We start from the raw sequence: 230,686 nt of genomic DNA, 5'->3' as shown, positions 1-230,686 counted from the left end.
CACCGCAGCGGACGTACCGGACGTGCCGGAAAGACAGGTACCTCCATCGCCATCATCAACCTGCGCGAGAAGGGCAAAATGCGCGAGATAGAGCGCATTATCGGCAAGAAGTTCCAGCCCGGTGAAATGCCGACCGGTAAACAAATCTGCGAGAAACAGCTGTTCAAGGTAATAGACGACCTGGAGAAAGTGAAGGTGAACGAAGAAGAAATCGAATCGTTCATGCCCGACGTCTATCGCAAGCTGGACTGGCTGTCGAAAGAGGACCTCATCAAGCGTATGGTGTCGCACGAGTTCAACCGCTTTCTGGACTACTATCGCGACCGCCCCGAAATCTCCATCGTCGGCGACAGCAGCGCCAAGGGCGAGAAAGCCGGCAAGCGACAGGGCGAAAAAGGCGGACGAAACAACAGCCGTCAGGCCGAACCGGGCTTCACACGCCTCTTCATCAACCTGGGCAAGGTGGACAACTTCTTCCCCAACGAGCTCATCAGCCTGCTGAACAGCAACACCCGCGGACGTGTAGAGCTGGGACGCATCGACCTGATGCCCAAGTTCTCGTTCTTCGAAGTCGAAGAACAAGAGGCCCGCAACGTGCTGAAAGCCCTGAACCGTACCAAGTGGAATGGTCGCAAAGTGGTGGTAGAAGTAGCCGGAGAAGAAGAGAAGGAAACCGGCCGCAGAAACAACCGGAAGGACGACTCCAAGGGCAAGCGCGAAGCCGCCAAAGGCAAAGGAAAATCCCAGGAAGCCCCCATTGCCGAAAAGAAGAAAAAGCCCAGCCGCGAAGAGCGTGGCTACACCAAACCCCGCGGCAAGAAAGACGACTGGAAACAGTTCTTCCAGCATAACAACGACCTGAAAGGTCCCGAACCCGACTTTGACGAAGAGGGATGGGCCAAGCCGTCGAAAAAGAAAAAGAAGTAACAGTCAACCCTTACAACCGATACCATGACCCTGCAACAACTGGAATACATCCTCGCCGTAGAGCAGTACCGCCACTTTGCCAAAGCGGCCGAGCACTGCCGCGTGACACAGCCCACGCTGAGCGCCATGATACAGAAACTCGAAGACGAACTGGACACCCGCATCTTCGACCGCAGCCGCCAGCCCATAGCCCCCACCCCCATCGGCCTGCACATCCTTGCCCAGGCCCGGGAGGTGCTTACGCAAGCAGCCCGCATCAAAGCGATGGTCGAAGAGGCCAAAGGTTCCTTCACAGGGACGTTCAATCTAGGCATCCTGCCCACCATTGCTCCCTACTTGCTGCCCCGCTTCTTCCCACAGCTGATGAAGAAGTACGACGGACTGGACATACGGGTGACGGAGATGAAGACCGCAGACATCAAGCGCGCCTTGCGCGAAGGAAGCATCGACGCAGGTATTGTAGCCAGTCTGGCAGGCATGGAGGAATACGAGCAGACAAGCCTCTTCTACGAACAGTTTTATGCCTATGTAGCGCGCGAAAGCAACCTCAGTAGCCATTCGCTGATACGTACGTCCGACCTCAGCGGCGAACAGCTCTGGCTGCTCGACGAAGGCCACTGCTTCCGCGACCAGTTGGTGCGTTTCTGCCAGCTGAAGGCGGCACAGGCCAGCCAGCTTGCCTACCATCTGGGCAGTATGGAGACCTTCATGCGCATGGTCGAGGGCGGGAAAGGCATCACCTTCATTCCCCAACTGGCCGTGTTGCAGCTCAGCGAGGCACAACAGCAGCTGGTACGTCCCTTTGCCGTACCCAAACCTGCCCGCCACATCGTCCTGCTGACGGGCAAAGACTTCATCCGCCACACGCTGCGCGATGCCTTGGTAAAGGAAATACAAGCCTCCGTCCCGCAAGAAATGCTGGCTCCCCTACCCACACAGCAGGTAGTCTGAAGTTTGGAAAGAAAGCCCTCTATTTTTCCCTAACTGGAGAATATTTTTTTCCTAACTGGGAAATAATTTTTTCCTAACTAGGGAATAATTTTTCCCTAACTGGGAAAAAATGCCGGGCTTACCCGCCCACAAAAACAAAAGATTTATCCGATTTTAAGCTCCCGTATCAGCTCGCTAGCCTTGCCGTACTTCTCGATAACGAAAAGCACGTAGCGGATGTCTACCCCGATGCAACGCTGCATATCGGGCTCGTACAGGATGTCGCTGCTCATGGCTTCCCAGTTTCCGTCAAAGGCCAAGCCAAGGAGTTCGCCCCGTGCATTGAACATGGCACTGCCACTGTTGCCGCCCGTGATGTCGTTGTTCGAGATGAAGCACACCTTCATTTCGCCGTTCTCGTCGGCATACCGGCCGAAATCGCCCGACGACAGCAGCGACAGAAACTCGGGCTGTACCTCGAAGTCGACATCGCCCTCGTGGGCACGCACCTTCTCAAGTACTCCACGGGTAGTGGTGTAGTAGTCGTAGTGTGCCCCGTCAAAAGGATCGTACCCGCAGACGGTACCGAAACTCAGGCGCATGGAGAAGTTGGCATCGGGATAGAAATTGCGCGAAGCATAGAAGCGGCGGATGGCCGCATTCAGCAGACGTTCGCCCCGATCTATCTGCACCGAAGGTTCCTGCATCTGTATATTCAGCTCGAAAGCTTTCGTGATCAGGTCAATGCCCAGACTGATGGCAGGGTCGTCGAGCAACTGATAGGTCGTATCGCGCTCAAGGAAGCGCTTCAGGCCACGCGGAGTAGCCAACTGGGTATGGGCATAGAGCGAATCGACGAAAGCCCTGTCATCGCCCCCGTATTGCGTGGCAATGGTGTGGTAAACTTCGGGCAGGTAGGCCGAATCGACCTGCGAGCGGTATTTTTTCAGCATGGCTGTAAATACTTCCTTATCGATATCGACATCCAGATTCTTGTATGTTTCGACAATCTTCTTCAGGTTGGCCACTACGACGTCACGTTCGCCTTCGAAGTCGAAGTTCAGGATGGTGAGAGCCTGCTGCACCAGTTCGGGACCGTTCAGAAAGGCTTCCACAAAGTACGACTGTGCCCGGTTCACCTCGCGTCGGTTCTTATAGGCAAGCTCCAGATCGGTAAACAGTTGAAGCAAGTCGGCACGTTCATCGGGTGTCTGCTGAATCCAGCGGCGCAGTTCCTGTTCCATGGCACGTTTCTTCTCCAGTACCTTCAGCTTACGGACGGCACGGTTCATGCCAATACTGTTTTTCCAGTAGTTGGAGCTCTCGTCGTATTTCGAAGCATACTTGATGCGGATGGAATCGTTACGGTCCATTTCGCGCTTCCAGATGGCCTGCTTTATGCCCCGTACGTCAATCTGAGCCTGGTTGGCAGTCTGTGTCATCTCCTCGATGCCATACGACGACAAGTAGCGCTCCGTACTGCCCGGATAGCCCAGCGTCATGCAGAAGGAGCCTTCGCGATAGCCGTCGAGCGAAATGGGTGCCACGTATGACGGATGATAAGGCACGTTGTCGGGCGAATAGTCGGCGGGGCGGTTGTTCTTGTCGGCATAGATACGGAAGACGCAGAAGTCGCCCGTATGGCGCGGCCACATCCAGTTGTCGTTGTCCCAGCCGAACTTTCCGATGGACGAAGGAGGGGCAAATACCAGCCGTACATCGTTGAAGTCGCGATAGACCGAGAGCCAGAACTCGTTACCGCCGTAATAAGCATCGACCACCCCCACCAGCGTAGAGTCCGCGGCCGAGACTTCCGCACCGATAGCCAGCATCATCGAGTCGACTACAGAAGAACGCTCAGCCTCGGTCATGCGGGGGGTGACGTGTTTCAGTACGCGCTTGGTGACGTCCTCGGTACGCAGCAGGAAACGGACGTACAGTTCAGGATTAGGCAGCTCCTCGCTGCGGTTGCGGGCCACAAAGCCGTCTTTCAGGTAATCGTGCTCGACGGACGAGTGTTGCTGCACGCTGCTGAAACCGCAATGATGGTTGGTCAGCACCAACCCGTCTTCGGACACCACTACGCCCGAGCAAAAGCCTCCGAAACTCACCACGGCATCTTTCAGCGACGGTTTACGGGGGTTATACAACCGGCTGGCAGGCATTTCCAGTCCCAACTCTTTCATGGCTTTCCGGGTCTGCCGGTTCAGGTTGCCCAGCATCCACATGCCTTCGTCCGCATGGCTTGCCAATGCCAGCAGCAGGCAGAAGGTCATCCACTTCAGTCTCAGCTTCATATCTTTCTCTCTGTTTGTTAGTCGTTTTATTCTGCTATCAGCCTCAGCTTACGCGCACCGGTACGTGCCTTCAGCCAGTCTGTTATCTTACTCTTCTCTCGTGCGTCGGGATACTTGCCAAACTTCAGCACAGCCAGCGTCACCGTATCGGTACGGAGTGAGTCGACCGTTGTCTCGATGGCGTGCGAAATGGATACAGACTTCACCGACGGATAGAGAACTTTCAGTTCGGGAATGATTTTCTTGCCCAATTCATCGAACGACTGGTACCGTTGCAGGTTGCCTTCGAGTTCGGCAATCTTCTGTGTCTGCTCCTGCAAGCGCTGTTCGCTGTTCTTGTAGAAGTCTTCCATCACCATGGCACGGATGGAAGAGATGTCCATCGACTCGTTGTTCATGCCTTGCATGACAATCAGCTTCGTGTTCTCCAGCTGGTAATCCTTCATCTTGCCACGCGCCACGGCTATCGATGCATCGGGCACTTCGTCACCCATCAGCACCACGCGTATCTCGCGCTCCTTGCCCTTGTTCACAATCTTCTTGTCCAGTACCTGGGTATTCTCAAAAGCAAGTTGCTCGTTAATGAACTTGTTGGCCGCGCTCTCGAAGAATGTATTCTGAATGATGTCCACAGTCAGATAAACAGCCGGACACATGGTCAGCACCACAATGCAGATGATGTATTTGCGTACCGTCTTCTCACGGTTCTTGTCCACAAAAGCCTTGCGCTGGAAGTGCATCACTCGCACTCCGACATACGTAGCCAGACTGATGAATACCGAATTGATGAAATACAGGTAAAAAGCCCCCAGGAAGTAAATCAGATTGCCTGTAGCCAGACCGTAGCCGGCCGTACACAGGGGCGGCATCAGCGCCGTGGCAATGGCTACACCCGGTATCACGTTACCTTTTTCCTTGGTAGAAAGAGCCACTACACCCGCCATACCGCCCAACAATGCGATGAATACGTCGTAAATGGTGGGCGACGTACGTGCCAGCAGTTCCGACTGTCCCTCGGCCACCGGGCTGATGAGGAAGAAAACCGTAGCCGTCACCACGCTGAACAGCGTTGTGATGAGGAAGCTCTTCAACGAACGCTTCATCAGTTCGAAGTCGTTCAGTCCCACCGACAGTCCCACACCCATGATAGGACCCATCAGCGGCGAGATAAGCATGGCACCGATAATCACGGCCGTAGAGTTGACGTTCAGTCCCAGTGAAGCCATAAAGATGGCGAATATCAATATCCACAGATTGGCTCCCTTGAACTCCACTCCCTTACGGATGGATTCTACGGTTTCGAGCTCGTTGTCCTTGTCTTTGCGCAAGTCCAGGTACTCTTTCAAAAACGCCTTGATGGCAAAGGTATTTCTGTGCGGGTCGGTTGTTTCCATAAGTTTCTTTAATTAAGTAAATATAATCGTTGTTGGACCGTAGTCACGGTTATCTGAAAAAGCGGTTCACTACCGGAATATGCCGCAAAGGCAAGTCTTTCTTCACCACATAAGCTACAAACACCAGCAGCAACACTGTGCGATAAGCCAGGCGCAGCCAGATATTGTCGATGGGAACATATTCGGCCGCCACGTAAAGCACTGCTGCCAGCAGTACGTAACCGCCTATCGCTTTCAGGTCGTAACGGATGGGATATTTCTTCTGCCCTACGAAATACGACAGCAACATAGCCACGCCATAGCCCGTAAAGCCGGCCCATGCACAGGCCATATAGCTAAAGCGGGGAATCAGCAATACGTTCATCAGCACCAGCACCGTACATCCCGCCAGCGAAAAGTAAGCTCCCCAACGCGTCTCATCGATCAGCTTGTACCAGAAAGATAGGTTGAAGTAAATGCCCATGAAGATTTCCGCAGCCATCACAATAGGCACCACACGCAAGCCGGCCCAGTAGTCGCGACCGATGATGAACTTCAGCAAATCGAGGTAGAACATCACGGCGAGGAAAGCCAGCAGGGTGAAGATGATGAAGAACTTCATGGCCTGCGCATAAACCTCACGGTTATCCTTGTCGCGACTCTTGCCAAAGACGAACGGTTCGTAGGCGTAGCGGAAGGCTTGTGTCAGCATGGCCATAATCATGGCTATCTTGCTGGCCGCTCCGTAGATGCCCAGCTGTACGGTGGCTTCGGCCTTATCGGGATAGACGTAAGGAAAGATTATCTTGTCGGCCACCTGGTTCAAAATGCCGGCCAAGCCAAGCACCAGCAGCGGCAGACTATAGGAAAGCATGCGTCGCAGCAAGGCCCGGTCGAGCGCATAGCGGAAGCCGCGCAATTCGGGTATCAGGCAAAGCATCACAGTGGACGTACATATCAGATTGAACAGGAAGGCATAGCCCACGTCACTGCCTTTCATCCACACGTAATAGGCCAGGTTGAGCGCAATGTTCAGGAAGATGAACAGCAGCTTCAGCGCGGCAAACTTGATGGGACGCTTCTTGTAGCGAAGATAAGCGAAGGGAATGCTCTGAAATGCGTCCATGGTTACAACGGCCATCATCATACCCACGTATTCGGGATGCTCGGCATAACCCAGCAAGCCGGCAATGGGTTGCAGAAACAGCAAGCCCAACACCAGAAACGTAAGCGCCACTCCGCCTACTCCCAACAGCGTTGTGGAATAGACCCGCATCGGGTCGTCCTTGCCGTTATTGGCGAAGCGGAAGAAACCCGTCTCCATACCGAATGTAAGCAGTACCAGTGCCAACGCCACCCAGGCGTATATATTGGTCACTACCCCATAGCCTCCCGACTCGGCCGACATGGCAAGGGTGTACACCGGCACGAGCAGGTAGTTCAGGAAACGCCCTACGATGCTGCTCAGGCCGTAAATGGCTGTTTCCTTTGCAAGCGATTTTAAATTTGCCATAACCAAATACTTCTTCTTAGTCAAACAGAGACGGCTGTCTGCCGTCGCTGCTATACAAACTGCGTCCTAAATGTTTGTATGCCAACTCCGTCACCTCACGTCCGCGCGGCGTGCGCTTGATGAAACCTTCTTTGATGAGGAAAGGCTCGTACACTTCTTCGATGGTGCCGGCGTCCTCGCCCAATGCGGTGGCGATGGTAGTCAGCCCCACGGGACCGCCACGGAACTTGTCGATGATGGTGGTCAGAATCTTGTTGTCTATCTCGTCGAGCCCGTACTTGTCGATGTTCAGGGCTTCGAGGGCAAACTGGGCTATTTCGGTGTCGATGCTGCCCGATCCTTTCACCTGGGCAAAGTCGCGTACACGGCGCAACAGGGCATTAGCGATACGGGGCGTACCACGGCTGCGCGATGCGATTTCGGCCGCGGCTCTGGTAGAGCAAGGTACGTTCAGAATCTGCGCCGAACGGCGGATAATGCCGGCCAGCACGTCGTCGTCGTAATACTCCAGGTGCAGGTTGATGCCGAAGCGGGCACGGAGCGGCGCCGTCAGCAGACCGCTGCGCGTCGTTGCCCCTACCAGCGTAAAGGGATTCAAATCAATCTGTATGCTGCGTGCCGAAGGGCCCTTGTCGATCATGATGTCGATGCGGTAATCCTCCATGGCCGAGTAAAGGTACTCTTCCACTACCGGACTGAGGCGGTGTATCTCGTCGATGAAAAGCACGTCGTTGGTTTCCAGACTGGTCAGAATGCCGGCCAGGTCGCCCGGCTTGTCGAGCACAGGGCCGGAAGTAATCTTGAAACCCACGCCCAATTCGTTGGCGATAATGTTCGAAAGTGTCGTTTTTCCCAGTCCGGGAGGGCCGTGAAGCAGGACGTGGTCAAGAGCCTCGCCGCGCAGGCGGGCTGCCTTGACGAAGATGCGCAGGTTGTCTACCACCTTGTCCTGCCCGCTGAAGTCCTCGAAACTGAGCGGCCGGAGCGCATTCTCAAAGTCCTTTTCCTTGCCCGAAGCCAATTGCTGGCTGCGTATGTCAAAGTTTTCCTGTTCCATTTCTTATTTCCACATTCTACACGGCATGCCACTGATGGCGTACACCGTTCTTGGCACGTGCAAAATAACTAATTAATTTTGGAATAACCGAAAAAGGGAGACGCTTTTCGCAAGCAGAGACCACCGCCTTCTGCCACACTTGCACGGCTCGCGAGCGACACTTGCAATACATTTGTGGGACACTTGTACGGCTCGCGAGCCGTGCAAGTGTCCCACAATCCCCCTTCAGGAGTGCCCTGTGAGGCCTTCGAAAGCCTTTTATCGGGTAGCCTTAATGGACAGCGAAGCCGAATCCAGTCCCTCGCCAGAAACTTTCAGCCGGATAGTGCCACTCTTTGCGGTACTCTTCACGATGACCATAGCCCTACCCTTCCAGGCATTCCGCTCTTTGCCTACATAAGGATCGGTATCTCTCAGATTAGCGTTGCCCACAGCAGCAATCACTCCGGCTCCCTTCACCTCGAACGACAGGCGGTTTGCGGCATCGGGCACTACGCGGCCTTCTTTGTCCACCACCTCTACCGTTACGAACGAAAGATCCTGTCCGTCGGCTTTCAAAGTCTTGCGGTCGGGCGTCAAGCGGATTTTTGCCGGCTCACCTGCCGTAACAAGTACTTTTTCTTCTGCCTCGCGGCCTTCTGCGTCTACACCTATAGCTTTCAGTGTGCCCGGCTGATAAGGCAAGGTGAAGACTGCCATGAAACGCTGCTCAACCCCTACAGCCCGCTCGCCTACCAGCTGGTCGTTGAGGTACAGGCGAACCTTCGGATAACGCGAATAGACTTCGGCCTCGATGGGCTTTCCTTCGTGTCCCGGCCAGTTCCAGCTTTCCCACGTAGGCCAGACAGACCAGGCTGTTTCCTTGATTTTACCGTAATAATTGTCCGGCTCTTTCACAGCCAGATAGAGTTTCTTGTCTGCATTGTAGAGCAGGTCGCGATAATGGGAAATCGGTTTCCGCCAGCCGGTCAGGTCGATGTCGCCACAATAGGCACCGTGCCAAGGATAATGAGGACGTACGTAATGCTCGCCTTCCGAGTCGCCTACGTAATAGTAGCGGCCAATGGCCGACTCACCCAGATAGTCGAGAGCTGTCCATACGAAATCGCCCAGAACATATTCGTTCGAAGTCACCAGTTTCCAATTGTCGAAGGCACCGCGCGGGAATGACTCGGTCTGGATAATCACACGCGAAGGTACCCGTTTATGGTCGTCCGGCGCACGGTGGAGCATATAGTTGTAACCTACAATCTCGTGCTGGGCAGCCAGCGGATCGTAGATTTCCCAGTCGCTGTCCCAGGCAGCCAGAGCCGAAGTGACCGGACGTGTACCGTCCAACTGACGTACGCGGTCGCCCAGTTTTTTAGCTGTCGTAACCACTTCTATCTTCTTGCGCTCTATCACCTCGTTTCCGATACTCCAACAGAAGATGGAAGGGTGGTTGCGGTCGCGGAGCACCATTGCGTCGAGGTCGCGTTGCCACCATTTATCAAAGTGAACCGAATAGTCGTATTTGTTCTTGCTGTCGCGCCAGCCGTCGAAAGCTTCGTCAATAACCAGCAGTCCCAAGCGGTCGCAGGCATCCAGGAAAGCCTCCGAGGGTACATTGTGTGCCGTACGTGCGGCATTGAAGCCAGCGGCTTTCATCAGCTCTACCTTTCTCTCCTCGGCACGGTCGTAAGCTGCTGCTCCCAGGAAACCATTGTCGTGATGCAGACAACCACCGTTCAGGATGATCTTCTTGCCGTTCAGCAACAGGCCTTTCTCGGCAGAATACTCAATGCTACGGATGCCGAAATTCTCAGTCATACAGTCTTTCACCTCGCCCGACTCTGCTACCGTACAGCGAGCCTCGTACAGATAAGGCGTGTCGGGGCTCCACAAAGCCGGCTGAAGCACAGGAATGGACAAAGACACCTCTTTCGAAGAATTGGCAGGCAGGTCGACAGTTGTTTCGCTTTCGCCTACCGACTGCTTCTTGGCATCGAACAGGGTGGTGGTCAGCGTGATGCGACGGTCGGCCGCAGTCTCGTTCTTCAAAGCTGTCTGCACCTTAACGGTCGCTTTTTCTTTGCTCACTTCGGGCGTCGTAACAAACATACCCCAGTGGTCGATATGCACCTTGTCGGTTACCGTCAGCCAGACGTGCCGGTAAATGCCCGAGCCACTGTACCAGCGGCAGTTCTTCTGCTGAGAGTTGTCGACACGTACTGCAACTACGTTCGCCTCGCCTACACGGATATGAGGAGTCAGGTCGTAAAAGAAAGAAGAGTAACCATACGGCCAAACACCCAGCGAAGTTCCGTTGATAAACACTTCTGCATTCATATACACACCCTCGAAATAGATTCCTACTTTGCGGTCACGATAATCGGCAGGAACCTGGAAGGTTTTACGATACCAACCTATTCCCGCGGGGAAATATCCGCCGTCGTTCCCCATCGGTGCATCGGCAGCAATCGTTCCCTCAATACTCCAATCGTGCGGCAAGTCCAACAACCGCCAGGCCGAATCATCGTAAGCCGCAGCCGAAGCAGCAGTACTGTCACCCAAAGCAAACCTCCAGCCACTATCGAAAAGCTGTTTGCGAACATCACCGGCTTCCGCATACGGAAGCACTCCCCAAAGAAAAATAAACGCCATCAGAAAACCTATTGCACGATGGCCTGCAAAATTCTGTTTCTTTTTCATGTTATTAGCATTAATTCAAGTATGCAAAAGAAGCAAACTACTCCACAAAAACAGGCATCCAAACAAATTATATAGGGAGTAAAATCCTTGCATGCAAAGAATTTACCCCCTAATGAACGATTTTTGCCCCCTGAAAAGCCTCTTAATCCACACAGCATACAGCTCCGGTTAAGACGGCTGCATCTGCTGATACTCGGTAGGAGTTACGCCGAACTCCTCTTTGAAGCACTTCGTGAAGTACTTGGGATTATTGAAACCGACGGCATAAGCAACCTCGGATATGGTTACCGAATGTGAAGACAACATCATGCAGGCACGCTTCATCTTGACATTGCGCACAAAGTCCAACGGAGTCAATCCGGTCATCGACTTGATTTTGCGATACAGCGTAGACTTGGACATGTTCACCTCTTTAGACAACTGATCCAGGTCGAACTCCGACTGCTCCAGATGCGCTTCGATGCTTTCGATCACAGCTTGCAGGAACTGACGGTCGGCTGAAGGATAGGCCAGGTCCTCCAGACTGACATTCTTCTCTTTTCGGAATGCCGCCTGTCTTCTTCGCGAAGCTTTAATCAGATTGTCGATACGGGCTGACAGCACTTTCATATCGAACGGTTTGGCAATGTAACCTTCGGCTCCTACATTATAACTGGTCACCTGGTCGTCGGCACCGTTCTTGGCAGTCAGGATAATCACCGGAATATGATTGAAACGCAAATCGGCTTTCATTCGGCTGCACAGTTTCCATCCGCTTACATCGGGCAACATTACATCGCAGATTATCACGTCTACCGTATGTGCAGTCAGCTGCTCCCATGCCTGTCCTCCGTCAGCAGCGGTCAGCACCCCATAGCTATCCTTAAACAGCTCCCGCATAATGTAGAGCAGTTCCGTATTATCATCTATCAGCAGCAACGTCGGCCGGTCGGTGTTTTCTTCCGGCAATACAGGTTCGGCTTCTGTGTTAGGTTCAGAAGCGATTTCATCGGCCGGAAGTACGGACACTTCTTCCACCCTCTCATCGGCCGCATAAGCCTCTTTATCGACAGGAATCTCTACCGTAAAACAACTGCCACTGCCTAACGTACTTTCCACATCAATATTGCCATGATGCAGACATACCAGATCCTTTGTCAGCGAAAGCCCGATGCCGTTCGATTCTACTCCCTTGTTCTTCCGATCGCTGTAGAAACGGGTAAATATCCGGGCAAGCTCGCCCGAAGCAATTCCTACTCCTTCATCGGCTACTTTAAGTACCAGAAAACGACCACCTTCCTTATGTATAATATAGGCCGTAATCCTGATTGTTTTCCCTTCCGGAGTGTATTTGACTGCATTCGAAAGGAGATTGTACAGAATCTTATCCAGCTTATCAAAGTCCAGCCAGGCCTTTATCTCGACTGGTTCTATACTGATTTCGAGCGATATATTCTTTTGGGCAGCCAACGGGCGGAAATTATTATTACAAAGCGTCTGTATAAATGCGCCGGCATCCCCTTCTGCCACACTCAGCTTCATTTTTCCGACATCTACTTTCCTGAAGTCGAGAATCTGCTGTATCAGGCGCTTTAGTCTGTCCACATTCGATTTCAACACATCACACTGCTGACGCACGGCAGGAACTCTCTGTTCCATATAATCGGACATGCAGGAAATCACCGTAAGCGGCGTCAGCAGTTCGTGCGAAACGTTTGTAAAGTAATTCAGCTTCGTACGCACCATTTCTTCTTTCAGTTTCGCTTCATTCTTCAGCTTCATTCGCCTGATATAAAAACGCAACATAGAATAAGCACACGAAACAGCAACTATCAGATAGAATACGTAAGCCCACCAGGTTTCGTAGAATGCCGGTAGTTTCACCAACGTCAGCAGAGTCTCTCCAGCAGTCCACCCTCCTTGTCCGTCTTCCATTTTCACCTTAAAGTGATAAGTACCTTTCCTCAAACGGTTGTAGAAAGCCGAACTTTTGCCATAATCCAGATAAATCCAGTCCTTATCTGCTCCCTCCAACCGATAAGCCATCCGAAGCTTTTTCGAGTTCAACGCATAGCGTAGAGGAGAAAAACAGATTTCAATATTCCTGGCATCCGAATCGAGTACCACCCGACTGGCCGTATTTCTTCCACCAAACAGTACACTTTGGTTATCCGAACGCACATCTGTAGCCACCGGACGGAAACGCGAGACATCGATTGCAGAAACCGTATCCGACTGAATATGTACAAATCCGTGATGCCCGCCAACATACAGTCCACCCAAACCGTCTGGGCTGATTGCCTTGTATCGGAATACATCGACCTCGATGTTTTCATCCGTAGTTCCATAGTCTACACAGGTTTCTTTGCGGATATTGTATTGCAGTACCTTTTTATTGGTTGCAATCCACACAAAATCTTTCTCGGCAACCATTCCCAATACCGAACAGTTATCCAGCCTGCTGTCCAAAGGCATATTTTTAAAAGTTCTCCTGTCCTGGTCCGACCTGAAAATCCTGCCCAAAGAGGAAACCAACCACAAGCAGCCTTCAGAATCCAGACTAATATGCAGAATTTCTTCTTGCTCTGACAAAAGCTGAACCGGAACCCGATCTTCCAAAACAATCTGTCCGTTGGAATAACGCAACCGATACAGACATTTGTCCGAACCTACTCCCCAGACATATCCATCCGGACCGGCAGCCATGGCATGCATCATCGGTAACTTCTGCCCGGAGACAACGGGCTTATCAACATCCGGTTGTTTGATAAACAATGCAGATTTTGTCAATATCCATAAGTTACCAGCGCTATCTTCTGTCAAATTCTTGATGCTCCCACTCGCTTGTCCAGACAGATTAATATCTTCTTCTACACAAACCGACATATCTCGATATGCCACCCGCACAGCCCTCGGCACATATCTGGGCGTAACCCAAATTCCGTCCTTTGCGCGTGACTTCACCAACAGTTCCACTTCACCAAGTCCTGACACTTCATTATTCTTGTTATCGACCAGCAGATTCCGTTGTAAATCGTAAAGACAAAGCCCATATCGATCTTGACTAATCCACATCAGCGATTCTTTGTCCATGCACAGATTCAATATATTGACATCCCATCCCATCTGTTCTTTCAGTTGCTCCAAAGGATAGTTATCAATCTTCGAATGATCGAAAAAGATCGTATAGGCCATATCATAAGAGCCCAGCCACAAATTTCCTTCCCGGTCTTTTAAGATTTTGGTATACATCATGTGCGTATCTACCCTGTCGTGGATATCGACACTCTCTAACCGGCCATCCTCTGTATACTTCAACGCATATAGTTCATTATAGGAAAGTAACCACAGATAACCGAACGTATCGTCCTGAACCATACTGTAAAAGATAGGTTCCGACAAACCGGTTCTTGTGTTTATGATGTGATGTCTTTTATAACAATCATCCGTTTTATCAGGAAAGAACTGCCACAACCCTTCTCCCCATGTACCAATCCAATAATTACCGGCAACGTCCTGATACATAATATAAGGAGCATTAGATGCCCCCAGCCGGGGATAGCTGATAAAGAAGTCAGTTTCAGCATCGTATCTGAAAAGCCCAATTCCATTTGTAAGTGCCCACACATTCCCTTCTCTGTCAGCATAGACAGCATTGACAAAATAATCTTTGCGAGAAAGCAGCTCGTACTCTTCGACTTTTGTGGCATCCGGAGAGCATTTGTATATCTTCTTTCCTGTAGCCAGCCAAACCGTACCCGAATGGTCGGCAATCATATAATTAATATTCTTGTCCAAAAGTCTCTCATCCGGGAAAGGCACAATCCGGCAAGTATGTTTGTCATACAGGTTAAGGCCTTTGCGAGTTCCTATCCAAACATATTGCTCATTATCGGCAATGGAAGAAATGGTATTGTCGGTAAGCAAACTTAAATCCTTATAGTCCGAACGAAAAGACTGCAAACGATATCCGTCGTAGCGCGCCAGTCCGTTTGTCGTACCAATCCACAAATACCCTTCTTTATCCTGATAAATATCAAAAATCTCGTTAGAAGCCAATTCATAGAAGAAAGGCAGCTTTCTGGAAATGATATGTTGAGCGTATAGATTAGAACATGTGCAGAAAATCAACAATAAAACCCCACAGAGCGTAATATTTCTCATCGTACACAATTTATTTTAAACCGGGCATAAATACAGGTCAATAAACAGGTTCATTAGCCAAATTCCAGACATTCAGGAATGAAGCACGGGTGATGTCTGTCAGCTTATCCCAGTTCAACCGGTCTGCATGGTCACTCGGTTGATGATAATCGGGATGTCCGTCCGTATGATACCAGATAATGGGAATATCCAGTAAAGCAAACGAAGCATTATCGCTACCGCCAACGGGACGATCCCAAGGACGGTAATCGGGCTTCAGATCCAGACCATACGTACGAATATCCTGCTTCAGCCATTCGCCAAAGGCTGGATGCGATTCGGTATAGAAATAGACTACATGTTGCGGACAGTCGGGCTTATTGTTACGACCTATCATGTCGAAGTTAAGGTAGCCTTTCACTTTTCCGATGAAAGGGCACGACATAGTGAAATACCTTGAGCCAAGCAATCCTTTCTCCTCGCCATCCCACAAAGCAATGATGACATTGCGCAACGGCTTCTGTCCCGAAACCACAAAAGCACGGGCTATCTGAAGGACAGCCGAAACACCGGAAGCGTTATCGTCAGCTCCATTATAGATAGAGTCTCCGGCCAAGGTTTCGTCCACGCCCAAATGATCGAAGTGGGCACCTACCACTACATACTCGTCCTTCCGCTTACCTGGAATCATTCCCAGTACATTGTTCAGCCGCAAAGAACGATATGCCCCCTGTTTGTAAAGAGCAATAGAGTCCGGATGAACCTGAAAACGTCCCTTTTGCTGCCGCTCGCGGGCACAGGCTTCGAAAGGTTGATAATAACTCTCTCCATCAAGCGGAGCCACACCGATGTCTTTCAAAAAAGCAGCCAGATAGCGTGCTGCCACCCGCGAGCCGTGCATACCTGCCTCGCGTCCTTGCAATTCATCATCGGCCAGAAAACCGACAATGGCTTCTGCCGATGTTCTATTGATACTTTGCAATCCCCTCTCTTTGGGATCCTGTGCCTGAAGCAGACAGGCACTGAACAGAAAACAAAGAATGCCTACAAATTCTTTATACATAACTCCAACGTATTATCATTAACTTACAAAAAACTTGCTTCTATTTATTGTGCATAATCAACGCACCATAAACTCCAGCCGTTCCTCTTTCGAGAACTTCTCAATGGCATAACGTAACATTGTACGGGGCATTACGACGTCATATTTCTCAAGGAACTGTACCAACAGATCCTTATCTCGCTTGCCCACCTCGCGCAGCATCCAGCCAATAGCTTTCTGCATCAGATCGTGCATACGAACAGCAGGGAGCGAAGGAGCAGCGGCCACATAAGGCTGAAGGAAATATTCCGACAATCGCAAAGTGTCAATGAAGTCATGATCCCGAATCAAAGCAAGAGTCGAAACGACCGCAATGCGCCGGTCCCAAAGCCAATCACTCTGTGCCAGCCGATAAAGTACATCACGGGGATTATCCTTCAAATACTCGCCTACGATATAAGGAGCCGAAAGATCGACCAAATCCCAATTATTGATACGGGCAGTCTGCGTCAGATAGAAATCAAAGATTGTCTTCCGTCCATCAGAAGCAGACTTCTTGAAACGTTCTACCATCATCAGCAAAGCACAAAGACGGCATTCGTGCCATTCGTTCTGTAGCAACTCAGCCATCACATCAAACGGTTCCTCTTTGTGACGGCGAGCTACCTGACGGGTATCAGGAACGACAACACCCAAAAAGCGGTCGCCTTCACCATATTGCCCCTTCCCTGTTTTGAAAAACTTGGGAAGATATTCACGCTTTACAGGATCAACATACTGACGGAGTTCCTGTTCTATTACTATGGTCTTTTGTAACATCTTTCAAATATGATAAATTTTTCCTCTCGTTCGGGACAAAAATAGCCAAAATTCACGTGTCAAGTAGAAAGATATGCTTACTTTTGCAATTAAAATTACATTTAGTCTATGGTTCTGAATTACATTTGGGTGGCATTCTTTGTTATTGCCTTCATCGTAGCTCTTATCCGGTTGTTGTTCATGGGCGACACAGAAATCTTCACGGAACTAGTGAACTCAACATTTGATTCTTCTAAAAATGCTTTCGAGATCTCATTAGGACTTACCGGAGTACTGGCTCTTTGGTTAGGAATCATGAAAATCGGCGAAGACAGCGGTATGATCAATTCCCTGAGCCGCTGGTTAAGTCCCTTGTTTTGCCGCCTTTTCCCAGACATACCCAAAGGACATCCCGCAATGGGCAGTATCTTCATGAACCTGTCAGCCAATATGCTGGGACTGGATAATGCCGCTACGCCTTTAGGACTAAAAGCCATGAAAGAACTTCAGGAACTGAATCCGAAAAAAGATACAGCCACGAATCCGATGATTATGTTTCTGGTAATGAATACATCGGGATTGATACTGATTCCTGTCAGCATCATGATGTATCGTGCACAGATGGGCGCAGTCCAACCCACAGACATTTTCATACCGACACTGCTTACCACAACCATATCGACCCTTGTAGGTGTTGCAGCAGTAAGCATCTCGCAACGGTTAAATCTATTCTGCAAACCTGTACTTATTCTTGTAGGATGCATTGCACTTTTCTTTTCAGCCCTTATCTGGCTTTTTGTCCGTGTAGGACGTGATGAGATGGGCACATATTCTACACTGGCAGCCAATATAATCCTATTTAGTATCATCCTGCTTTTTATCGTGTGGGGACTTCGAAAAAAGATCAACGTTTACGACGCTTTTATCGAAGGAGCAAAAGAAGGGTTCAGCACTGCCGTGCGTATCATTCCTTATCTGGTTGCTTTCCTTGTCGGAATTGCAGTATTCCGTGCTTCGGGTGCAATGGATATGCTGGTAAACGGCATTGGTTATCTTGTAGGCCTATGCGGCATCGACACCAGCTTTGTTGGTGCCCTGCCCACTGCCCTAATGAAGTCACTGAGTGGAAGCGCAGCCAATGGCCTGATGATAGATACCATGAAAGAATATGGAGCTGATTCGTTTGTAGGCCGTATGAGTTGTGTAGCCCGTGGTGCATCGGATACCACATTCTATATTCTGGCTGTGTACTTTGGCAGTGTAGGCATCAGCCGTACCCGCAATGCCGTAACATGTGGACTTATCGCCGACTTTTCAGGGATTATTGCTGCTATTATTATCAGTTACCTGTTCTTTGCCAGATAAACTACAGACAATATTTATCAGTATCCACCACAGACATCAAAAAGGTATGGCACAAGCGAAACAACTCCTTATAAACATTAGTTATTTACAGAACCAATTAAACAAATCAATAAGACTATGATCAGTTACCAAACAGATGGCGTGGAAATGCCCAACATCAAAAAACGTGAGACTACAGAATGGATTAAAGCTGTAGCCGCAACTTATGGAAAGCGTGTAGGAGAGATAGCCTACATTTTCTGTTCAGACGAAAAGATTCTGGAAGTGAACCGCCAATATCTGCAACACGATTATTATACGGATATCATCACTTTCGACTACTGCGAAGGCAACCGTTTGAACGGTGACCTTTTCATTAGCCTGGATACCGTACGTACCAATGCCGAGCAATTTGCCGACAACGATTATGATCGGGAATTGCATCGTGTTATTATTCATGGTATTCTCCATTTGTGCGGCATCAACGACAAAGGCCCCGGCGAACGGGAAATCATGGAGGAAGCAGAGAACAAAGCTCTGAATATAAAAAACTTGCTTCACAAAGAATAACTGCCCACATTAATATTGAATGAAAGAGTTAAGACTATCTCAAGAAACATATATAACCAAAGATTAAAGCCTTAACTCTTTCATTCTTCATCCATGAGCTTTTAACTTACACTCACAATGGCATCTTCTTTTAACACACATCTACTACCGGAGGAAGGTTTCAGCACGCCCTGACGAAAAGAGTTCCCACAAAGAAGCAACCGTCCATCCTGGAGCAAAAATTGTATTATAATATCCCTTTCCATTTTTCCCATAATCCCAATGAGTGTGCTGAACCACTTCGGGATAATAACCGGTTTTGGCTATGCCGCACATGTGCCCTTCATAAGGTAACAATTGACGCATAGAGGTTGATATAACTTCCGCAAAATCTGCAAAACGCTGCTCACTATATTCTTTCGCCAACCATCTCAATACATCGGCAAAATCGAAGACAAATACATCTATATGATTATTCTCGACCGAAACATTTCCCCATCCACGAGTCTTCAGCCCAATATCACCCAACATTTGTCCTTGCGCAAAAGGTACATCCCACGTATAGTACCACGACAAAGCAAAATAAGCAGCCTTCCGGGCCAATGCTGTATAATGAGCACGTTCTTCTCCTTTCGAAACCAGAGCCAGATAATAGGCTGCCGTAGAAGCATACAAGGAAGCCTCCTTATCCTCGCAATTAGCATCAAGAGTAGACGAGAAATAATCAGATTTGGATATAATCTCCGTTTCCAAATAGTTTACCGTACGTCGGGCTGCTTCTAAATAACGTTTATCTTTAAAATATTTATATCCCATCACCAATGGTAATGTAGCAGATGGAGTACTTCCTCCTGTCGAATCTACCAGTGATAAATCATCCTTGAACTTTCGTGGAAAACTACCATCAGCCTGCTGAAGAAGCAAGAACATATCCAACATTTTCCTGACACGCTTCTCCCACTCCGGATGTTTCCGGTCACGAGTACGTTCATAATTCAAATAATGCAACACTGCGTATATTCCTTCCGACTGACGACGGATGCTATGATTCTGTTCTATTGCTCCCCGCTTATAATGAATAACTTCATTAAAGAAACCTGCAGACGAAAAGCCATTCTTCAAATAAGAATCAAAAACAAGACGGGCGTTTCCTGCCAAATCAGTTCTTTGCTGTTGCTCGCCATATTCCAAAGCGTTGAAAGCATTCAGTAATGTACGTCCCACAAAACCTACCTCAGCTACATCATTGCATTCGCAGGTAGCTGTACGTAATTCGACTCCCGAAAAATAGTTTACCGGTGTATCATCTACAAAGCTTTCCACAAAATAGTTGCTCAATACACTTTTCATTTCTTCAGAAGAATAAGGTGTCTCAACCGGTTGAGGACGATATGTATCATAACAATATTCCCAAGTACGTTGTACGCACTCAGAGAAGTCAGTTGCATCAGCCTCTTTCAACTCCCATGTCAAAGTAAGTGTTTCTCCTTTCTTCAGAAGCTGAAAAGCTTCAACCGAAGGAGCCAGAGTCAATTTACGGACATAGCTTCGTGGTTCCTCCTTATAAGGGAAACCAAAAGAAAGGGATGTCTCACCTGAAATATTTTCAAAGCCTGTATAGCCAATTGAAGTAGAACCAGACAGTATAACCTCACCTTCCTGATGAGTAGTCAATGCATCTGACTCATAATCGTCCAAACGAATCACTGACATTACAGTTTTCTCTTTTTCATTAAATACAGCCGTTAATGGTGTACTCAAGCGGTCTTCCCGTACCACCCAACTATCCGATGTATGAAAAGAAGGAGCTTGTTTGGGTGAACGCAGATTGCGACGATACCAGAAGCCGGGCATATAGAACAGGCAGTCATCGTGTCGATAGCCCGTTTTCACCTGCTCGTCGAAGTGAAAATATACATTCTCCAAAGCTACAATGAACACTGTTACCCGACAAGATTTCTCCGCTTGATCCACATCCTGATAAATCAGCAATGGCATTTTTTCGGGCGAAATGAGCTGATATTTATACAACGGATTCTCAGAATCCCGAAAAGACAGAGCATACCGTTCAGCACTATTCCCCGGCGCTTTCAATGAAACAGAAGCACACACCCTTTCCGGCGTATAATTGACGCCATAAGCACAAGCCAGCACTACCGCCAGCAATAATATACTACAAAATGTTCTTTTGAATAACATACCTGCTCTATTTTAAAATAACCAACATTTCTAACGAAGCTAACATTTCCTCTACCAAGAGGAATTAAAAGTTTTATTAGAAAACAATTTCAGATTAGAAAACCTACACAAATCAATGATGCAAAAATAGCCTATCATCCGAACATAAGATAAAAGAATCTGTTCAATAAATAGAACGATAAAACCAAACTGCAATTCCTGACCAGTTTTTCTTATAATTCATAAGTAATAAGCAGCAGAAAGTAAAACCTTAACCTAACTTTTTAGTAACTTTGCATCAGTAATAACAGTTTTAGACGAATGGAATTTAAATACGATGTAATTGTAATCGGTGCCGGGCATGCCGGATGTGAAGCCGCAGCAGCTGCTGCCAATTTAGGATCCAAAACGTGTCTCATCACTATGGACATGAATAAAATCGGGCAGATGAGCTGTAATCCGGCTGTGGGTGGTATTGCCAAAGGACAGATTGTGCGCGAAATCGATGCACTGGGTGGATACATGGGATTAGTAACAGACAAAACCGCTATCCAATTCCGGATTCTGAACCGATCAAAAGGACCGGCCATGTGGAGTCCACGTGCCCAATGCGACCGTGGCAAATTCATTTGGGCCTGGCGGGAAATTCTGGAGAACATACCCAACTTACATATTTGGCAGGACACCGTAAACGGAATTCTCGTTGAAAACGGAGAAGTAACAGGAGTAAAAACCGTGTGGGGGGTAACTTTCCACGCCAAATGTGTAGTTCTGACAGCAGGTACCTTCCTGAACGGACTGATGCACGTAGGACGAACCATGCTTCCTGGCGGACGAATGGCCGAACCAGCTTCTTACGAATTGACCGAATCTATCGCACAGCACGGCATTACCTATGGCCGTATGAAAACAGGTACGCCGGTACGCATCGATGGACGAAGCGTTCACTACGACTGTATGGAGATTCAAGATGGCGAAGCAGATTTCCACAAGTTCTCATTCATGAATACAGGCACACGTCATCTGAAACAGTTGCCTTGTTGGACATGCTTCACCAACGAAGAAACGCACCAGATACTGCGTGAAGGTTTACCTGAATCTCCCCTTTTCAACGGACAGATCAAAAGTATAGGGCCACGCTACTGTCCAAGTATCGAGACCAAGATTGTAACCTTCCCCGACAAGGAGCAACACCAATTATTTCTGGAACCGGAAGGAGAAACAACCCGCGAACTGTATTTGAACGGTTTTTCATCGTCTCTTCCCATGGAAATACAGATTGCAGCACTTAAAAAGATTCCTGCATTCAGAGACCTCGTCATTTATCGTCCTGGTTATGCCATCGAATACGATTACTTCGACCCAACCCAACTGAAACACACGTTGGAAACAAAAAAAATAAAGAATCTGTTCTTTGCCGGACAAGTAAACGGAACGACAGGATACGAAGAAGCTGCCGGACAAGGAATCATAGCCGGCATCAACGCACATATCAATTGCCACGGAGGAGAACCTTTCACATTGGGACGCGATGAAGCATATATCGGCGTACTCATCGATGATTTGGTTACTAAAGGCGTAGACGAGCCTTACCGAATGTTTACCTCACGAGCAGAATATCGCATACTGCTTCGTATGGACGATGCAGACATGCGCCTGACAGAGAAGTCATGGAAACTGGGACTAGCCCAAAACGATCGCTATGAGTTATTACGAAAAAAACGTGAAGCCATCGAAAGCTTGGTTCAGTTTACTCGCAATTATTCCATGAAACCTGCATTGATTAATTCCACATTAGAGTCGTTAGGTACTACTCCACTCCGACAAGGATGCAAACTAATCGACTTAATAAATCGCCCGCAAATAACAATCGAAAATATGAGTGAACACGTAAGTGCCTTGAAGCGGGAATTGGATAAGATAACAGAGCGGAAAGAAGAAATTATCGAAGCTGCTGAAATCTTAATCAAATACGAAGGATATATTGGTCGAGAGCGTATCATAGCCGACAAGCTGGCTCGTTTGGAAAGCATCAAGATCAAAGGGAAGTTCGACTATAACTCAATCCAATCTCTATCTACCGAAGCCCGGCAGAAGTTAGTGAAGATAGATCCGGAGACTATCGCCCAAGCAAGTCGTATACCGGGAGTATCACCGAGCGATATCAATGTTCTCTTAGTCCTTTCGGGCCGCTAAGACGAACGCGTTCCACGTGAAACAAATAATTCAATAAACGCATTAAAACATCTGATTATGAACAAAGAAACAATTATCAAAAGTATCCGAGAAATACCTGATTTCCCGATACCGGGAATCTTGTTCTATGACGTAACAACCATGTTCAAAGACCGTGAAGCTTTAAAGAGCATCCTGGACATACTCTACGAGACATACAAGGATAAAGGCATCACAAAAGTTGTCGGACTCGAATCAAGAGGCTTCATTATGGCACCTGCCCTCGCCATCCGATTAGGAGCAGGATTTGTTCCAATCCGCAAACCCGGGAAGCTTCCGGCTGAGACAATCGAGCTAAGCTACGATAAAGAGTATGGAAAGGACACTATACAGATACACAAGGATGCCATCAGCGAAGATGACGTTGTCCTGATCCACGACGATTTACTGGCTACGGGAGGCACCATGGCTGCAGCCTGCCAATTAGTACGACAGCTGAACAAAAACAAGCTATACGTCAATTTCATCATCGAATTAAAGAATCTGCACGGAAGAGAGAAAATAGCTCAAAATGATATTGAAATAGAATCCATATTGACTTTCGACAGATAAGTATACATAAAAGAGTTTCTTTGCTTCCTTTTCATCGCAGATAGAAAAGCCCGGAGCAAAGAAACTTCAGCATACGTCCTACCCCCATCCATACGCCCATCGAACGTAAAGCATACTAAAATGGAAGAGTTAAAAACCAACGATTATCTGAAAGGCATTGTCTCCAACCTACCCGAAGGCCCTGGCATTTACCAATACCTGAATACTGAAGGCACCATTATATACGTAGGAAAGGCCAAAAACCTGAAACGCCGTGTATCGTCTTACTTCAACCGAGAACACGAGCCAGGTAAGACTCGGGTACTGGTTAGCAAGATTGCCGATATACGATACATCGTGGTCAATACCGAGGAAGATGCCCTGTTGCTCGAAAACAACCTGATCAAGAAATACAAGCCACGCTACAACGTCTTGTTGAAGGACGACAAAACCTACCCTTCCATTTGCGTTCAAAACGAATATTTTCCACGTATTTTCAAGACGAGAAGAATCATACGAAACGGCTCTTCCTACTATGGGCCCTACAGCCATATACCTTCGATGAATGCCGTGCTCGATCTGATTAAGCACCTCTACCCGCTACGCACCTGCAACCTGAACCTTTCGCCCGAAAACATCCGAAACGGAAAGTTCAACGTCTGCTTGGAATACCACATCAAGAACTGCGCAGGCCCATGCATAGGGAAACAGAGCATGGACGAATACATGAAGAATATCGATGAAATCAAGGAAATACTAAAAGGAAATACGCAATATATCGAACGAATGCTTTTCCAGCAGATGCAGGAACTGGCAGCCGAAATGAAATTTGAGGAAGCACAAAAGGTGAAAGAGAAATACATGCTGCTGGTAAACTACCGCTCCAAGTCGGAAGTAGTAAGCAACATACTGCACAACATTGATGTTTTCTCCATCGAGGAAGACAACGATGCCAACTCCGCTTTCATCAACTACCTGCACATCACAAATGGTGCCATCAACCAGGCTTTCACCTTCGAATACAAGAAACGCCTGAACGAAACCAAAGAAGAGTTGCTGGCACTGGGCATCATCGAAATGCGCGAACGCTACAAAAGCCTTTCACGTGAAATCATCGTTCCTTTCGAGCTGGACATTGAGCTGAAAGATGTCGTTTTCACCGTGCCGCAACGAGGTGACAAAAAGAAACTGCTCGACCTTTCCCTACTCAACGTCAAACAGTACAAAGCCGACCGACTGAAACAGGCCGAAAAGCTGAATCCGGAGCAACGAACCGTCAGACTGCTGAAGGAAATACAGGACGAACTGCACCTCAAAAGGCTTCCCATGCAGATAGAATGTTTCGACAACTCGAACATACAAGGCTCCGACCCCGTGGCCGGATGCGTCGTATTCATCAAAGGAAAACCGTCGAAAAAAGACTATCGGAAGTACAACATCAAGACCGTAGAAGGACCGGACGACTATGCTTCCATGAAAGAAGTCGTCAGGCGGCGTTATCAGCGCGCCATTGAAGAGAAACAACCCTTGCCCGACCTGCTTATCACCGACGGAGGAAAAGGGCAAATGAGCGCCGTAAAAGAGGTGATAGACGAACTGCAAATCGATGTTCCCATCGCAGGACTGGCCAAGGACGGGAAACACCGCACTTCAGAGCTGCTTTATGGGTTTCCGCCACAAACCATCGGGCTGAAACAGAACACGCCCCTCTTCCACCTGCTGACAAGGATTCAGGACGAAGTACACCGCTATGCCATCACTTTCCATCGCGACAAACGTAGCAAACGGCAGATCGCATCAGCGCTGGATGACATCAAAGGAATAGGCGAAAAGACCAAGACCGCCCTGCTTAAAGAATTCAAGAGCGTAAAGCGGATCAGGGAAGCATCGCAAGAAGCACTGAGCGCCGTTGTAGGCGAAGCGAAAGCGAAAACCATCAAAGAGTTCTTCGAGACAGCCAACTCGTAAAGCGCAGCTGCCTCAAAACACTCCTTTACCCAAAACAGACAGACAGGAAAAAGGGCTAATATCATGCAGGATTTTGGCTCAGTCTGTTTTTTATAATGCGGATAATCTGTATATTTGTAACCCAACTGTAAAATAAAAACAAAATGAGAGTAGTGATACAACGTGCCGGACATGCCTCCGTCACCATCAACGGACATTGCAAATCGGCCATCGGAAAAGGACTGATGATACTGGTAGGCATCGAAGAAGCCGACAACCACGAAGACATCGACTGGCTGTGCAAGAAGATAGTCAACCTGCGTATTTTCGACGATGAAAACGGCGTTATGAACAAATCTGTTCTTGATATTGACGGCGAAATACTTGTCATCAGCCAGTTCACCCTTCATGCCTCGACCAAGAAAGGAAACCGCCCCTCGTATATCCACGCTGCCAAACCAGACATCTCCATACCGCTATACGAAGAGTTTTGCCGCTGCCTGACTGAGGCATTGGGCAAGGAAATCGGTACAGGCGAATTCGGAGCAGACATGAAAGTAGAGCTGCTGAACGACGGACCGGTAACCATCTGCATAGACACCAAAAACAAAGAATGAAAGGAGTACAGACGATGAATACGGAAGAAAACAGCCCCACAGGCATCACCCTGCACGATGCCCAGCAGCAAGTAGACAACTGGATAAAACAATACGGTGTGCGCTACTTCAGCGAACTGACCAACATGGCCGTATTGACCGAAGAAGTTGGAGAACTGGCTCGCGTGATGGCCCGGAAATACGGCGACCAGTCGTTCAAACAAGGCGAAAAAGACAATCTGGACGAAGAGATAGCCGACATCCTCTGGGTGCTTCTATGCATCGCCAACCAGACAGGTGTAGATGTCACCGAAGCCTTCAGACAAACCTTGGAAAAGAAGACACGCCGAGATAACCAACGGCACCTGAATAACGAAAAACTAAGACAATAATAACCCTACCCTAAAAGAGAAACATCATGGATAAAAACGAACCGAACAAGAGCAAGTACGATGCCGCTCTAGCCAAGTACAACACCCAGCTGGACGATGCCGAAGTAGCTGCCCAGGTAGCCAAAATCATGACAGAAAAAGTCCCTGCAAACGATACCATGGACGTCAAGAAGTTTCTGTTCAACTGCATCGATCTGACCACACTGAAGAGTGAAGACAGCGATGAAAGCGTAATGAAATTTACCCAAAAAGTCAACCAGTTCGACGAACTGCACCCCGACCTGAAAAACGTAGCAGCCATCTGCGTATACCCCAACTTCGCTGAAATAGTAAAAGACACGCTCGAAGTGGAAGACGTGAAAATAGCCTGCGTATCGGGTGGATTCCCCTCCTCGCAGACATTCATCGAGGTTAAAGTAGCCGAAACAGCCATGGCCATCATGGAAGGTGCCGACGAGATAGACATCGTTATTTCAGTAGGCAAGTTCCTCAGTGGAAACTACGAAGAAATGTGCGACGAAATACAGGAACTGAAAGAGACTTGCAAGGATCATCACCTGAAAGTCATTCTGGAAACAGGTGCCCTGAAGACCGCTTCGAACATCAAGAAAGCCTCTATCCTATCCATGTATGCCGGTGCCGACTTCATCAAGACTTCTACCGGAAAACAGCAGCCTGCCGCCACTCCCGAAGCCGCTTACGTTATGTGTCAGGCCATCAAAGAATATTACAAAGAGACGGGTATAAAGATCGGTTTCAAGCCCGCCGGAGGCATCAACACAGTGAACGATGCATTGGTATACTACACCATCGTTAAAGAAATACTGGGCGAAGAATGGCTGAACAACAGCCTGTTCCGCTTGGGCACAAGCCGCCTGGCCAACCTGCTGTTGAGCGACATTCTGGGTCAGGAGACAAAATTCTTCTAATTGTCGCCAGTCACTTGCTATCGCCGCCCAACGCCCCTCTTCCGCAAAAGGAAAGGGACAAACAGCTTTCAATAAGGAACGCTTTTCGGACAACCGGAAGGCGTTTTTTATACTCCTTTTTTCCACGAAAACAGGCAATAAGCGATGTGTCCGAGCCACACAAGTGTTGTTCGTGAGCCGTGCAAGTGTTGCTCGCGAGCCGTGCAAGTGTCTCTCACGAGCCATGCAAGTGTCCTGCAAAGCCCGATAAAACCAGCTGTGTTGAATGAATAAAAGGGAATAATAAAGGTCTCTGCCCAGACCGATGTAGCGACGGGAATGCGCTTATTTCTCGCGTTCTACCACGTAGTTCAAGTAAGCAGTAAGAGCTTGTTTAACGTCCGCATGCCCTTCGGCAGGCAACAAAGCAAAAGCTTTCTCACGATAGTCGTTCATCACCTTTTCAGCATACTCGATGCCTCCGTTTTCCTTGGTGAAACGCACCAAATGCCCGATTTCATCGGCCGAAGCACTACCTTCCTTCACTTTCAGGGCCAGTGCGCGAGCCTCTTCATCGTGGGTAGCGTTCAGTGCATAAAGCACCGGAAGCGTCAGTTTGCCTTCGTGCATGTCGTTACCCGTAGGTTTGCCTATCTCCTTGCTGTCGTAGTAATCGAAGATATCGTCCTTTATCTGGAAGCAAATACCGATGTATTCACCGAACAGACGGGCATCCTCGACTTCTTCATCGGTTGCTCCTACCGACAAAGCCCCCGCTTTGGTACAGGCAGCGAACAAAGCCGCCGTCTTCTTGCGGATAACGTCGAAATAAACCGACTCGGAAAACTCAAGATTGCTAACGTTGGAAAGTTGTAGCAGTTCACCTTCGGCCAAGTCCTGCCCCAATGCAGAAACCACGTCGATAATGTCGTGATTGCGGGTCAGAGCCACCTGTACCAAGGCTGTAGCCAGCAGATAATCGCCCGACAAAACAGCTACCTTATTATTAAACACTGCATTCACCGACAGCTGTCCGCGCCGCTCGCTACTTTCGTCTACCACGTCGTCGTGCACCAGACTGGCCGTATGAAGCAGTTCCAAAGCTGCTGCCGCATGAAGCGTAGACTGGTTGACTTCTCCAAACAGCTTGCCCATAAGCAACACCAGCATCGGACGCATCCTCTTCCCACTCCTTTGCCGGATATGCTCAATGACACTCTTCAACAAGGGGTTAGAACTGGAAAGGGAGCTGTCAAATAGCCTATTGAAGTCGCCCAATTCGGTAGAAATAGGATTTTTAATTATCGATATACTGTTCATGCACTGCTATTTGACCGCAAAAATAGTAATAAACAGTATTTTTTTGTACTTTTACCATGAAAAAAAGGATTAAATGTATGAATTCAACCAATAAACTATTCCTTCTCGACGCTTATGCCCTGATATATCGGGCCTATTATGCGCTTATCAAGAACCCGCGAATCAACTCCAAAGGCTTCAATACATCCGCCATACTGGGCTTTGTAAACACGCTGGAAGAAGTCCTGAAGAAAGAGAACCCTACCCACATCGGAGTCGCCTTCGACCCCGCAGGTCCCACCTTCCGACACGAGGCCTACGAACAGTACAAGGCGCAGCGCGAAGAAACACCCGAAACCATCCGCCTCTCCGTACCTATTATAAAAGACATCATCCGCGCCTACCGCATCCCCATTCTGGAGGTGCCGGGCTACGAAGCCGATGACGTAATAGGCACACTGGCCACCGAAGCCGGACGACAGGGCATCACCACCTACATGATGACGCCCGACAAAGACTACGGACAATTGGTCAGCGAAAACGTCTTCATGTACCGTCCCAAGCACACGGGCGGCTTCGAGGTAATGGGTATCAACGAGGTAAAGGCTAAATTCAGTATCGATTCCATTCCACAGGTCATCGACATGCTTGGCCTGATGGGCGACGCATCGGACAACATACCCGGTTGTCCCGGCGTGGGCGAGAAAACCGCTCAAAAGCTGATAGCCCAGTTCGGCAGCATCGAAAATCTGCTCGAACACACCGACCAACTGAAAGGAGCCTTGAAGACCAAAGTAGAGGCGAACCGCGAAATGATCACTTTCTCCAAATTCCTGGCCACCATCAAGACCGATGCTCCCATCGCACTCGACATGGACAGCCTGGTACGCGAAGAACCCGACGAGCAGGAACTCCGCAAGATTTTCGGTGAACTGGAATTCCGCACACTCATCGACCGTGTCCTTGGCAAAGGCAATACTTCCGCTCCGACTACAGGTCAATCGGCAGCAGGCACACCCGACCTTTTTGCCGGAACTCTGTTTGCACAGCCGCAAGCCAGCCTCGCCACCAACACCCTACCCCAGCAAGGCGATTTGTTTGCCGAAATTGCGGACGAGGGGGCGAGCGCTCCGGAAAAAACAAATCTGACGCGATTAGAAATGCTCGATTACGACTACCAACTTATTGATACAGAAGAGAAAAGAGCAGAATTTTTTCAAAAGTTACTTACAACAGAAATTCTTGCAATAGATACAGAGACTACAAGCACCGAAGCCATGGAGGCCGAACTTGTGGGAATGAGCTTCAGCGACAGCGAAAACAAAGGTTACTACGTACCCGTACCAGCTAACCGTGAAGAAGCGTTAAGAATTGTAAACGACCTTCGCCCGCTCTACGAAAACGAAAAATCGGTGAAAGTCGGCCAGAACATCAAGTACGACATGATCGTTTTACAGAATTACGGAGTCAAAGTGCAAGGCCCGTTGTTCGACACCATGCTTGCCCACTACGTGCTTCAGCCCGAGCTGCGACATAACATGGACTACCTGGCCGAAATCTACCTGCACTATCAGACCATCCACATCGACGAACTGATAGGCCCCCGCGGGAAGAACCAGAAAAGTATGCGCGATCTCGCACCCGAAGAAGTCTATCGTTACGCCTGCGAAGACGCCGACGTCACCCTGAAGCTGAAAAACGTCCTTGAAAAGGAACTGAAAGCACAAGGAGTAGAACGCCTCTTCTACGAAATCGAAATGCCCCTTGTCCCCGTACTGGTGAACATCGAGACCAACGGCGTGCGCATCGACACCGAAGCCCTTAAGCAAACCTCGGCACACTTCACAGCCCGTTTGCAGGAAATCGAGAAAGCCATCTACGAGCTGGCCGGCGAAACCTTCAATATCGGCTCGCCCAAGCAAGTAGGCGAAGTACTCTTCGACAAACTGAAAATCACCGGCAAGGCCAAGAAGACAAAAACCGGACAGTACGTCACCAGCGAAGAAGTGCTCGAAAGCCTGCGCAGCAAGCATCCTATCATCGACAAGATACTCGAACATCGCGGACTAAAGAAACTGCTCGGCACCTACATCGACGCCCTGCCCCAGCTCATCAATCCGCGCACGGGACGCATACATACGTCCTTCAACCAGGCAGTCACCGCTACAGGACGGCTTAGTTCGAGCAACCCCAACCTGCAGAACATCCCCATCCGCGACGAGGACGGCAAGGAAATACGCAAAGCCTTTATCCCCGACGACGGTTGCGAGTTCTTCTCGGCAGACTACTCGCAGATAGAACTGCGCATCATGGCGCATCTGAGCGGCGACCCCAACATGATCGAAGCCTTCTGTAGCGGCCACGACATTCACGCTGCTACGGCCGCCCAAATCTATAAGACCGATATAAAAGAAGTAACATCGGACATGCGCCGCAAGGCCAAAACGGCCAACTTCGGTATCATCTACGGCATTTCAGTCTTCGGACTGGCTGAGCGTATGAACGTAGACCGTAAGGAAGCCAAAGAACTGATCGACGGCTATTTCGAAACCTATCCCCAAGTAAAGGAGTATATGGACCGAAGCATCGAGGTGGCACGCGAACACGGCTATGTGGAGACCATCTTCCACCGCAAGCGTTTCCTGCCCGACATCAACTCAAGAAATGCCGTCGTGCGTGGCTATGCCGAGCGAAATGCCATCAATGCCCCCATACAAGGCAGTGCCGCCGACATCATCAAAGTAGCCATGGCGCGCATCTATCAGCGCTTTGTCAGTTACAATCTGAAAGCAAAGATGATTTTGCAGGTGCACGACGAACTGAATTTCAGCGTTCCGGCCGAAGAAAAGGAGCTCGTGCAGAAAATTGTAATCGAGGAAATGGAAAACGCCTATCGCATGCAGGTGCCCCTGAGAGCCGATTGCGGATGGGGAAAGAACTGGTTGGAGGCGCACTAAGCAGGTCTATAACTTTATTTAACTTACAATCAGAAAGCAACAAAAGCATTCCTTTCGAAATGCAGTTTGCACCATAGAATATCCGGCAACCTTCCTGCCGGATATTTTTTATTTATAAAGATTGCCAAAAAGAAAGTCATACCCAGCATAGAGAATTGACATTTTGACATTATTTTCACCCGTTTTTGTTTTCATATCAATAAAATCACTACCTTTGCAGCCGTTTTCGAGAACATAATGATAGAAATTTGAAATATAACTTAAAAACATAGCAATCATGAAAACTTTAAAAACTTTGATCTTATCTTCTATTCTCGCTGTATGTGGAATGAACGTTAACGCTTTCAATTCGAACAATCTCGTTTACAATTCGCAAGAAGTAGACGGACTGATGGTAGGACAGACTGTTTACAAAGCAGACGGCGCTTTGCTGGCCAACTACATGAAGTATAACTATAAGTACGACGACCAGAAACGCATGATCGAGAACGAAGCTTTGAAATGGAACAGCGAACAGAATAAATGGGAAAAAGACATTTGTATCCATTATACTTACCAGGGTAAGACCTTGACTACAGAGTACTACAAATGGAACAAAAAGAAAGGCGCTTATGTAATCGTTCCGGAACTGACCGTTACAATGGATAATCCCAACATGTAACAACCGGACGGCCCTGCCAATTCTCTCTTAAAAATACTCTCATAAATAACCAAAAACCTTTTTTACATAACAGAAAAGCCGGAGTGCGCGATGCATTCCGGCTTTTATTTTTATCGGCTGTCTGTCGGCTAAACGACAGACAGAGGGGTTAAGCGTGTTTCTTGCGATGCAACGGCAACCGCGGGAAAAGCTTGCGGAAGCGCACCAAATGCGACGTTATGTTTCCGCCTGCCACAACAAATGTCACGGCTACGATAATCAGCACCAGTCCGCAGAACACACGCAGCGTGATTGTCTCGCCAAAGACCATCACACCGATGATGACTGCCGTCACCGGCTCCAAAGCGCCCAAAATGGCGGTAGGGGTAGAGCCGATATACTGAATGGCGCTCGTAGTACAAAGGAACGAAATGGCCGTAGGGAAGACTGCCAGTCCCAGCAGATTGCCCCAAAGATACCACTGGCTGGCTTCCGGCGTATGCCACTCGCCGCTATTCCACAGGCGAACCACAAAAAGCGACACACCGAACAGAAGCACATAGAAAGTGACCTTCAGCGTAGCCACTTCCTTAAGCGATCCCTGATTGACTCCTACAATATATATAGCATACGAAAGCGACGAAGCAAACACAAATGCCGTGCCCACCAGACTCAGCGTAGCACCGTCGCCGCCCTTATACAGCAGACCGATGCCGCTCAGGGCAAGCACCATACACAAGGCCAGTTGCCACGTCAGCTTCTCCTTATAGACAAAAGCCATAATCAGCGTCACCATGATAGGGTAGACAAACAGCAGGGTCGAGGCAATGCCCACGTCCATGTAGTTGTAGCTCTCGAACAGCGTGAGCGAAGATATGGCCACCAGCAGTCCCATCACGATGAGCGGGAAGACCTGCCTGCGCTCCAGCCGGAAGTTACGTCCGCGTGCCTTCAGCATGATGCCCAGCAAAGGGATGGCGAACAAATACCTGTAGAACAACACCGAATCGGGATTCATTCCCGCCTTGTAAAGGGGCAAGGCAAACAGCGGGTTCATGCCATAAGATGCCGCCGCCACTGCTCCCAGAAGATAACCTTTCGCTTTTGAATTCATAACAATTTAGATTTTGCGCCTGCAAAAGTAATACAGAAAAAGCAATCCGCCAACACCCGCCACCTCCCTATCTTCAGCCCCTCGAACAAGGGTAAGTTACATTTTGACACTTTGCTTTTCCAAGCCCTTCAGAATCCGTTTTTCCGGCCCGATACCAAGGTTGGCCGTCGTTCCGAAAGCAAAAATCCGTAGTTGGCAGAAGCACAGAATGATAGCAAAATACTTACAAATAAAATAGAGAAAAAGCACTCCGAAAAGGGTGCGGAAACGACGTTTTCCGTCACGAAAAGCCACGCTTCCGCAGGCAACAAGCATTGCTGCCGAACCGCACAAGCAATCCGGCCGAACCGCACAAGCATTCCAGCCGCAGTACACAAGCATTGCGGACAAAGAAAACAAGCAACTTTCCGCATAAACATACGCCATGCTGGCAATTCACGCACATATTCATGCAATTTGACTAACGAAATCGCCCTCTTTCCACGCTATTTTCCGTTAACCGAAGAAATGCTTCGTCAGCCAAAAGCGCCAAATGCTATCATTCCGAAAGCACAATTCCCTGTTTCCCGACACCGTGCTTCTCGTTCTTCTTCCGCTTTCGCCCCGCCCCATACAAACGTTTATTACCTCTAAATAATAGAAGGAAACGAAGAAAAAGCATTATCTTTGCAGCCAATTAACTGAACAATAACTAAAAACAAGATAGACTTATGGCATTAAAAGCAGGTATCGTGGGCCTTCCCAACGTGGGAAAATCCACCCTTTTCAACTGCCTGTCCAGCGCAAAGGCACAGGCAGCCAACTTCCCCTTCTGTACCATCGACGCCCAAATGGGCCAGGTATCCGTGCCCGACGAGCGTCTGACCCGCCTGGCCGAGATTGTACATCCGGGACGCATCGTTCCCGCCGTGTGCGACATTGTCGACATTGCCGGCCTCGTCAAAGGTGCCAGCAAGGGCGAAGGCCTGGGCAACCAGTTCCTGGGCAACATCCGCGAGTGCGACGCCATCATCCACGTGCTGCGCTGCTTCGACAACGGTAACATCGTCCACGTAGACGGCTCCGTCAACCCCGTGCGCGACAAGGAAATCATCGACACCGAGCTCCAGCTGAAAGACCTTGAAACCGTAGAAAACCGCATCAAGCGCGTAGAAAAGGTAGCCAAGGTGGGCGGCGACAAGATGGCCAAGATAGAATACGGCCTGCTGCTGCGCTACAAGGAAGCCCTCGAACAGGGTCTCAGCGCCCGCACCGTGACTTGCGAAAATGAAGAAGAGGAAGTCTGCGCCAAGCAGATGTTCCTGCTTACTACCAAACCCGTCCTCTACGTGTGCAACGTCGACGACACCTCTGCCGCCACCGGCAACGCTTACGTCGAGCAGGTACGCGAAGCCATCAAGGGCGAGGACGCCCAGCTGATGATTATCTCCGCACAGACCGAAGCCGACATTGCCGAACTGGAGACTTACGAAGAGAAACAGATGTTCCTCGAAGACCTCGGTCTGAAGGAAAGCGGCTGCAACCGCCTCATCAAGGCCATCTACAGTCTGCTCAATCTGGAGACCTTTATCACCGCCGGCGAAATGGAAGTGAAAGCCTGGACCTACCACAAGGGTTGGAAAGCTCCGCAATGTGCCGGTGTCATCCACACCGACTTCGAGAAAGGCTTCATCCGCGCCGAGGTCATTAAGTACGACGACTACATCAAGTACGGTTCCGAAGCCGCCGTGCGCGAAGCTGGTAAGCTCAGCATCGAAGGCAAGGACTACGTGGTGCAGGACGGCGACATCATGCACTTCCGTTTCAACGTGTAAAGTTGAGTTGACGAGTTAACGAGTTGACAAGTTGACGAGTTGACAAGGTTATAAGAGAATAGACGGAGAAGGCTTTGCGGGAGATATGCCCGAGCCTTCTCCGGTCTGTAATCCCCAATTAGAAAAACAAGCGCAAGCCAATGAAAGCAATCCTTTTATTCCTCCTCGCCTTTCTGGTTCTCCCCCTACAGGCACAGACCGCAACCGACAGTGTAACCATCAGCGGACGGGTGACCGACTACGAAGGACACCCCATCGACAGCTGTTCACTCTTCTGGCAAACACCGTCGTTCGACGATGTAGTCCAAGGCATGACAAATGCCGACGGACGCTACACGGTGCGCCTTCCCCGTGGGAAATACCAAAGCATGGGCGCTCTGCGCATGGATACCTATCCGCACACCCCAAAAGGTTCGACCCTGCCGGCCGCCGACCAACGGCTCGAATTCTGGGCATGGGATTTCATTGCCGACCGCGACACTACGCTCGATATCCGCTACCACCGCATGGAAGTCTACGGCCTGCGCGTGTTCCGCATCCCCGGCGCCATGCCCTGCTATCAGATATTCGTCCGCCCCATGAGCCTGACCCGTTTCCAACAGATGGAAGCGGATAAAGCCCAACATGCCCAAGACGTGAGCAACATCGAACAAGGAGCTGCACGCGACGATGCACGCGCCGTCCGCCTGGCTCCCATCCTCGACCGTCTGAAAGCTACCGTCTGGATAAACGGCGAAGAAGTCCCCATCCTGATGAAACAGGAAATCAAAGAATACTTTTCGGCCGACGAATGGGGAAACGCCTACCTGCTCACCGTAGATCGTCCCAAACAAGACACCGCCCTGCCCTATCACGTCTTCAAGGTAGAACTGGAGGACTTGGACAACGGCGACCGCGGCGAAGGAATCTACTATATGGAGAAAGAACAGTATGTGACAGGGAAAGGCAGTTAAACCCTCGAATCATAACAGAATAACAAACCTCATTCTTACAGATATGGAAAAGCAGGAAGGAGAAATCAAAACAACAGGTAAGCATATAGGGAATACACTAAAAGAAGAAATTGCCAATCTGACAGTTGTCGCAAAATTTGCGACAACTGCCGAAAAGACTGTAGTTCGGTATGACGGAACGAATAAATAACGACTAAAATATCAACCCTCAAAAACAAATACATCATGAAGAACTATCTTATTGCAGGTACCGGCGGCGTAGGCGGAAGCATCGCTGCCTTCCTGGCACTGGCAGGTAAAAACGTCACCTGCATTGCCCGCGGCGAACATCTGGCCGCCATTCGCGAACACGGACTACGCCTTCACAGCGACTTGAAAGGCGAACATACCCTGAACATCCCCGCCTGCACGGCCGAAGAATATCAGGACAAAGCCGACGTCATCTTCGTCTGCGTCAAAGGTTACTCCATCGACTCCATCACCGACCTCATCCGCCGGGCTTCGAAACCCGAAACCGTTGTCATCCCCATCCTCAACGTCTACGGCACAGGCCCTCGCATCCAGCGACTGGTACCCGGCGTAACGGTGCTCGACGGCTGCATCTACATCGTAGGCTTCGTCAGCGGTAAGGGCGAAATCACCCAAATGGGACGGATATTCCGTCTGGTATTCGGTGCCCATCAGGGAACGGTTGTTCCCCGTGAAACACTGGAAGCTGTGCAACGCGACCTACAGGAAAGCGGCATCAAGGCCGAACTGTCCGACGACATCAACCGCGACACCTTCGTCAAGTGGTCGTTCATCTCGGCCATGGCCGTCACCGGAGCCTACTACGACGTGCCCATGGGCGAAGTACAGAAGCCCGGTCCCGTACGCGACACCTTCATCGGCCTCTCGCGCGAAAGTGCTGCCCTGGGCCGCAAGCTGGGCATCGAACCGAAAGAAGACCTGGTGGAGTACAACCTGAAAGTGATGGACAAGCTCGACCCGCACAGCACCGCCTCCATGCAGAAAGACCTGGCCCGCGGACACGAAAGCGAAGTACAAGGATTGCTGTTCGACATGATTGCCGCTGCCGAAGCACAGGGCATCGACATCCCCACCTATCGCATGGTGGCGGAAAAGTTCCGAAATCTGTGACACGCAGATTTTGTCCTTTGCCGAATAAAAGCTACTTTTGGCAGCTGTAAACAAGAACAATAATCTAACTAACGAATAAAGATACGTCATGTTACCACTACTCAGCATCAACTGGAATCCCGATCCCGAACTGTTCAACCTTTTCGGCATCTCCATCCGCTACTACGGACTCTTGTGGATTATCGGCCTGGCCTTTGCCTATTTCATCGTACGCCGGCAGTACCGCGACCGTAAAATAGCCGACAGCCTCTTCGACCCACTGTTCTTCTACTGCTTTTTCGGCATTCTGATAGGTGCGCGTCTGGGGCACTGCCTGTTCTACGAGCCCGAATACTATCTGCACCACTTCTGGGAAATGGTACTTCCCATCAAGTTCCTGCCCGACGGCGGATGGAAGTTTACCGGCTATGCAGGCCTTGCCAGTCACGGCGGAACGTTGGGCCTCATCATTGCCCTGTGGCTCTACTGCCGCAAGACAAAGATGCACTACATGGACGTACTCGACATGATTGCCGTAGCCACCCCCATCACTGCCTGCTGCATCCGTCTGGCCAACCTGATGAACTCCGAAATCATCGGTATGCCTACCAACGTCCCCTGGGCGTTCGTATTCGAGCGGGTAGACGCGGTTCCCCGTCATCCGGCACAGCTTTACGAAGCCATCGCCTACTTCATCTTTGCGCTAGGCATGTTCTACCTCTATAAGAGAGAACAGAAAAAGCAGGAAGACAAACTGGAGACCGACTTCAGCACCACGCAACGCAAGTCGTCGTCCATGCAGCTCGATGCCTCGTTGCCCTATCCCCGCGGCTTCTTCTTCGGCCTTTGCCTGACGGAAATATTTGTCTTCCGTTTCTTCATCGAGTTCCTGAAGGAGAATCAGGTAGCCTTCGAAGACAGCATGAGGCTGAACATGGGACAATGGCTCAGCATACCGTTTGTCATCATCGGCATTTACTTCATGTTCTTCTATCATAAGCACACTGCCACCCGGTAATCACCGGCGACAAGCGCATACTCATCCCAATCCGGATGCCAACGGCACAGGCGTTTCATCAGCAACACACGCCCGATTGTACCGTTTGCACCCGGATTTCTTGCAATTACCTAACTATAAATGAGGGATATTTAGGAAATTTGCTGAATACTTTGTACCTTTGCCGACACTTTATTAACATAAAGGATAGCATAATGAGTCCACTCAACTTTACTCACATCTTGACACAGGCAGTCGATGAGCTATCGGAAAGCGAATCATACAAAGGACTGTTTCATCAACACACCGACGGCAATCCCTTGCCATCAGCCCAAGCCTTGCGCGACATTATCGAACTGGCACGAGCCATCATCTTCCCCGGCTATTTTGGCAATTCAACGGTCAACAGCCGCACTGTTACCTATCATATCGGCGTCAACGTAGAGCGTCTCTTCGATCTGCTGACCGATCAGATTCTGGCAGGACTCTGCTTCGGAAGCGACGGCGAATGCAGCAGCTGCACCGAAGTGCAACGGGAAGAAGCCGCCCAGATTGCAGCCAAGTTCATCAGCCACCTGCCCCAGTTGCGGCGCATACTGGCTACCGACGTCGAAGCTGCCTACAACGGCGACCCTGCCGCCCACTCGTTTGGCGAAGTCATCAGCTGCTATCCTGCCATCCGTGCCATCAGCAATTACCGCATAGCCCACGAACTGCTTGTTCTGGGAGTTCCCCTCATCCCGCGCATCATCACCGAAATGGCGCATAGCGAAACGGGAATCGACATCCATCCGGGTGCACAAATCGGAAGCCACTTTACCATCGACCACGGCACAGGCGTCGTAATCGGCGAAACCTGCATCATCGGCAACAATGTGAAGCTGTATCAGGGAGTAACCCTCGGAGCCAAGAGTTTCCCGCTCGACGAAGACGGAAAGCCCATCAAAGGCATCCCCCGCCACCCCATTCTGGAAGACGACGTCATCGTCTACTCCAACGCCACCATCCTGGGACGTATCACCGTAGGTAAGGGAGCCACCGTAGGCGGCAATATCTGGGTAACGGAAAACGTTCAGGCCGGTGCCCGCATTGTACAGACCAAAGCCAAAAGATAAAGAACACAGTAGACGAGAGACAAGTGGACGAGAAACAAACAAGAATATGCCTTGTAGCCTGAAGCCTCGTCCACTTGTCAACTAAATCTAAAACAACATAGCAATGAGCGAACAACCTTTTGAAATGATTGCAAAAACCTTCCAGGGATTGGAAGAAGTCCTGGCAGCAGAACTGACTGCATTAGGAGCCAATGACATTCAGATAGGACGCCGTATGGTATCCTTCAGTGGAGACAAAGAAATGATGTACAAGGCCAACTTCTGCCTGCGTACCGCCATCCGCATTCTGAAGCCTATCAAGCACTTTACAGCCCAGGATGCCGATGAAGTATACGAGCAGATCAAAGCCATCCATTGGGAAGACTATCTGAGCGTAGACAACAGTTTCGCCATAGACGCCGTAGTCTTCAGCGAAGAGTTCCGCCACAGCAAATTCGTTTCATACAGGATAAAAGATGCCATCGTCGACTATTTCCGTGAAAAAACAGGAAAACGTCCCAACGTACGCATCAACAAGCCGGATGTACTGCTCAACATCCACATTGCCGAAAACAACTGTACGCTTTCGCTCGACTCCAGCGGCGAGTCGCTTCACCGCCGCGGATACCGTCAGGAAGCTGTCGAAGCACCGCTGAACGAGGTACTGGCAGCCGGTATGATCCTGATGACAGGCTGGCATGGCGAGTGCGACCTCATCGACCCTATGTGTGGTTCGGGAACCATCCCCATCGAAGCGGCACTCATTGCCCGCAACATTGCTCCGGGAGTCTTCCGCAAGGAATTTGCTTTCGAGAAGTGGCCCGATTTCGACCGCGACCTTTTCGACGAAATCTACAACGACGACAGTCAGGAGCGCGAGTTTACCCACAAAATCTACGGCTACGACAACAATCCCAAGGCCAACACAATAGCCATGCACAACATCAAGGCTGCCGGTGTCAGCAAAGATGTTGTCCTCAAGCTGCAACCTTTCCAGCAATTCGAGCAGCCGAAGGAGAAGAGCATCATCATTACCAATCCGCCCTACGGCGAACGCATATCCAGCAACGACCTGCTCGGACTTTACGAAATGATTGGCGAACGGCTGAAACATGCCTTTACCGGAAACACGGCCTGGATTCTGTCCTACCGTGACGAATGCTTCGACAAGATCGGGCTGAAAGCCACCAAACGCATACCGCTGCTGAACGGAGCACTCGATTGCGAGTTCCGCCAGTACGAAATATTCGACGGAAAATACAAGAATTTCCGTGCCGAAGGAGAAGAACTGAGCAAGGAGCCCAAAGACTTCAAAGAACATCGTCCGGCCGCTCCCCGCAAGGACTTCAAGCCCCGCGAACGCCACAGCTTCAACGAAGGCGAACGGAAAGACTTCAAACCCCGTGAACGGAAAGACTTCCAGCCACGGGAGAAAAAAGAGTTCAAGTCCGACCGCAAACCCCGCTCCGGCGAATCGTATCCCGAACGGAAAAGAAGAGAAAAACACCAATAAACCCATAAAGATATGAGAAGAATCAGTAAAGGCATCGCCACCCTGTTATTGGCTGTGGCCACCTTGTCAGAGACACCCATTATGGCACAAGAAAACGTATCGAACGAACAGAAATACCCCACGCTGGAAGACCTCATCCCCGGCGGTGAAACCTATCGCTATGCCGAAAACCTGTACAGCGTACAGTGGTGGGGCGACCGTTGCATCAAACCGGGTGTCGACTCGCTTATGACCGTCGACCCAAAGAACGGTAAGGAGACCCTGATTGCCACCCGGGCAAAGGTAAACGAAGTGCTCAGCGCACAGGCCGGAACTGATAGCAAAAAGAATTACGGCAGCCTGCAACACTTCTACAATACCCAGTTCCCCTGGGCCGACAAACCTTATATGCTCATCAAGAGCGCAAAAGGTTACATTGTCTACGACTTCGAGAAAAACGAGATTGTAAAAGCCTATCCCCAAGCCGCAGAACAGAAAGGAGCCAATATCGACTTCACTGCCGAAGGCGGACACATCGCCTACACCGTAGGCAACAACCTCTACGTGGACAACCACGCTGTAACCAACGAGCCCGAAGGCATCGTCTGCGGACAATCGGTTCACCGCAACGAATTCGGCATCAGCAAAGGTACCTTCTGGAGTCCTACGGGCAGCCTGCTTGCCTTCTATCGCATGGACGAGTCGATGGTGACCCAATATCCGTTGGTCGACGTCACCGCCCGCATCGGCACCGTAGAGAACATCCGCTACCCGATGGCCGGCATGACCAGCCACAAGGTCAGCGTAGGTATCTACAACCCTGCCACGCAGAAGACTGTCTATCTGAATACAGGCGACCCGACGGACCGTTATTTCACCAACATTTCGTGGGCACCCGACGAGAAGAGTCTTTTCCTCATCGAAGTGAACCGCGACCAGAATCACTCCAAGCTGTGTCAGTATAATGCCGAGACAGGCGAACTGATGCAGACGCTCATCGAAGAGACGCATCCCAAATATGTGGAGCCGCAAACTCCTATCGTCTTCCTGCCGTGGGACAGCAACAAGTTCATCTATCAGAGTCAGCGCGATGGCTATAATCACCTGTACGTGTACGACTTAGCTAAACTTTCAGCCAACCAACCCCAGAAACTCGATGCCGAAACCATCGAAAAGATGTGGAGCCTGGTACAGAAAGTTGGCAGCGGAAAGAACATCAAAGAAGCCGCAGGTGTGCAACTGACGCAAGGTGAATGGCTGGTACAAGGCATTCTGGGTTTCAACACCAAGAAGAAAGAAGTCATCATCACAGCTACCAAGGAATCTCCTCTGCAGAGCAATGTGTACAAGGTGAACGTGAACAATGGCAAGATAACACTGCTGGACAACGGACAGGGCGTACACAATGCACAACTCTCCGCATCGGGCACATACCTGCTCGACAACTGGTCGGCTCCCGACGTGCCGCGCATCATCGACATCGCTTCGACAGCCAACGGCAAGGAGACCGTACGCCTGCTCACGGCTAAGGATCCCTTCGAAGGCTTCATCATGCCCCGCGTAGAAGTAGGTACGCTGAAAGCTGCCGACGGCAAGACTGACCTGTACTACCGTCTCATCAAGCCGGCCGACTTCGACCCTGCCAAGAAATATCCCGCCATCATTTACGTATACGGAGGCCCGCACGCCCAGATGCTCGTAAACAACTGGAACTATGCCGCCCGCGGCTGGGACATCTATATGGCCAACAGAGGTTATATCATGCTCACCCTCGACAACCGTGGCAGCAGCAACCGTGGTCTGGAGTTCGAAAACTGCACTTTCCGTCACCTGGGTATCGAAGAAGGTAAAGATCAGGTGAAAGGTGCCGAATTCCTCCAATCGCTGCCTTATGTTGACGCCGACCGCATCGGTGTGCACGGCTGGAGCTTTGGCGGACACATGACTACCGCCCTGATGCTCCGCTACCCCGAAATCTTCAAGGTAGGCGTAGCCGGCGGACCGGTCATCGACTGGAAATTCTACGAAGTGATGTACGGCGAGCGCTATATGGACACGCCGCAGGCCAATCCGGAAGGTTACAAACAGTGCGACCTGAAGAACCTGGCCGGACAGCTGAAGGGACACCTGCTCATCATCCACGACGACCACGACCGCACTTGTGTGCCTCAGCACACTCTGTCGTTCATGAAGGCCTGTGTGGATGCACGCACCTATCCCGACCTGTTCATCTATCCCACACACGACCACAACGTGTTGGGACGCGACCGCGTACATCTGCACGAAAAGATTACCCGCTACTTCGACGATTACCTGAAAAAGAAATAAACCACAACGGGAATACTCCCACTTTACAAAGAACTGAAATTCAAAACAATAAAGAAAGATGAAAGTATTACTATTAGGCTCTGGTGGCCGCGAACACGCTTTGGCTTGGAAGATAGCCCAAAGTCCGAAAGTTGAGAAACTGTACATCGCTCCCGGCAATGCCGGCACCTCACAGGTAGGCGAAAACGTAGACATCAAAGCTACGGATTTTGCTGCCCTCAAGGTTTTTGCACTGGAACGTGCCATCGACATGATTGTCGTTGGTCCCGAAGACCCGCTGGTACAAGGCATCTTCGACTACTTCAAGAATGACATTACCACACAGAACATTGCCATTATCGGCCCCTCTGCCAAAGGCGCGCAACTGGAAGGCAGCAAAGAGTTTGCCAAAGAGTTCATGAAGCGCTATAACATCCCTACCGCCCGCTACAAAAGCGTGACGGCCGAAACACTGAACGAAGGTCTCGCCTTCCTGGAGACACTTTCCGCTCCCTACGTGCTGAAGGCCGACGGCCTCTGTGCAGGTAAGGGCGTACTGATTCTCCCCACCCTGGAAGAAGCCCAGAAAGAACTGAAGGAAATGCTCGACGGCATGTTCGGAAACGCCAGTGCTACGGTAGTCATCGAAGAGTTCCTGAGCGGTATCGAATGCTCCGTATTCGTCCTGACCGATAGCGAGCACTACAAAGTGTTGCCCGTAGCCAAGGACTACAAACGTATCGGCGAAGGCGACAAAGGCCTGAATACCGGCGGTATGGGTAGTGTGACTCCCGTTCCGTTTGCCAACGACGAATTCATGGAGAAGGTACGCGAACGCATCATCGAGCCCACTATCAACGGTCTGCGCGAAGAGGGTATCCTCTACAAAGGCTTCCTGTTCCTGGGACTGATCAACGTACAGGGCGAACCGATGGTTATCGAATACAACGTGCGCATGGGCGACCCTGAAACCGAAAGCGTCATGCTGCGTCTGCAAAGCGACATCGTAGACCTGTTCGAAGGAGTGTACAACGTCAACCTCAATACGAAATCCATGATCTTCGATCCGCGTACGGCAGCCTGCGTCATGCTGGTCAGCGGCGGTTACCCCGGCGAGTACAAGAAGGGACTGCCCATCACCGGCTTTAACCTGGTAGAGACGACCGACAGCATCCTGTTCCACGCCGGCACAGCGATGAAAGACGGACGTGTCGTTACCAACGGCGGACGTGTCATTGCCGTATGCTCATACGGTGAGACCAAGGAAGAAGCTTTGGAAAAGAGCTATAAAGTAGCCGACATGCTGAGCTTCGAAGGTAAATACTTCCGCCGCGACATTGGGTTCGACTTATAAGTGTATTGGAACTTAGCTATAGTATCTGACTCCCCTCCTTCTGGAAGGAGGAGAGTTTCAGATACCTTTGTTCTGACACCCCCTCACGCTGAATAACAAAGTAAACCCATTCATTCTCATTCCTCCGTCGCCCTTTTATGTACAACCGAAGATTCCAAAACAAAGTGACGGCAGGCCATTTCACGCTTCCTGTCGCCATTTTTATTTCTCTCTTCTGCTGGGCGCTGGCTGCCCTGCTGCTCCCCGAAGACAGTACCGGAAGAAGCATCGCTTCCTTATGGAGCACTTTCGGGCACTTCGACCTGCCTGCATGGGCCGACCGCCTGTCCAGTTTCCTGCTGTATGCCGTCATCGGATATTTCCTCATCGAGCTGAACAACACGTTTGCCATCATCCGCCTGCGTGCTTCGGTGCAGACTACCCTCTACATCCTGCTTATATCCGCCTGTCCCAGCATGCACCTGCTTTATGCGGGCGACGTGGCTGCCGTCCTGTTCCTGATAGCCCTGTTTTTCCTGTTCCGCAGCTATCAGAAGCCTCACGCCTCGGCCGACCTGTTCCATTGCTTTGTCTTCATCGGACTCGGAAGCCTGTTGTGGCCACAACTCACTCTGTTTGCTCCTGTCTTCTGGATAGGTGCCCGTAATTTCCGCTCGCTCCATCTTAAAAGCTTTTTCGCATCGCTCGTCGGCTGGAGTCTGCCCTACTGGTTTCTGCTGGGCCATGCGTTCTATCACGGGGACATGCCGTTGTTCTACCGTCCGTTTCAGGAACTGGCCACCTTTCAACCCATCCGTTTCGACTTCCAGCCCTGGGAGCTGGCTACGGTTGGCTATCTGTTCATCCTCTTCGCCGTCAGTGCAGGACATTGCCTGGCTATGGGCTACGAGGACAAGATACGTACCCGCAGTTACCTGAACTTCCTGCTGTTGCTATGTTTCTGCACTTTCGTGTACATCGTATTACAGCCGTCGCAGTGCGTCCATCTGCTGTCGCTGCTGCTGATTGGTACCAGCATTCTGGCAGGTCATCTGTTTGCCCTGACCCACAGCCGCAGCTCCAACATCTTCTTCACCTGTTCGCTCGTATTGTTATTCCTGTTATTCATCTTCAACGTATGGACGCTTTTATAGACACACTGATACAGCTGCTTATCGACTGGGGCTATGTCGGACTGTTCATTTCGGCCCTGCTGGCCGGCAGTATCATTCCCTTCAGTTCCGAACTGGTGCTGGTGGCGCTGGTCAATGTCGGGCTCAGTCCTGCCGTCTGCGTACTGTCGGCCGCCTTGGGCAATACGGTGGGCGGCATGACATGCTACTACATGGGCCGATTGGGACGCATCGACTGGATTGAGAAATACTTCAAGGTGAAGAAAGAGAAGATAGACCGGATGCAACACTTCCTGCAGGGCAAAGGTGCCCTGATGGCTTTCTTTGCCTTCCTGCCTTTTGTGGGCGAAGCCATTGCCATCGCCCTGGGCTTCATGCGCAGCAACCTGATGCTGACTACCGTTTCGATGTTCATCGGCAAGCTGCTCCGCTACATGGCCATGCTTTGGGCATTGCAGGGGGCACTGACGGTTATTGGTTAGTTGACGAGGGGACAAGTTAACGAGTTAACGAGGGAACAAGGAGGAAAGAACTTAAAAACTTAGAAACTCAAAAACTTAAAAACTTAAATGCAAAGAATCATTGAACAGACTGCCGACGGAAGCGCCACGCTGTTCGTCCCCGAACTGAACGAACACTACCACTCGGTGAAAGGGGCGCACACCGAATCGCAACACATATTCATCGACATGGGGCTCAATGCCACTGCCGCCGTTTTTCCGCATGTTTTAGAGGTAGGCTTCGGCACGGGGCTCAATGCCCTGCTGACGCTCGAAAATGCCGGGAAAACGCAAAAAAAGGTGCACTACACGGGCATTGAGCTTTATCCCCTTGCCTGGGAGGAGGTGGACACCCTGCACTACAGCGACAATCCGTTGTTTCGGGAGCTGCATGCCGCCCCCTGGGAAACGGATGTCGAAATCACTCCCTGGTTCACCCTCCGGAAAACGCAAATCGACGTAGCGAACCCCGCCGCTGTCCTTCCCGCCGCGAGTTACGACGTAGTCTATTTCGATGCCTTTGCGCCCGAAAAGCAGCCGGAAATGTGGGACGAGTCCGTCTTTCGTCGCCTCTTTGCCGCCATGAGTCCCGACGGCATCCTCACTACTTACTGCGCCAAGGGGGTAGTCCGCCGTCTGTTGCAATCCATCGGATTCACAGTAGAGCGTCTGCCCGGCCCTCCGGGAGGAAAAAGAGAGATACTTCGGGCCAGAAAAACAGCCGCCCTGTAAGCACGGAAAAGGCCCCGATTTTTTCCCAGTTAGGAAAAAATTACTGCCCAGTTAGAGAAAAATATTTTCCTAACTGGGAAAAAAATATACCCAAACTGAATCTTCTACCCTTCCCCCTTTCACTTCCGATAACAGATCAGGACAGAATTCGTCTCTTCGTCCAACCGGCTTAAGGCGGCTTTATCGTCCGGCTGACACGCAATTTCTCCACTCTTCAGCATGACTACAAAGCGACTGACTTCCATCGGATGGATGTAGAAATAGACATTCTCGTCGTCTTCCCAGACGGGTATCGGGACGACGGACTGATCCATCAACTTGGGCGAAACCTTGTCGTGCAAGAAGATACCGACACGACATTCCTGTGTCTTCTTGTCATAAATGAAGTGATTGAGGTAATTTCCCCGAGAGAAAAAGAACAGTATAAACCGCTCGCCTTCAGTATAGTGTTGGATGTTATGCACGCCTCCCAACCGGGTCAGAGACTTCAGGATGTCTTTCTCGCCGCTACGCTCCGCGTGCTCTTTCACCGCCGCGCTGGTGGGACGGTCGCGGTAGCTGAACGACAGATAAGGATAGATGCCGTTCTTCCCGATTGCCAAGACACTGTCCGAGGCAAGGTGTTTGAAGCGTATGCCGACAGAAGTCTTGCTGAAAAAGCTTTCTCCGGTGAAATAAGTGTCCGAATGATAGCCCCGGTTGTATGCGTCCTTCGATATCCATTTGTTGACAACTTGTGCAGCACTGTCCAACTCCTGTATCAAGTACGAAGGCGACGTGCCGGGGAAATAGACATCTGCGTATATCCGGTTAGCGTCGATGCCTATATAACGGCTCCGGGCATTCTGCTGTTGCTTCAGCGTGACCGCATGACTAAACTTCATGTCGGGCAATCCGTAATACAGAATGCACTGCTTCCTGCTGTCGAAGATGTAGAACTGGTCTCCCGCTATGCCGCAATCCGTTGGCGCCACATACTCGGACGGACCTTCTCCCCTACTGCCGACTATGCCGATATAGCTGCCGTCCTTACGGAACATAAGTACCGACCTGGCCATGACGCCATCCAAAACAAAAATGGTATCTCCCTGCATACAAAGCTGGTTGATGCGCCCCAGCAAGGACTCACGGGTCGTCTCCAGCGGAATATACCGCACATCCTTGAAGAAAGCAGACAGAGGCATCTGCTTTTCGTATGCAATGGAATCCAAATCGACAGTCAGCACATCCTGACCGGGCAGAACAGACGATATACCTGTTTCTTCCTGAACAATGGGCTTTTGCTTCGATCCTTGACAGGAGATGAAGCATAAAGCAGTCAAAAGAAAAACAACTTTGTAGGACATAAAGATACTATTCTTTTAAGTAAAACCTATCAAAAAGGAATTTAAAACAAATTACAAATAAGGGAGTTATTACGTCAGCACGTTATTCCTTCAACTTCTGAATAATAACAACCGGATTGGATTCCTCGTCCATCTGGCGGAACTTCTTGAACATGCTGCGTACATATTCGGAATGGAAATCGCGTTCGTCATAATTCCAATCCGCAAGTTCGCCCTCCAAACACCATGCATCCATCGCGCGATACGATATCATATATCCGTCCTGCATGTATAGCTGACGGGGCGAACAAGCCAATCCTCCCAAATATTTGTTATACAGCTCATGTGTCGTATTCACTTTACCGGTTTCCCTGTCGTAAATACTTATCATCTTACCTTTTGCATCTGAATATGAAAAGAGGAGACGCTTCTCTGATTGTACCATCCATTCTATTCCTGTGATATAGTTATCGCGTATGGCTGTTTTCAAGGCAGTCGCTCCATCGGCTTTGATGTATTGCTCGGGCAACCGTCTGTCTCCGAAATCCACTTTATAGACAGCACCCACTTCCCCTTCTTTTACACCGTATAGAACATCAAAAGGCCAAATGGTAAACATGGCTTCATCGGCGGAAGCACTGGTGTATCTGTCAATTCCCCAGCCAGTATTTCCAGGATCATCGAAAGGCAGAAAAGCTTCCACCTCATCATTTCCCTCAGCTACGGGAAGCTTATATAGGGAATAATACCCCATATCACTGATACTACCAACATTTACAATATAAATATCTTTCCCCTGAATAAACATATCCATGCCCCAAATCCTGGAAGCATCTTTCGAATATACAAACTGGCCGTTTTCGTCATAAACCATGATTTTCCCTTTCATTTTGTCGTAAATGAACATACGGCTTTCCTGAACGGCAAAAGCTGTTATTCCCAGATATTCCTTCGGTCCGTTTCCTACAGAACAGACTTTGGACTGCAAACGTCCTGTTTCGTCGAACACATACACTGCATTACTCATGTTGTCAACGACGTAAATCCGGTGGTTCTGATAAATCAGATTGGATATTTCGCCTATCAGACAATCCTCTCTCGTTTCTAAAGGTACCACCAGTACACTGTCTTCCACCCACGAAGAATAATCCAGGTTATCCGAGATATTATCCCAATCTATAACAATGGAGGTAATCTCCTCCTGACCTTCGCTCCGCTTTTCGGTGCATCCTACCATTAAAAATGCCAATAAAACGCCCAACAGGCAACGATTCGGCAATAACGCTCCTCTCAATAAAATAAGAAACTGTTTCATGCGTATTATTTTCGGTTTATAGTTTATACTCCAAAAGTCTGCAAAAGCCTCCATACAGCCAAGAAAATGAGCGTGCAAAAACGTGCATTTTGCTTCGCAGTGTGCAAACAGCCGTCAAACAGCCTACAACGACCTCACAAACTCGTCCCACGCCTGCGGAGAAGACTCGGGCAACGAGAACTTGACACTGAGGCGACGGCGGATACTGGTCACGGCCGTAGGAGTCAGATGGAGGAAAGCGGCTATCGACTTGATGGAGAAGTCGGCACGTATCAGCAGGCTGACGCGGAGCTCCTGGCGGCTGACACGCACAGGGCCTGTCGTCAGCTTGCGCAGGAAGCCGTCGAGCAACTGGTCGGCCTCGGTCTCCAACTGCTGCCAGTCGTCTTCGGTGACGGGCGCGGCTGTCGTTTCCTTCTTGCGGAAAAGCAGGCAGGCATCCGAAACGGAAAAGCGTTGTTTCATCAGACGGCGGCGCTGCTCTTCCTCTTCCAGACAGCGCAAGGTGTGTGCCAGCAGCTGTTTTTCGTCAGTCAGTTGCCGACAACGGCTTTCGCTGTCGGTCAGCTGATGGGAAGCCGACTGAAGCTGTTCTTCCAGCTGGCTGATGCGACGGCGCGTATCTTCCTGGTACTGAACGCTGTTGCGATAGGCCTCGGCCTGCAACTGCTCGGCCACCTGCAGACGCAGACGCATGACCTTACGCCGATGCAAATAATAGAGTGTACCACCACACGCAAACAGGACAAACACCACCAAGATGGCGACATTCGTCTGACGCTGACGCAGGTTCTGAAGCTTCAAACGCTGGTTCTCCTGCTCGCGAAGCTGGTAATTGTAATGTGAATGAGCGCTTCGGACTTCATCCGTTTTAGTCAACTTACGGATGGAATCGCCCAGCAATAATGCCTGATAAAGATATTGGGCAGCAGGAACCGTTTTTCCCTGCGATAAAGCGATGGAAGCTAACCCCCTGTTAGCCATTTCCTTGACATCTAATAAGCCATACAATAACGACTTATGGTAATACCACTCCGCAGAATCTATGTTATTAGTAAAGTGATAATATCTTGCCGCTATTGAATAAGTAGCACTCCGATCATATTTTGAAACATCCTGCAAAGCGATTTGCAATGAACGATGAGCCGCTTCGTAACTCCCTTCTTCCGTATATAAACGTGCCATCAGAATCTGTACCCCATTTCCCAAATATTTTTCACCCAACAAAAGACTTAACTGATAGGCGCGCTGATAATAATATAAGGCGCTGTCCCGCTGCTCCAGAAACATATATATCTGACCGATGTCCCTGTTACTATATATCATACCCACACTATCCTGAAGTAAAATTTTGCACTGGAAGCTTTGCCTGTACACATCCAACGCTTCGGGATAAAGATTCTGCCTTTTGAACAACGTCCCCATCTGCGAAAGGACCAGCTTTTTCACCGTCATATTCACCCGATCCTCATCCTCGTGCATCGCGTCGAGTGCCCGCTGAAAATAGGCCAACGCCTGCGGCGCATCGCCCAAGTCGCTATATACACGGCCGGCATAGTAGTAAGCTTCGGGCAGGTGGGGGAGGCGCTTGTGCCGCTCGTAGTAGGCCACTACAGGCAGGATGGCACTGTCCGACGTATGCACGATGTAGGCCTTGTCCTTCGCCTTGATGCAAAGCAGGCGGTAGTACATGCGGACGTACAGCGGTTCGTCCGCCGTGTCGGCGGCATAGGAGGCCAACAGGGCACAGGCACTATCCGGCAGCACGGACGCCAGACTGTCCGCCGCAAGCAGCAGCGATGGATAGGGCTTGGGGCGGCAGCCGCTCAGGCACAGCAGCACGCACAGGGCGGCAAACAGAACGGGCAGGCTTTTACGCGATATGCCCGGGTGTGTTTTTTCGATTGTATTCATATTCGTTTGTACGTATAAGGTCTGTATGCAAATATCCTACTTATCGACTACACACCCAAAACAATTTGTATCAAATACCTTCGATGGCGTAACATCGCGTGTTAAAAATTCAGGTTTCGCCCGTGTAACGCGTTGGAACATCTACACAAATGTTACATCAGACTTGCACGTACGTTACATAAACTTGCACGTACGTTACATCCTTCACCACATCATCTTGTTTATCAATAGATTAACAAATACCCATCGAACAGGCTTAAATCCCGAAGAAATAGAAAAATCCGGAAAGGTGAAAGCAAGAGGTGAAACTTCCGTGAAACCGGATGTTTCATCCTATCTACCTGACAGCCAAGATCCTGAAAGCTAAGTGAAGGCGTGAAAGCAATTTCCCTCTTTCCCACTCTTCATCCGTGTAAATCCGCCTCATCAGTGTAGTCCGCGTATCCATCCTTCACCCACAAAGTGGCACTTTTCATTCCTAACCACCCACTTTAGCCGCGTAACATCCATAGTTAGCCGCCGCAACAAGCAATGTCCGGCCAAGCGACAAGCAATCCCGCCGCATATTGCAAGCAATGCCGCCGGGTTCTGCCGACAAAGCCCACGAGTATGACTCACAAACCTGCCAAGTATTGCCTAAGGATGTGTCGAAATAAAAGTATCTGAAACTCTCCTCCTTCAGGAAGGAGGAGTACCCGAAGGGGGAGGTGGTAGGTGAAAGCATAAAGTATTAATATACAGAGTGTCGTAAAGCCTACCACCCCGCCCGTTGGGCACCCCTCCTTCCTGAAGGAGGGGAATCAGATACTATAACTAAGCTTCGACACACACTCAAGTATTGCTCGCGAGCCGTGCAAGTGTTGCTCGCGAGCCGTACAAGTGTCTCTCAGGAGCGATGCAAGTGTTGCTCGCAAACCGTGCAAGTATGAATAAAAAAAACACTATATTCGTGTAGTTTTTCCGGCAACACCTGCGTCTAACGGACAAAAACAAATCAGAATTCGATATGGAAACATTGGACACCACATTTGCGCAAATGATCAAGGAACACAAAAGCACCATCTACACGGTGTGCTTTATGTTCTCGAACGATTCCGATGAAGTCAGCGACCTGTTTCAGGAAGTACTCATCAACCTCTGGAAAGGGTATCCCTCCTTCCGGAACCAAAGCAGCATCGACACCTGGATATGGAGAGTGAGCTTCAACACCTGCATCTCCTACGAACGGAAAAAGCAGAAGCGGGCTACCCTCCCACTGACGATGGACATCAACCTGTTTAAGGACAACGACGAAGACTCCCGGCAAATCCGCCAGCTCTACGACCGCATCCACAAGCTAAAGCCCTTCGACCGCGCCATCGTCCTGCTGTGGCTGGAGAACATGAGCTACGAAGAGATAGGAGCCATTGTAGGTATCTCGACCAAAAACGTGTCCGTGCGCCTGTATCGCATCAAAGAGGAGTTGAAAAAAATGTCGAACCGCTAAAAACGCATCAGTATGGAAAAGCATCAAGATAACTTCGAACTGGAAGAAATGAAACAGCAAATCAGACTGTTGAAAGAGAAACTGGCGAAAGAAACCATCGTCAACGAGAAGATGATCATGCAATCGATCCGGGAAAAACTTGGTTACATCAAACGGAAAATCCGCTCCATGTACATACTAGTCCCCTTTGCACTGATTTATTGCAACCTGTTCTTCATCTCGACGGGCTATTCGTGGCTGTTCTGCGTCGTGACCTCCCTCTTTCTGATCGTTGCCTGCATTTATCAGGTATACAGCCACAAAGGAATAAACCCCAAAGAAATATCGACCGGCAACCTGATAAACATCAGCCAGGCCCTGATACGCATGAACCGCCTGGGGCTGAAATGGCTGTACTTCGGCCTGCCCTTCGCCGCGCTGTGGATAGTCTGGTTCCTCGTTGAAAGCTATCCCAAGGAAGGAGGAGAAACCATCTGCATCGGAGGAGGCGTCGGATTCGTGGTCGGAGCCATCATGGGCCTGATACACCTCAACAAAGTGCGCCGCAAGGCCAAAGATGCCATCCGCGAGATTGAAGCCTATACGCGGACGGAGGAGTAAAAAGAAGAACAGTGGCAACAGACAGGACACAAAACCGGGCGAAAGATGTAAAAGAACCTGTAACGATATTAAAGCATGTTATAAAAAACGGCTTTTTGCTTACAGAATTTGCAGATTTCGCCAAAGTCCGTACCTTTGCAACGTGTTTTTCATAGTATTAGATTTAAGGTTAACAAAGGTTGGAGTACAGCGGTACTCCTTTTTTTTTTGCCTATACCCTGACACACACATAAACAGAACCCAATAATATGAAACAACTGCTGTACACACTCATCCTGCTATGCATCGGCACGTACACCGCCGTCGCACAGGTCATCAGTCCCGACTGCCCGCCGGACAAGATAGAACCCGGCTCGTGGTACTGCTTCCGCAACACCGTCAAACTGAAGCGGCACCCCCGCAACGTCAGCCTGCACATAGCTGCCGACAGCAAATACTGGCTGTGGGTGAACGGCGAACTGCAAGTGCGCGAAGGCGGCCTGAAACGCGGCCCCAACCCCAACGACACCTATTGCGACACCATCGGCTCGCTACCCGCCCTGAAAAAAGGCCAGAACACCATCGCCCTGCTGGTGTGGTACTTCGGAAAAGACGGCTTCAGCCACCGCAACTCGCCCACTCCCGGCATGACCTTCGCCCTGAACGTCGACGGAAAAGACATCCGCCTCCGCAAGCCGTGGAAGAGCATCGCCCATCCCGCCTTCTACCAGCCCGAAGGCGAACAGCCCAACTACCGCCTGCCCGAGTCGAACATCGGCTTCGACGCCGGAAAGGACATCGACTTCACCCGTCCCGACTTCGACGACAGCCAGTGGCTCGACGCACGCCTCACCGACCTGGCAGCAGCCGGATGGAACAAGCTGCAACCACGCCCCATCCCCCAATGGAAAGACTACGGTCTGAAACCTTACGAACGCACAGAAAGGATAAACGACACCATCCTCTACGCCTACCTGCCCTACAACGCGCAAATCACCCCCTACATACGGCTGCGCGCCGACAAAGGCCGGAAAGTACGCATCCGCACCGACAACTACACCGGCGGATCGGCCAACAACGTCTTTGCCGAATACACCACCCGACAGGGCGAACAAGACTTTGAATGCCTTGGCTGGATGAACGGCCACTACGTAGTCTATCAGGTGCCCAAGGATGCCGAAGTCCTCGACCTGATGTACCGCGAAACGGGCTACGACACCTACTTTGCCGGAAGTTTCCATTGCGACGACCCAGCCCTGAACCGCCTGTGGGAGAAGTCGCAGCGAACCCTGTACATCACCATGCGCGACACCTACATGGACTGCCCCGACCGCGAACGTGCCCAGTGGTGGGGCGACGTAGTGAACGAACTGGGCGAAGCCTTCTACGCCCTCGACGAGAAAGCCCATCTGCTGACCCGCAAAGGCATCCGCGAACTGATGGACTGGCAACGTGCCGACAGCACCATCTTCGCCCCTGTACCTGCCGGAAACTACGACTCGGAACTGCCCATGCAGATGCTGGCCAGCGTAGGCTACTACGGCTTCTGGACGTACTACATGGGTACGGCCGACAGCGCCACCATCGGCTACGTATATCCCAACGTAAAGAAATACATCCACGTATGGAAGACCGACGCCCAGGGACTGGCCATTCCCCGCAAAGGAGGATGGACCTGGGGCGACTGGGGTGAGAACAAAGACATGGAACTGCTGTTCAGCCAATGGTACATCATCGCCCTGCAAGGCTACGAACGCATGGCACGCCTGATCGGCGACACCACCGAAGCCGACTGGGCACAGACTACGGCCGACCGTGCACGCACTGCCTTCCACCAAAAATACTGGAACGGAAGCTACTACGTGTCACCCTCGCACCAGGGTCTGCCCGACGACCGCCCGCAAGCCCTTGCCGTGGTTTCGGGTACACTGCCCGACACGCTCTATCCGGCACTGCGCCCCTTCTTCGGCCAACAATATCATGCCAGCCCGTATATGGAGAAATACGTCCTGCAAGCCCTCTGCCTGATGGGCTACCACCAGGATGCCCTCAACCGGATGAAACTGCGCTACCGCGCCATGACAGACAGCCCGCTGACTACCTTGTGGGAAGGATGGGGAATCGGCTCGGAAGGTTTCGGCGGCGGCACTTACAACCATGCCTGGAGCGGCGGCCCGCTGACCGTCATGAGCCAGTATATAGCCGGAATTGAACCGACGGCTCCCGCTTTCCGCCGTTTCCGCGTCAGTCCGCATCCCGCACACCTGAACCAGATACGGGCCGTTGTACCCCTGAGCGGGAAAAGAGAAATACGACTGTCGCTCGACAAGGACAGCCGCCGGTGCGACATCGTGCTGGAAGTTCCCCAAGGCACGGAGGCGTGCTTCTGCCTGCCCGACTGATATACAGGCATGAGCGTAAACAGCACCGTCTGCCAGTCGGCCGAAAAGGTACTTACGCCCGGCGTATGGAACATCCGGCTGACGCAAGCCGGCGACTACGCCAGCAAGTGATAGACTCCGCCTACCAGCGCTTTGACCATGCCCTTCATTTCGAGTTCGAACAAAAGGGCGCTCATGCGGTTCACCGGGATGTTGGCTTCGACCACCAACGTATTGATGTGCAGGTCGTTGCGACTCAGAATCTTGACGACACGTGCTTCTTCCTCGGTCAGTTCGGGGAAAAGGCTGCGCTGTACGCCCGACGCCATCCGGCTGCTGCGGTCGGTGCTCCGCCCCCAGTTCATGGCTTTCACAAAGTCGGCAGCATCGCTGATCAGGGCTGCCTTGTTGTCACGGATCAGCCGGTTGCAACCGCGCGAATACTCGTCCGTGGCACGTCCGGGCAAGGCAAAACAGTCGCGATGGTAGCCCTCAGCCAGTTCGGCCGTAATCAGCGAACCGCCTTTGGCTGCCGATTCTACCACAATGACGGCATCGCTCATGCCCGCCACGATGCGGTTGCGGCTGACAAAGTTGTGACGGTCGGGGGTGGTATCGGTCAGGAATTCGGTCAGTAGCCCGCCTTCGGCCAGCATATCGACCGCCGTCTTGCGATGAACAGCCGGATAAATGCGGTCCAGCCCATGAGCCAGTACGGCTACGGTGGAAAGTCCGTTCGCCAGCGCACCGCGATGGGCATGTATGTCGATGCCATAAGCCAGTCCGCTGACAATCAGTACATCGGAACAAAGTTCGGAAAGGTCGTGCAGGAACTCGGTGCAGAACTGCTTGCCGTACTCGGTGGCGTGGCGTGTACCCACCATGCTGACCACTCGCAAACGGTTCAGGTCGGCATTGCCCTTGAAGAACAGCACTACCGGCGCATCCTCGCACTCGCGCAGACGCGACGGATAGCGTTCGTCGCCCAGCGTCAGACAACTGATACGGTTCTTTTCGGCCCACTCCATCTCTGCTTCTGCCCGGCTGAAGGCTTCGGGACAGTCGAGCGCCGCCACAGCAGAGGCATGAATGATGCCCGGAAAGCGTTTAGGCAGTTCTTTACGGAGACGGAATACTTCGGCTGCGCTGCCTGCGGTATCAATCAGGCGTTTGGCACCAATATGTCCGATGCCCGGACAGAGGGTCAGGGCGATGCTACAGATTCGTTCGTCGGTATTCATAGTAATAAATGTTAGATACGAGTTGACAAGTTGACGAGTTGACAAGGGGGACGAGTTGACAAGGGGATGAGGGGACAGTTAATGAGTTGACAAGCTCACGAGTAATCGAGTTAACAGGTTGGAAAGAACATAAATACTCAGTTTGCCTTTCCTTGTGGCCTCGTTAACTTGTCCCCTTGTTAACTCTTCCTCTCCTTGTTAACTCTTCCTCCCCTTGTCAACTTGTCAACTCGTCCCCTCGTCAACTAAATATAAGACGCAAATATGCGGTCGAACAGTTCGCTATCGCTCAACCGTCCGTTTACCACGCAGACAGTCTCTACCACTCCTTTCAGCGACACTTTACCGTCGCTCTTGCGGAAGATGTCCTGATAGAAGACGTACTTGATGCCTTCTTTCTTCATGTAGAGCTTCGACACGAACTCGTCGCCGCTGCGCAGCGGAGTCTTGAAAGCCATGCTGATACGTGCCACCACAGGGTCGATTCCCTGCTCGTGAAGGGCAGCAAAGCTGACGCCTACGGAGGTAAGAAACTCGTGGCGCGTATGTTCCAGATAGTGCTGGTAGTTGGCATTGTTCACAATGCCCTGCAGGTCGCACTCGTAGTCGCGCACCTTCATTTCCAGCTCGTAGATGTATTTTTCTGCCATAAAATAATGATTAATGGTAAATGATTAATGGTCAATATCAATCTGCACAACAGTTTATCACTTACCATTAACCATTTACCGCTGTTATTATCCTCGTTGTTTCTCCACATCCAGTCCCTTGAAACGTTTCAGTTCCTCGATGGTCACTAACTTGTAGAGCTTGTCACTGGGACGTATCTTGACGGACTTCATGGAGAAATGCTCGCCCTTGTGGACGGTCTGCACGGGTTTCAGGTCAACGCGTGCTTCCTCCAGTGTGACGTACTCGGCTCCGGTGGTAGGTCCGGTGATAAGCAGTTTGTCGCCCACACTGATTTCGGCAGCCTCAACCAGGAACTCGGCTACGCCGATATTCGAGAAGTAGCGGATGCCTTTACCCACGTATATCTTGCGCTCCGTAGCTGCCGAACCGTAGTTCTTCGTCCATTCGCCCAGACGTTGTCCCAGGTAGTAGCCGTCCCAGAAGCCGCGGTTGAAGACAGTTGCCAGGCGGCGGTTCCATTCTTCAATCTTTTCGTCGGTAAATGTGTTGTCCAGATAGGCACGGATGGCTTCCTTATAGCACTCAACTACGGTACGCACGTACTCGGGGCCGCGGGCACGGCCTTCTATCTTGAACACCCGCACACCGGCATCCATCATCTTGTTCATAAAGTGAATGGTCTTCAGGTCCTTGGGCGACATGATGTACTGGTTGTCAATCTCCAGTTCGGCGTCGGTCTCCTTGTCGCGCACGATGTAGGAGCGGCGACATACCTGCATGCAGGCACCGCGGTTGGCAGAGTTGTTCATCTGGTGAAGCGAGAGGTAACACTTGCCGCTGACGGCCATGCACAGAGCACCGTGACAGAACATCTCGATGCGGATGCGCTGACCCGACGGGCCACAGATGTTCTCCTCGCAGATATGACGGTAGATTTCGGCCACCTGATCCAGATTGAGCTCGCGTGCCAGCACCACTACATCAGCAAACTGGGCATAGAAGCGCAAAGCCTCGACGTTGCTGATGTTGAGCTGCGTACTGAGGTGTACCTCCTGCCCTATCTCGCGGGCGTAGGTCATCACGGCTACGTCGGCAGCAATAATGGCCGATATACCGGCATCCTTAGCGGCACGCACAATGGTGCGCATCAGGGGGATGTCCTGGTCGTAAATGATGGTGTTGACGGTGAGGTAGCTCTTCATACCGTGCTCGTCGCACGTGCGGGCTATCTCGCGCAGGTCGTCGATGGTGAACGTGTTGGCCGAACGGGCACGCATGTTCAGGTTCTCGATGCCGAAGTAGATGGAGTCTGCTCCGGCCTGTATGGCGGCGGCCAGCGACTCGCGCGAGCCGACAGGGGCCATTATTTCAAAGTCTTTCAGTTCCATTGTTATTTATATCTTCTTTTTCTTCGATCAGTTTGCTTACCGCATCAATGAAAGCCTCCGCCCGCGGGCGCAACATTTCTACCAATGCAGCATCACAATAAGCAAAATCACTATAATCACTGCTGTGACGCTTGTCGAAAAGCAGGCCAAACGTCGTACTATGCTCAATGCTAAGCTTTCCGTTACGAACAAAATGCATGGACAGCTGTGTCTTCACACCATTGTGCGTTGCGGTTTCTATCCCTCTGCTCAACAGCAATGCCACAGCGGCATAATAACAGGCATAATACAAGCGGTTTACAGCAGCATTAAAATAGCCACCGCCATATAACAAATCAGCTTCGCCAAGCGTGCTATAGGCACGTTCCAACCGATAGCCGACAATAGCTACCCGCGTCTCATCATCCAGCAACTGCTTCATAACACGACTCCCTCCCTATTGACATTGATAGTAAAAGGACTGACCATCTTTTCCCAAAGGCTACGCAGAGTAACCAGCACGTTGATGGCAACACCCGTCTGTGCTTCCAGTTCCGAAAGCGGACGGCGCAAGTCCAACTCCCTTTCGGGCGTAAGTACATCGTTGTTATCAAGCAGTATCAGCAGGTCAATATCCGAATCGGGACGGGCATCGCCGCGTGCCTCCGAACCATATACGATAGTCTGGGCTGTAGGTGCCACCCTACGGACCGCATCGGCTATCAAACGAAGAATGTCGGGACGTTTCATATACATTCTGCTTTACATTTCAAACACAAAGATAAGCATATTACTCAGTATATCGCAATCTTACCTCCTAAGATTGCTCTTTTTTCCGTACTTTTGCACCCAAAACGCAACAGAATATGAAGATAGCCAACATAGACTTGGGCGAACGCCCTGTACTCCTCGCCCCGATGGAGGACGTTACCGACCCCGCTTTCCGACTGATGTGCAAACGTTTCGGTGCCGACATGGTGTACACCGAATTCGTATCGGCCGACGCGCTGATACGCTCCGTCAGCAAAACGGAACAGAAACTGAACATCAGCGACGAAGAACGCCCCGTAGCCATACAGATATATGGACGCGACACGGCAACGATGGTCGAAGCCGCCAAAATAGTAGAGCAGGCGCGCCCCGACATCTTGGACCTGAACTTCGGCTGTCCCGTGAAGCGGGTGGCTGGTAAGGGAGCAGGAGCGGGCATGCTTCAGAACATTCCGTTGATGCTCGAAATCACCCGTTCGGTAGTCGATGCGGTGAAGATTCCCGTCACCGTGAAAACCCGCCTGGGCTGGGATGCCGACCACAAGATTATCGTCAGCCTGGCCGAACAGTTACAGGATTGCGGCATCAGTGCTCTGACCATCCACGGCCGTACCCGCGCACAGATGTACACCGGCGAAGCCGACTGGACGCTCATTGGCGAAGTAAAGAAGAACCCGCGGATGCACATCCCCATCATCGGCAACGGCGATGTCACTACTCCGCAGCGTGCCCGCGAATGTTTCGAACAGTATGGTGTGGATGCCATCATGATAGGCCGCGCCAGTTTTGGACGTCCGTGGATATTCAAAGAAGTAAAACACTATCTAGAGACAGGCGAAGAATTGCCAGCCCTGACCCCCCAATGGTGCATGGACGTACTGCGACAGGAGGTAGAAGACAGCGTCAACCTGCTGGACGAACGACGCGGCATCCTGCACGTACGCCGGCATCTGGCAGCCAGCCCGGTATTCAAAGGCTTGCCCAACTTCCGCGACACACGCATCGCCATGCTGCGGGCCGAGACGAAAGACGAACTGTACCGCACCTTTAACGACATCAGACAGCGGTTCTTTCCCGGCTGAAAGCTGCGGTCGTATCTCTGACAATGATTACGACCGGACTATGGAAGAGGAGTCCGGTCGGAGAAGCCCACGCATTTTGCCCGAAAAGCCCTCGTGTTTTGTCTCAAAAGGCCACGTGTTTTGCTTGAAAAGCCCACGCGTTTTGAGAAGAAAGTCTGGGCATTTTGAATGAAAACCCACGGGGTTTTGAAATGAAAGATTCCGAAGGAGTTTCTTAGCACATTGGCATCAGCGGAACATTGGCTGCTCGAACCAGCGTTTATACATCCATGTCGTCAAAACGTAAAGTCCGAAAGCCGAAATAAAGCCCGCTATGGCATCGATCAGGTAGTGAGCCTGAATGTATACCGTCGCACAGCACAGAAGCACGTAGAAAGGCATCAGACAAGCGAAAAGCCAACGGCTGCCACGCCACGCCATAATCATCAGAATGGTAGAAATGCCTACATGCGACGACGGGAAAGCGGCGGTAGGACGTTCGCCAACCCGTTGCGAGCTCTCTACGAGGTTATAGAAAAAGCCATGTTCGTAGCCCGGACCGGGCAACAACTCCTGATTATGATTGAAATAGTCGCCAATAGCCGGAAAAACTCCCTGAAGGGCATTGTCCATACCGATAGCCGGAAAATAGAACTGCGGTCCTGCTACAGGCACAAAAATGTAGAAGAAATAGTAAAGGAAAAAGGAGGAAATGATGACGAACGATACTTTTTCCAACAGGTCGAAGCGATGAATGAAGTACCACAACACGATGACCAACATCATGGGATAATAGAAAAAATAGCCCATATTGAGCGGCTCGCTCACCCACATGTAAGGCAGCCGCTCGGCAAACCAGATGGCTGGTTGTCCGCCAAACAGCCATTGTTCGGCCGAGGCAAAGATGTGGTCAAGATTGGGAAAAAGACGGTTGAACTCGTAAGTATCCGGATACCAGTAAGACAACAGCGCCATCTGTATCGTTACACGTATGAATGCAGAAAACTTACAAGGTGCCAGCCGGTAAAGATACATCAACAGGAATGTCATACCTGCTATCAGCGCACGGTCGCCCAGCATGCGTAGCGGGTGATCTAACTGCTGATACAGAAAGAGTATCAGTATCGACGTCAGCAGGTTGTAGATAAGCGATACTTTCTCTATTGCAAACAGTCCCTTACGGGTATCTACCATCTTGAATATATCTAAAGCCATCCTTCCTTCTTATACCAGGCAATGGTCTCCCTCACACCACGGTCCAGGTCGTAAGCGGGCCGATAGCCCAGCTCGCGAACGGCGGGAGTAATGTCGCACTGCCAGTTGCGTTGTTTCATTATATTATACTTGTCACGGTTGAGCGTGCTCGCTGTATTCCTAAGCCGCGCCCAACGCTCAGCGAGCAAAGATACAACTTTCAACAGAAATAACGGACATCGGATGCGAATAATCAGCGGATTACCCAATTCGCGACATATCAGGTCGGAAAAGGTACGGCTGGCATACACCTGCCCATCAGACAAGAAATAGGCACGTCGTGACACCTGACGCTCGATGCCCAGAAAGACAGCCTGCACAACATCCTTCACATAGACGAAAGTCAAGTCCTGCCGACGATACCCCACCGAGAAGTCGGTATGCCGCTTGATAGACTCAGCCATCAGGAAATAATCGCGCTCGCGAGGTCCGTAAACCCCTGTAGGACGGTAGAACACATAAGGAAAGTCTTCCAGTCCCATCAGATATTGTTCAGCCTTCAACTTGCTGCGTCCGTATGCGGTATTGGGTTGGGGAGTATCCGCCTCGCGGATAGGCTCGTACGTATCTTCGTGGATAGGGCCGAAGACACTTAGCGTACTGATGAAAGCAAACTGCTGCGGCACCATATCAAGACGAAGCAGCGTATCGGCAAACGCACGAGTCTGTTCGTAGTTCACACGGTCGAAATCGGCCTGATTGATGCATTTGGTAGCTCCGGCACAATGAATGATGTAATCGAACGATCCATGAACTTCACGATGAGCCTTAAGCTGACTGGACAGGCGGTCGGCATGTGCAAAGTCCAGTTCCAGAAAGTGCAGTTCAGGCTGTTGCAGGTATTTCCGGCTACTCGATGCCCGGATTCCGGCCCAGGTGTCAAATCCCCGGCGTAACGCTTCTTCTACCAGAAAACTACCAATAAAGCCACTGGCACCCGTAATCAAAATCGATTTTTTCATTCTTTCCATAATCATTTTACTGGTTCTACATGAATATTGATGTATGTACGGTTGCCAAACTCACTCTTCAGACGGTTTTCGATAGCCGTAGCAGTATGATGCGCTTCTTCCAACGAGATTTTTCCGTCCATACGGATATGCACCTCGATGGCATAACTGTTGCCTATCCGGCGTGTACGCAAGTGATGCGGAGCGGAAACTCCCGGAAAAGAAAGAATTTCCTGCTTGATTTTGTCCTCTACCTCGGCAGGCAACGACTTCTCCAGCAGTTCTTCGATACAAGGTACCAGTAACTGAATGGCTACCTTCATGATGAAGAAGCTGACTACCACAGCTGCCAACGGGTCAAGGATCAGCCAACGATCACCCAGCAAAATAGCACCACCGATGCCAATAGCCGTACCGATAGACGAAAGTGCATCACTGCGATGGTGCCAGGCATTGGCAACCACAGCCTGCGAATTCAGCTTGCGCCCTTTGAAAGCCGTATACTGATAGAGTAATTCCTTAAAAAGGATAGATACCAATGCCGCCCACAAAGCCAGCATACCCGGTTCCTGAAGCTCACCTCCCTGCCAGAAACTCCAAATGGAAGTAGCTCCATTCCACAAAATACCAAAACCAACAAACAGCAATATCAGGCCGATAATGGCTGTAGCCAGCGTCTCGTACTTGCCATGACCGTAGTCATGTCCCTCGTCTTCAGGCTTCGACGAAATGCGTACAAAGACGATCACAATGATGTCCGTTACAAAGTCGGACAACGAATGAACGGCATCGGCCAGCATGGCCGCACTATGCCCGCACACACCTGCCACAAACTTAAAAACAAGCAACAGCAGATTGACCACACTTCCTATCAGCGTCACCCGATAGATGCCCGACTCGCGGACAGACTCTTCGGTGCTTTTTTCTTTCTGACTCAATAATTGCGAACTCATAACGAAATCCATTAAAAGGAGGAGCAAAGATACGACAATTCCGCAACCAGCGACTTTCTGCATCCCCAAAATCTGCACATCGGCAAGAATTTAGAGCCTTTCTGAACTACCGAATGCAATTGTTTGTTATCTTTGTTTCACGAAGATAGGAGGCGGTTCGGCATAACCAAATCTGAAAAACTTTGTTTTTCGTTTGTCTCTGCTCTTACCTTTCACTATCTTTGTACTATACAGTGAAAGGGCTATTCCCCACCTAAATAAACAATTGAATTATGGGAAAGAAAAAAGAAAAAAAAGAGAAGAAAGCCGGCAAACGGATGAGTAAAAAAGAACTTGTCAAAGTATTGCTTGACCTCTTCCATCAGAAACAAGGCGAAGTATTACCGCTCAAATACATTTTCGACCAGCTCCATCTGACTACACACCCGCTGAAAATGCTGTGCATAGACATCTTGCACGAATTGCAGGAAGACGACTATATCAACGAAACGGATAAAAACAAATTCAAACTCAATACCCACGGCGTGGAAATGACCGGTACTTTCCAACGTAAAAGCAACGGAAAGAACTCCTTCATCCCCGACGACGGAGGAGATCCCATCTTTATTGCCGAACGCAATTCGGCTCACGCCATGGCAGGCGACAAGGTGAAAATCGCTTTCTATGCCAAACGTCGCGGACGTGAAGCCGAGGGCGAGGTAATCGAAATCCTTGAACGGGCTAACGACACCTTTGTAGGCACACTTGAAGTGTCCAAATCGTATGCCTTCCTCGTCACCGAAAACCGTACCCTGGCCAACGACATCTTCATACCGAAAGACAAGCTGAAAGGCGGGAAAAGCGGCGACAAAGCCATCGTGAAAGTCATCGAATGGCCCGATAAGGCAAAGAATCCCATCGGACAAGTCATCGACATACTGGGACGTGCCGGCGATAACAATACCGAAATGCACGCCATTCTGGCCGAATACGGCTTACCCTACACCTATCCGACAGCTGTAGAAAAAGCTGCCGACCGCATCCCCGACGAAATACCAGCCGAGGAGATAGCCCGCCGCGAAGACTTCCGGCAGGTAACAACCTTTACCATCGACCCCAAAGATGCCAAAGACTTCGACGATGCTCTGTCCATCCGCAAACTGGAGAACGGCCTGTGGGAAGTCGGCGTACACATTGCCGACGTGACCCACTACGTCAAGGAAGGTAGCATCATCGACAAGGAAGCCGAGAAACGTGCTACTTCTGTCTACCTGGTGGACCGCACCATACCGATGCTGCCCGAGCGCCTGTGCGACTACATCTGTTCCCTGCGCCCCGATGAAGAGAAACTGGCCTACTCCGTCATCTTCCAGATGAACGACAAAGCCGAAGTCATCAACTCGCGCATCGTGCATACCGTCATCAAAAGTAACCGCCGCTTCACCTACGAAGAAGCCCAGCAGACCATCGAGACAGGTGAAGGCGACTACAAGGAAGAAATTCTAGAATTAGACCGACTGGCCAAGCTGTTGCGCGAGAAACGCTTTGCTGCCGGTGCCATCAACTTCGACCGCTACGAAGTGAAGTTCGAAATCGACGAGAAAGGTAAGCCGATCAGTGTGTATTTCAAAGTTTCGAAAGACGCCAATAAGCTGGTCGAAGAATTCATGCTGCTAGCCAACCGGACAGTGGCTGAACGCATCGGACGTGTACCCAAAGGAAAGAAAGCCAAAGTATTCCCCTACCGTATTCACGACCTGCCCGATCCCGAAAAGCTAGACAATCTGGCGCAATTCATCGCCCGATTCGGCTACAAACTGCGTACTTCGGGCACCAAAGTCGACGTATCGAAATCTATTAATCACTTGCTGGACGACATTCAGGGAAAGAAAGAAGAAAACCTGATAGAAACCGTCTCAATACGGGCCATGCAGAAAGCCCGTTACTCGGTACACAACATCGGCCACTACGGACTGGCATTCGACTATTACACGCACTTCACCTCGCCCATCCGACGCTATCCCGACATGATGGTTCACCGCCTGCTTACCAAATATATAGACGAAAACGGACGTACCGTCAGCGAGAAGAAATACGAAGCTCTGTGCGAACACTCCAGTGCCATGGAACAACTGGCAGCCAATGCCGAACGGTCGAGCATCAAATACAAGCAAGTAGAATTTATGACCGAACGGTTGGGTCAGGTGTACGACGGCGTTATATCGGGTGTCACCGAATGGGGACTTTATGTAGAACTGAACGAGAACAAATGTGAAGGAATGATTCCTATCCGCGACCTGGACGACGACTATTACGAGTTTGATGAAAAGAACTACTGCCTGCGCGGACGCCGTAAGAACCGTACTTATAGTTTGGGCGACCCCATCACCATACGCGTAGCACGCGCCAATCTGGAAAAGAAACAACTGGATTTTGCTTTGGAAGAATAAGAGCAGAAACAACAAAGCCTGCTATCTTCCTGCCTTAGCAAACCTTATACATAACAAAAGCAGCCGTTTCCGCGGATGAAACCAATGGTTTCTTTTCGGGAAACGGCTGCTTTATTTTTCAGCCTTAACAGGCAAAGACCTTATTTTTACTTATTATTAGTCACAATCAGACCACGGGGACCGCAGTTAGATACAGAGAAAGGCAGATCCATCGGAGCGTCGGAAACAGCCTTTGTGCTCAGGTAAGCACGTGTCTGCTTCGGACCCGGTATCATCGGGCTGTAGTCGAGCACGTGACGAACACGCAGACGCTGGTCGGCTGTGAACTCGTCCAGATAGCTGTAAGCGTAGTCCATGATGTTGTGTGAAACAAATTCCTCGTCTTGGCAGGTTGTACGTTTGAACAAGCTTTCCCAATCGAACTTGTTGGCATAATCGGCATTATAGTTCATCAACTGATAAGTCTGATTCACAAACATATCATAACTGCTTTTGTCATAGCTCTTAGTGTCTTCGCAGAAGTCTGTATCCAGACAGCCAATCTGTGCTTCCGAGAAAGTATGGCGTAAGCCAAAGTAATGACCCAGCTCGTGTGCCAGCGTGATGCTACCTGAAACTTGCTTAGTGATGAGTTCTTTATAATTTTCAGGAGCAAACGGAGTAAATGCATCTTCCACATTACCCATATAAGAATTGTTGATGGACACGCCACGTACGTAATTCAAATTAGCCAACGTAATATTCATATCTTCAAGAACGTCTGTTCCCTCAAGAGGATGCGACTTCGTAGTATAAGGGAAGGTAGATATACCCAAAATGTTAGAAGCAGAAGACGAAAAACGATATACAAGGATGTTCACGTAATCGTTGGGCTCCCATAAGAAGTGTACATACTTGCGCGTATCGTCTTCCATAACATCGGTCGGATCCAAGTCGGCAGTCAGCCATTTTACACGGTCGATACCCGGTTCTTCCAATCGGTTACCCTGGGGGTCGAACTCGGCAGGAACAAATTCCATATTCAGATCGACCGTTGTTTCCGCTCCTGCATTCTGGTACATCTTGTTCACCTCGTCCAGCATGGCATATATTTCATCAGCGGGAATATTCTGTTTAGGGTCATTCTCATCAGCATAGATGATATGAAATACGATGGGAAGTTTGTATTTCAGTTCCTGTCCGTCAGGAATAGCCTGCTGGCTAAAGGTGATGGTATGCTGTTCGCCCTGAGCTTCGATTACCACTTGTGCTGTACGTGCAGCTCCCAAGTTAGCTTCTACCTCTACCGACAATGTACGGCTACCCACACCTTCTGACTTCGATACACGACACCAGTCGGCTTGACTGACGGCCGTCCATTCTACATTCGTATTCATTTCAATATCGAAGACTCCACCTTCGTAAGAAATCTCCTTGAACTCGTTTTGCGATACGGTCATCAGCGCATCGTCGTCGCTACATCCTGCCAACAACAGACAGAAGAATGGCAACAGATATAATAATTTCAGTTTCATATTGTTCTATTTAGACAGCCTTATACGCCTGTTTTCTCCTGATTGAAGAAATGACAAAAGTGTAAAACCATCAATTTTTAATATCTATATATGCTTCACGTTTTACCAATGCCATTGCCCTCCCGTGCTCACGAAGGACAATGGACATGGATTTTTATTTTTTCACTGAACGTACAACCGGCAGATAACCGTCAACCGGGAATGCCGTCGGATAGAAGTCTGAGGTATCCGTCTTGCTGACAGCCTTGTTCATCACTCCATAGCGATAGGGCACTTGTACAACAGGCTTCTGAGCTTTTGCTTCCTCTTGCTTATTCTGAGGCATAATGGCACGGAATAATGAACGGGTATTCTCTGCTTCGCCAGCTTTCACCAATTCTTTCAGTTCGTCGATAGTACCAGCGCCTTCTTTTGTCATTACAGGTATTTCCATACGCGCTACCTTACCTTCTACCTGATTTTTGTCTTTTGCATAAGCAAAGCTGTAATACAACGTATTCCAATCGCACATGATGAAACGATAACTGTCAGTCAGTTCGGTCCAAGGAGTTGCATAGTATTGGATAATATCGATGTCCGGCAAAGAAACAGGATCCAACTCATCTATTTCTTCTGCATCATAGATAACACTGAACCAAGCATCTTTAGCCTCTGCCGACTTCGTATATTTCATAGCCAGGATAACACGTCCTGCTGTCTTATCAGGCAAACCGAATACCAGTCCGTTTTCTTCGTCACCGTCGAAATAACCTAAGATTTCGGCCGATACCGTCGCATCGGAAAGTCCAGGAACAGTGACAATGGATTTTTGTTCGTGAACGGCTGCTACCTTACCATCAGGCGATAGAGCAAACGAACATACGGTATATGATGTGCCTTCCTTAAGATCCTGATATACACCTGCACTCTTTAGTCCCGGACAATAGCTGGTGTTGCTATAGAGGAACGAAGTCATTGTCATACCCGGATTCCACATCACGTTCATATTGTATTGGTTAATAACATCCATTTCAACCATGTCAATGTATGTTTCCTTGTCAAATTGGTCATCGGGTACCAGAACACTTGTGTAAGGCACTGTCAGATCAGACGGTTCAATGGTCAGTTCAATCCGATAAGGGGTAGCCACAACATCTTTGTAGCTGAAGGTTGTTTCTGCAGCATTGCCTCCTTCGGGAGTCTCAAAACGTTTCACTACGGGTTTGGTCGTAATGCCACGGTCGTAGCCGAAGACCAATACATAGTTCTTGCTATTGGGAATACAAGAAAGGTTAGGAACATCCTGCACACCCTTGTAAGTTCCCCAAGGCAAATTCAGGTTCGCCTGATTCTTCTCAACATAGTCGTTCATAAGTTCATCATCGGTCATGTTGATGTTTTCATCGGTAAAGGCATCCGAGAAGAATACATATTTCTCGTCGATGTAGGAAGGAACGACTTTCACATGAGCCGAAACAGCTGTAATGTTGTCAACCGTAACGTCAAAGGTCATTTTAGACAGGTCTTTCTGAGGCGTTGCAAAGTCACCCTTGCTTACGTCGGAACAAAGCACTACTTCGTCGCCATCATCGGTAGAAACAATCTTGAAAGCTGCTGCCATCCACTTGTACTCGGTATTGGCATTCAACCCTGTGAATTTCAGACCTACATCACCAGTATGCAATACCATGTCGAGTGCCTGCTCTACAATATCATCAGTCAACTGTCCGCCTTCGGGAACCAACTGAATAAAAATAGATTGCAGTTCTTGTTCCAACAGCGTGATAACGATGCTTTCGTCATCATAATTACCGCTAGCGATGGCGCCTTCGTAACTGGACTTCGAAATACCCGAGAAGTACCATTTAACGTTCTTGTCAGACGGTTTGATGTCGAATACTGCCGATTGTGCATCCAACATTTCAGGAACAACCACAACATCGAAAGTACAATCGATGTGTTCAGTCTTCATCGTCTGGAAGAACAAATATTCTGCCTTGTCGGCTGCACGTGTGCCGTCTACAGCGAACACTACCAACTCGTAGATGCGGCCGGGCAAGAGGTTTTCTACTTTCAGGTTGCTCTGATCGCCGGTATAAGTCAGCGAAGCAACATATTGCTCAAACGGAGTACCTTTGGCTTCGGCCTGTTTCTTCAGGTCGTTCATCAAATAGTTGGGTAACTCACCTTTGGCAACATTGTCAACGGTCTTTTTGTCTACATAGAGACACAGATAAGGAATGGTGGCATCGGATGCCTTCACACCGAACGAATAGGTAGAAGTGGTGGCTTCGCCTCCGGTCAGTGTCAGTACTTGCTTGCTCAAGTCCAGATAGGAACAAGTGTTGTCATCGTCATCGCTACATGCAGTGAAGAGGAACACGGCCAGCAAGCTGAACAGTGAAATAAGGTCTTTGACTTTCATGTAAGTTTTAATAATTAATTATTTTTTATCAAAAAGGAAAGCAGGCCTGCGCGCCAAGGTCTGCTTTCACTTTATATATCGTGCAAACGTAAGCACTAATTAAGGAACGACAAAGAAATTGGTTAAAAAAAAGCCGTCAAGGCTGAAAAAGGAGAAAATTAAGCTTCTTATACAAAAATTATGCCAACAACAAAGATTCAAGAAGAAAAAACGAAAAACTGCAAGCCCGATAACGATATATTGGAGAAAGCATACTAATGTCTACTATTTTCGCCGATTTGGTAAACTAAGACACTTGCTTTTTCCATACAATCGTGTAACTTTGCCACAAAACATAAGATTATGAAGACAATCTGTATCACCGACCCGAAAGAGATAGAAGGCATCATACGCAAATGCCCTTATTGTACCGTAGGACTTACCGACCTGAACGGGAATCCTTACGTTATCCCCATGAACTTCGCCTACGACGCTTCGAAGGGCGAACACGGCACCATCTTCCTGCACTCCGGTCCCGAAGGAAGCAAACTGGACATGGTGCAACAGCATCCGACCGTCTGCATCAGTTTCTGCGAAGGTCACGAACTGGTGTACATGCACCAGCAGGTAGCCTGTAGCTATAGTATGAAGAGCCGTAGCGTGATGTGCCGCGGACAGGTACGTTTCATCGATGACATGGACGAGAAACGTCGCGTGCTCGACCTCTTCATGGAGCATTACACACAGAACAAGTGCGGGTATTCTGACCCGGCTGTACGCAACGTTAAAATCTGGGAGATTCCCGTTGAAGAGATTTGCTGCAAGTCGTTTGGACTCCGACCGAGCGAAGTGCAATAACGGGAGCGTTTGCCTGTACACATCCGGCCTATGATTTCCCCCGCCACAGACGTGTCTCTGTACGTCTGTGGCGGGGGATTTGTATGGCTTTTGTAGGACACTTGTACGGCTCGCGAGAAACACTTGCACGGCTCGCGAGCCACACAAGTGTCCCACAAATGTATTGCAAGTGTCCTACAAACGCCTTACAAACAAGCCTTTAGAAAAGCATAAATTACTCTTTGACGCAACGGATGGAAAGCGCCTTATAATAGTCGCCACGAGTGGAAAGAGTGGAAGACATCACAAACCCTTCATCGCTGCCCGTCAAGAAAACAGTCTGTTCGGGAAGCGTTCCGTCCGCTTCCATTGTCCAGTAGCCCACCATCTTATAGGCAGACTGATGGCTGCTCTTAATCCAAGTTCCTACCGGATAGGCATTGAAGCCAGTCAGTCCCGAATGTGAAGCAGTCGTTTCTCCCAAATCGAGCGGTTCCCATTTGCTGGAAGCGGCTTTCAGCAATCCGGCCTCGCCGTTCAGGTATTTTTTCAGTTTCGTCCAGTCCTCGGTCGAAGGTATTCGCCACCCGTCCGGGGTGATGTCGTTGGCTAACAGGGCTTCACCGTTGTAGAAGCGAATACCGTCCTTGTCGTCTGGCTGAAAATAACCCGTCACTTTGTCCTCCAGGTTAGTTTGCCGCTCAATGGGCGTACCGTCCTTATAGCTGACGGCACACAAGTCCTGCCTCATCCAATACTGCGTACCGATCTTTACTACTGAATAAGTATCCAGCTTACCGGCCCGCATATCACGCAAACGATAGCCTACTACGTTGACTTTCATACAGGTTTCTGGCTTGACATCAACAACAATCGACTGTTTTTCGTCCAGATACAACGTCTCGACAGGCGCCGAAGTTCCGGCCGTATAAGCGAATGTATTGCGCTCCGCATCCCAGCTGACCTTACCTCCATGCACTTCGCCAGTCTGCCCTATCAGTTGCAAGACAACACCCTGCGTAAGGTCTGTCACTTCGTTCTTCACCGGATAGGCAACGATAGCCTGCGAAGCAATCTCGTCGGCTTCGGAAACAAGATATTCCTTACAAATCTCGGCCACGGTTCTTCCGTTGTTGTAAAGCCGGTAAACACTAGAGGTACCGAACGACAATGCAGCGATATGCACCTCGCCCGTTTGCAGCGATCCTTCGGTTTCTTCCTGCTTGGTCGTTTCGCCCCACTCTTCCACTTCGCCTACAATTCCGGCAAGCGTACGGTTTTCCACTTCCGCCATTTTAATCTGAATAGCCCGCTGCGTGTTACCCTCAAGGGTTACTGCCGAGATAGGACAAGTATACAGAATGCCCTTCCACTCGATGACAACCGACTGGCTTTCCGGGTCTGCTTCCTGCGGAATCACAATCACATCCTTACCGGTCAGCCGGTCACTATCTTTTTTCCATTTGCCAGAAACGACGATGTCCGACTTCCCTTCCGGACTGCTCACCTCGCCCGACTTCAGGTCGTAATGGGCTTTCGTGTAAAATCCGGTTACAATCACCTTCGGATTGTCCTGATAGATTTCGTCCAAATTCGCACCTTCTCCGGGAATCAACTCAATGTTCAGCTTGCTCATGCGATGTTTGAAGGTCAGCGAAACCGCCGCACTGCTGCTTTTCACCCCAGTTTTGGTAGCCACCAGGAAGTCGGAAGCCGAACGGTTTTCCGCAGTACTCTGGTCAGCCAGTACAGATACCGGAATTACCGTCGATCCCGCTTCTACACCCGCCTGGCTGTAAGGATAGTAAGCCAGAAAGTCCAATGATCCGTCGCCTTCGGGATAAAACACTTCCCGTTCGGGGATAAGTGTCGAAGTACCGTTATGCTCCAGCCGCAGGTTGTCGATGTAACGATAACCATCGATAGACGCTCCGCCCATAGTGGCAAACAAGCCGATACGGTCGCCCGTCTCGAAGCCGCTGTTACCCACACGGGTGACAGTCGATGCCTTACTTACTTTTGCAGAGAAACTGATTGGGATATTGCTTTCTGCAACGTCTTCATCACCAATCTGATTGACACATGCCGCCGACAGACAGAGTACGGCCAGGCAAGAAAAACCGCGTACAGCGGATTTTAGCATTGTACTGCTTCTCATAATAATAAATATTAGGGTTAATAAATAGTATCAGCTACTACAATTATCATCGATACAGAAACCGGCTCTTTTCCTTTAGGAGAGAACGTGCAGAAAATAAGCTATAGAAAAAAGTACAAATGCCTTTAAAAACCGATTACGTCTGTCTTTCAAAAAATAAATGCCTCTCTCTAATTTGCCTGCATCCCATCACATCGGGTTCATGTGGCGGCAAATATAGACTAAAAAAAATGAATAATGCAAAGAAATGTGGAAAAATCGTTCAAAAAAGAAAGAAAATAATCCTATCAACCCGAACAAATCAGATTAAAATGTATCAAAAAAAGTAAGTTTCCAATTTTAGGGTACCCCCTTTTAGACGGGCGCCAGCAGGCACCCGTCTAAAAAAGAGTCCACAAATTTAACGATTATTATTTGCATATTGTCATGGGAAGAAGGTTTTCGTAATCCGTTCTTCCCTTTTTTAATTCTCTGAGCAGCCTGCAGAAGTAATCCCTGAAGGAGACTCCTGCCTGTTTGCAGGTTTCTATAAAGGTATTATAGATTGCGGAGTTCTGTATTCCCTTCACACTTCCGAAGAACAGGCTGTTCTTTCGTTGGANGGTCAATGCCTTTAAGGCTTTTGGATGAAGCGTAAGTCTGGTTATTCATAAGTGAAAGACGCTCGACAAGGGCGTTATGCTTTTTCTCAAGCTTTTTGTATTCCTTGTCGCGGAGCTTGCATTCAATGGCAGCCTTCTCAGCCTTGCTGTTTGCCTTAAGCAGGGCATCTGTAAGGGAATCAATCTTACGGTTGGCGTCCTTCAGGTCTTTTCCTATTTCATCAAGTCGTGCTATCATTTCATCAAGCTGCTTGCTCTTGTTCTGATTCTCTTCAAACAGGAACAGGGCGAACCTCTTTATCTGCTCATTATCCATACCTTCAAGGGGTGTATGCTCCTTTTCAGGCCTGTTCATCATCTCTTCAAGATGCTTCTGTCTGAGTATGTGTTCTATGAGTTCCTCTGTTTCCATGTTCTCTAAATTTTATGTAAAGATACTCATTTTCAGTGAGATACGCAAATATTCAGAGAACTTTTATCGCTGATTTTCAGAGTTTTATCATTAAATTTTTATGCTCGTTATTACCGGAGTTTCAAGTATTGTGACCAGGTCTTTCCAGTCTATCTTATACACTGTCACATCGTCCTTACGCTCTATTTTCATGAACTTATAACCCTTAATGAAGGACTTCTCATGAAGGTAGTAGGCATTCCGCTCATAGTGTATCATACGAACCTTACGCTGGTCTTTCGACATAAACATGTAAACGTCTCCGCTCAGCGGATCTCGGTGATACCTGCCGCGGATTATCTCGCATATACGCTGGGCCTTACATCTCATATCGTGAAGTTCAGGAAGATAATAGAAGTTATGCAGTCCGTTAATACTTAGCATAAGCCCTCCAGTTTCTCCACCAGTGTTTTCAGCCCCTGATAGTCTAAGCCTTTCTTCTGTATGCACAAACCCTCACGGGTTCTAATCGTTACCATGATGCTCCCTTTATGGGGAGATGTACGTTTAGACTTGCCTTTAGTAACATCCTGTTCTTCATTGCCTGCCTGGATCAACTCTTCAGGAATACCTTCCACTTCTACAGGTACAACTTTCTTCTGTGTCTTCTTGAACCAGTCATAGAATGCCGTGTAAGGAATGTTGTTGCTAATACAGAATGAGTTGATGGAAACTCCTTTGGGTTCGCCCTCGGTCTTGTAGAGGAACCACAGTCTTTCAAAATCTTTTTCGCTAAACATAATCTTTCGAGTTTTAAGTTTAGCACGAAGCTAAGGGAAAGGGACATACTAGTCAATACGCCAATTTTGGAAGCTTACTCAAAAAAAAAGTTTATCAATATAATAAAAGGGAAGCCTGATTACTTCCCTTTCACTATTCGTTTGATGTCATTCAGCTTGTTCAGCGCTTCGAGTGGCGTCAGATTATTTACGTCGAGGTTCAGAATCTCATCGCGTATCTGGCACAACACCGGATCGTCGAGCTGAAAGAAGCTGAGCTGCATGCCAGCTGCCGAAGAAGCACCTTCGGTAATCTTCTTTCCACCCACCGATCCTGTCTGTCGGTTCTCGGCTTCCAGCTGCTTCAGTATTTCGTCGGCACGTTTCACAATGCTCTTCGGCATACCTGCCATCTTAGCCACGTGGATACCAAAGGAATGCTCGCTTCCGCCACGCTCCAACTTGCGAAGGAAAATCACCTTATTATCCACTTCCTTCACCGCCACGTTGTAGTTCTTGATCCGTTTGAAGCTCTTCTCCATCTCGTTCAGTTCGTGGTAGTGCGTGGCAAACAGGGTACGGGCACGGGCGCGGGGATGTTCGTGGATGTACTCCACAATGGCCCAGGCTATCGAAATACCATCGTAGGTCGAAGTACCACGCCCCAATTCATCAAACAATACCAGACTGCGTGCCGAAAGATTGTTCAGAATATCGGCCGCCTCATTCATCTCGACCATAAACGTCGACTCGCCCACCGAGATATTGTCGCTGGCTCCTACACGGGTGAAGATTTTGTCCACCAGTCCGATGTGGGCACTCTCGGCCGGAACAAAACTGCCAACCTGTGCCATCAGCGTGATCAGCGCCGTCTGGCGCAACAACGCCGACTTACCGGCCATGTTCGGACCCGTAATGATAATAATCTGCTGAGTGCTGCTGTCCAGCATTACGTCGTTGGCAATGTACTTCTCTCCGATGGGCAACTGTTTTTCGATGACCGGATGCCTTCCCTGATGAATCTCCAGCACATCGTCGTCGGCAATGACAGGGCGGATATAGTTGTTTTCGCGAGCTACGTTGGCAAACGAAAGCAGACAATCCAGACGGGCTATCTGGTTGGCATTGATCTGAATGGCAGGGATAAACTCGGTAAGCGCCTGCACCAGTTCGGTATAGATCTGTGTTTCCAGAATCAGAATCTTGTCTTCTGCTCCCAATATCTTTTCCTCGTATTCCTTCAGCTCCTGCGTGATGTAACGTTCGGCATTGACCAGCGTCTGCTTGCGTATCCACTCCTGCGGTACCTTGTCCTTATGCACGTTGCGCACCTCGATGTAATAGCCGAAAACATTGTTGTACCCGATTTTCAGACTGGGGATGCCAGTCAGCTCGCTTTCACGTTGCTGTACCTGCAACAGGTAGTCTTTACCACTGTAGGCTATTTCGCGGAGTTCGTCAAGTTCAGCATTTACGCCCTGTTTGATGACTCCCCCCTTGTTCACCAGCAACGGAGGATCGTTGTTGATTTCGCGGTCAATACGGTCGCGGATAGACTGGCAAATGTTCAGTTGTTCGCCAATGCGGTTCAGACTGGCATTATCGGCTTCCATACAAGCCGTTTTGATAGGCTCAATGGCCTGCAAAGCCACTTTCAAAGCTACCACTTCACGCGGGGAAACACGGCCGACGGCTACTTTGGAGATAATGCGCTCCAAATCGCCTATCAAATGAAGCTGTTCTTCAATCAGTTCCTTGAAGTCGGGTTGGCGGAAGAAATACTCCACCACATTCAGACGGTCGTTGATAGGCTGTACGTCCTTCAGCGGGAATACCAGCCAACGCCTCATCAGGCGGGCTCCCATCGGGCTGATGGTCTTGTCGATAACATTCAGCAAACTGCTTCCTCCATCGTTCATCGAACCCATCAACTCCAGACTGCGTACCGTAAACTTGTCCAGGCGGACATACTTGTCCTCCTCAATCCGCGCCAGCGAAGTGATGTGGGCAATCTGTGTGTGTTGCGTCATGATGAGGTATTGCAAGATGGCTCCCGAAGCAATAATACCATTCTTCAGATGCTCTACGCCGAAACCTTTTAGGTTCTTCACCTCGAAATGCTTCAGCAACTTCTCACGGGCAGTCGTTTCCGTAAAAATCCAGTCATCCAGCTCGAACGTGAAAAACTTGTTCCCGAAATTCCCTTCAAACATACCACGCTTACCTCTTTCAAACAATACCTCCTTCGGAGCAAAGTTATTCAGCAACTTGTCTACATAGTCGAAAGGACCTTCGGCCGTAAGGAACTCTCCGGTCGAAATATCCAGGAAGGCCACGCCACAGGCACCTTTTCCGAAATGTACGGCAGCAAGAAAATTATTCTCCCTATAGTTCAGCACGTTGTCGTTGATCGACACGCCCGGAGTTACCAGCTCCGTGATTCCCCGCTTCACCAGCTTCTTGGTCAGTTTCGGGTCTTCCAGCTGGTCGCAAATCGCCACCCGCTTGCCGGCACGAATCAGCTTGGGCAAATAGGTGTCGAGTGCATGGTGGGGGAATCCGGCCATCTCAATGGTCTTCCCCTTGCCATTGGCACGCTTGGTCAGCGTAATACCCAATATCTCCGAAGCAACAATGGCATCGGTCGAATAAGTTTCATAGAAGTCCCCGCAACGAAACAGCATCACAGCATCGGGATGCTTCGCCTTCAGGTCGAGAAACTGTTTCATCATCGGAGTAAGGACAATATCTTCTTGCATGATATGTTTTTTTGAATTCTCGATTTATTGAAATATCCAAGTGCCGGACGCACGATGACTTGCCGGAGTATACCCCACCCTGCCATCCGTTTCGGCAACTTCTGCAAAGATACCTCTTTTTTAGAAAACAGATGCGGAGAGCATTTAAATCCTTAGCAACCCTTAACAAATTACCGGATTATCATAAAACATGTTATAAAACAGTCTTTTTTATTTGTTTTATTTGCAGATTTCCCAAAAGTCCGTACCTTTGCAACGTGTTTTTCATAGTATTAGATTTAAGGTTAACAAAGGTTGGAGTACAGCGGTACTCCTTTTTTTATGCCTGTACGCAAACATTGCTTCCGTCACTTCTTTCCGTCTGCGGCAGGCGTCTTGTCCATCTCCATCCACAACTTCTTGCGAAATCCCAAAGGAGTCTCGCCCGAACAACGCCTGAAAAACTTGCAGAATGCCGATGTATCGCTGAAATTCAGCTTGGCTGAGACATCGTTCACCGTCAGCTTCCGGTTGCCCAGCAGCATGCGTGCCTCCATCAGCAACAATTCGCTGATAATGGCATTCACCGTCTTTCCTGTGCCACTTTTTACGATGCGCGACAGATATTGCTCACTGATGGCCAGTTCGCGAGCATAGAAAGAGACAAAATGTTCTTCACGAAAATGACGGGTAACCAGCGCATAAAACTCCTGCAATACATGATCTTTAGGACTGACATGCTTGCGTATCGGCGTCTTGCGCGACAGAAAGTCGGCAATGTCCAGAAACAGAGCGTTGCACACTGCCTGGACGCGACGGAAAAGAAACTTATGATCGGACCGAAGCAACTGCATCAGAAACTCCAACTGGCCGCGCACGGCGTCTGATTCATCCGCAGTCAGCAGTATCGTATATTGCCTGTTCTGCCTCATCGTAGCCAATACCATAGCCGTTATCTGCGTCAGATAGGAATCGTTGGTAAACATGGTTTCCGAAATGGAAAGCGTAATGAAATGAATATCTTCGGAAGAAAACAGATGGTCGGTCAGGAAGTTTGCTCCATGCACCAGCAGGGTTCCGGCTTCCATCACAATGTGTTCACCATTGAGCAGAATCTCCGAACGACCCTCCAGGATGAATATCAGATACAGTTCGCGGTTGAAGTAGGCTTCGCCCTCGGGATAGTTTCGGTCGCCATAGACGCTCTCGAAGCACACCACATCTTCACCGTAATGAGGAATATCCGGATGCCTTTTCAGCATTCCCGCATTGTCAAATATACACGATTTTACCATTTTCGAGCATTATACAAGCTACAAAGATAGCACTTGTTTCGTAATCGACAAAAATTATGTCATATCGGATAATATCCATGCAACAGAAAAGCACGAACTTTGCCGCCGGAAAAAACAGGTATTAGAATATAATTAGGAAAGAGGTAAAAAGATGGAAATGAAAAGTATTATCAAAAGGTATTTAGTTTTTGTATTGGGACTGTATTTTCTGGCTGCGGGCGTAGTGCTCATTGTCCGTTCGGCCTTAGGTACTACCCCTATTTCGAGTATCAACTATGTAATGAGTCTGAACACACCGCTCACATTGGGCACCTGTACGTTCATCATCAACATGTTGCTCATCGTAGGTCAGTTCTGGCTGATACGCGGGCGAGGAAGTCGGCAAGACGTTATGGAAATACTGCTGCAAATACCCTTCTCGTTCATCTTCTCGGCTTTTATCGACTTCAATATGGTTTTGGCCTCCGACATACATCCGGTAAACTATGCTGCCTCCATCGGCTTGCTGCTGGTAGGATGCATTATACAGTCGGTAGGTGTGGTACTCGAACTGAAACCTCGCGTGGCAATGATGAGCGCCGAAGCTTTCGTGAAGTATGCTTCTTCACGCTATAACCGCGAGTTCGGTCGCACAAAGGTTTGCTTCGACATTACTCTGGTCACACTGGCCGTACTTACTTCACTGGCTTTCACACAGACCATCGAAGGTGTACGCGAAGGTTCGCTGATTGCCGCCTGCCTGACAGGCTACATTGTCAGCTTCCTTAATCATAAAATTATGACCCGGAAAAACCTTTATCGCCTGGTGCCCGTATTAAAGGGTAATAGCATAGAATACGCCCCAAAGGCTTAACAAATCTGTAATTCAGCTAATACATGTTATAAAGCATGCATTTTTACTTGGATTATTTGCAGATTTCCAGAAAGTCCGTACATTTGCAATGTGTTTTTCATAGTATTAGATTTAAGGTTAACAAAGGTTGGAGTACAGCGGTACTCCTTTTTTTATGCCCGTACGCGAAGTGCATTCGTCGTGCGGGCTGTTTATTTGGCTATCAGCCGGTCAATCTGGACAGTCGTCTGAGGCCAGGAGGGCCGTACCATTGAACCATAATTCACAATCACTCCTTCTTTATTCACCAGCAGAAAGTAGGGAATGCCGTCGATGCCCAGATGCTTGCGTATCTTACTCCAGTTGCTACTGTCCACCCAGTCCTCAAGAAACAGGCTTTCGATCGCTGTGTCACGCAGGGAGAAACGTTGCAAGATCCGTTCGTAGTCGGCACGTTTCCCGCTACCACAGATACTGATTATGGCTACATCGTCCGTACGATACTGCGCACGCAACTTCTTCATCGGCTCTATCTCTGCCAGACAGGGAGGGCAATGAACTCCCCAAAAGTCGATATAAACCACCTTTCCCCGATGCTTGTCTATCAGCGAGCGCAGGGGCGCCATGTACTGCTCTGCCTCGCTGTCGGAGGCGTCGCCATGGAGCAGATAATGAGAGTAGCCCTCGGGATGCTGCAGATATTCCATGGTCCGCCTGTACAGCAGGTCCACCGCATGGCGCAACACAGGCACCTGCACCAGTGCATCGTACTTCGGACGGGCAGCCGTAAAATCTACCGTATCGTTATGAACCAACGAATTGCCCAGCATATTGGCCAAAAGGAACTGCGACAGCATGTTGCCCTGTTGCTCGTCCACCAAATCCATGTCGGTAAAAGACTCATCGCCCACGGCATAGCGCCGGTATTGCAGATAAAAGTTCAGATGATAAAGCAACCGGAAATGAGCCGACGTAATGACTTCGTCAGACAACAGCGCATTCACTTCCGGAAACAGGGCTTCGTAACCTGCCATCTCCTGTTTCCAGTCCGTCCGTTTCTCAATAAGTATCTGCCGCAAGTATTCGCGCGCATATCGGAAACGCTCGGCACAGTAGTCGGCCAGCAACATACGCTCCGTCAGCCTTGCCACGTCGTCGCCGGGCAAATAGCGGGTCAGGAAGTCGGCCCGCCTCTGTTTCCGCTCCTCATACTCTTTCTCCACAGCTTGGTCGAATGCCTCGCCGGAGGCACGAACATCCTCTGCATAATAATAGTCCGGCAGGTAATAGCCTTCCCCGACAAAATGCTGCATGCCCTGATTCAGAGCTGCCCGCGAACCCTTCACCACGGGATGCAGCAAGTCTTTGAAGTCGATTTGCAGGTAAAGGCTGTCGCCTGCACTGACATACAGACGGGGCGCATAATTGTCCAGCGAAACCTCGCACAGCGCATCGCACAAAGGGAAACGGAAGAAGAAACTGCCATCGTCGCGCAAAGGCGTCGTATAGCAGACATCCTGACCGCTGAAATAGGACAACGATAAACGGAATTTGCGTTCATTGGGATAGAAATCGCGATTCAGCACCTTCCCACATATCACTACCTCGCCCCCGTCCGAAGCCGGCCGGGCAAAGGAACCGACTGCAACCGACGCAATCAGGCAAAAAAGAATCATAACGTGTCGCATGGCTATAGGGGATTATTACAGATCGTGCAAAAATAGAGTTTTGCAGCAGAATACCGCCTGTAAACATTTAAAAAGTCTATAAAGCCGCTAATACGTGTTATAAAACATACTTTTTTGCTTGGATTGTTTGCTAATCTCCGGAAAGTCCGTACCTTTGCAATGTGTTTTTCATAGTATTAGATTTAAGGTTAACAAAGGTTGGAGTACAGCGGTACTCCTTTTTTTATGCCTGTATGTCTCCTCCGCCCTCCCCGTCAGGCCGTCCCCGATGATTCTTCAGTCGGGCCGCGGATTTTCCCCGATTGCCCAGAAATTTTTTCCTAACCGGAAAAAAATAACGCCCTGCCTGTAACTATGCCGAAGCCTTGCACGACTAACGAAACAAAAAAGCAAGGATATGACGGATACCAACAAGGAAAAAGAATTCACCGAACTGCTGCTGCAACACCAGCACATCGTCTATAAAGTGTGCCTGATGTATGCGCAGGAAAAGGAAGATATCGCCGACCTCTACCAGGAGACGGTGTATAACCTGTGGAAAAGCTACGCCACATTCGAAAACCGAAGCAGCTTCAGCACCTGGCTCTACCGTGTCGCCCTGAATACCTGCATCAGCGACCTGCGCCGCCGAAAGCACCACGAGTACGTGCCCCTGCAACTGGCGGACATCGACCTGCCCGACAACGACCCGAAGGCCGAAATGCTGAACACCCTGTACAGCCTCATCCGCCGCCTGAACAAGCTGGACCGCATGTATATCGTCCTCTGGTTAGACGAAAAGACCTATGACGAAATAGCCGAAATCGTAGGTACCAACCGCAATCAGGTAGCCGTCAGACTGCACCGCATCAAAGAGAAACTGAAAACAATGTCCAATCTTTAAATACCCTTTATTATGAATCTGGAAGAAATGCAACAAGCGTGGAAGGAACTCAACGAACGGGTCACACGCAACGAAATTCTGCACTGCGAAGAAGTGAAAAGAATACTGAACACACGACGGGAAAACAGCCTGGAAAAGATGACACGCGTGGAAAAGATGGGACTGGCGATGGTATTGATCGTCTGCATCGTATTCGCGTCTGCCTGGATTGCCCAGCCCGGCTTCCACATCATGCCCGGCATTACAGGAGCTGTACTGATCTTATACGGTCTTCTTGCACAAATCTTCAGCCTGAACAAACTGAGCAAAATCAGACGGGAAACCAATCTGGAAAACCAGGTACGCCACATCCTGCAATACAAGAGCCGTTACAACCGTATGCTGCTGATAGGTTATCCGCTCGTCGCCCTGTTCTTCATCTGCTTCCTCTGCTACTACGGCACACGGTCCAACATCCTCTTCATGTCGCTGCTACTGGCTGCCTGTATCATAGCCGACTACTTTACCTTCCACTACACGCACGACCGGGTAAAAGAGATGATGAGTGCCAATCGTGAACTCAAGCAGATAGAAGAAGAAGGTTAAGGAAGAAGAAAACGTATTGATATGCTTAACAAACCTATAGCAGCCTTAAAACGTGTTAGAAAAAACGCATTCTCCGGCCAGAAATTTGCAGATTTCAAGAAAGGCCGTACCTTTGCAATGTGTTTTTCATAGTATTAGATTTAAGGTTAACAAAGGTTGGAGTACAGCGGTACTCCTTTTTTTATACCCGTACCCCAACCCTGTTAACCTTTACCCTTTCATCCTACAGACAACACCTGCAAACCCTCTGCTACGGCAGCGGTGCATAAAACCCCAACATAGGCTTATGATAAAGCAAGACTACCTGATACGCATGATACAGGAAATCATCTCGATGATTGTAGATGCCCTGCTCCACCGGAAAAGAATACGCGAGAAGGACTGGGAAGAATACGACCACCTGACCCGCCAGATACTGGGCACCGACACCCGTGACCTGCTGAACACCACTGCCGAAGAGCTGACGGCACGCTATGCCGACACGCCCGACGGAATGAATAAGTTGGAGCTGGCCGCCGTCAGCATGTTGAAGCTATCCGAAGAAGTAGAGAAAGACAACCTGCTGCTAAAGTCGCGACTGCGCCAGGAAGGCGCACAGCTGCTGAAATACATCCAGCAGAACAGCGGCAACTACTCGCTTCAGCGCGAGTTCCTCATCCAACTGCTGCAAACCAATCCGTAACCTGAAAGCCTAAGCGGATGGTCCAAATACTTAACAAATCTGTAACAGATTTAAAACGTGTTATAAAACAGCACTTTCCGGTCGGGAAATTTGCAGATTCCGGAAAAGGCCGTACCTTTGCAACGTGTTTTTCATAGTATTAGATTTAAGGTTAACAAAGGTTGGAGTACAGCGGTACTCCTTTTTTTATGTCCGTACGCGAAGTCGCCATTAGGCGTAACACTTCGCAGAAACGTAACAACATACAAAGTAAACATCAAACCCATAATCATACGAATGACATGAAAACATCAGCCAGACTATTCCTGTCGTGCACAGCCTTATTGCTGTCGGCACACCTCGAAGCACAAACGTTCACCCACATCAGCAGCAGCGAAGGCAACACATGGCAACAAGCCAAAGTACGAATGCAATCCTCGCCCCGACAGACACCTCTGCTCGACGTGACAGACGCCACCGCTCCCATCACCACTTTCCGGGCATGGGGAGCCACCTTCAACGAACTGGACTGGGACGCACTGGGCCTGCTCACCCGCGACGAGCAGGACGAAATACTTCACAACGTCTTTGCCCCCGACGGCGACCTGCGCATTGCCCGCGGACGCATCTCGATGGGAGCCAACGACTATGCCCGCTCGTGGTACAGCTGCGACGAGATGGAGGGCGACTTCGAACTACGCTACTTCAATATCGACCGCGACAAGCAGGCCATCATCCCCTTCGTACGCGCCGCGCAAAAGTACAACCCCGACCTTACCTGCTGGGTGTCGCCCTGGTGCCCGCCAAGCTGGATGAAAATCAACGGTGACTACCCCGTACTAAGCAGCCCTTACAACAACCTGCCCGAAAAGATGAATTACCTGCTCTATGGTCAGACGGGAGGAGAAACCGACCCGGACGAAATGAAGCTGACCGGCGAGCGCAACGGCAAGTTCCCCAAGAAGCTGGCCACTACCGACTATATGATACAAGACCCGCGCTACCTGCAAACCTATGCCAACATGTTCTGCAAGTTCATCGACGCTTATCGCGAGCAGGGCATACGCATCGACATGGTGATGTACCAGAACGAAGCCTACAGCTACACTCCCTATCCCGGCTGTGCCTGGACAGCCGAAGGCACCATACGCTTCAACCGCGACTACCTGGCACCTACCCTGAAGCGCCTGCACCCCGACGTGAAGCTTTACCTGGGCACCTTCAACACCAACCGTCAGGACTATGTGGAGAAGATACTTGCCGACCCGCAGCTACAGTCCTGCATCTCGGGCATGGGATTCCAATGGGAAGGACGCGAAATACTGCCTGAAATACGCCGCCAGCACCCCGACTGGAGCTACATCTGTTCGGAGAGTGAATGCGGATGGGGCAGCTTCGACTGGAAAGCAGCCGAGCATACCTTCGAGCTGATGAATCACTACCTGGGCAACGGCTGCAACGAATACATCTTCTGGAACTTCATCCTGGCCGACAATGGCGAAAGCCCCTGGGGCTGGAAACAGAATGCCCTGATCAGGGTGGACAGCCAGACACGCACCTACACCTATACCCCCGAATATTATGCCGCAAAACATTACAGCCATTTCATCGGCCGGGATACACAAATCGTAGGTTACCATCCGGCCTCGGAAGGCAACACACCGGTATTAGTGGCCAAAACAGCCGAAGGAAAGACGGTAGTCGTAGCCGGAAACTTCAACGACGAAGCGCGCACTGTCAGCCTGAAACTGGGCAACCGCTACCTGAACATCGAACTGGCGCCGCACTCCTTCAACACCCTGACGGAGGGGCGCTGACACCTGTGCCCGCCACGGTTTACCGCATGGGCAGCGACGGACGTGGCGGGAGTATCGTAGGCCCTTCACTTCTGCTTTTGCTGTCAAAGATGGCTGTACGGAGAATTTCGTACAGGATGCCGCCTACGTCGAGCCCCAACGTGAACTTGTCGAACTTATAATAAGGAATAACCACCGGCACCGTCTGCCAACCTCCGCGCATGGAGTCGTAGTAACGCTGCACACCTACCTCCATGCCGAAGCGGTCGGTCATGTCAATCACCATGGTGGCACCGTAACTGTTCGTGCCCATACCGTACGAATTGCCCATCACATACGAGCCGAAGGCACGGAAGGCCAGGCGGTCGGAAACCTGATATTTCAGCATCCCCGACGTGTTGAACATCTGACGGCTGAGGTGCGACATCGTCATCTTCATGGCATTCATCTGGATCTGGAAGTCCAGCCGGTCGCTTAACTTGTGTCCGTAGCCTATCGAAGCCTCGTTCAGCCGACCGATGCCGGGCAGTGAAGTCTGACTGCCTGCCCCCATCAGATAGCCCCTGCTGAGGCGTGTCATCACGCCACCGGTGCTGTAATCGCCCCGGTAGAGCGGCGAAGGATGGGTGTAGTAAGGGATGACGGGCATCGCATCGAGCGAGAAGCGGGGTGTCGGCTCGGACACTTCGGACGCACTGGCTCCTTGCTGCGAAGGCAGATCCGGAGCAGCCTTCACCAGCTCCATCAGGTCGGGAGCCACGATTTTAGGGGTATTTACCGAGGGGACATACGGCAGTTCGCCGTTCCCCATATCCAGGCGAAGCGTGTCGCGGGGCGCATCCTCCGCCCCAGCCTGTGCCCACACGTCGTGTGGGAGCAACGCCGCCAACAGGCTGCATATCATCACTTTCAGACAGACTCTCCGTACGATGTACATATCCTCCTCCTTTCTTGTTTCGGACAGCCCGGACCACTACCAGCCACCTCCGGCGCCGGCGGGCGAAGACACCACTGCCGCAGCGCGTCGGGAGAAAGGCTTCCGTCGCAGGCTCTACTTACAAAAGTAGCAAAATTCCCGTTTCCCTCATGCTGACGGAAACGATTTTATACATTATTCAACCTTTGCCTGCACAGGCACGGCATATTCTACAAAAGTTAAGAGAAAAGAACGCACAACGGCGCTCTGCAAGGAATATTCTTAATCAGGAAACAGCCCTCATCCGATTCCGTAACTTCTTGAATATAAGTACTGTTAGGTCCTGTCTATCTCAGTATACGACTGAGGGTACCTAAGTATAGGACTGAGGGGGGCTAAGTATACGACCGAGGGTGCCTCAGTATACGACTGTGATAGACTCCCCCGGTCGGTATGGATATGTTATAAAGAAAAATAACTGCCTGCGAAGCAGTGAGACGTCAGGCTGACGCCTCTTCGCCCTTCAGCGTGGCCGAGCTGGCTTCGGTGATTCGCACACGCACGAAATCGCCTACGCGGTGTGTGCCGCGGTCGAACACCACTACCCTGTTCTGTTCCGTCCGTCCGAACAGCTGGTCGCGGCTGCGCTTGCTCACTCCCTCGACCAGCACCTCGAAGGTCTGCCCCACGCAACGTGCGTTGGCCTCGGCCGACAGTCGGTTCTGCAAAGCGATGATTTCGTTCAGTCGGCGTATCTTCACCTCCTCGGGAACGTCGTCGGGCAAGTGCTTGCTGGCATAGGTACCCGGGCGTTCACTGTACTTGAACATGAAAGCCGCATCGTAAGCGCACTCCTCCATCAGCGAGAGCGATTGCTGGTGGTCTTCCTCGGTCTCACTGGAGAAGCCCGAGAAGATGTCGGTCGAAAGTCCGCAGTCAGGAATGATGCGGCGGATGGCTGCTACACGCTCCAGATACCACTCACGGTCGTACTTGCGGTTCATCAGCTTCAGTATGCGGCTGCTTCCGCTCTGCACGGGCAGGTGGATGTGCTTGCACACGTTGGGCATGTCGGCAATGACGTGCAGTGTCTCGTCGCTCATGTCCTTGGGGTGCGACGTAGTAAAGCGCACACGCATACCCGGAGCAGCTTCGGCTACCTGGCGCAGCAGCATCGGAAAAGTCACTACCTCCCCGTCGGCGCGCTCGAAACGGTACGAATTGACGTTCTGCCCCAGCAGGGTCACTTCCTTGTAGCCTTTCTGCTGCAAGTCGGCCACCTCGCGCAAGATGCTTTCCACATCGCGGCTGCGTTCGCGGCCCCGTGTATAGGGAACTATGCAGTAAGTACAGAAGTTATTGCATCCGCGCATGATGGACACAAAACCTGAAATGTGATTGCCGCAGATGCGCGAAGGCACGATATCACGGTAGGTCTCCGTGGTAGACAGTTCCACGTTGATGGCTTTCTCGCCCGCCTCTACCGCCGCAATCAGGTCGGGCAAGGTCAGGTAGGCATCGGGGCCTGCCACCAGGTCCACATGATGGTTGGCGATAAGGTCTTCCTTCACCCGCTCGGCCATACAGCCCAGCACGCCCACAATGAGCCCGCGATGCTTCTTCCGCATCGAGTGGAAGAACTCCAAGCGGTTCAGAATCTTCTGCTCGGCATTGTCGCGCACCGAACAAGTATTCAAAAACACGGCATCGGCCTCGTCCAGCGTCTCGGCCATCGTATATCCGGCCATTTTCATAATCGACGCAACCAGTTCACTGTCTGCCACATTCATCTGGCAGCCGTACGTTTCGATGAACAATTTCTTATTGTCACCGGCAGTTGCAGATTTTAAGTCTGCTCCCGTTTGATTTTCCATTATTCCTAAAGTTTATTGATTTCGGGGACAAAGATAATGAAAGGACAGTGCCGGGGAAAATGAAAACAATGTTTTCTGAAGTAACACATCCAACGTGCGCGCCCACACCACAGATAAACCGAAAAACAAACGCCATTTTTGGCCTAAAACACCTTAAACGAAAAGAAAATGCAACAGAAATAGCCTGTTTGACAGTGATTCTACTAATTAATGTTAACGTAAAAAGCTTTTTCTGACTGTTAATTTGGTAAAAAAAGAATTATTTTACATTTTTGTGCAATGAAAGAAACATTAGATTTTTTCATAGTTAAGGTTTAGGTTAAAAAAATTAAGGGGAGCTGTGAAGCTGCCCTTTTTTATTGCCCAAATGTTAGGGGCTATCAGATTAATTAACTACCTTTGGCGGTGAAAAACAAGCATGCGTATGGAAGATATCTTCAAGTTTCTGTTGGTGGCAGGAATCATCGTGGTCGGAATCATCAAGCAGTTCAGGAAGGAAGCCCAAAGTACCGAAGCTCCTCCCAGTGATGAACATGGCATGCCCCTACCCCACGAAGCCAATCCGCTTCCCGAAAACTGGGGAGGAGAAACCTATGGCGGATACATTCCCGAAGGTCCCAAACCAGCCGAACAGCTCCATACCCCGAAAAAGCAACAGAAGACTTCCAGACCCGAACCTTTCATCCCGCGAAGAGACCGGCAGACATCATCGCACCGGATCAGCCCGACTTCGCAACCGACCGCCCCTCCGGCCCCTGCCGGGCAAGAAACAGACCACGCTGCAACCGACTTCGACCTGCAGTCGATAGAGGAAGTACGGCGAGGCATCCTTTGGGCAGAAATACTGAACAGGAAATACTGAAACCTGCTGTCGGTACATAAGCATTCGGTTCCTTCGCTTTTACGTTTGCAAGTTGGCAAGATATTACCTTTCTTCAACTGAACGGCTAAAAGACTCACGAACGGACAGACTTGACCCTGAAATCTTTAACATCAAAAATATAAAAGAACAATTATGGCATTTAATTACATTTCAGCAGAAGAAGCTGCAAGCCTCATCAAACATGGCTACAACATTGGTCTGAGCGGATTTACCCCCGCAGGAACTGCCAAAGCCGTTACACATGCTTTGGCTGCCATCGCAGAAGACGAACATGCAAAGGGAAATCCTTTCCAGATCGGTATCTTCACCGGAGCCTCTACAGGTGATGCCTGCGACGGTATCCTGTCGCGCGCCAAAGCCATCCGCTACCGTGCTCCCTACACCACCAACCCCGATTTCCGCAAAGCCGTAAACAACGGTGAGATTGCCTACAACGACATCCACCTTTCGCAAATGGCACAGGAACTGCGCTATGGCTTCATGGGCAAAGTAAACGTAGCCATCATCGAAGCCTGCGAGCTGACCGAAGACGGTAAAATCTATCTGACTGCTGCCGGTGGTATCGCTCCTACCGTATGCCGCTTGGCCGACATGATCATCGTCGAGCTGAACGCTGCACACAGCAAGGCAGCTATGGGCCTGCACGACGTGTACGAACCCCTTGACCCGCCTTACCGCCGCGAAATACCCATTACCAAGCCCAACGACCGCATCGGCTTGCCCTACATCCAGGTAGATCCGAAGAAGATTGTAGGCGTAGTAGAGACCAATTGGCCAGACGAAGCACGTTCGTTTGCTGCTGCCGACCCCGTAACCGACAAGATCGGACAGAACGTTGCCGACTTCCTGGTACACGACATGAGACGTGGCATCATTCCGCAAAGCTTCCTGCCGCTGCAGAGTGGTGTAGGTAACATTGCCAACGCCGTACTCGGCGCACTGGGACGCGACACCACAATCCCCGCCTTCGACGTATATACCGAAGTTATCCAGAACTCCGTGATCGGCCTGATCCGCGACGGCCGCGTGAAGTTTGCTTCAGGCTGTTCGCTCACCGTTACCAACGACTGTCTGAACGGTGTATATCAGGACATGGACTTCTTCCGCAACAAACTGGTACTCCGTCCGTCGGAAATCTCCAACAGCCCCGAAGTTATCCGTCGTCTTGGCGTTATCTCTATCAATACTGCCATCGAAGCCGACATCTACGGTAATGTAAACTCTACCCACATCGGCGGAACGAAGATGATGAACGGTATTGGCGGCAGCGGCGACTTCACACGCAATGCCTACATCTCTATCTTCACCTGCCCGTCTGTAGCCAAGGAAGGCAAGATCAGCGCTATCGTTCCGATGGTATCGCACGCCGACCACAGCGAACACGACGTCAACATCATCGTTACCGAGCAAGGTGTGGCCGACCTCCGCGGCAAGAGCCCGAAGGAACGTGCACAGACTATCATCGAGAACTGTGTTCACCCCGACTACAAGAACATCATGTGGGATTACCTGAAACTGACCGACGGCAAGTCACAGACTCCGCACGCCATCCGTGCTGCCCTGGGTATGCACGCCGAGTTGGCTAAGAGTGGCGACATGCGCAACGTTGACTGGTCACAGTATTAACAGACATTCTCCAACGGGACATAACCTGTTGATAAGTGAATAAACGACAAGGGATAAAGAAGTGGATGCTACGAAATCCATCTTCTTTATCCCTTGTTTCTATATAAAAAGCCATCCCTGGAAATCACTTCCCGGAATGGCTCGTCTTCTTATAAAAAAGAGTATAAAGAGAGATTAGTATCTATTCCTGTCCTCCACCCAATGCGCAATAAAGACTGATTACACTCTGTATTTCGCTGAAGCGGTTGGCGGTCTGCGTAAGTTGGGCACTCAGCAGGTTCTGTTTGGCAGTAAGCACATCCAGGTAAGTCGTAGTGCCATGCTCCATAAGCAAGGATGTACTCTTCACGGCTTTCTGCAACGAAGCTACCTGCTTGTCCAGCAACAGGCTCTTGTCGCGGCTGGTCTGCCAGGCCGTCAGTGCGTCGTTCACTTCGCTGCCTGCATTCAGCAGAGTCTGTTGGAAAGAAAGGGCGGCTTCTTCCTGTTGCGCCTTGCTGATCTTAAGCTGTCCCAACAGCTGTCCGCGTGCAAAGAGCGGCTGGGTGAGCGAACCTACGGCCGAAGCCAAGAACTTGGCAGGATTAATAATCATGGATCCGGCCGAGTTGGTCCAGCCTGCACTGCCACTCAACGTAATGGAGGGATAGAAAGCCGAGCGTGCCGCATTGGTGGCATAGAAGGCCGACTCCAACGACCGTTCGGCCATACGTACGTCGGGCCGATTGGCAAGCATCTGCATGGGGATACCTACAGATAACTCATCGGGCATCTGCACGCCAGCCAGTGTACCACGTTCGTAGGAACGGGGTGTCTCGGCCAGCAACAATGCAAAGCTGTTTTCTGCCTGGTTGATTTGCTCTTTCAGGTCGAGCACAGATGCCTGTACCTCGTAACAGGCGGCTTCCATCTGCGATACGGCAGCCTCGTTGGCCTGTCCTGCATTCATCAGGGCACGGGTAGAGCGAACGGTTTCTTCCCACGACCGGGCCATATCCTGCGCACAGGCAAGCTGGTCGTCGAGCATCAGCAACGTATAATAGGTATTGGCTATACCGGCAATAAGCTGTGTACGTACAGCCTGCTTATAATCCTTACTTTGGGCATAAAGAGCCTGTGCCTGCCGTTTGCTGTTGCGCATCTTACCGAAAATATCCAGTTCCCAACTGGCAGTAACGGGCAGCGAATAGGTCTGTGTAGCTTTTCCGCCATCGAAGCTGCTTACCGTCCCCTGAGGAGCCAATGCAAACGAGGGCAGAAATGCAAGCTTGGAGGAAAGCAAGGTAGCCTCGGCCTCCTCGATACGAAGCTGTGCGGACAGATAATCGGTATTGTTCTGCAAACCTTGTTCGATATAGGCCTGCAGCTGCGGATCGGTAAAAAGCTCGTGCCAGTCCATGCTGCCGAGACTGGTAGTGTCTTCAGTGCTGAACTCTTCCCCATAAAGGTTGTCGGGCACGCTTTCGGCCGGCTTATATTTGGTATATATGCCGCAGCTGCTCAGCAGAGCAGCGGCGGTTGACAATAAAATAAGTTTCTTCATATTAGTTGATGGATTAATTTTTTAAGAATGATTATTTCTCCTCATTAAACCCACTACGTTCTGCCAGGCTTCTTTCGCGCTCCAATTGCACCTGAGCATCGGCTTCCAGTTCCTGGTGCGGACGAATCTTCTCCTGCATATATTCGAAGATAATGTAGAATACCGGCACAACGAACAACAATGCAAGGGTTCCGATCAGCATACCACCCACGACGGTAGTACCCAATGACGAGTTACCGTTGGCACCCGCACCACTGGAGAACATCAGCGGAAGCATACCGAATATCATGGTAAGCACCGTCATCAGGATAGGACGGAAACGTACCTGTGCTGCTGCATAGGCCGACTCAATAATACCCATGCCCTTGCGCCGACGCTCGATGGCAAACTCCGTAATCAGGATGGCTGTCTTGGCTAACAGACCGATCAGCATAATCATACCTGTCTGCATATAAATGTTGTTCTCCAGTCCGAAGAGCTTGGCAAACAAGAACGATCCGAACATACCGAACGGCACAGAGAGGATAACGGCAAACGGTACCAGGAAGCTCTCGTAAAGACAGGCCAGAATCAGGTAAATCAGGAAGACACAAATACTGTAGATAAACACTGTCTGGAACTGGCTGGTATTGGCCTCCTCACGCGAAATGCCACCGTACTCGTAACTGTAGCCCGAAGGCAACATCTGTTCGGCCACTTCGGCAATCGCTTTCTGTACCTCACCGGTAGAATATCCTTCGGCTACATTCACGTTGACAGAGATAGAACTGAACAGGTTGAAACGGTTCTTGATTTCGGCACCTTCGGTCTTGCTCAACGTAACGAACTGGCTGAGAGGAGCCATCTCCGTACCGTTGCGCACAAACATATTGCTCAGATCCATCTGGTCCAAACGATATTTTGGATCGGCCTGAAGCATCACGCGGTACATCTTGCCAAACTTATTGTAGTTGGACACATACGAACCACCACAATAGCTACCCAATACGCTCAGTACTTCGTTGGGTGAAATGCCGGCACGCATACATTTGGCAGCGTCTACATCTACCGAAATCTGCGGGAAGTTCTCGGCATAGGTCGTATAAGCCATTGCCACCTCCGGACGTTGGTTCAGCGCACCGAGATATTGCAGCACAGCATGATAGAAAGTGGTCATGTCGCCACCCGTCTTGTCCTGCATGTTCAATTCTACCGAGTTACCCATACCGTAGCCCGGAATCATAGGCGTCTGGAAGCAGAATATCTGTGCATCCTTTATCTGGGCAAACTGAGCATTGAGGCGACCCATCACGGCTTCTGCCGAATGTTCACTGCCACTACGTTCGCTCCAGTCTTTCAGACGGATGATAATCATACCATACGACGTACCCTGTCCAGAAAGGAAACCGTAACCGGCTACACGCTGGAAGTGGGCTACTTCGGGAGTATTGGTCAGAATGGCATCTACTTTATCCAGCACCTGAGTGGTCTCCTTCAGTGTGCTACCTGGAGCAGTGCTGACATTGGCCATGATGGTACCCTGGTCTTCCTGCGGTACAAGTCCTGTTTTGGTGGTGTTCATAAAGAATACCAGCAGCACAACAGCAGCAACCAGAGCTGCCCAACACATCCAACGATGGTGGATGGCAAACATCACACCTTTCTTATACTTGCCCAACAAAGCGGTATAAGAAGCATTGTAAGCGGCACGAACACGACCATTAATACTCTTGGCACTCTTCGTACCTGATGCCGGACGCATCAGCAAGGCGCACAATGCCGGACACAGTGTCAGGGCACATATCATGGAGAGACCTACGGAAGTAGCCATAGTAATACCGAACTGTGTGTAGAAAACACCGGACGTACCACCCATGAAAGTCACAGGGATAAACACGGCCATGAACACACAAGTACAAGAAATGATGGCCATCGTCACATCGCCCATCGCATCTTTGGTAGCAAGGTAAGGCGACTTGTAGCCAGAGTCGAACTTCTCCTGTACCGCCTCAACCACCACGATAGCATCATCCACCACCGTACCGATGGCCAACACCAACGCAAACATGGTCAGAATGTTCAGACTGAAGCCTGCAGCAATCAGGCAGGCAAACGTACCTACCAACGAAACGATGATAGATATAGAAGGAATAAGCGTACTCTTGAAATCCTGCAGGAAGAAGTATACCACCAGGATAACCAGAATAATGGCAATAACCAACGTCTCTACAATACTGTAAATCGAAGCATACAGGAAGTCATTAGAACTCATCAGATTGACAAACTCCAATCCTTCGGGCAGGTCTTTTGACAACTCATCGAGCAAAGCCGAGATTTCGGCATTCACGGCAGTAGCGTTCGATCCTGCCGTCTGGAAGGCCATGAAGGCAATGGCTGTCTTACCGTCCATCTCGCCTTGGTAACTATAGCTCAATGCACCCAGCTCTACTTCGGCTACATCCTTCAGACGAAGAACAGAACCGTCTTCCTGTGCACGTACGACGATGTTCTCAAAGTCAGATACTTCTTTCAGACGGCCACGATACTTCATGGTGAGCTGGTATACATTATCCGAATTCTCGCCCAATGAGCCCGTAGGTGCCTCCAGGTTCTGCATAGCCAATACTGCACTGATGTCCGAAGGTACCAGGCCATACTGCGCCATTCGGTCAGGTTTCATCCAGATACGGATACTGTAAGGGGCGTTCATCGCCATCACGTCGCCCACACCGGCAATACGCTTGATCTGGGGCACAACATTGATATCAAGGTAGTTTCCGATAAATGCCTGGTCGTAACGCCCGTTGGTGCAGACCAGTGAATTGATTTGCAGAAAGCTGGTCTGACGTTTCTGCGTGGTCACACCGATTTGTGTTACCTCGGCAGGCAACAATCCCTGTGCCTGCGTCACACGGTTCTGCACGTTCACTGCCGCCATATCGGGGTCGGTACCTTGCTTGAAGTAGACCTGTATGGTAGCTGAACCGTTATTGGTAGCCGTCGAGGTCATGTAAATCATGTTTTCCACACCGTTGATACTCTCCTCCAACGGCATGATAACGCCGTTCATCACGGCATCTGCATCGGCACCCGTATAAGTGGCTGATACGTATACTGTAGGTGGTGCAATATCAGGATATTGTTCCACAGGCAACGTGAACAGCGAAATCAGGCCGATAGCAAAAATAAGGACGGAGATGGAGATGGCCATCACCGGCCGTTTAATGAATATGTTTCCTTTCATAATGTTCGTTGTTTATGGGAGTCAAGAAGTTCGGGAACGGTTCCCTTCAACTCCTTCAGCTCCTGCAGGTTTTGCCGAAAGCAAAACTTAGGTTATTTTATCTGCATTCCCTCTCTCAACAATCCGGCTCCTTTCGCCACGATTTCCTCGCCTGGCTTCAGGCCGTCCATTACTACAAATTCGCGACCGTTGTTTATCGGTGCTACCGAAACCAGTGTAGAAGCGGCCTTTCCGTCCACTACCTTATACACCAGATATTTGTCCTGCATCTGTACGGCTGCTCCCTGCGGGATGACAATACAATCCTTGTAGACACTGGGAATAGATACACTGCCGGAGGCTCCACTGTGCAGCAGACGTGATTCGTTTGGGAAAACGGCACGTGCAATGACCGTACCCGTCTGGCGGTCGATGACACCACTGATGGATTCGATTTTTCCTTTCTCGGCATATACGGAGTTATCGTTCAGGGTCAGTGTTACTTCGGGCATGTTCTTCAGTGCCTCGTCCATCGAACCGTACTGACGGGTGAGGGAGAGCAGCTGATTTTCGGTCATGGAGAAATAGACGTACATCGTGCTATTGTCGCTCACCGTAGTAAGAGGTTGTGCCATGGCCGAGCTGACCAATGCACCTACACGATAAGGCAAAGCACCCACAACGCCGTTGCTGGGACTCTTTACTTCGGTATATGAGAGGTTATTACGGGCATTCACTTCCTGTGCCTCGGCCTGTGCCAGTTGTGCCTTGGCAGTGAGGTAATTGTTCTGAGCCGTCTTCAGACTGAACTCTGATACGACTTTCTGCGCATACAGTTCCTTCTGGCTACCATAGTTCAGCTCGGCTGTAGCCAAAGAGGCACGGGCTGTCGCTACATTGGCCTCGGCCGTCTTCAGGGCTGCTTTATACGGAACCTGATCGATAATGAAAAGTAACTGACCTTGACGCACGGCTTCACCTTCGGTCACGCAGAGCCGTACAATCGTACCCGATACTTGCGGATAGATGTCAATGTCCTGCCGTCCGCGGATAGTGGCGGAATAGGAGGTGGAAAGTTCCTTATCGGTGGTAGCCACCGTCATAGTCTCGTAAGAAGAGGATTGCACTGCGGCATCCGATGCCTGCTTGCATGATGTCAATCCCAAAAACGTGCAACCGACGAGTGTCATCAGTCGCATCTGTTTACCTTTTAACTTTTTCATATTCGAATTATTGGTTTAGAAACTGACGCAAAGATAGACGAACGGAACAACCTACAGGTTATCCATACGCCTTAATCGATGTTCCATATTTCCTACAACCGGATTGTTTTACTTAAAAAATATTGCAAAAAGAACAATTGAACAGCTTTTATGGCAAATAGAACAGCCTGTTTTTCCTAATATTCTACACCTTTGCAGTGGAAGAGGAGAACACCCGTCCTCGAAAGACAAACTGGTGCGGAAATCTCCGGGAAACAGAAAGACTTTGCAAGTTGCCCGTAGCCTACCTCCGCAACCGGCCAAAATGATACCGGTTTATAACTTAAATAATAGATTATAATTATGTATTTGGAAAAAGAAACAATTGCCACAGTCGACATCGACTACTTCAGAAAGTATAAGGAAGAAATGGATGAAGACTACGTGGACTATGTGGACGAAAACGTCGTCGTGGCGCGAAACATAGATAACTTGCCCGAATCCAACCAAATGATCAGGCTGAACCTGTTCATCATCGTGACCTGCATCGAAGGCAAACTCCAGCTGAGCGTCAACGGAAAAGGCTATCAACTGCAGACGGGAGAGGCATTTATCTGCCTGCCCACCATGATTCTGAGCGATATGTTGGTCAGCTCCCGTCACAAAATCAGCATGATAGGCTTCTCCACCAAATTCATGCAACAGACAATGAAGCGGGGGAAGGCAGCGGAAAAAGCCTTGTATTACATCTACAAGAACCCGGTGTTTGCCCAAGTGACGGACAAAAATACAAAGGGAATCCACAACATTGGCCTGTACAACGAGCTGATTATGGACAAAATAGGCGACACCTCGCATCCCTACCGGCAGGAAATTCTGGGACACCTCTTTTCGGCTCTGCTCCACGAAATGCTGGCAGGCATCCAGAAACATTCCGACACAATCGAAGAAACGGGAATTAAAGCCGACCGCAGTAAACGGATTTTCAGGCAGTTCATGAAGGAAGTGTCGGAAGACGGCGGAATACACCGCTCCGTGAGCCACTATGCCGACCGGTTGTGCTACTCGCCCAAATACATCTCCAGCGCTATCAAAGAGGTCAGCGGACGCACACCTACGGAGTGGATCAACGAATACGCCATCGAACAGATAAAATATCAGCTGAGACAATCGGACATGTCTGTCAAGGAGATTGCCGAGATGTTCAACTTCCCCAACCAGTCATTCTTCGGCAAGTACGTGAAAGCGCATGTAGGCATGTCGCCCGCCCGCTACCGTGCTTATTCGAACGGTAAGGAACAAAGCGACTCGCAGACCGCATCCTGAAAGGCCCGTGCCTGACGTGCCGAAAGCGCGTTCTGCGTCATGATGGCGAAGGCCACCCAGTGTCCGCCTTTCGTCTTCAGATAGCCAGCCAGCGCATTGATGCCGGTATACGAGCCTGTCTTGGCATGTACCTGCCGGAAGGCCGGTGTGCCGTATCCCATGCGGTACTTCAACGTACCGTCCATGCCACTTACAGGCAGGGCCTTGTAGAGCGGGGCAAAGATGTCGGTGCGCGAATAGGCGTAGCGCAACATGGCCACCAACAGCTCGGGCGACAGATAGTCGTAGTGCGAAAGACCGCAACCATCGGCCAGTCTGTAATGGGAAGGATTCAGTCCGATTTTCCGAATCAGTGCTCGCATGGCGTCCAGCCCGTCGTCGGCAGAAACGCGTTTCTTGCCCGTAGCCAGCACGCCCGCGCGACACAGCATGGCTTCGGCGTTCAGGTTATCGCTCTCTTTCAGCATCACGTTGAGTACAGTCTGCATGGGTGTTTCGTGCCGTGCCAGTCTCACGGCCAGTGAATCGTGCGGCAGTTCGCCGAAACTGTAGGCCGACGCAATGGATTCGCGGGTGCTGTCGGCAACGGACATACAGCGGATGCCCGCTTCCTGCAAGCGCTCCACAAAGACGTGCATAAACATGCGACCCGAATCGAACAGGTTGAGCGACCGGGTCACTGCCGACTGCACATTGCCGCGCAGACTGACGCAATTGCCGTTTTCCAACCAGTTGCGGTCCACCCGCAAGGGACCTGCGGCAGACGTGCGGCTGCGTGTCCGGTTATCTATAGTATAATAGGTAGAAGCCGGACTGCATTCGACCCGTGCCGCCAGGCCACGTTCGGCAGGACGCAGCGTGACTTGCAGCACACCTTTGTTGAGCATCAGCGACGAAAGATAGGGCTGAAAGGTGGAAGGAGTGTCGTCCCACAACCAGCCCGTTCCCCAATAGAGCGAATCTTTCATCGATACATCGCCCACAATGCGTCCGTCCAGCACACGGATGCCCCGCTTTGTCAGTCCGCCAATCAGCTCCTTCAGGTCGGTTTCGTCCAGTTCGGGGTCGAAACCGCCTACGACGTACAGGTCGCCCTTCAGCGTATCGCCCACGATGCGCCCACGGGTCCACAGTTCGGTGCGGAAAGGTTCGTCGATGCCCTGCTGCGACAGGGCCGTAATGGCCGTCATCACTTTCATGGTCGAAGCCGGGCGCGACAGCTTGTCGGCCTGATATTCGTAGAGCATACGTCCGGCAGTAAGGTCGTAAATGCAAAGGCCGGCATGGGCACCGGCGGGCAACTCATACTTCAACAAGGAATCGATGCGCGAGGCAAGTGTCGCCACACTGTCGGCCTGCTGTGCAGAGGCACGGTGCGCGAACAGCCAAGAAAACAAAAGCAGGCAACACGCCTGCAGGATAATCCGCTTCATAGTCATCTGTGATATTCAGTGAAGCAAATGAAGCAAAAAGCCGACGAATACGCAAGCGGAAGCAGAGCTTTTTTGCGGCACAGGCCGGAGTTTCGAGGAAAAAAGGCTGGAGTTTCGGAAGAAAACGCCTGGAGTTTCCGTAGAAAACCCGCCGGGTTTTATGGGAAAATGCCTGGGGTTTCGGGAGCAAACGACCGGGGTTTTATACAGGGGAAAAAGGGGTTGTGAGAAACACTTGCACGGCTCGCGTAGAACACAAGTACGGCTCGCGAGCCGTGCAAGTGTGGTTCACGAGCCGTACAAGTGTCTCTCAAACTCACAGTGCCTCGCGGAAAATCTCGCCTACTGTGGGATGCGGGAAAACAATCTTTTTCCACTCTGCCACAGTCAGTTTCAGTTCTATCGCCATACCTGCCAGGGTGATGATTTCGCTGGCCGGGTTGCCCAGCACGTGTGCGCCCAGAATGGTGTCATCGTCGGCAATCAACAGCTTGCATACTCCGTTGACACCTTCGTTTTCGGCCACAAAACGACCACTGTAAGCCATCGGCAACTTGACCACACGGCACGCGATGCCTTTCCGTTGCAGCGACTCTTCGGTCTCGCCCACGCCGGCTATCTCGGGATTCGTATATACCACACCGGGGATGGCACGGTAGCTCATCGCATCTTCTCTGCCGGCAATGTGGTTGACTGCTACCTCGGCTTCGCGCACGGCAGTATGTGCCAGCAGCGAGAAACCTGTCAGGTCGCCACAGACGTATACGCCCGCCAGGGATGTCTGCATGTGTTCGTCCACCACGATGCTACCCCGTTCGGTCTTCTGCAGTTCCAAGTTTTCCAGTCCGAAACCTTTCGTCACCGGACGACGGCCCACACTCATCAGCAACCGCTCAGCCACAACTGAACCGGCGCCCTCGGCGTTCTCGTAATTCACCTGCACCTGTCCGCTGCCGTCTTCGGCCATTGCCAGCGAAACGACCTTCGTACTAAGCATGAACTTCACGCCACGCTTGGCGTACTCGGCACGCAGGAGGGCCGAAAGTTCCTTATCCATGCCTCCCAGAATCTCGTCCATCATTTCGACAACCGTCACCTGCACGCCCAGACTGTTGAAGAACGAAGCGAACTCCATGCCGATAACTCCACCGCCGATAATGGTCAGCGACTGGGGCAACTCCTTGTTGTCGAGCGCATCGCGATGCGTCCAGTAGGGCACGGTGTCGACTCCCACAATGGGCGGAATGAAGGTCTCCGAACCGGTGCAGAGCAGCAGGTTGTCGCATTCGTACACCTCTTCGCCACAACGCACGTGGTTCTTGTCCACCACTTCGGCCGCGCCGGTCACTATCTTCACACCGTGGGCGGTCAGTTTTCCCTTCACACCCAGCACCAGCTTGCGCACCACTTTCTGCTTGCGGGCAATGATTTTGGGCAGGTCGAACCCGACGTTCTCTGCCGAAACGGCATACTTCGCCGCATGGCGTGCGCCGTCGTACGTCTTGGCCGAATACAGCAATGTCTTGGTTGGGATGCAGCCTTCGTTCAGACAGACGCCTCCAAGGCTGTTTTTCTCGAAAAGTACCACACTCATTCCTGCCTTTCCGGCAGCTTCGGCAGCCGTATATCCCGCAGGACCTCCGCCGATAATGGCAATTTGATATTTATCCATGGCATTTTAACGTTTTAAGATATTTGCTCGCAAGATACAACAAGTATTTCAAATACGGGCAGCATAGCCACAGATTTATTTGTTGCGCGCCTGTTTCAGGGCCTCTTTCACCTCGTCGGGAGTGACCGAAGGCGATTCTCCATCAAACAGTTTCCGGCAAACCAGTTTCCCTACCTGCATGGCATCGCGGCGGGTGTCAAACGCCTTTCCCCCACCAATGGCCGGTATGCGGGTCTGGCGAATCAGCGTATCTTCGCCACACAGAATCGCATAACCATACCCTCCATTTACTTCCAACGTCAGGCAACGCAACTCGTTCTCCCCGGTCGGGCGCGAACCACCCATACAGCAAGAAAGGTATGCTGCCATTACAGACAACATACCCGTCTTCACAATAAACGTCAGCTTCACACGATACATTTCTTTTTCCTTCTTTGCATTATACATCTTCCTGCTCGTCGGGCAACAGTTCGTACACGTCGTCAAAGTAGCTGCCTCCCGACTGTCCGGTCAGTACAAAGCCCCGTTTTCCGTTCGAGAACGATACCGCTCCGTCGCGTGAAGAGGCTCCCGAATAGTTATTGTGCACGTCGGTCAGCGGCGTAAAGTCGTCATCCGAGTCGCCGTACCACAAATCCTGGTCTGGGTCGTACTTCCAATAGTCGGCTGTCACACCGCTCCGGTAGCCGGTCGCAATGTAAGCATAACCGTCGATGACGAAAGACACTGTGCTATAACGGGCAATGGCGTAATCGTCGTCATAGTCTTCGTCGCTGTTCGTATTGGCAATGTCGCGCAATTGCGTCCAGGTAGTTCCGTCAAACTTCCAGAAGTCGCTCAGATTGGTACTGTTGTCCGTGCCGCAACACACGTAAGCCACATCGTCGATGACGAAAGCCGTACCATAGGCACGCTTTTCGGGTCCTCCGCCGTTACCGGCATCTTTCGTCCACTGCGAGCCGGCTGCCGCATTGGGATCGAAACGGTAGAAGTCCTTGTAACTGCCCTGTGTGTCTTCGTTGTAGCCCGTACCTACATAAGCATATCCACCTATCACAAATGCCAAGGCACCGTCACGCGGACCTCCTTTATAATCGTCTTTCTGCGTCCACGAGTCCGAAACCGGATCATACTCCCACGTATCGGCCACATAGTTCGAGTAGCTTCCGTCTTTCACCGAGCCTGTAGTCACATATCCCTTCCTGTTCAGTGCAAAACCCGTAGCATACTTGCGGCCTACGGTCGGCATGTTGGCCAGCTGTTCCCAGTTGTTGTTATTCATGTCGTACACCCAGAGGTCATTCATATATTCTTTATTTGCTCCACGAAAACCTCCACACAAGTATCCCTTCTCGTCGATGGTGAAGCTGCAGGCATAGGCACGCGGTTCGGCCTCGAAGCCTGATCGCTTCATCCATTGTCCCTGCGTGTACTCGTCATCGTCCGTACAGCTGCTTCCGGCCAGCAGGACCAGCGGCAGCATCATTCCCAATAATAATCGATTCATATACATATAAAACTGTTTGTTTAATGATTTAATTCATGTTCCGTAAGCTGTTTGCCCAGCAATCGAGGGAAAGGAACTCGCGAATTATCCTTTTTTCCCCGTCTGTATTGCGTGGCGAAAATAGACCATGCTCCGGATGTATGCAAAAAGAACCGACCAACAGGGGTCAATATCCGATAAACGCCCTTCAGGCAACCGTCCGAAGCGTTTAACGGCAAAAATGGCCCAACCGCCGATTTTGATAGGAGCATGCCCTACTTTTCCTTTTCCTTTGCAGAAAAAAATGAAAACGGAACACTATGAGAAAACTATTGTATAGCCTGCTTGCGGCCATCATCGTCTGCTACGCCTGCCAAGACAATAACTCCAGTTTAGGGAGCAGTCTGGTAGAAAGCTCATTCTACAACATATTCACCAACAGTTGCACGGTAGACCTGAGCACCATTCTGCTGGACTCCATCGAAACGCGCGAAGACACCATCTGCCAATTCGGCTACTATCAGGACACCCTGTGGGGCGAAGTGTCAGCCACTTACTGTGCCGAATACTCGAAAAACTCCTTCAGCACCTCCAGCGGGCACGATTACCAGTTCGACTCACTGGTGTTGCGCATGATTCCCAGCGGACACTATTGGGGCGATACGCTGACGCCCCAGTACATATCAGTCTACCGGCTGAAATCGCCCATCGTACTCGACAATGACGAAGACTTGTACAACACTACCGTCATGGCTACGGAAGATACCCCGCTGACCCGCTTCAGCTATCTGCCGCAACCCGGCCGTCAACGCGAAGTAACGGTACGCCTGCCCGACGCAATGGGCCAACAATTGTTCAACGACATCCTCACCGAGAACGATTATCTCAACTCACAGGAAAACTTTAAGAAGACGTTTCCCGTCTTGCTCTTGTAGCCGATCTTGACGGCAGCTGCATCACCGGCTTTCTGGTGAACGACTCTTCGATGAGCATCAACCTGCACTACCGCGATATCTCCAACCAAACTACCGAAAGCAAACTGACCTTCAGCGTCAATAGCGAATATGCATATACCAGCGTTCGCCACAACACCACAAACACTTCACTCGACAGCATCAGCGGAGGTATCGGAAATCTGGTTCATGCCAGCAGTATGGGCTACCGTGCCTATCTGCAAGGACTGACGGGTTACTACAATCAAATCGAATTTCCCGACCTGAACGAACTGCAAAGCGCAGGAGAAATAGTTTCGATAGAAAGTGCTACCCTCTACCTGTATCCTTTGGCACACTCGTACAATGAAGTCAGTCAGCTCCCCGAAGAACTGCGACTTTACATCACCGACGAAAACAATGTTCTAGAAGATTATGTCTATGGCAGCGACGGCGTAACGGTACAGACTGGCAACCTGACCATAGACGAAATGTACGGCCGCGAAACCTATTACTCTTTTGACATGACCCAGTTCATTCGAAACAATTTCGGAACATGGGGCAACAAACGGCAAAAGTTGCTGATGAGCCTGGAAGAAGGAGAAATGGCCACTACTTTCAATCAGGTGGTATTCACCAATGCTCCCGATAAAGACAGGCAATGCAGACTTGATATCAGAATAAAAATCTATAACGAGCAATGAAACTTATGAAACACAATCATAAAAAAATCATCATACTGTCAGGCATATGCCTGTTCTTCTGCCTGTTCTGTCCGGCACAGAACACCACCAACCTGCCTACATCCATGCACGGCATCGGCGAACTGAACAACGGTGAAGGCGGACGTTATGCCGGTATGGGAAATATTGGTATCGCATTGAACCGCAATGGATTCCAGAACACCCTAAACCCAGCCGCCATCACCCACATGGATACCCTTTGCTTCACTTTTGATCTGGGTGCATCGGCTGCCTATGCACGTTATTCTTTCCTTAGCGACAACAGCTCAAGCCTGACCGGCAATCCTAACCGTTTCAGTCTGGGATTCCGCGTCCTGCCCCGATGGTATGCCATGATCGGAGCATCGCCTTATAGCAGCATAGGTTATCTGATACAGACAGAAGAAGAAATAGAAGGTGATCCGGGTGCTTATACCTACTCATCATTCGAAGGTACCGGAGGATTGTACCGCTGTTACATCACCAACGCCTTTGCTCTGACACCCCAGCTGTCTGTAGGTATCAACTTGGGTATGGTACTGGGCACAGCCACACAAAGCGAAACCCAGGAAAGTGCCGTTGTACAATACGAATCCACCAAGAAAGCTTTCTACACAGACTTGGGAATCTATTACGAACTGGCCGACCATCAACAACGTACATGGTCGTTCGGACTGGTATTCGCCCCTTCCATGAAAATAAGTCACGACAACACACTGACTTACTCCAACTCGTCTACCAGCGAAAGCCTCGATAAAAGTTACCATAGTCCTACGCAATACTTGCCCATGCACATCGGCACAGGTATCTCGCTCCACAATGGACACTGGACAACTGCCATCGACTATAATTATGTAGACTGGAGCCGAAACGTATCGTCGTACACTTCGATGAAATACGAAAACCAGCACAAAGTCAACATTGGCGGCATCTACGCTACCAATCCACGCCTGCCGCGATGCACCGAAATTATGGGTGGTCTGGGGTTCAGCAACTCATATATCAACCTGAAAAACGGTAAGATGTACTATCTCGAAACCAACATAGGCGTAAGTTTTCCGATACGTTATTCCTACCTGTCGTTGGGTGCCACCTGGCGTAAACAAATCAATTCGCGCAGCAACTTGATGCAAGAAAACCGCTTCAGCCTGAACCTGAATCTGACCTTCGGCGAAAAGATATCGAAATTCAAACTGAAATAAACAGATAAAAAGGAACAAATCTGCTTTATTGGAAAGAGAATAGGAAAAGAATATGTATAATGACAAAACATATTCACATCCGATAACGAATACTTCCTGCCTTCCTGTCGAAGGTTGCCTACTATCAACCCGAAGGTCGCCTACCTTCGGGAGGAATGTCGCCTACTATCCGGACAAATATTGAAAGCCTATAAGGAGTAACTCCTAATCTACTGAATCGGTCACAGTACAGCCAATCGCGAAATGAAATGCTTCAACCGTTCACGATAAGCATCGCCAATCGGAACATCTTTCTCTTCGACTATGACCGAACTTCGCCCGATAGCATCAATGCAGCCCTTACGGACAATGAACGAGCGGTGTATGCGTATAAACTCATCCGCAGGCAGTTTTTCCTCCAGATACTTCATACTGCACAGACTGATAACCGGCTTCGAACTTCTCCGGCAGAAGATTTTGACATAATCGCCCAAACCCTCAATATAGTTAATCTCACTCAGTTCCAACCTGATAATCCGGTTATCCGACCTGACATAAATCATACGGGGCGCATCTTCGACTGCCATTTTCTGAACCACTCCTTCGGCCACCGGACTGTTCTGCAAAGCAAACCAACGTACAGCCTTATTGACTGCCTGAAAGAAAATGGAAAAATCTACCTCGCCTTCCAGATAGTCCAAAGCATCCAACCGAAAACATTCGGCTGCATACCGGCTGCTTTCTGCCACAAAAATCACACGGGTAGGCAAAGAAAGCATTCTACAAAAATCCATACCGCCAATTCCACCTTCATATTCCTGGCAGATACCGACAAAATAGACTTCTACTTTCGTTTCATAATACTCTTTCAATGCTTCCAGCGGATTAGTGTATTTACCGCGTAACGACAAAAAGGGTACTTTACCGATGTATTCCTCCAGTCTGTTAATCGTTTCTTGGTCGGCATGCAAAATCGCACAATTCAATTCCATATTCTTCAGTTTTTTTATTCTGCATGATATGGACGCAGTGATCTCTAAAAGACTGCAAACTAAGAAATATATTTAAGCTTTATTCAGAAAAATAAAACAATTTGCTTCCGTTGAGAACATCTCTTCTATCTATTTTCTAATCTATCGGCATCGGTTTTATGACAGAATATGTTAAACAGAAAGAAAAAGATTGGATTATCTGAAAAGAAAAGCTATTTTTATACCTGTAAACTTGTTTAAACTCAATATCATGAAAACACCGAGATTCTTTCCATTAATTGCAGGTATACTTTGTATCCTTCTTGCAAGTTGTTCGGATGACGACGCAAGACCCGAAAACTACGTGTTCTCCCACATCGAGTTCTTCGAGGAAAGTAGCAGACAAATCGAAGAAAAATTAATTCCTACAGTCTCTGAAAACCCAACAGAAGCCACAATCACCTACGATGCAACAACCGACCCAAAAACAAAAGTCGTTTGGGAAAGCAACGATCCACAAGCTTTCAACATCGAAAGTTGCGACAGTCTTCTTATTTATTATTTGGGAGATAGCATTTATTACAGCGAAGGTTACAGCGAATATCCCGGTTCCCTGCACATGAAAGAAAGCACAATTGTCCCCCCTTATACCCAAATGACCTACGAAATCACCGTATATTACGAAGAAATATGCAACACCTATCTGCTGACATTGAAAGATGAATTCAGTGAAAAAACAAAACAGTTTAAAGGCAAGCTCACCTATACGAAAGCTTTATACGCAAAATCAAATACCGTTGTAGAGCCTTTTCTTCCCTCATCGGCTTCCGAGTAACTACAAGCTGCATTCCCGCCGCCGCTTCTCCAGCACCCGTATGAACTCTTCCTCATCTGTCGGCTGGAGGGCGTCGTGCTTGCCATCCCGATAAGTGATCAGCACGTAGCGCACCAGTGCACAGCCCGCTACCTGCATGGATGAACGGCGTTCTACTGATACTACCTCGGACAACGGACGCTCGCGAAGACGCGAAAAACGCCCTTCATAAATCAGCAGACGGCCGTCGGTGGTCAGCGTATACGTAGTGTGAATAATCTTTTCGATGAAATGAAGCAACAGAATGCCCCACAGAACAGCTATCAAAATGTACTTCACCCACAGGCAATAGACCAGCATGAAGGTAAACAAAAGTAACGCCAAGTAACGGCCCGTAGCAATACGGGCATGGAACACTCTATCCATAGTTTCTTTGTTTTTTGCGGTAAAGGTATGTATTTTCAGCAGGAAAGCGCACAAGCAATGCACTTATTTTGTAGTTTTGCGACAAACTAATACTGTATTTAAGCGAATTGCACATTTACCATGAAAAAAACTTATAAGAAAATAGCTCGCAGAACCTGCTTTTACCTGTTATTTGCGACAACTTGCTGGTTCGTTGCCTGCCTGCATGAAGACGGACGCCATATAGATTTCGAAAAACACTATGAGCTGATGTCCACACGTAGTTTGAGAGAAACTGGAATACCTGACTGTTTTTTTGCTTATTCGGATACGGCTCGTTTCGGCCACCTTATTCCCATCCTACAACAAGTTGATTCCTGTCATCCGTTTGTTGACACTTTCCGCCAAACCTATGGTTTACCTCTTTGGAACTGTTCATGGTTAGAGAAAGGCGAGTTGGGCAATATTTGTTTCGTACCTATACTCCCTAACGATGGTAGACGACAAATTACTACCGTATGGGTGTTCACCGAAACCGAGAAGAAAATATTGTACACCGTAGTGCAACCAGCTGATAACCCTAATAATAGTGATTGGAGGTTCCTGTCTGACTTCATGACTTACCGTGTGTTTGGAACAGACAATGAAACAAACATTGTACTGAAAATCGCGCAAAGTCCGCAAACACGTATAGCCCAGCCTATCGTCATCACAACCTGCAACGATATATACACCGGTACTGCCGGCCACCTGGAATACCGGTATACCGATTGTTTTGACCACATATTTTGGATAGAGGAGCCTGAAAAATGGAATCAGCACCCCGATCCTGGCGAAGGCTCACTATCTGGCAGCAAGATAAATGGAGGCAGTGGAGGAGGAAGTAGCTCCGTCATTGGCGGCCAAGGCGACAATGAGCAGCCCCAAAACGACGAACCACGTAATCCTGCCAATGAGCCTTGTGGAAGGGCAGAAAGGATGTCACTTGACAATGAATTAATCCACCATGTTGAAACCCTTTTCGAAGAAGTCAATAATTACCATAACGGTGACCTAGAGAATAGATGGATTAAGACTAGTACTGGAGAGTATATCTCTCCGGCAATAAGGGAAACAAACAAAGTGAAGTACAATGAATCTCTACTGAAAGGAATGAAAATCACCGAACAATACCACAGTCATCCTGCTGGCAGTTGTATTCCTTCTTGGGCCGACTTGAAAAATTTAGCATACAGGTACAGCCACAGTCAGATAGACGTAGAGCATTTCTCATACGGGATAGTAACAACCATGGGATGTCTGTCGTTAGTAATAATGGACGAAAAGAAATTTGCAGAGTTTGTAAAAGGAATTTTAGACAATTCATCCCAATCAATATACAATAGTAAAATCATACCGAACCAACCCAAGAGTGTTGATACCGCCATCGCCCGATTTATAGACTTCCTAAATGATTCTAAATCTGGCATAAGTGTCCTTTTTAACTACTCAACATATAATCCAGACTCTGATAATATGGAATTAAAAGATTGGTATCCAATGGATAGTGATGGTCATGAAAAACTAAAAGACGTCTTTTGCTTAGCTTACTAAAAATACTTATTAAAATGAAACGCATTATTCTATTTACAGCCTTGACAGTTATTTTTCTTAGTGCTTTTTCTCAATCTTATAATGATGATTTCGTAGGAACCTGGGTGTACGAAAAAAATGACACAGTGTTTAAAATTAAACTGCAAAAAGGACATACTACCTACCCAGGCACAGGAAAATCCAGAGAAACCCTTGTCGGCGGGTATTCCCTATCTATTAAAGGAATAATACAGGATGATTATATCAGACCTATTTTGGATTTGCCTACCATACAATACTCCAAACTACCAGATTATAATATCTTTATTTGGGGTGAATATAGTAATCCCAAAGAGCCCAATTACACTGCATTTAGATTTTACGACATGAAGAAGAAACACATTTTTGGGACTGGAATCAGCGCCAATAGCATGACATTGTTATCTCCCACCAAACTACATTGGAAACTGGACGAAAAACAAGGACTTTGGTGGGAATTTGAAGGCGAAATAATAGGAGATGAAGAAGAGATAAAACGAATTGAAGAAGAAAGTAAGCCACGCGGATTCTCGGTGCCCGAAGATGTGATTATGACAAAAGAAAGATAGCTGAAACAAAATTGTTTAAACGATTTTCAGCAGGAAAGCGCACAAGCAATGCACTTATTTTGTAGTTTTGCAATTGCTAATAATATACATTATGGTAAGAAAGTTCGATTTCCTCGTCATCGGCTCAGGTATAGCCGGTATGAGTTTTGCCCTGAAAGTGGCGGAAAAGGGGACGGTAGCCCTCATCTGTAAGGCCGGAATGGAAGAGGCCAACACCTATTTTGCACAAGGAGGCATCGCCTCGGTAACCAACCTGGCCGTGGATAACTTCGAAAAGCACATCGAAGACACCATGATTGCCGGCGACTGGATCAGCGACCGCGCGGCGGTAGAAAAAGTAGTACGTAATGCACCCGCCCAAATCAAGGAACTCATCAACTGGGGCGTCAACTTCGACAAGAAAGAAGACGGAAATTTCGACCTGCACAAAGAGGGCGGACACTCGGAGTTCCGCATCCTGCACCACAAGGACAATACGGGAGCCGAAATACAGACTTCGCTCATCGAAGCCGTGAAGCAGCATCCCAACATCACCATATTCACCAACTTCTATGCAGTAGAAATCATCACGCAACATCACTTGGGTATCATCGTAACGCGCTACACACCGGGCATCAAATGCTACGGTGCCTACGTGCTGAACGAAGCTACGGGCGAAGTAGATACCTTCCTCTCTAAAGTGACCGTGATGGCTACAGGAGGTTGCGAAGCCGTCTATCGTCATACCACCAATCCGCTGGTTGCCACGGGCGACGGCATTGCCATGGTCTATCGTGCCAAGGGAGCGGTGAAGGACATGGAATTCATCCAATTCCACCCCACGGCACTCTATCATCCAGGCGACCGTCCTTCCTTCCTCATCACCGAAGCCATGCGCGGTTACGGCGGCGTGCTCCGCACCATGGACGGCAAAGAGTTCATGCAGAAGTACGACCCTCGCCTCTCACTGGCTCCGCGCGACATCGTGGCACGCGCCATCGACAACGAGATGAAACAGCGCGGTGAGGACCACGTCTACTTGGACGTTACGCACAAAGATCCCGAAGAGACCAAACGCCACTTCCCCAACATCTATAAGAAGTGCCTCAGCATCGGCATCGACATAACCAAGGACTACATCCCCGTAGCACCTGCCGCCCACTACCTTTGCGGCGGTATCAAAGTCGACCTGGACGGACAGAGCAGCATCCGCCGTCTGTACGCCATCGGCGAATGTTCGTGTACAGGCCTGCACGGCGGTAACCGTCTGGCATCGAACTCGCTCATCGAAGCCGTGGTCTATGCCGACGCTGCTGCCAAACATGCGTTGAGTGTGCTCGAACGTTACGACTTCAACGACGACATCCCCGAATGGAACGACGAAGGTACCATCAGTAACGAAGAACGCGTACTCATCACACAGAGCATGAAAGAAGTAAATCAGATCATGGAGTCGTACGTGGGTATCGTACGCAGCAACGTCCGTCTGACCCGTGCCTGGAATCGTCTGGACATCCTCTACGAGGAGACCGAACGCCTCTTCAAGAGCTGCAAGGCCACTCGCGAGCTGTGCGAACTGCGCAACATGATTAATGTAGGTTACCTCATCACCAAGCAGGCCATGGAGCGCAAGGAAAGCCGCGGATTGCACTACACCATCGACTATCCGCACCATGCCGACGAGGCTGAAGGAAAGAAATAATATCCCTCTCCTCCCCCTAAAAACAGCAACCCCATTGGCTGCGGCCGTTCGGCTCCGCCAATGGGGTTGATTGTTTATGGTAATCCGTATCTTACCAGTTTTCTTTCTTCACTTCGAAGTAAGCTTGCGGATGGAGGCAAGCAGGGCACAGCTCGGGAGCTTCCTTACCTGTATAGATGAATCCGCAGTTGCGGCACTGCCATACCACTTCACCTTCCTTGGCAAATACGGTAGCATTCTCGATGTTCTTCACGAAAGCCAGATAACGCTCTTCGTGTCCCTTCTCGGCTACAGCGATGTTGCGGTACATCAGGGCGATTTCGGGGAAACCTTCTTCATCGGCGATGTCGGCAAACTTGGGATAGTCGAGTGACCACTCTTCGTTCTCGCCGGCAGCGGCAGCCTGCAAGTTCTGGAGGGTTGTACCGATCACACCTGCGGGATAGCTGGCTGTAATCTCTACCATGCCGCCTTCGAGCCACTTGAACATACGCTTTGCGTGTTCTTTCTCCTGCTCGGCAGTCTCCAGGAAGATGGCAGCAATCTGTTCGTAACCTTCCTTCTTGGCCACGCTGGCAAAGTAAGTGTAACGCATACGTGCCTGCGATTCGCCGGCGAATGAAGTCATCAGATTCTTCTCTGTGCGGGTTCCTTTGATACTCTTAGTCATAATCGTTTCTTTTTAATAGGTTAATATTCTGTATTGATTGTTTCTTGTGCTGCAAATGTATGAAAACATATTGTGATATCCGGCACTAAATTCCATCGGATTTTTCTATCGACCGATAAAGAAAATCTATCGGCTTCGTGCTGCAATAAAAAAAGCGACAGGCACAGACGTCAATCTGCATGTTAACAATAATTGTCCGGCAAGATACCTGAAATAGAAACAAATCTGTGTATCTTTGGGTTCAAACAATAACCATAAAAATGAAAAAAATTCTCCGAACCTCTGCTTTCCTGCTGCTGGCAGGCATGGCCGTCACCTCTTGCGTCATGCAACGTTCCGTTTCAGAATCCCAATCGGCCAACAATCCCGACTACCGTGTCAGCTACCTTTTCGAGCACGACGGATGCCGGGTATACCGCTTCTACGACTCGTGGTCGGGCAGTTACGTCTACTTCACCACTCAGGGCGACGTGACCGCCATCCCCAACGATTCCACCCGCCGGCAAACCGTAACCTACCGCCAACGGAACGACAGCACGTTCGTGAAAAAGGCTTTCCCGCAAAAGGCGCTTGAATAAAGTCACAAATAACCATTAAAAAGAAACCACAAATGTTCACTATCAGAAAAGCAACCGTCGCCGACTGCGAACTCATTCAGAAACTGGCGCAGCAGGTATTCCCTGCCACCTATCGCAGCATCCTTACACCCGAACAGATAGATTACATGATGGACTGGATGTATTCGCCCGAAAACATCCGCAAGCAGATGGAAGAAGAAGGCCACGTCTACCTCATCGCCTACGAAGAGTGCGAAGCAGCAGGCTACGTTTCCGTACAGCCCGAAGGCGAAGACCTGTTTCACCTGCAAAAGATATACGTACTACCCTACTTTCAGAAGGCACATTGCGGCAAGTTCCTCTTCCGCGAAGCCATCCGATACATCAAGGAAGTGCATCCCGCTCCCTGCCGCATGGAACTGAACGTAAACCGCCACAACCCCGCTTTAGGCTTCTACCAGCACATGGGCATGACAAAAGTGCGCGAAGGCGACTTCCCCATCGGAAACGGATATTATATGAACGATTACATCATGGGCATCGACATTTGAGCCGAAACGTCCCCGATGCGTGACCTTTCACAGCAACATGCTTATTATGAGCTGTTTTGCTGTGAAACGTGAACCATAAAAATACCTCGCTTGCATCCTTCGTGAGCAACACTTGCATTCCATTTGTGGGACACTTGTACGGCTCGCGAGCAACACTTGCACGGCTCGCGAGCCGTGCAAGTGTTCTACAACCGCATCACAAGCGGCCTTCACGGCACTGTGCCAGCATGGTCATCCGTCAGCCGTTGTCCTGACGCGAATACTCCGAGAGCTCGCAGCCGAAGCGGTCCACCATCAGGTTGTCCATCTCGTCGGCGCGCAGGGCCAGGTTCACCAGGTTGCGGCGGATTTCGTCTTCCGAGCTGTCGGTCAGGTCGGACAGATGGAGGCGGTAAGCCAGGTATATCTGTCGGCCCTCGATACCCATCTTGTAGGGCGAAAAATCCTCGGACAGCATGTAGTCGAGCACCGGCTCCACCTCCTTCTTGGGCAGCAGGTTGATAGGCGAGACGGCAAACAGGTAGGTGTTGTCGTAGACGAAGATACGTATCTCCGAACTGCCCTTGTGGAAAGTCCACGAGTCGTAGCCGTCGCGTGCCAGCACGGGGTTGACGCCCATCTCGCCGATGGCCTGCTCGCAGAAGATGGCCAAGGGCGAGGGTTCGCGCTCGGCAAAGATGCCTTCGGGCAGTTTCTCACCGCACGAGGGACAATAGTCCTCTTCGCCGGCTATCAGCTCATCGCAACTGTCACACTGCACCTGGAAACAGGAACGGTCTATACCGCCTGCCGAATCGAGCAGCTTGCGGAGCGCCTCCACCCGGATGCCGAAGCCCATGTTGTCGGCGTTGTTGAGCTTGCTCACCGTGACTCCCACCACCTCGTTGCGTTCGTTGAAGATGGGTCCGCCCGAGTTGCCGGGGTTCACGGCCGCATCGGTCTGTATATAGTACTTACCGTCCACCAGCTGTTTAGGCGACGAGACCGACCCCTCCGTCACCGTGAAAGGCATGCCGTAGGGATAGCCCGCCACGCTCACCTTGCCGCCTATCTCCAGCGAGTCGTCGAAAGCGAGACCCAAATCGGGCAGGTGCGAGAAGTCGCCTTCGGCAGCCAGCAGGGCAATGTCCAGCGAAGGGTTCACCAGCACCACCCGAGCCAGGTAGGGACGGCGGTCGTTGTCGTGCAGGGCTACGGAGTGGAAGCCACTGACCACATGGTAGTTCGTCACAAACAGGTCGTACGCCTTCAGGTAGAAGCAACTTCCCGACCCGCCTGCGTGCGTCACCTTGTACACTAGTTTATAGATATTCTGATCCATCGTTTCTATGTCTTTTCGTTTTAAGTTCCGTTTTTGATATTTCTTTATGAGTTAAGAAGTTATAGTGGCTAAAGCCTTCTTTACCATTCTACAGTCCCATCGCCTTCTTCTGTATCTCGGCCACGAGCCGGGCATACTCGGCCATGTCGCCGCGCATCATGGCTGCTGCCATCTGCTGCTGCAACTGCTGCATGTCGTCGCTTGCCATGGCCTGATACACCTGTTGCTGCATCTGCATGGCCATTGCCATCTGCTGTTGCATGGCTTCGGCAGTGTCTTCGCCGCTCGCCAGCCCTTCCAAGCCGGAAAAGTCGGGCAGGAAATCATCATCCAGATCGCCGTCCATGATGCGGTCCATTGCCTCATAGAGGATTTCCGACGCCTTCTCCACCGTCTGTCCGCCTGCCGCTTTGAGGGCCTTGGACAGGATACGGTTGATGTCATCCTGCATGTCGTTGTAAAAGTAAGCCTCGTAGAAGGCGTAGAGCAGGCGCACGGCACTGCGCTCGTAGTTGTCGTTCTGCATGGCCTCGGCCGCCTCCTGATAGACACTCCGGAAATGCTCTTGAATGTTCTTCAGCGAGGAGCGCCGCTTGGTGGAGACCAGCGTATCAGTGTAGTAAAGGTCTTCGGCCAGTTTCTCGCGAGGAGTAGCAAGCAACTTCTCCAGAAAGGCTTTCCCCCTGGCCAGTACTTCTACAATGGGCCGCTCGGCATCCATGTCGTCCACGGCCTTCTCCAGTTCGTTGAGTAGCTGTCCCTGCGGACGGGCAAAGTAGGAAATCTGGTAGAAAGCCGTGTCGAGTACATTCCACGAATAGCCGTAGCGGCGGTCGCCGTCGTACTCCTTCAGGGCTTCGAGTGTGGTTTTTCCCAGTGCCTGGATGGCTTCATAGATGCGCTCCACCTCTTCGGGCGGATAGGGCATGACCTGCGGCTCGTAGCAACGAGTGGCGCCGAACCTGGTGCAGAACTCATCGTCGTACTTGTCGCCGACGTGGCAGATGTTCTGCAGCACGTAGAACATCTTGTGGGGATGACTTTGCGACAAAGGGCAGGAATACTCCATCTTCAGCTGCTCGCCCTCTTTTACGAAACGGGGCAGGAGCAGCTTGTTCAGGTTGAGGTCGGCCACTTGGCGCAGCATGGCCACGCGCCCCTTCTCGGGCAGGCGCAGGAAGTCGGCCACCACGCTGACCATATTGTCCGCTATGCGGATATGCACCAGGATGGAACCGTGGGGAATGTGAAACTCGGTGCCTTCCGCATTACCGTACTTGGAGCGGAAACCGGCATTCAGATAATCGAGCAGGCTGTGGAAGGACTCCAAATAGGCTCCCTGACCATAAAGGTCTACGCTCTTCTCGTAAGCCTCCATACGGACGGAACTCTGTGTGGAATCCGTCAGAGGCGGAATAAAGACAGGTGTCTGTTTCATACAATAATAGATTTACGGAATGAAGAAAGGCCGGAGAACAAAAGAATCCTACCTACTCCATTCATGATATAATGATTAATGGGTAATTTAAGTTTTGTTTTTAATATTGGTTTGCAGCGCCAATAAGTTCCATACAAGCTTCCCTTTTTTCGGCCTCTTCCCGTCACTGCTTCTGATTCTCCACGGGTTTTCCTCCAATTCTCCACGGCTTTTTACTGCAAACCCCACGAGTTTTTACTGAAAACTCCCCGGGTTTTTACTGAGAACCTGCCAGGTTTTTACTAACTCAGGTTTCAAAAGCAAGATTTTACCCGGCAAACAGTTAACTGACTCCCAATTCGTCCGCCACCCTCCCCGACAGGGTGATGTCGTTGTAGACCGTCTCCAGCATCCGCCCTCCGCCCAGCAAAGCGGGACGCAAACGCAGGAAACCTTGGGGCATGGAGGCGGCGTAGTAGAGGCAGCCGCGGCTGAAGGAGAACATCAGGTCGCGTCCGAAGGCGTCGCGCAGGGCAGTCATCCGCCGCATCATGGCAGGCGTCAGCAACATGCGGGCAGACACTTCGTTATCGGCATACACCACGAAGCGGCGCTCAAACTCAGGGTCTTCCAGACGGACAAGGCGGGCATGGAAGCGCTTTTGCAGGGCTTGCACGTGATGAGCCAGATAGCCCGCCTTGTCCTCCAAGTGGTCAGGCAGCACCAGGATATCGCCCTCGTAGCGGCGCGATGTCCGGCACCAGCCGAACATGCCGCGGAAGTTGTGCGCGCTGCTCTCCATGCGCGAGGCAAAAAGCGGACGCAGCACATGGCGGTAGACCATGACAACGTACCCCATTACGGGATGATACTGCCAGCGGTTCATCCATCCGTAGGAGACGCCCACGTCGGCCATGCGCAGCATGCTTCCGCTGCCTGTCTCCACCTCGCCGTAACAGTCCATCGCCAGCCTCGGATCGCCGTAGGAAACTGTGAACAAACGGCTGCCTGTCAGCAGACTGTTGTCCACCTCGCATTCGGAAAGGGGCAGGAAGCGCACACCAGGCAACATAGCCTGCATCGCCCTGCGCATGGCGGCCTCCTCGCGCTCATGGAAGGCGGACAGACTGCGTGTCAGCGCAAAACTGAGAACTACCAGTCCAATAAAGACAGGTACCACCGTCCGCGTCAGCGCACTATAATCATGCCAACCCATCCGAGCCAGCAACGTGCCGCCGAACAGCACAAACATAAACCAGGCGAACACCAGCGAATAGACCACCACACTCAGCACCCTCACCACGCGGCGCCACCTCTCCACACGGACAAGCTCGCCGTGCAGCTCCGTTTCCAATGCCTTAAAATCAATCGTTTCCATCGTTATTTCTTGAATAAGTCTGCCACATTCACATTGCGCTGTTCCTGATCGGGTATCTCTATCAGTTTCTCTGCACAATGGTGCCGACTGCGCGCCACGATGCACGAGGGGAACATCTCGATGGTGTTGTTATAGTCCGTCACCGCCGCGTTGAAGGTACGGCGGATGGCCTGCAACTGCAACTCCATCTCTTCCAGATTGGCCTGCAGGCGATGAAACTGTGCGTCGGCTTTCAGTCCGGGATAGTCCTCCACCGACACGTTCAGCCTGGACAGCAGGGAAGACAGTTCGCTACCCGCCCTGATCTGTTCGCCCTCCGAGGCCGAAGGCGACAGGCGCGAACGCAGCTCGGCGATGCGCACCAACACCTCGCTCTCGTGCCCCATATACGTCTTTACAGCTGCCACCAGATTGGGAATCAGGTCGTTCCGCTGCTTCAATACTACGCAGATGCTGCTGCGGCACTGCTTCACCCTGTTCCGTTTGGCTATCAGGTTGTTGGCCGTCCAGATATACCAAAGAACCAGCAACACCGCCACACCTGCCATTGCATAAACTATCACCATAGGCTTTCCTTTCTAAAAAACATTAGCAATTACTTCACTTTTCACACAAGCAAAAGTAACAGCTAATCTGAAAATACGGAAACGGAAGAGGGGGACAAATGGATCCCCTTAAAACAAGGAATAAACAGCTGACAGAAAGACTGTTGAAGGTAAAAGAAGGAAGGGTAAGGAGGGGGACATTTGACTTGAGAGTATGTCAAATCAGGGAACTTTCCGCTTCAGGCACGGAGCAAGCGGAAGTCTGCAGACCATCCTTCCCCTTATATCTCCTCCTCATCCGTGCCCGAAAACAACCGGATGCCGTCAGAACTCCCTCAGCAGTTCTTCCAGCGTCACGCCGCCGTCGGCACCCATCTTCTCCATACGGATGCGCTTAAGGCGCTTCTTCACGGAGTCCTTCTCCAGGTGCATGACCTGCGACATCTCCAACTGGGAGAGCTGCATCTTCACCATGCAGCAATAGCGCAAGTCGTCCTGGTTCAGGGCGGGATAGCGTTGACGGAGGCGACGGGTGAAACCGTCGAAAATGGTGTCAGCATTCTGCACAATATCTTCCCAATCCTCGTCGGAGAGGATGACATTGTCTCCATTGGCAATGCCCTGAAGTACCCGCTGGCTGAGGCGACGGAAGAAAGTGGCCTTGAGGCGCGCCTCCTTCTGCTCCATCTCGGCCACACGCTGCCGGTGCAGCGAAGAGGTTTCACGCTCCTGCTCCAGTTCCTCGGCCTGTGTGTGCAGGTAGCGCTGCTGGATTTTCACCCTACGCCGGCTGCGGCGGTAGAGCAGGCAGACAATGGTGACGAACCAGGCAAGCAGCAGGAAAGCGACGGTCATCAGCAGCAGGTCGGTCTTGCGGCTGGCGGCCTGGGCGCGCCAGTAGAGGTTCTCCATCGAGAGCTGCTCGTGGCGGTAGCTCTCCTGTAGGGCAATGGTCTCTTCCGTGTAGCGGGCGTCGCGCAGGCTGTCGGCCAGGGTGATGAAGTCCGAAAGCAGTGCATAGGCCTCGCGGTCATTGCCCGTACGGTGCTTGATCTCGGCCATGTAGCGGAAAGCATCGGCACGGACGCTGGGCGAGGAGCTTACGGCCGAGAGGCGGTAGTAATGAGCCGCGGAGTCGTAGCGCGCCATCTGCCCGAACAGGTAGCTCTTGGTCGTGTAGAGGCTTTGCAGGGCAATGGTGTCGGTGGCGGGACGGAGAGCCATGGAGCGGTCAATATACTCCAGCGCCAAGGCGGGCTGTCCGAGCTCGGCGTAGATGGTGCCCAGGTTGTTGTAGACGTGCAGCAGCTGGCGGGGCACCGAGTCGGCCAGAGCGGCATCGTAGGCGGCCTGCGCATAGTGGAGGGCGCTGTCCTGCCGGTTCAGGAAGTAGTAGCCCGTGGAGATGTCGCATAGGGCCATGTTCTTGTAAAACATGTTTCCCAGGCCGATAGCTGCCTTCAGCGCCTCCTTGGAATACTTCACCTTGGCGGCATAATCGCCCTGCCCCATGCACACCACGCCCAGCCAAGTATTCACCCGATAGAGCTGCTCGTAGTCACCGCTGCCCTGCAGGAAAGACAAGGCCTGCATGAACGCCTGTATGGAAGCCTCGGAATGGTAGAGCCTGCGTTCCAGATGGCCCTTACAGTAGAGCGCCCGTTCGGCATAGGACGAGTCGCCCGAACGAGTGAAATACTCGATGGCAGGTATCAGCAAGGTGTCGGTCGAGGCAGTCAACTGACCATTACGATGGGCAGCCTCAGCCAAGAGGAGGGCACGGAGGGCATAATCGCGGCCCGAGAGGCGCGAAGGGTAATCAATATCGTACATCACGGCCACGGCACTGTCCGTCTGCCGCTCAGCCATCAGCCGTTCAGCCAGGGCTACCCGACGGTCAGGGCCGCAGGCAGCCAGCAGGAGACAGGCTCCCAACAACAGGGACAGACAGAGATGGTTATTTTTTCCAAACATAGTTTAATCAATTATTACAAACAAAATCTACAGAGAGACCAAAGATAGCAATATCCTGCCACGTATAAGCAAAGGACTTCCTCTTTTTTTGCCTCCAAATTGCCAGCAGGCCATCCGTCCCGCCGGCAGAGGTTTCCGTTCACGCCCAGAATCCATATAGAACCGGAAGTGCTCATCGTTCCGGCTTTCACCTGTTTTTGCTTTCAGTCTCTTTCTGCTCATAAAAGTAAAACGTATTCAAATAGCCCGTCAGGGCAAACAGTTGGCACAAAACGGCCTCGACATACTGCCCCGAACAGGCAGCCATCGGAGAACCATCATCAGCAGGCCGCTGGTTTCCAGCAGAGTCATCGGGTAGGAACGAAAACCGAACCTGTCGGAAACATACCCCATGCGCATCAGTCGCCACGACACCCACGTATAAACTCCGGCGAAAATCAGCAGAACGGTCCCTTCAGCCTTTTCGGACACCCATCCGTTCTCCAAGCATAGCACATAGAGCAGTGAAAAAATCTGCCTGAGCGATGAAGGCAGTGGGGCGCAACAACCGACCCTCATGGCCGTCGTACACGCGTTCGTACAAATCTTGTATATCCATATCTGTCCGTCTTTTATTGTCTTCCTTCAAATTCCATATTTCATTATCACCGTCCACGCATAGACCAGCCAGCAAAGATTGCCGGCTACCAGCAGGAAGAGTCGTTGCCTGAACTTGTGGTCATACTTTTCCTCCCTGAGCCGCCTCAACTCGACAAACAGGCCTTCGCCCAGGTTGACAGGCGTCCGACTGAGCAGGCAGACCGGCAGCAGGATGAGTGTGTCCACCAGATGCCGCATGGGGGTCAGCAGGTAAAAGGGGGCGAAAAGAAACAGCGGCAACATCTCCCACCAACGATAGCCTACACGGCGGTTCCGCTCGTTCTGCCTGTCCCTGCGCGCCTGTCCGGCACGGGCGGCATCATCCAGCCTCCGCATGAAGGCCTCTTCCTTCTCATCCATAATGCCGGCTATCGCTTCATCGTCCACACCCCGGCGGTACAGTTCCAGCTTGACCTGCCGCACCTGCCCGTCCGACAGCTCACCCGTAAGGTCGTGTGCCATCAGCAGCAGTTCGTCGGTCGAATAGTCCTTCAAGTTCATCATTATCTTCTTTTAATCATTACAGTTCATAAAAAAAGGAATATCCGTTGCCTCCGGCCACCACTCACCTTCTTCCGCCAACCGTGCTTTCCGCACCTCGTCGTCAGTCAGGCTGTCGTTAAAATAGGCATCATACAGATTGTCCCAACCCTCTTTCCGGTATTTCGGTGTTATCACCCATTCGCCCGCGTCATTAATTACGCAGAAATCCTTCGGCGCACCGGGAATGAAAGCATCTGCCCACGAACACACTTCCTTTCTGCCGTCCGCTGCCTGCCGATGACCCGTATATTCGGACAAGTTCATGCGAAGCTCCGTAATGTCGTTCCTTCCCTTCTCCACCCGTTGTTCATTGTTCCGGTAAGCCTGCCTGAAATGACCGCAATAATAAGTTTTCAAACTATCTGCTCCGTACTCTCTGAACACATAACGCCCATAGACGAAACCGTCCATATTGATGCACTCGTCTTTCAACCCCAACCCGCCGAGAATGCTGTCTATCCGTATCGTCCCCCTGAAGAGACGGATTACCGACAGGCGGATGCGGCTTGCACCTTTCACTGTATACGTTCCCCTACCCGTCTTGTGGGCTTCCTCAAGACGGATATCAATTCTTCCGCATCCCTCACCCCAAATTCCTGTCAGAGTCAAGCCAGCAAAGAGTCCCGACAAGTCCTCCTGTCCGATCTCCGCTCCCCACCCCTTTATCCAACTATTCGTCGATGGGGTACAAGTGTGTTGTTCCATTTCCTTTTCAATATGCAAGTATGGAACAAACTTTGCCTTTATCATCCGATAAGTACGACTAAAAGGCAAATAAGAGACCTCGCTGGCAACACACAATGTATCATCCGACAGTTTCAGTTTGGAGCCCTCATTTTCCAACAGAACTTCCATGTTTGAAAAATTCACAGAACTGCATATCGGATAGAAACCGGAAAAGCAGGTAGGCGTTATATAAGTAATCCAGCTTTCATAGTCAAAGAATAAGAAACGATTTCCGTCTGCCACATTATCATACACAGCAAAGCAATCAAACCTTCTTACTCCATTCCTCTTATAACTCTGAACGAAGTCAATGCTACTGCAATCTGTCGTCTTTAACTCAAAAACAACATATCTTTTATCATGCTTGTAGAAGCATAGCCGATATATGATTTCAAAATCAGTCTCTTCCTTTTCTATATAAAGAGTATCCGGTTCTACCAGAGCATAATCTTCTGCAGAATTCTGTTCCATATAGCTGTTCATTGCTGAAACATGGCAAAGCGGTAAAAGGAACAAACTATATAATAAAAACACTTTCATACTCGTTATATCTGATAGTGAACAGTGAAACGGCTTGTCATTATCCGCGTTGTTAGTGATATTTTCACCATAATGCTTCTGCGGAGAAATCACCTAAGAAGAAATATAACAACATCATTAATTGTAAAAAAATATATAGACCTATCGAAAAACAGACTATCAGTATTATTATTTTCTTTCCGGCTTTGTACTTTTTCTTTCTTAATAAAAAGAGTAGCGATAGTGAAATCGTTATAAGTATAATATTTATCGCGTATGTAATCATATCTATTTTTTATTTTGAATGTTGTTATCACTAATAGTCCAGCAGGAAACGGCTTGCCATTATCTTGCATTATTAGCATTATTCTATTGGTTGTTTCATCCATTGCAAAAGCAAATCTTTAATTTCTTTTGCATCCATTTCCTTTGCCAAAGCAAGAGGGGTGTTTCCGTTACTGTCCTTTATATCAAGGTCTGCATGATATTCTAAAAGTAACTTTACCAATTCTATGTTATTATTGGCAATGGCTTCCATAATCGGATATACTTTATAGGTATCGTATGGACTTTGGTAACCATTTACGTTAATGCCATGCTCCAGCAAGATACGGGCTAACTTTATGTTAGACAATTTACAGGCGTATGTCAAGAGCGTTAGCCCATATTCGTCACTATAAACTCTATTATTAATGTCCTCATATCGAGTAAGGGCATATTCCAATACATCTTCTTTGTCAAAGTAAATTGCCGTATAGAATATATCAAACTCATAAAAATCGTTACCCATTGCCATAGGTTCATCTTTTCCTGCGAGCAACCGTTTTATGGTTGCCATATCATTATTACAGCAAGCAACTCCCAACGGATAAAGTTGATAGGTTACATCTCTTATAGTATCTTGCTGCAATGGATTTGCTTTCACGCTATCTAAAACAATAAAAAACGTTACAAGAAAAAGTAATATCCAATCTATTATCTTCATATTTACTATTTTAAGTCGAATATTAATACTACTTCGTTTATAACAAGTATCGGATATTTTGATAACCTATACCTTACTTATATGTTTCCCAATCACTTACATCCATGTAACGATTAATCCGGATTATCGAGTTATCATAAAGATAATACCTGTCGCAATCGGTACTACATACCAGTGCGTCCTGCAGCCACGCAACACCAGGCAAGCTACGATGATGCAACACCCAATCGTCCAATAGCACCAAATACGCCTTGCTACACCTGTTTCATCTCCTCCAGGCTGAGGCCGCGGAGCAGCACATGGCCGTCGGCCTCATCTACCACGTAGGGACGGAGGGCCTGAAGAGCGGTGTGGTATTCCAGCATCCCGATGTTCTGCTCGTCGTCGTAGCTGAAGAAAGTCAGCACCCAGAGGCCGATTTCGTGGCCCTCGACGGCATAGAGCTTTTCGGGCACTTCGGGCAAGACGGTGTCTACGGTATCGGTCAGGGTGAAGTTCACCATCAACGAACCATCCTCGCGCTCAAAGACATGCGGCTGGGCCACGTAGGCGTCAGACCACGGATTATTTTCGTCCGCCTCCTCATCGTCTTCGTCATCCTGCGGGTTCAACAGGTCGAAAAGCAGGCACTGATGCACCACTGCATCGCCCTTGTCGACCGAAGCGATTGACTCGCTTCCCCCCAATGCCAGTGCCGGCACAAAGAAGAAGACTTCGTTGCCGGCAAGTGAACCGCATTTCTCAAGAGCCTGGCCGAAAAGCGTTTTATCCAGCAACGGTCCCGCGGCTTCATCATCAGTCAGAAGTTGTATGAATTCCCCAAAACTGTATGCACACACATCAGTACAGCGATGGTGAATGTCGAGCAGAGCAATGTCGCTTACGCTATCAGTCAGCTTACGGTAGTAAAGGATGTTACCAAAACCGGTCAGCATGATGGGAATGCGTGTGGGATTCTCCCCGCCCAACCAGACATAAAAGTAGTCGGCATAGTCGTTGGGATCAATTACCTTGAGCAGGCCGTTGCCGTAGTTACCAAATCCGTATGCCTGCCAGAATTCCAACAACTCAGCAGGGAGCCGATTCCTAAATTGGTTCAAAACCTCTTCCGAAGGTTTCTGCAATTGGCCCGTAGGAGGATATTTTTGCAAAAAGTCATCAAATAAATTCATATTCCATTTTTAAAGGTGTGTATTCCAAGTATTTCTTATCACCACGAATTACACGGATTCACACAGATTGTTTATTATCCTCAAATCCGCAACCGCCCTCATAAGATGACACAGAGGTCAAAAAGGTAGCGACACTGTGGCAAAAGAGGGTGCAACGCAGCAAAAATCGCCACAAAGACGCATTAAATCCCCTTACCCCACCATGCGACTTGAGGCAATACGCAAAATCACGACCATAAGTTGTCGGTGTCATCCAAAGTCATTCTGGAACACATCAGCATAAGCGTTGTTGCATGAATAGATATTCAGCACATACTGCCTTGATGTCCTGACCCATTTGGCTGGCACAGAGATGAACTTGAAGACAAACGCCTTGATGCGGCTTGTTGCTTTGAGTCCGAACCTCTTCACGTCAAGCCTCGCCATGATGAATTTATAGAAGTTGCGTATGAGTGCCGTAAGCAGAAGAAACACCGTGTTTTCTCCCATGAAGGATTTTGGAAGCCTGTTCCAGCCGAATCCGTTATTCATGTCATCGAAGATGCGTTCCTTCCCTCCACGGAGGTTATAGAATTCGACAATCTCTTTCTCGGAAGACTCGTAGTCATTTGTAAGGATGCAGCGGTAGGTGTATTCTCCTTCCCACAGGTCGAGTTCGCCGTCTATCCGCTTCTGTCTTTGAATCACAAGACGGTATGCCTTCCCTTTCCATTTCTCGATGAGAATGGAGGCCAGCTCAAACTCAATGCCGCCCAATTCCACTTTCTTCCAACCTCTGAGGGCAAAGATGTCATTGTAGAGCGAACTGCATCGGTTGGCACGGATATAGAAGGTCTTGCAGTGTTTAGCAATCTCTTCCACTATCTCTTCAGAACACGAGCCGCAATCAGCTCTGAAACGGTTGATCATAAGCTTGTTCTTTTCAAACCTTTCAAAGAACCTCTTCAGCGTGTCCTTCTGGTGGAAACGGACATTTGTGTTGCCGTCGCTGTTCTCAATGCCGACAATCAAGTCGCCAATAACCGCCACGCCAGGACGGTATCCGAGAAACTTCTTGTATGTGGGTTTCGCATCAAACTTCTCAGCCTCTATGAACTGGTGGTCGAAGTCAACGTCATACCCCTCGCCATCTTTCAGCTGCCCTGTGGACAATAGGCAATTGAGGAGCAGTGTATTCAGCATGTCTGCCGTGTTTAAGTCGTAGGTCTTGCCAGTGTCGGATGTGTAGGAAATGTTATCCTGGGTCAGTTCCTTTATGGCTCTGAGAATCGTGTCGGCACTGCATGTGCGAAGTGTCGGATGAAGCGAGAGGTGATACATCAGATGAGTGGTGACATCCTCTATGCATGAGCCGCCACAGAAATAAACGCTCATAAGCGAACGGATGATTTCGCTGTATTGATAACCATACAGCCTACATCTCATACCGAGGGTTGAGTCGATTACAGATGAGAGATTGGAGTCAAATTGCTCCATTATTGAAAAAATTCCTCCAAAAGGAGAGAGTTTCTCAGATTTTATTGCTACCTTTGCCATGTCTGTCGGGTTTGATACATATTTTGATTTGCAACACTAAGATAGGTGAAAAATCTGACATGGCAAAATCCTGAGCAACTTTTTGTTGCTCAGGTACTTATAAAATAAGTTAAACTAAAATGCTGCGGAATTTAGGATTATGATTAAGCAAATAGAAATCTGTGACAATCCGTGTAATCTGTGGTGAATATCCCATGCTTACATCGTCTCCTCCCATTCCTTCTCCAGCTTGCCGTCGATGTCATAGAGTTTCCAGCGGCCGATGCGGTGCCCATTGCGGTACTCGCCTGCCTCGCGCACACGGTCGTTCTTGATGTAGCGCGACTCGAAAGGTCCCGTCTTGCGGCCGTTGACGAAGGTGGAGGTCTCCCAATAGTCGTAACGGTTGTCGCGCACCAACCGGCGTTCCTTGCCGTGCAGGCGGCCGTACTGGTAGGTGGCCTCGTAGATGAGTTCGCCGTTATGGGGATTGTATTCACGATACAGCCCGTCGGGGCGGTCGCCTTTCATGTAATACTCCTTGGTGCGGGCACCGGTCTCGCGGCTGAAGCGCACTTGCAGGCCTTCCTCGCGGCCGGCCCGGTAGGTAGCGATGTAGAGCGTATCGCCGCTTTCGGCAATCTCCGTCCACACGCCGTCCTTCTGTCCGTTTTTATAGTAACCCGTCACACGGGGTTGGCCGAAGGTGTACACCTCGGTATATTCACCGTCTTGCAGACCCTGTTCGTTATAATAGGAAGTCTCGTAATACTCGTGCGTACCCTGTATGAACGAATACTGCTTGCCCACCTGACGCCCGTCGCGGTAGTTGTGTTCGCGACGCAGGGTACCGTCATAATCATAATACAGTTCCTTGCCGTCCTGGCGGCCGTTCTTGTAATTCACTTCACGTTCCGACTGACCCGAAGTGTAGAAGGTGCGGTGCGTGCCATGCAGTTTGCCGTCCTTGTAAGGCTTCTCCTCCTTCACCCTCCCCTCGCTATCGTAAAACTTGAAGGTACCCTCCTTGCGTCCCTCGTGGTAGGCGCCCTCACACTTCAGCTTGTTGTATTCGTACTCGGCATACTTACCGTTATAGAAACCGTCCTTGAACTCCGCCTGGATGTAGGCTGAATGATAACCGTCGATAATGCGGCGGTCGCCGTCGAGCGGCTTGTCGGTCTTCAGGTCGCGGTAGAGGAAGCGACCGTCGCCCACGTTGATGACCGATACTTGCTCAATGGGATATTCTTTCTGCGCATATGCCTGCCCCACAAAGACAAAGGCAAGCAACCAAACGAACATTTGTATTCTCATAAGTCATTCGTAAGTTTTCCAGATTATACTAATCCTCATCGTCGCACATGTGATAAATCAACTCGGCATTATCCTCGTATTCATGTCCTTTCAGAATGACGGGGGCGGCCAACCCCACAATGTTCGAACTGGAATCGTAGGCCGTCAGGATGCAGTACATCTCTTTTCCCACCTCGTCCTCGTAGACATGAAGCTGCACAGGCTGGTTGTTGCCGCTTGGTAGGGCGGTCAGGTACCTGAAATCGTGATGCACGAAGGCCTCCACAATCTTGTCCGCATCGGTTTCGTTGCGGATGAATTTTTTAATGTTTACCTGTTTCACCTTGCCGTCACTCTCTACATTATAAGTATCGGACGAAGCCATCCAAGCACCGATTCCGAAAAAGAGGATGCCTATCACAGCAACTACCCTGATGAACCACAAAGGCAGCACGGGAATCACCTGCGGAAAAATAACAATGAACAGACAAACCACAGCCAACAGACCGTAGATTGCCGGCTTGACGAGGTTCTTCCGTTCTTCGAACTTTTCGGGATAAGCCTGAAAAAACTCGCTGATGTAACTAGGAAATTCTTTGTCTTTTTTTACTCCATAATACTTTTTTGTTTCCATAAGATTAAATTATTTAAGTGAATAATAAATATCCCGTATACATGAGTCCAAAAATAGAAAAGAACAGATAGATAGAAAAGCAAAGCAGGGGGACAAATAAGGGGGACACAGATAATATATAAAAAGTTAATAATTAATAGTTTAATAAAGAATTGAAACCATAATGAAGGGGGACATTTGCAAAAAGAAAAACAAGATAGAGCAGGACAGGCAATCTTTCACGTCCTGCCTTCGGATGTGTTTTCCTGAAAATAGATTGACCCCTATAGTCTCAATTCATGTAATGAAAATGGAAAAATAGAATCACTGAAAAAGAAAGTAACTACACACAGAACTATGAATTCTGCTCATTCACGGTTTATCCAAATAACGTTTCACAGTAACCTGCTTATTATGAGCGTTTTGCTGTGAAACGTGAACCATAAAAATACCTCGCTTGCATCCTTCGTGAGCAACACTTGCATTCCATTTGTGGGACACTTGTACGGCTCGCGAGCAACACTTGCACGGCTCGCGAGCCGTGCAAGTGTTCTACAACCGCATCACAAGCGGCCTTCACGGCACCTACTTCTGCCATCGCCAACGTTAACCTAACATTAACGCAACGTTAACCTAAATCCTCTCGAATCCATCCTAACTTTGCATCAGCAAAAGAAAGAAAAGACAGTCTAACCCATTAACAGATATGCGATGAAAAATCAATGTCCTTATTGCTCCGAACCAATAGGTATCGCCTCGCGACTGAAGTACTGTTTCATCAGTACCCACTTCAGCATCCGATGCCCGCACTGCGGAAAGACGATACGCCCACTGAAGAATCCCTTATCTTTTCAACGATGTTTCTACGCAGGCGCACTTACCGCTTTCGCCTCTTTTTGGGCATTCATCTATCTGATAAAAGACCACTTCTGGCAAGCTGTCCTGTTTGCCGCCTGCATATCCCTGCTCCTGACCATTGCAATAGCAATCGTTACAATAAGGAATATAGAATTTACAAAAGACAAATAACCTGCAATAAAAACAACTCTGCAACGACTAATGAAACAAAACCATAAAAAAATGACCGCAATGAAAAAGACACTCGCACTTGTGATGCTTCTCTGCATCGCCCTCGGCGCTCAGGCGCAACTGTTATGGAAAGTATCGGGCAACGGACTCGACCGCCCTTCGTACGTCATGGGTACACACCACCTGGCTCCACTCAGCATCAAGGACAGCATCTCTGCCCTGCAACAGGCCATCGACCAAACTGAGCAGGTGTATGGCGAACTCGTAATGGACGAAGCCATGAAGCCCGAAAACATGATGAAGATGCAGCAAGCCATGATGCTACCGGCCGACACTACACTGAAAAGCCTGTTCACACAGGCACAATACGACACCATTGCTGCTGTAGTAAAGAACTACATGGGCGTAGACCTTGCCCTGTTCAATAAGCTGAAACCTGCTGCCATCACTACCCAGCTGGCCGTGGCACTGGCCATGAAATCACTGAAGGGATTCAACCCGCAGGAACAGCTCGACACCTGGTTTCAGACACAGGCACGGCAGGCCAGAAAGAAAGTAGGCGGACTGGAAAGCATTGCCCTGCAAGTAGACGTCCTCTACAACTCGCAAGCCCTGACACGACAGGCGCTCCTGCTGCACTGCACCGCCACGCACATCGACCAGAGCATCGACCAAAGCCTGCGCATGACTCAGGCCTACATGAAGCAAGACCTGGACGAACTACTCGCCATCACCGAAGAAAAGGTGAACAATGCCTGCGACAGTACCCCCGAAGAAATGGACGCACTGATATATCGCCGCAACGCCGACTGGGCCCGCCAACTGCCCGCCATCATGAAGCAGTCCCCCACTCTGGTTGTTGTAGGTGCCGGACACCTGCCCGGTCAGCGTGGCTTGCTGAAGCTGCTTCAGGAACAGGGTTATACGGTAGAGCCGATGAATTAAGTATAACCAAGTCCGAAAAATATCACTACCTTTGGAGTCTGAAACCTTATTTAGAGACCCGTCATGGCAAGAAGAAAATCGAAAAAGAAAAGCTCCAAAGGTGTGGTATGGTTTGTTCTGCTGGTATGTGCCGCCTTCATCGGTTACGGTCCGCTGAACAATGCCCTGAAGTCGGGCAACATCCGCCTCGACCGGCTGCCGCAACTGCTGAATGAAAACCTGTCGCAGAACAGCACCACGCAACCATCGTCCACTGTAACCGATGCACAAGGCCTCGAATTGCCTGCACCGCTGAAGAACGTGTCCGAAACCATCCTGAAGCGCAAAGGCTACACCGTATCCTACAACAGCTGGCTGAACGTCCCCAACTGGGTGGCGTGGGAGCTGAACCGCGACAAACTGGTAGAACGCGAAAGCCGTTCCGACAAATTCCTGCCCGACCCCGACCTGCCCACCGACAAAGCCGTCACCACCGACGACTACAAACACTCGGGCTGGGACCGCGGCCACATGTGCCCCGCCGGCGACAACCGCTGGCACTGGCGTGCCATGCAGGAAAGTTTCTACATGACCAACATCTGCCCACAGAACCACAACCTGAACCGCGGCGACTGGAAAGAACTGGAAGAAGCCTGCCGCCGCTGGGCCGAACAGGAAGGACCTATCTACATTGCCTGCGGCCCTATCTTCTACAACCGCCAGCCACGCACCATCGGAAGCAAGCATAAAATAGCCGTCCCCGACGCTTTCTTCAAAGTCATTCTCTGCACCGGCAGCCGGCAGCCACGCGCCATCGGCTTCATCTATAAGAATACCTCCGGCAATCGTCCGCTGGACAGCTACGTCAATTCAGTGGATCAAGTAGAGCGCATCACAGGCATCGACTTCTTCCCCGCCCTGCCCGACGATGTAGAAAAGAAAGTAGAGGCAGAATACAATCTGAAACAATGGCAATAGCTATTTCTCATCCGTTAACGCCATATTGCGAAAAGCGGTTGGAGAAACTTTCAGATGTTTGCGTACATACTTCGAAAAAAAGGAAATATTCGGGAAATCGAATTCCATCGCTATCTCTTTGACCGACTTGTCCGAATACTTCAGTTCGAAGGCAATACGGTCTATCACATGCTCGTCGATAATGGCTAAAGCACGTCTTCCGCTGACTTTTTTTACAATACGCGACAGATAAGAAGGAAGACAGCAAAGTCTTCCGGCATAATAAGTAACCGAACGGTGACAACCGTTATCGGCCGAAACCTCTTCCATAAAACGGCGGAACATATATACCGGAGTCGTCGTTTTATCTCTATCTGTTCCATTTTCTGAAGCCATACACCGGTTTATGTCGGACAGCATTCCAAAAATAAGGGCGGCAAACAAGTGTTGCACAATCTCTTCACGATAGATGCTGGCTCCGTTCTTCAATTCAATACTTATCAAATCGACATAACGCAGCAAGTATTCAAAATCGCTGTCGCTAAGATGTTTCAGCGGATTGGACTTGACAAACCGAATGACATGCCACACATTGGTACTGGCCCGAAGCATCCGCCGAAGAAAACGGTCGGAAACACAGACAACTTTCATCCGGCAATCGTCGCTTACCACAAGGTTTGTCAGCAAAGTGCCAGGCAAGGTTATCACAAAATCATGCTCATGCAATGCGCAGAAACTGCCGTTCTGTTCCCACTCCACACAGCCCTCCATGCAAAATACCATCAGCGAAAAATCGAGTCTGACAGGTTCAGAAGTACACAGGCACTGCAGGCTTTCCGACACAAACAAGCAATCGTCAGCATAACATACCGCCTCGTTTGTGCCACGTTTCAGTTCATCGATACCAATACTTTCCACGTACTATTCTTACTTTCATTAATTACTGTTGATACTTGCGCACAATGGCCATGAACTCCTCGCCCGTAATAGTTTCCTTATCCAGCAGATAGTGGGCTGCCTCGTGCATGATGTCCAGATGAACGGAGATAAGCTTACGGGCTTTCTGATGGGCTTCGGTAATCATTTTCAATACTTCACGGTCGATGTCTGCCGCCGTTTCCGACGAACAGGTCAGTGAAGTATCACCACCCAGATAGGCATTGTTTACCGTTTCCAGTCCCATCATGTCGTATTTTTCGCTCATACCATATCGGGTAACCATAGCCCGTGCCAGGCGGGTAGCCTGCTCAATGTCGTTCGAAGCCCCCGTACTGACACTGCCCAGCACTACTTCTTCGGCAGCTCGTCCGCCAGTCAGGGTAGCAATGCGGTTGAAGAGATCTTCACGGCTCATCAGTACCTGCTCGCCTTTGTCCACCTGCATGGTATAGCCCAGCGCACCCGACGTGCGCGGCACAATGGTAATCTTGTGACAGGTGCCGAATGGCTCGCAAAGCAGCCACTAAGGCATGTCCTATCTCGTGGTAAGACACCGTCTTCTTCTCATCAGCCGAAATCACCTTACCCTTCTTTTGTGCACCTGCAATCACTGTTTCTATGCTCTCTTCTAAATCGGCAGTAATTACTTTATTACGCCCCATACGTACAGCACGCAAAGCAGCTTCGTTGACGATGTTGGCCAGTTCGGCACCCGAAGAGCCAGCTGTAGCCCGTGCCACCACATCCATATCTATCTTTTCGCATTTCACCTTCTTCAAGTGTACGGCCAGAATGGCTTTCCGTCCTTCCAGGTCGGACAGTTCCATCTGAATACGACGGTCGAAACGACCGGGACGAAGCAGGGCTTTGTCAAGGCTTTCGGGACGGTTAGTGGCTGCCAATATCACGACTCCCTTACGACCGTCAAATCCGTCCATTTCGGTAAGTAGTTGGTTAAGGGTCTGTTCGCGCTCGTCGTTACCGCCCAACCCTGTATCGCGCCGCTTGCCAATGGCATCTATCTCGTCGATAAAGATAATACAGGGTGCCTTTTCATTGGCCTGACGGAAGAGGTCGCGCACCTTGGCTGCTCCCATACCCACAAACATTTGTACGAACTCCGAACCCGAAATAGCAAAAAACGGCACTTTAGCCTCACCTGCAACAGCACGTGCAATCAAGGTTTTTCCCGTTCCCGGAGGGCCCACCAGCAAAGCACCTTTCGGCAGAGAAGCACCGATGTCGGTATACTTCTTAGGATTGTGCAGGAAGTCTACAATTTCGGTCAGCGTCTCTTTTGCCTCGTCTTGTCCGGCTACATCAGCAAAGGTAGTCTTCACATCGGCGTCGGCATAAATCTTGGCACCGCTTTTACCGAACGACATAAAGTTTCCTCCACTGCCCATGCGCGACTGAATGGCTTTACTGGTCTGTCGCCAGATGAGGTAAAATATCAGCCCCGGCAATACCCACATCAGTATAAAGTTGAGCAACGGAGAGTTTTCGCGCGGGATAATCTGGTTGAAAGCTATCTTTCCATCCTTATTCGGACTCTTTGCCTGTAAAAGCCTGTCAACCAGTTGTGGATCGTTGATGGCACCCGTCTGGTAGGCTGAAGTTACATTACCTTCCCTGGCAGTAAAATAAATCTGTCCGCTCTTGATGACAACTTCCTCCACCAGTCCGCTATCTACCTTGGCAATGAACGTACCATAATCGGCCGGCTTAATCTGCCCGCCTGTTAAGGTAGGTACAATCAATCCGTTAAGAAAGAGTATTATCAAAATACCCATCAGTAATCCTACATAAGGATTCATACGTTTGGGCTGCTGGTTTTGCTGTTCTTGCTTCATATTTCTTTCCTTAAGTTTACGTTTTTGAATCGCAAATATCGCAAAAGCCACTAAGGAAAGAATTATCCAAAACAGACCAAGAATGGTCTAAAAAACTCCGTTTAGAGAAAATAACATTATAAGAAACCAACAGATTTTACTTCAAGAATAGAGCAAATATTTTTTCCCAGTTAGGAAAAAAATATGAAGGTGTGTCAAAAAGCACACCTTCTTTTTTTAGCACAAAGCCCCGACTTTCACAAGCTGGGGCTTTGTTATTACCTAAAGATTTTGTATCTTTAAGCATAAAGATTTATACATATGGCAAAGATACATTTTCGTCCATACACTCCCAACCAAACGGTACTTTTTCCGCAAAGAATCGATGAAGATATTGCAGAAAACGATCCTGTACGCATGGTTGACGCTTTGGTTGAAAGCCTGAATCTTGAAAGTTTCAGGAAGTTATACAAAGAATGCGGCCGTAGTCCTTACCATCCCAAGATGATGCTAAAGGTTATCTTGTATGCCTATATGAACAATATATACTCCTGCCGGAAAATAGAAAAGCTTCTTCATCGTGATATCCATTACATTTGGTTAGCCGGTTATGAGAAACCGGACTTCATTACTATCAACCGTTTCCGTAATCGGGTGAAGAAGGAGATTAACGAAGTGTTTACCCAAACCGTACTTCTGCTTTCATCCAAAGGCTTCATCAGTCTGAATGTGGAATATATTGACGGAACAAAGATTGAGTCCAAGGCCAACAAATATACTTTTGTATGGCGGAAGAGCGTTGAGCGAAACCGTGAACGACTGATGAAGAAAATCAGGGTTCTGTTAAGCCAAATAGATGACGTCATCGCTCAGGAAAAAGCTTCGGAAAACAACGATGGAATTGAGTTTACCCCTTCCATATTGACAGAAATGGCTGGGGAATTACGCAATGCCCTTGAACAGACTGCAGAGCCTTCCACGAAAGAGCAGAAATCAGAGCTGAAAAAGAAACACAAACAGCTGAAAGAACTGGAAGCTCACAGGGATAAGCTTCAGGAATACAACACCCATTTGGACAATCTTCAGGACCGTAACTCTTATTCCAAGACAGACAAAGAAGCCACCTTTATGAGAATGAAAGAGGATGCCATGCGTAACGGTCAGACAAAACCCGGATATAATCTTCAGATTGCTACGGAAAATCAATTCATTATCGATTATTCTCTTTTCCCGAATCCGACTGACACCTTGACGATGATTCCCTTTCTGAAGTCCTTTGCCGACAGATACGGGCAGTTGGCTCATACGGTGGTTGCTGATTCCGGTTACGGATCAGAAGAGAATTACCACTTTATGTCGGAAAACGGGATGGAAGCATACGTCAAATACAATTATTTCCACATGGAGCAGCGGCCAAGATTTAAACCGGATCCTTTTAAGGCCGAAAACTTTTTCTACAATGAAGAACAGGATTACTGCGTCTGTCCAATGGGGCAAAAGATGCAGAGGGTAGGTACCAGGCATACGAAAACCGAATCCGGATATGTAGTCGAATATGTCAGGTATAGGGCTGTCAGATGCGAAGGATGTCCGTTAAGATGTCTGTGTTTTAAAGCTAAAGGAAACAGGACGATAGAACTGAATCACCGACTCAGGATATACAAACAGAAAGCCCGGGAACTTCTCTGTTCCGAAGAAGGGTTGAAATACAGAGGGCAAAGGTGTATAGAGCCGGAAGCTGTATTTGGACAGATAAAATTCAACATGAACTACAAGCGCTTCCGTCATTTTGGGAAGGACAAGGTTCTTATGGACTTTTCCTTCCTGGCCATCGCCTTCAATATAAAAAAGATGTGTACCAAGATGAATAAAGAGGGTATAAATTGGCCAATTAAACACCTTTACGGCCTTATTACCGCTCTTTTAGGCTATTGGGAACAAAATAATCGAGATTATCTTCAGAATATCGCTGCCTGAAAGAGTTAACTATGCTCTTATCGCTGATAAAGAAAAGAGGGTGAATCGCGTATTACGACACACCCTCAAAATCGTTACTATTCTAAGCCGATACAGTTGTCCGGACGTCAGTAGGAAACACTTACTGCAAATCCTGCTTCTTTGACCAACGCACCAATGCGGTCGAGTTCTTCGTGAGTAGCTTTCGACAGATCGTGGTCGGGCGTTTCGCGGTCGATGGTGTAGATCATTACCTGACGCGGAGCGATCTCTTTCACTTTCTCCAGCCAGGGAAGTACATACTTGTCCGACGTATTGTCCATGTCTTTGCCTTTGTAACTGCCTTTCAGAAACATCGTCTGAATGATGCAACGGCCCTTGAACGCTTTCATGCCTTCGATGATGTCGTTCACCGAATACCGGCCTGTAGGACGGTCGAGGTCGTGGATATAGGCTTCGTCCACGGTATCGAGCTTCAGGATGTTGTTATCTATTTTGTTCAGGGCTGCAAACACGGCAGGCTTGTGGATAAACGTGGAGTTGCTCAGCACGCTGACTTTGGCATTCGGGAAGTAACGGTCGCGCAAGGCCAGTGTATCGTCGATGATTTCGGCAAAGTGCGGATGGGCCGTCGGTTCGCCGTTGCCTGCAAAGGTCAGCACATCGGGAGCCGGACCATTGGCCTGCATATCCTGCAAACGGGCTTCCAACGCCTGACGTACTTCTTCACGGGTGGGACGGGGAAGCTTGGGACGGAAGTCTTCGTTGAAACCGCATTCGCAATAAATGCAGTTGAACGTACACAACTTACCGTCGGCCGGCATCAGATTGATTCCCAAAGATACTCCCAAACGGCGGGAATGTATAGGACCAAAGATGGGAGAAGGATAAATAACTGTCATTGCTATCTGTATTTATTCACATTAATTTATCTGGCAAGAGAAGTGTATTGCATATATACCTACACGCAGCAAAAGCGCAAAAGTTTGCGTCTCTACTACATCTCTCAACGCAAGAACATACAAATATATCCCTTTTATCCAACTTGCACAAGTTTATGCGATTTTAGTTTAGCCTGATTAAACCGGCAGTTTAGTGCCGATAAACCGGCAGTTTAGTGCCGATAAACCGACAGTTTAAAACCGATAAACCGGCAGTTTATTACGGACAAACTGAAAGTATAAAGCCTGTAAACTGACAGTTTATTTTTGATAAAGCGAAGATAAACTGATATACCGTTGTTCATCAGATACTTAACAGTTATTGCAACCGTAAGGAATAACGGCATCAGAACTTCAGGCGAAGCTGCATCTGCAAGTCTGTCTTCCGGTTACTGCGTATCAGGTCGTTGCCCGAACTGATTTCGTCGCGGTCCTGATAAACAGTCTGTCCAAACTTGGCTATCAGCATCAGCCAGTTACGGAAGTCGTAGCGCAGGTAGGCTGACCAGCGGAAACCGCGACCGGAAAACGAAGGCGTATAGAAGGTATAAAGCAAGCCACGCTCGGACGCATAGACGCGTGAATCGTAATCGTCGGTATGGAAATAAGTCCCCTGCAAGGATGCCGACAAGGGAAAACGGGGACAGACATACGTACACAGCTGTGTAAACTGATAGCCCTGACGGCGATCGAAACGGTAGCCTCCCCCATCCTGCTGGCGGAAATGATTGTAATCGGCCGTAGTACGCAGCACGAAATTGCCGGGCATGTAAGTCAGGCGATAGCGCAACCGGTGGTGATAGATGGGAAGCGTCACTTCGCCGCTTGTCCCCGTTACGTCCCGTTCTTTCCGCTTGTAGCGATAGTTGAGGTACATGGAAAGATTCTTCTGCGGAGTATAGGTGGCCTGAAACATGAAGTCGATGCCCTGCGAAGGTTTGCTGATGCGATACTTCCACCAGGGAAAGGAAAAGAAATCCAGCGAAGAAAACAGTTTCCAGCGGGCAAAGGGCGTAGCTTCGACAGCCAGATACCAGCCGTTTTCGTTTTGCGGAGTACTGCCCTCGCCAAACGAACGGGCAAACCATGCCCAATAATCGCTGGAATAAAAACGATGGATAAGCAGGGCATGATAATCCTGCGAGAAATCGTAACGCAAGCGGTTCAGCAAAGCATATCCTTTCGTGCCGGTAGCCGCTTCGCCCGTCCACGAGAGTCGGCCCAGGCGCAAGCGATAGTCTATACTCAGATTGTAGAAACGGGTGCCGTGCAAGTTATAGCGTGCATACTTACGTAAGGCAGGTTCGTAAGGGCGGTCGAAGAAATAATAAATGCCCGTGGCTCCTACCTTGAACGCATTCTTTTCGTAGGTCACGTTTCCACCTGCCAGCTGCAAGGCACAGGCATTCCGTTTGTCGGCTTCTTTCTGCGTACGGTGCAGACCAGTCTTGGCTATGGAAACGATTTCTCCTTCTTCGACCGTAGCATCGAGCGTACGGTGGGAATAGAAAGCCGAAACATCGAGCGACGGCAATATGCCTACTGTAGCAGCTGCACCGCGGAAATAATTGTATTCGTCGGTAGAACTGTGTTTCTTTACTCCCCCGCTTCTGTATTCGGATGTAGACAGCGAAAACGATTTTCCCAGCCGGAAGTCGGTACTCAGCACCAGCCCTTGCCCGAAACTCAGGCGATAATTGCCCAATGCCAAGGCTTTCAGACGACCCAGGTTCTTCACCAGGAAATAGAAAGAATAGAAATCGTAGCCTTTGGCGTTGTGCAAACCGAACATCGGTTCGCCCGCATCTTTCTCGGCCGACAATCCCAGCTGCAGATAATCGCTGTAATGGAAGCCGTAACGAAGCGAATGGTAAGAAGGGGTTCCAAAATAGTTCTTCTCGTAACCTTTGCGGGTATAGAAAGGAATGTCCAGGCGCGTCAGTACCTCGTGCCTGCCATACTTCAATATCTTCTTCAGCGATGGGTAACGTTTTCCGGTTTCCGTCTGTCGCACACAGACGAAAGGCAGCAGCAACTCAATGGTCCGCTTATCCATCTCCTCTACTAATTGCAGTTCGTAGACAGTCTGCATCTGCCCGTGAATGTAGACATAGGCCAACAGGTTCTCTACCTGCAGGTCGGACAGGAACGGAAACTGTTCCAGCTGCTCGCGTGTGGCCGTATTCAGGTTGACGGGTTCCTGCAAACAGCGGGAAAGCTCCTCCAGTTCGGCTTCCCAACTGTAGTCCTCGTCTACGGCCAACTGCTCCAGGTTTTCCTCCCAAAGCAGCAGATTTATTTCCTGCGATTTGTCAGGCTGCTGTGCGTACAGGGCAGATGCAGCCTGCAACATACAGGCAACCATCCCCCATCTGAGTGTTTTCATGCATTATCGGTTAACAGATTACAGAATAAAAAGCGAAGTTACCTTAAATAAGTTAAGAAAGCAACGAAAAAACAAAATATTCTTATCGAATACGAAGAGAATGAATTAATTTTGCGGCATGAACGTGCGACTCTACATAGCAATCCTTGCCCTCTTCCTGCTGGCCGGAAACTGGTGCCATGCACAAAATCCCAAACAACCGGCAAACACAGGGAAAAAAGTCTACCTGACTCCTATGTGCATATACGAAGGAGATACGATACCGTACGTCCAGTTGCGCACCGTCTACATATTCAAGCCGCTGAAGTTCAAGAACAGACGCCAGGCCAACCAATACTACAAACTGGTACGCGACGTCAAGAAAGTGCTTCCCATCTCGAAAGAAATCAACCGGGCCATCATCGAAACCTACGAATACATGATGACCCTGCCCGACGAGAAAGCACGCCAAAAACACATGAAAGCCGTAGAGAAAAGTCTGAAAGAACAATATACCCCACGCATGAAGAAACTGACTTTTGCGCAGGGTAAACTGTTGATTAAACTCGTCGACCGCCAAACCAGTTCGACCGGTTACGAACTTGTAAAAGCCTTTATGGGTCCCTTTAAGGCGGGTTTCTACCAGGCTTTTGCCGCATTGTTCGGCGCCAGCCTTAAGAAACAATACGACCCCACGGGCGACGACGCACTGACCGAACGGGTGATATTGCTGGTAGAAAGCGGACAATTATAGTTAACTTGTTTCTCGTCAACTAACATTATTCCGGCTGCAACTCGCCTGCACTGGGCAATTGTTTCCAACCTTCGCCAAAAGCATCGTAAGCATCAGTTACAACTACAAAAGCACGTGGGTCGACTTCTTTTATCTTCTGCTTGATTCCGTTCACTTCCTTGTAGCTGACAACCAGAAACAGCATTTCCTTGTCCGACTTCGTATAGAGTCCGCTACTCTTTATGCAAGTGGCCGTACGGTCCAGATCCTTGATAATATAATCGTGAAGAGCTGTCATCTTCATGTCGCTGATGACGAACAGCAATTTATCGTTCTTCTCGCCATTGATGACGTAAGCCACTACACGCGAAGTAACAAATATCGCAATCAGCGAATAGAACGACAGATGCCACGACGGCTGATTGACATCATCCGGATTGCCGATGCCAAAGCCGATAACTACCAAACCAAAAGTAACCACCAAACCATCAACCAGCAAAATAGCACGCGAAAAACGGATATGGCAGTACTTCTGCAAAATCATGGCTACGATATCAGTCCCCCCCGTAGTAGCCTGACTGCGTACCACGATGCCGCATCCGATACCAATGACAGCCGCACCGATGACGGAAGTCAGCATCAGATGGTCGGTCATGTCCATACAACCTCCCAACAACTGGGTAGGATCGAGCGCATGAAGTGCCTCTTCCGACGGATAAGAAAGAATGGAAAGCACGTTCATGACCAGCGGTGTGAAAAGCGCTGCTACAATAGTGCGCGCACCCAGCTTGGCTCCGAGCAGAATAACCGAAAGAATCAGCAACGGAATATCGAACATATAGCCGAATGTACCTACCTGAATAGAAGGAAATATATTGTGAAGAACGATACTGGCTCCGTACACCCCACCGGGAACAAGATTATAAGGATTGATAAAATAAACAAAACCTGCTGCCAGAATAATGCAGCCAATAAAAATGCCAGCCCACGAAATAATTGCCTTTTTCATATTTATCTTCTTATTAAAGTTTCATATACTGTTTTTTCCTATACTGAATTTCAACGGTTTACATACATAAAAATATCCGGTTGAGCCGTGCAAGTGTTGCTCGTGAGCCGTGCAAGTGTCGCTCGCGAGCCGTACAAGTGTTGCTCGCGAGCCATGCAAGTGTCTCTCGTGGGCCATACAAATGCCTGTTACAATTCCCTCAAATATGGCTTTTCCACACATACGGTTTCTTACATTTTATATATATATATGCACCAAATATACAAAAAAGATAAATACCTGCTTATAAAGGAATCAACAAAATTATCGGCACGTTTGTTGCGGTTTTCAACCGGAAATTAACACCCTACCCCGTTCATATCTCCGAAAAGAATACCGACAGCCTTGTACAGACAGACTAAGCAGCAGTCTACGCGTCGTTAACAACTTGTTGAGAACCGTGTTACTAATTTGAAAGAAGAATAAGAATCATACTCTATTTCAACGAAATACATCTGTTGATAACCATATAAACAAGATGTTCATTCAGCCCTGCATTTATGCCGTAACAAGACACAAAAATGCCTGCCGGAAAATGTATCAACACACTTTTCAGCATTAAGAACAGATAAGTTGAAAACCTGTTGAAAAAGGCTGCGACTGCCTCCCTACCCTCTTATGGCTTCAGCTGCTTGAACAAGTCCCAGATGACAATGCCTGCCGTAACCGATACATTCAGCGAGTGTTTGGTGCCGTATTGCGGAATCTCGATGCAGCCGTCCGAATGGTCAATTACTTCCTGCTGCACACCTTTCACCTCGTTTCCCAAAACGACGGCATACTTCCGGTTCGGATCTAACTTAATGTTTTCCAGCATGATGCTCCCTTCGGCCTGTTCCACCGAATAGACTGTATATCCGTCTTTCTTCAGGTTATCAACCGCTTCAACTGCGTTATCAACATACTTCCAGTCAACAGTGAATTCGGCTCCCAATGCCGTCTTGTGCATTTCGGGATGGGGAGGAACGGCCGTAATGCCGCACAGATAAATACATTCTACCCGGAAAGCATCCGACGTGCGGAATACCGAACCAATGTTGTGCAAGCTGCGTATATTGTCCAGTACCACTACCAGCGGCAGCTTTTCGGCCTTCTTAAACTCCTCAGTACTAATGCGGTTCAGTTCGGTAATCTTCAGTTTTCGATGCTCCATGATGTATCAGTTTGAAATGTTTCGCATATGCGTCTGCAAAGATACTTTTTTCCGTTCACATCGTGGTTAATAACCGTTGAAAAGGTGTCAATACCGATGGGAAACATTTTCAAAAATATCTCTTGCATTATTCAAATCAACGTATATAGCAACAAGCCTACGAACATTGCAAAAAAGTTAAGAGGTATTTTCAAAGCTTGTTTAAACACATTTTTCAATAGAAATTCAATGGTTCGTAAGCCTAAAGTTATTAACTTTGCATATTATCAACAAGCTGTTAAGTACCGACAGCCTATCGATATAAGAAGCTTATTATCAAAAAACATAAGCCGATAATGCCTGTTTAAAACCATTGCCACAAAACAACCCTTTGGAATAATAACTTCATGGGCAAGAAAAATCCCATTTATTTGTCCACACTATTAACAGGCTATCATCAGCATCAAAGAATTCTTCTTTTAAAAAGAAAAATTAAAAAATATAATTATGGATAATCTGATTAAAGCTATTGAGCAACTCAAGAAAGAGAAAAACGCAGTCATTCTGGGCCACTACTACCAGAAAGGAGAAATACAGGACATAGCCGACTATGTAGGCGACAGTCTGGCCCTGGCACAATGGGCTGCCAAGACAGAGGCGGACATCATTGTGATGTGTGGTGTGCACTTCATGGGCGAAACAGCCAAGGTGCTCTGTCCCGACAAAAAGGTGCTGGTGCCCGACATGGCAGCAGGCTGTTCGCTGGCCGACAGCTGTCCGGCCGAAGAGTTTGGTCAGTTTGTCAAAGAGCATCCCGGCTATACGGTCATTTCCTACGTTAACACGACAGCAGCTGTCAAGGCTGTGACCGATGTTGTTGTAACCTCGACCAACGCCCGTCAGATTGTGGAAAGCTTCCCCAAAGATGAGAAAATAATCTTTGGTCCGGACAGAAACCTCGGAAATTATATCAACTCTGTTACCGGTCGGAATATGTTATTATGGAACGGAGCTTGCCATGTACACGAACAATTCTCGGTTGAAAAGATGGTTGAAATAAAACGCGAGCATCCTGATGCCGTGATATTGGCTCATCCCGAATGCAAGGGCACTGTGCTGAAGATGGCCGATGTTGTAGGTTCGACAGCTGCTCTGTTGAAGTACGCCGTAGCCCATCCCGAAAAAGAGTATATCGTAGCTACCGAATCGGGCATTCTGCATGAAATGCGCAAGAAGTGTCCGCAGACTACCTTCATACCTGCACCGCCGGCCGACAGTACTTGTGCCTGCAACGAGTGCAACTTCATGCGTCTGAATACGCTGGAGAAACTCTACAACTGCCTGAAAGACGAAACTCCCGAAATAACGGTCGATCCCGAAATCGCACAAAAGGCCGTGAAACCCATCCAACGGATGCTTGAAATTTCGGCTAAATTGGGACTTTAATCCACTTTTTCGGCCAAATTATTGGTAAGTTCTAAAATTCCCTCTATTTTTGCGAAAGTGAAAAGGAGGGAATTTTTTTCATTATGACGAATCATGGCGATATCCGAAGTTCAAAGAACGTGAATGTAATGACGCACCGCAGGAGGATCTGAATCCTTTTGCCTGCTTGTCGTTTGCGTTTTGTTCTTTGAATGGTTGGACACTCTCCGGTGATTTATGTACTTGATATAGGCATAAAGCATGAGGCCGGAAAAACGATGTGCACCTACGATGTTGGTGCATTTTTTATTTCTTTCTCTTTTTTATTCACTTTAAAACTTTATTGCTATGATTCATGAACAGAAAAACTGTCCATACCGTGGACATATGTATAGTGTGCCTTCATTGGCCAATAATGATGCAACGGCCCGACTGTCCGTGCTGAAACTTTCCGTCAACAGTCAGTGTATCACTTCGGGTGAACATGTTTCCCGTATTTTTGTCGACAAAGAAGTAGAAGAGCAAGCTTTGTCTTTGTCTCTTTCGCTCGGCTCGTGCGATTTCATGTGCGAACAGGACGAGGCAGAAGTAATCTTCTGTCTGTACCGCGAAGAACAACCGGAACCGGTTTTGCAGCTGAAGACTGCAATAGCAGATTTTGGCGAATATGTATGGAATATGACATTGGAAGCCGGAAACTGGACTTATGGTAAATACTTCCTGGTGGCTGTAGGACTGGTTGAAAATTCACTGGGATGTACATTCGACAAAATGAGCGGCTTCGTTTGTCTGCCGTTCACTGTGTTTCCTGCTGGTGGAACGGCTGGTCGTTCTGTGCCGGTAGAGGCTTCATTGATTCGTGTTTCCCGTGCAGAAACAGAACCTTTGTTTGCTTCGGAGGTAATGAAGCTGAAGCTTCGTTTTTCTGAAACCGTCGCTCCGAACAGTTGCTTCGAAGTGCATTGCTACACTTCCGAGTGGAAGCTGATGGCAGTAACGGAACGTTTTATTCCGGCTTCGCGTACGAATTTCAAGCAGGTGTCGTTCCGTCTGAATCCGGATAAGATATGGCTCGCAGGAGACTATTGGGCCGTAGTGTCGCACAATCGGGAACCTTATGCGCTGTTGCGTTTCCGCTACGAAGGTATGTCGGTAACTGTTTGCGAATGCCGTCTGCTGGCTGCAACCGAAGACGAGTATTGGGTGGTGAAACAACTGGAGCGGGACGAAGAAAACAAATGGGAATATATCCGCGAGTTTAACGGGCTGTCTGAAGTTGTGCCAAGACTGGTGAGACTCTCCCGTATGAATGGTTTTAATTCTCTGTGCAAGGAGCACGGCGTCAGCGAACTTCAGCTGAATTCGTGTATGCTGATAACGGCATCTTCGTTGTTCGAATGCCGTCGGCTGGCCTTTCTTCTGCCGAAGTTTCTCGATTTGAATGTTTCCAGCCGTATACAGATAGACTGTGCCAAAACAGAAAAGTGGGAAGTCAATTCAGTAGATGAAGCATTCAAAAACAGGGAAGAAAAGCTTCTTGTTTTTTATCATATCGGTGCTTTAACAATCGAAGAGGGTAGTGAACTGCTTGGAAAACTAAAAGAAGCACTGGCCAATCGTGCTGTATTTTCGGTGTTTATTCTTTGTGGAACAGATTCCGAAGTGGAGGAGTTGCGCCGTTTTGCTCCCGAATTGTTTGTTCGCTTCACCGAAGAGGGGCGGTTCGTTATCCGTCCTTTCTCATGGCAGGAAGTGATTTATTCGCTTCGTAGTGCGGTAGGAGAGACATCGCTTCGTCTTTCGCCACAGGCTGAGCACGAGTTGGTGTCGCAGGTACGCCGGTTGTGGGAATACAATGTGTTTGCTTCGTGGTCGCACCAGGATGCGGACGCTTTTTTATCCGGTTCGCTGATTCCTTCTGTGCAGAAACGTTTGCAGGAGGCTTATTGTGAATCGGGCATAATGGATACCGATGAATTTACGGTCGTACAGCCGTGTGATGTTCGTCTGAGTGAGCACTTCAATGTACAGTTAGCATCGGTTTCAACAGATGTTGAAACTTCTGTTGAAAACATCCGTCAACGATTCGAAGAGAGCATGTTACCTATATATAATATGATAGGGCTAAACACACTGAAACAGGAACTGGAAGCTGTTTTCTATCAGGTCTGTTTCAACCGCCAGCGTAAGTTGCTGCATCTGCCGTCTGATGACGAAGGAACGTATCACATGATTTTTACCGGTAATCCGGGTATAGGAAAGACTACCGTCGCACAGTATATCGGAAAGATATTCCATACCATGGGTTTACTGTCGAAAGGTGAAGTTGTAATGACGGAACGCAGCAAACTGGTGGGCCGTTACATTGGCGAGACGGAAAAGAACATGCAGGATGTGCTGGAATCAGCTCGTGGAAACGTACTGTTTATCGACGAAGCCTACACACTGTGCGATACATTGGACGACCGTAAAGACTTTGGTAACCATGTTGTCGAAAGTCTGCTGACTATTTTGTCGCAACCTCATTCGGACATGCTGGTTATATTGGCTGGTTATGAAAACGAAATGGAACGACTGATGCAAATGAACCAGGGATTGCAGGGGCGCTTTCCTTATCGTTTTCATTTTGATGACTATAGCGCAGACGAACTGGTGCAGATAGCCGGGCATTTTCTGGCGGGTAGGGGATATTCGCTCGAAGCGGATGCGGAAACTTTACTGAACGAAGTTGTCAAAGAAACATTGGACGAGAAGGACCGCTATTTCGACAATGCACGTTGGATAAAGAAATTCTTCACTTCAGGAGTATTTCCGGCAATGGCTATGCGTGTGATGAAAGAAAAACGGTTGCAGATAGGTGCGACTTGTTTGCAATGCATACGGAAAGAAGACATAGCGTATGCGGCAGCCAGATTCCGGAAACAGAAATCACCTGTATTGGTGCCCCGTCGTCGTATTGGCTTTATTGCCTGAAATAGGGAGAGTGAAAATAGAATGGATAGTTACAATATTCCCCGGATAATTACAGACTGATGTGTATCCGATTGGGTGATGAATATGTCATAATCTGTAATAATCCGGGGAATCAGTGATGAATGTCTTTAAATGGACTTCAAGAATTTGCAGAGTTTTTGGGTTGCCTTGGCACGATGGCTAATCTTGTTCTTTTCGGCATTTCCCATCTCGGCAAAAGTCTGGCTGTATCCTTCGGGAACGAAGATAGGATCGTAACCGAAACCAGAGGTACCCTTCCGTACTTTTACTATTTCTCCTTTTACAATACCCTCGAACAGATGTTCCTTGCCGTCGAGAATCAAGGCAAATACTGTACGGAATTGTGCTTTCCGGTTTTCGACACCTTCCAATTCCTGCAGTAATTTTTTCATGTTGGCTTCGGAGTTGTGGGCATCGCCGGCATAGCGTGCCGAATATACTCCGGGTGCTCCGTTCAGTGCTTCTACTTCGAGTCCGGTGTCGTCGGCAAAGCAATCCATGTGATAGTGCTCGTAGATATATCTTGCCTTTATCAGTGCATTTCCGGCCAGCGTATCAGCTGTTTCAGGAATATCAGCATGGCAATTGATATCTCCCATGCTGAGCACTTCTATCTTGTTTCCCAGGATGTCTTTTACTTCTTCCAGCTTGTGGGCATTGTTAGTTGCAAAGACGAATTTCTTCATACAATTGTAGTTTAGGTGGTTTGCGATTTATTTTCCTTTCAGTTTGTCGAATCCTTCTCCATAGACACCGATGACTGAACTTTGCGAGATAAAGGCATTGGGATCGATGTCTTTTACCAGGCGGAATATTTCGACTGACTGGCGTTTGTAAGCCAGTACTACCAATACTTTTACTTGTCCTTTGCTGTACCATCCGGTACCATCGAGTACTGTTACACCACGATGGGTTTCCTTGGTGATACGATCGGCAATCTTTTCGTATTCTTTGGAAAAGATAAGGAATTGTACCGACTGCCGGGCGCTGTTCACGATGTAGTCGAGTACCAGTCCGATAATAAACAATGTTACAAAACCGAATATTACCCGGCGCCAGTCGTGGAAGATGAAGTAGCAGGAACTGATGATAACCACATCGCAAGCCATAATCATACGTCCCAGTGTTACGTCACGATATTTGTTGATGATGGCAGCAATGATATCTGTTCCGCCCGTACTTCCGTTACAGTTGAATACCACTCCCAAACCGATACCGCACATGGCTGCACCAATCAGACAGGCCATGAAGTCCTGTCCCGGTCCCAGAATTTGTGGAAATGTACCGTCGGGGTTCTTGATCAGCCACTGAAAGAATTCCAGTAATATGGTCAGTACAAAGATGGCATACGTGGTCTTTATACTGAATTTAGGGCCTAATATCTTGATGGCAAAAGTCATCAAGACAGCATTGATAAGAAAATACGAGTACTGTATGGGGAAGCCTGTTGCATAGTAAATGATGGCTCCGATACCTGTTGTTCCTCCGGTTGTGATCTGGTAGGGCAACAGAAAAGCTGCCCATGCCAGTGAATAACTGATGAGGCCGAGAGTGATCATGACATAATCCTTCAGTTCTCTCATCAATGCTGCTTTGTTCGGTTTACTGATATGCATATTAACAAAATTATTTCACTACAACGTTTACGATCTTCTTCGGCACTACGATGACTTTCACTACCGATTTGCCTTCCATCCATTTGGCTGAACGTTCGTCTGCCAGAACTGTAGCCTGAATGGTTTCGGAAGTGGCATCAGTTGGGAATTCCATATTGAAGCGGGCTTTGCCGTTGAAAGAGATCGTATAGTTTATGGTATTTTCTACCAGATATTCCTCGTTGTAGGCCGGCCAGTGGGCGTCGCATACCGATCCGGTATTGCCTAACGTCTCCCACAACTCTTCGCAGACGTGGGGAGCGAATGGTGCAAGTACGATGATCAGCTGGTTCAGGATTTCCTTCTTGTTGCATTTCAGCGAAGCCAGTTCGTTGACACAGATCATGAAGGCACTGATGCTGGTATTGTACGAGAAGGTCTCGATGTCGCCTGTTACCTTCTTGATGAGCTTATGCAGAGACTTCAGTTCGTCTTTTGTAGCGGCTTCGTCCGTTACCTGATAGTTGCCTGTACGATCGTAGAACAGTGCCCAGAATTTCTTGAGGAAGCGGTGTACACCGTCGATACCATTTGTATCCCATGGTTTGGATTGTTCTACCGGGCCAAGGAACATTTCGTACATACGCAATGTATCGGCTCCGTATTTCTCGACAATCATGTCGGGATTAACAACATTGAACATCGACTTGGACATTTTCTCTACTGCCCATCCGCAGATGTATTTGCCGTCTTCCAGAATGAATTCGGCAGTGTTGTATTCCGGACGCCATGCCTTGAAGGCTTCTACATCGAGCACGTCGTTCGATACGATGTTTACATCCACGTGGAGTGGGGTAGTGTCGTACTGGTCTTTCAGGCCCAGTGATACAAAAGTATTGGTATCTTTGATACGATATACGAAGTTGCTTCGGCCCTGAATCATACCCTGGTTCACCAGTTTCTGGAAGGGTTCTTCTACAACAGAGATGCCCAGATCGTGCAGGAACTTGTTCCAGAAGCGTGAGTAGATAAGGTGGCCAGTAGCGTGTTCTGTACCGCCTACATAGAGGTCTACATTGCGCCAGTATTCATCTACTTTCTTGTCTACCAGTGCTGTGTGGTTGCGTGGATCCATGTAGCGCAGGTAGTAGGCACTGGAGCCTGCAAAGCCCGGCATGGTGTTCAGTTCGAGCGGGAAGACAGTTTGGTTGTCAATCTTGCTGTTTTCTACTACACAGTTGTTTACTGTGTCCCAAGCCCACTTCGTAGCGTGACCCAACGGTGGTTCGCCTGTTTCGGTAGGCAAGAACTTGGCTACCTCGGGCAATTCTAGTGGCAGGCAGCTTTCGGGAATCATGTAGGGCATGTTGTCCTTATAGTAAACAGGGAACGGTTCGCCCCAGTAACGCTGGCGGCTGAAGATGGCGTCGCGCAGACGGTAGTTCACCTTGACACGACCCAAGTGATGTTCCTTGACGTATTTCTTGGTAGCGGCGATGGCTTCCTTGATGGTGAGTCCGTTCAGAGAAAGGTCACAATAGGGAACGGCATCGGCTTTCGGACTGTTGCAAACAATACCTTCTTTGGCATCGAAGCTCTCTTCGCTTACGTCGCAACCTTCGACCAGCGGACGGATTTCCAGACCGAAATGCTTTGCAAAAGCGTAGTCGCGAGAGTCGTGTGCAGGTACAGCCATGATGGCACCTGTACCGTAGCCAGCCAGTACGTAGTCGCTAATCCAGATGGGCACTGCCTCGCCTGTGAAAGGATTGATGGCATACGAACCCGAGAAGACACCGCTTACGCTACGGTCGCTGATGCGTTCGCGTTCGGTACGTTTCTTGGTGCGATCCAAATAGGCTTCTACGTCGGCTTTCTGGGCTTCGGTAGTAACTTGCGGAACCAGTTCGCTTTCGGGAGCCAGCACCATGAACGTTACACCGAACATGGTATCGGCACGGGTCGTGAAGATGGTGAATTCCAGATCGCTGTCTTTTACCTTGAATTGTACTTCGGTACCTTCCGAGCGGCCAATCCAATTGCGCTGTGTTTCTTTCAGCGAGTCTGTCCAGTCGATGGTTTCCAGTCCGTCGAGCAGACGTTGGGCGTAGGCTGACACACGCAGACACCATTGGCGCATCTTCTTCTGAACAACGGGATAACCGCCACGTTCCGATACACCGTCTACTACTTCGTCGTTGGCCAGCACGGTACCCAGTTGCGGGCACCAGTTCACCATGGTCTCGCCCAAGTAGGCGATGCGGTAATTCATTAGCGTTTCCTGCTGTTGTTTTTCACTCATGGCCTTCCATTCGTCGGCCGTAAAGCTCAGTTCTTCGCTGCAGGCTGCGTCCAGTCCTTCGGTACCTTTAGTCTCGAAAGATTTTATCAAAGTACTGATGGGTTGCGCTTTTTGCAGTGCATTGTCGTAGTAGCTCTGGAACATCTGTTGGAAAGCCCATTGTGTCCAGTGGTAGTATTCGGGATCGCAAGTACGTATCTCGCGGTTCCAGTCGAATGAGAAACCTATCTTGTCCAGCTGTTCGCGATAGCGGTTGATGTTGGCGGAAGTAGTGATGGCCGGGTGTTGTCCGGTCTGTATGGCATACTGTTCGGCAGGGAGTCCGTAAGCGTCATATCCCATGGGATTCAGTACGTTGAAACCTTGCAGGCGTTTGTAGCGGGCGTAGATGTCCGAAGCAATGTAACCTAGCGGGTGTCCTACATGCAGACCGGCGCCGCTGGGGTAGGGGAACATGTTCAGTACATAGAATTTCTGTTTCGTATCGTCTTCCGTTACTTGATAGGTCTTGTTATCTACCCATCGTTTCTGCCATTTCTTTTCAATCTCCCTGAAATTGTATTCCATACTTGTTAATAATTTATTGAAAACGTGTTTATATCTTACTTAATTCGGTTTATATCCTTGTTAATAAACCGATGCAAATTTACGTGTTTATTTTCAGATTTACTTATCAAGTACATAAAAAACATTGGATTGCGTAGATACGTTGCCTACTTTTCTCGTAATTTTGCGCCCGAAAAAGAAATATTCTGCTTATGGACACTGCAAAAATGAAAGGTCACGTGGCGATGCTGGCCGCTAACAGCATGTGGGGACTGATGGCTCCGCTGGCCAAGTTTGTGATGATAGGGGGAGCAGTCAGCTCCTTGGTGATGACTGATTTGCGCGTATTCGGCGCGATGATTCTGTTTTGGATCTTTTCGTTTTTCCAGAAACCCGAACATGTGGGGCATAAAGATTTGATGAAACTTTTCGTGGCTTCGCTGCTGGCCATTGTTTTCAATCAGGGAAGCTACATTTTCGGGGTGGGAATGACTTCGCCCGTGGATGCTTCCATCATCACTACCAGTATGCCGCTGATAGCTATGATTCTGGCAGCCATTTTCCTGAAGGAACCTATTACGGGCAAGAAAATACTGGGTATCGCCGTGGGAGCATCGGGTGCACTGCTGCTTATTCTGGGCAGTTCGCAGGCTTCTGGTACGACGGTGAAGGGCGACAATCCGTTGTTGGGTGATGTGTTTGTGCTTCTGGCTCAGTGTAGTTATGCTTTTTACTTTGTGCTGTTTAAGAATTTCGTAACCAAATATTCGGCTGTTACGGTGATGAAGTGGATGTTTACCTATGCTTTCATCTGTCTGTTGCCTTTCTCGTACAGCAGTCTGCTGGCTACTGACTGGCTGGCACTTGACGGAGCCCGTATCGCTTCCATTCTTTTTGTAGTGGTAGGAGCTACATTCCTCAGTTATATCCTGATTATTGTCGGACAGAAGAACTTGCGTCCTACCGTGGCAGGTATGTACAACTACATTCAGCCGCTGGTGGCTACCATTGTAGCTATCTGTTGGGGTATGGATAGTTTCAACCTGACAAAAGTGCTTTCGGTAGTGATGATATTCGGTGGTGTCTGGTTGGTGACATCGAGCCGCAGCCGTGCCGAAATGGAGGCTTACAAAGCGGCCAAAGGTGATAAAGGAGTGGAAAAAGCAGAATAGGTCAGGACTATGAAAGAGAAAAATGAATGGGGATGGCACCTGGCGGCTATTGTTGTGGTGGGCATCTGGGGATTGACTTTCATATCGACTCGTGTGCTGATAGAGAACGGACTGACTCCGCAGGAGATTTTCTTGCTTCGCTTCCTGATGGCGTATGTGGGCATCTGGTTCATTTCACCCCGTAAGTTGTTTTGTCATAACTGGCGTGACGAAGGCTGGATGCTGTTGGGTGGCATAACGGGAGGTTCGCTCTACTTCCTGACCGAGAACACAGCACTCGAAGTGACGCTGACTACTAACGTAGCCTTTATCGTATGCAGCACACCGCTGCTTACTATGTTGCTTTTCAAACTTTTTTATCGGGGTGAGAAGTCCGGCTGGCAACTGACGGCGGGTTCGCTGCTGGCTTTGGTAGGAGTAGGACTGGTTATCTTCAACGGCAACTTTGTGCTGAAGCTTTCTCCATTGGGCGATTTCCTTTCGCTTGCGGCTTCGTTGAGCTGGGCATTCTACAGCCTGATTATGCGTCAGATGTCCGGTCGTTACTCTACGGTGTTTGTTACCCGTAAGGTATTCTTTTACGGTCTGCTTACTATTTTGCCCGTTTTTGCCTTTCGTCCGTGGCAGTTTCCTTTGTCGTCGTTTGCCCATCCTGCCGTCTGGATGAATCTGTTGTTCCTCGGTGTGCTGGCTTCGTTGGTCTGTTTTGCGGCATGGAATGTCATTCTGAAGCGGCTGGGTACCGTCCGTGCATCCAACTATATTTACCTTAATCCTATCTTTACATCTATCGGTGCTTTGTTCTTTCTGAACGAACCTCTGACTCCTTTCGCCCTGCTAGGCGCCACATGCGTGTTGCTGGGCGTCTATTTGGCAGGGAAAAAGTAAATCTTCTGTATCGTTTTTTTGTTAGAAAAGAGTGCTGTTTTGTAAAGTTAAACTTCTGCCGTTTGTCAGTCGGCGTGTATATTGCTGTCCGGATTGAAGGTTTCTACCTGCTGTAGTACATATTCCTGCTGGTTTTCGTTCCACACGTAGGTTTTCTTGTCGGTCACCTGTCCTTGTGCATTGTAGGTGAAGTCCATCTTGAAGAGACGTTTCAGATACTTTCCTTCGTTCAGGGTGTAAACTTCTTTGTTGGTCATTCGGTTGCCTTCCATTTTCACATTATATACTAAACTTGAAGCAACGCCTGCGGCCGAAATCAGAGTGGCCATGATGAGATTGGTAATCATATTCGTTTTATGTTTTATAAGTTAAACTGTTCTTTGTTTCTTGTTTCGATGTTGCAAAGGTAGGGGAGAGGGAAAAGGATTTCGGTTAAGGTTACGTTAAGGTTAGGTTAATGTCGGAAACAGGGGTAGAAAGGCGTTTTATTGCCATGCAAATATTGCTTTTCTACCACACTTGTACGGCTCGCGAGCCGTACAAGTGTCTCACAAATGAATTGCAAGTGTTGTTCACGAAGGATACAAACGAGGAATTTTTATGGTTCACGTTTCACAGTAAACCGCTCATAATAAGCAGGTTGCTTTGAAACGTTATTTTTTGAGCCGTGAATAACCGGAATTTGCTCCATCGGGTAGTGGAAAAGATCGGAGAAATGGTGAATTTTATGGTCTGAAAACTGATACGTAGCTTACGGCAAAAGAAAACCGGAAAAAAGTTGTTTCCGGGCTATAGTTTTTTGAGTTGTCAGTGGTCTAACAGATAAAAGCAGAAAGTGAAATGAATACGAAAGAACAACAATTCACAAATATCATTAAGGAACATGAGCGGACCATTTATACCGTCTGTTACATGTTTTCGGAAGATACGGACGAGGTGAACGACCTCTATCAGGACATCCTTGTCCGGTTATGGCAAGGCTTCGACAGTTTCGAGGGGAAAAGCGACATCAGGACATGGATCTATCGCGTCAGTCTGAACTATTGCATCAACTTCAGCAACCGGAAGAAGAAGCAGCGCGAACGGCTGAACCTCGGCAAAGGTTTCCACACGGATGGAAACAGCCTTGAAAAGAATTTGCAGATAAAGCAGCTTTATAAGCGGATCAACGCGTTGGGGCTGGTGGACAGAAGCGTCGTCCTGTTGTGGCTCGAAGGCCTGAGCTACGACGAAATCGGTGCTATCCTAGGTATTTCTGTCAAGAATGTCTCGTTCAAACTGGTCCGCATCAAGGAACAACTCAAAAAAATGTCTAACATTTAACAAAGGAATCGTATGGAAATCAATATCGAAAAAGAACTTCAGACACTGAAATCGGAGTATAACGTGTTTAAGGAAGGGTTGGAAAAGCAGGAAACACTGAACGAAAAGTTTTTCAAATCCCTCAGGAAACGGCCCGCGATGGCCATCAGCAAGGAAATCAGAGACCGGATGCTGGGTGACGGACTGACGGTGCCTATGATTATCGTGATTTGTATCAACACAGACTGGCCCATGTTGTTTGGTATATTGGTGTCGTTGTGGGCGTTGGCCGATTTGGGTGTCAGCCTGTGGGTCAGCCGCAAGCTGGGCATGAACAATCTGTTGAACGATGATGTGCGGACGGTTACAGAAAAGATTACCGGTTATCGCAAATTCTATACGGGGTCGCTCGTGGCCAGTATAGTTCCCTTGACCGCTATGCTTACCTATATATTTATGCGGCTGTATGACCGGGCGGACGATGCTGCCACTGTACAGCTTATCACCGTGTCGGGCATTGTTTCCATCGTCTTTGCTATTGTGGTAGCTTTGTTGCAATATAGGAAACACGTGGAAAGGTGCAAGGAACTGTTGGATCAGTTCGAGGAATAGTAGTAGATTTCTATATTCTCTCTTAATCTTCTACTATCCAACCCTCTATGCCCCGTTTCTCTTTGCTGAAGTTCACGCCTACCTTAAACAGTTTCCGTGAGTCGGAGGCAAAGGGCAGGGCATACTGCTTGTCGTTAATCTGCTGCAACGCTTCTTCGGCGGTGCCGTCTAGCTTGAACTCCATGACATAAATGTACTTATCTGTCTTTACCACCATGTCGATGCGTCCGCTGGCAGTGTGATATTCGGCTTGCGTATAGAAGCCCAGCAGCTTGAAGACGATGAAAAGCACATTCTGGTAGTGCAGCTCCAGGTCGCGTGCCAGTTCGTAAGGACTGTCGGCAAAGAAACTCTGAAGCCGTCGGAGGAAAGCATCTGCATCGCCCTGACGCACGTCCTTGACGAAACTCATAATTTCGAACGACGGGTTGCCCGTCTCCAAATAGGCGTAACGAGGGAGCAGGAATTTGGTAAAGCCTTCTTCTACCTCTTTATTGGGGAATCCTAAATAGTAAACTTGGAACTCACGGTCGTAACCCTTAATAGTCAGGTAACCGCTTTGATACAGAATGGGCACCGGATTGGTGTGCATTGTATCAATGCCTCCCAACGAGTCGGCAGAAGCCATTTCTTCGGTCAGACGGTGCAGGTCGTAACGGCTGTGCTTCAGCAGTTCGACCAAGAAAGTGGGTGTACCGGTTTCGAACCAGTAGCTTCCGAAGCGCATTTTGGCAAACGTATTGAGCAGGCTGAAGGGGTTGTAGATGTCTTCACTCTCCTCTGCAAAGTGATAGCCGTCGTACATCTTTTTCAGTTCAGCCTTGGTTTCCTCTTCGGTCAGTTTGTTCTCTTTTCCCAGTTCGATGATGTCCTCCTGGAAGTTAGTGAACAGTTCTTCTTCTGTAATGCCGCACAGACTGGCAAATCGTTCGTCGATAGAGATGTCCATCAGGTTGTTCAGGTCGCTGAACACGCTCACCTTGCTGAACTTGGTTACTCCGGTCAGTAGGGCAAACTTGATGTAGCGGTCGCAACTCTTCATCACGCCGTAGAAGGCTTTCAGCGTGTTGCGGTAGTCGGTCAGCAACGCCTCGTTGCCGATGGCCTGAAGCATGGGTTTATCGTACTCGTCGATGAGGATGACTACGTTTCGGCCCCATTTCTCTGCCGCACGGCGTATCACTCCTTCAAAACGGGTGGCAAGAGAATATTCGTATTCATTGGCTCCATACTCATCTTCCCACATTTTCAGGTTCAGGGAAAGTTTGTTTTCCAGTGTTTGGGGTGTATCGTACTTTTCTGTATTGAGATCAAGGTGCAGGATGGGGTATTCGATCCATTCCTTTTCCAGTGTTTCCATGGCAAGTCCTTCGAAAAGTTCCTTTTTCCCCTGAAAGTATGCTTCCAGGGTCGAGATAAGCAGACTCTTTCCGAATCGGCGGGGGCGGCTCAGGAAATAATACTGTCCTGATTTTACCAGTTTGTAAATCAATTCAGTCTTGTCAATATAACAATAGTTTCTACTACGTATTTTTTCAAAGTTCTGTATGCCTACCGGATAGTTTCTTTTCATAATGCGTCAGGGTTTATTTGCCAATGAAGCAGAGATAGTATCTGTTACAAAGATAACTATTTTTATGTCATATACAAACGGTATTCTTATTCTTCCTTCTTTCCTACAACAGTTCTGCAGGATAGTAGAGAAGTTGTGATAAATATTTATTCTGAATGTGGTTCGTTGCACTTCCCATTCGGATACTTATAAACCATCTTTTTCGCTTTGCATTTCGCAGGCTTTATATTACCTTTGTAGTAAAGTCAATATTTATGGATCCTTTACACAAAAAATTGATTTGCTTTCTGCTGATATTGGGAGGAATAGCTTTGTCTGGAGGTGCATTGTATGGCTTCTGGTCGTTGTATCATGCATACAGTACTCATGAACGTGTTGTCGGAGTGATTCAGAAAACCAGTACGGAGCGGGTACATCGTCATCGGAAAGTGAGGTTTGAACATGAAATGCTGATAAAATATTCCACGGACAAGTATGGCGATTGTTACGTTTCCAAAAAATATTATTGGCCTTTCAGGCAAGTGGGCGATGAAGTAACCGTACTCTGTCGTCCGCAATATACGAATGATGTTCGGTTGCCGGGCGATGAATGCTGGATATGGGGCATAATGTTGGCTTGTGGCTTGGTTTGTGCCGGTGGTGCTTGGGTAATGCTTCGTCCGCAAAAGTCAGGGGAAGAACAGAATTGTAACTGATGGTTCTTATTAATAAATGTATATGATGAAAAAAATGCTATTAAAAGCAGCTCTTTTGCTGCTATGCCTGGCGGTGGGAGTGCCTGCCATGGCTCAGTTTAATCTGAAAAAGGCGCTGAGTGGTGCAGCGAAGGCTGCAAAAGCCATTACCTTGACCGATGAGCAGATGACGGAATATGTCAAGGAGTACATTGAGTGGATGGATGAGCATAATCAGGTTTGCCCCGATGACAATCCGTACACTCAACGGTTGAAGAAACTGACGGAAGGTTTAGGCGATGCCGACGGTATTCCTTTGAACTTCAAAGTTTACTATGTGACCGATGTGAATGCTTTTGCTTGTGCCGATGGCAGTGTACGTGTCTTTTCTTCCCTGATGGATATTATGACCGATGAAGAATTGCTGGGAGTGATTGGTCATGAGATTGGTCACGTAGCCCATCGTGATTCGAAAAGCGGATTCCGCACTGCCTTACTCACTTCGGCTTTGAAAGACGGTATTTCTTCACAGGGAGGTAAAGTGGCTGCTTTGACCGATTCGCAGTTGGGTGATTTGAGCGAAGCGTTGGTCAACGCTACTTATTCGCAGAAGCAGGAGCGTGAAGCCGATGATTATGGTTATGAATTTCTGAAGAAGTCGGGCAAGAATCCGTGGTCAATGGCTTTGTCGTTCCGCAAGCTGAAGTCGTTGCAGGAAGAAGCCGGTGCACAGAAAACCAGTAAATTGAATCAATTGTTCTCTACTCATCCCGATCTTGACGAACGCATCAAGCGTATGGAAGAGCGTGCGACAAGCGAAGGTATCGAAAAACCTGCCGATGCGCAATAAGAGCTAAGCACACTTCGCAAAGAACTATAATAATAGAAAAATGGCACACAGACCGCTGGTCAGCGTTATCTGTGTGCCATTTTTTCGACTTAAAGCAGTTTCTGTGCTCTTTCCAGTGCTACGTTGATGTTCGGACAGATGTTTTCTTCACCAAGCAGTTCGTAGAATCCGGATTTTTCGAGCACCTTGTGTACCTTTTCGTTGACACCCGAGAGAACAATTGTTATCTTTTCCTTTTGTGACATGCGGCACAGGTTTTCTAGGTTGTGAATACCGGTTGAGTCAATGAACGGTACTTTACGCATTCGTATGACACGTACTTTAGGACGGTCGCCCATTTGTGCCATCATTTCCTCGAATTTAGTAGCAATGCCGAAGAAGTAAGGGCCGTTGATTTCGTATACTTCTACTCCCTTGGGAATGATGAGATGCTCTTCATGAGTTGTAATATCCAATTCTTTGTTCGGATCGATTTCGTCTTTGATGACAGATATTTCCGTTGTTTCCATAACTCGGCGCATGAACAGTACACAGGCAATCACCAGACCGATTTCGATAGCTACGGTCAGGTCGAAGATGACTGTCAGGAAGAAAGTGATAAGCAATACCGTCACGTCCGACTTGGGATTGCGCAGCAGTGCCTTGAACGTACGCCAGCCACTCATGTTGTACGATACGACTACCAGCACACCGGCCAGACATCCCATCGGAATGTATTGTGCCAGCGGCATCAGTAGCAACAGGATGAGCAGCAGCACTACAGCATGTACAATACCGGCAACAGGAGATTTACCGCCATTATTGATATTGGCCATTGTACGGGCAATGGCACCCGTTGCAGGAATACCTCCGAAAAGCGGAGTTACGATGTTGGCAGCTCCCTGAGCTATCAGTTCCGTATTCGAGTCGTGTTTATCGCCAATCATACCGTCAGCTACTGTAGCCGAAAGCAGCGATTCGATGGCACCCAGTACGGCGATGGTTACTGCTACAGGGAACAGATTTTTCACAGCTTCCCAGTCTAGGGCAGGGATGGCAGCGTCAGGCAGTTCGGCACGGATGCTGAAGCGGTCGCCGATGGTATCAATGCAGTCGATACCGCCGTACATTTTCATCAACCATACGGCTACAGTCACCACGATAATGGCAATCAGCGAACCGGGAATCTTTTTCGAGAACTTGGGTGTCAGCGCAATGATGGCGATACTGGCGATGCTGACCAATGTATTCCACCAGTTCACCGTGTCGAAGTGGCGGAAGTAAACCATCCACTTGCCAATGAAGTCGCCCGGCACCTTGTCGTCGCCGAATTGCAGACCGAATACGTCGGCTACCTGCGTGGTGAAGATAGTGACGGCGATACCGCTCGTGAAGCCCACAACGATGGGATAAGGAATAAATTTGATGACAGCTCCCAGCTTGAACACGCCCAGCAATACCAGTATGACACCTGCCATCAGCGTAGCCACGATGAGGCCTGCTTCGCCGTATTGCTGGATAATGCCGTAAATAATCACAATGAATGCTCCCGTCGGTCCGCCTATCTGTACCTTGCTTCCACCCAGTAACGAGATGATGAATCCGGCAATGATGGCTGTTACAATACCTTTTTCGGGTGATACGCCTGATGCAATACCAAAAGCAATGGCCAGCGGCAAGGCCACAATTCCTACAATGATACCGGCCATAAGGTCGGCCATGAACATTTCTTTAGAGTAATTTTTAAGAGCCGTGTAGAGTTTCGGCTTGAATTCGAACGCTTTCATTTTTCTGATTTGTAGAACTTTGTTTACCTATTGATGTTTGTTGTCATTTTGAAAAGAGGTTGCAAATTTAGGTAAAATAGACTAAAAACTTGCTAATGTGATATGCTTTTTTACTGAAAACCCCTCAGTTCTTGTCGAATTGGGAGTAATTGGCCTGAAAAAAGTCGTTTTTGTGCTATTAAAAGTAAGTATTGGCTGATATATCTTCTATGATAATTGCCGTTCTTTGTATAAAGCCTTGTTGGAGATTGACAGAAGTCAGCAAACAGGTCGGAAATGTAGCATTTTAATCAAAACTTTGCAAATCTGTTGATCTTAGATTTGTATAATTAATGAATTACTAATGAAAAGAAGATTTATTTTAGCAAACGGTGTCCCTTTGTTATTTTTACTTGCTACAACAGCAAGTGCCGGCGACACAGATAAAGCCAAACAACTGGCATATTGGAGTTTCGAAAAAGTACAGCATCTGTCGGGCGATTCTGTTTCGCCTTCCGTAGTCGGGCAGCCGCTGACGTCGGATAAAGGAAAACCGGCCGAGCCGCAGCCTTACGTTTACGACGAAACCGGCAACGGTAATCTGATTCAGTGTAACGATTACATGCCTTCGCCGAATCTTTTTTCCGACGATGTGCCGGTTACCTCCATTGAAGGGCGTCCCAATACCCGTTCTCTTTTGTTGAAAGGACGTGAGTATGTAGTTCCTTTCAATCGTTCGTTACCGTTCTACGACATACAGCAGGCATGGAACATCAGTTTCAGTCTGAAGTGCAACCATCTGGGTACCGAGCAGGTTTATCTGTGCAAGGAAGGTACCAAAGGTTCCATTTATGCCGATATATCCATTGGCTTCGACCCGATGGAGCAACGCTTTTTCGTCCAGGTGGCCGATGTCGATGGTCATCCGCAACGTCTTGCCGCAGGCAGTCATGTAGAAGGCGGGCGATGGTACGATGTCTATGCCCGTGCCCGATACAATGAGAAGAAGAACGAAACAGTCTTGGAGTTTGGTGTCCGTCTTTCCGGAGGACAGAAGTATAGTGTTTCCACTCTTAAGTATAAAGGCTTGGCTGTACGCCACAATGCCGGTATGTGGGTCATCGGACGCGGTTATCCGGGTGGGTTCCCCAACAGTCTTTCCGTACTCGACGGAGCTATTGACGAAGTTTCCATCTGCGGAGAAGAAAAACCGTTTAAGCCTGGACAGAATCCCTTGTTCCGCGATTCGTTTACGGGCGATCCGGCAGTCACCATCATTGGCGATAAAGCCTATGCTTACGTCGGAGCCGACAGAGCCGGTGCAGGTGGATGGTTCAACATGCCCGAATGGCTTTGCTATTCCTCTTCCGATATGAAGAACTGGACGGCACACGGTCCCGTATTGCGTGCTGCCGACTTCCCCGGTGCAAGTCCTTACGGAGCATGGGCTGCACAAGTGGTCGAGAAAGATGGCAAATACTACTATTATGTTACTCTGGACCGGAAAGACAATGGACAGCACATGATTTCCGTAGCTGTCAGCGATTCGCCTACAGGCCCCTTCAAGCCGGCTCGTAAGGATGGTACTCCGCTGATTACTGACGACATGACACCTGACTCGCACCGTCCCAATGCCGATATCGATCCGACTGTCTTGATCGACGATGACGGAACTCCCTGGATGGCATGGGGTAATGGCGACTGCTACATGGTGAAACTGAAGAAGAATATGATCGAACTTGACGGTCCCGTCAAGAAGGTTCCTTTCCGTAACTTTGCCGAAGGTCCTTGGTTGTTCAAGCGTGGTAACCTATATTATAATGTATATGCTGCCGATGCTCCCGGTGTACAGCCCGAGCAGATCTGTTATGCTACTGCCGAGAACATCGAAGGTCCGTGGACGTTCCGTGGCTACATTACCGGCCCGGCCAATCACGGTTTTACCATTCATCCTTCTGTTGTCGAGTTCAAGGGACAGTGGTATTTCTTCTACCACGACGGTTCTTATCCGCTGGACGGCACTCCGGGTGGCGACTGTCGCCGTCATGTGTGCGTAGAATATCTCTACTTCAATCCCGACGGCACTATTCAGCCCATTAAGCTGACTACCGAAGGTATCAGTGTAAAGCCTGCCCGGAAGTAATTCTGATAAACGCAACAGTCAAGTCCGCTTTTAAAAATGAAGTCAAGTAATAAAATTCTGTTATTGCTGTTATCGGCCCTGATGGCCGGTAGTCTTAGCGCAAAGGGCATAGGGGACGATAAGTCCCGTGCCCTTTCGTTTCCGGTTGAAGATGTTGTGTTGCAACCCTCCTGGGTGCAGCAGCGCGAATCGTTGAACATCGCTTGGATAAAGTCGCTCGATGCCGACCGTCTGCTCCACAATTTCAGAGTCAATGCCGGGCTTTCTTCGTCGGCCGAACCGCTTGGCGGGTGGGAAGCACCGTACATCGGGTTGCGCGGACATTTTGTAGGTCACTATCTGTCGGCGGCCTCTTCGGTGGTACGGAAGTATGGCGATTCGTTCCTGCACGACCGCCTCGACTACATGGTTGCCGAACTTGCCAAGTGCCAGTCGGCGTTAGGTGATGGTTACCTGTCCGCTTTTCCTGCCACCGACTTCGATGTGCTCGAAAAAGTTTTTGGTGGCGTATGGGCACCTTATTATACTTATCATAAAATCATGCAAGGTCTGCTCGATGTCTATCGCAACACCGGCAACCGACAGGCTTACGACATCTTGCTCGGGATGGCCGATTATGTAGACCGTCGCATGAGCCGGCTCGACGAGGCCACCATCTACAAGATGCTCTACACTGTTCAGGCCAATCCTTCGAACGAGGCGGGTGCCATGAACGAAGTCCTTTACGAGCTTTATGCCATCTCGCACGACGAGAAACACCTGAAGCTTGCCCGTATCTTCGACCGCGACTGGTTCCTCCGTCCCCTTGCTGCCAACGAAGACATTCTTTCCGGCTTGCACGCCAATACCCACCTCGTGCTGGTGAACGGCTTTGCCGAAGGTTACGACCGGACCGGCAATCCGCTGTACTACGATGCGGTGTCCAACTTCTGGGAGATGCTTCTCTCGGCCCATGCCTATGTCAACGGTTCGAGCAGTGGTCCGCGTCCCAATGCTACTACGCCCACTTCGCTCACTTCCGAACACTGGGGGCTGCCGGGGCATCTGGGCAATACGCTCACCCGCGAGATAGCCGAAAGCTGTGTTTCGCACAACACCCAAAAGCTTACGGCACACCTGTTTACCTGGACCCGCAATCCGAAGTATGCTGATGCCTACATGAATACTTTCTACAATGCCGTGATGGCTCTTCAGAACCATGAGACCGGAGCCTGTGTCTATCATTTGCCTTTGGGCTCGCCGCGGCAGAAGAAGTACCTCGACAGTCAGGCCGACTTCAAGTGCTGCAACGGTTCCAGCATCGAAGCCTTTTCGCTGCTGAACAACAACATCTACTTCCATAGTGGTGATACGCTTTGGGTCAATCAGTATATTCCTACCTTGCTCAACTGGAAGGACCGTCGTGTCAGTCTGACCCAGACTGGCGACCTGCTTCGTGATCACAAGGCAGGCATCACGTTGTCCATGAAGAAGTCATCCAAGTTGGTTCTCCGCCTGTTCATTCCTTCCTGGAGCAAGCAGACAGCCATTTTCGTCAATGGTGAGCGGGCAGGTACGGGTAGTCCCGGTTCCTTCTTCACCCTTCAGCGCAAGTGGAGCGACGGCGACCGCATCGAAATCCGTTTCGATTTCGGTTTCCGCATCGAGCCTATGCCCGACGACGACCGTACGATTGCTGTCTTCTACGGCCCCATGCTGCTGGCATTCCAGTCGCCCGATGAAATCTGGCTGAAAGGTTCGGCGTCCGACGTAGTTTCGGGGCTGAAAGTAACTGATGCGCAGAATCTCGTCTTTTCGCTCGACGACGGTGGCACCACGTATCGCCTGAAGCCTTTGTTCGAAGTTACCGACGAACCCTACAGCGTATATGTCCGGACCCGTAAGCTGACGGAGTAAATGCCTCAAGAAGGGTGTATAAAAACTAAAAGTGACTGACATCTTGTTATTTTTAGGCACGGATTACGCGGAAAAACGCAGAGAAAGAAGAATAATCATCCGCGAAAATCTGTGTAATCCGTGCCTAAAAGGAAAGCAGTTCCTTAACTTAATATAGTATCTGGAGGGTGTGTCAAAACAGAAGTATCTGAAACTCTCCTCCTTCCCGAAGGAGGGGAGCCAGATACCATCACTTGGTTTTGACACAACCTCTTCAGATGATACATTTTTTTAGGAGTTAAAGCCGAGAGAATGAATAATAATGAAGAATGAAGAATTTCTGCAGCTCATTAACCATTAATCATTAACCATTAACCATTATCATAAGTTCCATGATCAAGAAAACCTTATTTTTACTTTCTGCCCTGTGGATATTTCTGTCCGCAGCACAGGCACAGACCACCGCACCTGCTCCGTGCGGTCTGCTGCCTAACGAAAATCAGTTGCGTTGGCACGAAATGGAGTTCTATGCTTTCATCCACTTTGCCATCAACACCTTCACCGACCAGGAGTGGGGCGACGGTGGCAACACACCTCAGATGTTCAATCCCACCAATCTTGACTGCCGCCAGTGGGCACGTGTTTGCAAGGAAGCCGGCATGAAAGGCATCATCCTCACCGCCAAGCATCACGACGGTTTCTGCCTTTGGCCGACGAAGTACACTGAATACTCCGTCAAGAACTCGCCGTGGAAAGACGGCAAAGGCGACCTGGTTCGCGAACTTTCCGATGCCTGCAAGGAGTATGGGCTGAAGTTCGGTATCTACCTTTCGCCGTGGGACCGCAACCGTGCCGACTACGGCCAGCCCAGCTACATCACCTATTTCCGCAACCAGCTGAAGGAACTTCTCACCCAGTATGGCGATATTTTTGAAGTCTGGTTCGACGGTGCCAACGGTGGTTGGGGCTATTACGGCGGTGCACGCGAAAACCGCAACATCGATCGCTCCACCTATTACGATTGGGACAATACCATCAGCCTTATCCGCGAACTGCAACCGCAGGCCATCATTTGGAACGAGTGCGGTCCCGACATCCGCTGGTGTGGCAACGAAGGCGGTTCGGTGGGCGAGACCAACTGGAGTCTCTACAACTACAAGCAGTTTGTTCCCGGCGAACCCGACTTCAAACAGCTTCGCGTAGGTATCGAGGACGGCAAGCAGTGGATTCCTTCCGAAGTGAACGTTTCCATCCGTCCGGGCTGGTTCTACCACAAGTACGAGGATGCCAAGGTGAAGAAACTGCCCCAACTGCTCGACATCTTCTACAACTCCATCGGTCGCAACGGTACATGGCTGCTCAATTTCCCTATTGATAAGGAAGGCCGCATTCATGCCAACGACGAGCGTGCCGTGCTCGAACTGCGCAAGGCGCTCGACGAAGCCTTTGCCGACGACCTGGCCCGCAAAGCCAAAGTCGAAGCTGGCAACGTGCGCGGTGGCAGCAAAAAGTATGCTGCTTCCAAAGCCATCGACGGCAAGAAAGGCACCTACTGGGCCACCGACGACGGCGTTACACAGTCCGACATCACCTTTACGTTTAAGAAACCTACTACGCTGAACCGCGTTCTGTTGCAAGAGTATATCCGTTTGGGACAGCGCGTCAAGTCATTCAAGGTCGAAGCCAACGTCGACGGACAGTGGCGCGAACTGGCCCGCGAGACCACCATCGGCTACAAACGTATCCTGCGCCTGCCCACCGTCACGGCTACGCAAGTCCGCATCTCCATCCTCGACGCCAAGGCATGTCCGCTCATCTCGAACATCGGCATCTACAATGCACCGCAGGTACTCACCGAACCGCAGATTGTACGCCATCCCAATGGTGAAGTCATCATCCGTCCCGCCGACGGCGAGTCAGCAGTGTTCTATACCCTCGACGGCACTGACCCCACTACCCAGTCGCTCCGTTACACCGGTCCGTTCATGGCCGACGGCGTTGTTACTGTCAGTGCCGTTTCGGTCGATATGGCTACCGGCAAACAGAGTACAGTGAGCCGCGAAGAGTTCGGCGTGTCGCGCACGAAGTGGAAAGTGATAGCTGCCGATGCGAACGCCGCCCGTGTGATCGATGGTGAAGCCTGGCCCGGATGGCACCAGCGTGGCATGATGCCTGCCGACTTGGTTATCGACCTTGGTGAATCCCTCGAAATCAAAGGCTTCAGATACCTTCCCGACCAGAGCGACTATTTTCCGTCGGGCATCATCACCTTCTACGAGTTCTATGTTTCCGACAACGGCAGTGAGTGGAAGTTGGTCAGCGAAGGCGAGTTCTCCAACATCCGCAACAATCCTTCGTGGCAGATGAAAGAGTTTGCTCCCGTCAAGACCCGTTTCGTCAAGCTCCGTGCCTTGAGCAATACGCAGGGCGATAAGGTGGCGGGGTACTCCGAATTCGACGTACTGATTTCCAAGTAATTCCGGGAGGCATTTCTTCGACACTTGTACGGCTCGTGAGCCACGCTTGCATTCCATTTGTGGGACGCTTGCACGGCTCGCGAGCCGTACTTGCATTACAGACGGGGTATTCAGGCAATACTCGTAGAGGGTACGGACAAAACTTACCAGCCCATCATCAATGTTGCCAGGCTGAAGTAGGTAGTTACGTCCGCCAAGTGGCACTTTGAGAACGAAAAGTGAAACATTCGAAATGAAGAATGGGTGAAAGATAGATACGCGGACAGCACAGATAGGACAGATTTACATGGATAAAAAGTAGAAAGAGGAAAATTGGGTTCACGCTTTCACCAGGAAACTTTCATTCTGGTATACAGCAAGATATGGTGAAAGATAAAGCTTCACGCTGATTCAATTAAAAATTAAAAATCTGCGTTTCATCCGCTTATTCCGTGTTGTTCGTGTATCCATCTTTCACCGCAACCTACTCACTCTCATCTGCTTACGGTGAAACTTTACCTCTAAAACGCTTGGTTTCACCACAGCAATTTGGAAAAGAAAAATATATGGAAATGCGGTCTATATGAAAAAAATAATGTATTATTGTAGAATTAAACAACTGTCTGGATTTTGGGTATTAGGTACAAACTAAATCAATGAAGTTTTATAGTTGTTTCTATTAATTCAATTTCATCCTCATCCTTTGAAAAGAAGGTTTGGTAAATGTAATCTTATTTTTTTTAGAAGTAATGTTAACCAAGTTAATATAAGATTAAAGTAAACCTATTAAAAGTTCATATGAATCATAAATTTGTATATTTATATATCTTTTTCTTGATTATTTCCTTGTCTGCATTTGGGCAAAGCTCTTATGTGTTTCGTCATTTAAATATAGATAATGGACTTTCTAACAATAATGTAAAGGCTTTATTAGAAGATAGTTACGGTTTCTTATGGGTAGGTACTATGTCTGGGCTGAATCGTTATGATGGTTATGAATTTAAAAAATACTCTTTATCTTTTAATAATGAGAATTTTAATGATATTAGTTCGTTGCAAGAGGATGGTTTAGGAAATATTTGGATTAGTAATGGATTTGGTTATGTTGTTTATTGTCGAGAGAAAGACAAATTTATTATAGATACCATAAAATTACTGGAAGATTATGGTGTACAAGTAAAAGATGACTATCGTATTTATGTAGATAATAATCGTAATTTATGGGTATTAAGTTTTGATCGAATTTATTTTTATGATACACATAATAAAGAAGGAAAAACAATTTTGATCAATCCTTCAATAATAGAATCTTGTGTAGATATAAGTGATAACGATAGTTTTTTATTCTTAATATTAGATTCAGGAGAGTTATGGCGACTATGTAAAGAAAGTGAAGTATTGGCTAATATTGAATCTCCTTGTATTGGTAACGAAGCGTATGATAAGATTTATGCTGATAAACAACAAGGTTTATGGATATTTTCTCATCAAACAGATCTGATTTATTATAAAAAAAGTGAGTTGCATCAGTGGCGGTTAATTACACTTCATTCTGAAATTGAAACGAAAAGTCATGGTGTTCGTGATGTTTTGGATGATGGTAAAGGATGTATTTGGATTGGTACAGATCATAAAGGTATTTTTATTTATGAAAGAGCCAGTGAAACTCTGAAGAATATATTATTTACAACTAATGATAATACTTCAATTGCTTCAAATCATGTTGCCTGTTTATATCAAGATAAAAATGAAACTATTTGGATCGGACATAACAAAGTAGGATTGTCTTATTGTCACGATAGCTTTCGCAAATTTATTACTGTAAAATATCCAAATTGTAGTGATATTACATCTGTGATGGAAGATAGGAACGGGAATATTTGGTTGGGGACAGATGGTAATGGATTATATATAGAAGGAAAAAATGGAACTTTACGTAAATTCCCAATTTTCAATAGTTCTATTATTGCTTTATTGGAAGATCAAAAAGGACGAATTTGGATCAGTTCTTATATGAATGGATTGTTTTGTTTTGAAAACGGGAAGTTGCATAAATTTATTCCTCAAAACAACGAATTAGCAAGTAATGTTATATGGGGATTACTGGAAGATCGTTATGGCAAAATTTGGATTTCATCAATTGAGGCGTTACAGTGTTTAGATCCTGATAATGGAACTATTTCTTCTATATTGAATGTTGATGGAGAGTATATTCATTCCATTAGTACACATTACGATGGTGGAGACAAACTCTATGTTTGTACTCCATATGGATTGTATACTATAGATATTGTTACAGGTAAGCAATTTTTATATTTAGGTAATAAAAAGGGTACTCAGATTTTTAAATCACCATATATATCAAATACATATAAAAGTAAAAACAATCAATTATTTCTTGCTCATACAAATGGGTTAACAATTTGGGATTTGAACACAGATTCATTATATTATATGGATGAAGAAACAGGATTATGTAATAATGTCATACAAGCAATTACTGAAGATAATGATGAAAAAATATGGGTGACTACAAGTAATGGAGTTTCTGTTTTGTCTATTACAAAAAGGGAGAGGGGCAAACTAAATATTCTACCAAAGAATTATTCTATTAAAGACGGACTTATGAATGGCAATTTTAATGGAAATTCTATTTATAAATTGAAAAATGGTAATATAGTGTTGGGGGGAATAGATGGTTATGTTTTAGTGAATCCTAATAAAGTTTCGGAAAAAATGCAATTGTTGCCTAAAATAGTATTTACTGAATTGAGCATAGGAAATACTGTAATTCATGCTGATACATTATATAATGATCGGAAGATACTTGACAGACCTATAGAACAGACCTCCTCGTTATTGCTTAGTCATGAAGATAAATTTATTTCATTGGAATATATGACAGGAGATTTGTTGGATGTTGACAATGTTTTGTATGCATATAAATTGCAAGGTTTCAATGACCAATGGATTTATACTCGGGAAAACAAAGCTAATTTTTCCTATTTGCCTCCAGGAAAATATGAATTTTTTGTTAAAGCACGTAATGGTGAGGGAGAGTGGGGAAACGAAACAGTATTATATATAAGCATTATTCCTCCTTTTTACCAAACAGTATGGGCATATTTGTTATTTGCTTTTATAGCATTAGGCATAGTGGTATATTTTGTCTTTTGGATAAAAAAACGTCATCGAGAGAAACTTGAGCAACAAAAAATAGAGTTTGAACATCAGCAGAAAATCTATCTTTCTGAGATGAAATTGAATTTCTTTACTAATATAAGTCATGACTTACGAACTCCCTTGACGCTTATATTAACTCCGTTACAGATAATGCTGAATGAGGTTTCAGATAGTGGTATTCGCAAAAAATTATCTGTAATTCAGATGAATGCGCAACATTTGTTAGAGTTAATAAATACTTTGCTTGATTTTCGTAAGTTAGATGTTGGAGCAGAAACACTTCATTGTAAACAAGGTGATATAATTCATTTTGTTAAGGAAACTTGTACTCCTTTCTATGATTACGCAGCTGGTCGTAACATGCGTTTTTCTTTTTCTTGCGGAATAAAAACTTTTCCAATGAGTTTTGATTCAGACAAAGTACGAAAGATTCTTAATAATCTTTTGTCCAACGCTTTTAAATATACTCCGGATGGAGGAAATGTAACTGTTGGAGTCTATTTAGAAAAGAATATGCTATGCATAAAAGTTGCTGATACCGGATTAGGTATCCCAGATAAAGATAAAAAGCATATTTTTGAGCGATTTTATCAGACGCATGATGATAACTCTGGTAACGGAATCGGGCTTAATATAGCAAGTGAATATGTGCTTCTACATGGTGGAGAAATTTCGGTTCAAGATAATAAACCTTGTGGAAGTATTTTTACTGTTTGTTTGCCTGTGACAATGCTGAATGGTGAAGAAATGAATCATATACTGAGCAAAGAGTACAACGATTATCGGGAAAATCGTGCTGATTCTAAACCGATATTATTACTAGTTGATGATAATAATGACTTTTGTGAGTTTTTGGCGGATAGTTTGGCTAATGAATACATTGTAAAAGTAGCAAAGAATGGATTAGAAGCGTTGAATATTGCGCGATGTTGTGATGTTGATATTATTGTCAGTGACGTGATGATGCCCGTTATGAATGGAATAGAACTTTGTAGTGAGATTAAGACAGATGTTCATTTGTCACATATTCCTATTATCTTGCTTACTGCACGTACGGCAGACGAGAACCAGTTAGAAGGATTAGAACTGGGGGCTGATGATTACATTACCAAGCCGTTCAATCTAGATATATTGAAATTGCGTATTAAAAGGTTTATAGAATGGACAAAACGTTGTCATTATGAGTTTAAAGAAAAAATGGATATTTCGCCTAGTGAGATAACGATTACAACATTAGACGAGCAGTTAATAGAAAAAGCGATTAAAATTGTAGAAGAAAATATAGCTGATCCAAATTTTACGGTAGAATCACTTAGCGAATCATTGGGACTCAGTCGAAGTCATTTATATAAAAAATTAATGTTCATTACTGGGAAAGGGCCTGCTGAGTTTATTCGTATTATACGTTTGAAAAGAGGACGTCAACTACTGGAGAAAAGCCAAATGCAGATTGCAGAAATAGCTTATGCGGTAGGATTTAATTCTCCAAAAAGGTTTACTCAGAATTTTAAAAATGAGTTTGGAATGTCTCCTTCTGAGTTTTTGAAGGGGTTAAAATGTCTTTAAACACATAAGAGTACCTTTTAGTCAACATAATATCTCCTCCATATCTATTTTTTTTTCATTTATTTGTGCTATCAATGCATTGGGAACAAAGAGTTTATACCCTTTGATAAAAGAAATATTTACTTAATTCTAATTAAACCATGAGAGTTTATTTAAGTACGCTATTGTTTTATGCTTTAGTAGCATGTACGGCTGATATTTCAGCAATAGGAACGAGTGATAACATTGAACGTGAAAGACCTCAATACGAAAGTACGCCTAAATTAACAGATGACCCATCGAAAGATAGTGGTAATCCTATTCTTGATTTTAAATTTATGGCAGATCCTACTGCTATTGTTTATAATGGACGAGTTTATGTATATGGTACTAATGACACACAACAAATGGATTCTGTAGGTAGAGATAATGAGAATAATTATGCTTATATCCGTACTTTGGTGATGGCTTCTACTAATGATATGGTAAACTGGACTTATCACGGTTTGATAAAAACTACAGAAATTTGTAAACCTTGGGCTGGAGTATCTTGGGCTCCGTCAATTGTTTCTCGCAAAGAAAATGATGGAAAGACTCATTTTTATATGTTTTTTGCAAATGGAGGAAGCACTGGTTTGATGACATCTACTTCGCCAGTAGGCCCTTGGAAAGACCCTATTGGACGAACTTTTTTCGATTTTGATACACCGGGACTAGGTGATTGTGCATGTCCTTTTGATCCGGGAGCCGTAATTGATGAGCATGGTGTTGCTTGGGTTAGTTTTGGAGGTGGAGATAAAAATAAATCAGGTACAGATTTTATGCCAGGTAATGCTCGTATTGCTAAATTAAGCGAAGATATGTTGCATATTGATAGTATCGCTGAACTTCCTGCACCCTATCATTTTGAAGCTAACGAGTTAAATTATATTAATGGAACTTGGGTATATACTTATAATACTAACTGGAAAGATCGAGAAGAATGGCCTTATAATAATACTGATGGTAAACCTACAACTTGTTGTATGAGTTATATGACCAGTAAAACCCCTCTCAATCCCAAGAGTTGGATATATCAAAATAATTACCTGAAAAATCCGGGTGAATATGGTTATTCATACTGCAATAATCATACTACGTTGTTAAAGTATGAGGGGCAATGGTATATTTTTTATCATAATATGACATTGAAAGATTATCGTGGAATGAAAGGTGGTTTTCGAAGTGTATGTGTTGATTATTTGGATGTTGATGAGCAGAATGTGAAGTATAAAATGGGAAATATGACAATGAAGGGTCCAAAACAAATACGAACATTGAATCCTTATGAAGTGCAACAAGCGGAAACTGTTGCTGGAACAAAAGGTGTAAAATTTGAAGAGACAGAGATATTGGGAAATACAGTACTGTGCATTGATGATGCAGGTCAATCAACTGTTGTGAAAGGGGTTAATTTTAATATGCAACCTAAAGAAATAAAAACACGATTAAAAGGCGTCGGAACATTTAAAATTTGTCTCGGCAATCCTAATGCTGATCCGATAGCTGTAGTAAAGTTTAATAATCATGATTGGGAAGATGTGGTTACAAAAATAAATACTAAAATAGAAGGAGTGCAAAATCTTTATTTTATATCTATAAATGGAGATTATAAATTTGATCAATGGGTATTTATTCGATAAAATCATTTGGCTTAAGCAATAAACTCTTAAAAATCGAGAAGTAGTAAAAATTGATAAATTTTTTACTACTTCTATCCAGAGTTATTTACGTATTCTCCAAAAGTCAAGATTGTAATTGATTTTTATGGCTTCAAAAATAAATCAATATTATGACTTATAAAAAATTGATTCTTGTTATTTATGCCATTATTGGTGGTCAAATAGGTATTGCTCAGAATCCTATAGTACAGACTTGTTATACTCCGGATCCAGCACCAATTGTATATGATAACCAAGTATATGTATATACAGGACATGATGAAGATAGAGCTACTAGTCGATTTGAAATGAATGACTGGCGAGTTTATTCTTCTACAGATATGGTGAACTGGACTGATCATGGTTCGCCTCTTTCTTATAAGACTTTTAGTTGGGCAAAAGGTGATGCTTGGGCAGGACATTGCATCTATCGTAATGGGAAATTTTATTGGTATGTACCTTTGGTGAGTAAAGAAACAAATATGCACTCAATAGGTGTGGCTGTATCAGATACTCCTACGGGACCCTTTGTCGATGCTCTAAACAGACCCTTAATTGGGAAAACTATTGGAGAAATAGATCCAAATGTTTTTATTGACGATGATGGGCAAGCTTATTTGTATTGGGGAAATCCTGATCTTTGGTATGTAAAGTTGAACGAAGATATGATTTCTTATGAAGGAGATCTTGTAAAAGTTAAGTTGACCAAAGAGGGTTTTGGAGCTGATCATCCTAGTCGATTTACTTCTTATGAAGAAGGTCCCTGGATGTACAAGCACGGTGCATTCTATTATATGGTTTATGCAGCTGGTGGAGTTCCTGAAAATATCTCTTATTCTACGAGTTATTCTCCTACAGGCCCTTGGACTTATCGTGGGATAATTATGCCTGTACAAGGTAATAGTTTTACTATTCATCCAGGAATTATAGAATTTATGGGAAATAATTACTTTTTTTATCATAATGGCGATTTGCCTGGTGGCGGAGGCTTTACGCGTTCAACATGTGTAGAACAGTTTTATTATAATACTGATGGAACTATTCCTACAATCAATATGACGAAAGAAGGCGTAGATGCTGTAAGCACTCTCAATCCGTATCAACGTGTGGAGGCTGAAACCATAGCATGGTCGGAAGGGTTAAAAACAAATGAGAATTCCCAAGTTGGAGTATATGTAACAGATATTCATGATGGTGATTATATTAAAATTAGAAATCTCGATTTTGGAAATAATGCACCTGTAATATTTGAAGCTGCTGTTGCTTCCAATATAGCAAAGGCTTGTATAGAATTACGTTTGGACCGCAAGGATGGGCTTGTGTTGGGTACGTTGTCCTTATGTTCTACTGGAGGGTGGAACAAATGGAAAGTAATAAGTACCAAAGTTCAGCAAGTAATAGGCAGACACGATTTATTTCTCATTTTTAGAGGTGATACAGATGATGCGCTTTTCAATTTCGATTATTGGAAATTTTCGCATGAAAACAATGAAAAAATATAAATCTAAATAAGCAAAGAGTTATGTTACGATTTAGTCATTTGATATCGATTCTTTTTTTTCTGATAAATGTGCATTTGTCTGCACAAATCAATGTCGGAAAAGATATGTTTACTAATCCTGTCATCTTTTCTGATGTGCCTGATGTAGATGCTATTCGTGTAGGTGACACTTATTATATGGTTAGTACTACTATGCATATGATGCCAGGAGCTCCTATTATGAGATCTAAAGATTTGGTTAATTGGGAGATTATAAGTTATCTTTATGATGAGATTAAGGATAGTCCATTTTACGACCTTGAGGGTGGTGATGTATATTCGGCAGGTCAGTGGGCTTCTTCTATTCGTTATCATAATGGGCGATTTTATGTTTTTTTTGCTACAAATAAACCTTCTAAATCATATGTATATACGACAACAGATCCAACCGGAAAATGGAAGAAACTGGCTGTTATGAATCAATTTCATGATGCTTCATTATTATTTGATGATGACGGTAAGGTATATCTTGCTCATGGTGCCGGTAGAATTAGGATTACAGAGTTGAAAAGTGATCTTTCTGGAGTAAAAGAAGGTGGTTTGGATATTACTGCTTTTAATGGCGAACAACAAGGGTGTAAAGGATTATTAGAAGGTAGTCATATATATAAGATAAACGGAAAATATTATATACTTTTGATTTGGTGGCCAAAAGATGGAATTCGAACTCAAATTTGTTTACGTTCAGATCGGATAGAAGGACCATACGAACATAAAATTGTCTTATCGGATACTATGGACAATCCTCGGAAGGGTATTGCTCAAGGCTGTGTTATAGATACACAGAAAGGTGATTGGTATGCTCTTTTGTTTCAGGATTTCGGAGCTGTAGGGCGTACACCTGTACTAATGGAATGTCGTTGGGAGGATGAATGGCCAATGTTGGGTGATTACAATGGAAAGGTTCATAAAGTAATGGAAAAACCCATTAAGGGATATTCTGAAACGGCATTGGTAATTAGCGATAATTTTGAATCTCCAAAATTGGCATTAAATTGGCAGTGGAATCATAATCCTGATAATAATCTTTGGTCGTTGAGTGAGCGTCCAGGATATATGAGGTTAAAAACAGGTAAAATAGTGCGCAGTATATTCGAAGCAAGAAATACTCTTACTCAGCGTACTGAAGGCCCCAAATGTAATGCAATAGTTTCAATGGATTTATCAAATATGAAAGATGGAGACGTAGCAGGACTTGGGGCATTTAATGGAGAACCTGGACTAATTTCGATTGTAAAAGAAGGAAAGAAAAAGTATCTTTTAATGACGGATCGTAATATAGGAAAAGAAAAAATAGAATTGAAGCAAAACATTGTATATCTTCGAGTGGACTGTGATTTCAATATAGGTATTGATAGAGCAAAATTTTATTATAGTTTGGATAATGAAAAGTGGATACAGTTGGGAAATGAATTTCAAATGATATATTATACTAATCATTTTATGGGAATAAGATTTGCTATATATAATTATGCAACTAAAATATCTGGAGGTTATGTTGATGTTGATTTCTTTAAATATAATAAAGAAGGTGTTGGTTGAATGACTTCAAATATAGGATATAATAAAAGGTTTTATTATTGTTCGGTTGAGGTGAATAAATAGTTCTTTGATATATGAAATATAGTCTTTTGCATTCTTTCTTTATAGAATACATTGAATATTTATAGAAATTGCTGAGTTATATAATGCTCTTAAGCAGGTCAAGTTGCTTTTAGTAACGACTCAAAATTAAAACAATTGGGCTGTAATTCGAAGCCAAATCTGTACTATTGATATATTTAAATTTAGAGCATATAGAATAATCTTAAAAGAAGTAGTTTGGAGAGACTAGTTTCAACGATATCAAAGAATTTAATATCCATCTTTCTTTTAGAAAGTGGTGCTTTATTTATCCTGATTTTAATTGGACGCTAATCCTTTTATATTCTTTTCATTCTTCTCTTTTGCATAATTTGTGTTGATACTACTGGGTTTGTGCTAATACTGTTTATCTCTTATATGAAGTATTAATTTTCTTATGAAATCAGGAGTAAATAGGTTAGAAGTGTCCTTTTTACCCTTAAAAAGTACTTTTACCCCTATCGAAAGTATTTTTACCCCTATTCATTTGGTATAACATTATTTAATTTTGCATTCAAGAAATCATAATAATGTTAACCATTTAAAAACTATCTTAGAGTATGAACAAGAAAATAGGGTTCGCAAATTATGCAGATGATGGTTGAAGAGGAATGAGTCAGACATGGAAATTGACAATGTTCGTGGAATAAACAACTTAAATGTTAATACTAAAAAAACGAATTATGAAGAAAAGCTATTATTTATTATTGTTCTTATTCCTTACAGCCTGTGATGGAAGTGAAACAATTCAGAAACATCCGACTTTAGTGAATAGATACGATCCCAGTATGCCAAATACTGTAGATTGTATTAAGCCTACTTATGGTGGTATTGATGAACCCTTTATTGTAGAAGGTAATTTTGGAGGAAATCTTGCAGACATGCGAGTTTATTTCGATGACAAAAAAGCTGTCCTTGTTTCTACTGATGGAAAAACGATTTTAGGTGTTGTTCCTAAGCAAAAAGCTGGTAAACACACTATTTCTGTGGTATGTGATGGAGATAGTATCACTACAGATTTGGTCTTTAAATACCAACAGACTAAATCTGTTAAAACAATAGCAGGCTTATTTGGTGCGGGTGATGATTACGTAGATGGTGATTTGAATACAGCTCGTTTTAAAGAACCGAGTAATATTGCTACTGTAAAGGGAATGAATGGCGACAACATTATTGTGGTGGAATCTTGGTGGAATAACCGTGTCAGACTGATTTCATTGGATGACAATAAAGTGGTAACTTTAGACCAGACCAAATCGTTCGGAACTCCAGCGGTAGACAATACCCGTGAGAAATTCTATTTACTTTCGCATTGGGCTGAGGATCGTACCATTTATTCTTATTCACGTTCGGAAAACTGGGCACCTAAATCAACCGATATTATTATTCCTGTATCTGATATGCCTGGACAGATATGGTCAGGACGTTTTATGGATGGAGATGATAATCATTTGTATTTGTTGGATTCTAGATTGAATTTTTGCTGTGTAGATTTGAAAAATTTGACATACGAAGTACTTCCTGTTGAAGGTGATTATCCTACAGTATCTTTGGGCGATCGTAACAGCTTGGCTTATAGCAAATATCATAAATGTTTCTTTATTTGTGTACCTGAAGCAGCAGGAATTTATAAACTTTATAATGATAATGGTGTTTGGCGTCGGGAAAAATATGCTGGTTTCAACGGTGCGGGTAGCGCTACAGGACATCGTTTAAATGATGCCCAATTCATAGCTCCTTATGCGATTGCGCCTACTTCAGATGGTATCCTTTATGTACTCTGTCGAGATGGTAATTTCATGAGTAAAATCGAAGGGGACATGGTAGAACTGGTAGCCGGAATGCCTGGTCAAGGTGGACAAGTGAATTCTTCTACAGACCCACTCGAAGCACGTTTTGACTCGCCTCAGGATATAGCAACAGATTTCGAAGATAATATTTACATTGCCGGTGGTTGGGACCGTACAGTCAGAAAACTGTCTATTGAGTGATGTTTAATTTATAAAACAACCTTGTATAACACAAATGAATCAATAATATGATGAAATATTTTATATCCATATTAACCGTATTTATTATTTCGGTTAATGCAATGTTTGCTCAATCGGGGTTGACTGCTGCCGGTTTGGTAATGACACAAGACGGTGAAAGTGTCATTGGTGCTACCGTTACAGTGAAAGAGGATCCAGGTAAAGGTGTGATTACCGATACAGATGGACGCTTTAAAATGAACGGTCTTTCAAAAGGACAAACTTTGGTTATTTCTTATATAGGTTATAAGGACGCTACGGTCAAGGTCACAAAGACAGACGAACGTATGCGTATCGTGTTGGAAGAGGATATCAGCGATTTGGATGAAGTCGTAGTTGTAGGTCATGCCACTCAGCGTAAAATCTCAGTGGTGGGTGCGGTGACAAATGTAGAAGTAAAGGACTTGAATGTTCCGGCGACTTCTGTGTCCAACATGTTGGGTGCCCGTGTTCCTGGTATCATTGCTGTTACTCGTTCTGGTGAGCCGGGTAAGGACTTTTCAGAATTCTGGATTCGTGGTATCAGTACATTTGGTGCCAGTTCCGGTGCTTTGGTGTTGATTGACGGTGTGGAAGGTGATCTAAATCTGGTTGATCCTGAAGATATTGAAAGTTTCTCTATTTTGAAAGATGCTTCGGCCACTGCAGTATATGGTACCCGTGGTGCGAATGGTGTTGTATTGGTTACTACCAAGAAAGGTGTGGCCGGTAAACTGAAGGTTAACGTGAAAGCCAACGTTGGTCTTTCCTATTCGCCTCGTATGCCAGAATATGTGGGTGCTTATGAATATGCTACTTTGGCTAACGAAGCTGCCTTGTCCAGAGGTATGAACCCTATTTTCAGCGATGTAGATATGGCCTTGTTCAAGAACGGTATGGACCCAGACTTGCATCCGGATGTGAATTGGCGTGATGTCATTTTGAAGGACTATACTTGGAACCAGCAATATCACCTGAGTGCATCGGGAGGTGGTGAAGTGGCCCGTTACTATATGAGTATGGGTTTTCAAAATAAGGAAGCTATTTTCAAACAAGACAAAGGCATTAACAAGTACGATACAAACGTCAATTATAAGCAATACAACTTCCGTGCTAACATCGAAGTGAACATGACAAAATCAACCATTCTGAATTTAAATCTTGAAACGATATTGGTCAATCAGAATTCACCGGGTTATGGAGACAATTCTGACGCTTTGTGGGAAGCACAAGCTAATCTGACTCCTGTAACCGTACCTATTCTTTATTCTACTGGTCAATTCCCGACTTACGGAACGAACAATTCGGAAATGAGTCCTTATATTTTGCTGAATCATACTGGTTATCGTAACTATTTTGGTAATACCAGTAATCTTATTTTGTCTTTACGTCAGGATTTGAGTATGCTGACTAAAGGTTTGAGTGCCACTGTTCTTTTTAACTTCAATTCGAATGGGAAGATGTGGGCCAGTCGTAGCAAAACACCTGAATTGTATTATGCTACGGAACGCAATCGTGACGGTAGCTTGAATTTGACGAAAGTGACTGATGCCGTTCCTCAGGGATACTCCGGTTGGGAAGAAGTAGATCGCAAATACTATTTTGAGGCACGTGCCAATTATGAACGGTTGTTTAACAAAACGCATCGTGTAACGGGTTTGATTCATTTTTATTTGCAAGATTATGTTAACTCTAAGAACAAGACTCCGTTGACAGCTATTCCTAAACGTTATGTAGGTTTGTCCAGCCGTTTGACTTATTCTTGGAAAGATACCTATTTGATAGAAGCTAACTTAGGTTATACAGGTTCTGAAGCCTTTGAGAACGGAAAGAAATTTGGTCTCTTCCCCGCTATTTCCGGTGGTTGGATTCCTACTCAGTATCAATTTATGAAGGATGCGCTGCCTTTCCTCAGCTATTTGAAGTTCCGTGCTTCTTACGGTGAGGTAGGTAATGATAAACTGACTTGGGACGACAGTGTACGTTTTCCGTATCTGACAATAATTGGTAATGGTGGTTCCGGTATCTGGAACTCGGGTAGCGGACTTACCGAAACACAAGTCGGTTCGAATAACCTTCGTTGGGAAAAAGCTGCGAAGACTAACTTTGGTATTGATATGAAGTTGTTTGGCGATCGTTTCGATATGACGGTGGATTTCTTTAAAGATATCCGTTCTGGTATTTATCAGCAACGTGCCAGTACACCAGCTGAAATGGGACTTGTTACTTTGCCTTGGGCTAATGTGGGTAAAATGAAAAGCTGGGGTATTGACGGTCATGTAGCCTATACGCATACATTTACTCCAGACACTTACATCACAGTCCGTGCCAACTTCACCCAATCCAAAAATGAAATTCTGGAATTCGAAGAATCCATAAAGCGTTATCCTTATCAGTCGGCAGTCGGCTATCAGAGTGGAATCAATCGTGGATTGATAGCCTTGGGACTTTTTAAGGATGAGGCGGATATCGAAAACAGTCCTCAGCAGAATTTGGGTAGTGTGGTTCTTCCTGGTGATATCAAGTATAAGGATGTCAATGGTGACGGTGTAGTAGATGACGGTGATGTCGTTCCGTTGGAATATTCTAATACCCCACAGATCCAGTATGGTTTGGGTACTGAATTCAATTATAAGAATTGGAATCTCAGTGTCTTGTTCGAGGGGACAGCACGTATGAAGTATTTTGTGGGTGGTTCTGGATATTATCCGTTTGCTAACGAAGATACAGGTAATATTCTTACTATGGTGGCTGATCCCAATAATCGTTGGATTTCTGCAGAAATTTCGGGTGATCCTTCTACTGAAAACCCCAACGCTAAATTCCCTCGTCTGACTTATGGTAACAATAGCAATAACAATCGGGCATCTACTTTCTGGTTACGTGACGGTAGTTATTTACGACTGAAAAACGTGACGTTAGCTTATAGTACGCAGAACAAACTGTTTAAGAAGGTTGGCATTCAGAATGCTACATTCAGCTTAATCGGTGAGAATCTTTGGTTGTGGGATAAGGGTGATAAGATTTTTGACCCGACACAGGCTAGTAGCAACGGAGCAAAATACCCTATTCAGCGTGTCATTACTTTACAGTGTAATCTGAACTTCTAAAAGAAATTAATTATGAAAAATAAATTAATATCAAAGACTTGCGGTTTCTTTTGTGGACTGACCGCATTGGCAGGAATTGCTACTTTTAGTTCGTGTGAGAATTTTTTGGACATCGATAAATATGTATACGATCAAATTACTATTGATTCGGTATTTGTATCTAAAGAACGTTTGCTACAGTATATAAATGGAGCGGCTGCTTATTTGCCTAATGAGTCTAATTTAGTAACGAATAATAATACAGATGGTGATAAGTATGTTTTTTCTCCTAGCGGCCTTGTTACCGATGATGCCTTTGTTCCTTGGGTGGACTGGAATCATAGCGCTATGTATTTTATGATAGATCAGGTTGTTCCTCGTGATACTCACCGTTTTAATCCGTGGGAAAATTATTATCGTGGCATTCGGAAAACCAATATTCTGTTGGCTCGTATTCCTGAGTGTCAGGAACTGACAGATATGGAGCGCCGTGACTATATGGGGCGTGCTTATTTTATGCGTGCTTATTTCTATTATAGCCTGATGCGTCTCTATGGTCCTGTGCCTATCCTTCCGGACTATGCTTTCGATACGGATGCTTCAGCCGAGAGTGTTTCTTACGAACGTTCTTCGTACGACGATTGTGTAGAATATGTTTGTAAAAACTTGGAACAAGCCGTTGCTTATTTGCCTCTTGAGCGTGAAGAGGCTTTCCAGTTCCTCCCGACGCAAGGTGCTGCTTTAGCCATCATGGGGCGTATGCGTCTTTATTGGGCCAGTCCATTGTTCAATGGCAATACATATTATGCTGATTGGCGCCGTTCGGACGGTACGCCGTTTATCTCGCAAACCGAAGATAAAACCCGTTGGGGAAAGGCTGCAGTAGTATTTAAACGGATTATTGATTTGAATAAATATGCTCTGAATACTGTTGAAAAAATAGAGACAACCGACCGGATTGCTGGTACACTCGAATTGCCGGAAACAGTTTCCAAGGAACCTTTCCCTTATGGTGCCGGTGACATTGATCCGTATAGAAGTTATAAATCTATTTTTGACGGTTCCATTCAGGCTATCCATAATAAAGAACTGATTTATTATTGTGATCGGTTAACTACAGATGATTGGACTTACTATCCCAATCCTTTAGGAGGCATCAATGGATTCAGTGTGACACAGGATTTGATAGATTGCTATCGTATGGCCGACGGACGTCCTTACAGTGAGGCAACGGAAGAAGAAAAATCTTGGAAAGCAGTTGGTACAGGAAAGACTTTTTCTGAGAATTACGTGTTGAGTCCTGACCGTGCTCATCGTGACGATAATCGTGAACCTCGTTATTATGCCTCCATTGGGTTTAATTATTGTGTATGGCCATGTACATCATATACAGGTACAGAAGCTAAGAAGAATTTTGTGGCCAATTATTTCTCTGACGGTAACTCCATGCCTACCGGTTCTATCAAGGTTGACTACAACCGTACGGGATATACGTCGCGTAAATATGTTAATCAAGAAGATATTATGAACTGGCAAGGTCAGGTGAAAGCTAAAACTTATCCGATTGTCCGTTATGCGGAGGTGCTTTTAAGTTACGTGGAAGCTATGAACGAAATGGATGGGTCTTATACGGACGAAGCTACCGGCATAACTGTTAGTAGAAATATTCCTGAGATGATATTCTATTTCAACCAGATTCGCTATCGTGCCGGGCTTCCGGGGATAACCGAGGCCGAGGCTTCCGATTATGCTACGATGAAAGATCTGATTAAACTGGAGCGTCGTGTAGAATTTGCTTTTGAGAATCAGCGTTATTATGACTTGCGCCGTTGGAAAGATGCGCCCAACGCATATAATAAACCTATTACAGGCTTGGATGTCAGTGCCAAGATGGCTGAACGTGAGAAGTTTTATACCGTTAGAGTCTGGAATACAGAAACCAGTATGAAACGTGTGTTTAACAATAAGATGTATTTTTATCCTATTAATCAGGAGATTTTGGATCGCAATGCCAAGTTGGTTCAGAATCCGGGCTATTAATATTATGGCTCTAAAAGTAGATCAAATGAAAGAAGATTTTTTATAAAAAACAGATCGATTATGAGAAAGAGTATATTATTTCCATTAATATTGTCCCTCCTGTTTTTTACAGGTTGCGACCAGGAGTCTCCTATGGAACACGAGCAGTATCCACCGATTGTTTACATTGTGGGTAGTGCCAATAAGATTATCGATAAAGAGTTGAACATCGGTTACGATCAGGATACCGTCCGTCTGTCTATTGCCGTCAGTGGTTCATTGTCATTGCCTCAAGATGTGACAGCTACGCTTGAAGAGTGTCCTGATGAAATTGATCGCTATAATTCGCGGGAACTGTCTGCTGAAGCAAGACATTACAGAAATCTTTCTCCCGATATTTACGAATATCCTTCGAATCAGGTTACTGTTAAGGCTGGAAATGTTTATGAACTTTTTCCTATTTATGTGAAGCCTGCTACATTACATTGTGATTCGCTGTATATGCTTTCGTTCCGTTTGTCTGATACTTCAGCTTATACCGTGACAGAAGAAGATACGGTTGCTTTGGTACGTTTGAATTTGGTGAATGAATTCTCCGGAAGCTATACGATGGATGGTATGTTGAGAAATACAGAAGATCCTACAGATTCGTTGACTTATAAAATGCCTAGAACTTTGATGGCTACGGATAATGGTCGTACAGTACGTATGTTCCACTATAACAATGAGTGGACAGAAGGTAGCGGAAATGACTATCGTCAGTCACATACGTTTAAGATTACTGTAAACGAGGACAATACTTTGAGCATGGCTACTTGGAATGAATTTGAGCTGATTGATGGTGGTGGTGTATATGTACCCGAGTATGAGGTCTACGATCTTTGGTATACATATCGTCAAGATAATGTTATATGGAGAGCAGAAGGTTTTCTTTATAAATCAAGAGATACTGATGCAGAGCAGCGTGAAATAGAAGATTGGATAGAAGAGCAACGAGCTTCCCGATAATTAGGTATTAGTTATTATATTCTTTATTACCCTTTTTTAAGATGAAGACAATCGTATCTGCATTATTTCTGGTATTTGTGTTTGTGACGAATATAAACGCCTGGCAAATAATGCCGGATACGATTGTTCGTCTTTTCGAAAAGGAACTGTCCCACTTCCCGCAGGAGAAGATGAGCATACATACCGATCGCAGTGTGTATCTGGCTGGAGAACGGGTGTGGTTCAGAGTGCATGTAGTGGATGCGCTGACAATGGTGCAGGCCAATGCAAGCCGTTACGTTTATGTAGAACTGACAGCCCCTACGGGGAGCCTGATAAAACGTATCAAGATAAGACCCGATGACAAAGGAAGTTTCGGCGGCTATCTCGACATTGATGAGGAGCAACCGGAGGGATATTACACCATCAGGGCCTATACACAGTTTATGCGGAACGTCGGTGAAGATTATTTTGCGCACAAGTCGATGTTTATTTCGACACCCGCTGCGCAGGAACTGAAGCCTCACGTAGTGATTACGGAGCATGGGAAAGACCTGAAAACCCGCATTTATTTTTCTAGCGAGACAGACAACACGGACACAATCGTACCACAGCAAGTACTCGTTTTTGCCGATGGTGACCCGGATGGAAAGGGGGATCATCTGAAATTCAGAAACGGAGTGGCTGAATATACATTCAAAGAAAAAGAAGTCAATACATCCCGAACATATCTGTTACAGACCATTTACAATAATAAGATAGCCGAACGTTATCTGTCGTTGCCTTTTGATGATAGCGATTTCAGCGTGACATTCTTCCCGGAAGGAGGAACGGCCGTTCTTTCTTCACAGTCGAAGATCGCTTTCAAGGCCATTGGTACCGACGGATTATCGGTGGACGTGGAAGGCGAGGTGAAAGACGAGGAAGGAAAGGTGTGCACCACTTTCCGCAGTACACACTTGGGAATGGGTAGCTTTACGCTGAACTGTATGCCCGGCAAGCGGTATGTTGCCCATTGCAAGACCCGTGAAGGGGTAGAGAAGCTGTTTGAACTGCCGGTAGCTTCGGAGCAGGCCATCGCCGTTAACACGCTGTGGCGCAACGATGTGTTGCGTGTCAGCCTGAACCGTTCGCCTCTCAATGCAAATCGGCAGGACCTGACGCTGGTGGCCCAGTTGCGCGGGCTGGTGCTTTATGTCCAGCCGTGGGACAACAGTCGCAGGTATATCGACTTTGAAAGAGATTTTTTTCCGGCGGGTATTATACACTTTATCCTGATAGACGAGAATCGCAACATTCTGAGCGAACGTCTGGTGTTTTCGCGGCAGGATAATGCAGTGGCAGCCGTAACACTGAATCCTGATCAGTCCGATTATACTCCGCGTCAGAAAGTGGCACTTGACCTGACCTTGAAAGATGTGTATGGTAATCCGTTGGAAGGTAACTTTTCGATGTCGGTAGTGGACAAGGCGGATGTACAACCTGACACAACGTCGAACATCGTCTCTACATTGTTGCTGACTTCAGAGCTGAAAGGCTATATCGAACAACCTGCCAGCTACTTGAAGAAAGACAGGAAAACCGAATACAACCTGGACTTGCTGATGATGACCCAGGGATGGCGCCGATACAATGTACCGGAAATCCTGAAAGGACATACGACGGAAACACTTCCCTATCCGGTGGAACTGGGTGACGTGGTGACCGGAAAAGTAGAAGGTTATTTTTCGGCATCAAAAGGTGCTTATCTGTCGTTGCTTGCACTGAATGATTCTGTGATAGGAACAACCGTGACCAAGGCTGATACAGAAGGGGTATTTCGCTTTGATGGGTTGGAATATCCTGAAGATACAAAATACATTATACAAGCTCAGAAATCAAAAGGTTCACGGAACGTATTTATTGAAATAGATTCGTGTAGGGCATTCCCGCAGTCTGATCTGAAGCTCTTGCCTCCACGGCTGGAAATGAAAGTAGAACACAATTATGTGCAGAAGATGGATATGAAGTATACCATTGAAAATGGAATGCGGGTTTACAATTTGTCGGAAGTGTTGATTACGGCTCGGAGAAAACCGGTAGTGGAAACCAGTTCGCCTTACTATTCCGTTTCGACTTCGAAAGTCATAACATCGGAAGAAATAGAGAAAGGACATTTCCTTTCTGTACTGGATATTGTGCGACGCCTGCCGGGTATTATAGTAAGTGGTACTGACGTGACATATCGAGGAGGAACACCGATGGTACTGCTTGATAATGCACCAACCGAAGTTTTTAGTTATGATTGGTTGGATGTAGACAATATTGCTGATATTTTCTTTTCACCTCCTACTACGGTCGGTCCCATTTTCGGGGCGCGTGCCATGTCGGGCGCTATTGTCATCACGACCAAAAAAGGATTCGTCCAAAAGAATACGCTGAACAAGAACATGGGGATTGTGACGCCGCTGGGCTATCAGCAGGAGGTAGAGTTCTACTCGCCGGTGTATGATACGAAGGAGAAGCTGGAGTCGCGTTCGCGTGATTTGCGTTCGACCATCTATTGGAATCCGTCGGTAGTGGCTGATGCTGAAGGCAGGGCACATGTGGAATTTTATGCGGCCGATTCGCCCGTCGACTACCGGGTGGTAGTGGAAGGTGTGTGCAAGAACGGTATGATTATCTCTTCCAGTTCGTCGATGCTTCCTGAGTAACTGTTAAACCTTGACAACAGCATACGGATATTATATTCCCCAGTTAGGAAATGGAAGTTCCCTAACTGGGGAATTGTTTTTTCCTAACTAGGAAATTACTTTTTCCTAACTGGGAAAAAAATAGTATACTGGAGACGTGTCTTTTCCTGATTTAACGAGACGCTTTTTTATTTTATAAACTATAATAGTAGACATTTTGTCTTTGATATTGTTCCGTTGACTTCAGTATCAGTGCATATCGATTGCGTGCATTCTGAAGTCTTGCGGAGTGATACCGGTCTCCCTTTTGAATATGCTGATGAAGTGTGAACAGTCGTCGTATCCCAGCTCTGCAGCCACATCTCTGATGGATATGTCCTTGATGGTAAGCATTTGCTGTGCTCTTTCTATTTTCCGCTGTATGATGTAATGGGTTGGAAGGGTTTTCATTTTCTCCTTGAACAGGCGGGTGAAATAGCCTTTGCACAGACAGGCTTCTTTGGCAAGGTCTTCGACACTGATTTTCTTGTCCAGGTTCTTCTGTATCATAATCAGCGTCTTTTTGATGCGGTTGTCGATATCGTCCTCTTTGGGCTTGGCTTCCTTCATAAATTTGGCGATGAGCTGGAACAGGATGCCCCTTGATTCCAGTTTCAGAGTAATATCCCGCTGTTCGTTGCGTGTGATATATTCGGATAAAGTCAGGTCGTTGTCGTATGATCTGGGATCGGATTTGGGTAATGCCATGGAAGGATTCAGTTCGCATAACCGTTTTACCAGTTCCAGGTCGATGGATTCTCCTTTAATTTCGACGGGAAAATTGTAGTCGTCCATGAAACTTGACTCAAATTCCAGTTTCTCGTATATATGTATATAATAATGTTCGAAATGTTCCTCGCAGCTATAGCTGTGCAAGGTAAACGAAGGAATCATGTACATGTGGCCTGGTTTGAGCTGATACTCTCCGGAAGGCAGAATGATTTTGGCATGTCCTTTGGTTACATAATAGATTCGTGTGAAAGGACTGGTGACATTTTGCCAGTTCCAGTCGGCATTGTGAATGGCCAATCCGACGTTGAGCGTCAATGGATGGAAAATATCAATCTTTTTCATGGTATAAATTATTGGTTTAAGTGATATCACAAAATTAAGGGTTTGGAGATTGTTTGCCTCATAATAGTGTAACAAAAACCTTTGACTACGTAACATCACGGCAAAAAAAAGGTGATATACTGTTAATGGAAGTAAAAACGTGGCCTTTAAATCATGAATGAAGGGGTAAAAAAGTGTTTTAGTAGAGTGAATGTATCAGATAATACATTGCTTGTCATGGATGGATTTTTACGGCAAAATTGGATTGTTTTGACAAGATTCGTTATCCGTTTTTCAGCTGAATGCAGGATGTATTTCCTAAAAATTCCCTTTGGACTTGCGGAAGCTGATGCGGGTTTCGGGCAGGGACAATGCAATGCTTGGTTTAGATCGTCAGACAGGATCTCCGGCATTGCTAAAGATGTGCTTCGGGCTTACATTATCCTTAAATCTCCTTAACAGAATCCCTGTAAATCACTTTTTATTTGTTATTTTGCACCAAATTTAGGTGTATTGCAGCCTGACGGTTTGGGATGCATCGTTATTTGGTAGAACGTTCGATGAATAAACTCACTATAAAATCTTGTCCGGTATGCGGCAGCACACAGTTGGAACGTGCGTTGACATGCGTTGACCATTACGCTTCGGGCGAGGTATTCCACTTATGTCGTTGCCAGAATTGCGGTTTTCTGCTGACACAGGATTTTCCTGTTGAGGCGGAGATAGGCCGTTATTATGAAACTCCGGACTATATTTCGCATTCTGATACCCGGAAAGGGGCGATGAACTCGGTTTATCACTGGGTGCGCAGTTACATGCTGAAGCGTAAGGCGAGACTGGTGATGCACGAAGCACACCGGCGGGAAGGGCGATTGCTGGATATAGGTACCGGTACCGGTTACTTTGCCGACACCATGCGCCGTCAGGGCTGGCAGGTGGAAGCGGTAGAGAAGAACGAGGGAGCACGGAAGTTTGCTAAAGAACATTTTAATCTGGATGTAAAGCCTGATACGGCTTTATCGGACTACGAACCCGCTTCGTTCGACGTGATTACGCTGTGGCATGTGATGGAGCATCTGGAACACCTGAACGAGACGTGGGAACGGCTGTATTCGTTGCTGACAGAGAAGGGAGTGCTGATTGTGGCTGTGCCTAACTGTTCGTCGTACGATGCACAAAAGTACGGCGCCTATTGGGCTGCTTACGATGTGCCCCGTCATTTGTGGCATTTTACGCCTTCCACGATTCATCAGCTGGCTGCCAATCATGGTTTTATCATGGCCGAAAGACATCCTATGCCTTTTGATGCTTTCTATGTGTCGATGCTTACCGAGAAACATATGCGTCATTCGTGTGCATTTCTGCGTGGAATGTTTACGGGTACGTTGGCGTGGTTCAGTTCGCTGGTCAGGAAGGAGCGGAGCAGTTCGATGATTTATGTGTTCCGGAAGAAAAAAGAGACGGACAGATGATGCGGACAGTATAAAAAGAAAGGAAACAGGAGAATGGCAGGTAAATCTAAAAATAATTTGGTTTCGGGCTTCGACATGCAGTTTGTCACGTCGAGCATCAGCACGACACTGGTCTTGCTGTTGCTGGGGCTGGTTGTGTTTTTCGTATTGGCTGCCCATAATCTTTCGGTATACGTGAAGGAAAACATCAGTTTTTCTATCCTTATCAGTGACGAGATGAAGGAAGCGGATATTCTAAAACTTCAGAAGCGCCTTGATAAAGAGGCATTTGTGAAGGAAACGGAATATATCTCGAAAAAGCAGGCACTTCGCGAACAGACTGAGGCAATGGGGGCTGATCCTGAAGAATTTTTGGGTTATAATCCTTTTACAGCTTCTATTGAGATAAAACTGCATTCCGATTATGCCAATTCGGACAGCATTGCCAAGATAGAGAAACTGATAAAGAAGAACTCCAATATTCAGGAAGTTTTGTATCAGAAGGAGCTGATTGATGCCGTGAATGATAACATACGGAATATCAGTCTGTTGTTGCTCGGACTGGCAGCTATACTGGCTCTTATATCGTTTGCCCTTATCAACAATACCATCCGTCTGGCTATTTATTCCAAACGTTTTCTGATTCATACTATGAAGCTGGTAGGTGCCAGCTGGGGTTTTATCAGGCGTCCTTTCCTGCGGCGTAACTTCTGGATAGGTGTGCTGGCGGCATTTGTAGCAGATTGTATTCTGTGGGCGGCTGCTTACTGGCTGGTGTCGTACGAACCGGAACTGATCAGGGTGGTTACGCCCGATGTAATGATGCTGGTATCGGCTGCAGTATTGTTGTTTGGGGTACTGATAACTTATTTGTGTGCCTTGTTGTCCATCAACAAATACCTGAGGATGAAGGCAGGCACGTTGTATCAGATATAGTTTGTGAATTTTTAAGTTTGTGAGTTTTTTAGTTGATGCAAAGCAATAACTCGCAAACTGATGAACTTACAAACTCATAAACTTACAAACTTAGAAACCTAATAATAAATAAAAGAAATGGATAAACGGAAATTTGCTTTCGATAAAACTAATTTCATCTTGCTGGCTATCGGTATGCTGGTGGTGATTGTGGGTTTTATCCTGATGACCGGTCCTTCGTCTACACCGACGAACTTCGAACCGGACATTTTCAGTGTGAGACGGATTAAGGTAGCTCCAGTAGTGTGTCTGCTGGGCTTTGTGTTTATGATATATGCAGTGCTTCGCTCCCCCAAGGATAAGGGTGTGTCGCAGGAGAAAGATCATCTGACTGAATGAGCTATATGGGAGATTTGACTATATGGGAGGCAATCGTTATTGCCATTGTGGAAGGACTGACGGAATTCTTGCCTGTTTCTTCTACAGGACACATGATTATAACCCAGAATATGTTGGGAGTGGAAAGTACTGAGTTTGTCAAAGCTTTTACGGTAATTATACAATTTGGGGCTATCCTCTCGGTCGTGTGCCTGTATTGGAAGCGTTTTTTCCGTCTGAATCATACACCTGCTCCTCAAGGAGCATCATCTTTGCGTCGTTTGCTACATAAGTTCGATTTTTATTGGAAACTGCTTGTTGCCTTTATACCGGCTGCTTTACTGGGCTTTTTGTTCAGCGACAAAATAGATGCGTTGCTCGAAAGTGTGGTGGTGGTGGCCGTGATGCTTGTGATAGGTGGTATCTTCATGCTGTTTTGTGACCGTATTTTCTCCAAAGGAAGCGAGCAGACGGAGCTGACGGAAAAGCGTGCTTTCCTCATCGGTCTGTTTCAATGTATAGCTATGATACCCGGAGTTTCCCGTTCGATGGCTACGATTGTAGGCGGTATGGCTCAGAAACTTACACGCAAAGCTGCAGCAGAGTTTTCCTTCTTCCTGGCTGTCCCTACCATGTTTGCGGCTACGGCTTATAAGGTTTTGAAACTGTTTTTGGAAGGTGGAACAGAGATTGTTGTCAACAACCTGCCTGCCTTGCTTGTAGGCAACGTGGTTGCGTTTGTGGTGGCATTGCTGGCTATCAAGTTCTTTATTAGTTTTGTAACGAAATATGGATTCAAGGCTTTTGGTTGGTATCGCATTGTTGTAGGGGGAGGTATTTTGGTTATGTTGTTGTGCGGGTACTCACTGGAAGTGTTATAAGGAGCAATGATGGATTTTAAAGAAGGAGAAGTATTATATTTCAATAAGCCGTTGGGCTGGACTTCGTTCAAGGTAGTGGGTCATGCACGATACCACATTTGCCGGAGGCTGGGTATAAAGAAGCTGAAGGTAGGCCATGCCGGAACGCTCGACCCTCTTGCTACGGGCGTGATGATTGTCTGTACGGGTAAAGCGACAAAACGCATCGAAGAGTTTCAATATCATACGAAAGAGTATATTGCTACCATTCGGTTGGGAGCTACGACTCCTTCTTATGACCTGGAACATGAGATTGATGCTACTTACCCTACCGAACACATTACGAAAGAACTGGTGGAGGAGACGCTGAAAAAGTTTGTAGGCGAAATACAACAGGTGCCGCCAGCCTTTTCGGCCTGTATGGTAAACGGTACACGGGCTTACGACCTTGCCCGCAAGGGGAAAGAAGTGGAACTGAAGCCCAAATTGCTGGTGATTGATGAAATAGAACTGTTGGAATGCAACCTGCCCGAAATAAAAGTACGGGTCGTGTGCAGCAAAGGAACATATATCCGTGCCTTGGCACGTGATATAGGAGAGGCCCTGAACAGCGGGGCGCACCTGACGGCATTGCAGCGTACCCGTGTGGGCGATGTGCGTATCGAAGACTGCCTGGATCCGCTGGATTTCAGACAGTGGATAGACCAGCAGGAGATTTCTTCATCAGACGAAGCGGTGCAGCAGGATGGAGCTCCGGCTGCGGAAAAGAATATTCAATAAACCTCATATAAAAAAGGAAAGATATGAAACTGTCGCAATTTAAATTCAAACTTCCCGAAGAGAAGATTGCTTTGCATCCGACAAAGTATAGAGACGAGTCGCGCCTGATGGTGCTTCACAAAAAGACGGGTAAAATTGAACATCGTATGTTCAAGGATATTCTGGACTATTTTGACGACAAGGATGTGTTTATCTTCAACGACACAAAGGTGTTTCCTGCCCGCCTGTATGGCAACAAGGAAAAGACCGGTGCACGTATCGAGGTGTTTCTGTTGCGCGAACTGAACGAAGAATTGCGTTTGTGGGACGTACTGGTCGATCCTGCCCGCAAAATCCGTATCGGTAATAAACTTTATTTTGGCGATGATGATTCGATGGTGGCCGAAGTGATTGACAATACCACTTCACGTGGCCGTACGCTTCGTTTCCTTTACGACGGACCTCATGATGAGTTCAAGAAGGCATTGTATGCGTTGGGCGAGACGCCGCTGCCACACAGCATCATCAACCGTCCGGTAGAGCCGGAAGACGCTGAGCGGTTCCAGTCTATTTTTGCACGGAACGAGGGAGCCGTTACCGCCCCTACCGCTAATCTGCACTTCAGCCGCGAGCTGATGAAACGTATGGAAATCAAGGGCATCGATTTTGCCTTCATCACGCTTCATGCCGGTTTGGGCAACTTCCGTGATATAGACGTGGAAGACCTGACCAAGCACAAGACCGATTCCGAGCAGATGATTGTAAACGAAGAAGCCGTACGTATTGTGAACCATGCCAAGGACCTGAACAAGCAGGTATGTGCGGTGGGAACAACCGTGATGCGTGCCATTGAGAGCACGGTAAGTACGGACGGACACCTGAAGGAGTACGACGGATGGACCAACAAGTTCATCTTCCCGCCATACGACTTTACGGTGGCTACCTCTATGGTTTCCAACTTCCACATGCCGCTTTCTACACTGCTGATGATTGTGGCTGCTTTCGGAGGCTACGAGCAGGTGATGGAAGCTTACGATGTGGCATTGAAAGAAGATTATCGTTTCGGTACTTACGGCGATGCGATGCTGATAACCGACAGATAACTTTTAAATGAAGAATGAAGAACGAAGAATGAAGACTATACCTTTATGTAGAGAATCAAAAGGGGGGTTGAGCGAAGCTGATGAAGAAGGATCAGACGTTTTCGGTGAAGGTCGGGATGAATCTATGTCCGGTGCTGCAGCTGAACCGCAAGCAAATTCTTCATTCTTCATTCCTCATTCTTCATTTACTTACTATCTGGGTTTGGGTACTAACTTAGGAGACAAACAACAGAATCTGCAACGGGCGGTAGAACTGATAGGCGAACGGATAGGGGAGGTAGTTTCCTTGTCCTCCTTTTATGTGACAGCTCCGTGGGGATTCTCTTCAGAAAACAGTTTTCTGAATGCAGCGGTTTGTGTAAGGACCGGACTGCCTCCTTTGGAAGTATTGCAAGTGACCCAGAGATTGGAACAAGAGCTGGGGCGTACACACAAATCTGTGGATGGAGTATACTCCGACCGCCTGATAGACATCGACTTGCTGCTTTGCTTCGATGCTAACGGTACTCTTGTCCGTATACAGACTCCGCAACTGGTAATTCCTCATCCACTGATGCAGGAACGGGAGTTCGTGATGAATCCTTTGCGAGAGATTGCACCGGAAGTGGTGCGGCAATTTCCTTTTTCTGAATGAATCTCTACCATTTTAATCTATATTTTTATGAAAAAACTTATTTGTATTTGCTTGCTTTTGGCGGCCTTTATAGGGGTAAAAGCGCAGGAGAGCGATGAATTTACCGTATTGCAATGGAACATCTGGCAGGAAGGAACAAAAGTGAAGGGTGGCTATGATGCCGTTGTGAACGAGATCGTTCGTCTGAAACCCGATTTTGTGACTTTCAGCGAAGTGCGGAATTATAATAATACGCGTTTCTGTGACCGTATTGTAGAGTCATTGCGCCAAAAGGGTGAAACGTATTATTCCTTTTACAGTTACGACTCCGGGCTGTTGAGCCGCCATCCGATAACCGATTCTCTTACGGTATTCCCCGAAAAAGACGATCATGGCAGTATCTATAAGATGACGAGTCGTGTGAAAGGGCACAAAATTGCCGTTTATACGGCGCATCTTGACTATCTGAGTGACGCATACTACAATGTCCGTGGTTATGACAGTTCTACCTGGAAGAAGATTCCTGTGCCGCAGACGGTTCTTGAAGTACTGCAACTGAACGATGCTTCGCAGCGCGACGATGCCATCCGTTGTTTTATTGCCGAGGCGCGTAAGGACATTGCCGAAGGCACCATTGTGATATTGGGAGGCGACTTCAACGAACCTTCGCATCTGGACTGGATACGCGAGACCAAGGACCTGTACGACCATAACGGGCTGATTGTCCCCTGGACGGTGCCTTTGCTGCTCGACAACGCAGGCTTTGTGGATACTTACCGTACGCTTTATCCGGATGTGTTGAAATATCCCGGCTTTACTTTCCCTATTGATAATCCGCTGGTACCTGTAGAACAGTTGACCTGGGCGCCGGAAGCTGACGAGCGCGACCGCATTGATTACGTCTTCTACTATCCTCATCCGGCTATCAGCCTGAAGGATGCCGTGATTTTCGGTCCGAAAGGAAGCATCGTCAACAGCAAACGTGTTCCGAATGAATCGGATGACAAATATCTGCTGCCGGAAGGTGTGTGGCCGACCGATCATAAAGGGGTGCTGGTGACGTTCGGCATCCGTTGACAGTTTTTTTGAAAAAAAGTATTTATTGTTTTTTATATAGTAGTTTTGTGTTATCTTTGTTGAAGAGAGCACAGATTTATTTTGATATTGGCAAGAGTCCGGAGGTAAATGGGCTTTTGTGGGCAGGAGATCTGATTTGATATTGTTGGAAGAATACTATTAAAAACAATAAATCATGAAAAACATTGGCTGTTTCGTTTTATGGATCGTATTGTTGGTGTTTGGGTATACTTCTTCAGTTTATGCCATTGAACCAAACTTGAAGTACGGCAAACCTTCGAAAGAAGAGTTGTCAATGGATGTGTACGAGAAAGATACTACGGCCTCGGCTGTTTGTTTGATTCGGGAAGGAAAGACTTACTTTACGTATAAGGATGGATTCACGCTGAGTACAGAGTATTGGGTACGCATCAAGATTCTGAAGCAGGAAGGTGTGAAATATGCGGATGTAATGATACCGTATTATGCACCTGATGAAAAGGGAAAAGAACAGGATGTGTTGCTGGATCTGGAAGGCTGTGCTTACAACCTGGAGAATGGAAAAGTTACGAAAAGCCGGTTGAAGAAAGACATTGTTTCGGATGAACGTATCAATCAGACGTATAAAGTACGGAAGTTTTCGCTGCCGAACGTACGGAAAGGTACGGTAATAGAGTATAGTTATAAAGTGAATTCGACGTATTTCTCGCAGATTGAAAACTGGGTGATGCAGGAAGAAATTCCTGTAGTACATAATAAGTATGAAGTGACGGTTCCGAGTGTCCTGGTCTATAATATAGAGTTTCGTGGAAAGAAGTATATTCATGTAGATCGTGAGGAAGCTTCGATAACGGCTACCTCTGTGCTGGAAAGTGGTCCCAGCAGGGTGGCACGCAACTTCGGGATTAAGGCTGAAAGATATATACTGAGTGCGTACGACTTACCAGCCTTGGCACAGGATGAACCTTATTGCTGGTGTCCGGAGGATTATCGGGTACAGGCAAGTTTCGACTTGCAGGGGACTAATTATCCGGATGAAGGCTATAAAGCGCTCAGCAAGAATTGGACAGATGTGGATAAACTGTTACTGAGTGATGAACATTTGGGATTCGGGCGTTGGTTAAGAATGCCCAATCCGTTTATTGATGAAACCAGAAGTGCGGTGGAAAAGCTGCAACAGGAAAAAGGAGATGCGTTGGATTTCGATACCAAGGTCAGAGCTGCTTTCAACTTGTTGAAGGAAAAGCTGGCCTGGAACGGGAAGTATGACCTTTACTGCGACAACATGGATAAAGTTGTCAAGAACAAAAGCGGTAATAATGCGGAGCTGAATTTTGTATTCATCAGTATTCTACGAGGATTTGGAATCAATGCTTATCCCGTTGTTATCAGCCGGCGTTCGATGGGTATGTTGCCGGTAAACTTTCCGACCTATCAGAAGCTTAATACATTTGTGGTGGCTGTTTATGATACTAAGAAGCAACGTTTTGTGTATCTGGACAGTTCGATGACGCTACCGGTATTTAATGTACTTCCTTGTGAATTGTTGGTAGAGAAAGGACGTCTGTTAGCTCCGAATGTACCCGAAGAAAAGCGTTGGGTAGACCTGATGCAGGTGGCGAAGAATCTGTTGACTATCCGAACAACAGCAGAGGTAGTTGAGGGAAGCATCAAAGGACACAGGCAGGTGACTATGCAGGGGCAATACGGACTGGAATATCGTTGGAAGAAACAGCGTGGTGAGGCTGTGCCGTGGCTGGACGATGGGCACGTAGTGCTTAGCAACGTCGAAGTCAGGGAGCCGGAAACACGCTTTGGAGCCTTATTGGAAGAAGCTGACTATGAAATGAAGTTGGAACAGGCTGGTGACATGCTGTACGTCAATCCGATGATTTTCCCACAACTGAGGGAGTCACCTTTTGTTCAGACCAAACGCGAGTTACCTGTCGAGTTTGACTATCCTTACCAGATAAGTCTGACGTGTGAACTGAAACTTCCTGAAGGCTATCAGGTGGAAGAAATGCCGCAGCCGGGTAGGGTTACGACTGAAGATAATAAGTTGCAGTTCACCTATTGGATCAGCCGAGAAGAGGGAACGGTCTATCTGAAATATGAATTTGCTGTCAAGGCCCATTTATTTCCGGCAGATTACTATTCGCAGTTGCAGGAAATGTGGGACAAGGCTGTGGAGAAGAATAATGCACTGATTGTTTTGAAGAAACAACAGTAAAGAGTATGAAACAGTATTGGACGGTTATATTGTGTGCTTTTTGCCTAAACTGGACCGGAATAACGGAAGCGTTGGCACAGAAGGTTCTTCATTCGATTGTGAAAGAGGCCCGAAAGGAAGTGGAATGTACTTCAATGTCCCAATATGTCGAGAACAATACGATGGAGGTTACCGTATTCGACCGCGAAGGAGAGGAGAATGCTACTTTCGTATGTTTTTGTGATAAGTTTATTTCGTTGGAGAACTTTTCTGGTGAGATTCTGGATGCACAAGGTAACCGGGTAAGGAAAATCAAGAAGTCGGATCTACAGAGGTCGGAGTATTCTTCGTCGCTCCTGACCGATGATTATCGCTATTATTATCTCAGTAAGTATCCTTCTTTTCCTTATACAATCAGATATGAATGGAAAGTGAAATGCCGTAACGGAGTGATCGGTTTCCCTCCTTTTATTCCGCAAATAGCTACCGGACAGCTGGTTGAGAAGGCTTCGTACACAATTTCTGTACCGGCAGGACAGTCGTGCAGGTATTATGCCAGAAACATAGAGGGAAAGGAAGTGACGATTCGTGAGAAAACCGATGAGGATGGGCGAAAGCAAATCGATGTTGTTGCGACTAATCTGCTTCCTGTATATAAGGAAAGGTTTGCTCCATCGTGGAACGAGCTGTTGCCGATGGTTTATTTTGTTCCTTCTGATTTTGTGTACGATGGAGTGGCAGGAAACTTGGATACCTGGAAAGCTTATGGAGTGTGGCAGCATAAACTGTTGCAAGGAAGGGATGTGTTGGATGAGGATTTTAAAATGCGTTTACACGAATTGGTTGCTGATTGCCGGACTGACCGTGAAAAGGTGAAAGTAATTTATGATTATCTGGCTGCGACGACCCGCTATGTTAGCATCCAGTTGGGGATTGGAGGTTTACAGCCGATAGCAGCGTCTGAGGTATGCCGATTGGGTTTTGGCGATTGTAAAGGATTGTCGAATTATATGCTTGCCATGCTGAAGGAACTGGGTATTTCTTCCACTTATGTTGTGGTGAGTACTGAAAATGAAAGACTGATTCCTGATTTTGCAACAGCTAGTCAAATGAATCATGTGATTTTGCAGGTATCTCTTCCTGGCGATACGTTGTGGTTGGAATGTACAGATGCGCATTTGCCTTTCGGGTACATACATAGCCAAATTGCTGGTCACGATGCTTTGCTGATAGAACCTTCTGGCGGGCGCTTGTGCCGGATTCCCGATTATCCGGATTCTTTGCATACGAAAGCTATTCGTGCTGATATACGGTTATACCCTACAGGCAAGGCTGATGTGCAGGTCGATGAAACTTCTTGTTTGGCGCGCTATGAGGAGAATATGTCCAATGTGCTGGCTACTCCCGACCGTCAGAAACAGATGATTCGTTCGAAGGTAAAGTTGTCGCAAGTGGAAGTGGAAGACTGGAATATCTTGGAACGGAAAGAAGCATTTCCTGTTGTCGACATCGGCTATAAAATTCATGTGGAGAAATACGGTAGTCAGACTGGTAACCGATTGTTTGTACCTTTGAACGTATTTGGGGAAGTTCCAGGCTTTTCAGCAGAAGGAGAGCGGAACTATCCTATATATATAGGGCATGGTTATGTAGATACAGATAGTCTGCACATTTCTTTTCCTGAAGGATACGAGATTGAGGCTGTACCGGCATCTGTTTCGTTTGACAGTCCGTATGGCGAGTTTCGTTCGGAGATAAAAGTGAAAAAAGGAGAAATATATGTAGTTCAACGACTGGCAGTCAGGAAAGGAACTTATCCGGCGGGTACGTATCCTGATTTTGTCCGTTTTTGGAAGCAGGTAGCCGGACAGTATGATGGGAAGCTCGTTTTACGGAAGATTTTGTGATGCATGTTCATTATCAGGACAGGCAGGCATTTAATAGCTCCTTTATGAATGTTAATTCTTGATGCCCGTATCCGTGTTTCACGGAAAAGGCTTATCTTTGCAGCCGAAATTTAAATGTGGAAAGATTTGAGTAGCTTGCAACCACAGAAAAAAATGCTAAAACACATACTTTTCTGAACAGGCCGGTGCATTCCGGTACCTCTACTCACGCATTTCCCATCCATTAAACTTTTAGTTATTAATTATTCATTCTTAATTGTAAAAGTATGGGATACTTGTTTACATCCGAATCGGTGTCAGAAGGACACCCCGACAAAGTGGCCGATCAGATATCGGACGCTGTGCTTGACAAACTGTTGGCTTATGACCCCAGTTCGAAAGTAGCTTGCGAAACGCTGGTAACTACCGGACAGGTAGTGCTGGCCGGTGAAGTAAAAACAAAGGCTTATGTAGACCTCCAACTGATTGCTCGTGAAGTTATCAAGAAAATCGGTTATACGAAGGGCGAATACATGTTTGAAAGCAATTCGTGTGGTGTGCTGAGCGCTATCCATGAACAGAGCCCCGACATCAACCGCGGAGTAGAACGTCAGGACCCGATGGAACAGGGTGCAGGCGACCAGGGTATGATGTTCGGCTATGCGACCAACGAAACTGAGAATTACATGCCGCTTTCGCTCGACCTGGCACATCGCATTTTGCTGGTACTGGCCGAGATACGCCGCGAAGGCAAGCAGATGACCTATCTTCGTCCCGATGCCAAGAGCCAGGTGACCATTGAATACGATGACAACGGTACGCCGGTGCGTATCGATACCATTGTCGTTTCTACGCAGCATGATGACTTCATCCAGCCTGCCGATGATACAGAAGAAGCCCAGCTGAAGGCTGATGAAGAAATGCTGGCCATTATCCGTCACGATGTGATTAACATCCTGATGCCCCGTGTCATTGCTTCGATTCATGCCGAAAAGGTATTGGCGTTGTTCAATGACGACATCAAGTATCATGTGAATCCTACCGGAAAGTTTGTGATCGGTGGCCCTCACGGCGACACAGGTCTGACCGGACGCAAAATTATTGTGGATACTTACGGCGGTAAAGGCGCACATGGTGGTGGTGCTTTCTCGGGTAAGGACCCCTCGAAGGTAGACCGTTCGGCTGCCTATGCCGCACGTCATATCGCCAAGAACCTGGTGGCTGCCGGTGTGGCCGATGAAATGTTGGTTCAAGTGTCGTATGCCATTGGCGTAGCACGTCCTATCAACATCTATGTCAATACGTACGGACGCAGCCATGTGAACATGAGTGACGGCGAGATAGCCCGTAAGATTGACGAGCTGTTCGACCTTCGTCCGAAAGCAATCGAGGATCGCCTGAAGTTGCGTAATCCGATTTATCAGGAGACAGCTGCTTACGGACATATGGGTCGCGAGCCGCAAGTGATAACCAAGCACTTCAAGAGCCGTTACGAGGGCAATAAGGACATAACCGTAGAACTCTTTACTTGGGAGAAGCTGGATTATGTCGACAAGGTTAAAGCAGCTTTCGGTCTGTAAGCCCCATGTTTCTGATTTAGACATCTGTTCTGTGTGGTCTGAGGGGTGTTTCGGTCTCCTCTGATTTACAGTCAATCCATTATTATCACGCAGATTTCGGTTGTTAGTTGCCGGAATCTGCGTGATTTTTTTGTCCTTTTGCGTATATAGGCCACCTGAAAACAGACAAATAGGGGCCAATATCTGTCAATTGTTAGTTTTTCCCCCTTTTATTGCCAGCCTGTATCCTGCTTCGTGCTTCACCTTTCCATATGTTTGCATCGCTGGAAAGCACAAGAATTATTAATCACCTAATTAAAAGAATTTATGACCAACAACAGTACAAACTTTACAAAGGACCTTCTTAGTATACAGGATGACTTGCTGCGCTTCGCTTACAAGCTGACTGCCGACCGTGAGGACGCTAACGACCTTCTGCAGGAAACATCGCTCAAGGCATTGGACAATGAAGATAAATACATGCCCGAAACCAACTTTAAAGGCTGGGTATATACGATCATGCGCAATATCTTTATCAACAACTACCGGAAAATAGTCCGTGAACAGACATTTGTGGACCAGACGGATAATCTGTATCATCTGAATTCATCGACCGAACCTACTTATGAAAGTACCGACCAGGCTTATGACCTGAAGGAAATGCACCGTGTCGTAAACGCTTTGCCGAGCGAATATAAGGTGCCCTTTTCCATGCACGTGGCAGGATTCAAGTATCGCGAGATTGCCGAGAAACTTGGTTTACCTTTAGGCACTGTCAAAAGCCGTATCTTCTGTACCCGCCAGAAATTGCAGCAGGAACTGAAGGACTTCAGGTAAGTTTCAGGTTTATCTTTTGCCAATGGCGTTGAAAATCCATACCTTTGTCGCCGTGATAACAAGTAGTATGGCAAGTAACAATGAATAAGATAAACTCTGTATGTGTTTACTGTGCTTCGAGCACAAAGATTGATCCTGTTTATTTTGATGCGGCTCACGAACTGGGCTCTTTGTTGGGAAAACAACACATCCGGCTTGTCAACGGAGCCGGAAACATGGGACTGATGGCCGCTGTGGCCGATGCCGTATTGGCTGAAGGAGGAGAAGTGACAGGCGTGATACCTCATTTCATGGTAGAACAAGGTTGGCATCATACGGGGCTGACGGAACTGATCGAAGTAGAAAACATGCACCAGCGCAAACAGAAAATGGCCGATTTGAGTGATGCCGTTATTGCTTTGCCCGGCGGATGTGGCACATTGGAGGAATTGTTGGAGGTCATTACATGGAAACAATTGGGTTTATACCTGAACCCAATTGTAATTCTGAATATTAAAGGTTACTATGATCATCTGCTTGAAATGTTGCAGAAATCGGTAGAAGAAAACTTTATGCGGGCGCAGCACAGCACAATCTGGCATGTGGCCCACACTCCGCAGGAAGCTATTGAGCTGGTATATAATACACCGTTGTGGGATGTATCTATCCGTAAGTTTGCCGCTATATGATGAACTTGTTGACGGTATGGCTGGTTGGGACGGAAGGAATTCCTATCCCGTATTCTCCACGTATGGATGATGCGGTTGCAGCTATTCTGCTGGGATGCTTTTTCCTGTCGGCTTATGTCCTCTCACGCAGCCGGAAGTTTTTGCTTCAGTTGGTGAAAGACTTCTTGCTACATCGCGAGCGTACCAGTATTTTTGCTACATCAACGGCAGCAGATATGCGATATTTGCTGTTACTTATATTACAGACTTGTGTGCTGTCGGGTGTTTTCTTTTTCAATTATTTCAATGAGGTCAGGCCCGATCTGGTAACTTATGTTCCTCCTCTCTGGCTTCTGGCTATCTATATCGGCATTTGTCTGGCCTATTTGTTCCTGAAGTGGCTTGTTTACTCAAGTCTTGGTTGGATTTTTTTTGACGAAAGCCGTACTTCTCTTTGGCTTGAGTCCTATTCTACACTTCTTTATTACTTGGGGTTGGCGCTTTTTCCGCTTGTTCTTTTTATTGTCTATTTCGATTTAGATTTGCAAATTACGTTAATAATCGGGTTGTTTCTTTGGCTTTTTGCTAAAATATTGATGCTATATAAGTGGATAAAGCTTTTTTGTAATAATTTATATGGCTATGTCCTTTTAATTTTGTACTTTTGTGCCCTTGAAATTGTGCCTTGTATCATGTTGTACGAGGGTATGGTTAAGCTAAACGATTTTTTGATAATAAAATTTTAGGACGTTGAAAATTAAGAAAGTACTTGTGTCGCAGCCGAAACCGGCATCAGAGAAATCTCCTTACTACGACATAGCAGAGAAATACGGCGTAAAAATCGATTTTCGTCCGTTCATTAAGGTAGAAAGCCTTTCAGCGAAGGAATTCAGACAACAGAAAGTTTCTATTCTGGACCATACAGCTGTGGTATTTACTTCGCGTCATGCCATCGACCACTTTTTCCATTTGTGTACAGAGTTGCGTGTTACCATACCCGAAACGATGAAGTACTTTTGCGTGACGGAATCTATTGCATTGTACATCCAAAAATATGTGCAGTATCGTAAGCGTAAGATATTCTTTGGAAATACTGGCAAGTTTGATGATTTGCTGCCTGCTATCATTAAGCACAAGACCGAGAAATATCTGGTTCCGATGTCTGATGTGCACACCGATGAGATAAAGAATGCACTCGACAAAAACAAGATACAGCATACTGAAGCAATAATGTACCGTACGGTGAGCAATGACTTTACTCCCGATGAAGCATTCGATTATGATATGCTGGTATTCTTCAGCCCGGCAGGTGTTTCTTCACTGAAGAAGAATTTCCCCAACTTCGAGCAGAAAGATATAAAGATTGGTACTTTCGGTTCGACTACTGCCCAGGCTGTGCGCGATGCCGGACTTCGTTTGGATCTGGAAGCTCCGAGCGTACAAGCTCCTTCGATGACTGCTGCACTCGATATGTTCATTAAGGAGAATAACAAGGGAAAATAATAGGTTAAGCCCGATATCGAAATCGGAGAAGGTAAGGTCTGAAAAAACTGTGATGCTTTTGGAGGGGCAAATTTTAGACTTTACCTTCTCTGTTTTTCTGATGGTTTTAATGGATTTTCTTTTTTATCGGGTTGAATAAGAATTTTGTAAATCAGTTTTTCATTGGCTAATACATTACATAAATCGGAACGGCTGGACCGGAAAAAGGTCATAGAGAAGATGTTTGCGGGCGGTTCTCGTTCGTTTTCCGTCTTCCCGTTACGTGTGGTGTACCTGCCTGTCGAGGAACTGGATGTGCCGGTTTCCATACTCGTTAGCGTATCGAAACGTCGTTTCAAACGGGCTGTGAAGCGTAACCGGGTGAAACGCCAGATCCGTGAGGCCTATCGGTTGAACAAACACTTGTTGTCTGATGCATTATCTGGCAGTCAGACCCGTTTGGCGGTTGCGTTTATCTATTTGTCGGACGAGCTGGTTCCGTCTTCGGTCATCGAAGAACGTATGAAGATTGCCTTGTCGCGTATAGCCGAGAAGTTATGAAAAGGCTTTTGTCTTGGTTATTGTTACTTCCTATTTATTTTTATCAGCGGTGCATATCGCCTATGCTGTCTCCTTCGTGCCGTTTTACTCCTACCTGTTCGCAATATGCAGTAGAGGCTATCAAGAAGCATGGCCCTTTTAAGGGATTGTATCTGGCTATACGGCGTATTTTGCGTTGCCATCCCTGGGGAGGATCAGGCTATGATCCTGTGCCTTAGGAGGAGGGATGTCTTTTCAGTTCTGCCATGATATTTCCTATAGACATACATACCCATAAACTTCCGGCTGAAGTGGGACAGGCCATTGTCAGTTGTCAGCCCCATACGTTTGCACCATTGCAGGATGAGTGGTATTCGGTAGGCGTTCATCCTTGGTATGCAGACGAATGTGAGTGGCAGACTGATTCTTTCCGTTGCAGTTTTGAGGAGATGGCATCTCACCCGCGTGTTTTGGCTGTGGGCGAGGTTGGTATTGACCATTTGTCTCGCGTAGTACTCGACCGTCAGACGGATGTTTTCCGTTATCAGGCTGGTGTGGCCGAAGCAGTATGCAAACCGTTGGTCATTCATGCAGTGAAGGCACAGGCCGAATTGATACAGCTGAAGCGCGAGCTGAAGCCTCGTGTGCCTTGGATTATTCATGGCTTCCGTGGGAAAGTACAGCTGGCTCAGGATTTGGTTCGCCACGGTCTGTACCTTTCGTTCGGTGCCAGGTATCAGGAAGAAACCTTGAGGCAGATACCCCTTGACCGGTTGTTTTTGGAGACGGACGAAAGCGAAGTTTCCATTGCCAGCTTGTACGAAGAGGCTGCTCGCCTGCGAGGCCTGTCCTGTAGCGAACTTCGAGAAGCAGTTTCTTGTAATATACATCGTGTCTTTTTTGGACATTAAGTTTTGTTACTTCGAAGAAAGGTCGTACTTTTGCGAAAAGTATAACTATAAATCAAATCATTAAACAATCAATCATTCGATGAATTTTGTAGAAGAATTAAGATGGCGTGGCATGCTCCACACAATGATGCCGGGTACGGAAGAGTTATTATCTAAAGAAATGGTTACGGCTTATTTGGGCATCGACCCTACAGCCGATTCTCTGCACATCGGACACTTGTGCGGTGTGATGATACTGCGTCATTTCCAGCGTTGTGGACACAAGCCGCTGGCACTGATTGGAGGTGCTACGGGAATGATTGGCGATCCCTCGGGTAAATCGCAGGAACGTAATCTGCTCGATGAGGAGACATTGCGTCATAATCAGGAATGTATCAAAAAGCAGCTTTCCAAGTTTTTGGATTTTGATTCTGATGCTCCCAATCATGCCGAATTGGTGAACAATTATGACTGGATGAAGGACTTTACATTCCTTGACTTTGCCCGTGAAGTAGGAAAACACATTACTGTGAACTATATGATGGCAAAGGAGTCGGTACAGAAACGACTGAATGGTGAGGCACGTGACGGACTTTCGTTTACGGAGTTCACTTATCAGCTGTTGCAAGGTTACGACTTTCTGCACTTGTACGAAACCAAGAACTGCAAGCTTCAGATGGGTGGAAGTGATCAGTGGGGAAACATTACAACCGGTGCCGAACTGATACGTCGTACGAATGGTGGTGAAGTGTATGCTTTGACCTGTCCTTTGATTACAAAAGCCGACGGCGGTAAGTTTGGTAAAACTGAAAGTGGTAATATCTGGCTTGATCCTCGTTATACTTCTCCCTATAAGTTCTATCAGTTCTGGCTGAATGTCAGTGATGTGGATGCTGAGAAATATATTAAGATCTTCACTTCGATAGGTAAAGAGGAAATAGAAGCTCTTATTGCCGAGCATCAGCAAGCTCCGCATTTGCGTGCTTTGCAGAAGCGTCTGGCTAAGGAAGTGACAATCATGGTACACTCTGAAGAAGACTACAATGCAGCAGTTGAAGCTTCGAATATCCTGTTCGGCGGTGGTACGTCGGAGGCTTTGAAGAAACTGGACGAGCAGACGCTTCTTTCTGTATTCGAAGGTGTTCCTCAGTTTGAGGTATCTCGTGATGCTTTGGCTGTCGGTGTGAAAGCTGTTGATTTGTTTGTTGAGAATGCAGCAGTATTCTCTTCGAAGGGTGAGATGCGTAAGCTGGTACAAGGTGGTGGCGTTTCGCTGAATAAGGAGAAACTGACTGCTTTTGACCAGGTAATTACTACTGCCGATCTGTTGGATGATAAATATCTGTTGGTTCAACGTGGTAAGAAGAACTATTACCTGATTATTGCAAAGTAAACCTATAAGATCCTTTATAGAAAAGATGAACCGTCATTGAGGACAGATTCCTCAATGGCGGTTTTTTATGTTTTTACAGGTTGCTAATGGATATTATATATGGTGGGAACAGGTTGGGTTATTCGTCTTAATCAAGGGATATAATATGGCTGAGATACAATTTTCATGGTGCAAGTTTATTTTTTAGTTTTTTTTTTGCCACTAATATCATAAATCTGTGTAACTTTAGCCACAGAAACACGGCGATAAACGCTTAAATGCAACCTTTAATATTAGTAATAATCATTCTTTTTAAAGTTATTTATTCAATCAATAATTGTTTCCCTTATTTCTGAATCATCTTAGAGAGAATCCATATGTTAAACTTTATATTATCCATTAAGCTATGATGAAAAAAGGATTTTTATTTTTATCCATCGGATTGCTGGCGGCATCGGCATATGCCCAAAATCCGATTGTGCAAACACACTACACGGCCGACCCTGCACCAATGGCATACGACGGTACGTTATATCTTTATACCAGCCATGACGAAGATGCTTCCACCTGGTTTGTGATGAATGACTGGAAACTATATACTACTACCGACATGGTGAACTGGACCGATCACGGAGCTGTGCTTTCGTACAAGACTTTCAGTTGGGCAAAGGGCGACGCCTGGGCCATGCAGTGCGTGGAGCGCGACGGAAAGTTCTATGCTTATGTGCCTGTCACGATGAACAAGGGAGGAGGCGCTATCGGTGTGGCTGTGGCAGACAGTCCGTACGGACCCTTCTACGATGCCTTGGGCAAACCGTTGGTAAGCAGCGGAAAGGGAGACATTGACCCTACGGTCATGATTGATGATGACGGGCAGGCTTATCTGTATTGGGGTAATCCTTTCTGTTACTATGTGAAACTGAATGAGGACATGATTTCGTATTCGGGCGACATTGTCCGGGTGCCGATGACCGAAGAGTCTTTCGGCAAGCGGGAAGGAAACGTGGCCGAGCGCCCGACGCTGTACGAAGAAGGTCCCTGGTTGTACAAACACAACGACTGGTATTACCTGCTTTGGGCAGGAGGTCCCATTCCCGAGCACTTGGGATATTCGATGAGCAAGAGTCCTGTTGGTCCCTGGAAGTATGGTGGTACGCTGATGCCTACTGAGGGTGGCAGTTTTACCAACCATCCGGGTATTGTTGATTATAAAGGTTCTACCTATCTGTTCTATCACAACGGTGCACTGCCGGGCGGTGGGGGTTTTACCCGTTCCGTTTGTGTGCAGAAAGCAGAATTCAACAAAGACGGGTCATTTGTACCCATGAAGATGACGGCGGGTATAGAGAAGGAACTGGAAAACTTGAATCCCTATCGGAAGACTGAGGCTGAGACCATGGCTTTCTCGGAAGGCATGAAGGCTGGCCAGAATAAAGAAGTAGGCGTATTTGTCAATGCCATGAACGATGGAGCGTATATTAAGGTGAAAGGCGTTGATTTCCGTAAAGAGGGAGCATCGAAGTTTATGGCCCGCGTAGGAACAACTCACAATGGAGGCGTAACGATGGAAGTTCGTTTGGATAGTCCGCAGGGTGACTTGCTGACTACCGTAAAAGTTCCCATGACGGGAGGCGATAACCGTTGGGCACTGGTGTCTTCGGACGTGGCCAAAGTGAGTGGTGTACACGACCTTTATTTTGTTTGTAAAGGTAAGAAGCCCGGTCGTCTGATGTATTTCGACTACTGGATGTTTCAAGCACAGAAATAATTTACCGATACATGACCAAATGTATGAAGACTAAAAGACTTTTGATTGTTGCCAGTCTGGTATTGGCAAATACGATGGCTGCCTGTGCCCAGTCGAAGACTGTATGGCTGGACGATTTGGATCTGACAGCCATGACTCAGGGATATGGCATGCCGATGAAGAACAAGTCGATTGACGGACGAAAACTTACCATTGGTGGGCAAACCTTTGAACGTGGAGTGGGAACTCACTCTGTCAGCGAGGTGGCTATCCAGCTGGATGGTGGGGCAACCCGTTTTACCGCCCAGGTAGGTTTGGATGATGAAGTACTGGAGCGCAAGAATGCGGCCGAGTTCATCGTGATAGGCGACGGTGCACAGTTGTGGACCAGTGGAATAGTCAGGGTGGGCGATGCTCCCAAAGAATGTTCTGTTTCGCTGGACGGCGTAAAACGGCTGGAACTGTTGGTGAAGGAAGGCGGTGACGGTCCGCATTACGACCATGCCGACTGGGCCGATGCAAAGATTTTGTCGAAGGGATCAGATAGTTTCCCAACCCTGAAGTTTATAGCAACGGAGCCTTACATATTGACTCCTCCTGCTCCTGCCACTCCGAGAATAAATTGTGCACCGGTGTTCGGCGTACGTCCTGGTTCACCCTTTCAGTTCCTGGTAGCCACTACGGGCGACCGGCCGATGAAGTTTTCGGCATCCGGACTGCCTGATGGACTGGAAATCAATCCGGAGACAGGATTGATAACCGGCAAGCTGACAAAGCCCGGTACGTATGAAGTAACCCTGAAAGCAAAAAATAAAAAAGGAACGGATAAGAAGAAGTTCCGCATCGAGTGCGGCGACCGGATTGCGCTGACTCCCCCGATGGGCTGGAACAGCTGGAATTGCTTCGGTCACGAAGTTTCTGCCGAGAAGATTAAAAAGGCTGCAAGAGCCATGGTAGAAAGCGGACTGATCAACTACGGGTGGACTTACATCAACATAGATGATTCGTGGCAGCACCACCGCGATCCCAACGACCCGACCAGAGGCGGCAAGTTGCGCGACGACAATGGATACATCTTGCCCAATGCCAAGTTCCCCGACATGAAGGAGCTGACCGATTACGTTCATTCGCTGGGACTGAAGACCGGCATATACTCTTCGCCCGGCCCGTGGACTTGTGGCGGCTGTGCTGGCAGTTATGGATACGAGAAACAGGACGCCGAGATGTATGCCAAGTGGGGTATCGATTACCTGAAGTACGACTGGTGCAGCTACGGCGGCGTGCTCGACCGTGATTTGGATAAAGATCCCTATAGCGTAGGTTCGCTGGAGTTTCAGGGAGGTGGCGACTCAATTTTAGGAAGAAAACCGTTCAAGATTATGGGCGACTACTTGCGTCAGCAGCCCCGGGATATCGTTTACAACCTGTGCCAATATGGTATGGGCGATGTCTGGAAGTGGGGAAATGCCGTCGGCGGACAATGTTGGCGTACTACCAATGACATTACCGATACGTGGGAAAGCGTCAAAGGCATCGCTTTGTCGCAAGACCGTTCGGCGGCTTGGGCAAAGCCCGGCAGTTGGAATGACCCCGATATGCTGGTAGTAGGCATTGTAGGATGGGGAAATGCTCATCCGACAAAGCTGAAACCTGATGAACAGTATCTGCACATCAGTCTGTGGAGTCTGTTCTCGGCTCCGTTGCTGATAGGTTGCGACCTGGAGAAGCTGGATGACTTTACTTACAGCCTGCTGACCAATAACGAAGTGATTGCCATCAATCAGGATCCATTGGGCAAACAGGCCACTTGCGTACACTCCATCGGCGACCTGCGCATTTATGTGAAGGATTTGGAGGATGGCGGAAAAGCCGTCGGCTTCTGCAACTTCGACCGCGAGAAGGCCAGTCTTTCTTTCCGCGATTTCGACAAGCTGGGCATATCGGGCAAGCAGACGGTTCGCGACCTTTGGAGACAGAAGGATATTAAAGTGCTCAATACATCAGAAGAAGCATTGGAACTGGAAGTTCCGGCTCATGGTGTACTGCTTTATAAGTTCCGGAAAGGACGCTGATAACCGGTTCTTTGGAAATACAAAAGAGGCTGCATCCCGGCGGGGTGCAGCCTCTTTTCTTATAACAGTATGCCTGGCAACGGATGTGCCGGTTTATTTTCCGATTTCTTTCAGCAGTTCGTCCACGGCTGTTTTCAGCTGTGTGTCTTCACCCTTGACGATAGTTTCGGGAGCATTCAGTACCAGAATGTCGGGTTCCAACTGGGAGTTTTCCAGATAGGAGCCGTCGGGCAGGCGATAGCCTACAACGGGGATACCGAATACCAGCGAACGGTCCTGAAGCGTTTCCCACGATACGCTGGTCATGGTACCCGGTACGGGAGCGCCTACCAGTTTACCCAGTTTCCGGTGGCTGTACACCCAGGGCGTACCGTGAGCGTTGGAGTAGTTGGCCTCGCACTGCAGCATGATGCTGGGCTTGTTCCAGCGGCGGCTGGGCATGTCGCAGGCTTCGCGTCCGCGTACCACCTGTGTGAAGTATTTCTGTCCGCTGAACAACACTTCGATGTCTTCGTGCAGACGTCCGCCGCCGTTGAAGCGGGTGTCGATGACGATGCCTTCGCACTTGTTATACTTACCCAGGATGTCCGAATAGATGTTGCGGAAACTGCCGTCGTCCATCGACTGGATGTGTACGTAGCCCAGACGTCCGCCCGACCAGCGTTCTACGTCGGCTGCACGCTGTTTTACCCAGCGGCGATAGAGCAGGCTGTTCAGTGAGCCACTGGTGATGGGCTTCACCACCTCGTCCCAGCGTTCGCCTGTAGCGGGGCTGTAGAAGGATACAAGTGTCTTGCGACCAGCCTTGCCGTTCAGCAACTGGCTGATGTCGGTGTTGGCGTCGAGCGTCTGTCCGTCTATCTTTTCGATGCGGTCGCCTGCCTTTACTTTGGACTTGGCGGTATCAAAGGGACCTTTTTCCACTACTTCGTCTATCAGCAAGCCTTCGCCACGGTCGGTCCAGCTATAGAGCAGACCCAGGTTGGCGGTGGCATCGGTAGCGAGCGACGGATAGTAGCGTCCGCCCGTGTGCGATACGTTCAGTTCGCCCAGCCATTCGCTCAGCAGCTCGGCAAAGTCGTAGTTGTTACTGATGTGGGGCAGGAATTTGCGGTAGTCTTCTGCCATCTTATCCCAGTCTACACCGTGCATGTTCAGGTTGTAGAAGCGTTTCTTTTCCTGCTTATAAACGTGGTCGAACATGTAGGTACGTTCGTCGGCCAGGTTCATCTTCATTTCGGCGCGGTAGGTGATGGATTCCAGTTTATCGTTCTTGGTGTTCATCTTCTGCATGCTGCGTCCGCTCAGGATGAAGAGGTTGTCGCCCTTCTTATCCAGTGTGAGCGATGCCCAACCTGCGTCCATCTTTTTCAGCAGTTTGGTATCGCGCTTGCGCAGGTCCATCTTCCAGAGGTCGTAGCCGCCTTCGAAGGCCGACATGTAGTAAAGGCTTTCGCCGTCGGCCGAAAGGATGGCATCACCCAGGTTTGAAGAGTTGGGCGTGAGGCGCACGATACGGTCCTCGATGCCGTCCAGTTCCACTGTGATGAGTTTCGTTTCTTCCTTCTTGTCGGCTTCTTTCTTGTCTTTTTTGTCCTTATCGGCTTCTTTGCCTTCTTTCTTCTTGTCTTTATCGGCTTCTTCCTGCTCTTTCTTCTGAAGTTCGTAGTCCTCCTTGCTGAGGCGGAACTTGTCGTAGGCGTCCTGGTTGAGGAATATCAGCATGGCATCTTCGAGCGAACCCCATGAAGCGTGGTTGCGCATACCATAGCGTTCGGTGCTGAAGAGAATGGCATTACCGTCCATTACCCAGCGGGGTGACGAGCTGAAGTAGCCGCTGCCAGTCAGGTTGAAGATTTCTCCCTTGCCGTCGGCACTCACCAGACCTATGTCGGTATAGGGGTCGTGCCCATTACCGATGAATTCGAGGGCGAACCATTTTCCGTCGGGCGACCACTGGTAGTTGAATCCGCCGGAAGTGTTGTACCATGTGGAGCCGTCGGTAATCTGGCGTACCTTTTTGGTGTCGAGGTTAAGAACCATCAGGCGATTGCGGTCTTCGATGAAGGCCAGTTCCTTGCCGTCGGGCGAGAAGGTAGGCATGGTACGCTCTACGGTGGTGGAGGGCAGTAGCACTTCTTCGTCGATCAGGGTGGCGTTGGCAAAGTTGGGGTCTTCCTTACGGGCTATCTTGGCCAGGTAGAGTTGCCAGTTACCGCTACGCTCGCTGGCATAGGCCAGGGTGCGACCGTCGGGAGCGAAGCAGACGTCGGCTTCGGCGGCAGCGGTGTGGGTAATCTGCTTGGTAGTGGCATAGTCGGCCGAAGTGACAAACACTTCACCGCGTATCAGGAAGGCCACCTGTTCGCCATCGGTCGAAGGCGTGGCCGAGGTGGCTCCGCTGCTGAAGTTGAGGCGTGCCACGGCATCGGTGTCATCACCGGTCAGATTGATTTTCACCTTCTGCGGCCGGCCGTCGGGAGTCTGTGTGTAGATTTCGCCGTCGTAAGTGTAGCAGAGGGTACCCTTGGCTTGCGAAAGGAAGCGTACGGGGTGAGTCTTGAAGGTGGTGACAGGTTGAGCTTCTTGCGGGTTGTCCAGCTTCATGCGCCATACGTTGAAGCTGCCGCCGTTGCGTTCGCTCAGGAAGAAGACGTCGCTGCCATTGTCGGCCAGAATAGGATTGCGGTCTTCGCCGGGGCGATTGGTCAGGTTGGTGTGACGTCCGGTGGTGGCATCGTAGCGCCAGATGTCGCGGGTGACGGACGATGTATGGTGCTTGCGCCATTCGTCTTCAAAGCCTTTGCGGTCCTGGTAGAGGAAGGAACCGTCGGCCTGTGGCAGGAAGTTAATCATTTCGGCAGGCGTGGCCAGTATCTGTTCGGTGCGTCCGCCTGCTGCGGGAACGGCATAAAGTTCGGTCATGGCCGAGGTGGGGAAGAGGGCACTCGAAGCTGGGTCCTGAAGGGCGGCGTTGAAGTAGACTTTCTTGCCGTCGGGCGAGAAGGCGGTGGGTACTTCGGAAGCCGAGTTATAGGTCAGTCGTTTGGCACTTCCGCCGTCGGCGGGCATTACGAAGACATCCATATTGCCATAGCGGTCGCTGGCAAAGGCGATTTGCTTGCCGTCGGGCGACCATACGGGCGATGATTCGTAAGAGCCTTGCGAGGTGAGCCGCACGGCTTCGCCTCCCTGTGCATTCACTTTGTAGAGGTCGCCTTTGTAGCAGAAGGCGATCTGGGTGCCGTCGGGCGAGATGCGTACGTCGCGCATCCACAACGGAGTCCCGCCCCAGGCGGTAGCTGTAGCTGCCATACCCAGCAGCAGATAGCATGTCAGTTTTTTCATAAAAAGATAGAATTGAAATGAATACTTGTTCTATAAAGGGCAAAAATAAGGAAAATAGGGAAACGAACTAAAAAAACAGATAAATAATTTGGAGCATATTTGTAAAACCCATATCTTTGCACCGCTTTTTAACAGAAAGCACCTGAAGTTTGGACTATGGTGTAATGGTAGCACAACAGGTTTTGGTTCTGTTTGTCCAGGTTCGAATCCTGGTAGTCCAACATCCAACGTAGGAAACCCTTAAGAGCAGATGCTCTTGAGGGTTTTCTTTTTTTGTGCTCCGGTGGAGTATCAGCCTTCTTCTTTTATTTTATTGTGATAACTCGGGTAGGCCTCCCAGCGTGTACGGTAGGCCTCTGTCCGGCCTTGGGGAACAATCAGGGCGGAGAGTTGGTCGAGGAAGGGTAGGGCGTTGTTGCCCAGTGTGGGCGGTTCCTTTCCTTCGAAGCGCAGGGTGGCGAGGGCAAAGCCGGTGCGCAGGGCGTAGTCACCTATTTCCTTTACGTGGGCAGGCAGCGTGATTTCTTTCAGTTGTTCGCATCCGCTGAACGTCCATCCCTTCAGGCTGGCGAGGCTTTGAGGCAGGGCGATGTGTTGCAGGGCGGTGCAGTCGCTGAAGGCGGCTTCGTGAATGATGCCGTCGTAGGTCGTGGCTGTGCCGTGGCTTTTGACGGTGACGAGCCGGGTACAACGGTAGAAGGCGTAACTGCCTATCTGCTGTATGCCGTCGGGCAGGGTGACGGTGCGCAACGTGGCAATCTCTCTGAACGCGCCGTCTTCCACGCTGCGCAGGGCAGGGGGCAGACTGACCGATTCGAGGCGGGTTGCCATGAAGGCTTGTGCCCCGATGCTTTCCAATGCTTGGGGCAGTGTGGCGACCTTCAGGCCGCTTTCGCGGAAAGTTTCGTCTTCGATGCGGCGCAGGGCGGTGGCGGAAAGGTCGATGCCGGTCAGGGCGATACAGTCTTCGAAAGCGTGCGGGCCGATGGTTTTCAGCGAACTGGGCAGGGTAACGACCGACAGTTGCCGGCTGCCCGCGAAAGCCTGTGTGCCGATGGACTCCAACCCCTCGTTCAGTACGACGGACTCGATACGGGAGTCGCGGAATGCGCCGTCGGCGATGCTCCGGACTTCGGCCGGAAAAACGAGGTGGGTGACGCTGGAGTCGCGTAGTCCGGTGACTACCCCGTCGCTGATAAGCAGGTATTTGTGACGGGTCGGGCTGTCGGGGCTGATGTGTTCGGCTTCGTCGCCTGTCTCCATGCGGACTATGCGTCTCCGGCCCGGGCGGACGGTTACCAGTTGGCTCCACCAGCGGTAGTTGCGGACGTCGTAGTTTTCTTCGACCACGACGTACAGGTCTTGTGCCGAGCGGCTGCCTTTAAACCACTCTTCGGCATCGAGCGTAAAGCGTGCCTTGCCTTCCTTGTCGGTCCGGCTTTCGAGCAAGGCTTTGGTCTGCGGATTGTTCTTAAAGGTTTCGTAGTCGGAAGCGTTGAATACTTTGACGGTTTTGTCTGCCTGCGGTTCTCCTTGGGGATTGCGGACGATGACTTCGACGATAGATGTGCCGCGGCGCTCTACGGGCTCATCCTTGCCGCAGCTCTGGAGCAGCAGGCAAAGGGTCAGCAGGGCTACGGACAGAAATGTAATCTTGTTCATAATGGCTCTGGTTGTTGTTGAGAATGGATAATACGGATTGTTCACTCTACAGCGTCAGAGCAGAGGGTGCGGCATAGTTTGTTGCATGACGGATGTAGGTTGCCTCCTGCCGTCGGGCGAGAGGAACCGGTTTGAGAGAGAGGGCGCAAAGATACGACAATTACAGAAAAGAAAAAGGGTGTGGCACATGTTGTATAACATATATCGTTTTGACACTTTGTATTTTCTGTTTGCCGAGAATGCGTTTTTTCGACCCGACGGACAGGAAGACCGAAAATTTTAAAGCAATTTTCTGTATTCGACTGATGCTTAGATGGGTAGCGAAATGTTTACAATTGAAATAGAGAAAAAACGTCCTGAATTCGTCCGAAAAACGGATTTTTTCGTCGTTGCAGCCGGTTTGGACGAACACCACAAGCAATCCGGCCGAGCCGTACAAGCATTGTTCGCGAGCCGCACAAGCAATCTGCCCGAACGGCACAAGCATTGTTCGTGCGGCGGACAGGCTTTTTCGGGCATAAATATGTGAAATCGGGCTGTCCCCGACGTATGTTTATGCAAAATCCGTACTTGTTTCTGACTGCCCGATGCGTAGTTTGGCGATAATGAAAAAAGGATGTGGCAGCCGGATGCTGTTTTTGCTGACAGAACGAGCTACTGCCAGCCATAACGGCGACATATTGTATACCTGCTCCGAACCGTTTCCCGACCGTATATCTACCTCCGGACAGGGAATTTTCCGGCATCGCCTTCCGGGGGATACTTATTGTATCTTATCTTCCTTAATCGTTAAACTTTCCTCCATTTGTACGATATTGGCACAGTTTTCGCACGAAATTGTGCACAGTCTTCGTTTACTTTTGCTACATTTGCATTGTGTACGCAAACGGTGTACGCAACAAGACGAACTTGTTTACTTAAACTTAATATTTATCATTATGAATCAGTATTTGAATTTTTCATTGGAAGGTAAAGTAGCCCTCGTTACAGGTGCTTCTTACGGTATCGGTTTTGCCATTGCTTCTGCTTTTGCAGAACAAGGTGCAACTATTTGCTTCAACGATATCAATCAGGAATTGGTAAATAAAGGTCTGGCCGCATACGCTGAGAAGGGTATCAAGGTACATGGTTATGTGTGCGACGTTACCGACGAACCTGCAGTACAGGCTATGGTTGCCCAGATTGAAAAAGAAGTAGGTACGATTGACATCCTTGTAAACAATGCCGGCATCATCCGCCGCGTGCCCATGCACGAGATGGAAGCTTCCGAATTCCGCAAAGTCATCGACATCGACCTGACAGCTCCTTTCATCGTAGCCAAGGCCGTTCTGCCTGCCATGATGAAGAAAGGCCACGGTAAGATTATCAACATCTGCTCTATGATGTCCGAGCTGGGACGCGAAACCGTATCGGCTTACGCAGCAGCTAAGGGTGGCTTGAAGATGCTGACCCGCAACATCTGCTCTGAATATGGCGAATACAACATCCAATGTAATGGTATCGGCCCGGGTTACATCGCTACTCCGCAGACAGCTCCGCTTCGCGAAAAGCAACCCGATGGCAGCCGTCACCCGTTCGATTCGTTCATCTGCGCCAAGACTCCTGCAGGCCGCTGGCTCGATCCGCAGGAACTGACTGGTCCTGCCGTATTCCTGGCTTCTGAAGCTTCGAATGCAGTCAACGGACACATCCTTTATGTAGATGGCGGTATCCTGGCTTACATTGGCAAACAGCCTAAATAAACGAAGAAACAACAAACAACAGAGGGTGTGTCCTGTGTGGGCACATCCTCTTTCTTTTAGGCACCGACGGCACAACCGGAAGTTGTAACCCGTCTCCGCCTCATTGTTTGCTAAACGAAAAAGACATTGCGTATGAAAAAAATATTCCTGTGGTGCGTGTCGGCGTTTCTTTGCCTTTCATGTGCCGAAAATAAAAGTGCATTGACCGTCACCGTAACCAATCCCTTGGCCACCGAACGTGCGGGCGAGATGGTGGAAGTGTCGATGAGCGAAGTTTCCGACCTGCTGAAACTGGCCGATACGGCTCAGATTGTCGTGCTGGACAAGGAAGGTGAACAAATACCCTATCAGATTACCTACGACGGTAAACTCATCTTCCCCGTCACAGTAGCTTCGGGCGCAACAGCCGCCTATACCATCGAGCCGGGTACACCCGCCGAAGTAGACGTGAAGGCCTGCGGACGCCAATATCCCGAACGTGCCGACGACATGGCCTGGGAGAACGACCTTGTAGGTTTCCGTGCCTACGGTCCTGCCTTGCAGGCTCGTGGCGAGAAAGGCTTCGGTTACGACCTCTTTACGAAGTACAACACTACCGAACCCATTCTGGAAGACCTCTATGCCAGCGAGTTGAATCCCGAATCGTGGAAGAAGGTGAACGAACTGCGCAAGACCGACAAGAAAGCCGCCGATGAACTGGTGAAGACTTTCTCTTACCACGTAGACCACGGTTATGGCATGGACTGCTACGCCGTAGGCCCCACACTGGGTGCCGGAGTGGCTGCGCTGATGGTGAACGATACCATTATTTATCCCTGGTGCTATAAGACAGGCGAAGTGCTGGACAACGGCCCGCTGCGTTTCACCGTGAAGTTAGATTTTAATCCGCTGACCGTGAAGGGCGACACGACTGTAGTCGAAACCCGTGTCATCACACTCGATGCAGGTTCGCACCTCAACCGCACGGCTGTTTCGTATACCAGCCTGAAGGAGACAATGCCCGTCGTTACCGGTATTGTGCTTCACGAGCCCGATGGAGCTGTAACTACTTCGGCCGAGGGCGGCTACATGACTTACGTCGATCCTACCACCGGACCGGACAACGGCAAGATACTGATGGGTGCGGCTTTCCCTGCCGACGTGAAATCGATGAAGACCGTGCTTTTCTCGCCCGAGGAAAAGAAGATGCGTAACAATGCCGACGGACACGTACTGGCCGTGAGCGACTACGAGCCCGGTTCGGAGTATGTCTATTACTGGGGTTTCGCCTGGGATAAAGCCGACATCAAGACACCCGAAGCCTGGAACCGGTATATGGCCGACTTTGCCCAGCGGTTGCGCAATCCGCTGAAGGTCGAAATAAAGTAAAAGCACAGGCAGCTTTGTGCTTGCCCAAAGATGTGCTTGGATAGAACGAGGGTGTGCCAAATTAAGAATCTTAATTTTGGCACACCTTTCTGTTTTCAGAAAAGTGTCTTCCCTTTGCACACCAGCTCGGCCACGTTTTTAGCTTCCAGCTTTTCGAGCAGGCGTTTGCGGTAGGTCTGCACCGTGTTGACGCTCAGAAACAGCATCTGGGCTATCTGTGCCGTGCTGAGTCCTTGTGAGAGATAGGTGAGTACTTCTTTCTCGCGTTTCGACAGTACAGGCACCTTATGTATGTCGTGCTTCGGATCGTCCTGTTTCAGTTCGGCAAACGCATGGCTGAAGTAACGTTCGCCTTCCCTGATTTGCCGGATGGCGGTGTCCAGTTCGCCAATGCTGTCATTCTTCGAGACGGCTCCGTCGATGTCTACATCGGAAAGTTGGGCAACGGTCCACGGTTCTTCGTGCATGGTGTAGATCAGTATACGGCATTCGGGCATCTGGCTGTGCAGGTACTCGACGGCCTTAAATCCGTTGCTGCCGGGCAGTTCCAAGTCGATGATGCAAAGGTCGAAACGCTCGTTGCTGGCAGCCTGTTTCAGCTCTTCGAGGCAGTCGGCACTTTTGCATACTACGTTTTCCTGTCGCGATGCCAGGGCTACGATCCCTTCCGCTACGATGGGATGGTCGTCAACGACCAGTAGTTTGTATTTCTTCTTGTTCATTTTGTGGTATTTCCAGTTGTAAGGTAAAACAGTTGTTTCCGTCCGATGCCTGTTGGCTGACTTGTGCATGGATGGCCTTGATGCGGTCGTCTACCGTGCGCAGCCCTATTCCTCTGCCGTTGTGGGGCGATTGGCTTGTGTACGGAGTGCCGTTGTCGGTTATCCGCAAGGTATATCTTGTCCGGCTTTCCGCTTGCAAGTTGATGTCTATGCGGCTGGCATCGGTATGCTTGACGGCGTTCATGGTCAGTTCCTGAACGATGCGGTACAGTTCGTAGGCCGTGCGGTTGGGGATGAGGCGCGATGCATTGCCGGCGGTCGGTGTGTACGCAATGTGCCTGCCAGTGTTCTCGGTCAGGCTGGCAGCATAATGGCCGAGTATCTCGTCCAGACTGAGCTGATCGAATTCGGGCGGCATCAGTTCGTGCGAAATGTTGCGTACGTTGTTCCTCAGTTGACTTACGAAACTACCCAGTTTCTGGAGGTTATCGGCTGTAGCAGAGCTTTCTATCTTCATTTGCAGTCCCAGCAGATCGTTGGCAATACCGTCGTGCAGTTCTTTGGCAAAATATTTGCATTCGGCTTCCAGACCTTCGATGTAGCGTTTGGCCGAGTTCAGTTCGTTTTCCTGCTTCAGCAGTTCTATTTTTTTGTCGGCTATCTGTTTTTTGTAATACAGTATCAGCAGGGCTATGAAGGCCAGGGTCAGCAGGCACCCTGCTGCCACGGTGATTTTCAGCAAGAAGGTTTCGTGCTCCAGTTTTTCCTGTTGCAGGTGGGCTATTTGCAGCTCTTTTTCCTGTGTCTGATACTTTACGTTGAACTCGGCCATCTGTTGCGTCAGATTGTGCTGTGCCAGGGTGTCGGTCCACATGCGTGCGCTATCCATGTAAGCGTAGGCCAGTTGATGGTTTCCGGTGGCGTCGTAGCATTGTGCTATCTGTGTGAGCAGGGTTTTGGGTTCGCTTCCTATATTTCTGTTCCGCAGCCACAACAAGTCGTTCAGGGCTTTGCTGTAGTTTTTTCTGTTCATTTCGGTCGAGGCACGCACCTGTATGAATCCGATGGCAGGAACGGAGTTGGCAGGGATGTCGGCCAGCAGCCGGTTGCCCATTTGCAGGTAGTAGTCTACGGAGTCGGGCTTTTCCTGACGTTCGAATACCCTTAATATTGAGGGCATGCACCTTATCTTCAGGCTTGCGGCATTCTCGCCGGCGTTGCAGGCTATCTGCCAGGCTTTGCGGATGAATTGTTCGGCTTTCTCTATTTTGTTCAGTTCGGCTTTGATACCGGCTCCAAGTTGCCAGGCCGAAAAGTTGACGTAAGCGTCATCGGTTTTGGATACGTGCTGGATGGCCAATTCGTTGTACTTCTCGGCTTCGTTTAGTTGCCGGATGTTGAAATAGAACACCGATACATTATTATAAATATGTGTGATCCAGCTTTCGTCTTTGTATTTCAGGGCTGCTTCGAGTGCTTTGTTGTAATAATAGATGGTAGAATCGCTCATGTGCCGCTGGCGGTAGAGGATGGCCAAGTCGTTGTATACGCTGATGTGCTTCTCTAAATCGGCTGTTTGAGGCAGGTAGGGAAGCACACTCTTTTTCATTTCGAAGGCTTCCTCGTTCTTTCCTACATATATCAATAAAGTAGCCTGTTCATTCAGCAGTATCGGATAGACGGGCGATTGTTCGACTCCTTTGACGGCAAAGGCACTGTCGAAACTGCGTTGTGCTTCCTTGTAATATCCTTCGCCCATCAGGTTGGCGGCCCGTTCGTAGAAGTCCATCAGCAGTGTGTCGGTAGGGATGTCTTCTGCGCGTAGGCTGGCTACAGTCATTAAGGCAATGTAAAGGAGAAATAAAACTCTATTCATGGTAGTATGGTGTATTTCTGTCGCAAAGATAGGGGTTTTGTTATGAAGAAAGAAAAGAATGATTGAGGAATTGAAGTGACTTGGCGGTAGATGCGGTGTGCCTTTGGCATATTGTTGTTGATTGAGGCTAGTATAATGATGTAAAAGGCATTCTTTTATTTTTCAAAAAATGCATCTTGCTTGTAAAATCACTGTTTTCGGTGACAAAAAGAAATGTGAAAAAGTTGTTTATTTGCAGATAAAGAAGTGAAAGAGTTTTGCTACCGGTTTTGTCGGAAATAGTGGAACGATGAAATGAAAAAGAAGCTGGGACTGTAAGAAAAGTAAATATACTGGTTAGGTTTGTTTTGTTGGTGATGCCATTTTCCCCATAAAGGAAAGAAAGGCATCACCACAAATCATGTTTTTATGGGATAAACTATGAATTAATACGTATCTATATGAAGACTATTTTCAACTATGCGGCATGGCTGCTTTTTGTGATTGTTTTTGCCTTGACGGGTTGTAGTGACGATAAGAGTGAACCTGCTCCTGAAACTCCTGAACCTTCCATTGAGTTTGGCAGTGAAACTGATCTGAAACCTGTGGTAAGCGTAGAAGGAGGCACTTCTACATTGACCTTTACAGCCTCGGATGACTGGACGGCGAGTGTGAGTGCCGTAACTCGTGCAATTGACTGGTTAAGCGTTTCACCCACACAGGGAGGAGCGGGTACTGTTACCCTTCAGATTACTACCCAGCCCAATGATACTTACGACGAACGGAATGCGGCTATTGTTTTGAGTTGTGGAAATGTACAGAAAACCGTTACTCTTACCCAAAAACAAAAAGATGCCTTGCTGGTAACTTCTAACAAGGTAGAAATGGAGGCAATAGGTGGTACATTCGGTATTGAGTTGCAAGTGAATGTGGATGTCAGTTATGAGATAGAAGAGGCAGCCAGAGAGTGGTTGACGGTTGCTTCTTCTTCTACCCGTGGCCTGACTACGTCAACGTTGAATTTTCAGGCCTCAGAGAACACGGATACTGAAACACGGCAGGCAGTCATTACGCTTCGGGGTGGTGAACTTACGGAAAAGGTGACTGTTTACCAGGCAGGTAGTGATCCTTCTATTTTGCTCTCGCAAAAAGAATATACAGTGGCTTCCGATGGTGAAACCATTCAAGTGGAATTGAAAAGCAATGTATCGTATGAGGTCGTAATGCCCGAAGTACAGTGGATTACGGAAGCGTCTACCCGAGCCGTTTCTTCTTATACACACTACTTTGTTATTTCGCCGAACGATACTTACGATACACGGTCGGCAGAGATTTCCTTTATTAATAAGGAGAATAATATTGAGGAGAAAGTAGTCATTACTCAGGTGCAAAAGGATGCGATTATTGTTGCACAGAGTGAGTATACAGTTGCTTCTGAAGGCGACAGACTGGATTTCTCTGTGAATACTAACGTTGATTTCACAGTAGAAACTTCAGTTGATTGGATTCAGCAGGTGACTACTCGTGGATTGGTAGAGAAGCCATTGAGTTTCAATATTGCAGCGAATATGACAGATAATAACCGTGAGGGTGAAATTATTATTTCTTATAAAGGGTTGAAACAGAAAATAAAGGTTTTTCAAGGTAATGATTATTGGGCTAAAAGGCACAGAGAAGCATTGATTGCATTATACAAGGCAACAAATGGAGATAATTGGTATAATAATACTAATTGGTGTAGCGACAAACCTATTTATGAATGGTATGGAGTGAATCATTGTTATGGTGATTTGGAACGAATAAAGAAAGATTATGTAGTATCTCTTTATCTCCCCAAAAATGGTTTAGTGGGGAGTTTACCCGAAGAATTTTCCCTTTTGATGGATTCTTGCAATTTACAAAATGATTATACTAAAGATTTAGGTCTCGATCTTACTTTGAATAATATTTATGGAAATATTCCAATCCATGTTTTAAATCATTCTAAATGGAATGAATTTGGATGGTATATTATTCCACAGATTCCTTATAAAGGAAATTCTTTAAAAACAGAATCTTATAATTTATCATTTCGGGATGCAGTTGATGTACGTATTCTGGATCCAGAAACTTGTGCTTATGATGGCGAAATACTATCTCAGGATTTGTTCAAGAAGAATAAATTGACACTTGTCTATTGTATTGCTGGTCAAATCGATGTAATAGATTTGACTAAGAATAGAATCAATATGCATTTGGATTATCACAATAAAGGATTATCTACTATATATAATTTTTGGTTAAAAAATAGAAATGAGTGGTTTCAAAAATTTTATCCTCAAAATTTGCCAAGTGATATTCTATTTACAGAAGGTCTGTATCATGACGTCTATTATTGGAAATATGAACCAGTGTTTGGAATTTATTTTTATCCAGGTATTTACATTTATGATTCATATGGTAACCTTATTTATTATACGTTTGTAGATTATAATATTGATTTTTCATGGTACGATCAGCAGGTAGAAAATATTTTAAGAGAAAGATTAGGAGAACCTGAAGAACATCCTGATTTTGATTTTGATGATCTTTATACATCAACAGATTATTCTCGTGATGGCGAGGTGTTCGTTTTGCAAAAAGCTTCTGTTGGAAAAGGGATCGATCTTGTCTTTTTAGGCGATGGATTTGTTGATAAAGAATTGGAACCTGATGGCTATTTTGAACAAAGGGTGCGAGAAGATATGGAAAAATTGTTTTCTGTTGAGCCTTATAAAAGTCTGCGTAACAGATTTAATATTTATGGCGTGAAAGTTGTATCACCTAATAATGTTTTAACTCCTGAGGCAGAATTTAGAATTAAGGAAAATAATAAATTATGTTTTGAATATGCATCTAAGATTTCAGAAATAAATAAGGAGCAGCTTATGATAGGTGTCATATACGGTCCAAAAGATTGTTGGCGTGCATTTACAACGATGTATGTTGATGGTAGTTTTATAGCTTATATACCTGATGATGAAACAAATATTTTGCTACATGAAATAGGAGGACATGGATTTGCTAAATTATTAGATGAATACGTAGAATTCGGTAACGAACAACTGACATTGCCTCAAGAAAACCAAAATGAACTTGATGAAGTGTGGCATAACTGGGGTTGGGGTGCCAATGTGGATTGGCGCAATGATGTTACCACCGTTAAGTGGGCACATTTCTTAAAGGACAGTCGTTATGCAGGGGAGGAATTGGGACTCTATGAGGGGGCTTATCTTTATGGGTACGGTGCTTATCGTCCGACGGAAAACAGTATGATGCGTTATAATGATGCGCCATTTAATGCTCCTAGTCGTGAAGCTATTTATAAAGCAATAATGACCCTTTCCGAAGGTGAGAGTTGGACATATAATTATGAAGACTTTGTACAATACGATGCCATTAATCGCAATGCGGCCACGACGCGTGGTTTACAGAAACAGCCGACTGAAGATCAGATAGATAAATGGAAGAAATCTCATCGTCCACCAGTGAAGATAAAAGGTACTTGGCGTGATGCTATGAAGAAAAAGCGACAGATTACATCTCCTTTACGTTAATCTCCCTCTCTCAAAAAATTCCCCAGTTAGGAAAAAAATTTTTTCTAACTGGGGAATATTTTTTTCCTAACTGGGGAAAAATTATAGCTTAAAGCAGTTTGAATTCATATCCTTCTTCCTTCAGGAAGTTGATGGCACGGGGCAGAGCATACTGCAGGTTGCCGTTGTCCCAGGACTTAAGGGAGTCGTGGAAAGTGATAATGGAACCGTTACGGGCGTAGCGCATGACGTTGGCCAGTACTTGCGGGCCGCGAAGTTTCTTGCTATAGTCGCGGGTGACAAGGTCCCACATCACAATCTTGTATTTACTTTTCAGTACCATATACTGTGCCCAACCCATGTGACCGTGTGGCGGTCGGAACAGGAGCGGGCGCAGGGCTTTTGTGGTGATGTCCGGGGCGCAGATGGAGCACATGAAGTCGTATGCTTCTTCTGTGTTCTCCAGATAGCTGTACGAGGTGAAGTATTTCCGGCTGAATCCGCGGATGTGGTTGAAAGTGTGGTTGCCGATGCGGTGACCACGCTCTACCACCATGCGGAAAATGTCGGGATGCTTGCGCACGTTGTCGCCCACCATGAAGAAAGTAGCCTTTATCTGATGCTGATCCAGCAGGTCGAGTACCCAGGGAGTAACCTCGGGAATAGGGCCGTCGTCGAATGTCAGATAGACGGCCTTTTCCTCCGGATTCATACGCCACAGGGCACTGGGGTATAACTTGCGGAATAGCTTGGGCGGTTGTTCTATAAACATGCTGTCGTTATTTCATTCGGTCTACATACATATTATAGAGTTCGTCCACCTTCGGCTCGTAGACGCCTGCCAGTTGCGACTGGTACTGTTTCATGATTTTCACTTCGCGGTCCAGTATCGCCCAGTGGTATTCGTACTCACGGCTAGCATACACGAATCGGCTGTCGCTCATGCTCATATACCATGTCATGTACTCTACTGCCTTGTCGGCCAGCTGTTTCATGATGGCATCGGCTTTGGCGGTCTCGCCCAGTTTGTAGTAGGCTTCGGCTATCTGTACGGCACCGTTCTGGAAGTCGTATGGCACGTTGCTGGCAGGTATCATCTTTTCGCCATAGTCGAGCACGGCTTTGGCTTTGTCGTTTTTGCCTTCCTTGATGAGCTGGTTACCCAGTTGCGAGAAGAGGCGGCGGTGCGTGTAGCACATGCGCATGGCGTTCTCGTCGATGTAGATGCCAGGCTTGTCGATGCCGCCGAATTTGAACTTGTTCATCAGGTTGTCGTACATCTTTTCGCTATCGATGTTGACTCCGGTCTTGGTGTTGTCGAACGGAGTGAAGCGGTAAGCCAGACCTTCCTGGATGAAGTGGTTGGCCATGCCCAACTGGTTGTCTTCCCCTACGCTAATAGCGATGTAGATGGGACGTTCCCAGTTGGCTTCAGCCAGCATTTCGAGCATCATCAATTCGCTCTTGTAAAGGGCACGTTTACCTTTCAGCGAGATGTGCATGTAGTCGGGGATGGAATCACCCGGTATCATCATGCCGCTGCGGCGCACGGCTTCTTTATCTACCTTGATGACAATGCTGTCGGTCGGAATGACTTTCAGCTCTTCGTTTTTGCTGCGTACCCAGTATTTCAGGATGTTCTTCAGTTCATACGGGTTCTCGCCGAATTCCTTCTGTACATTAACCAATGCTTCGCTCTTTCCGTCGAGTGCCTGTTTGTTGGCTTCGGCGTACAGGGCGTCGATGCTCTTCTTATACTCGGGACGGACGGGGACATATTCGTTGGTTCCTTCAACATATTCCATACGTTCCCAAGTGATAGGCAGTGAAGGACTTTCGTAAGCCGGACGTTTCATCTGGTCGATGTACCAGTCGGTTTGCAAGTACGAGAGGTTGCAGGTACGTGAGTCGGTACGGCAGCCTTCAGTTTCCTGATTGTACCACAAAGGGAAGGTATCGTTATCACCGTTCGTATAAATGATGGGGTTGCCCGATTCCTGAAGAGACATCAGATAATTCTGACCAAAGTCGCGTGCCATGTAGCGGTCGCTGCGGTCGTGGTCGTCCCAAGTCTGGCTGGCCATTTGTATGGGCACCAGCAGGCAGACGATAGAGATGATGAGGGCAGAAACCAACGAAGGGGTAAGAGCTGCGGGCTCGTTTTCATCAGCACTTGCCTGGTGGGCTTGTTTGCTTGTCCACTTGTTTACTGCCTGTATCAGTCCGGCTACACCCATACCTATCCAGATGGCGAAAGCGTAGAACGAACCGGCGTAAGCGTAGTCACGTTCGCGCGGCTGGCTCGGAGTCTGGTTCAGGTAGAGTACAATGGCAATACCTGTCATGAAGAACAGGAAGAATACAACCCAGAATTGTTGGATGCCTTTTTGTCCTCGATAAGCTTGCCACAGCAGGCCGATGAGACCGAGTAACAGGGGTAGGCCGTAGAATACGTTGTGGCCCTTGTTTTCCTTCAATTCGGTGGGCAACAGTTCCTGGTTGCCTACCAACATGTTGTCGATAAAGTCGAAACCGGTAATCCAGTTTCCATGCTCTATTTCGCCGGAGCCTTGCAGATCGTTCTGGCGGCCTACGAAGTTCCACAGGAAGTAGCGCCAGTACATCCAGTTGAGCTGATAGGAGAAGAAGAACTTGATGTTTTCCCATTGGGTAGGCATCTTCACCATAATCATTTCGCCACACTGGTCGTAGGGCACTTCGTAGCCCTGTATGTCTTGCCAGCTTTCATATTGCTGGGTGTGCAGGCTGCTGTACATACGCGGGAAGAGCATGTTCTGTGCATACTCGTACTCGATGCGTCCGGGTATTTCAACGTAGCTGTCTTTCTCGTCGGGGGTGGCTTTCTCCTTGCGGATGAACTTGGTGCCGCTGTACGAGATGCGCGGCTGGCAGTATCCGTCCTTTACGTCGAGCGCTACTTTGGACGAGTAGGCCGGACCGTAGAACAGCGGACGCGTGCCGTACTGCTCACGTCCCAGATATTCGCCCAGCGTGAAGATGTCTTCCGGCGAGTTCTGGTCCATCGGTGTGTTGGCTGTAGAGCGGATGACGATGAGGGCATACGACGAGTAGCCGATGACCATCATCATGGTGCACAGCATGGCCGTGTTCAGCGTGCGGGCGCTGACGCGGTATTTTTCCTTCATGCGTGCCTGCATTTTCGGGTTGAGGTAGAGCCACAGCAGGGCAATGACGATGATGCCGATGATGACCGAGCTGGCACCGTGGCCGTAGAAGGGAATACCCAGCATGGCAATGGTGAGCACGAACGACAGGGCCATGCGCATCTTGCTCTTTTCGGTGTAGCTTTCGTACACGCCCCAGATGAGGCAGGCTGCCAAGAGGATGATATAGACGATGACGCCCGTGTTGAACGACATGCCCAGTGTGTTGACGAACAGCAGCTCGAACCATCCGCCCACTTTCACGATGCCCGGCACGATGCCGTAGAGCACCACGGCTACCAGCACCATAGAGCCTATGAGCGCCAGCAGCGAACCTTTGGCGTTGGCATGGGGCACTTTCTTATAGTAGTACACCAGCACGATGGCAGGCAGACAGAGCAGGTTGAGCAGGTGGACACCGATGCTGAGGCCCGTCAGATAGGCGATCAGGATGAGCCAGCGGTCGCTGTGAGGCTGGTCGGCCACGTCTTCCCACTTCAGTATCAGCCAGAATACGATGGCTGTGAACAGGGAGGAGAAAGCATATACTTCGCCTTCGACAGCCGAGAACCAGAAGGTATCGCTGAATGTATAGGCCAGTGCGCCTACCATTCCGCTGCCCATGATGGTCACAATCTGTCCGCGGGTGATGTGTTCGGGGTCTTTGACAACGAGTTTGCGTACCAGGTGCGTGATGGTCCAGAACAGGAACAGGATACAGGCACCGCTCATCAGCGCGCTCATGTAGTTGACCATTTTGGCTACTTCCGAAGGATCGGAAGCAAACTGCGAGAACAGGTTGGCTGTCAACATGAAGAAAGGTGCGCCGGGCGGGTGGCCGACTTCCAGCTTATAGCCGGTGGTGATGAACTCGGGGCAGTCCCAGAAACTTGCGGTAGGTTCGATAGTCATGCAGTAGACTGTCGCCGCAATAAGGAAGGTAATCCAACCTACAAGGTTGTTCACAAACTTGTATTGTTTCATTCAGAGTTGGGATATAACGTTATTATCTACTAATATTTTCGTAAAAACTTCGCAAATATAAGCATTTCATGCTGAAAAGAATGATAACTAAGCTTATTATTAGGATAGGTTAAAGAAAAGGTATGGTCAATTGGTAGCATTAAAAGTGTTTTGCTTATTTTTGTTATCGAAATATTTGATAAAAGTTAGGTTTGTATGAATACGAAAATAGTTTCATGTACATTGGCAGCCCTGTTGTTTTCAGCCGATGTACTTCCGCAAGTATATATTAATACTGAATTACAGAAAGTAGTGGTAGAAAATCAGTGGAAAGGAAAAAAAGTGGCTTTTTTAGGTGATTCCATTACCGATAAAAATCATATCGGGACAACCAAGTGCTATTGGGAGTATCTGGCTGAGATGCTGAGGCTGGAAGCCTTCTCGTATGGAATCAACGGCAATCAGATGGATGGGTTGCTGGGACAGGCTGAAAATTTACTGAAAGAGCAGGGCGATGCTATTGATGCTATCATTGTTTTTGCTGGTACGAATGATTATAATGCTGGCATACCTTTGGGCGATTGGTATGAAGAAGAATATCGTGAAGTTCCTTTAGCGGATGGGAAAACTGGGAGTCGCCGTTATCGTAAACCGGTGATGAGTAATGATACATTTCGGGGGCGTATTAATCGTTTAATGAATTATCTGAAAACAAATTTTCCCTCGAAACAGATTATTGTGCTGACACCTTTGCATCGGGGCTTTGCGCAGTTTGGAGCTCAGAATGTGCAGCCGGAAGAGGCATATCCTAATAGAATAGGAGTTTATGTAGATGAATATGTGCAGGTTCTGAAAGAAGCCGGTAACGTATGGGCTGTACCAGTGATCGATTTGAATAGCATTAGTGGGCTTTATCCTATGAACGATGCGCATGTACGTTATTTCCATCAATCGGATACTGACCGTTTGCATCCCAATGCCGAAGGGCATCGGAGAATGGCTTTGGCACTGATGTATCAGTTACAGGCTTTCCCTTCTACATTTGAGTAGGAATATATATTTATGAATGCTTGTGATGCCCCAGGATGCGGTGGGGCAGCGAGCCGTGTCCCAACAGCTCTATCGGACAATTGAAGTTCTTTTCGAGCCATTCACCTGTGACGCATTCGGTGGACGGATGATAGTCCAGGGTTTCGTTGACGCAGGCCACGGACTTGACCTGTTGCAGGATGGTGCCGATGTCGTGGCTGACCAGAATGATGGCGCAGTCGCGGTTGATTTCGGCCAGCAGTTGGTAAAGCCGTGCTTCGAACCGCTTGTCGATGTAGGTACTGGGTTCGTCGAGTATCACAACTTCGGGGTCGGAGATGATGGCACGGCCCAGCAGGGCGCGTTGCAGTTGTCCGCCGCTCAGTGCACCGATGGGGCGTTGTTCGAGCCCTTCCAGTCCCATGCGGGTTACTACCTGATGGGCCTTTTCGCGGTGTTGGGCGGTGAAGCGCGAGGCCAGCGATTTCTTGCTGCTGAGGCCGGAGAGTATCACTTCTTCGACGGTGATGGGAAATTTACGGTCGATGCTGTTGTACTGGGGCAGGTAGCCCATGGTGATTTTTCCCGTTGCGTGGCTGTTGTCGGTGGCGGATATGTCTTTACTACTTTGCGAGGGAGTGAAGACGATTTCCCCCTGCAAAGGAGGCAACAATCCGAGGATACACTTTATCAGCGTAGTTTTCCCTCCGCCATTGGGGCCGATGATACCCAGAAAATCATGTTCGTATACGGTCAGGTTGACATCGTGCAGCACGGTGCGTCCGTCGTATCCGGCACTGAGGTTTCTGATTTCAATGATAGGTTGCTGGGACATGGTCGGCAAATGTTTTTTCTTGAGGGTATCTGTTTGGCTTGCAAATGCTTTATTTTTCAGTCGCCTTTTCGCCGGACAGTGCCCGTGCTACTTTCAGCATTTCGTCTTCCCAGTCGTAGGACAGCGGATTGATGGGCACAACGGTAGTGCCGGTCTGCTTGGCTATCAGGTCGGCGTTGCGGCGGTCAAATTCGGGTTGCACGAAGATAACGTGCACATTTTCTTCCTTACAAGTATTGATCAGCTCCTTCAGCTGCGCGGGTGACGGTTCTTTACCTCCGGCCTCGATGGGAATCTGATACAGGTCGTAGTCGCGTGCGAAATACGATAGGGCGGGGTGGTAAATCATAAAGGCACGGTCGGCGTTCGGGGTCGACAGCATGTTACATATCAAA

At 48.1% G+C, this 230,686-nt stretch carries 179 protein-coding genes, 1 tRNA gene and 1 pseudogene (2 of these 181 running past the window's edge); 101 read left to right on the top strand and 80 right to left on the bottom strand.

Going from position 1 to position 230,686, the window contains the following annotated elements; genetic code table 11:
• Together BQ5591_RS02365 and BQ5591_RS02360 are read left to right on the top strand one after the other, a co-directional pair.
• Positions 1 to 927 carry the 3' portion of a DEAD/DEAH box helicase gene (locus BQ5591_RS02365; protein ID WP_071148285.1) on the top strand. It extends 981 nt beyond the left edge of the window, so 927 of the gene's 1,908 nt are visible here — the last part of the coding sequence; its start codon lies off the left edge, out of view; the stop codon is at positions 925 to 927.
• Positions 928 to 951: 24 nt separating this feature from the next.
• Positions 952 to 1,878 carry a hydrogen peroxide-inducible genes activator gene (locus BQ5591_RS02360; RefSeq protein ID WP_071148284.1) on the top strand — a complete coding sequence of 309 codons (927 nt, stop codon included), beginning with the start codon at positions 952 to 954 and terminating at the stop codon, positions 1,876 to 1,878.
• Positions 1,879 to 2,021: 143 nt separating this feature from the next.
• Here BQ5591_RS02360 and BQ5591_RS02355 read toward each other — a convergent pair whose 3' ends face one another.
• From BQ5591_RS02355 to BQ5591_RS02320, 8 genes are all read right to left on the bottom strand, one after another.
• Positions 2,022 to 4,154: a S46 family peptidase gene (locus BQ5591_RS02355; protein ID WP_071148283.1), complete on the bottom strand. Its 2,133-nt coding sequence runs from the start codon at positions 4,152 to 4,154 to the stop codon at positions 2,022 to 2,024.
• Positions 4,155 to 4,180: 26 nt separating this feature from the next.
• Positions 4,181 to 5,548, bottom strand: coding sequence for a TIGR00341 family protein (locus BQ5591_RS02350; RefSeq protein WP_071148282.1), 1,368 nt, complete (start codon positions 5,546 to 5,548; stop codon positions 4,181 to 4,183).
• Positions 5,549 to 5,597: 49 nt separating this feature from the next.
• Complete coding sequence (locus BQ5591_RS02345; protein ID WP_071148281.1) at positions 5,598 to 7,040, bottom strand: lipopolysaccharide biosynthesis protein; 1,443 nt, start codon at positions 7,038 to 7,040, stop codon at positions 5,598 to 5,600.
• A gap of 16 nt (positions 7,041 to 7,056) precedes the next feature.
• Entirely contained in the window at positions 7,057 to 8,097 is a 1,041-nt protein-coding gene (ruvB, locus tag BQ5591_RS02340) for a Holliday junction branch migration DNA helicase RuvB (RefSeq protein WP_071148280.1), read from the bottom strand.
• 258 nt (positions 8,098 to 8,355) lie between these two features.
• A complete protein-coding gene (locus tag BQ5591_RS02335) occupies positions 8,356 to 10,788 on the bottom strand; it encodes a glycoside hydrolase family 2 TIM barrel-domain containing protein (RefSeq protein ID WP_071148279.1) in 2,433 nt (810 codons plus the stop codon).
• A 168-nt stretch (positions 10,789 to 10,956) separates the two neighbouring features.
• Entirely contained in the window at positions 10,957 to 14,931 is a 3,975-nt protein-coding gene (locus BQ5591_RS02330) for a hybrid sensor histidine kinase/response regulator transcription factor (RefSeq protein WP_071148278.1), read from the bottom strand.
• A 37-nt stretch (positions 14,932 to 14,968) separates the two neighbouring features.
• Positions 14,969 to 15,973 carry a M28 family metallopeptidase gene (locus BQ5591_RS02325; protein ID WP_071148277.1) on the bottom strand — a complete coding sequence of 335 codons (1,005 nt, stop codon included), beginning with the start codon at positions 15,971 to 15,973 and terminating at the stop codon, positions 14,969 to 14,971.
• 57 nt (positions 15,974 to 16,030) lie between these two features.
• Entirely contained in the window at positions 16,031 to 16,771 is a 741-nt protein-coding gene (locus BQ5591_RS02320; RefSeq protein ID WP_071148276.1) for a DNA alkylation repair protein, read from the bottom strand.
• A gap of 108 nt (positions 16,772 to 16,879) precedes the next feature.
• On the opposite strand from BQ5591_RS02320, the gene BQ5591_RS02315 reads away from it, so the two are divergent.
• Both BQ5591_RS02315 and ybeY read left to right on the top strand, forming a co-directional pair.
• On the top strand, positions 16,880 to 18,115 hold the full coding sequence (locus tag BQ5591_RS02315) for a nucleoside recognition domain-containing protein (protein WP_071148275.1): 1,236 nt from the start codon (positions 16,880 to 16,882) through the stop codon (positions 18,113 to 18,115).
• A gap of 117 nt (positions 18,116 to 18,232) precedes the next feature.
• Entirely contained in the window at positions 18,233 to 18,664 is a 432-nt protein-coding gene (gene ybeY / locus BQ5591_RS02310) for an rRNA maturation RNase YbeY (protein ID WP_071148274.1), read from the top strand.
• A 144-nt stretch (positions 18,665 to 18,808) separates the two neighbouring features.
• On the opposite strand, the gene BQ5591_RS02305 is transcribed toward ybeY, so the two are convergent.
• Entirely contained in the window at positions 18,809 to 20,842 is a 2,034-nt protein-coding gene (locus BQ5591_RS02305; protein ID WP_071148273.1) for a hypothetical protein, read from the bottom strand.
• A 300-nt stretch (positions 20,843 to 21,142) separates the two neighbouring features.
• Here BQ5591_RS02305 and mnmG point away from each other — a divergent pair, with 300 nt between their 5' ends.
• From mnmG to deoC, 6 genes are all read left to right on the top strand, one after another.
• The gene (gene mnmG, locus BQ5591_RS02300) at positions 21,143 to 23,017 is read left to right on the top strand and encodes a tRNA uridine-5-carboxymethylaminomethyl(34) synthesis enzyme MnmG (RefSeq protein WP_022162318.1); all 1,875 of its coding nucleotides are present in this window, start codon (positions 21,143 to 21,145) and stop codon (positions 23,015 to 23,017) included.
• Positions 23,018 to 23,074: 57 nt separating this feature from the next.
• Positions 23,075 to 23,608 carry an adenine phosphoribosyltransferase gene (locus tag BQ5591_RS02295; protein WP_071148272.1) on the top strand — a complete coding sequence of 178 codons (534 nt, stop codon included), beginning with the start codon at positions 23,075 to 23,077 and terminating at the stop codon, positions 23,606 to 23,608.
• 120 nt (positions 23,609 to 23,728) lie between these two features.
• Positions 23,729 to 25,555 (top strand): excinuclease ABC subunit UvrC, encoded by a 1,827-nt coding sequence (uvrC, locus tag BQ5591_RS02290; protein WP_071148271.1) that lies wholly within the window; start codon positions 23,729 to 23,731, stop codon positions 25,553 to 25,555.
• 143 nt (positions 25,556 to 25,698) lie between these two features.
• Positions 25,699 to 26,151 (top strand): D-aminoacyl-tRNA deacylase, encoded by a 453-nt coding sequence (dtd, locus tag BQ5591_RS02285; RefSeq protein WP_022162315.1) that lies wholly within the window; start codon positions 25,699 to 25,701, stop codon positions 26,149 to 26,151.
• Between the two features lie 44 nt (positions 26,152 to 26,195).
• Entirely contained in the window at positions 26,196 to 26,522 is a 327-nt protein-coding gene (locus tag BQ5591_RS02280) for a nucleotide pyrophosphohydrolase (protein WP_071148569.1), read from the top strand.
• Positions 26,523 to 26,548: 26 nt separating this feature from the next.
• Complete coding sequence (gene deoC, locus BQ5591_RS02275; RefSeq protein ID WP_071148270.1) at positions 26,549 to 27,451, top strand: deoxyribose-phosphate aldolase; 903 nt, start codon at positions 26,549 to 26,551, stop codon at positions 27,449 to 27,451.
• Between the two features lie 324 nt (positions 27,452 to 27,775).
• On the opposite strand, the gene BQ5591_RS02270 is transcribed toward deoC, so the two are convergent.
• Positions 27,776 to 28,750 carry a polyprenyl synthetase family protein gene (locus BQ5591_RS02270; protein WP_071148269.1) on the bottom strand — a complete coding sequence of 325 codons (975 nt, stop codon included), beginning with the start codon at positions 28,748 to 28,750 and terminating at the stop codon, positions 27,776 to 27,778.
• A 77-nt stretch (positions 28,751 to 28,827) separates the two neighbouring features.
• Here BQ5591_RS02270 and polA point away from each other — a divergent pair, with 77 nt between their 5' ends.
• Entirely contained in the window at positions 28,828 to 31,686 is a 2,859-nt protein-coding gene (polA, locus tag BQ5591_RS02265) for a DNA polymerase I (protein ID WP_071148268.1), read from the top strand.
• A gap of 277 nt (positions 31,687 to 31,963) precedes the next feature.
• Positions 31,964 to 32,347 carry a DUF3836 domain-containing protein gene (locus BQ5591_RS02260; protein WP_022162308.1) on the top strand — a complete coding sequence of 128 codons (384 nt, stop codon included), beginning with the start codon at positions 31,964 to 31,966 and terminating at the stop codon, positions 32,345 to 32,347.
• A gap of 148 nt (positions 32,348 to 32,495) precedes the next feature.
• Here the strand turns inward: BQ5591_RS02260 and BQ5591_RS02255 are convergent, their stop codons facing one another.
• A complete protein-coding gene (locus tag BQ5591_RS02255; RefSeq protein ID WP_071148267.1) occupies positions 32,496 to 33,440 on the bottom strand; it encodes a DMT family transporter in 945 nt (314 codons plus the stop codon).
• Between the two features lie 192 nt (positions 33,441 to 33,632).
• On the opposite strand from BQ5591_RS02255, the gene BQ5591_RS21315 reads away from it, so the two are divergent.
• The 13 genes from BQ5591_RS21315 to mnmD all read left to right on the top strand — a co-directional run bounded on the left by BQ5591_RS21315 (position 33,633) and on the right by mnmD (position 46,914).
• Positions 33,633 to 34,073: a hypothetical protein gene (locus BQ5591_RS21315; protein ID WP_159434416.1), complete on the top strand. Its 441-nt coding sequence runs from the start codon at positions 33,633 to 33,635 to the stop codon at positions 34,071 to 34,073.
• A 77-nt stretch (positions 34,074 to 34,150) separates the two neighbouring features.
• Positions 34,151 to 35,254, top strand: a complete 1,104-nt coding sequence (gene ychF, locus BQ5591_RS02245; RefSeq protein ID WP_022162306.1) for a redox-regulated ATPase YchF — start codon at positions 34,151 to 34,153, stop codon at positions 35,252 to 35,254.
• 140 nt (positions 35,255 to 35,394) lie between these two features.
• A complete protein-coding gene (locus BQ5591_RS02240; RefSeq protein WP_071148265.1) occupies positions 35,395 to 36,207 on the top strand; it encodes a carboxypeptidase-like regulatory domain-containing protein in 813 nt (270 codons plus the stop codon).
• 43 nt (positions 36,208 to 36,250) lie between these two features.
• Positions 36,251 to 36,397: a hypothetical protein gene (locus BQ5591_RS21310; RefSeq protein ID WP_159434415.1), complete on the top strand. Its 147-nt coding sequence runs from the start codon at positions 36,251 to 36,253 to the stop codon at positions 36,395 to 36,397.
• 35 nt (positions 36,398 to 36,432) lie between these two features.
• Positions 36,433 to 37,347 (top strand): ketopantoate reductase family protein, encoded by a 915-nt coding sequence (locus tag BQ5591_RS02235; protein WP_022162304.1) that lies wholly within the window; start codon positions 36,433 to 36,435, stop codon positions 37,345 to 37,347.
• An 88-nt stretch (positions 37,348 to 37,435) separates the two neighbouring features.
• Positions 37,436 to 38,344, top strand: coding sequence for a prolipoprotein diacylglyceryl transferase (lgt, locus tag BQ5591_RS02230; protein WP_071148264.1), 909 nt, complete (start codon positions 37,436 to 37,438; stop codon positions 38,342 to 38,344).
• A gap of 194 nt (positions 38,345 to 38,538) precedes the next feature.
• Positions 38,539 to 39,438, top strand: a complete 900-nt coding sequence (locus BQ5591_RS02225) for a serine O-acetyltransferase (protein ID WP_071148263.1) — start codon at positions 38,539 to 38,541, stop codon at positions 39,436 to 39,438.
• Between the two features lie 103 nt (positions 39,439 to 39,541).
• Entirely contained in the window at positions 39,542 to 40,930 is a 1,389-nt protein-coding gene (locus BQ5591_RS02220) for a THUMP domain-containing class I SAM-dependent RNA methyltransferase (RefSeq protein ID WP_071148262.1), read from the top strand.
• A gap of 12 nt (positions 40,931 to 40,942) precedes the next feature.
• Positions 40,943 to 43,237: a S9 family peptidase gene (locus BQ5591_RS02215; protein WP_071148261.1), complete on the top strand. Its 2,295-nt coding sequence runs from the start codon at positions 40,943 to 40,945 to the stop codon at positions 43,235 to 43,237.
• A gap of 58 nt (positions 43,238 to 43,295) precedes the next feature.
• Complete coding sequence (gene purD / locus BQ5591_RS02210) at positions 43,296 to 44,570, top strand: phosphoribosylamine--glycine ligase (protein ID WP_022162299.1); 1,275 nt, start codon at positions 43,296 to 43,298, stop codon at positions 44,568 to 44,570.
• Between the two features lie 137 nt (positions 44,571 to 44,707).
• A complete protein-coding gene (locus BQ5591_RS02205; RefSeq protein WP_071148260.1) occupies positions 44,708 to 45,703 on the top strand; it encodes a hypothetical protein in 996 nt (331 codons plus the stop codon).
• Positions 45,688 to 46,164: a YqaA family protein gene (locus tag BQ5591_RS02200; protein ID WP_022162297.1), complete on the top strand. Its 477-nt coding sequence runs from the start codon at positions 45,688 to 45,690 to the stop codon at positions 46,162 to 46,164. The genes BQ5591_RS02205 and BQ5591_RS02200 overlap by 16 nt, the downstream gene beginning before the upstream one ends.
• 87 nt (positions 46,165 to 46,251) lie before the next feature.
• Positions 46,252 to 46,914, top strand: coding sequence for a tRNA (5-methylaminomethyl-2-thiouridine)(34)-methyltransferase MnmC2 (gene mnmD / locus BQ5591_RS02195; protein ID WP_071148259.1), 663 nt, complete (start codon positions 46,252 to 46,254; stop codon positions 46,912 to 46,914).
• A gap of 119 nt (positions 46,915 to 47,033) precedes the next feature.
• Here the strand turns inward: mnmD and BQ5591_RS02190 are convergent, their stop codons facing one another.
• The 3 genes from BQ5591_RS02190 to BQ5591_RS02180 all read right to left on the bottom strand — a co-directional run bounded on the left by BQ5591_RS02190 (position 47,034) and on the right by BQ5591_RS02180 (position 51,468).
• Positions 47,034 to 48,260 carry a 6-bladed beta-propeller gene (locus tag BQ5591_RS02190; protein ID WP_071148258.1) on the bottom strand — a complete coding sequence of 409 codons (1,227 nt, stop codon included), beginning with the start codon at positions 48,258 to 48,260 and terminating at the stop codon, positions 47,034 to 47,036.
• A gap of 82 nt (positions 48,261 to 48,342) precedes the next feature.
• Complete coding sequence (locus tag BQ5591_RS02185; protein WP_159434414.1) at positions 48,343 to 49,554, bottom strand: 6-bladed beta-propeller; 1,212 nt, start codon at positions 49,552 to 49,554, stop codon at positions 48,343 to 48,345.
• Positions 49,555 to 49,677: 123 nt separating this feature from the next.
• The gene (locus BQ5591_RS02180; protein ID WP_083380851.1) at positions 49,678 to 51,468 is read right to left on the bottom strand and encodes a tetratricopeptide repeat protein; all 1,791 of its coding nucleotides are present in this window, start codon (positions 51,466 to 51,468) and stop codon (positions 49,678 to 49,680) included.
• 1,006 nt (positions 51,469 to 52,474) lie between these two features.
• On the opposite strand from BQ5591_RS02180, the gene BQ5591_RS02175 reads away from it, so the two are divergent.
• The 3 genes from BQ5591_RS02175 (at position 52,475) to BQ5591_RS02165 (ending at position 55,935) form a co-directional block, all read left to right on the top strand.
• Positions 52,475 to 52,954, top strand: coding sequence for an RNA polymerase sigma factor (locus BQ5591_RS02175; protein WP_022162533.1), 480 nt, complete (start codon positions 52,475 to 52,477; stop codon positions 52,952 to 52,954).
• Positions 52,955 to 52,966: 12 nt separating this feature from the next.
• Entirely contained in the window at positions 52,967 to 53,554 is a 588-nt protein-coding gene (locus tag BQ5591_RS02170) for a hypothetical protein (protein WP_022162534.1), read from the top strand.
• 248 nt (positions 53,555 to 53,802) lie between these two features.
• Positions 53,803 to 55,935 carry an alpha-L-rhamnosidase-related protein gene (locus tag BQ5591_RS02165; protein ID WP_071148256.1) on the top strand — a complete coding sequence of 711 codons (2,133 nt, stop codon included), beginning with the start codon at positions 53,803 to 53,805 and terminating at the stop codon, positions 55,933 to 55,935.
• Positions 55,936 to 56,030: 95 nt separating this feature from the next.
• Here the strand turns inward: BQ5591_RS02165 and dprA are convergent, their stop codons facing one another.
• The 5 genes from dprA to BQ5591_RS02140 all read right to left on the bottom strand — a co-directional run bounded on the left by dprA (position 56,031) and on the right by BQ5591_RS02140 (position 59,905).
• The gene (dprA, locus tag BQ5591_RS02160; protein WP_071148255.1) at positions 56,031 to 57,155 is read right to left on the bottom strand and encodes a DNA-processing protein DprA; all 1,125 of its coding nucleotides are present in this window, start codon (positions 57,153 to 57,155) and stop codon (positions 56,031 to 56,033) included.
• 245 nt (positions 57,156 to 57,400) lie between these two features.
• Positions 57,401 to 57,805, bottom strand: a complete 405-nt coding sequence (locus tag BQ5591_RS02155) for an acyl-CoA thioesterase (RefSeq protein ID WP_022162537.1) — start codon at positions 57,803 to 57,805, stop codon at positions 57,401 to 57,403.
• Between the two features lie 87 nt (positions 57,806 to 57,892).
• Positions 57,893 to 59,176 (bottom strand): peptidase U32 family protein, encoded by a 1,284-nt coding sequence (locus tag BQ5591_RS02150; protein WP_071148254.1) that lies wholly within the window; start codon positions 59,174 to 59,176, stop codon positions 57,893 to 57,895.
• Complete coding sequence (locus BQ5591_RS02145; RefSeq protein ID WP_071148253.1) at positions 59,157 to 59,597, bottom strand: HEPN domain-containing protein; 441 nt, start codon at positions 59,595 to 59,597, stop codon at positions 59,157 to 59,159. The genes BQ5591_RS02150 and BQ5591_RS02145 overlap by 20 nt, the downstream gene beginning before the upstream one ends.
• Entirely contained in the window at positions 59,594 to 59,905 is a 312-nt protein-coding gene (locus tag BQ5591_RS02140) for a nucleotidyltransferase domain-containing protein (protein ID WP_071148567.1), read from the bottom strand. The genes BQ5591_RS02145 and BQ5591_RS02140 overlap by 4 nt, the downstream gene beginning before the upstream one ends.
• A gap of 116 nt (positions 59,906 to 60,021) precedes the next feature.
• Here BQ5591_RS02140 and dusB point away from each other — a divergent pair, with 116 nt between their 5' ends.
• On the top strand, positions 60,022 to 61,008 hold the full coding sequence (dusB, locus tag BQ5591_RS02135) for a tRNA dihydrouridine synthase DusB (RefSeq protein WP_071148252.1): 987 nt from the start codon (positions 60,022 to 60,024) through the stop codon (positions 61,006 to 61,008).
• A gap of 228 nt (positions 61,009 to 61,236) precedes the next feature.
• On the opposite strand, the gene BQ5591_RS02130 is transcribed toward dusB, so the two are convergent.
• From BQ5591_RS02130 to BQ5591_RS02120, 3 genes are read right to left on the bottom strand one after another with little or no spacing between them, the layout of a single operon-like run.
• A complete protein-coding gene (locus BQ5591_RS02130) occupies positions 61,237 to 62,202 on the bottom strand; it encodes a phosphatase PAP2 family protein (protein ID WP_022162543.1) in 966 nt (321 codons plus the stop codon).
• Positions 62,193 to 63,203 (bottom strand): NAD-dependent epimerase/dehydratase family protein, encoded by a 1,011-nt coding sequence (locus BQ5591_RS02125; RefSeq protein WP_071148566.1) that lies wholly within the window; start codon positions 63,201 to 63,203, stop codon positions 62,193 to 62,195. The genes BQ5591_RS02130 and BQ5591_RS02125 overlap by 10 nt, the downstream gene beginning before the upstream one ends.
• Before the next feature lie 11 nt (positions 63,204 to 63,214).
• Entirely contained in the window at positions 63,215 to 64,144 is a 930-nt protein-coding gene (locus BQ5591_RS02120) for a cation diffusion facilitator family transporter (RefSeq protein ID WP_071148565.1), read from the bottom strand.
• A 272-nt stretch (positions 64,145 to 64,416) separates the two neighbouring features.
• Here BQ5591_RS02120 and rnr point away from each other — a divergent pair, with 272 nt between their 5' ends.
• Positions 64,417 to 66,573: a ribonuclease R gene (gene rnr / locus BQ5591_RS02115; protein ID WP_071148251.1), complete on the top strand. Its 2,157-nt coding sequence runs from the start codon at positions 64,417 to 64,419 to the stop codon at positions 66,571 to 66,573.
• A 146-nt stretch (positions 66,574 to 66,719) separates the two neighbouring features.
• Here the strand turns inward: rnr and BQ5591_RS02110 are convergent, their stop codons facing one another.
• Complete coding sequence (locus tag BQ5591_RS02110; protein WP_071148250.1) at positions 66,720 to 68,087, bottom strand: zinc-dependent metalloproteinase lipoprotein; 1,368 nt, start codon at positions 68,085 to 68,087, stop codon at positions 66,720 to 66,722.
• Between the two features lie 154 nt (positions 68,088 to 68,241).
• Positions 68,242 to 70,491, bottom strand: coding sequence for a hypothetical protein (locus tag BQ5591_RS02105; RefSeq protein ID WP_071148249.1), 2,250 nt, complete (start codon positions 70,489 to 70,491; stop codon positions 68,242 to 68,244).
• A 342-nt stretch (positions 70,492 to 70,833) separates the two neighbouring features.
• Here BQ5591_RS02105 and BQ5591_RS02100 point away from each other — a divergent pair, with 342 nt between their 5' ends.
• Positions 70,834 to 71,328, top strand: a complete 495-nt coding sequence (locus tag BQ5591_RS02100) for a pyridoxamine 5'-phosphate oxidase family protein (RefSeq protein ID WP_071148248.1) — start codon at positions 70,834 to 70,836, stop codon at positions 71,326 to 71,328.
• 214 nt (positions 71,329 to 71,542) lie between these two features.
• Here BQ5591_RS02100 and BQ5591_RS02095 read toward each other — a convergent pair whose 3' ends face one another.
• The 6 genes and pseudogenes from BQ5591_RS02095 to BQ5591_RS02070 all read right to left on the bottom strand — a co-directional run bounded on the left by BQ5591_RS02095 (position 71,543) and on the right by BQ5591_RS02070 (position 79,270).
• On the bottom strand, positions 71,543 to 73,465 hold the full coding sequence (locus BQ5591_RS02095; RefSeq protein WP_083380850.1) for a fimbrillin family protein: 1,923 nt from the start codon (positions 73,463 to 73,465) through the stop codon (positions 71,543 to 71,545).
• A gap of 603 nt (positions 73,466 to 74,068) precedes the next feature.
• Positions 74,069 to 74,479 (bottom strand): annotated as a pseudogene (locus tag BQ5591_RS22260) (IS66 family transposase); the annotation flags it as partial.
• 90 nt (positions 74,480 to 74,569) lie between these two features.
• Positions 74,570 to 74,902 (bottom strand): IS66 family insertion sequence element accessory protein TnpB, encoded by a 333-nt coding sequence (gene tnpB / locus BQ5591_RS02085; RefSeq protein WP_071148245.1) that lies wholly within the window; start codon positions 74,900 to 74,902, stop codon positions 74,570 to 74,572.
• Positions 74,896 to 75,258: a hypothetical protein gene (locus BQ5591_RS02080; RefSeq protein WP_071148244.1), complete on the bottom strand. Its 363-nt coding sequence runs from the start codon at positions 75,256 to 75,258 to the stop codon at positions 74,896 to 74,898. Before BQ5591_RS02080 ends, tnpB begins: the two co-directional genes overlap by 7 nt.
• A 119-nt stretch (positions 75,259 to 75,377) precedes the next feature.
• Positions 75,378 to 77,996, bottom strand: a complete 2,619-nt coding sequence (gene mutS, locus BQ5591_RS02075; RefSeq protein ID WP_071148243.1) for a DNA mismatch repair protein MutS — start codon at positions 77,994 to 77,996, stop codon at positions 75,378 to 75,380.
• Positions 77,997 to 78,343: 347 nt separating this feature from the next.
• Positions 78,344 to 79,270, bottom strand: coding sequence for a helix-turn-helix domain-containing protein (locus tag BQ5591_RS02070; RefSeq protein ID WP_071148242.1), 927 nt, complete (start codon positions 79,268 to 79,270; stop codon positions 78,344 to 78,346).
• A gap of 151 nt (positions 79,271 to 79,421) precedes the next feature.
• Between BQ5591_RS02070 and BQ5591_RS02065 the strand changes: the two genes are divergently transcribed.
• Positions 79,422 to 80,123, top strand: a complete 702-nt coding sequence (locus BQ5591_RS02065) for a YczE/YyaS/YitT family protein (RefSeq protein WP_071148241.1) — start codon at positions 79,422 to 79,424, stop codon at positions 80,121 to 80,123.
• Positions 80,124 to 80,314: 191 nt separating this feature from the next.
• On the opposite strand, the gene BQ5591_RS02060 is transcribed toward BQ5591_RS02065, so the two are convergent.
• Positions 80,315 to 81,778, bottom strand: a complete 1,464-nt coding sequence (locus BQ5591_RS02060; protein WP_071148240.1) for a TlpA family protein disulfide reductase — start codon at positions 81,776 to 81,778, stop codon at positions 80,315 to 80,317.
• Positions 81,779 to 82,187: 409 nt separating this feature from the next.
• On the opposite strand from BQ5591_RS02060, the gene BQ5591_RS02055 reads away from it, so the two are divergent.
• The 4 genes from BQ5591_RS02055 (at position 82,188) to BQ5591_RS02040 (ending at position 85,736) form a co-directional block, all read left to right on the top strand.
• Positions 82,188 to 82,673 carry an RNA polymerase sigma factor gene (locus BQ5591_RS02055; protein WP_071148239.1) on the top strand — a complete coding sequence of 162 codons (486 nt, stop codon included), beginning with the start codon at positions 82,188 to 82,190 and terminating at the stop codon, positions 82,671 to 82,673.
• Between the two features lie 12 nt (positions 82,674 to 82,685).
• Positions 82,686 to 83,258 (top strand): hypothetical protein, encoded by a 573-nt coding sequence (locus BQ5591_RS02050; protein ID WP_071148238.1) that lies wholly within the window; start codon positions 82,686 to 82,688, stop codon positions 83,256 to 83,258.
• Between the two features lie 286 nt (positions 83,259 to 83,544).
• Positions 83,545 to 83,940, top strand: a complete 396-nt coding sequence (locus BQ5591_RS02045; protein ID WP_071148237.1) for a hypothetical protein — start codon at positions 83,545 to 83,547, stop codon at positions 83,938 to 83,940.
• A gap of 281 nt (positions 83,941 to 84,221) precedes the next feature.
• The gene (locus tag BQ5591_RS02040) at positions 84,222 to 85,736 is read left to right on the top strand and encodes a glycoside hydrolase family 30 protein (RefSeq protein WP_071148236.1); all 1,515 of its coding nucleotides are present in this window, start codon (positions 84,222 to 84,224) and stop codon (positions 85,734 to 85,736) included.
• 19 nt (positions 85,737 to 85,755) lie between these two features.
• Here BQ5591_RS02040 and BQ5591_RS02035 read toward each other — a convergent pair whose 3' ends face one another.
• Positions 85,756 to 86,652 carry a hypothetical protein gene (locus BQ5591_RS02035; RefSeq protein ID WP_071148235.1) on the bottom strand — a complete coding sequence of 299 codons (897 nt, stop codon included), beginning with the start codon at positions 86,650 to 86,652 and terminating at the stop codon, positions 85,756 to 85,758.
• A gap of 479 nt (positions 86,653 to 87,131) precedes the next feature.
• On the bottom strand, positions 87,132 to 88,505 hold the full coding sequence (gene miaB / locus BQ5591_RS02030; RefSeq protein ID WP_071148234.1) for a tRNA (N6-isopentenyl adenosine(37)-C2)-methylthiotransferase MiaB: 1,374 nt from the start codon (positions 88,503 to 88,505) through the stop codon (positions 87,132 to 87,134).
• Between the two features lie 424 nt (positions 88,506 to 88,929).
• On the opposite strand from miaB, the gene BQ5591_RS02025 reads away from it, so the two are divergent.
• On the top strand, positions 88,930 to 89,367 hold the full coding sequence (locus BQ5591_RS02025) for a hypothetical protein (RefSeq protein ID WP_071148564.1): 438 nt from the start codon (positions 88,930 to 88,932) through the stop codon (positions 89,365 to 89,367).
• A 153-nt stretch (positions 89,368 to 89,520) separates the two neighbouring features.
• Positions 89,521 to 91,014, top strand: coding sequence for a butyryl-CoA:acetate CoA transferase (locus tag BQ5591_RS02020; protein WP_071148233.1), 1,494 nt, complete (start codon positions 89,521 to 89,523; stop codon positions 91,012 to 91,014).
• Positions 91,015 to 91,195: 181 nt separating this feature from the next.
• Here the strand turns inward: BQ5591_RS02020 and BQ5591_RS02015 are convergent, their stop codons facing one another.
• The 3 genes from BQ5591_RS02015 to BQ5591_RS02005 form a co-directional block, all read right to left on the bottom strand.
• On the bottom strand, positions 91,196 to 92,557 hold the full coding sequence (locus tag BQ5591_RS02015) for a TolC family protein (RefSeq protein ID WP_022162604.1): 1,362 nt from the start codon (positions 92,555 to 92,557) through the stop codon (positions 91,196 to 91,198).
• A gap of 31 nt (positions 92,558 to 92,588) precedes the next feature.
• A complete protein-coding gene (locus tag BQ5591_RS02010; RefSeq protein WP_071148232.1) occupies positions 92,589 to 95,780 on the bottom strand; it encodes an efflux RND transporter permease subunit in 3,192 nt (1,063 codons plus the stop codon).
• Positions 95,781 to 95,872: 92 nt separating this feature from the next.
• Positions 95,873 to 96,982 (bottom strand): efflux RND transporter periplasmic adaptor subunit, encoded by a 1,110-nt coding sequence (locus BQ5591_RS02005; protein ID WP_071148231.1) that lies wholly within the window; start codon positions 96,980 to 96,982, stop codon positions 95,873 to 95,875.
• Between the two features lie 342 nt (positions 96,983 to 97,324).
• Between BQ5591_RS02005 and BQ5591_RS02000 the strand changes: the two genes are divergently transcribed.
• A complete protein-coding gene (locus tag BQ5591_RS02000; protein ID WP_083380845.1) occupies positions 97,325 to 98,287 on the top strand; it encodes a helix-turn-helix domain-containing protein in 963 nt (320 codons plus the stop codon).
• Here BQ5591_RS02000 and dacB read toward each other — a convergent pair.
• From dacB to BQ5591_RS01975, 4 genes are all read right to left on the bottom strand, one after another.
• Positions 98,242 to 99,720: a D-alanyl-D-alanine carboxypeptidase/D-alanyl-D-alanine endopeptidase gene (dacB, locus tag BQ5591_RS01995; protein ID WP_071148230.1), complete on the bottom strand. Its 1,479-nt coding sequence runs from the start codon at positions 99,718 to 99,720 to the stop codon at positions 98,242 to 98,244. The genes BQ5591_RS02000 and dacB overlap by 46 nt on opposite strands.
• Before the next feature lie 316 nt (positions 99,721 to 100,036).
• A complete protein-coding gene (gene lpdA, locus BQ5591_RS01985; protein WP_071148228.1) occupies positions 100,037 to 101,392 on the bottom strand; it encodes a dihydrolipoyl dehydrogenase in 1,356 nt (451 codons plus the stop codon).
• A gap of 75 nt (positions 101,393 to 101,467) precedes the next feature.
• A complete protein-coding gene (locus BQ5591_RS01980; RefSeq protein ID WP_235817023.1) occupies positions 101,468 to 101,839 on the bottom strand; it encodes a DUF4907 domain-containing protein in 372 nt (123 codons plus the stop codon).
• Positions 101,832 to 102,899 carry a Kelch repeat-containing protein gene (locus tag BQ5591_RS01975; protein WP_071148561.1) on the bottom strand — a complete coding sequence of 356 codons (1,068 nt, stop codon included), beginning with the start codon at positions 102,897 to 102,899 and terminating at the stop codon, positions 101,832 to 101,834. Before BQ5591_RS01975 ends, BQ5591_RS01980 begins: the two co-directional genes overlap by 8 nt.
• Positions 102,900 to 103,198: 299 nt before the next feature.
• Between BQ5591_RS01975 and BQ5591_RS21745 the strand changes: the two genes are divergently transcribed.
• The 3 genes from BQ5591_RS21745 to BQ5591_RS01965 all read left to right on the top strand — a co-directional run bounded on the left by BQ5591_RS21745 (position 103,199) and on the right by BQ5591_RS01965 (position 105,734).
• Positions 103,199 to 103,813 carry a DUF4270 family protein gene (locus tag BQ5591_RS21745; protein WP_235817022.1) on the top strand — a complete coding sequence of 205 codons (615 nt, stop codon included), beginning with the start codon at positions 103,199 to 103,201 and terminating at the stop codon, positions 103,811 to 103,813.
• A gap of 50 nt (positions 103,814 to 103,863) precedes the next feature.
• Positions 103,864 to 104,514, top strand: a complete 651-nt coding sequence (locus tag BQ5591_RS21740) for a DUF4270 family protein (RefSeq protein WP_235817021.1) — start codon at positions 103,864 to 103,866, stop codon at positions 104,512 to 104,514.
• A gap of 104 nt (positions 104,515 to 104,618) precedes the next feature.
• Complete coding sequence (locus BQ5591_RS01965) at positions 104,619 to 105,734, top strand: BamG family beta-barrel-assembly machinery protein (RefSeq protein WP_394331793.1); 1,116 nt, start codon at positions 104,619 to 104,621, stop codon at positions 105,732 to 105,734.
• Between the two features lie 221 nt (positions 105,735 to 105,955).
• Here the strand turns inward: BQ5591_RS01965 and BQ5591_RS01960 are convergent, their stop codons facing one another.
• Positions 105,956 to 106,705 (bottom strand): LytR/AlgR family response regulator transcription factor, encoded by a 750-nt coding sequence (locus BQ5591_RS01960; RefSeq protein WP_071148227.1) that lies wholly within the window; start codon positions 106,703 to 106,705, stop codon positions 105,956 to 105,958.
• 190 nt (positions 106,706 to 106,895) lie between these two features.
• Between BQ5591_RS01960 and BQ5591_RS01955 the strand changes: the two genes are divergently transcribed.
• The gene (locus BQ5591_RS01955) at positions 106,896 to 107,519 is read left to right on the top strand and encodes a hypothetical protein (RefSeq protein WP_071148226.1); all 624 of its coding nucleotides are present in this window, start codon (positions 106,896 to 106,898) and stop codon (positions 107,517 to 107,519) included.
• On the opposite strand, the gene BQ5591_RS01950 is transcribed toward BQ5591_RS01955, so the two are convergent.
• Positions 107,520 to 107,924, bottom strand: coding sequence for a PH domain-containing protein (locus BQ5591_RS01950; protein WP_071148559.1), 405 nt, complete (start codon positions 107,922 to 107,924; stop codon positions 107,520 to 107,522). It abuts the gene before it with no gap.
• A 120-nt stretch (positions 107,925 to 108,044) separates the two neighbouring features.
• Between BQ5591_RS01950 and BQ5591_RS01945 the strand changes: the two genes are divergently transcribed.
• The 3 genes from BQ5591_RS01945 (at position 108,045) to nadB (ending at position 111,764) form a co-directional block, all read left to right on the top strand.
• On the top strand, positions 108,045 to 109,496 hold the full coding sequence (locus BQ5591_RS01945; protein WP_159434412.1) for a hypothetical protein: 1,452 nt from the start codon (positions 108,045 to 108,047) through the stop codon (positions 109,494 to 109,496).
• Positions 109,497 to 109,510: 14 nt separating this feature from the next.
• A complete protein-coding gene (locus BQ5591_RS01940; protein WP_071148558.1) occupies positions 109,511 to 110,083 on the top strand; it encodes a DUF6705 family protein in 573 nt (190 codons plus the stop codon).
• 91 nt (positions 110,084 to 110,174) lie between these two features.
• Positions 110,175 to 111,764: an L-aspartate oxidase gene (nadB, locus tag BQ5591_RS01935; RefSeq protein WP_022163200.1), complete on the top strand. Its 1,590-nt coding sequence runs from the start codon at positions 110,175 to 110,177 to the stop codon at positions 111,762 to 111,764.
• 91 nt (positions 111,765 to 111,855) lie between these two features.
• Here nadB and rbr read toward each other — a convergent pair whose 3' ends face one another.
• On the bottom strand, positions 111,856 to 112,434 hold the full coding sequence (rbr, locus tag BQ5591_RS01930) for a rubrerythrin (protein ID WP_022163199.1): 579 nt from the start codon (positions 112,432 to 112,434) through the stop codon (positions 111,856 to 111,858).
• A gap of 260 nt (positions 112,435 to 112,694) precedes the next feature.
• Here rbr and BQ5591_RS01925 point away from each other — a divergent pair, with 260 nt between their 5' ends.
• Together BQ5591_RS01925 and BQ5591_RS01920 are read left to right on the top strand one after the other, a co-directional pair.
• Positions 112,695 to 113,012, top strand: coding sequence for a DUF4884 domain-containing protein (locus tag BQ5591_RS01925; protein ID WP_071148224.1), 318 nt, complete (start codon positions 112,695 to 112,697; stop codon positions 113,010 to 113,012).
• Positions 113,013 to 113,044: 32 nt separating this feature from the next.
• Complete coding sequence (locus tag BQ5591_RS01920) at positions 113,045 to 113,542, top strand: GNAT family N-acetyltransferase (RefSeq protein ID WP_022163197.1); 498 nt, start codon at positions 113,045 to 113,047, stop codon at positions 113,540 to 113,542.
• 238 nt (positions 113,543 to 113,780) lie between these two features.
• Here BQ5591_RS01920 and BQ5591_RS01915 read toward each other — a convergent pair whose 3' ends face one another.
• The 14 genes from BQ5591_RS01915 to BQ5591_RS01855 form a co-directional block, all read right to left on the bottom strand.
• Positions 113,781 to 114,863: a trypsin-like peptidase domain-containing protein gene (locus tag BQ5591_RS01915; RefSeq protein ID WP_071148223.1), complete on the bottom strand. Its 1,083-nt coding sequence runs from the start codon at positions 114,861 to 114,863 to the stop codon at positions 113,781 to 113,783.
• Between the two features lie 88 nt (positions 114,864 to 114,951).
• Positions 114,952 to 116,301, bottom strand: coding sequence for a T3SS (YopN, CesT) and YbjN peptide-binding chaperone 1 (locus tag BQ5591_RS01910; RefSeq protein WP_071148222.1), 1,350 nt, complete (start codon positions 116,299 to 116,301; stop codon positions 114,952 to 114,954).
• 322 nt (positions 116,302 to 116,623) lie between these two features.
• Positions 116,624 to 117,601 (bottom strand): DUF3137 domain-containing protein, encoded by a 978-nt coding sequence (locus BQ5591_RS01905; RefSeq protein WP_235817020.1) that lies wholly within the window; start codon positions 117,599 to 117,601, stop codon positions 116,624 to 116,626.
• 59 nt (positions 117,602 to 117,660) lie between these two features.
• The gene (locus BQ5591_RS01900) at positions 117,661 to 118,224 is read right to left on the bottom strand and encodes a LemA family protein (protein ID WP_071148220.1); all 564 of its coding nucleotides are present in this window, start codon (positions 118,222 to 118,224) and stop codon (positions 117,661 to 117,663) included.
• A 303-nt stretch (positions 118,225 to 118,527) separates the two neighbouring features.
• On the bottom strand, positions 118,528 to 120,177 hold the full coding sequence (locus BQ5591_RS01895; RefSeq protein ID WP_071148219.1) for a hypothetical protein: 1,650 nt from the start codon (positions 120,175 to 120,177) through the stop codon (positions 118,528 to 118,530).
• Between the two features lie 249 nt (positions 120,178 to 120,426).
• On the bottom strand, positions 120,427 to 120,648 hold the full coding sequence (locus BQ5591_RS21300; protein WP_159434411.1) for a hypothetical protein: 222 nt from the start codon (positions 120,646 to 120,648) through the stop codon (positions 120,427 to 120,429).
• Positions 120,632 to 120,775 carry a hypothetical protein gene (locus BQ5591_RS21295; protein ID WP_159434410.1) on the bottom strand — a complete coding sequence of 48 codons (144 nt, stop codon included), beginning with the start codon at positions 120,773 to 120,775 and terminating at the stop codon, positions 120,632 to 120,634. The genes BQ5591_RS21300 and BQ5591_RS21295 overlap by 17 nt, the downstream gene beginning before the upstream one ends.
• Positions 120,776 to 120,801: 26 nt before the next feature.
• Positions 120,802 to 121,317: a transcription initiation factor IID gene (locus BQ5591_RS01890; RefSeq protein ID WP_071148557.1), complete on the bottom strand. Its 516-nt coding sequence runs from the start codon at positions 121,315 to 121,317 to the stop codon at positions 120,802 to 120,804.
• A gap of 12 nt (positions 121,318 to 121,329) precedes the next feature.
• Positions 121,330 to 122,556: a hypothetical protein gene (locus tag BQ5591_RS21735; RefSeq protein WP_235817019.1), complete on the bottom strand. Its 1,227-nt coding sequence runs from the start codon at positions 122,554 to 122,556 to the stop codon at positions 121,330 to 121,332.
• Positions 122,557 to 122,968: 412 nt separating this feature from the next.
• On the bottom strand, positions 122,969 to 123,589 hold the full coding sequence (locus BQ5591_RS01875) for an ankyrin repeat domain-containing protein (RefSeq protein WP_071148217.1): 621 nt from the start codon (positions 123,587 to 123,589) through the stop codon (positions 122,969 to 122,971).
• Positions 123,590 to 123,843: 254 nt separating this feature from the next.
• The gene (locus tag BQ5591_RS01870; RefSeq protein ID WP_071148216.1) at positions 123,844 to 124,761 is read right to left on the bottom strand and encodes a GAD-like domain-containing protein; all 918 of its coding nucleotides are present in this window, start codon (positions 124,759 to 124,761) and stop codon (positions 123,844 to 123,846) included.
• Positions 124,762 to 125,010: 249 nt separating this feature from the next.
• Positions 125,011 to 126,297: an IS1380 family transposase gene (locus BQ5591_RS01865; protein ID WP_071147970.1), complete on the bottom strand. Its 1,287-nt coding sequence runs from the start codon at positions 126,295 to 126,297 to the stop codon at positions 125,011 to 125,013.
• Between the two features lie 198 nt (positions 126,298 to 126,495).
• Positions 126,496 to 127,593, bottom strand: coding sequence for a toxin-antitoxin system YwqK family antitoxin (locus BQ5591_RS01860; RefSeq protein WP_071148215.1), 1,098 nt, complete (start codon positions 127,591 to 127,593; stop codon positions 126,496 to 126,498).
• A gap of 28 nt (positions 127,594 to 127,621) precedes the next feature.
• Positions 127,622 to 128,206 carry a hypothetical protein gene (locus BQ5591_RS01855; protein ID WP_071148214.1) on the bottom strand — a complete coding sequence of 195 codons (585 nt, stop codon included), beginning with the start codon at positions 128,204 to 128,206 and terminating at the stop codon, positions 127,622 to 127,624.
• A gap of 690 nt (positions 128,207 to 128,896) precedes the next feature.
• On the opposite strand from BQ5591_RS01855, the gene BQ5591_RS21290 reads away from it, so the two are divergent.
• The 3 genes from BQ5591_RS21290 to BQ5591_RS01845 all read left to right on the top strand — a co-directional run bounded on the left by BQ5591_RS21290 (position 128,897) and on the right by BQ5591_RS01845 (position 131,116).
• On the top strand, positions 128,897 to 129,214 hold the full coding sequence (locus BQ5591_RS21290) for a hypothetical protein (RefSeq protein WP_159434409.1): 318 nt from the start codon (positions 128,897 to 128,899) through the stop codon (positions 129,212 to 129,214).
• 60 nt (positions 129,215 to 129,274) lie between these two features.
• On the top strand, positions 129,275 to 130,159 hold the full coding sequence (locus BQ5591_RS01850; protein WP_071148555.1) for a TraB/GumN family protein: 885 nt from the start codon (positions 129,275 to 129,277) through the stop codon (positions 130,157 to 130,159).
• Positions 130,160 to 130,222: 63 nt separating this feature from the next.
• Positions 130,223 to 131,116, top strand: coding sequence for a DNA/RNA non-specific endonuclease (locus tag BQ5591_RS01845; protein WP_071148213.1), 894 nt, complete (start codon positions 130,223 to 130,225; stop codon positions 131,114 to 131,116).
• Here the strand turns inward: BQ5591_RS01845 and BQ5591_RS01840 are convergent, their stop codons facing one another.
• The 4 genes from BQ5591_RS01840 to BQ5591_RS21285 all read right to left on the bottom strand — a co-directional run bounded on the left by BQ5591_RS01840 (position 131,117) and on the right by BQ5591_RS21285 (position 134,173).
• Positions 131,117 to 132,013: a helix-turn-helix domain-containing protein gene (locus BQ5591_RS01840; RefSeq protein WP_071148212.1), complete on the bottom strand. Its 897-nt coding sequence runs from the start codon at positions 132,011 to 132,013 to the stop codon at positions 131,117 to 131,119.
• 22 nt (positions 132,014 to 132,035) lie between these two features.
• Complete coding sequence (locus BQ5591_RS21730) at positions 132,036 to 132,512, bottom strand: ATP-dependent metallopeptidase FtsH/Yme1/Tma family protein (RefSeq protein ID WP_235817018.1); 477 nt, start codon at positions 132,510 to 132,512, stop codon at positions 132,036 to 132,038.
• A complete protein-coding gene (locus tag BQ5591_RS01835; protein ID WP_235817017.1) occupies positions 132,439 to 133,887 on the bottom strand; it encodes an ATP-dependent metallopeptidase FtsH/Yme1/Tma family protein in 1,449 nt (482 codons plus the stop codon). Before BQ5591_RS01835 ends, BQ5591_RS21730 begins: the two co-directional genes overlap by 74 nt.
• Positions 133,888 to 134,023: 136 nt before the next feature.
• Entirely contained in the window at positions 134,024 to 134,173 is a 150-nt protein-coding gene (locus tag BQ5591_RS21285; RefSeq protein ID WP_159434408.1) for a hypothetical protein, read from the bottom strand.
• A 14-nt stretch (positions 134,174 to 134,187) separates the two neighbouring features.
• On the opposite strand from BQ5591_RS21285, the gene BQ5591_RS01830 reads away from it, so the two are divergent.
• Complete coding sequence (locus BQ5591_RS01830; protein WP_071148211.1) at positions 134,188 to 135,843, top strand: IS1182 family transposase; 1,656 nt, start codon at positions 134,188 to 134,190, stop codon at positions 135,841 to 135,843.
• A 107-nt stretch (positions 135,844 to 135,950) separates the two neighbouring features.
• Here the strand turns inward: BQ5591_RS01830 and BQ5591_RS01825 are convergent, their stop codons facing one another.
• Both BQ5591_RS01825 and BQ5591_RS01820 read right to left on the bottom strand, forming a co-directional pair.
• Positions 135,951 to 136,724 (bottom strand): radical SAM protein, encoded by a 774-nt coding sequence (locus BQ5591_RS01825; RefSeq protein WP_071148210.1) that lies wholly within the window; start codon positions 136,722 to 136,724, stop codon positions 135,951 to 135,953.
• 385 nt (positions 136,725 to 137,109) lie between these two features.
• Positions 137,110 to 139,149: a helix-hairpin-helix domain-containing protein gene (locus BQ5591_RS01820; protein ID WP_071148209.1), complete on the bottom strand. Its 2,040-nt coding sequence runs from the start codon at positions 139,147 to 139,149 to the stop codon at positions 137,110 to 137,112.
• Positions 139,150 to 139,267: 118 nt separating this feature from the next.
• Between BQ5591_RS01820 and BQ5591_RS01815 the strand changes: the two genes are divergently transcribed.
• Positions 139,268 to 139,882: a DUF4294 domain-containing protein gene (locus tag BQ5591_RS01815; protein WP_022163190.1), complete on the top strand. Its 615-nt coding sequence runs from the start codon at positions 139,268 to 139,270 to the stop codon at positions 139,880 to 139,882.
• 25 nt (positions 139,883 to 139,907) lie between these two features.
• Here BQ5591_RS01815 and BQ5591_RS01810 read toward each other — a convergent pair whose 3' ends face one another.
• Both BQ5591_RS01810 and BQ5591_RS01805 read right to left on the bottom strand, forming a co-directional pair.
• Positions 139,908 to 140,870, bottom strand: coding sequence for a YitT family protein (locus BQ5591_RS01810; protein ID WP_022163189.1), 963 nt, complete (start codon positions 140,868 to 140,870; stop codon positions 139,908 to 139,910).
• 655 nt (positions 140,871 to 141,525) lie between these two features.
• The gene (locus tag BQ5591_RS01805) at positions 141,526 to 142,062 is read right to left on the bottom strand and encodes an RNA methyltransferase (protein WP_071148208.1); all 537 of its coding nucleotides are present in this window, start codon (positions 142,060 to 142,062) and stop codon (positions 141,526 to 141,528) included.
• Between the two features lie 486 nt (positions 142,063 to 142,548).
• Between BQ5591_RS01805 and nadA the strand changes: the two genes are divergently transcribed.
• Together nadA and BQ5591_RS01795 are read left to right on the top strand one after the other, a co-directional pair.
• On the top strand, positions 142,549 to 143,487 hold the full coding sequence (gene nadA, locus BQ5591_RS01800) for a quinolinate synthase NadA (protein ID WP_071148207.1): 939 nt from the start codon (positions 142,549 to 142,551) through the stop codon (positions 143,485 to 143,487).
• Between the two features lie 327 nt (positions 143,488 to 143,814).
• Positions 143,815 to 146,439 (top strand): AAA family ATPase, encoded by a 2,625-nt coding sequence (locus BQ5591_RS01795; protein ID WP_083380843.1) that lies wholly within the window; start codon positions 143,815 to 143,817, stop codon positions 146,437 to 146,439.
• 128 nt (positions 146,440 to 146,567) lie between these two features.
• On the opposite strand, the gene BQ5591_RS01790 is transcribed toward BQ5591_RS01795, so the two are convergent.
• From BQ5591_RS01790 to leuS, 3 genes are read right to left on the bottom strand one after another with little or no spacing between them, the layout of a single operon-like run.
• On the bottom strand, positions 146,568 to 147,146 hold the full coding sequence (locus BQ5591_RS01790) for a non-canonical purine NTP diphosphatase (RefSeq protein ID WP_071148205.1): 579 nt from the start codon (positions 147,144 to 147,146) through the stop codon (positions 146,568 to 146,570).
• A gap of 27 nt (positions 147,147 to 147,173) precedes the next feature.
• The gene (locus BQ5591_RS01785) at positions 147,174 to 148,076 is read right to left on the bottom strand and encodes a YitT family protein (RefSeq protein WP_071148204.1); all 903 of its coding nucleotides are present in this window, start codon (positions 148,074 to 148,076) and stop codon (positions 147,174 to 147,176) included.
• Between the two features lie 10 nt (positions 148,077 to 148,086).
• The gene (gene leuS / locus BQ5591_RS01780) at positions 148,087 to 150,924 is read right to left on the bottom strand and encodes a leucine--tRNA ligase (RefSeq protein WP_071148203.1); all 2,838 of its coding nucleotides are present in this window, start codon (positions 150,922 to 150,924) and stop codon (positions 148,087 to 148,089) included.
• 191 nt (positions 150,925 to 151,115) lie between these two features.
• Between leuS and BQ5591_RS01775 the strand changes: the two genes are divergently transcribed.
• Positions 151,116 to 152,075 (top strand): DMT family transporter, encoded by a 960-nt coding sequence (locus tag BQ5591_RS01775; RefSeq protein WP_022163181.1) that lies wholly within the window; start codon positions 151,116 to 151,118, stop codon positions 152,073 to 152,075.
• 9 nt (positions 152,076 to 152,084) lie between these two features.
• Positions 152,085 to 152,963, top strand: coding sequence for a DMT family transporter (locus tag BQ5591_RS01770; protein ID WP_071148202.1), 879 nt, complete (start codon positions 152,085 to 152,087; stop codon positions 152,961 to 152,963).
• Between the two features lie 65 nt (positions 152,964 to 153,028).
• On the opposite strand, the gene BQ5591_RS01765 is transcribed toward BQ5591_RS01770, so the two are convergent.
• Positions 153,029 to 153,310: a DUF3836 domain-containing protein gene (locus tag BQ5591_RS01765; protein ID WP_022163179.1), complete on the bottom strand. Its 282-nt coding sequence runs from the start codon at positions 153,308 to 153,310 to the stop codon at positions 153,029 to 153,031.
• A gap of 493 nt (positions 153,311 to 153,803) precedes the next feature.
• Here BQ5591_RS01765 and BQ5591_RS01755 point away from each other — a divergent pair, with 493 nt between their 5' ends.
• Positions 153,804 to 154,286, top strand: coding sequence for an RNA polymerase sigma factor (locus tag BQ5591_RS01755; protein ID WP_022163178.1), 483 nt, complete (start codon positions 153,804 to 153,806; stop codon positions 154,284 to 154,286).
• A gap of 12 nt (positions 154,287 to 154,298) precedes the next feature.
• Entirely contained in the window at positions 154,299 to 154,877 is a 579-nt protein-coding gene (locus BQ5591_RS01750) for a hypothetical protein (protein ID WP_071148200.1), read from the top strand.
• Between the two features lie 22 nt (positions 154,878 to 154,899).
• On the opposite strand, the gene BQ5591_RS01745 is transcribed toward BQ5591_RS01750, so the two are convergent.
• Positions 154,900 to 156,450 carry an ATP-binding protein gene (locus tag BQ5591_RS01745; RefSeq protein WP_071148199.1) on the bottom strand — a complete coding sequence of 517 codons (1,551 nt, stop codon included), beginning with the start codon at positions 156,448 to 156,450 and terminating at the stop codon, positions 154,900 to 154,902.
• 254 nt (positions 156,451 to 156,704) lie between these two features.
• Here BQ5591_RS01745 and BQ5591_RS01740 point away from each other — a divergent pair, with 254 nt between their 5' ends.
• Together BQ5591_RS01740 and BQ5591_RS01735 are read left to right on the top strand one after the other, a co-directional pair.
• Positions 156,705 to 157,145 carry a DUF3592 domain-containing protein gene (locus tag BQ5591_RS01740; RefSeq protein ID WP_159434407.1) on the top strand — a complete coding sequence of 147 codons (441 nt, stop codon included), beginning with the start codon at positions 156,705 to 156,707 and terminating at the stop codon, positions 157,143 to 157,145.
• Between the two features lie 25 nt (positions 157,146 to 157,170).
• Positions 157,171 to 157,974 (top strand): M48 family metallopeptidase, encoded by an 804-nt coding sequence (locus BQ5591_RS01735; protein WP_022164320.1) that lies wholly within the window; start codon positions 157,171 to 157,173, stop codon positions 157,972 to 157,974.
• Between the two features lie 89 nt (positions 157,975 to 158,063).
• Here the strand turns inward: BQ5591_RS01735 and BQ5591_RS01730 are convergent, their stop codons facing one another.
• Positions 158,064 to 159,740: a SulP family inorganic anion transporter gene (locus tag BQ5591_RS01730; RefSeq protein WP_071148197.1), complete on the bottom strand. Its 1,677-nt coding sequence runs from the start codon at positions 159,738 to 159,740 to the stop codon at positions 158,064 to 158,066.
• Positions 159,741 to 160,119: 379 nt separating this feature from the next.
• Between BQ5591_RS01730 and BQ5591_RS21045 the strand changes: the two genes are divergently transcribed.
• The 12 genes from BQ5591_RS21045 to BQ5591_RS01670 all read left to right on the top strand — a co-directional run bounded on the left by BQ5591_RS21045 (position 160,120) and on the right by BQ5591_RS01670 (position 186,581).
• Positions 160,120 to 161,862: a glycoside hydrolase family 43 protein gene (locus tag BQ5591_RS21045; protein WP_071148196.1), complete on the top strand. Its 1,743-nt coding sequence runs from the start codon at positions 160,120 to 160,122 to the stop codon at positions 161,860 to 161,862.
• A gap of 36 nt (positions 161,863 to 161,898) precedes the next feature.
• Positions 161,899 to 163,758, top strand: a complete 1,860-nt coding sequence (locus tag BQ5591_RS01720; protein WP_071148195.1) for a glycoside hydrolase family 127 protein — start codon at positions 161,899 to 161,901, stop codon at positions 163,756 to 163,758.
• A gap of 371 nt (positions 163,759 to 164,129) precedes the next feature.
• On the top strand, positions 164,130 to 166,214 hold the full coding sequence (locus tag BQ5591_RS01715) for an alpha-L-fucosidase (protein ID WP_071148194.1): 2,085 nt from the start codon (positions 164,130 to 164,132) through the stop codon (positions 166,212 to 166,214).
• 777 nt (positions 166,215 to 166,991) lie between these two features.
• Entirely contained in the window at positions 166,992 to 170,942 is a 3,951-nt protein-coding gene (locus BQ5591_RS01710; protein WP_071148193.1) for a hybrid sensor histidine kinase/response regulator transcription factor, read from the top strand.
• A gap of 140 nt (positions 170,943 to 171,082) precedes the next feature.
• Positions 171,083 to 172,603: a glycoside hydrolase family 43 protein gene (locus BQ5591_RS01705; RefSeq protein WP_083380842.1), complete on the top strand. Its 1,521-nt coding sequence runs from the start codon at positions 171,083 to 171,085 to the stop codon at positions 172,601 to 172,603.
• Between the two features lie 149 nt (positions 172,604 to 172,752).
• Positions 172,753 to 174,123, top strand: a complete 1,371-nt coding sequence (locus BQ5591_RS01700; RefSeq protein WP_071148192.1) for a glycoside hydrolase family 43 protein — start codon at positions 172,753 to 172,755, stop codon at positions 174,121 to 174,123.
• A gap of 20 nt (positions 174,124 to 174,143) precedes the next feature.
• On the top strand, positions 174,144 to 175,703 hold the full coding sequence (locus tag BQ5591_RS01695) for a glycoside hydrolase family 43 protein (protein WP_071148191.1): 1,560 nt from the start codon (positions 174,144 to 174,146) through the stop codon (positions 175,701 to 175,703).
• 764 nt (positions 175,704 to 176,467) lie between these two features.
• Entirely contained in the window at positions 176,468 to 177,775 is a 1,308-nt protein-coding gene (locus BQ5591_RS01690; RefSeq protein ID WP_159434406.1) for an IPT/TIG domain-containing protein, read from the top strand.
• A 101-nt stretch (positions 177,776 to 177,876) separates the two neighbouring features.
• Entirely contained in the window at positions 177,877 to 180,903 is a 3,027-nt protein-coding gene (locus BQ5591_RS01685; RefSeq protein WP_394331791.1) for a SusC/RagA family TonB-linked outer membrane protein, read from the top strand.
• A gap of 12 nt (positions 180,904 to 180,915) precedes the next feature.
• The gene (locus BQ5591_RS01680; RefSeq protein ID WP_071148189.1) at positions 180,916 to 182,922 is read left to right on the top strand and encodes a RagB/SusD family nutrient uptake outer membrane protein; all 2,007 of its coding nucleotides are present in this window, start codon (positions 180,916 to 180,918) and stop codon (positions 182,920 to 182,922) included.
• A 60-nt stretch (positions 182,923 to 182,982) separates the two neighbouring features.
• Positions 182,983 to 183,909, top strand: a complete 927-nt coding sequence (locus BQ5591_RS01675; protein ID WP_071148188.1) for a BT_3044 domain-containing protein — start codon at positions 182,983 to 182,985, stop codon at positions 183,907 to 183,909.
• A 41-nt stretch (positions 183,910 to 183,950) separates the two neighbouring features.
• Positions 183,951 to 186,581 carry a TonB-dependent receptor gene (locus BQ5591_RS01670; protein WP_071148187.1) on the top strand — a complete coding sequence of 877 codons (2,631 nt, stop codon included), beginning with the start codon at positions 183,951 to 183,953 and terminating at the stop codon, positions 186,579 to 186,581.
• A 228-nt stretch (positions 186,582 to 186,809) separates the two neighbouring features.
• Here the strand turns inward: BQ5591_RS01670 and BQ5591_RS01665 are convergent, their stop codons facing one another.
• On the bottom strand, positions 186,810 to 187,673 hold the full coding sequence (locus tag BQ5591_RS01665) for a helix-turn-helix domain-containing protein (protein WP_071148186.1): 864 nt from the start codon (positions 187,671 to 187,673) through the stop codon (positions 186,810 to 186,812).
• A 153-nt stretch (positions 187,674 to 187,826) separates the two neighbouring features.
• Here BQ5591_RS01665 and BQ5591_RS21280 point away from each other — a divergent pair, with 153 nt between their 5' ends.
• From BQ5591_RS21280 to BQ5591_RS01560, 22 genes are all read left to right on the top strand, one after another.
• Positions 187,827 to 188,111, top strand: a complete 285-nt coding sequence (locus BQ5591_RS21280; RefSeq protein WP_022164332.1) for a hypothetical protein — start codon at positions 187,827 to 187,829, stop codon at positions 188,109 to 188,111.
• A 101-nt stretch (positions 188,112 to 188,212) separates the two neighbouring features.
• A complete protein-coding gene (locus BQ5591_RS01655; RefSeq protein WP_022164333.1) occupies positions 188,213 to 189,124 on the top strand; it encodes a class I SAM-dependent methyltransferase in 912 nt (303 codons plus the stop codon).
• A gap of 33 nt (positions 189,125 to 189,157) precedes the next feature.
• Complete coding sequence (locus tag BQ5591_RS01650; protein ID WP_071148185.1) at positions 189,158 to 190,039, top strand: cell division protein FtsX; 882 nt, start codon at positions 189,158 to 189,160, stop codon at positions 190,037 to 190,039.
• A gap of 117 nt (positions 190,040 to 190,156) precedes the next feature.
• Positions 190,157 to 190,417, top strand: a complete 261-nt coding sequence (locus tag BQ5591_RS01645) for a DUF3098 domain-containing protein (protein ID WP_022164335.1) — start codon at positions 190,157 to 190,159, stop codon at positions 190,415 to 190,417.
• 5 nt (positions 190,418 to 190,422) lie between these two features.
• Positions 190,423 to 191,277, top strand: a complete 855-nt coding sequence (locus BQ5591_RS01640; protein ID WP_071148552.1) for an undecaprenyl-diphosphate phosphatase — start codon at positions 190,423 to 190,425, stop codon at positions 191,275 to 191,277.
• Positions 191,278 to 191,283: 6 nt separating this feature from the next.
• A complete protein-coding gene (truB, locus tag BQ5591_RS01635) occupies positions 191,284 to 192,036 on the top strand; it encodes a tRNA pseudouridine(55) synthase TruB (protein ID WP_022164337.1) in 753 nt (250 codons plus the stop codon).
• Between the two features lie 23 nt (positions 192,037 to 192,059).
• A complete protein-coding gene (gene queA, locus BQ5591_RS01630) occupies positions 192,060 to 193,118 on the top strand; it encodes a tRNA preQ1(34) S-adenosylmethionine ribosyltransferase-isomerase QueA (RefSeq protein ID WP_022164338.1) in 1,059 nt (352 codons plus the stop codon).
• Between the two features lie 169 nt (positions 193,119 to 193,287).
• On the top strand, positions 193,288 to 193,752 hold the full coding sequence (gene folK, locus BQ5591_RS01625) for a 2-amino-4-hydroxy-6-hydroxymethyldihydropteridine diphosphokinase (RefSeq protein WP_071148551.1): 465 nt from the start codon (positions 193,288 to 193,290) through the stop codon (positions 193,750 to 193,752).
• A 27-nt stretch (positions 193,753 to 193,779) separates the two neighbouring features.
• Complete coding sequence (locus tag BQ5591_RS01620) at positions 193,780 to 194,808, top strand: endonuclease/exonuclease/phosphatase family protein (RefSeq protein WP_071148184.1); 1,029 nt, start codon at positions 193,780 to 193,782, stop codon at positions 194,806 to 194,808.
• Between the two features lie 175 nt (positions 194,809 to 194,983).
• Positions 194,984 to 197,017 carry a DUF3857 domain-containing protein gene (locus BQ5591_RS01615; protein WP_071148183.1) on the top strand — a complete coding sequence of 678 codons (2,034 nt, stop codon included), beginning with the start codon at positions 194,984 to 194,986 and terminating at the stop codon, positions 197,015 to 197,017.
• 5 nt (positions 197,018 to 197,022) lie between these two features.
• On the top strand, positions 197,023 to 198,903 hold the full coding sequence (locus BQ5591_RS01610; RefSeq protein ID WP_071148182.1) for a DUF3857 domain-containing protein: 1,881 nt from the start codon (positions 197,023 to 197,025) through the stop codon (positions 198,901 to 198,903).
• Between the two features lie 266 nt (positions 198,904 to 199,169).
• Positions 199,170 to 200,462, top strand: coding sequence for a methionine adenosyltransferase (gene metK, locus BQ5591_RS01605; protein WP_022164343.1), 1,293 nt, complete (start codon positions 199,170 to 199,172; stop codon positions 200,460 to 200,462).
• Positions 200,463 to 200,768: 306 nt separating this feature from the next.
• Positions 200,769 to 201,278 carry an RNA polymerase sigma factor gene (locus BQ5591_RS01600; RefSeq protein WP_071148181.1) on the top strand — a complete coding sequence of 170 codons (510 nt, stop codon included), beginning with the start codon at positions 200,769 to 200,771 and terminating at the stop codon, positions 201,276 to 201,278.
• Between the two features lie 80 nt (positions 201,279 to 201,358).
• Positions 201,359 to 201,946: an LOG family protein gene (locus tag BQ5591_RS01595; RefSeq protein WP_071148180.1), complete on the top strand. Its 588-nt coding sequence runs from the start codon at positions 201,359 to 201,361 to the stop codon at positions 201,944 to 201,946.
• Complete coding sequence (locus BQ5591_RS01590; protein WP_022163360.1) at positions 201,943 to 202,671, top strand: DUF4271 domain-containing protein; 729 nt, start codon at positions 201,943 to 201,945, stop codon at positions 202,669 to 202,671. The genes BQ5591_RS01595 and BQ5591_RS01590 overlap by 4 nt, the downstream gene beginning before the upstream one ends.
• Before the next feature lie 4 nt (positions 202,672 to 202,675).
• Positions 202,676 to 203,428, top strand: coding sequence for a uroporphyrinogen-III synthase (locus BQ5591_RS01585; protein ID WP_022163359.1), 753 nt, complete (start codon positions 202,676 to 202,678; stop codon positions 203,426 to 203,428).
• Between the two features lie 162 nt (positions 203,429 to 203,590).
• Positions 203,591 to 203,968, top strand: a complete 378-nt coding sequence (gene rnpA / locus BQ5591_RS01580; protein ID WP_022163358.1) for a ribonuclease P protein component — start codon at positions 203,591 to 203,593, stop codon at positions 203,966 to 203,968.
• A complete protein-coding gene (gene yidD, locus BQ5591_RS20560) occupies positions 203,965 to 204,186 on the top strand; it encodes a membrane protein insertion efficiency factor YidD (protein WP_083380841.1) in 222 nt (73 codons plus the stop codon). The genes rnpA and yidD overlap by 4 nt, the downstream gene beginning before the upstream one ends.
• Before the next feature lie 27 nt (positions 204,187 to 204,213).
• Positions 204,214 to 204,858, top strand: coding sequence for a TatD family hydrolase (locus BQ5591_RS01575; RefSeq protein WP_071148179.1), 645 nt, complete (start codon positions 204,214 to 204,216; stop codon positions 204,856 to 204,858).
• 79 nt (positions 204,859 to 204,937) lie between these two features.
• Complete coding sequence (tyrS, locus tag BQ5591_RS01570) at positions 204,938 to 206,230, top strand: tyrosine--tRNA ligase (protein ID WP_071148178.1); 1,293 nt, start codon at positions 204,938 to 204,940, stop codon at positions 206,228 to 206,230.
• A 385-nt stretch (positions 206,231 to 206,615) separates the two neighbouring features.
• Positions 206,616 to 207,977 (top strand): glycoside hydrolase family 43 protein, encoded by a 1,362-nt coding sequence (locus BQ5591_RS01565; protein WP_071148177.1) that lies wholly within the window; start codon positions 206,616 to 206,618, stop codon positions 207,975 to 207,977.
• A gap of 23 nt (positions 207,978 to 208,000) precedes the next feature.
• Entirely contained in the window at positions 208,001 to 210,028 is a 2,028-nt protein-coding gene (locus BQ5591_RS01560; protein ID WP_071148550.1) for an NPCBM/NEW2 domain-containing protein, read from the top strand.
• A gap of 93 nt (positions 210,029 to 210,121) precedes the next feature.
• On the opposite strand, the gene BQ5591_RS01555 is transcribed toward BQ5591_RS01560, so the two are convergent.
• Positions 210,122 to 213,376 carry a S41 family peptidase gene (locus BQ5591_RS01555; protein ID WP_071148176.1) on the bottom strand — a complete coding sequence of 1,085 codons (3,255 nt, stop codon included), beginning with the start codon at positions 213,374 to 213,376 and terminating at the stop codon, positions 210,122 to 210,124.
• Between the two features lie 150 nt (positions 213,377 to 213,526).
• Between BQ5591_RS01555 and BQ5591_RS01550 the strand changes: the two genes are divergently transcribed.
• Positions 213,527 to 213,597 (top strand) — tRNA-Gln (locus tag BQ5591_RS01550).
• Positions 213,598 to 213,667: 70 nt separating this feature from the next.
• Here BQ5591_RS01550 and BQ5591_RS01545 read toward each other — a convergent pair.
• The gene (locus BQ5591_RS01545; RefSeq protein ID WP_071148175.1) at positions 213,668 to 215,038 is read right to left on the bottom strand and encodes a leucine-rich repeat domain-containing protein; all 1,371 of its coding nucleotides are present in this window, start codon (positions 215,036 to 215,038) and stop codon (positions 213,668 to 213,670) included.
• Between the two features lie 325 nt (positions 215,039 to 215,363).
• On the opposite strand from BQ5591_RS01545, the gene BQ5591_RS21275 reads away from it, so the two are divergent.
• The 3 genes from BQ5591_RS21275 (at position 215,364) to BQ5591_RS01530 (ending at position 218,148) form a co-directional block, all read left to right on the top strand.
• Positions 215,364 to 215,567, top strand: coding sequence for a hypothetical protein (locus BQ5591_RS21275; protein ID WP_159434405.1), 204 nt, complete (start codon positions 215,364 to 215,366; stop codon positions 215,565 to 215,567).
• 409 nt (positions 215,568 to 215,976) lie between these two features.
• Positions 215,977 to 216,780: a gluconate 5-dehydrogenase gene (locus BQ5591_RS01535; RefSeq protein WP_071148549.1), complete on the top strand. Its 804-nt coding sequence runs from the start codon at positions 215,977 to 215,979 to the stop codon at positions 216,778 to 216,780.
• Positions 216,781 to 216,912: 132 nt separating this feature from the next.
• Positions 216,913 to 218,148 (top strand): DUF4861 domain-containing protein, encoded by a 1,236-nt coding sequence (locus BQ5591_RS01530; RefSeq protein ID WP_071148173.1) that lies wholly within the window; start codon positions 216,913 to 216,915, stop codon positions 218,146 to 218,148.
• Positions 218,149 to 218,243: 95 nt separating this feature from the next.
• On the opposite strand, the gene BQ5591_RS01525 is transcribed toward BQ5591_RS01530, so the two are convergent.
• Both BQ5591_RS01525 and BQ5591_RS01520 read right to left on the bottom strand, forming a co-directional pair.
• Positions 218,244 to 218,870 carry a response regulator gene (locus BQ5591_RS01525; RefSeq protein ID WP_071148172.1) on the bottom strand — a complete coding sequence of 209 codons (627 nt, stop codon included), beginning with the start codon at positions 218,868 to 218,870 and terminating at the stop codon, positions 218,244 to 218,246.
• Positions 218,836 to 220,746, bottom strand: coding sequence for a tetratricopeptide repeat-containing sensor histidine kinase (locus BQ5591_RS01520; RefSeq protein WP_071148171.1), 1,911 nt, complete (start codon positions 220,744 to 220,746; stop codon positions 218,836 to 218,838). Before BQ5591_RS01520 ends, BQ5591_RS01525 begins: the two co-directional genes overlap by 35 nt.
• 440 nt (positions 220,747 to 221,186) lie before the next feature.
• Between BQ5591_RS01520 and BQ5591_RS01515 the strand changes: the two genes are divergently transcribed.
• Positions 221,187 to 224,300 carry a BACON domain-containing protein gene (locus BQ5591_RS01515; RefSeq protein ID WP_071148170.1) on the top strand — a complete coding sequence of 1,038 codons (3,114 nt, stop codon included), beginning with the start codon at positions 221,187 to 221,189 and terminating at the stop codon, positions 224,298 to 224,300.
• 88 nt (positions 224,301 to 224,388) lie between these two features.
• Here the strand turns inward: BQ5591_RS01515 and BQ5591_RS01510 are convergent, their stop codons facing one another.
• Entirely contained in the window at positions 224,389 to 225,051 is a 663-nt protein-coding gene (locus BQ5591_RS01510) for a polysaccharide deacetylase family protein (RefSeq protein WP_071148169.1), read from the bottom strand.
• Between the two features lie 7 nt (positions 225,052 to 225,058).
• Positions 225,059 to 228,448, bottom strand: coding sequence for a glycosyltransferase family 117 protein (locus BQ5591_RS01505; RefSeq protein WP_071148168.1), 3,390 nt, complete (start codon positions 228,446 to 228,448; stop codon positions 225,059 to 225,061).
• A 195-nt stretch (positions 228,449 to 228,643) separates the two neighbouring features.
• Here BQ5591_RS01505 and BQ5591_RS01500 point away from each other — a divergent pair, with 195 nt between their 5' ends.
• The gene (locus BQ5591_RS01500; protein WP_071148167.1) at positions 228,644 to 229,477 is read left to right on the top strand and encodes an SGNH/GDSL hydrolase family protein; all 834 of its coding nucleotides are present in this window, start codon (positions 228,644 to 228,646) and stop codon (positions 229,475 to 229,477) included.
• Between the two features lie 10 nt (positions 229,478 to 229,487).
• Here BQ5591_RS01500 and BQ5591_RS01495 read toward each other — a convergent pair whose 3' ends face one another.
• Positions 229,488 to 230,291 carry a metal ABC transporter ATP-binding protein gene (locus BQ5591_RS01495; RefSeq protein ID WP_071148166.1) on the bottom strand — a complete coding sequence of 268 codons (804 nt, stop codon included), beginning with the start codon at positions 230,289 to 230,291 and terminating at the stop codon, positions 229,488 to 229,490.
• Positions 230,292 to 230,340: 49 nt separating this feature from the next.
• A protein-coding gene (locus BQ5591_RS01490; RefSeq protein ID WP_071148165.1) for a metal ABC transporter solute-binding protein, Zn/Mn family crosses the window boundary here: on the bottom strand, positions 230,341 to 230,686 show its 3' end. It continues 614 nt past the right edge of the window; only the last 346 of its 960 coding nucleotides appear in the window; the start codon falls outside the window, past its right edge; it ends in the stop codon at positions 230,341 to 230,343.

The sequence above is a fragment of the Bacteroides ndongoniae genome (assembly GCF_900108345.1).
Classification (GTDB): domain Bacteria; phylum Bacteroidota; class Bacteroidia; order Bacteroidales; family Bacteroidaceae; genus Bacteroides; species Bacteroides ndongoniae.
Note: the sequence above shows the minus strand (reverse complement) of the source record. Positions and strands in the feature narration are given on the sequence as shown.

Excerpts from the sequence above, each read along its gene's own strand:
- BQ5591_RS02360 (WP_071148284.1), top strand. The coding sequence starts at position 952 with ATGACCCTGCAACAACTGGAATACATCCTCGCCGTAGAGCAGTACCGC.
- BQ5591_RS02355 (WP_071148283.1), bottom strand. The coding sequence starts at position 4,154 with ATGAAGCTGAGACTGAAGTGGATGACCTTCTGCCTGCTGCTGGCATTG.
- BQ5591_RS02350 (WP_071148282.1), bottom strand. The coding sequence starts at position 5,548 with ATGGAAACAACCGACCCGCACAGAAATACCTTTGCCATCAAGGCGTTT.
- BQ5591_RS02345 (WP_071148281.1), bottom strand. The coding sequence starts at position 7,040 with ATGGCAAATTTAAAATCGCTTGCAAAGGAAACAGCCATTTACGGCCTG.
- ruvB (WP_071148280.1), bottom strand. The coding sequence starts at position 8,097 with ATGGAACAGGAAAACTTTGACATACGCAGCCAGCAATTGGCTTCGGGC.
- BQ5591_RS02335 (WP_071148279.1), bottom strand. The coding sequence starts at position 10,788 with ATGAAAAAGAAACAGAATTTTGCAGGCCATCGTGCAATAGGTTTTCTG.
- BQ5591_RS02330 (WP_071148278.1), bottom strand. The coding sequence starts at position 14,931 with ATGAGAAATATTACGCTCTGTGGGGTTTTATTGTTGATTTTCTGCACA.
- BQ5591_RS02325 (WP_071148277.1), bottom strand. The coding sequence starts at position 15,973 with ATGTATAAAGAATTTGTAGGCATTCTTTGTTTTCTGTTCAGTGCCTGT.
- BQ5591_RS02320 (WP_071148276.1), bottom strand. The coding sequence starts at position 16,771 with ATGTTACAAAAGACCATAGTAATAGAACAGGAACTCCGTCAGTATGTT.
- BQ5591_RS02315 (WP_071148275.1), top strand. The coding sequence starts at position 16,880 with ATGGTTCTGAATTACATTTGGGTGGCATTCTTTGTTATTGCCTTCATC.
- ybeY (WP_071148274.1), top strand. The coding sequence starts at position 18,233 with ATGATCAGTTACCAAACAGATGGCGTGGAAATGCCCAACATCAAAAAA.
- BQ5591_RS02305 (WP_071148273.1), bottom strand. The coding sequence starts at position 20,842 with ATGTTATTCAAAAGAACATTTTGTAGTATATTATTGCTGGCGGTAGTG.
- mnmG (WP_022162318.1), top strand. The coding sequence starts at position 21,143 with ATGGAATTTAAATACGATGTAATTGTAATCGGTGCCGGGCATGCCGGA.
- BQ5591_RS02295 (WP_071148272.1), top strand. The coding sequence starts at position 23,075 with ATGAACAAAGAAACAATTATCAAAAGTATCCGAGAAATACCTGATTTC.
- uvrC (WP_071148271.1), top strand. The coding sequence starts at position 23,729 with ATGGAAGAGTTAAAAACCAACGATTATCTGAAAGGCATTGTCTCCAAC.
- dtd (WP_022162315.1), top strand. The coding sequence starts at position 25,699 with ATGAGAGTAGTGATACAACGTGCCGGACATGCCTCCGTCACCATCAAC.
- deoC (WP_071148270.1), top strand. The coding sequence starts at position 26,549 with ATGGATAAAAACGAACCGAACAAGAGCAAGTACGATGCCGCTCTAGCC.
- BQ5591_RS02270 (WP_071148269.1), bottom strand. The coding sequence starts at position 28,750 with ATGAACAGTATATCGATAATTAAAAATCCTATTTCTACCGAATTGGGC.
- polA (WP_071148268.1), top strand. The coding sequence starts at position 28,828 with ATGAATTCAACCAATAAACTATTCCTTCTCGACGCTTATGCCCTGATA.
- BQ5591_RS02260 (WP_022162308.1), top strand. The coding sequence starts at position 31,964 with ATGAAAACTTTAAAAACTTTGATCTTATCTTCTATTCTCGCTGTATGT.
- BQ5591_RS02255 (WP_071148267.1), bottom strand. The coding sequence starts at position 33,440 with ATGAATTCAAAAGCGAAAGGTTATCTTCTGGGAGCAGTGGCGGCGGCA.
- ychF (WP_022162306.1), top strand. The coding sequence starts at position 34,151 with ATGGCATTAAAAGCAGGTATCGTGGGCCTTCCCAACGTGGGAAAATCC.
- BQ5591_RS02240 (WP_071148265.1), top strand. The coding sequence starts at position 35,395 with ATGAAAGCAATCCTTTTATTCCTCCTCGCCTTTCTGGTTCTCCCCCTA.
- BQ5591_RS21310 (WP_159434415.1), top strand. The coding sequence starts at position 36,251 with ATGGAAAAGCAGGAAGGAGAAATCAAAACAACAGGTAAGCATATAGGG.
- BQ5591_RS02235 (WP_022162304.1), top strand. The coding sequence starts at position 36,433 with ATGAAGAACTATCTTATTGCAGGTACCGGCGGCGTAGGCGGAAGCATC.
- lgt (WP_071148264.1), top strand. The coding sequence starts at position 37,436 with ATGTTACCACTACTCAGCATCAACTGGAATCCCGATCCCGAACTGTTC.
- BQ5591_RS02225 (WP_071148263.1), top strand. The coding sequence starts at position 38,539 with ATGAGTCCACTCAACTTTACTCACATCTTGACACAGGCAGTCGATGAG.
- BQ5591_RS02220 (WP_071148262.1), top strand. The coding sequence starts at position 39,542 with ATGAGCGAACAACCTTTTGAAATGATTGCAAAAACCTTCCAGGGATTG.
- BQ5591_RS02215 (WP_071148261.1), top strand. The coding sequence starts at position 40,943 with ATGAGAAGAATCAGTAAAGGCATCGCCACCCTGTTATTGGCTGTGGCC.
- purD (WP_022162299.1), top strand. The coding sequence starts at position 43,296 with ATGAAAGTATTACTATTAGGCTCTGGTGGCCGCGAACACGCTTTGGCT.
- BQ5591_RS02205 (WP_071148260.1), top strand. The coding sequence starts at position 44,708 with ATGTACAACCGAAGATTCCAAAACAAAGTGACGGCAGGCCATTTCACG.
- BQ5591_RS02200 (WP_022162297.1), top strand. The coding sequence starts at position 45,688 with ATGGACGCTTTTATAGACACACTGATACAGCTGCTTATCGACTGGGGC.
- mnmD (WP_071148259.1), top strand. The coding sequence starts at position 46,252 with ATGCAAAGAATCATTGAACAGACTGCCGACGGAAGCGCCACGCTGTTC.
- BQ5591_RS02190 (WP_071148258.1), bottom strand. The coding sequence starts at position 48,260 with ATGTCCTACAAAGTTGTTTTTCTTTTGACTGCTTTATGCTTCATCTCC.
- BQ5591_RS02185 (WP_159434414.1), bottom strand. The coding sequence starts at position 49,554 with ATGAAACAGTTTCTTATTTTATTGAGAGGAGCGTTATTGCCGAATCGT.
- BQ5591_RS02180 (WP_083380851.1), bottom strand. The coding sequence starts at position 51,468 with ATGAATACAATCGAAAAAACACACCCGGGCATATCGCGTAAAAGCCTG.
- BQ5591_RS02175 (WP_022162533.1), top strand. The coding sequence starts at position 52,475 with ATGGAAACATTGGACACCACATTTGCGCAAATGATCAAGGAACACAAA.
- BQ5591_RS02170 (WP_022162534.1), top strand. The coding sequence starts at position 52,967 with ATGGAAAAGCATCAAGATAACTTCGAACTGGAAGAAATGAAACAGCAA.
- BQ5591_RS02165 (WP_071148256.1), top strand. The coding sequence starts at position 53,803 with ATGAAACAACTGCTGTACACACTCATCCTGCTATGCATCGGCACGTAC.
- dprA (WP_071148255.1), bottom strand. The coding sequence starts at position 57,155 with ATGAATACCGACGAACGAATCTGTAGCATCGCCCTGACCCTCTGTCCG.
- BQ5591_RS02155 (WP_022162537.1), bottom strand. The coding sequence starts at position 57,805 with ATGGCAGAAAAATACATCTACGAGCTGGAAATGAAGGTGCGCGACTAC.
- BQ5591_RS02150 (WP_071148254.1), bottom strand. The coding sequence starts at position 59,176 with ATGGAACTGAAAGACTTTGAAATAATGGCCCCTGTCGGCTCGCGCGAG.
- BQ5591_RS02145 (WP_071148253.1), bottom strand. The coding sequence starts at position 59,597 with ATGAAGCAGTTGCTGGATGATGAGACGCGGGTAGCTATTGTCGGCTAT.
- BQ5591_RS02140 (WP_071148567.1), bottom strand. The coding sequence starts at position 59,905 with ATGAAACGTCCCGACATTCTTCGTTTGATAGCCGATGCGGTCCGTAGG.
- dusB (WP_071148252.1), top strand. The coding sequence starts at position 60,022 with ATGAAGATAGCCAACATAGACTTGGGCGAACGCCCTGTACTCCTCGCC.
- BQ5591_RS02130 (WP_022162543.1), bottom strand. The coding sequence starts at position 62,202 with ATGGCTTTAGATATATTCAAGATGGTAGATACCCGTAAGGGACTGTTT.
- BQ5591_RS02125 (WP_071148566.1), bottom strand. The coding sequence starts at position 63,203 with ATGAAAAAATCGATTTTGATTACGGGTGCCAGTGGCTTTATTGGTAGT.
- BQ5591_RS02120 (WP_071148565.1), bottom strand. The coding sequence starts at position 64,144 with ATGAGTTCGCAATTATTGAGTCAGAAAGAAAAAAGCACCGAAGAGTCT.
- rnr (WP_071148251.1), top strand. The coding sequence starts at position 64,417 with ATGGGAAAGAAAAAAGAAAAAAAAGAGAAGAAAGCCGGCAAACGGATG.
- BQ5591_RS02110 (WP_071148250.1), bottom strand. The coding sequence starts at position 68,087 with ATGAAACTGAAATTATTATATCTGTTGCCATTCTTCTGTCTGTTGTTG.
- BQ5591_RS02105 (WP_071148249.1), bottom strand. The coding sequence starts at position 70,491 with ATGAAAGTCAAAGACCTTATTTCACTGTTCAGCTTGCTGGCCGTGTTC.
- BQ5591_RS02100 (WP_071148248.1), top strand. The coding sequence starts at position 70,834 with ATGAAGACAATCTGTATCACCGACCCGAAAGAGATAGAAGGCATCATA.
- BQ5591_RS02095 (WP_083380850.1), bottom strand. The coding sequence starts at position 73,465 with ATGAGAAGCAGTACAATGCTAAAATCCGCTGTACGCGGTTTTTCTTGC.
- tnpB (WP_071148245.1), bottom strand. The coding sequence starts at position 74,902 with ATGCTAAGTATTAACGGACTGCATAACTTCTATTATCTTCCTGAACTT.
- BQ5591_RS02080 (WP_071148244.1), bottom strand. The coding sequence starts at position 75,258 with ATGTTTAGCGAAAAAGATTTTGAAAGACTGTGGTTCCTCTACAAGACC.
- mutS (WP_071148243.1), bottom strand. The coding sequence starts at position 77,996 with ATGCAAGAAGATATTGTCCTTACTCCGATGATGAAACAGTTTCTCGAC.
- BQ5591_RS02070 (WP_071148242.1), bottom strand. The coding sequence starts at position 79,270 with ATGGTAAAATCGTGTATATTTGACAATGCGGGAATGCTGAAAAGGCAT.
- BQ5591_RS02065 (WP_071148241.1), top strand. The coding sequence starts at position 79,422 with ATGGAAATGAAAAGTATTATCAAAAGGTATTTAGTTTTTGTATTGGGA.
- BQ5591_RS02060 (WP_071148240.1), bottom strand. The coding sequence starts at position 81,778 with ATGATTCTTTTTTGCCTGATTGCGTCGGTTGCAGTCGGTTCCTTTGCC.
- BQ5591_RS02055 (WP_071148239.1), top strand. The coding sequence starts at position 82,188 with ATGACGGATACCAACAAGGAAAAAGAATTCACCGAACTGCTGCTGCAA.
- BQ5591_RS02050 (WP_071148238.1), top strand. The coding sequence starts at position 82,686 with ATGAATCTGGAAGAAATGCAACAAGCGTGGAAGGAACTCAACGAACGG.
- BQ5591_RS02045 (WP_071148237.1), top strand. The coding sequence starts at position 83,545 with ATGATAAAGCAAGACTACCTGATACGCATGATACAGGAAATCATCTCG.
- BQ5591_RS02040 (WP_071148236.1), top strand. The coding sequence starts at position 84,222 with ATGAAAACATCAGCCAGACTATTCCTGTCGTGCACAGCCTTATTGCTG.
- BQ5591_RS02035 (WP_071148235.1), bottom strand. The coding sequence starts at position 86,652 with ATGTACATCGTACGGAGAGTCTGTCTGAAAGTGATGATATGCAGCCTG.
- miaB (WP_071148234.1), bottom strand. The coding sequence starts at position 88,505 with ATGGAAAATCAAACGGGAGCAGACTTAAAATCTGCAACTGCCGGTGAC.
- BQ5591_RS02025 (WP_071148564.1), top strand. The coding sequence starts at position 88,930 with ATGGAAGATATCTTCAAGTTTCTGTTGGTGGCAGGAATCATCGTGGTC.
- BQ5591_RS02020 (WP_071148233.1), top strand. The coding sequence starts at position 89,521 with ATGGCATTTAATTACATTTCAGCAGAAGAAGCTGCAAGCCTCATCAAA.
- BQ5591_RS02015 (WP_022162604.1), bottom strand. The coding sequence starts at position 92,557 with ATGAAGAAACTTATTTTATTGTCAACCGCCGCTGCTCTGCTGAGCAGC.
- BQ5591_RS02010 (WP_071148232.1), bottom strand. The coding sequence starts at position 95,780 with ATGAAAGGAAACATATTCATTAAACGGCCGGTGATGGCCATCTCCATC.
- BQ5591_RS02005 (WP_071148231.1), bottom strand. The coding sequence starts at position 96,982 with ATGAAAAAGTTAAAAGGTAAACAGATGCGACTGATGACACTCGTCGGT.
- BQ5591_RS02000 (WP_083380845.1), top strand. The coding sequence starts at position 97,325 with ATGTATTTGGAAAAAGAAACAATTGCCACAGTCGACATCGACTACTTC.
- dacB (WP_071148230.1), bottom strand. The coding sequence starts at position 99,720 with ATGAAGCGGATTATCCTGCAGGCGTGTTGCCTGCTTTTGTTTTCTTGG.
- lpdA (WP_071148228.1), bottom strand. The coding sequence starts at position 101,392 with ATGGATAAATATCAAATTGCCATTATCGGCGGAGGTCCTGCGGGATAT.
- BQ5591_RS01980 (WP_235817023.1), bottom strand. The coding sequence starts at position 101,839 with ATGTATAATGCAAAGAAGGAAAAAGAAATGTATCGTGTGAAGCTGACG.
- BQ5591_RS01975 (WP_071148561.1), bottom strand. The coding sequence starts at position 102,899 with ATGAATCGATTATTATTGGGAATGATGCTGCCGCTGGTCCTGCTGGCC.
- BQ5591_RS21745 (WP_235817022.1), top strand. The coding sequence starts at position 103,199 with ATGAGAAAACTATTGTATAGCCTGCTTGCGGCCATCATCGTCTGCTAC.
- BQ5591_RS21740 (WP_235817021.1), top strand. The coding sequence starts at position 103,864 with ATGAGCATCAACCTGCACTACCGCGATATCTCCAACCAAACTACCGAA.
- BQ5591_RS01965 (WP_394331793.1), top strand. The coding sequence starts at position 104,619 with ATGCACGGCATCGGCGAACTGAACAACGGTGAAGGCGGACGTTATGCC.
- BQ5591_RS01960 (WP_071148227.1), bottom strand. The coding sequence starts at position 106,705 with ATGGAATTGAATTGTGCGATTTTGCATGCCGACCAAGAAACGATTAAC.
- BQ5591_RS01950 (WP_071148559.1), bottom strand. The coding sequence starts at position 107,924 with ATGGATAGAGTGTTCCATGCCCGTATTGCTACGGGCCGTTACTTGGCG.
- BQ5591_RS01945 (WP_159434412.1), top strand. The coding sequence starts at position 108,045 with ATGAAAAAAACTTATAAGAAAATAGCTCGCAGAACCTGCTTTTACCTG.
- BQ5591_RS01940 (WP_071148558.1), top strand. The coding sequence starts at position 109,511 with ATGAAACGCATTATTCTATTTACAGCCTTGACAGTTATTTTTCTTAGT.
- nadB (WP_022163200.1), top strand. The coding sequence starts at position 110,175 with ATGGTAAGAAAGTTCGATTTCCTCGTCATCGGCTCAGGTATAGCCGGT.
- rbr (WP_022163199.1), bottom strand. The coding sequence starts at position 112,434 with ATGACTAAGAGTATCAAAGGAACCCGCACAGAGAAGAATCTGATGACT.
- BQ5591_RS01925 (WP_071148224.1), top strand. The coding sequence starts at position 112,695 with ATGAAAAAAATTCTCCGAACCTCTGCTTTCCTGCTGCTGGCAGGCATG.
- BQ5591_RS01920 (WP_022163197.1), top strand. The coding sequence starts at position 113,045 with ATGTTCACTATCAGAAAAGCAACCGTCGCCGACTGCGAACTCATTCAG.
- BQ5591_RS01915 (WP_071148223.1), bottom strand. The coding sequence starts at position 114,863 with ATGGATCAGAATATCTATAAACTAGTGTACAAGGTGACGCACGCAGGC.
- BQ5591_RS01910 (WP_071148222.1), bottom strand. The coding sequence starts at position 116,301 with ATGAAACAGACACCTGTCTTTATTCCGCCTCTGACGGATTCCACACAG.
- BQ5591_RS01900 (WP_071148220.1), bottom strand. The coding sequence starts at position 118,224 with ATGGTGATAGTTTATGCAATGGCAGGTGTGGCGGTGTTGCTGGTTCTT.
- BQ5591_RS01895 (WP_071148219.1), bottom strand. The coding sequence starts at position 120,177 with ATGTTTGGAAAAAATAACCATCTCTGTCTGTCCCTGTTGTTGGGAGCC.
- BQ5591_RS21295 (WP_159434410.1), bottom strand. The coding sequence starts at position 120,775 with ATGGATATACAAGATTTGTACGAACGCGTGTACGACGGCCATGAGGGT.
- BQ5591_RS01890 (WP_071148557.1), bottom strand. The coding sequence starts at position 121,317 with ATGAACTTGAAGGACTATTCGACCGACGAACTGCTGCTGATGGCACAC.
- BQ5591_RS21735 (WP_235817019.1), bottom strand. The coding sequence starts at position 122,556 with ATGGAACAGAATTCTGCAGAAGATTATGCTCTGGTAGAACCGGATACT.
- BQ5591_RS01875 (WP_071148217.1), bottom strand. The coding sequence starts at position 123,589 with ATGAAGATAATAGATTGGATATTACTTTTTCTTGTAACGTTTTTTATT.
- BQ5591_RS01870 (WP_071148216.1), bottom strand. The coding sequence starts at position 124,761 with ATGAATTTATTTGATGACTTTTTGCAAAAATATCCTCCTACGGGCCAA.
- BQ5591_RS01865 (WP_071147970.1), bottom strand. The coding sequence starts at position 126,297 with ATGGCAAAGGTAGCAATAAAATCTGAGAAACTCTCTCCTTTTGGAGGA.
- BQ5591_RS01860 (WP_071148215.1), bottom strand. The coding sequence starts at position 127,593 with ATGAGAATACAAATGTTCGTTTGGTTGCTTGCCTTTGTCTTTGTGGGG.
- BQ5591_RS01855 (WP_071148214.1), bottom strand. The coding sequence starts at position 128,206 with ATGGAAACAAAAAAGTATTATGGAGTAAAAAAAGACAAAGAATTTCCT.
- BQ5591_RS21290 (WP_159434409.1), top strand. The coding sequence starts at position 128,897 with ATGAAAAATCAATGTCCTTATTGCTCCGAACCAATAGGTATCGCCTCG.
- BQ5591_RS01850 (WP_071148555.1), top strand. The coding sequence starts at position 129,275 with ATGAAAAAGACACTCGCACTTGTGATGCTTCTCTGCATCGCCCTCGGC.
- BQ5591_RS01845 (WP_071148213.1), top strand. The coding sequence starts at position 130,223 with ATGGCAAGAAGAAAATCGAAAAAGAAAAGCTCCAAAGGTGTGGTATGG.
- BQ5591_RS01835 (WP_235817017.1), bottom strand. The coding sequence starts at position 133,887 with ATGAAGCAAGAACAGCAAAACCAGCAGCCCAAACGTATGAATCCTTAT.
- BQ5591_RS21285 (WP_159434408.1), bottom strand. The coding sequence starts at position 134,173 with ATGCTTAAAGATACAAAATCTTTAGGTAATAACAAAGCCCCAGCTTGT.
- BQ5591_RS01830 (WP_071148211.1), top strand. The coding sequence starts at position 134,188 with ATGGCAAAGATACATTTTCGTCCATACACTCCCAACCAAACGGTACTT.
- BQ5591_RS01825 (WP_071148210.1), bottom strand. The coding sequence starts at position 136,724 with ATGACAGTTATTTATCCTTCTCCCATCTTTGGTCCTATACATTCCCGC.
- BQ5591_RS01820 (WP_071148209.1), bottom strand. The coding sequence starts at position 139,149 with ATGAAAACACTCAGATGGGGGATGGTTGCCTGTATGTTGCAGGCTGCA.
- BQ5591_RS01815 (WP_022163190.1), top strand. The coding sequence starts at position 139,268 with ATGAACGTGCGACTCTACATAGCAATCCTTGCCCTCTTCCTGCTGGCC.
- BQ5591_RS01810 (WP_022163189.1), bottom strand. The coding sequence starts at position 140,870 with ATGAAAAAGGCAATTATTTCGTGGGCTGGCATTTTTATTGGCTGCATT.
- BQ5591_RS01805 (WP_071148208.1), bottom strand. The coding sequence starts at position 142,062 with ATGGAGCATCGAAAACTGAAGATTACCGAACTGAACCGCATTAGTACT.
- nadA (WP_071148207.1), top strand. The coding sequence starts at position 142,549 with ATGGATAATCTGATTAAAGCTATTGAGCAACTCAAGAAAGAGAAAAAC.
- BQ5591_RS01795 (WP_083380843.1), top strand. The coding sequence starts at position 143,815 with ATGATTCATGAACAGAAAAACTGTCCATACCGTGGACATATGTATAGT.
- BQ5591_RS01790 (WP_071148205.1), bottom strand. The coding sequence starts at position 147,146 with ATGAAGAAATTCGTCTTTGCAACTAACAATGCCCACAAGCTGGAAGAA.
- BQ5591_RS01785 (WP_071148204.1), bottom strand. The coding sequence starts at position 148,076 with ATGCATATCAGTAAACCGAACAAAGCAGCATTGATGAGAGAACTGAAG.
- leuS (WP_071148203.1), bottom strand. The coding sequence starts at position 150,924 with ATGGAATACAATTTCAGGGAGATTGAAAAGAAATGGCAGAAACGATGG.
- BQ5591_RS01775 (WP_022163181.1), top strand. The coding sequence starts at position 151,116 with ATGGACACTGCAAAAATGAAAGGTCACGTGGCGATGCTGGCCGCTAAC.
- BQ5591_RS01770 (WP_071148202.1), top strand. The coding sequence starts at position 152,085 with ATGAAAGAGAAAAATGAATGGGGATGGCACCTGGCGGCTATTGTTGTG.
- BQ5591_RS01765 (WP_022163179.1), bottom strand. The coding sequence starts at position 153,310 with ATGATTACCAATCTCATCATGGCCACTCTGATTTCGGCCGCAGGCGTT.
- BQ5591_RS01755 (WP_022163178.1), top strand. The coding sequence starts at position 153,804 with ATGAATACGAAAGAACAACAATTCACAAATATCATTAAGGAACATGAG.
- BQ5591_RS01750 (WP_071148200.1), top strand. The coding sequence starts at position 154,299 with ATGGAAATCAATATCGAAAAAGAACTTCAGACACTGAAATCGGAGTAT.
- BQ5591_RS01745 (WP_071148199.1), bottom strand. The coding sequence starts at position 156,450 with ATGAAAAGAAACTATCCGGTAGGCATACAGAACTTTGAAAAAATACGT.
- BQ5591_RS01740 (WP_159434407.1), top strand. The coding sequence starts at position 156,705 with ATGGATCCTTTACACAAAAAATTGATTTGCTTTCTGCTGATATTGGGA.
- BQ5591_RS01735 (WP_022164320.1), top strand. The coding sequence starts at position 157,171 with ATGAAAAAAATGCTATTAAAAGCAGCTCTTTTGCTGCTATGCCTGGCG.
- BQ5591_RS01730 (WP_071148197.1), bottom strand. The coding sequence starts at position 159,740 with ATGAAAGCGTTCGAATTCAAGCCGAAACTCTACACGGCTCTTAAAAAT.
- BQ5591_RS01720 (WP_071148195.1), top strand. The coding sequence starts at position 161,899 with ATGAAGTCAAGTAATAAAATTCTGTTATTGCTGTTATCGGCCCTGATG.
- BQ5591_RS01715 (WP_071148194.1), top strand. The coding sequence starts at position 164,130 with ATGATCAAGAAAACCTTATTTTTACTTTCTGCCCTGTGGATATTTCTG.
- BQ5591_RS01710 (WP_071148193.1), top strand. The coding sequence starts at position 166,992 with ATGAATCATAAATTTGTATATTTATATATCTTTTTCTTGATTATTTCC.
- BQ5591_RS01705 (WP_083380842.1), top strand. The coding sequence starts at position 171,083 with ATGAGAGTTTATTTAAGTACGCTATTGTTTTATGCTTTAGTAGCATGT.
- BQ5591_RS01700 (WP_071148192.1), top strand. The coding sequence starts at position 172,753 with ATGACTTATAAAAAATTGATTCTTGTTATTTATGCCATTATTGGTGGT.
- BQ5591_RS01695 (WP_071148191.1), top strand. The coding sequence starts at position 174,144 with ATGTTACGATTTAGTCATTTGATATCGATTCTTTTTTTTCTGATAAAT.
- BQ5591_RS01690 (WP_159434406.1), top strand. The coding sequence starts at position 176,468 with ATGAAGAAAAGCTATTATTTATTATTGTTCTTATTCCTTACAGCCTGT.
- BQ5591_RS01685 (WP_394331791.1), top strand. The coding sequence starts at position 177,877 with ATGTTTGCTCAATCGGGGTTGACTGCTGCCGGTTTGGTAATGACACAA.
- BQ5591_RS01680 (WP_071148189.1), top strand. The coding sequence starts at position 180,916 with ATGAAAAATAAATTAATATCAAAGACTTGCGGTTTCTTTTGTGGACTG.
- BQ5591_RS01675 (WP_071148188.1), top strand. The coding sequence starts at position 182,983 with ATGAGAAAGAGTATATTATTTCCATTAATATTGTCCCTCCTGTTTTTT.
- BQ5591_RS01670 (WP_071148187.1), top strand. The coding sequence starts at position 183,951 with ATGAAGACAATCGTATCTGCATTATTTCTGGTATTTGTGTTTGTGACG.
- BQ5591_RS01665 (WP_071148186.1), bottom strand. The coding sequence starts at position 187,673 with ATGAAAAAGATTGATATTTTCCATCCATTGACGCTCAACGTCGGATTG.
- BQ5591_RS21280 (WP_022164332.1), top strand. The coding sequence starts at position 187,827 with ATGAATGAAGGGGTAAAAAAGTGTTTTAGTAGAGTGAATGTATCAGAT.
- BQ5591_RS01655 (WP_022164333.1), top strand. The coding sequence starts at position 188,213 with ATGAATAAACTCACTATAAAATCTTGTCCGGTATGCGGCAGCACACAG.
- BQ5591_RS01650 (WP_071148185.1), top strand. The coding sequence starts at position 189,158 with ATGGCAGGTAAATCTAAAAATAATTTGGTTTCGGGCTTCGACATGCAG.
- BQ5591_RS01645 (WP_022164335.1), top strand. The coding sequence starts at position 190,157 with ATGGATAAACGGAAATTTGCTTTCGATAAAACTAATTTCATCTTGCTG.
- BQ5591_RS01640 (WP_071148552.1), top strand. The coding sequence starts at position 190,423 with ATGGGAGATTTGACTATATGGGAGGCAATCGTTATTGCCATTGTGGAA.
- truB (WP_022164337.1), top strand. The coding sequence starts at position 191,284 with ATGATGGATTTTAAAGAAGGAGAAGTATTATATTTCAATAAGCCGTTG.
- queA (WP_022164338.1), top strand. The coding sequence starts at position 192,060 with ATGAAACTGTCGCAATTTAAATTCAAACTTCCCGAAGAGAAGATTGCT.
- BQ5591_RS01620 (WP_071148184.1), top strand. The coding sequence starts at position 193,780 with ATGAAAAAACTTATTTGTATTTGCTTGCTTTTGGCGGCCTTTATAGGG.
- BQ5591_RS01615 (WP_071148183.1), top strand. The coding sequence starts at position 194,984 with ATGAAAAACATTGGCTGTTTCGTTTTATGGATCGTATTGTTGGTGTTT.
- BQ5591_RS01610 (WP_071148182.1), top strand. The coding sequence starts at position 197,023 with ATGAAACAGTATTGGACGGTTATATTGTGTGCTTTTTGCCTAAACTGG.
- metK (WP_022164343.1), top strand. The coding sequence starts at position 199,170 with ATGGGATACTTGTTTACATCCGAATCGGTGTCAGAAGGACACCCCGAC.
- BQ5591_RS01600 (WP_071148181.1), top strand. The coding sequence starts at position 200,769 with ATGACCAACAACAGTACAAACTTTACAAAGGACCTTCTTAGTATACAG.
- BQ5591_RS01595 (WP_071148180.1), top strand. The coding sequence starts at position 201,359 with ATGAATAAGATAAACTCTGTATGTGTTTACTGTGCTTCGAGCACAAAG.
- BQ5591_RS01590 (WP_022163360.1), top strand. The coding sequence starts at position 201,943 with ATGATGAACTTGTTGACGGTATGGCTGGTTGGGACGGAAGGAATTCCT.
- yidD (WP_083380841.1), top strand. The coding sequence starts at position 203,965 with ATGAAAAGGCTTTTGTCTTGGTTATTGTTACTTCCTATTTATTTTTAT.
- BQ5591_RS01575 (WP_071148179.1), top strand. The coding sequence starts at position 204,214 with ATGATATTTCCTATAGACATACATACCCATAAACTTCCGGCTGAAGTG.
- tyrS (WP_071148178.1), top strand. The coding sequence starts at position 204,938 with ATGAATTTTGTAGAAGAATTAAGATGGCGTGGCATGCTCCACACAATG.
- BQ5591_RS01565 (WP_071148177.1), top strand. The coding sequence starts at position 206,616 with ATGATGAAAAAAGGATTTTTATTTTTATCCATCGGATTGCTGGCGGCA.
- BQ5591_RS01560 (WP_071148550.1), top strand. The coding sequence starts at position 208,001 with ATGAAGACTAAAAGACTTTTGATTGTTGCCAGTCTGGTATTGGCAAAT.
- BQ5591_RS01555 (WP_071148176.1), bottom strand. The coding sequence starts at position 213,376 with ATGAAAAAACTGACATGCTATCTGCTGCTGGGTATGGCAGCTACAGCT.
- BQ5591_RS01545 (WP_071148175.1), bottom strand. The coding sequence starts at position 215,038 with ATGAACAAGATTACATTTCTGTCCGTAGCCCTGCTGACCCTTTGCCTG.
- BQ5591_RS21275 (WP_159434405.1), top strand. The coding sequence starts at position 215,364 with ATGTTTACAATTGAAATAGAGAAAAAACGTCCTGAATTCGTCCGAAAA.
- BQ5591_RS01535 (WP_071148549.1), top strand. The coding sequence starts at position 215,977 with ATGAATCAGTATTTGAATTTTTCATTGGAAGGTAAAGTAGCCCTCGTT.
- BQ5591_RS01530 (WP_071148173.1), top strand. The coding sequence starts at position 216,913 with ATGAAAAAAATATTCCTGTGGTGCGTGTCGGCGTTTCTTTGCCTTTCA.
- BQ5591_RS01525 (WP_071148172.1), bottom strand. The coding sequence starts at position 218,870 with ATGAACAAGAAGAAATACAAACTACTGGTCGTTGACGACCATCCCATC.
- BQ5591_RS01520 (WP_071148171.1), bottom strand. The coding sequence starts at position 220,746 with ATGAATAGAGTTTTATTTCTCCTTTACATTGCCTTAATGACTGTAGCC.
- BQ5591_RS01515 (WP_071148170.1), top strand. The coding sequence starts at position 221,187 with ATGAAGACTATTTTCAACTATGCGGCATGGCTGCTTTTTGTGATTGTT.
- BQ5591_RS01510 (WP_071148169.1), bottom strand. The coding sequence starts at position 225,051 with ATGTTTATAGAACAACCGCCCAAGCTATTCCGCAAGTTATACCCCAGT.
- BQ5591_RS01505 (WP_071148168.1), bottom strand. The coding sequence starts at position 228,448 with ATGAAACAATACAAGTTTGTGAACAACCTTGTAGGTTGGATTACCTTC.
- BQ5591_RS01500 (WP_071148167.1), top strand. The coding sequence starts at position 228,644 with ATGAATACGAAAATAGTTTCATGTACATTGGCAGCCCTGTTGTTTTCA.
- BQ5591_RS01495 (WP_071148166.1), bottom strand. The coding sequence starts at position 230,291 with ATGTCCCAGCAACCTATCATTGAAATCAGAAACCTCAGTGCCGGATAC.